Source organism: Micromonospora sp. NBRC 101691, assembly GCF_030269285.1.
GTDB classification, from domain to species: Bacteria; Actinomycetota; Actinomycetes; order Mycobacteriales; family Micromonosporaceae; genus Micromonospora; species Micromonospora echinospora.
This window is the reverse complement of the sequence record NZ_BSTB01000010.1, coordinates 1-230686: the sequence shown is the minus strand read 5'-3', so window position 1 is coordinate 230686 and position 230686 is coordinate 1. Positions and strand designations below refer to the sequence as shown.

The following is a 230686-nucleotide window of genomic DNA, read 5'->3' as shown; positions in this document are numbered from 1 at the left end:
GCGCCACCACGCTCACCTGGGAACCGAGGTACGACACCCCCTGCCCGGCCCAGAGCCGGCGGAAGTCCGGGTCACGCCAGGCGGTCAGGAGTGCGTCACGCTGAGGCCGTAGATCAGCGTCTGGCCGTAGTTGTCACTGCTGCACGGCGACGAGTTGCCGCAGTTGGCCTGGGTGTACGCGCCGGCCTTGAAGTACGCGCCGGAGAAGCTCTTGTTGAGCGTGGTCTGGAGGGCGCCGTTGTAGTACGCCCTGACCTGTCCGCCGCTGACCACGAACTTCACCTGGATGCGGGTGCCGAGCTGGTAGCCGCTGGTGACCAGCTTGTGGTGGGTGGTGTCGCCGTTGGTGACGTAGAGGTTCGTCCCCTCCAGCCGGAACACCGTCACGTCGTCGTCGCCGTCGTGGATCTGCGCGCCGACGACGTGCGGCTTGGTGGACGGCAGGCGGGTGAAGGCGAGGTCCACGGTCAGGGTGTGCGTGCCGGAGGTGGAGGACCAGGCCGCGTTGGACGTCCCGTTGCCGGTCATCTCGCGCAGCTCCGAGCGGGGGTAGCTCGATCCGCTGGTGGTCACCCCGTTGACCGGGGCGCGGAACTGCACCGCCCGGCACGAGTCGGCGGTGACGAACCAGGGGTTGACCTGGTAACCGTCCAGCGCCGGCTGCTTGATCTCGGTCGGGCTGCCCGACGACCCGGTCGGCAGGGTGATCTTCCAGTTGGTCAGGTCGAGCACGTCGGCGGGGACGGCGCAGGTTCCGCTGCCGCCGTCCGCCCCGTACACCCGGGCCTCGGTGATGCTGTTCCAGTCGTTGTACGTGTTGCCGTAACCGACCACCCGGAGGTAGCGGGCGGTACGGTCCGCGAAGCCGTACGTCTCCAGTTGCCGGGTGCTGCCGCTGCTGGTCCGCTGGCTCACGACCGTGTTCCAGGTGGAGGCGTCGGCGGAGACCTGCACGGCGAACGTCTGCACGCGGGTGTCGCCCTGGTGCCAGGCGACGGCGATCGAGCCGATCGTGGTGCTCGCCCCCAGGTCGAAGCGGATCCACGAGCCGTCGCCCTCGGCCGACCAGCGGGTGTCCAGGTCACCGTCGAGGACGTTGGCCGGCACGTTGCCGTCGTGCGAGCTGGCGACCACGGTGGAGACCGGCAGGGTCGTGGCGGCCCGGGCGGGCGCGGCGGTCAGGCCGGAGCCGAGCAGGGCCAGCGGCAGGATGACGGCCATCGATCGTCGCAACGGACACCTCACAGGGGTTCGGGGCAAGCTCCATCGCTTTGCCAGCCGCGAGCGACCATAGGAGGCGCTTCGTCACCCGTCAATGTGTGGTGAGCCCATGTCACTGCCCGGAGAAGGGGAAGTCGTGGAACCGCAGGTTTTGGGCGGGAGGAAAGGGGGAGATGCGGTCGGATTCCCATCTGTGGAGGGAGCGACATGGCCACCAGAACCGGTGCCCGCGCGCGGACCAGTCACCCGGTGCGCCGGGCTGCCCAAGTGGTCGGGGCGGTCTTCCTGCTGGTCGGGGTGCTCGGCTTCGTGCCCGGCATCACCACCGACTACGGCACGATGACCTTCGCCGGCTACGACTCCGAGGCGAAACTGCTCGGCCTGTTCCAGGTGTCGGTCCTGCACAACCTGGTGCACCTCGCGTTCGGCGTCGCCGGGCTCGCCCTGTCCCGTACCGTTTCGGGCGCACGGACGTACCTGGTCGGTGGTGGCGCGCTCTACCTGGTGCTCTGGCTCTACGGCCTGGTGATCGACTACGAGTCCAGCGCGAACTTCGTGCCGCTGAACACGGCCGACAACTGGCTGCACCTGTTCCTGGGCGTGGGCATGATCGCCCTCGGCGTCATGCTGACCCGGGGCAACAACCGGGTCCGGCGCTAACCCTCCGTCGGGCGGGGACCGGCGAGCCGGGCGGCCCGCATCAGCAGGTACCGCTGCTCCGGCTGGCTGCTGGTGCGCTCGGCCGCCGCCCGGTAGTGCCCGACCGCCGCCTCCCGGTCACCGGCCATCTCGTGCAGGTGGGCGCGGGCCGCGTACAGGCGGTGGTGACCGGCGAGGCGGGGGTCGGCGGCCAGCTCCGTGAGGGCGTCCAGGCCGGCGACCGGCCCGTGCACCATGGCGTACGCCACCGTGCGGTTCAGCGACACCACCGGGTTGTCGGCGTGGCGTCCGAGGACCTCGTACAGGGCGAGGATCTGCGGCCAGTCGGTCTCGGCGGCGGTGGGCGCCTCGTCGTGCAGGGCCGCGATGGCGGCCTGGAGCTGGTACGGGCCGACCGGTCCCCGGGGCAGCGCGTGGGTGACCAGGGCGACGCCCTCGGCGATCGCGGCCCGGTCCCAGCGGGTGCGGTCCTGGTCGGTCAGCGAGACCAGCTCTCCGTGCGGTCCGGTGCGGGCCGCGCTGCGGGCGTCGGTGAGCAGCATCAGGGCGAGCAGCCCGGTGACCTCGCTGTCGTCGGGCAGCAGGTCGTGCAGGATCCGGGTCAGCCGGATGGCCTCGTCGGACAGGTCGACCCGGAGCAGGTCGGGGCCACCGCTGCTGGTGTGCCCCTCGGTGAAGATCAGGTAGAGGACGTGCCGTACGGCGTCGAGCCGAGGCCCGCGTTCCGACTCCTCGGGCATCCGGAACGACAGCCCCGAGCTGCGGATGCGCTGCTTGGCCCGGCTGATCCGCTGGGCCATGGTGGCCTCGGGCACGAGGAAGGCGCGGGCGATCTCGGCGGTGCTCAGGCCGCCGACCGCCCGCAGGGTCAGCGCGATCGCCGAGGCGGGCGAGAGCGCGGGATGGCAGCAGAGGAAGAGCAGGACCAGCGTGTCGTCCCGGTCCGCCGTCAGGGGCTCGTCCGCCGCCGGCGCGTACCGCCGGTCCGCCGGCTCGTGGCGGGCGGAGAGGTCCTCCCGTCGCCGCCGGGCCTGCTCGCCCCGGACCTGTTCGACCATCCGGCGGTACGCGACCTGGACCAGCCAGCCGCGCGGGTTCTCCGGCACCCCGCCCGCCGGCCACTGTGTCGCCGCGGCCAGCAGTGCCTCCTGCACCGCGTCCTCGGCGGTGGCGAAGTCGCCGAACCGGCGGGCGAGCACGCCGAGGACCTGCGGCGCCAGCTCGCGCAGCAGGTCCTCGGAGGCGTGGGCGCCCGTCACATGTCCTGTGGCGGCGCGGACATCACCGGGTGCACCTCGATCGGCATGTGCAGCGGGCGTCCGCCGGGACCGGGCGCGGTCGAGGCGAGCGCGGCGATCTCGACGGCCCGCTCCGGGGACTCCACGTCCACGATCCAGTAGCCGGCGAGGAACTCCTTGGTCTCGGCGAAGGGGCCCTCGGTGACCACCGGCCGTCCGTCCGCACCGGCCCGGACGATCTTCGCCTGCTCCGGTCCACCCAGGCCCTGCACCTCGACCAGCTCACCGGCGGCGGCCAGCTTCGCGTTCAGGTCGCGCATGAACCCGATGTGGGCCTGCACCTCCTCCGGCTGCCAGGTGTAGATCATGGGGAACTCGTCGAAATCCGCGCTGAACTGCATCAACAGCATGTACTTCATGGTCTGCTCCTCAGGGCCACCGCACCATTCTCGGTGCTCTCACCCCGAGGTCGAAGCCACCACCCGCGTTCTCGACATCCTCGCCGGAACTTTTCTGGGAAATTTCTCAGTCGCCCGGGGCGTACCGGGCGAGGGGGTTGGCGAGGGTGCCGACCAGTTGCAGGGCGGCGGACGGGTCGGCGAGGTCGACCATCTGCTCGTTGTTGCGCAACTGGAGCCGGTTGAGGCAGGACAGGGCGAACTCGTCGGCGAAGAGGTCGTACCGGACGAACCGCTCGGCCAGGTGCGGCACCCGGTCGCGGTAGTCGGCGGCGCACTCGGCCACCGTCCGCCAGAAGGTCTCCTCGTCGAGGACGCCCTCGGTGGCCAGCACCGCGTTCAGGTGCCGGAAGAAGCAGTCGAAGACGTCAGTGAAGATCGACAGCAGCCGCATGTCCTCCGGGACGTCGGCCTGGACCCGGCGGACCTGCTCGGGCAGCTCCACCGCCGGGTCCATCACGCAGATCTCCTCGGCGATGTCCTTGAAGATGGCCCGCTCGACCGTCCCGCCGTCGAGCACCAGGATGACGTTCTCGCCGTGCGGCATGAACGCCAGGTCGTAGGCGTAGAAGGCGTGCAGCAGCGGCACCAGGTAGGCGTCCAGGTAGCGGCGCAGCCACACCTCGGGGGCCAGCCCGGACTCCTCGATGAGCGCGGCGGCCAGCGAGCGTCCGTTGCGGTCGACGTGCACCAGCGACGCCATGGTGGCCAGGCGGCGGCCCGCCGCCAGCCCCGGCACCGGACTCTCCCGCCACAGCGCGGCGAGCATCTTCCGGTACGGCGAGTACCGGTCGGTGGCCGCCTCGAACTGCCGGTGCCGGTAACCGACGGCGGCCCGCTCCCGTAGCAGGGTCAGGCCGGTCTCCTTGATCACCTCGTCGGCGTCGAACAGGTCGGCGAGCCAGTCGTTGATCGCCGGGGTGGCCTCCATGTACGCGGCGGAGAGGCCACGCAGGAAGCCCATGTTCAGCACCGACAGCGCGGTCTTGACGTAGTGCCGCTCCGGGGCGCTCACGTTGAAGAAGGTACGGATGGACTGCTGGGCGAGGTGCTCGTCCGGTCCCTCGCCGAGGCAGACCAACCGCCGCTGGGCCACCTCACCCGCGAAGGTGACCGCCAGCCGGTTCCACCACTGCCAGGGGTGCACCGGGATGAGCAGGTAGTCGGCCGGGTCGAGGCCGAGGCCGGTGAGCGTGGCGGCGAACCGGGCCAGGGTCTCCCCGCCCAGCTCGTACGTCACCAGGGCGTCGTAGTCCAGGTCGGCGGCGCAGGTGAAGGTGGCGTGCTCGCGGTGCGCGGCGAGCCAGAGCAGACGGACCGGGTGGGCCGCCTCCGGGGCGTAGCGGTGGTACTCGTGGACGCCGAAGCCGAGCCGTCCGTTGTTCGCCACGAAGCAGGGGTGGCCCTCGGTCATACCGGTCTCGATGGCCTGGAAGTCGGCGCGGGCCAGCTCGGCCGCGCCCACCGCCGGCCGGCTCAGCTTGTACGCCGTCCCGGCCAGCGTGGAGGTGATCTCCTCCAGGTAGACCGGCAGCACCCGGTCGGAGAGGCCGAGCGCGCCGCGCAGCTCGGTGACCAGGTCCAGGGCGTCCAGCGGGAGTTCCGCGCCGGCGCGGTGGCGGGTGATGCTCTCCGGGTCGATGTGCCAGTGCTCCAGGGAGAGCAGCCGGGCGGTGAACCGGTACTCGACGTTGCCGTCGTCACTGCGGACCAGGTAGGTGCGACCGTCCGGACCGTCCGGGTCGTCGGCGACCGGCTCGGGGGCGAGCAGTCGTTCGTGGGTGAACTCGGCGAGCGCCTTGCGCACGAGCAGCCGGTTGGCCCGGGCCCAGTGCTCCGGGGTCAGGTGGGTGACGGCCAGCTCCGGGCTCGGGTCGACGGACAGCTCCGGGACGGCGACGGACTCGACGGGGTTCACGCGCGGGACTCCTCCGGTGACGGCCGGACCGTGGTGTCCAGGCCGGTGGCTTTCTCGAACATGGCCCGGGTGCAGACGCTGAGCAGCGCCTCCTTCTCGGGCTTGGTGACCGGGCCGACCACCTCGAAGCCGACCGCCGCGTTGAGGGCGTGCACCGCCGTGTTGCGGACGTCCGGCTCGACCACCACCCGGCGGGTCGCCGGATCGGCGAAGAGCCAGGCCATCACGGTGGTGATCACGGCGAGGGTGAAACCGTGCACGGGGGTCCCGGCGGGGGCGCAGAGGAAGTGCATGCCGACGTCCCCCTCGGCGGCGTCGTACAGGCCGACGAGTTCGATCCGCGCCGGGTCGTACCGTTCGGCGAGGAACGCCGGCCGGTCCTGCCACAGGCCGACGAAGGCTTCGTGGTGCGGGTGCTCGTGGATGCGGCGGTACTCGGCGGCGACCCGGGCGACGTCGGCGTCGAGCATCAGCCAGTACGCGGCCTTCGGGTGGGTAACCCAGCCGTGCAGCAGCGCGGCGTCCGCGTCCGGATCGAGGGTACGCAGGGCGAATCCGCCGAGCCGCGGGTCGACCCGGCGGTAGACGACGGCGGTCACGAGCCCGCACCCGCCGGTACGCCGAACTCCTGGAAGGCGATCCGCTTCTCGATCGGGTAGTGCTCCCGCCCGGTCAGCTCCCGGATGATCCACGAGTTGCGGTACGGCCCCATGCCCAGGTCGGGCGAGGTGATGCTGTGCGTGTGGGTGCCCGCGTTCTGGAGGAAGATCTCCCGTCCGGCGTGGTCGACGGTGTAGTTGCGGGCCACGTCGAAGCGACCGTGGTCGTCCCAGCGGATCCGGTCCCGCACCGGTTCGAGGAAGTCCGGCACCCGGTAGTGGTAGCCGGTGGCCAGCACCAGCCCCTCGGTGTCCAGGGTGAAGTCCTGCTCCTGCTCGACGTGGCGCAGCCCGAGCCGGTAGCTGCCGGTGTTCTCGTCGTACGCCGCGTCGGTCAGCTCGGTGTTGGTGAGCAGCCGGGTGCGGACCGGGCCGTCGAGGCTGCGGGCGTAGAGCAGGTCGAAGATGTCGTTGATCAGGTCGGAGTTGATCCCCTTGAACAGGTTCTTCTGCTCGGACTCCAGCCGGTAGCGGGTCGGCTCGGGCAGCGCGTGGAAGTAGTCCACGTAGTCCGGGGAGGTCATCTCCAGCGTCAGCTTGGTGTACTCCAGCGGGAAGAAGCGCGGCGAGCGGGTCACCCAGTTGAGCTGGTAGTCGTAGGTGCCGAGGTCGCCGAGGAGGTCGTGGTAGATCTCCGCCGCGCTCTGCCCGCTGCCGACCACGGTGATGCTCCGCTTGGCCCGCAGGGCGTCCCGGTGCTCCAGGTATTGCGCGTTGTGGATTATGTCGCCGCCGAGTCCGGCGCAGGCCGGCGGCAGGTACGGCGGGGTGCCGGTGCCCAGCACCAGGTGCCGGGCGCGGTATTCGACCGTTTCGCCGCTCGCGGCGACCGTGGCCCGGACGGTGTACCCGCCGTCGGCGTACTCGACCGAGGTGACCTGCTGGCCGAACCGGAGCGAGCCCAGCTTGCCGGCCGCCCAGCGGCAGTAGTCGTTGTACTCCCGGCGGAGCGGGAAGAAGCTCTCCCGGATGTAGAACGGGTAGAGCCGCCCCGACTCCTTCAGGTAGTTGAGGAACGAGTACGGCGACGTCGGGTCGGCCAGGGTGACCAGGTCGGCGATGAACGGCGTCTGGAGCCGGGTGGACTCCAGCAGCATCCCCGGGTGCCAGTCGAAGTCCGGGCGGGCCTCCAGGAAGACGCCGTCCAGGTCGGCGATCGGCTCGGTCAGACAGGCCAGACCCAGGTTGTACGGGCCCAGCCCGATCGCGATGAAGTCGTGGGTGGACAAGCGGTTCTCCAGGGGCGAGGGGCGGGGGTGGTCAGCCGACGTGGCCGGGCCGACGGGGCGGGGGTGGTCAGCCGACGTGGCAGGGTTCGGCGGCGACGCCGGGGGCCGGGACCGACACCTCGGCGGCCGTCCGCGCCCGGACGTACCGGCTCGCGTGTGCGGCGACCAGGTCCAGGACGTGTGCGATGTCGTCGATCGTGGTCTCCGGGTTGAGCAGGGTGAACTTCAGGAAGTGCCGACCGTCCACCTTGGTCCCGGCGACCACGGCGGCCCCGGAGGCGGCCAGGGCCTCCCGGGCGTGCAGGTTGGCGGCGTCGGCGAGGTGGCGGTCCGCCGGCAGGTACCGGAACACCACCGTGCTGAGCTGCGACCGGGTGACCACCTCGAAGCGCGGGTCGGTGCCGAGCAGCGTGTAGGCGTCGGCGGCCCGGTCCACCACCTCGTCGAAGAGCGCGCCGAGGGCGTCCGCCCCCATGATGCGCAGGGTCAGCCAGAGCTTCAGCGCGTCGAAGCGGCGGGTGGTCTGGAGGCTCTTGTCGACCTGGTTGGGGATGCGCTGCTCGACCATCCGGGCCGGGTTGAGGTAGTCGGCGTGGTAGGTGGCGTGCCGCAGCACCCGGCGGTCGCGTACCAGCACCGCGCTGGAGCTGACCGGCTGGAAGAAGGACTTGTGGTAGTCCACGGTGACCGAGTCGGCCTGCTCGATGCCGTCCAGCAGGTGCCGGCGGGTGGTCGAGACCAGCAGGCCGCAGCCGTACGCGGCGTCCACGTGCAGCCACACCCCGGCGGCCCGGCACTGTTCGGCGATGGCCGGCAGCGGGTCGATGGTGCCGAAGTCGGTGGTGCCGGCGGTGGCGACCACGGCCATCACGACCTGGCCGGCTCGGTGGCAGCGGTCGATCTCGCGGGCCAGCGCCTCGGGGCGCATCCGGCGGTCGGCGTCGGTCTCGACGGTGACCACCGCGTCGCGGGCCAGGCCGAGCAGCTTGGCCGACTTCTGCACGCTGAAGTGCCCGGCGGCGGAGGCGAGCACCCGCAGCCGGGGCAGCAGGTCGGCCCGGGGCAGCGGCTGGGCGGCGCAGACCTCCTCCCGGGCCATCAGCATGGCCTGGAGGTTGGACTGGGTGCCGCCGCTGGTGAAGACCCCGTCGGCGGTCGGGCCGAGGCCGATCCGGTCGGTCGTCCAGTCGATCAGGCGGCGCTCGATCAGCGTCCCGCCGGCGCTCTGGTCCCAGGTGTCCATCGAGGAGTTGACCGCGCTGAGCACGGCCTCGCCGAGCAGCGCCGGGATCACCACCGGGCAGTTCAGGTGGGCCAGGTAGCGGGGGTGGTGGAAGTACACCGCGTCGCGGAGGTAGACCGAGTCCAGTTCGTCGAGGGCGGCGGCCGGGTCGTGCAGCGGTCGGTCCAGGTCGATCCGGTCGATCTCGGGGGCGAGCCGGTCCGGGGTGATCCCGGAGAACGGACGGTCGGCGCCGGCGATTCGGCCCGCCACCCGGTCGATCCCGGCGCTCACCGTCCGCCGGTAGTCGTCGACCGTGTCCTGGTTGAGCAGGTACGCGCGGGCGGCCGTCGGCCGGCGTCGCGCCGGGACCGGCGCGGCTTCGTGCCCCTGGAGGTTCATGGCGGTTTCCTCAACGGTCGCGTGGAGACGGTCAGGGTCGGCCGGAAGCCGGAAACGGACAGACCGGCGCGAGCCGTGGTTAGGTTACCCTAACCTAACTTCTTGTCAAGGAGTTGTGATCGAATCGCGTACCGTCACCGAGGCGGGATTGTGCGTGAGCCCCCCAGTTACGTAGGTTAGGCAAACCTTATCGATGGAAGGGGTCGGGTGGAACATCAGGTCTTCCGTGATCCGTGGGGAATTCCCCACCTGCGGGCCGACGATCCGCGGGCCCTCGCCTTCGCCCAGGGGCGCAACGCGGCGATCGACCGCGCCTGGCAGGTCGAGGTGGAACGGCACCGGTCACAGGGGACCAGCGCCTCCTTCCTCGGCGCGGACGCGCTCGACTGGGACCTCTTCGCCCGGCAGGCCCGGCTCGCCGACACCGCCCGCCGCTGCCACGCCAACCTCGACCCGGCCACCGCCGCCTGGGTGCAGGCGTACGTCGACGGCGTGAACGCCGGCCTCGCCGCCGGAGCCCGCCGGGCGCCGCAGTTCGCCGCCACCGGGCTGACCCCCGGCCACTGGCAGCCCTGGACCCCGCTCGCCGTCTGGCTAGCCCACCACATCCTGTTCGCCGGATTCCCGGCCAAGCTCTGGCGGACCGAGGTCGCCCGCCACCTCGGCGCGGACGCGGTCCCCCTCTTCGCCACCGACCGCCCCGACACCGCCGGCAGCAACGGTTGGCTGCTCACCGGCGCGCGCACCGCCAGCGGGGCGGCGATCGTCGCCGGGGACCCGCACCGGTTCATCGAGGACCCCGGCATCTACCAGCAGATCCGGCTGGCCTGCCCGGCGTACGACGTGGTCGGACTGGCCGTGCCGGGCGTGCCCGGCATCGCCCACTTCGGACACGCCGGCACGGTGGCCTGGGCGATCACCAACGCGATGGCCGACTACCAGGACCTCTACGCCGAGCGGCTGCGCCGCCGGGGCGACACCGTCGAGGCACTCGGCCCGGACGGCTGGCACCCCGCCGAGCGGCACGTCGAGACGGTCGAGGTGGCCGACGGCGACCCGGTCGAGGTCGAGATCGTGGAGACCGCACGTGGGCCGGTGATCGTCGGCGGCCCCGACGACGAGCCGGCGATCAGCCTCCGCTACCCGCCCCGGGTCTCCGGCGACCTCGGCTTCGCCGCGCTGCCCGCCCTGCTCGCCGCCACCCGGGTCGCCGACGTGGACGCCGCCGTCGACCACTGGGTGGAGCCGGTCAACGTGGTGCTCGCCGCCGACACCGAGGGCGGCCTGCTGCACCGCGCCGCCGGGGCGGTGCCGGTGCGAAACCGGGCCAACGGGCTGCGGGTCGTCCCGGCCTGGGAACCCGGCCACGAGTGGCGCGGCTGGCACGACCTGCCCCGTGCCGAGGTGCGCGACCTTGCCGTGATGGCCAATGAACGGGGCGTCGCCACGCCGCTCGGCGTCGAGTTCGCCCCACCTCACCGGGCCGACCGGATCCGGGAACTCCTCACCGCGCGCCGGGACTGGACCGCCGACGACCAGAAGACCGTCCACACCGACACCCGGCTGGCCTCCGCCGAGCCGCTGCTGGCCCTCCTCGCCGGCCTGGACGGGCTCCCCCCGGCCGCCGCCGCCCTGCGGGACCGGCTGCTGCGCTGGGACCGCGAGATGAGCGCCGACAGCGTCGACGCCGCCGCCTTCGCCGCCGTCCGGGCCGGGGTGGTACGCCGGCTCGCGGCGCACCCGACGCTGACCCCGCTGGCCGACCCGACCCGGTACCCGGCGCTGTTCCACCCCTGGCTCGCCCTGGTGCCGAAGGTCGGGTTCGCCCTGGAGACCCTGCTCACCACGGATCTCCTTCCGGCATCCGACCGGGTCGCCGCCGCCCGTGCCGCGCTCGACGAGACGGCCGACGCCGCCCCGACCCGCTGGGGGGAGGTGCACCGGCTCGCCCCCTGGGCGGCCCGGCCCGACCCGGACGAGCAGTGGCCGGGCCTCTCCGGCGACCACGACTGCGTGCTCGCCACCTCCAGCGTTCCCGGGGTCACCCACCTCTGCCTCCGGGCGTCGGCCGCCCGGTACGTCTGGGACCTGGGCCGACGGGACGACAGCCGGTGGATCGTGCCGTTCGGGGCGTCCGGGGTGCCCGGCGACCCGCACCGCCGCGACCAGCTGCCGTACTGGCTGCGCGGTGATCTCGCACCCGTGGTCACCGACTGGCACCGGCTCACCGAGGAGCGCGATGACGACACCCACTGACCCGGTCTGGCGGCGGCACGTCGACGGCTTCGGGGAGGTGACCATCCGGCCCGTCGCCCCGGCCACCGACGCCGACCTGATCCACGACTGGGTCACCCGGGAACGGTCCCGCTTCTGGGGCATGCGGGACGCCAGCCGGGAGCGGGTCGAGGAGATCTACGCCTACCTGGACTCGCTGACCACCCACCACGCGTACCTGATCCACCGGGACGGCCGCCCGGTGGGGCTCTTCCAGACGTACGAGCCGGCGGCCGACCCGGTGGGCGAGTGCTACGACGTGCGGCCGGGCGACTTCGGCATCCACCTGATGGTCGGGCCACCGGACGGCGGCACCGAGCCGGGCTTCACCGGCACCGTGCTCGGCGCGTTCCTCGACTTCGTCCTGACCGACGGGTCCCGACGGCGGATCGTCGTCGAGCCGGACGCCCGCAACGACCGGGCCATCGCCCGGCTGGTCCGGGCGGGGTTCGTGCCCGGCCCGGAGGTGGACCTGCCGCACAAACGCGCCCGGCTCCTCTTCCTCGACCGCCCCGGCTCCGTCCCCGGCTGATCGACTCGTCCTGCGGTATGTCGGGGTGTCCGTGGCCCGGATGGGGCCGACATGCCGCAGAACGAGTCGATCAAGCGGCCGGCGGGGCGGTGAGGTGGTGGGGTGGTCAGTCGGCGGTGCGGCCCAGTCGCCAGTAGCCCATGAAGGCCACCGCGCTCCGGTCGAGCCCCCGTTCGGTGACCAGGTGCCGGCGTAGTCCCCGGATCACCGCCGCCTCGCCGGCCAGCCAGGCGTAGAGCGGGGCGGCGGGAGGCACATCCGGCACCTCCCAGAGGATGTCCCGGTCGACGTCCACCTCGGCCAGCAACCCGGCCGGCGCGCCGGCCAGCGCGAGAGCGGGCCGGGCGGCCGGCAGCAGCTCCCCGGCGAGCGCCGCCACGGTCGGGGCGAGCCGGCTGCCGTGGGCCGCGCCGATCCGGGGCAGCCAGGTCACCGTCACGCCCGAGGGAGCGGCCACCGGCAGGACGTCGCCGGTGTCGGGCACCTCGATCAGGGCGTGGCCCCGGGCGTCGGCCGGCAGCCGTTCCAGGATGGCGCAGATCGCCGGGGCGGCCGTCTCGTCCCCGGCGAGCAGCAGCGTCCCGACCGCCGGGGGCCGGAACTCGACCCCGCCGTGCACCCCGTCGAACCCGGCGTCCGGGCCCACCAGGGCGAGCCGGTCGCCGAGCCGGGCCCGCCGCGCCCACCGGGTGGCCGGGCCGCCGTCGCCGTGCAGCACCAGGTCGACGTCCACCTCCTGGACGTCCTGGCGCACCGCCCGGACCGTGTACGTCCGGACGTGGCAGCGCGACTCCTCCGGCAGCGTCCGCCACTGCTGGTACCAGTCGGCGCCGTGCGGCAGCTCGGCCACCGTCTCGCCGGTACGCGGCAGCGCCACCTTGATCCGCTGGTCGTAACCGTTGTCGGCGAACCGGTCCAGGTCCGGGCCGGTGAAGGTGACCCGCAGGAACGACGGGCTGAGCCGGCGCAGCGCACGGACCTCGACGGCGAAGACGCGCCAGGGGGCGACGGAGAGGGTGCTCGGCATGACGGCCTTCCTTATCGGTGCGCGGTGGTCCGGCACGGGTGCCGGACCACCGGTCGGGAACTCATCGCGGCCCGGTCGCCGCGCCGCGCGAGCGCCACAGCAACCAGACGAAGTAGGGGGTGCCGACCAGCGCGGTGACCAGGCCGGCGGGGACCTGGGCGGGAGCGATGACCGTGCGGCCGAGGGTGTCGGCGAGGCTGACCAGGGCCGCGCCGAGCAGCACGGCGACCGGCAGCACCCGCGAGTGCCGGCCACCGACCAGGGCCCGGGCGGCGTGCGGGGCGACCAGCCCGACGAAGCCGATCACGCCGACCGCGCTGACCGCCGTCGAGGTGAGCAGCGCCGCCGCGCCGAGGGCGAGCAGCCGGGTGCGTTCCAGCCGGACGCCGAGCACCCGGGGGGTGTCGTCGTCCAGCGACAGCAGGTCGAGTTCCCGCCGGGCCGCGACGATGGCCGGAATGCTGAGCAGCAACGCGATCGCCACCGGGAGGACCTGCGGGGCCGTCCGGCCGTAGGTGGAGCCGGAGAGCCAGGTCAGCGCCTTGCCGGTGTTCCACGGATCGGAGGTGACGATGATGAAGGTGATGATGGCGGTGCCGCCCTGCCAGACCGCGAAACCGATCAGCACCAGGCGGTCGGAGCTGAGGCCGCCCTGCCGGGCCAGTCCGTAGACCAGGGCGAACGCCAGGACCGCGCCGAGCCCGGCGGCTCCGGAGATGGCCGCGACCCCGGCCAGCGGGACGAAGGTCAGCAGCGCCACCGCACCGATGCCGGCGCCGCCGGTGATGCCGAGGATGCCCGGTTCGGCGAGCGGGTTGCGGCAGACCGCCTGCACGGTGGTGCCGGCGACGGCGAGCGCCGCGCCGGCCAGCAGCGCCGCCGCGACCCGGGGCCAGCGCTGGTCCAGCACGAAGGTGTACGCCGGACCGGTCCGTCCCTGCACCCAGTTGACCACGTCGCCGAGGAGCACCCAGGTGTCCCCGAAGAGCATGCCGAGCGCGACCGCGACGACCGTCACCACGGCGGCGGCGGTGACCACGCCGAGGTGGAAGGCGCGGGAGCGGACCGCGGCGTGCCCGCCCGGTGGGCGACGGGTGGGACCGGCGTCCCGGTAGCGGCGGGCCAGCCACACCATCAGGATCGCGCCGAAGAGGGTGGTGACCACGCCGGTCGGCACGTCCACCCCGGCCTGCCCGCCGAGGACGGCCCGCAGCAGCACGTCGGAACCGAGCACGATGACCACGCCGGCCAGGCCGGACAGGGGCAGCAGGACCCGGTGCCGGTGCACGCCGGGGACGATCCGGCCGAGCAGCCGGACGATCACCGGGGCGCAGAGCCCGACGAAGCCGATCGGCCCGGCGAGGGTCACCGCGGCGGCGGAGAGCAGGACGGCGAGCACGATCACCAGGAGGCGGGTGCGTCGGACGTCCAGCCCGAGCACGGTGGCGGTGTCGTCGCCGAGGGCCAGCACGTCCATCCGGTGGCCGAGTGCGACCAGCAGCGCGGCGGCGACCGCGATCACCGGGGCGAGCTGGGTGAACGCCGCCAGGTCGGCCTGCACCAGCGAGCCGTTGCCCCAGGCGAACAGACCGATGGTGGCCTGCTCGAAGAGGAGCATCAGCAGCATGGTGACGGAACTCAGGGCGAGCGCGGTGGCCGAACCGGCGAGGATCAGCCGGGTGGTGGCGGCCTGACCGCCGGTGGCCAGCGTCAGCACCAGACCGGCGGCGAGCAGGCCACCGACGAAGGCGATCACGCCGGAGGAGAACACCGGTAGCGAGATGCCGAACGCCGCCACGGTCACGATCGCCAGGTGCGCCCCGGCGTTGACCGCGAGGGTGTCCGGGGACGCCAGCGGGTTGCGGGCCAGGGACTGGAGGGCGGCTCCGGCGAAGCCGAGCGCGACGCCGACGGCGAGTCCGGCGAGCAGCCGGGGGATCCGGGAGGCGACCAGCACCCGGGCCGCCTCGTCGTCGGCGCCGACGAGCAGGCGCAGCAGGTCGAGCGCGCCGACGGTGGAGGTGCCCTGGGTCAGGTGCACCGCCGTGATCACCAGGACGAGACCGACGGCGAGGACGAAGGCGGTGACGACGCGGGAGGGGGCGAGCGGTCCGCCCGGGACGGCCGTGGTGGCCGCTCCCGGACGGACCGGCGTGCTGAGCTGGCTCAAGCCGTGTAGACCTTCACGAACTCGTCGACGTACTGCTTGCCGGAGAGCGGCCCGCCGAAGGTCCAGATGCCGTCCGGCATCCGGTGCAGCTTGTTCTGCTGCACGAAGGGCAGCGACTTCCAGATCGCGTTGTTGGCGAGACCGTCCTTGAAGACGTCGTCGCCGTCCGAGGCGTTGTAGAAGAAGGTCAGGTCCTGGCCCTTGAGGACGGTCAGGCCCTCGACGTCGGTCTGGCCCAGCCCCCACACCTCGTCGACCTTGCCGGTCCAGGCGTTCTTCAGGCCGAGCTGGATGCCGATCTGGGAGACGAAGGCACCCTGACCGAACATCCGGACGGTGACGTTGCTGCCGTCCTTCCAGCCGTCGGCGACGGCGAACTGCCGTCCGGCCGCCCCGGCGTCGGCGATCTTCTTCTTGGCGTCGGCGATCGCGGCGTCGAAGTCGGCGAGCAGCTTCTCGCCCTCGGCGGTCTTGCCGGTCGCCTGGGCGATCATGGTCACGTCCGACCGCATCCGGCCGATGTTGTCCTTGGCGTCGCTGGCCTTGGTGACCAGCACCGGGACGTACTTCTCCAGCTGCGAGACGACCGCGCCGCCCCGGTCGTCCGCCATGACCACCAGGTCGGGCTGGAGCGCGACGATCGAGTCGACGCTGGGCTCGCCCCGGGTCCCGACGTCCTTGACGGTGTCGTCGAGCTTCACGGAGGTGACCCAGGTCGCGTACCCCTTGGGGTCGGCCACGCCGGCCGGCATGACACCGAGGCTGGCCAGGATCTCGGCCTCGGCCCACTCCAGCGCGACGACCTTGGTGGCCGGTGCCTTGAGGGTGACGGCCTTGCCCCGGCTGTCGGTGACGGTCACCGGGCCACTGGACGCGGCGTCGGAGGTGGAGGGGCTCGCGGCCGGGTCTTCGGTGGTGCCGCAGGCGCCCAGGGCCAGCGCGGCGACGGCGGCGACCAGGAGGGTCGCACGGGTACGCATCATGACGTCTTCTCTGCTCGTGGTTCGGTTGGCGGGTCAGGCGAGGGACCGGGTCGAGTGCCGGCCGACGGGTCGGGTGCTGAGGAGCCCGTTGAGCGGGTCGACGGTCACCTCGATGCGGATGCCGTACGTCTCGGTGAGGGCCTCCTCGGTCAGGACGTCGACGGGAGAGCCGGTGGCCCGGACGCGTCCGGCGTGCAGGAGCACCACCTCGTCGGCGACGGCGGCGGCCTGGTTGAGGTCGTGCAGGACGACGCCGACGGCGACCCGGTCGTCGTCGGCGAGGTCGCGCATCAGGTCGAGGATCTCGACCTGGTAGCGCAGGTCGAGGAAGGTGGTCGGCTCGTCGAGCAGTAGGACGCCGGTGTCCTGGGCCAGACAGGTGGCCAGCCAGACCCGCTGCAACTCCCCGCCGGAGAGTTCGTCGACCGGCCGGTCCGCCATCGCGGTGACGCCGGTGGTCGCCATGGCCCGGTCGACCATGGCCGGACCGTCGGCATCGCCGGCCCGCCAGCGTCCCCGGTACGGGTGCCGGCCGTAACCGACCACGTCCCGGACGGTGACACCGCTGGGGGTGGGTCGGCTCTGGGCCAGCAGGGTGACCCGGCGGGCGAACTCCCGGGCGGTGAGTGCCCGGGCCGAGGTGCCGTCGGCGAGCTGCACCTCGCCGTGCTCCAGCGGGTGGAGCCGGGCCAGTCCGCGCAGCAGCGTCGACTTGCCGCTGCCGTTCGGCCCCACCAGGGCCGTCACCGCGCCGGGACGCAACGTGATGGCGGCGTCGTGCACCACGGTCGCCCCGTGGTAGCCCAGACGCAGATCCACGCCGCGCAGGCCCTCGACGTGACTGTCCCGACCACTCATGGCGGTTAGGTTAACCTAACCTTAGTTAGATCTGTCAAGGTTGGGTGATGGTCCGGTCTCCGCTGGTGGGCCGGGATCGCGGCCGGCCCGTTGGTGCGCCCATTCTTCCCGGTGCGTGACGGAGTGCCGGAGAAATGCGCCGGACCGGCCGGACCAATGCGCGGACGGGGGTCCGGTCGGGTCGCGGTCCGACGGCGACGATCCCGGCGGCGTCCGGCCGGTGAACCGCAGGTCAGGTCCATGCGGGAAGTGCGCGTACGCGTGCTGCGCCGTCGTCCCGTTGAACCGCCGGCGTGTCGGCCGGATCCTGCCTGAGCTGCGGAAAAGGCGAATGGTCGTGGCCTCGCCGAGTGGTCGGGCAGGGCGGGGAGAAATGCCCGTCAAGGGCCGCCGTCGAGTTCCCGTTCCGATACAATCCATCGAGCGCTGCCGAATTGTCGCGGGCCATTGTCCGAACCGGCCGCGCAGTGCGTGAACCGCCGCCTCCAGGAAGGGAACAGCACCCACGTATGTGGACGGTCGGATTTCGTGACAGTGGGACGGACGGAAATCGTCGATCCCGCGGTCCGGCTCACCGGTCGCCCGGTTCTGCCGGTGGCCGGCGGAGTCCGGTGACCCGCCCCGCCGGGACCGTGCGGTCACGGCCGACCGGCTGACGGCTGAGGGGAGAACACTCATGATCAACCCAGGTGGCGGGACCTCGACGGTGGCCGTCGGCCCGACGGCGGTGACCGCCGACCCCGGGACCGGGGCGCTCCGGCAGGAGGTCGACGCGGTACTCGCCGAGTTCCTCGGTGGACAACTCGACACCACCGGCGACGAGGACTGGCGACACGGGGTCGAACTGCTCCGGTCCTTCGTCCTGGGCGCGGCCGGCAAGCGGACCCGACCGACCTTCTGTCACCTGGGCTGGCGGGCCTGCGGCGGGGGCGGGCCCGGGGTGGTCCGGGTCGCCGCCGCCCTGGAGCTGTTCCACGCCTTCGCGCTGATCCACGACGACGTCATGGACGACAGTGACACCCGACGCGGCCGGCCGACCCTGCACGTCGACCTCGCCGACCGGCACCGGCGACGCGGCTGGCGCGGGGACGCCGAGCGGTTCGGCCGGAACATGGCGATCCTCTGGGGAGACCTCTGCCTGGTCTGGTCCGAGCAGCTGTTCTGCAGTGGTGGCAGCGCCGACCGGGTGGCCCGGGTACGAACGCTGTTCCAGCGGATGCGCGTCGAGGCGATGATGGGGCAGTACCTCGACGTCCGGGGCGAGGCCGCCGGTGCCGGACTGGACGACTGCCTGCGGATCCTGCGCTACAAGTGCGCCCGCTACACGGTGGAGCGTCCGCTCCAGATCGGGGCCGCGTGGGCCGGCGCGAACCGCGCCGAGCTGGCCACCTTCTCCCGGATCGGCATCCCGCTCGGCGAGGCGTTCCAGCTCCGCGACGACGTGCTCGGCGTCTTCGGCGACGACACGTTCACCGGCAAGTCCACCCTGACCGACCTGCGCGACGGCAAGGCGACCGTGCTGATGGCGCTCACCCGGCAGGCCGCCAAAGACGCGCAGGCCGCCCAGCTCGACCGGTGGCACGGTGATCCCCACCTCGACCGGGCCGGCGCGGACGTCCTCCGGGAGATCATCGTCGACACCGGCGGCCTGCGCCGGGTGGAGGAGATGATCGCCGCCCGGACCGAGGAGGCCGTGGCCGCGCTCCACGAGGCGTCGATCGTGGACGACGCGCGGACCGAGCTGGTCGGGCTGGCGCGTCGGCTCTCGGTCCGGAGTCGCTGACGACCCACCGGGGACCGCTCACCCGACCGGGGCCCGCGAGCTGGGCAAGCCGTCCGGCAACGTGCCCGTCACCCCGCCGGCCCGCCGGCCGGTCAGCGGCGGCGCAGCGCGAAGACCCCCCAGCCCAGGTACTCCCGGACGTACCGCACGTGACGGACCGGGTCCTCGGTCAGCTCGACGCGGAACTGCGGGGCGAGGTCGTCGTCCGGGTTGTCGTCCAGCCATCGGCTCAGGTTGAGCCAGTGCGCCGCCGCGTACCGGTCCCAACTGTCCTGGTCGGCGAGGACCATCTCGACCAGGTCGAAGCCGCACCGCCCGAACAGCTCGACCAGACCCGGCAGGTCGTGGAAGTCCTCCGGGGAGGTGGCGTAGCAGCCCTGGACGGTTGCTTCGTCCGGGGGCGTCCGCCGCCAGTAGGGCTCGCCGACCAGCAGCATCCCGCCGGGGCGCAGGGCACGTTCCAGGATCTCCAGCGTGCCGGGGACACCCCCGCCGATCCAGGTGGCACCGACGCAGGCGGCCACGTCGACAGGTTCCGCGGGTACGTACGCGGCGGCGTCGCCGTGCACGAAGCGGACCCGGTCGGCCACCCCCAGTTCGGCGGCCCGCTCCCGGGCGGCGGCGGTGAAGGCGGTGCTGATGTCGACGCCGGTGCCGGAGATCCCGTGCTCCCGGGCCCAGGTGCAGAGCAGCTCACCCTTGCCGCAGCACAGGTCCACCAGGGACATCCCGGGACGCAGGCGGATCGCCTGTCCGAGGGTGGCCAGTTTTCCGGCGTCGAACGGGTTGAGGATGCGCAGGTCGCCCTCACGGACGACGTGACTGCGGTCGAGATCCAACGAGCGTCTCCTCAGCTCCGGCGCGGTGGCGGGCGGTCTCCCGTGCGCAGGGTAGGCACGGGTGCGGCGCCTGCCAATCCGAATTCCCGCCCCGGTGACCTGCGCCGGAGCGAGCACCGTTCATGATTGACCCGGACGGGGAGGAGGTGGGAACACGTTGGGCATCGCGTACCACCGGAAGGTGGAGATCGCCGCGCCGGCCGGGGAGGTCGCCCGGGTGCTGCGGGACGTGGCGGGCTGGCCGCGCTGGAACGCGTCCGTCGCCCGGCTCGACCGGCCGGCGTCCGGGGCGCTCACGGTCGGCGAGACCGTCCGGCTCAAGCAGCACCGTCTGCCGGAGAACACCTGGACGGTCACCCGGGTCGACGGGGCCGGCTTCGCCTGGACGGCCACCAGCCCCGGGGTCCGCACCACCGGCGACCACCAGGTGCGTCCGATGAGTCCGGGACGGTCCGAGGCCACCCTCACGCTGCGGTTGGACGGACCGTTCGCCCGGCTCACCGCCCTTCTCGGCGGTCGGCTGATCCGCCGTTACGTCGACATGGAAGCCGACGGGTTGCGCCGGGAGGCCGAGCGGGACAGCGCCCGGTGAACGCCACGGTGGCTGCGGCCCGGTGAGCGGCGTCACCACCCGGGCCGACGGTCGGTCCCGCCTGGCCGACCGCTGCGGTCGGATCGCCCGGTCCCGCCCGTTCGAGATCGCCATCGTCGTCGTGATCATCGCCAACGGGGTGGTGCTCGGCGTCGAGACGTACCCGCACCTGGGGGTGGCCGGGCCGATCCTGCACGGCCTGGAGTGGTGCTTCCGGATCGCCTTCGTCGCCGAGATCGTCATCCGGCTGCTCGCCTACGGCCGCCGCCCGCAGGACTTCTTCCGGCACGGCTGGAACGTCTTCGACTTCGTGGTGATCTCGGCGATCTTCCTGCCCGGCCTGCACGGCGACTCCGCGCTGCTGCGGGTGGTGCGGGTCGCCCGGATGGTCCGGCTGGTGCGCTTCTCCCCGGGTCTGCGCACGATCGTCGCCGCGCTGTGGCGCAGCCTGCCGGGGGTCGGCGGCTTCCTCGCGCTGGCCGTGGTGACCCTCTACGTCTACGGCATGGCCGGCTGGCTGATCTTCGCCGACGCCTACCCCGAGCAGTACGGGGACATCGGTCGTTCGCTGCTGACCCTGTTCGTGCTGCTCTCCCTGGAGACGCTGCCGGACCTGATCGAGCAGGGCATGGCCCTCTCCCCGTGGACCCTGCTCTACTACGTCAGCTACGTGCTGATCACGGTTAACCTGCTGCTCAACATCCTGATCGCGGTCATCGTGAACTCGATGGAGGAGGCCCGCCGGCTGGAGATGACCGAGCGGCTCGCCCCGGACTACGACGAGGACGGCGACGGCGTGCCGGACGAGGTGGACCGGATCGCCATCAGCCAACGGCTGGACGACCTCCGCGCGGTCGTGGCCGAACTCGAACGGGAACTGCGGATCGACCGTGACGACCCGCACACCCGGGTGCCGCACCGGCACCCGGACCGCCCGGAAGGGCACTGACGGCCCGGCGGGTCCGGCGGGTCCGCTGGTCAGGGCAGGTCGCCCGGCGTAGTTGATCGATGACTTGGCCCACGACCCGTGTTGATTTCCCGTCTTCCTGGATAGTGTTGTGGGAAAGCCGGGTGGATCTTGGGGAGGTTGTGTGCTGGTACTGGTGGCGGTCCATGCCCTCGCTGCTGTGATCGCCCCGGCGCTGGTACGCACCTGGGGGCGGCGGGCACTCTACCTCGTGGCGGCCGTGCCGGCCGCGACCCTGGCCTGGGCACTCGCCCACACCGGTCAGGTCCGCTCCGGCACCCCCGTGGTGGAGACCTTCCCCTGGGTGCCGGGGCTGGGACTCGAGATCGCCCTCCGGATGGGCACGCTGGGCTGGTTGCTGGTCGTCCTCGTCGGCGGGGTCGGCGCGGTGGTGCTGGCGTACAGCGCGCACTACTTCAGCTCCGACGACCCCGGACTGGGCCGGTTCGCGGCGGTCTTCGTCGCCTTCGCCGGGGCGATGCTCGGGCTGGTGGTCTCCGACGACCTGCTGCTGCTCTACGTCTTCTGGGAGTTGACCACCGTCTTCTCCTACCTGCTCATCGGGTACGACCCGGCGAAGCGGGCCAGCCGTCGGGCGGCCATGCAGGCCCTGCTGGTCACCACGCTGGGCGGTCTGGCCATGCTCGCCGGGTTCATCATGCTCGGCCAGCACGCCGGCACCTACCGCTGGTCGGAGATCGCCGGGAACCTCCCCGACGGCGGCTACCTGGCCGTGGCGCTGCTGCTGGTGCTGCTCGGCGCGATGAGCAAGTCGGCGATCTTCCCGTTCAACTTCTGGCTGCCCAACGCGATGGCGGCCCCCACCCCGGTCAGCGCCTACCTGCACGCCGCGGCCATGGTCAAGGCCGGCGTGTTCCTGGTCGCCCTGATGGGCCCGGCGGTCGCCGACATCGCCCCGTGGCGGCCGGTGCTGCTCGTCACCGGTCTGGTCACCCTCTTCCTCGGCGCCTGGGCCGCGCTGCGCCAGGTCGACCTCAAACTGCTCCTGGCGTACGGCACGGTCAGCCAGCTCGGCCTGCTGATGGTGGTGCTCGGGGCGGGCACCCGGGACACCGCGCTGGCCGGCGTGGCGATGGTGCTGGCCCACGCGCTGTTCAAGGCCACCCTGTTCCTCTCGGTCGGCATCATCGACCACGCCACCGGCACCCGTGACCTGCGCGAACTCAGCGGGCTCGGTCGGCGCTCCCCGGCGCTGGCGGTGGTCGCCACGCTCGCCGCCGCGTCCATGGCCGGCCTGCCGCCACTGGCCGGGTTCGTCGCCAAGGAAGCCGCCTACGAGGCGTTCCTGCACGGAGGCGTCGCCGACCGGGTGGTGCTGGCCGGGGTCGTGCTCGGCTCGGCGCTGACCGTGGCGTACACGCTGCGTTTCCTCTGGGGCGCCTTCGCCGGCAAGCCCGGAGTAGCGGCGACCGAGACGACACACCCGGTGGGCTGGCCGTTCCTGGCGGGACCGGCCCTGCTCGCCGCCGCCGGGCTGGTCGTCGGCGTGTCCGCGCCGGTCGTCGACCGGCTGCTCGCCCCGTACGCCGACCTCTACCCGACCACCGGAACTCCGTACCATCTGGCGCTCTGGCACGGGCCGACGCTCGCGCTCGGGCTCTCGGTGGCGGCCGTCGCGGCCGGTGCCGGACTGTTCCTGCTGGTCCACCGCGGGCGGCTGCGCACCGGCGCGCGGCTGCCGTTCGACGGCGCCGCCGCCTACCAGAAGGTGGTCAACGGGGTGGACCGGCTGGCGGTCGAGCTGACCGGCGCCACCCAGCGTGGTTCGCTCCCGTTCTACCTCGGCGTCATCCTGCTCGTGCTGGTCGTCCTGCCCGGCGCCGCGCTGCTGGCCGGCAGCCCGTGGTCCGGTTCGTTCCGGGCCTGGGACACCCCGCTCCAGGCGGTGGCCGCCGCCGTGGTGATCGTCGCCGCGATCGCCGCCGCCCGGGCGCTGCGCCGGCTGACCGCGATGATCCTGGTCGGGGTCGCCGGCTACGGCACCGCGGTGCTCTTCGTGCTGCACGGCGCGCCCGACCTGGCGTTGACCCAGTTCCTCGTGGAGACCGTCACGATCGTGATGTTCGTGCTGGTCCTGCGTCGGCTGCCGGAGAAGTTCTCGGAACGGCCGATCCGGTCCAGCCGGCGCGGCCGGATCGGGCTCGGCATCGCCGTCGGCGCGGTCACCGCCGGCATGGCGTACGTCGCCGCGTCCGGCCGGCAGGCCGTCCCGATCTCGGTCGACTTCCCGGACGAGGCGGTCTCCTACGGCGGCGGCAAGAACGTGGTCAACGTGACCCTGGTCGACATCCGGGCCTGGGACACCATGGGCGAGATCGCCGTCCTGGTGGTGGCCGCCACCGGCGTGGCCAGCCTGATCTTCAGGCGCTCCCGCGACCTGGACAAGCGCAGCGGCATTCCGGGGGCGACGACCAACACGGCGTCCCGACCGCGCTGGCTGACCACCGGCGCGACCACCCGTCGCCAGTCGGTGATCCTCCAGGTGGTCACCCGGCTGCTCTTCCACGCCATCGCGGTCTTCTCCATCTACCTGCTCTTCTCCGGTCACAACGCCCCCGGCGGCGGGTTCGCCGCCGGCCTGGTCGCCGGTCTCGCCCTGACCGTGCGGTACCTGGCCGGCGGACGCACCGAGCTGAACAGCGCCGCACCGGTCGACGCGGGCAAGCTGCTCGGCGCGGGGCTGTTCGTGGCGGTCGGCACCGGCGTGGCCGCGATCCCGTTCGGCGGGGAGTTCCTCCAGAGCGCCCTGCTCGACTTCTACCTGCCGGTCGTGGGCCACCTGCACTTCGTCACGTCGGTCTTCTTCGACGTCGGCGTGTACCTGATCGTGGTCGGGCTGGTGCTGGACATCCTGCGCAGCCTCGGCGCGGAGATGGACCGGCAGCACGAGACCGAACGGAGCGACGTACCGGCCGAGGTGCGCGACAAGGAGCTGGTGTGACCCCGAACCTCACCTACGTCCTCGTGGTCGGCGTGCTCTTCGCCGCCGGGGTGACCCTGCTGCTGGAGCGCAGCCTCACCCGGGTGCTGATGGGCGTCATCCTGCTCGGCAACGGCGCCAACCTGCTCCTGCTCACCGGGGGCCGGGCCGGCGGGCCACCGATCGTCGGCACCACTCCCGAGGAGGAGATGAGTGATCCGCTGCCCCAGGCGATGGTGCTCACCGCCATCGTCATCACCCTCGGCATGACCGCGTTCCTGCTCGCGCTCTCCTACCGGAGCTGGCACCTCAACGGCCACGACGAGGTGCAGGACGACGTGGAGGACCGCCGGATCATGGACCTGGCCGAGCGGGACGAGGGGCCGGGCACCGCCGACGAGCAGACCGCCGGTGAACCGGCCGAGGACGACGATCCGGTGCCCACCCCCACCGGCGCGGACGCGGGGAGGGCCGGATGAACCACCTCGTCCCGATGCCGGTGGTGATGCCGCTGCTCGGCGCGGCGCTCACCCTCATGCTGGCCGGCCGGCCCCGCGCCCAGCGCTGGGTCAGCCTCACCGTGCTCACCGCCACCGTGGTGGTCTCCGCGCTGCTGCTGGTCGTCTCCACCGTCGACGGCCCGCTCGTCGTCGAGGTGGGCGGCTGGGTGGCGCCGCTCGGCATCGTGCTGGTCGCCGACCAGCTCGCCGCGCTGATGCTCGTCGTCTCCGCCTCGGTCACCCTCTGCGTGCTGGTGTACTCCATCGGGCAGGGTATGGCCGACGGCGACGAGGAGACGCCGCTGTCGGTCTACCACCCCACGTACCTGGTGCTCACCGCCGGCGTGTGCAACGCGTTCCTCTCCGGCGACCTGTTCAACCTCTACGTCGGGTTCGAGATCCTGCTGGTCGCCAGCTACGTGCTGCTGACCCTGGGCAGCACCGAGACCCGGATCCGGGCCGGCACCACGTACGTCGTGGTCAGTCTCCTGTCGTCGATGATCTTCCTGGTGGCGATCGGGCTGGTCTACTCGGCGACCGGCACGCTCAACCTCGCCCAACTGGTGGAACGGCTCGACGCCCTCCCCGACGACCTGCGTCTGGTCCTCCAGGGCATGCTGCTGCTCGCCTTCGGCATCAAGGCCGCCGTCTTCCCGCTGTCGGCGTGGCTGCCGGACAGCTACCCGACCGCGCCCGCCCCGGTCACCGCGGTCTTCGCCGGCCTGCTCACCAAGGTCGGCGTGTACGCCACCATCCGTACCGAGACGCTGCTCTTTCCCGGTGGCCGGACCGCCGACCTGCTGCTCTGGGTGGCCGGGCTGACCATGCTGGTCGGCATCCTCGGCGCGGTCGCCCAGTCCGACATCAAACGACTGCTCTCCTTCACGTTGATCAGCCACATCGGCTACATGCTGTTCGGGGTGGGGTTGACCACCTCGCTCGGCCTGGCCGCCGCGATCTTCTACGTGGTGCACCACATCACCATCCAGACGACCCTGTTCCTCGCCGCCGGCCTGGTCGAGCGGCGGGGCGGCAGCACGGCCCTGGACCGCCTCGGCGGCCTGGCCCGGCTCTCCCCGCTGCTCGCGGTGCTCTTCTTCGTACCCGCGCTCAATCTCGCCGGCATCCCACCCTTCTCCGGGTTCCTCGGCAAGCTCGGCCTCGTGCAGGCCGGGGTCGACGACGGCGGGCCGCTGGCCTGGGGCCTGGTCGCCGCCGGCCTGGTCACCAGCCTGCTCACCCTCTACGCGATCGCCCGGGTGTGGAACCTGGCCTTCTGGCGGGCACCGCATGCGGACATGCCGACGGCGACCGGCCGCGACGACGCGGACCAGCCGTACGAGGATCCGGCCGCCGGGCAGTCGGGCGTCATGCTGCCCAAGCTGATGATCGGGTCGACCGCCGCCCTGGTGGTGTTCGGGCTGGCCCTGACCGTGGTCGCCGGGCCGCTCTTCGACATCAGCACCGACGCCGCCGACGACCTGCTGCAACGTACGCCGTACGTGGAGGCCGTCTACCCGGAGGGGACGCCGTGAGTGCCGATCCGATGACGCCGGGCCAGCCGATCGAGCCGACGAACCCGCCACTGACCCGCCGCGACCGGCGGCGCAACCTGGTGATCGCGGTGACCGGGCTGGTCGCCGTCTGGGTGCTGCTCTGGGGCACCTTCACCTGGGCCAACCTGATCAGCGGGCTGCTCGTCGCCGCCGTGCTGCTGGCCGTCTTCCCGTTGCCACCGGTGACCTTCGCCGGGCGGCTGCACCCGCTGGGGCTGCTCCGCTTCGGGATCCGCTTCCTCTACGACCTGGTGGTGGCCAGCGCCCAGATCGCCTGGCTGGCCGTCCGGTTCGGGCACGAACCGCGCAGCGCGATCATCGCCGTGCCGCTGCGGGTCAACACCGACCTGAACCTCACCCTCACCGCCGAGGCCCTGTCGCTGGTGCCGGGCAGCCTCATCCTGGAGGTCGACCGGGCCACCGGCACCCTCTACATCCACGTGCTCGGCGTCCGCACCATCGAGGAGGTCGAGCAGTTCCGGCGTGAGGTCCTGGAGCTGGAGGAGCGGATCATCGCCGCCGTCGGCTCCGAGGACGAACAGCGCCTCATGATCGAAGCCACCCACACCGGCACGTCGCCGCCGGCCGACCTGTAAGGGGCACCGAGATGACCGCCGTAGCCGTGACCGTCACCGCTCTGCTCGCCCTGGCCGGCGCGCTTACCCTGACCCGGATCATCCGGGGACCGTCCATCCTCGACCGGGCCGTCGCCACCGACGTGCTGCTGGCCGTCGTCGTCGCCGCCATCGCCACCGAGGCGGCGTACAGTCGGGACGCCACCGCTCTGCCCGTGCTGGTGGTGCTCGCCATCCTCGGTTTCGTCAGCTCGGTCAGCGTCGCCCGCTTCGCCGCGCGGAAGAGCCCGAAGTGAGCCTCGACGCCGTCCTCGACGCCATCGCCGCGGTCTGCCTGATCGCCGGGGCGTTGCTCAGTCTCGCCGCCGGGGTGGCCCTGGTCCGTTTCCCCGACCTGCTCTCCCGGATGCACGCCGCCGCCAAGCCCCAGGTTCTCGGCCTGCTACTGGTCCTGCTCGGCTGCGCGCTGCGGCTGCGTACCGGGGTGGACATCACCACCCTCGTCCTGGTCGGGGTGTTCCAACTGGCCAGCGCGCCGGTGGCCGCGCACATGGTCGGGCGGGCCGCGTACCCGCACGACCAGATCCGGACCGACCTGCTGATCACCGACGAACTCGCGGCGCACCTGGACCGGATCAGCGAACGTTCCTGACCCACGCGACCGGGGTGGCCGTGCCGCCCCTGGCCGTGCCGGTCAGGGGGTGTCGACGACCTGCCGTCCGAGCGGCCAGAGCGCGGCCGGGACGAGCTTGAAGTTCGCCAGGCCGAACGGGATGCCGACGATGGTGACGCACTGGGCCACGCCGGCGACGACGTGCGCCAGGGCGAGCCACCAGCCGGCGACCAGCAGCCAGACGACGTTGGCGAAACCGGAGGGCAGGCCGGCGTCCGGCTTGTCGACCAGGGTGCGCCCGAACGGCCAGAGCGAGTACGCGGCCAACCGCAGCGAGGCGACCCCGAACGGGATCGTCACGACGAGTGCGAAGCAGACGAGCGCCGCGATTCCGTAGCCGATTCCCAGCACGATTCCGCTGCCGAAGACGAGCCAGAGCAGGTTCAACAGAAATCAAATCACCGTTCCATCATGACCGGCCGCCGCCACCCTCCCCGCCGATGTGGCCGGCAGCGGGGTCAGTCGGACGGGAAAGGCGTTTCCCCGCATCTCGTACCGCCGATTCTGTCAGCGATTTCCCAGGTTGCGTTGCTAACGTGCCGGCACGACGAGGTCCACACAGGACCACGCGGTGATCCATTGTGTCGCGATCACCGCGTGGTCATTTCTGTGTCGTTCGTCGCGGTCCAGAATCGTTTCCGGCCACCGGCCGGGATCTCGAAGGAGAATGCATGCCCGTCACCGCCGACCTCACCGCACTGGTCGACAAGGCGTACCAGGACAAGACCCTCACCGAGCTGGTCGACGCCCCGGTGTCCGCCCTCGCCGGGGTCAGCTCCGGCGACGCCAAGCTGCTGAAGGAGGCCTTCGGCATCGTCACCGTCGGCGACCTCGGGCGGAACCCGTACTTCCGTACCGCCAGCGCCCTGGTCGCGCTGCACACCGAGAAGTAGTACCGAAGCGTCCGGTGGCCGTGGAGTCGGGTCCTCCCGGCCACCGGGCTCCGCCCCGACGGGGTGTCCCCGGTCAGCGCACCGGGTCGTGGGTGCCGCGCGGCACCGAAGGGCGGCAGCGCCGGACACGTCCGGCGGCCATCCGTCCGCCCACTGCCAGTCCGTGCCGCTCCACCGCGGTCAGGCCGTACGCCCCGCAGGTCGGGCTGAACCGGCACCGGCCGGGCCAGTACGGCGACAGCCAGCGCCGGTAACCGCGGATCGCCGCCACCCCCGCCCGGTCCAGCCCCGGTGCCCCGGTCCGGCTCGCCACGGCCGAGCCGAGCAGCAGCATCGTGGAGAAGAGCCCGAGGTCGCAACAGTCGCAGCAGCCGTCCGGGTTCCGGGACCGGTTCATCTTCTGCTGCTGTCTGTAGTTTTCCCGGGCCTGCTCCCGGATGCGCCTGAACATGGAGTCATCCTCGCAGGTCGGTGCCGCCCGGCCATCCGGCGAGAACGGGTGGGGTTGACCACTTCCCCAAGCCGGTGTCGATGGCGTTAAGTGGTGGGGTCGGCACCGTCGGCGACGGGCTGGTCGCGGTGGTGGCCGTCCGGCGTGCCGGTGGCCGCGCCCGCCGGGAACGGTCGTGCCGATGGCCGCACGCCCGCCGGGAACGGTTGCGCGTGGTCGACGCCCGTCCCGTCACCCTGCGAGGAGCGCCCGTGACCGGAACCGCCGTCGGACCCGCCCGCCCCACCGAAGGGGACGACCCCGGACGACTCGGCCGGGCGTCCGCGGAGACGGTCCTGCCCGAGCTGCGGACGATGTGGTGGGAGACCGGCGTGCGGGCGCGGGCCGAGGCGGGCCTCTTCGCCGTGTTCGCCGAACTGCCCCGGCTGGTCGCCGAGGCGGTCCGGGTCGCCTGGCGGGCCGACCGGTTCCGCACCTCCGTGGTGGCTGTCGCGACGGTCGGCGGTGGGGTGATGTCGGCGTTCGGGCTGCTCGCCACCCAGCGGGTGCTGGTGGAACTGTTCGCCGGTGGCCCGACCGCCGACCGGGTGGTGGGCGCGCTGCCCGCCCTGCTGGCCCTGGCGGGAGTCACGGCGATCCGGGCCGGCACCGGCATCGCCACCGGGTACGCCCAGAACGGCCTCACCCCGAGGGTGAGCCGGGACGTGGAGCGCCGGCTGTTCGAGGTGACCACAGCGGTCCGGCTGGATGCGTTCGACGCCGACGCGTTCGCCGACGAGATGGAACGCGCGTCCCGGGGCAGCGACTCGGTGATCTCCCTGGTGCAGGCGTCGATGAACCTGCTCGCCGGGCTCGCCGGGCTGCTCGCGGTGGCCGTCGCCGTGGTCGTGATCCACCCGTTGCTGCTGGTGGCGCTGCTGGTCGCGACGGTGCCCAAGGCCTTCGCGGCGCTGCGCGCCGGGCACCTGCGCTACCAGACCTACACCGCCGGGTCGGTCCGGCGTCGCCGGCAGTGGCTGCTGCACCGGCTGATGGCCGAACGGGTCTCCGCCCCGGAGCTGCGCTCGTACGGGCTGCGCCGCTTCCTGCTCGACCAGTACGACCGGGTGATGGGCGTGGAGACCGACATCCAGCTCGCCCTGGCCCGGCGGGTCACCACGACCACCACCGTCGGCGCGGTGGTCGGCGGCGTCGCCACCGGCGTCGTCTACGCCCTGCTCGGGTTCCTGCTGGTCGAGGGGCAGATCCCGCTCGCGGCGGCGGCCACCTGTGTGGTGGCGGTGCAGTCCGCGCAGCGGTCCCTCAGCACGGTCACCTTCCAGGTCGACCAGGTCTACACCGACGGGCAGCACGTCAGCGACTACACCGGTTTCCTGACCCGGGCCGCCGCCTACCTGCCCGACCGGACCGGCGACGGGGCGGCCCCGCCGCCACTGCGCGAGATCGCGGTGCGGAACGTCAGCCTGTGCTACCCCGACCGGGAGACCCCCGCAGTCGCCGACGTCACGCTCACCGTCCGGGCGGGGGAGACAGTGGCGTTCGTGGGGGAGAACGGCTCCGGCAAGTCCACCCTGGCCGCGATGATCGCGATGCTGCGTACCCCCAGCGCGGGTGTGATCGAGTGGAACGGACGGCCGCTCGCGGAGTGGGACGCCGGCCGGCTCGGGGCCCGGATCGCGGTGGTCACGCAGGAGTACCACAAGTGGCCGTTCACGGCCGCGACGAACATCGCCATCGGCGACGTGGACACCGAGGCCCGGCAGGACCGGATCGAGGCCGCCGCCGCCCGCGCGGTCGCCGACGAGATGATCCGCGACCTGCCGTACGGCTACGAGACGCTGCTCGACCGGACCTTCGCCCAGGGGCAGGACCTCTCCGGCGGGCAGTGGCAGCGGATCACCGCCGCCCGGGGCTTCCTCCGCGACGCCGAGTTGCTGATCATGGACGAGCCCTCCTCCGCGCTCGACCCCCGGGCCGAGGACGCCCTCTTCCAGGCGATCCGGGACCGGCAGGGCCGGGCCACCACCATCCTGATCACCCACCGGCTGGCCAACGTCCGGCACGCCGACCGGATCTTCGTCCTGCACCAGGGCCGGCTCGTCGAGGCCGGCAGCCACGACGAGCTGACCGTGGCCGGTGGCCGGTACGCCGAACTCTTCGCCCTCCAGGCCGCCGGCTACGACCCGGAGGCCGGGACGGGGCACGCGGTCCCACCACCGCGCGGGGCGACCGCGTCCTGACGACCGCACCGGGCCACCACGTCCCGACCGCCGCCCGGCGCGGGCTCGTGGGCCGACCGGCCGGACCGTGGACGCCCGAACACCCATACCGATCCACTGTGTACGGTGACTGTCCATCGCCGCCCGACCGGTGACACCCCCGCGCGGCGGCCTCCGGCCCGCCTCCGTGGCCCGGCCGGCGGAGGACACGAACCCCCATCGAAGGATCGAGAAAACATGTACGACGCGATAGTCGTCGGTGCGCGCTGTGCCGGCGCCTCCACCGCCCTGTTGCTCGCCCGGCGCGGGCACCGGGTGCTCGTGGTGGACCGGTCGTCGTTCCCCAGCGACGTCATCTCGACGCACTTCCTCTGGCCGCACGGGATGTCCTACCTGAACCGGTGGGGCGTGCTGGACCAGGTCACCGCGGTCACCCCCACGTTCACCGAGGTCGACGTGGTCAACGACGGCATCCGGCTGACCGGGTCGGTGCCGCCGGAGCTGCTGCGGGAGTACTTCCGGGACCTGCACGGCGACGACTCCGGCGTGGTGCAGAGCTACGCCTCCGTGCGCCGCCGGGTGCTCGACCAGATCCTCGTCGAGGCCGCCGCCAAGGCCGGCGCCGAGGTGCGCACCGGCTTCTCGGTACGGGAGCTGATCGTCGAGGACGGCCGGGTGGTCGGCATCCGGGGCCGTTCCGTCGACGGGGAGACGGTCGAGGAACGCGCGAAGATCGTGGTCGGCGCCGACGGCCGGAACTCGTTCGTCGCCCGTACCCTCGGCCTGCCCAAGTTCGACGAGCGGCCCCGCTGCACCTTCGCCTACTGGAGCTACTTCTCCGGCTTCGACCCCGGTCACGCGCAGCTGCACCGGCGCGGCCGGCTCGCCGCCGCCGCCGTGCCCACCAACTTCGAGCAGAACATGGTGCTGGTCTGGGGGCCGAGCGACTGGTCCCGGGAGTTCCGGGCCGACGTGCCGGGCAACTTCCAGCGGGCGCTGGACTTCGTCAGCCCCGAACTCGGGGAGCTGGTCCGCAGCCAGGGCGTCCAGGAGGAGCGCTTCTACGGCACCCTGGACCAGTCCGGGTTCCTCCGCCCCCTGCACGGGCCCGGTTGGGTGCTGGTCGGCGATGCCGAGTCGGCCAAGGACCAGTGCACGGCGATCGGCATCACGCACGCCTTCCGGGACGCGGAACTGGTCACCGCCGCGCTCGACCGGTGGCTGACCGGCGAGACGTCGGTCGAGGAGGCGATGGCCGCGTTCGAGGGCCGTCGGCGCAGCCAGAACGCCGCCGCGTACCACGACTATGTCTGCACGCTCGCCGAGATGCGTCCGTACCGGCACGACGAGCTGCAACTCTTCGTCGCCCTGCGCGGCAACCAGCAGGAGACCGACCGGTTCATCGCCACCCACGCCGACGTCGCCCCGGTGTCGGAGTTCTTCCAGGCGTCCAACCTGTTCCTGCTCAACGACGCCGCGAAGGAGTCCTCCGCCGACCACGCGGTCTTCGAGAACTTCGCCGAGACGTCCCGCATGTACCAGCAGAACCTCTTCGCCTGAACACGCCCCCGGGAGACGACACCATGACCACCGAGCTGCACCAGCGTGACGACGGCGAGCTGATCGAGATCATCCTCGACGCGGCCCGTCGCGGCGACGTCGAGACCATGGCGAAGACCGCCGTCGAGGTCTCCGAGATGACCCGCAACTGGGCCACCCACGTCCCCTGGGACGACTTCGCCGACCTCGACGCGTCCGGGGCCGACGGCGAACTCGCCCGGATCGTCGAGGACCTCACCGAGATGTGGGAGCCGGCCCACCTGCGCAATCCCGTCGACCCCGACGAGGAGTACGCGCTGGACAAGAACGCCTACGACTTCTACCGGCCCGCCGGCCGGAACCTGCTGGCCCGCACGGAGGACTTCTACGGCTGGGTGGAGGCCCGCCGCCGGACCGAGACCTGGCAGTACTCCCGGGTGCTGGAGGCCGCCCCGGACAGCATCGCCCAGATCACCAACGACCTCGGCAAGCAGACCCGGGGCATCAACTTCAACTCGCAGGACTACCTGTCGTTCAACACCCACCCCGGCATCCGTGAGGCGGCGGCCCGGGCGATGCGCGACTACGGCCCGCACAGCGCCGGCTCGCCGATGGTGCTCGGCAACACCCACATCTCCAACGAGCTGGAGGCGGCCCTCGGCGACCTGGTGCAGCTCGACCACGTCACGCTCTTCCCCACCGGGTGGGCGGCCGGCTTCGGCGCGGTGGTGGGGCTGGTCCGCCAGTCCGACCACATCCTGATCGACCGGCTGGCGCACTCCTGCCTGCAACAGGGCGCGCGGGCCGCGACCCGCAACGTGGTGCGCTACGAGCACCTCAACGTCGAGGCGGTCCGTCAGCACCTGGTCGAGATCCGGGCCACCGACACCCGGAACGGCATCCTCGTGGTGACCGACGGCCTCTTCTCGGTGGACGCGGACTGGCCCGACCTGGTCACCCTCCAGCAGGTCTGCCGGGAGTACGACGCCACCCTGCTGGTCGACGTCGCCCACGACCTCGGCTCGATGGGGCCGGGCGGCACGGGCGTGCTGGGCCTTCAGAACCTGCTCGGCGAGATCGACATCGTGATGGGCGCGTTCTCGAAGACGTTCTGCTCCAACGGCGGCTTCGTGGCCTCCAACTCCCCGGCGCTCAAGCAGTACATCAAGATGTTCGGTGGCTCGCACTTCTTCTCGAACGCGCTCTCGCCGGTGCAGACCGCGGTGGTGCTGGAGGCCACCCGGATCATCCGGTCGGCCGAGGGGGACGCGCTGCGCGCGCAGCTCTTCGCCGCGATCGACGCCCTGCGCGACGGCCTCACCACGCGCGGCCTGACCTGCATGGGTGAGCCGTCCCCGATCGTGCCGCTGCTGATCGGCAACGAGAAGCTCGCCCGGATCGCGAACCGGCTCCTCTTCGACCGGGGGGTGCTCGCGTTCATGGTGGAGTTCCCGGTGACCCCGACCGGGTCGTCCCGGTTCCGGCTCCAGGTGCAGGCCGGGCACCGGCCCGAGGAGGCCCGCGAGGCGGCCCGGATCATCGAGGGCGCCATCGCCGACGCCCGGGGGTACCTGTCCAGCGCGTTCGGCAGCGCCCCCCGCTAGCCGACCGACGACGGGCCGCGTCGCGGCCGGGTGGGGCGGATCCGTACCGGTGCGGGTACGGACCCGCCCGCGTCCCGGGCGGGACGGGACGCGGGCGGGGACCGCCGGGCCGGGTGCGGTTCGCGTGGCCGGGCCAGCGTCGCCGGGGCCCCGACCGGCGTGGGCCGGCACTAGCATGGTGGACCCTGCCCGTACGTCGAATCAGGCCCTCATGACCGACACGGTTTTCGAGAACGCCCGGATCCACACGCTGGACCCCGCCCGTCCGCGCGCCGAGGCGATGCTGGTACGCGGCGAGCGCATCGTCGCCGTGGGGGACCGGGACGAGTGCCGGGACCGGGCCGGGGCCGGGACACGCCGCGTCGACCTGGCCGGGATGACCGTACTGCCCGGCCTCATCGACAGCCACATCCACTCGGCGCTCTACGTGCGCGGGCTGGAACAGGTCGACCTGCGCGGCACCACCAGCCTCGACGAGGCGTTGACCCGGATCACGCGGCACGCCGCCACCCTGCCACCCGGCGCCTGGCTGTTCGGCGGTCGCTGGGACAGCCACAGGTGGGCCCGGCCGGTGCAGCCGACCCGGGCCGACCTGGACCGGGTCTGCCCCGACCGGCCCGCCGTGCTGCCCAGCATCGACGGGCACACCACCTGGGTCAACAGCGCCGCCCTGCGGCGGCTCGGCATCGACGCCCACACCCCCGACCCGGTCGGCGGGCAGATCGTCCGGGACGGGCACGGCGAGCCGACCGGCATCCTGCGGGAGGCGGCCGGCGACGCGGCGTACGACATGATGCGCTCCGCGCTCTCCGGGGACCTGGTCGAGCAGTTGCGCACCCACCTGCCCCGGCTGCTCGCCGTCGGCCTCACCAGCATCCACGACCTCGACGGGCAGGACTGCCGGGCCGCGTACGAGACCCTGTACGCCCGGGGCGAGCTGCCGTTGCGGGTGCACAAGTCGATCCCGTCGACCGCGTTGGACGAGGCGATCGACCGGGGCTGGGCGACCGGCGACGGGGACCGCTGGCTGCGTACCGGACCGGTCAAGATCTTCACCGACGGGGCGCTCGGCTCACACACCTGCCTGATGACCGAGCCGTACGAGGGCGAGCCGGACAACCACGGCATCGCGGTGACCCCGGCGGAGGAGTTCGAGCGGCTCGTGGCGAAGGCGTCCGGGGCCGGCATCGCCGTGGCGGCACACGCCATCGGCGACGCGGCGAACCGGATGGTGCTGCGCGCGTACGCCCGCTGGCAGGAGACGGCGTGCACCGACCCGGCCTCCGCCGGGGCGGTGCCCCGACTGCGGCACCGGATCGAACACACCCAGCACCTGCGTCCGGCGGACGTGCCGCTGCTCGCCCGGCTGGGCGTGACCGCCTCGATGCAGCCGACCCACTGCACCAGCGACATCCCGCTGACCAGCAGCATGCTCGCCGGCCGGGAGTTGGCGTCGTACGCCTGGCGCAGCCTGCTGGACACCGGGGCCACGGTGGCGTTCGGGTCGGACGCCCCGGTCGAGGATCCCGACCCGTTCCACGGCATCCACGCCGCGGTGACCCGGCAGCAGCCGGACGGCACCCCGCCCGGCGGGGTGGACCCGCACGAGCGGCTCGACCTCGACGCGGCGCTGCACGGCTTCACCGCCGCCGGCGCGTACGCCTCCTACGAGGAGCACCTGAAGGGGCGGCTGCGGCCGGGGATGCTCGCCGACTTCATCGTGCTGCCGCGCGACCCGTACCAGGTCGCGCCGGCGGACCTGCGCGACCTGGCCGTGGCGCTCACCGTCGTCGGCGGCGTCGTCCGCTGGCAACGCTGACCCCGCCCGACCGGTGGCCGGTGGCCCGGGCGGGGCGGGTCAGGCGCGGCCGAGGACGGAGACCGAGGCGGCGCCGCCGTTACTGTCGCCCATCAGGGCGTTGACGGTGACGTCGTGGAAGAGCGTCCAGTTCGCCACGATGGCGACCTCCCAGGGCACCGGCCCGGCGGCGCACGGCACGGTGACCGACGCCGAGCCCATCGCCCAGGGCAGGACCTGCACCCCGATGGCGGTGACCTCGGCCGTGCCCGTCGGGGCGCTGCACGTGACGGTGCCGTTGACGTGCAGGAGCAGGCTGCTGGACGCGCCGACCGCGTCGACGGTGATCGCCGCCGAGCCGAGGGCGCCGGGTGTCGCGGCCTGCGCCGGTGTCGCGCCGGCGAGGCCGATCGAGGCGAGCAGGGCGAGGGACGACGCGGTGCCGGTGAGCCGTGGGGTCATGGCCGCCTTCTCCCGGAGGGGGTCGGAACCCGTGGTGGGCCGACCGTCAGTCTATCTATGTCCATCTATTGAGTCGATGTGCCGCCACACCGGACCGGTCGAGCGACGGGCGGGCGGGTGAAAGGGGGAGGCGGCGTGTCGGGGTGCGCCGGTACGGTGGGCGCCGACTCAGGACGGGGAGCACACCAGGCGTGGACCACACCTTCCAGGTCGACCTACGAGGCGTGGTCGACCTGCTCAGTCATCATCTCTACGGCAGCCCGCGGGTGTACGTCCGCGAGCTGATGCAGAACGCGGTGGACGCGATCACCGCGCGGCGGGCGACCGAGCCGGACGCGCCCGCGTTGATCCGGATCGAGCCGCCCGAGCTGACCGGCGACGGGACGTTGCGGGTGCACGACACCGGCATCGGGCTCACCGAGGCGCAGGTGCACGAACTGCTGGCCACCATCGGCCGCAGCTCCAAGCGGGACGAGCTGGGCTTCTCCCGGCACGAGTTCCTCGGCCAGTTCGGCATCGGGCTGCTCTCCTGCTTCCTGGTGGCCGACGAGATCCGGGTCGTCACCCGGCACGGCGACCAGCCGACGGTGTGCTGGACCGGCCACTCCGACGGCCGCTACGCCGTCGAGCCCGCACCGGGAGCCGGGCGGAGCGAGCCGGGCACCACGGTCACGCTGGTCCCGCGACGGGACGCCGAGCAGTGGTTCGCCACCCCGACCGTCACCGACCTGGCCCGGCTCTTCGGCTCGCTGCTGCCGGTCACCGTCCGGGTCGGCGACGTGGTGACCACCGCCGGTCCGCCGCCCTGGCCGACCACGCCCGGCGCGCCGGTGGACCGCGCCGCGCTGGTCCGGTACGCGCGCGAGACCCTCGGCGTCGACCCGTTCGACGTGCTGCCGCTGTCCGTGCCGGAAGCGGGACTGACCGGTGTCGCGTTCGTCCTGCCCGACCCGGTGAACCCGGCGGCCCGGACCGGCCACCGGGTCTACCTCAAGCGGATGCTGCTCACCGAGCACGCCGACGGCCTGCTGCCGGACTGGGCGTTCTTCGCCCACTGCGTGGTCGACGCCAGCGAACTGCGACCGACCGCCAGCCGGGAGGCGCTCTACGAGGACACCCTGCTGACCGCCACCCGCGAGGCGCTCGGCGACCAGGTGCGCGGCTGGCTCGTCCGGCTGGCGAAGCACGCCCCGCGCCGGCTGGCCGAGTTCCTCCAGGTGCACCACCTCGGGGTGAAGGCGCTGGCGCTGCACGACGACGAGATGCTCCGCCTGGTCGACCAGTGGTGGCCGATGGACACCAACGTGGGCACGCTGACCCTGGCCGAGTTCCGCCAGCGGCACGGCCTGATCCGGTACGCCGCCAGCCTGGACGAGTTCCGCCAGCTTGCCGCGGTGGCCGCCGCGCAGGACCTGGCCGTGGTCAACGGCGGCTACACCTACGACACCGAGCTGATCGAGCGGCTGCCCACCGTGGACCGGTCGGTGCTCATCGAGCGGCTGGAGCCGAGCGACCTGACCACCCGCTTCGACAGCCTCGACCCGCAGGTCGAGCTGGCCCTGCGGCCGTTCCTGGTCGCCGCCCAGCGTGCGCTGGAGCGGACCGGCTGCGAGGTGGTGTTCCGGGCGTACGACCCGGTGTCGCTGCCGGCGCTCTACCTGGTCAGCCGGTCGGCGGCGTTCCACGACCAGCTCACGGCCAGCCGGGACCGGGCCGACGAGCTGTGGGGCGGGGTGCTCGACGCGCTCGCCGCGTCCGCCCCGCCGGACCGCCCGCAACTGGTGCTCAACCACCGCAACCCGCTGGTCCGCCGGGTCAGCACGCTGACCGACCCGGAGCTGGTCGGGCTCGCCGTCGAGGCGCTGTACGGTCAGGCGCTGCTGCTCGGCCACCATCCGATCCGCGCGGCCGACGCCGCGCTGTTGAACAGTTCCTTCCTCGGCCTGCTCGGCCGGGCCGTACCCGGACGGGAGTGATCGGTGTCCACCAGCGACGAGGACCTGTGGCGGGTGCTCCGCGAGGTCAGCAACATGCCGTACGGAGCGGGGCAGATCGCCGCCCTGGAACAGTTGCTCCGGCGGGTCGACGCCGCCGACGACCGGGAGTTGGCCTTCGTCACCCGGATGCAGGGCACCACCGTCTACATCTACGGTGGCGAGCCGGCCAAGTCCTTCGTGACCTTCTCCTGGTGCCTGGCCGAGTTCGACCGGGACCCGCAGCCCTACCACGCGCGGGCCGCCCGGCAGCTGCTCTGGCACTTCAAGTACATGGTCAACGGCCTGCTGAAGTTCCCCGAGGTGCCGCTGGACCGCACCCGCGCGGTGCTCGACGACATGGAGCGGCGCTACCGCGCGGGCGGGCACAGCCTCCAGACCGTCCACAAGCACCGGTTCATGGTGGCCGACCACGTCGGCGACGCCGAGGCGGCGGCGCACTGGCACCGGCTCTGGCAGACCACGCCGCGTGACGACCTCTCCGACTGCGCCGGGTGCGACCCGACCACCCAGGTCCGGTACTTCGCCGACACCGGCCGGCACGCCGAGGCGGTCGCCCTGGCCGAGCCGGTGCTCGCCGGGCGGCTCAACTGCCCCGAGCAGCCGCAGTCGATCATGACCACGCTCCTCGTGCCGTACCTGCGCACCGGCCGGCACGACGAGGCGCGGAACGCGCACCGGGAGGCGTACCGCCGGATGCGCGGGAACCTCGCCGACCTGTGGGAGATCGGCGACCACGTCGAGTTCCGCACGGTCACCGGCAACGGGGCCGGCGCGCTGGAGCTGGTCGAGCGGCACCTGGACTGGCTGGACCGCGCGCCGTCGCCGGCCGCCGCCATGCACTTCGCGGCCGCCGCGAGCGCCGCCCTGCGGCAGGTGGACGGCGCCCTGACGGTCTACCGGCGGGCCGCCGCCGACCGGCCGGCCGCCGACGTCCCGGCCGCCCGTCTCGCCGACGAGCTGGCGGAGGCCGCCACCGCGCTGGCCGCCCGGTTCGACGCCCGCAACGGCACCACCCACCAGTCCGAGCTGGTCGCCCACCGCCTCGCAACCCGGCCGACCGGCGAGCACCTGCCGCTCTCGGCGAGCCTGCGTCGCCGCCCGGTCCGCCCGACCACCGGCACCACCGCCCCGGGCGGAGGCGGCCCGGCCGTCGATGCGGGGAGCGGTGCCGTGCCGCCGGTCGAGATCCCCGCCGACGCCGGTCCCGACCAGCTTCTCGACCTCGCCGAGGAGCGTTGGCGACGGCACGACCAGAACGGCCTCCGGACCGTTCTGGCCGCGTACGACGACCGGTTCGCCGGAGGCGGAACGCCCCCGGCCACGGCGGCACGACGGCTGGAGCTGCGCGCGGCCGAACTGGGCGACGACGCGGAACTCCCGGTCGCGATCGAGGCCAACCGGGCGGCGCTGGCCGCGTACCGGGAGCTCGGCGACGAGGTCCGGGCCCAGGTGGTGACCGGCCGGCTCGGGGTGCTGCTCGCGGTGACCGGCGAGGACGCCGGGGAGGGGCTGACGCTGGCCAGCACCGCCGCCGAGGCGCTGGACCGGCTCGGCGACGACCGGCTCCGCGCCGCCGCGCACGACCGGGTCGCGCTGGCGTCGATGTGCGCGCAGCGCTGGACGGAGGCGCTCGCCGCGCTGGACCGGGTGCCGGCGGACGGGGGTGGCGACCCGTACCTCGCGGCCCGGGTGGCGCTGCACCGTGTCCAGGTGCTCGACGCGCTGGAGCAGGTCCCGGAGTGCCGGGAGGCGGCGGAGGTGGCCCGGCGGCACGGCCGCGAGCTGGGCCTCGGGGAGCTGCTGGCGGCGGCCTGTCTGGCGTCCGCCCGGACGGCGGACGACCCGGCGGACGCGGTGACCGCCTGCGACGAGGCGCTGGCGGTGGCCCCGCCCGGGATGCTGGTGCCGGCGCGGGTGACCCGGGCCCGGGCCCTGATGGCCGCCGGACGGGCCGGCGAGGCGGTCGACGACTTCGCCGAGGCGGTGACGCTCTGCGTGGAGCGGGGGGCCGAGGGGGACGCCTTCCTGCGCTGGGAGCTGGCGAACGCGTACCGGGTCGCCGGCCGGCTCGGCGAGGCCGCGGAGGTCGCCGAGGAGGCGGTGCTCGGGCTCGACCGGCTCGGCGCGCAGGCCGAGGCGGACCGCTGCCGGCACCTGCTCGCCGAGGTCTACCGGGGACTCGGCGAGATCGATCCGGCGTTGGCGCTGCTGGCCCAGCTCGCCGAGAACCTGGACGGGCCGGACAACCTCCCGCACCGCGCCCAGGTGCTGGAGGAGGCCGGCAGCGTGCTCTACGACGCCGACCGGGACGCCCAGGCCGCACAGCGGTTCGCCGAGGCGGCGCAGGCGTACCGTCTCGCCGGGCACCGGGTCGACGAACTCCGGGCCCGCCGCCGTGAGGCGTACGCCCGGCTCTGGGCCGGCGACGGCCCGGCAGCGGTGCGCGCCGTCGAGACGGTGGACGCGCTCGCGGCGATCCTCGCCGCCGACCCGGACCAGGAGCCGGTGGTGACGTACGAACTGGCGTTGGCGGCCGAGGCCGGGGCGCGGGTGCTGGCCGACGCCGACCGGCCGGACGAGGCGCTGGAACGGCTGACCGGCGTGCCCGACCGGCTCCGGTCGATCGAGGCCTTCGGCGAGGCGGCCCAGGTCGACGTGCTCACCGGCGACCTGCTGCTCCGCCTCGACCGGCCGGCCGAGGCGGAGCACCTGCTGCGCCGGGTGCTCGGCGGGCTGCCCACCGGTTCACGGCCGGCGCAGCAGGCGGCCTGGCTGCTGGCCCGGGCACTGGACGGGCTGGGCCGGTCGGACGAGGCGAGCGCGGTACGCGAGGAACACGACCTCGACGGGTGACCGTACGCGTCCGGCTGCCGGCGGGGCTTCGCGTCCGCGGCCGGACGGCGGTGGACGGTGCCGGCATCCGGGTGGCGGCCGCCCGGGTGGAGGTCGCCCTCCGCCCGGTGCGGCGCTCGCCTCGCCCAGGACCGCTGGATCAGGCGCAGATCGCGTACGCCCGGGGCGCCCAGTTGCCGGCGAAGCCGTCCTCGTCCTCGGCGGCGGTCACCCGGACCTGGGTGTCCGAGAGCAGGTCGACGCCGGTCATCCGGACCTGGCCGGCCCCGCTGTCGACCTCACCGCCGACGCCGTGCACCCGCTGGCCGGTCGGGCAGGTCGCCACGGCGGACTTCACCGGGGTCGAGTCGAGCACCCCGAAACCGGAGACCCGGTTCAGGCCGGCCGGTGGCGTCACGCAGATGACCTCGCCCCGGAGCTGCCACGTGCCGGAGTGCCCGGTGCCGTCCTCGATCGCCGTGAAGCTGACGTTGCTCAGGTCGGCGGCCGGACGCAGGTCGTCCACCACCACCTGGCCGAGGCCGCCGTTGACCTCCACCCCGGCGCCGAGCACCTGCTTGCCGCTCGGGCAGCCCACGGTGATCGTCTTGCTGCTGTTCGAGTTCCAGACGGTGGCCGCGTCGGCGTGCTCCCAGCCGACCGGTGGCTGTGCGCACAGCGCGGTGGCGGTGATCGACCAGTTGCCGGTGAAGCCGGGGGCGTCGTCCTCCCGACCGGTCACCGAGTAGACGTCGGTCGTACCGAAGACCGGCACCATGGTGTCCATCACGACCTGGCCGTCGCCGCCGTTGAGCCGACCACCGCCGCCGATGAGGAGGGTGTTGGCGGGGCAGGCCGCCTGCCAGGTCTTCCAGTCGCTGTTGCTCGGGCCGGTGCTGGTCACCCGGGTCAGGCCGGGCAGCGCGGCGGCGGCCGGCGCGACCAGCGTGAGCTGCGTCGTCAGCGCCGTGGCGGACACCAGGGCGAGCGACAGGGTGGTCCGTCCGGCGGCGCGGACCCGGTGGGATCGGGCATGCATGGGAATCTCCTCGTTCGTCGGTGGGGGTTCGGTGCGGTGGCAGCCGTCGCGCCGGTGACGACACTGGGGTGTCGTCGGGCGGGGCGACTCGCTCCGGCCTCTCGGCCGCGCCCGACGTTACGGAAGGTCGTCCACAGTCGACGCACGATTTTCCGGTGTGCCGGCTGGTCCGCCAGCCCCGACGGCGAGTCGACCGGGGCGGTTTCGTCCTGCTTGTCGCGTCGTCACGGCACGGTTCGACGCCGTGCTCCGCAACACCTCTGACGGCGGTGACGGGTATCGGACAGCGGCCGGACCCGGAGAGGGAATGACCTCGGTCGGGTTTGGCACCGATGGATAACGAGCATACGGAATGTCCGACGATGCGCCGTCGGACCAGACGGCCCGCCGATCGAGGAGGCACCGGAGATGCAACGTCCGATCCCCCGTTCCACCCGTACCGGCACGGTTGCGGTGCTCTGCGCCGGACTGCTGCTCACCCAGGGCTGCGCCGCCGACCCGGACGGGCAGCCCGCTGCGGCGCCGTCGGCCGGCCCCACGACCGGTCCCCCGAGCGGCGAACCATCGGCCCCGCCCTCCGCCACCACGTCGTCGGCGCCCACCGGTTCACCGTCGTCGGGCGGTGGCGGCGGTGGCGACGACGCGATCCTCCAGGGAGAACGTCAGGTCGTCATCGCGCCGGTCGACTCGTTCGAGTCGATCCTGGCCGTCGACCCCAAGGGGCGACTCAACCTGACCGACGGCGAGGCGGAGTACACCCTCTTCGTCCTCGACCCGGTGGCCGGCCGGCACCAGATCAAGACGGCGAAGGCCGGCAGCGGCGGTGAGCCCTTCTGCATGGGCCTGCGGGACAACGGCACCAAGCCGAAGACCATCGTGTCGGCCGGCTGCGACACGTCGGCGGCCGGGCAGCTCTTCACGCTGGAGCGGATGAAGGACACGGACGAGAAGGGCCGCCCGACGTACGCGATCCGGGGTGACGGGGACGTCTACGTGCGGACCACCGCCACCGACGGCCTGGTGGCCGAGCTGCCGGGGGACGAGGGGCCGGGCACGACCTTCGTCTTCGTCGACAACGGCAAGGCCAACCTGCCGGCCCTCGACTGATGACCTGTTCGCCGGTGGGCCGGACCGGGGTGTCCGGCCCACCGGCATGACCGCCCCGATCCCGGCGGCAGCCCGCGTACCGGGCGGCGGTCGCCGGTCCGCGCTCCCGGGCGGTGGAGGTCGGTCTGCGCTCCGGACGGTCGGGGCCGGTCCGTGCTCCGGGCGGCGGTGGCCGGCCCGGGGGACGTTCGCGACGGGCGGCACCGGGTAACGGCACGGTATGGCGCGGTACACGAAACCGGAACTCCGGGAGCAGATCAAGGCGGAGATCAGGGCCTCCGACCGGGGCGGCCGGCCGGGACAGTGGTCGGCCCGCAAGTCCCAGCTGCTCACCAAGGAGTACGAGAAACGCGGCGGGGGCTACGAGGGGCCGAAGGACCAGCGGCAGCGGTCCCTGCAACGGTGGGGTGCCGAGAAGTGGCAGACGAAGGAGGGCTCCACCCGCGCGCGCCGCAACGGTGAGACGAGCCGGTACCTGCCCAAACAGGCCTGGGCGCGACTCTCCGAGGAACAACAGCGCGCGACCGACGCCCGGAAGCGGAAGGCGTCCAGGACCGGGCGGCAGTACGTGGGCAACACGGGACCGGCCAGTCGGGCGCGCCGGGAGGCCACCGCGCCCGAGCAGTTGACGGACCTGCCGGTCGCCGAGGCGACCAAACTCGTGCGAGGCCTCGACACCCGCCGGCTCAGGGCGGCGCTGCGGCGCGAACGCGGCGGCAAGGCCCGCAAGACGTTGATCCAGCGAATGGAGGCGGAGCTGAACCGCCGTTGACGGGACGGGGTTCGGTCCGGCGTGTCGACCGGCCGGCGGGATCAGTCCACGCAACCTGCTTCACAGGATATCCTGTCTGACATTATATTGGCCGCATGAGTCCTCGGGCGATGACGGAACCCGCCTTCTTCATCCTCACCGTGCTGCTCGCCGGGCCCCGCCACGGCTACGGCATCGTCACCGACGTGACCGACGCGTCCGAGGGGCGGGTACGGCTGAAGATCGGATCCCTGTACGGGGCCCTGGACCGGCTCGTCGGCGAGGGCCTGGTGGAGCCGGACCGGGAGGAGGTGTGGCAGGGCCGGTTACGCCGGTACTACCGGCTGACCGGGCCGGGACGCCACGCCCTCGCCGCGGAGGCCGAGCGCCTGGCGGCGAACGCCCGCATCGCCTCCACCCGGCTACGGGAGCAGCGGAACCCGATCGCGGACGTGACGCCGTGACGAGTCGGCTGGAGGAGCGTTACCGCGCGGTGCTGCGGCTGCTGCCCGCCGGATACCGGCAGCGGTGGGAGGACGACATGGTCGCCGCCTACCTCGACAGCGTGGACACCGGCGACCCCGAGACGACCGCCGACGTCCTCGACTGCGGTCGGCCGAGCCTGTCGGAGGTCGCCAGCATCGTCTCCCTCGCGGTCCGGTTGCGCCTCGGCGGGGCGGACGCGCCACCCCGGGCGTACGCCTGGGGCCAGGCGGTGCGGCTGGCGACCCTGACCGCCGTGCTGGCCCACGCCGTCATGGCCACCGGCGGCATCGTCGGCACCCTGTGGCTCTCCGGAAACATCGCCTGGCTGCCGGCCGTCCCGCCCGACCTGGCGTTCACCCCGCCGTCGAGCACCTGGCACGCGGCGTGGGGCCTCGCTGGCTACGCCTGGTTGCCGGCGTACGTCGCACTCGTCCTGGGACACCGGCGGGTGGCCCAGGCGGTCGCGCTGGTCGCCGTCGTCCCGCCCACGGTCACCGTCGCCGTGGCCCAGGCCACCGGCTCGGCGCCGCTGACCGTGTCGCCCTGGGCGAACCGGCTCGTCGACGTCGTCCTGCTCCTGGCCATGGCGGCGTTCGCCCACGGCAGCGCCCCGGTGCCGCGCCGCCCCTGGCTGCTCGCGCTGCCGGTCGGCATCCTCCTCGTCCCCGTACCGCTGGTCGCCCTCCAGGCGGCCCGACCGGAACTGCGCCTGCTCGACTGGCCGGGCCTCTGCTGCCTCCTGGTCGCCGTCGCGATGCTGGTCCACCCGGCCGTGCGCCCCGGCCGGTCGGCACGGCTCCCGTGGTCACTGGCGTTCACCCTGCTCGCCGCGACCACGCTCGCCCTGCGCCTGGTGACCCTGCCCGACCACGGCGGCCAGGCAGAGCGCACCGCGCTGTTTGTTCTCGCCGGGGCGCAGGTCGCCGTCGTCCTGGCGGTGGGAGTGCCGGTCGCCCGGCGGGCGGCCCGAGCGCTGCGCGGACTTCCCGCGACCCCCGCTGACACCCTGGGGCCCACCACACCGATCGGATGACGACCGGACCTCGGCACACCCCCGACTCCACGTCGGAGGGGCCGCCGAGGTCCGGTTGCCGGCGTCCGATCAGGGACGGGGCCAGACGTTGCAGATCCGGAACTCGAAGTGGTGGGTGAACCCGTGCTGCTTGAAGTAGTCGTACTCCGTGCTGCCGGGCTGCGCCCAGACCCAGACCGCGTCCGCGCCGTGGAAGAGCGCGTGCAGCGGGACGGTGCCGGGCGGGGCGTCCGCGAAGCAGGCGAAGGCCTGCCCCTCCATCACCCAGCTCTGTTGCGCCTGCGGGTTGTCCGAGTAGTAGTAGCCACCCGCTTCTCCGCAGCCGCTGACACAGCGCGACTGGTAGATGGTCTTCAACCCGGGCACCGTCGCCCCCGGCGGGTAGACCTGGCCGATGGTGGACTGCTGGCTCCAGCCGCCGGGGCCGCCGCCGCCCGGGGAGAGGAAGTTGGCCCGCTTCGGCGCCGGCGCCTTGAACCGGTGCAGCGGCACCGCCCCGGTCGACTCGTAGGTGATGGTCACCGCCGAGTTCGCCGGCAGCGCGGCCCCGGCTGCCGGGTCCTGGGCCTGCACCTGGTTGACCGTGAGGGTGACCGCGTTGTCGTTGCGGTTGCAGGCCAACTGCACCGACTGGAGCGTGGCGCAGGCCTGGTCGGGACTCATCCCGACCAGGTTCGGCACGGCCGGGTGAGCGTAGTGGTCCAGCACCACGTTCGAGCCCGGGTCCGCGCCCGCGCCGGGGGCGGGGTTCTGCGCGACCACCATGTACGCGGGAGTGCCGGGGCCGAGGTCGCGGGGCACACAGTTCAGTCCCACCGGGCACGCCGTGTCGTGTCGCTGCCCGACGAAGTTGCCGACCGCGATCTGCGCCGGATAGGTGATCTCCACCGGGGCGTTGGTGTCCGCCGCGCTCTCCGGCGCCGGGCTCTGCCCGGTCACCACCCGCACCTTGCTGCCGTCGACGGCGAGCCCGGCGACCCGCTCCACACACGTCAACCGGGCGGCGATCAGAGCCTGGCACGCCTCGCCGGCGGGAAGTCCGGCCACCCGGGGCACCCGGGTCGGGCCGCGGTAGACCACGGTCACCGGGCGGCCCTCGCTGAGCCGTGAACCGGCCGGCGGGTTCGTGCTGAGCACCTTGTCGGTCTCGCCCTCGCCGTCCGGCTGGGCCACCGGCACGCAGCGCAGCTTCGGTTCCAGCCGGGCGCAGGCCGCCGCCCGGTCCAACCCCACGAGATCGGGGACGGTCAGCAACTCCGGCGCGCGGGGCGGCGGGACGGGCCGGGGCGTCCTGGGCGGCGGCGGAGGGGTGGCCGACCGGCTCGGCTTCGGCTTCTTCGGATCGTCCCCCCGACCGGTGATGTCGATCTCGTTGGAGCGGCCGTTGGTGTCGAAGGAGACCACGATGCCGGTGCCGTGCGGGTCGTTGATCCACACCCGGTTGTCCCGGACGCTCACCTCGAAGGTGGCCGAGGTGCCCGGCACGGTGGTGTAGGTGGCCACCCGCATCTCGGCCACCGGGACCACCAGCACGTGCCGGGTGGTGAAGTCCGGTACGTACACCCGTCCGTTGAGGACGACCGGAGGGCCGAACTGGTGACCGGCCCGGTCCGGCAGCGTCATGCGCTTCACCTCGCCGCTGCCGAAGTCGGCGATCACCAGTTCACCGCTGTTCGGCACCACCACAGCCAGGTGGCTCGGAGCGCCGGGGGCGGAGGAGACGCCGTACCGGGCGTCGAGGTCGAGTTGGCGACGCAGCCCGTCCGGCCCGTAGAGGCTCGCCTGTCCGGTCTCCGGCCGGTAGAGCACCGGCGCGCCGCTGACCAGGGTCAGGCCGACCTGCTCACCGCTGCCGGTGACCCGCTGCTTACCGGTGACCGTACCGCCGCTGATCTGCACCAGCTCGCCGCTCTCCGGCGCGTACGCCCAGGCGGTGCCGTTGCCGTCGACGACCGCCTTGGTGACGCGCGGGGCCGGCACCGGCGCACCCGGGCCGTCCTTGCGTTCGAGCTTGTTGAGGGTGCCCTGCTCGGCGTCGACCAGGTAGGTCGACCCACCGCCGGTGACCACGGCGAGCTTGCCCTTGGAGTCCGGCCGCCGCTGCACCGGCTCCGGCTCCAGCGACTCGGTGGGCAGGCGGGTGACCACACCGGTCTCGTTGTTGACCACGTAGACCAGCTCCGGTCCGACCTGGACCACCTCCAGGGTCTGCTTCCCGGTGGCGAGCTGCTTGGCGGTCCGCGCGTCGACGTCCCGGTTGTCCGCGTTGACGTGCACCACCCGGGACGACTTCTGCAGGTACGCCCCGCCGTCGTCGAAGGCCGCCCGGGAGGACCGGTAACCGGTGCCGAAGGCGAACGCGGTCGCCGCGACGGCCACGGCGGTCACCAGCAGGATCCGGTTGAGCCGGGTCCCGGTGAGGGCCTTCCGGCTGGGCCGTACGGCGGCCAGTCGGCGCAGCACGCGCGGACCACGTCGCTGCGGAGTGGATGCTCCAGCGGAGCCGGACATGGGAATCCTCCAGGGAACGCGGTGGGCCGCGGTGCGCGGGGCGGCATCGGCGCGATGAGGCGGCAGTGTCCGAGAATAGGCGAGGACCGCTGGGGCCGGCGGGTCCGACGGATGGGGAAGGATCCCCAGCAGTCGCGGGAAGGAGCGCGGGACCGGTGACAGGGATGCGGATCGAGGCGGCCGATCACACAGTGGAACCCGACCCGGACCAGCGGGTGACCTTCGGCCGGATCCGGGAGTGCACCATCTGCCTGGACCCGACCGACACCGGCATCTCCCGGATCGCCGGCACGGTGGCCCGGGAGGGCGACACCTGGTGGCTGACGAACAGCTCCACCACCCGTCCCCTCTCCGTCGTGGACGACCTGGGCTTCCGGTCGGTGCTGGCACCCGGCCGGCGGATCGCCGTGGAGAGTCCGACCAAGGTGCTGGTGGACGGCACGCACGGCCAGCACGGGCTGACCCTGCTGCCACCGGCGGTCCCGACGCCGGCCGGCGAGGTACCGCCCGAGGACGTGGCGGAGGCCACCGCGGTCGGCGCCGAGGTGATGATCAGCGTGGCGGACCGGCTGGCCATGGTGGCGCTCTTCGCCGGGTATCTGGAGGAGTTGCCCCGCTACGACCCCTACCCGAAGAGCTACGCGGCGGCGGCGGCCCGGCTCGGCTGGCCCCGCAGCACGCTGGTCAAGCGCATCGAGTACCTGCGGACCCGGCTGCACGCCGCCGGGGTGCCGAACATGACCGGCTTCAGCGCGCTCACCAACCTCGCCGAGTATGCGATCAGCCGTGGCCTGGTGACCCGGGAGGATCTCGCCCTGCTCCGTCGCTGACCGGCGCCCGCTCCGCTGCCCGGTCGGGGCGCCCGGTCCGGCCGGGAGTTGGGGAGCCTTTCCGATTTCGCCGGCCGGTGCCGCTGCCTAGCGTGGTCGACGACGCCGACCAGCGAAGGAGATCCGATGTCGGTCATCGGTGGCGAGATCAGCCAACTGCACTCCCTGAACACCAACTTCAACCGGCAGAGCTCGGCGGTGGACAGCCTGCTGCGCGAGCTGCGTACCGAACTGGCCAACACCTACTGGCGCGGCGGTGCGGCCGAGCGGTTCCGGACCTCCTGGAGCAGCGAGTACGAGCCGGCGCTGACCCGTCTCTCCGCCGCCCTCCAGGACGCGGCCCTGGAGGTGCGGCGTCGCGCGGACGCACTGGAGCAGGCCGGCGGCTGACCGGTCGGGGGTCGGTGCGGATCGGGGTTCGGGAGGCCGGGATGGAACGGGAAATTCGGATCGCGGTGGGGGGACGGGAGGTCCCGGTGGTGGTGCGGGCCGGTGCCCGGGCCACCGTGGCGGACCTCGTCGCAGCGATCGACCGGGTGCTGCCGGACGCCGGTCCGGGGCCGGTCGCCCCGGTCCGGCTCTGGCTCCGGGGGCGACCGTTGTCCCGTACCGCCCGGCTGGCCGAGCTGCCGCTGCCCGCCGGCAGCCGGATCGAGGTGGCCACCCGCCCGGGGGACGCCGGCCCCGAAACGGTCGGCGCGGTCGAGGTGGCCGTCGTCGGTGGGGCCGGTGGGGTGGCGGCCACCTCGTTCCGGTCCGGCTCGGACCTCACCGTCGGACGGTCGCCCGAGGCCGACCTCGTCCTGGCCGATCCCGAGGTCAGCCGGGTCCACGCCCGTCTGACCACCGGAGCGGACGGTGCCGCGGAACTGACCGACGCCGGTTCGCGCAACGGTACGGCCTGGCGGGGCGTCCGGCTGGACGCGCCGACCCCGGTCGCGCCGGGGGACGTCTTCGGCGTCGGCGAGACGGTGCTGACGCTGCGGCCGGTGGACCCGGCCGACGCCCCGGTCGAGCCGGTCGACGCGACCGGCACCATCCAGTACAACCGGCCGCCGCGGATCGCCGTCCGCGTCGACACGCCCCGGCTCACCGTGCCCCGCCGCCCCGAACCGCCGCGCACCGTACGGTTCCCGCTGCTGGCGATCCTGCTGCCGGTGCTGCTGGCCGGGGTGGCGTACGCGATCTTCCCGAACGCCGGTTACCTGCTGCTCTTCATGGCGCTCTCGCCCCTGCTGCTGCTGGCCAACGTCTTCTCCGACCGGCGCGGCGGTCGGAAGGAGTACCGCCAGGCGCTGGCCGACTACGAGCGGCAACGCACCGAGCTGACGGAGCGCCTGGACCGCCTCGCCGAGGAACAGGGACGGACCCGGCGGGAGGAGCTGCCCGACCCGGGACGCCTGCTGCGGACCGCCACCGGACCCACCCGACGGCTCTTCGAACGCCGTCCGACGGACGTCGACTTCCTGCGGCTGCGGGTCGGGCTCGCGTCGACGCTCGTGGAGGCGACCCTGACCGGTCCGGGCGCCGAACTCGATCCGACCGCCGAGCCCCTGGCGCTGCCGGCGGTGGCGCAGAGCCCGGTCGCGGTCGACCTGACCGTCGCCGGGGTGCTCGGACTGGCCGGTCCCCGGCCCGGGCTGCTGGCCACCACCCGCGCGGTCCTGGCCCAGCTGGCCACCCTGCACGCCCCGCACGACGTCGGGATCGTCCTGCTCACCGGTGGCGACGAGGCCGACGACTGGGCCTGGCTGAGCTGGCTGCCACACACCCTGCCGCACACCGCCGACCTGGAGTGCGACCGGATGGTCGCCACCGACGCCGAGCAGGCCCGGGCCCGGCTGGCCGGGCTGCGCCGCATCGTCGACCAGCGCCGGGCCGAACGGGCCGCCACGCTGCGGGCCGGTGCGCCGGCCGGGCGGCGGCTGGTCCTGGTGGCCGACGGGGCCCGCCGGCTGCGCGGCCTGCCCGGCCTGGCCGAGCTGCTCGCCGACGGCCCCGAGGTGGGGGTCTACGCGATCTGCCTGGACGCGCTGGAGACCGAGCTGCCCGGCGAGTGCCGGGCCACCGTGGTGGTGAACAGCGGCTCGGGCACCCGGGCGGTGGTACGTCGACCGGAGCACCCCGATGTGGACGGGGTGCTGCTGGACCGCCTCGACGCGGGCGGCGCGGCCCGGGTGGGGTACGCGTTGGCCCCGCTGCGGGTGCTCGGGGAGCGCTGGGGTGAGGGCGGCGGCGTACCGGAGACGGTGCGGCTGCTGGAGTTGGCCGGCCTGGGCCGGACCCCGGGGCCGGCGCAGATCCGGCAGCGCTGGGCCGCCGAGCCGGCCGGACGCTCCACCCGGCTGCTGCTCGGCGTCGGACCGGACGGACCGATCACCGTCGACCTGCGCCGGGACGGCCCGCACGCGCTGATCGCCGGCACCAGCGGCGCGGGCAAGTCGGAGCTGTTGCAGACCCTGGTCACCGGCCTGGCGCTCGGCAACACCCCGGACGCGCTCTCCCTGGTGCTGGTCGACTACAAGGGCGGCAGCGCGTTCGCCGAGTGCGCCCAGCTACCGCACTGCGTCGGGATGGTCACCGACCTGGACGGGCACCTGGTCAACCGGGCCCTGGCGGCGCTGCGGGCCGAGCTGCGCCGCCGGGAGGCCCTGCTCGCCGAGGCGGCGGCGAAGGACATCGAGGACTACTGGGCGATCACCGGCGGGCGGCTGCCCCGGCTGGTCATCGTGATCGACGAGTTCGCCTCGCTGGTGGAGGAGGTGCCCGAGTTCGTCAGCGGGGTGGTCGGCATCGGCATGCGGGGGCGCAGCCTCGGCGTGCACGTGGTGATGGCCACCCAACGACCGGCCGGCTCGGTCAACGCCGAACTGCGCGCCAACCTCAACCTGCGGATCTGCCTGCGGGTCACCAGCACGGCCGACAGCGCCGACGTGGTGGACGTACCGGACGCCGCCCGGCTCTCCCGGCACCAGCCCGGTCGGGCGTACCTGCGGGCCGGGCACAGCGACCTGACCCTGGTGCAGACCGCCCGGATCGGCTGGCCCCGGGCGGCGGCCACGGCGGAGCCGACGAGCGTGACCCTGCGCCCCCGCCGGGTCCGGGACCTGGGGCGTGGCCCCGTCCCGGCCGCCGAACCGCCGGCCGTCCCACCCGGCCCGGCCCCGGCCGACGGCGCGACGCCGGCGGCGGGGTCACCGGTGCCCGGCGCGACCGTCCCGGACCAGGTGGAGACCGACCTGACCGTCCTGGTCGCGGCGATCCGGGAGGCGGCCGAGGCGGCCGGCATCCGGACGCCGGACAGCCCCTGGCTGCCACCCCTGCCCGAGCTGGTGGTCGACGCCGAGCTGCCCGGTGGCACCGGCGGCGGAGCGTTGGCCGCGCCGATCGGACTCGCCGACCACCCCGAGCAGCAGGCGCAGCGCCCGTACCTGCTCGACCTGGAGCGCACCGGGCCGGTGCTGGTCGCCGGGATGGCCCGCAGCGGCCGGTCCACCCTGCTGCGTTCCCTCGTGGTCGGGCTGACCCGGCGGACCGGCCCGGCCGACCTGCACCTCTACCTGCTCGACCAGGGCAACCGGGCGTTGGCGCCGCTGTCCGGGCTGCCGCACTGCGGCGCGTACGTCGACGGTGACGACAGCGACCGCACCACCCGGGTGCTCACCCTGCTGGACGCCGAGATCGGCCGTCGGCAGCGGCTGTTGGCCAGCGGCGGGTACGCGGCCCTGGCCGAGCAGCGGGCCGCCGTCGCCGACACCGAGGCCCTGCCGTACCTGGTGCTGGTCCTCGACCGGTACGAGACGTTCGTGGCCCGGTACGGCGAGACCGACGGCGGACGGCTGGTGGACCTGCTCGACTCCCTGCTGCGCCGGGGACCGGCGGTGGGCGTGGTGACCGTGCTCGCCACCGACCGCTCCGGGTTCACCCACCGCCTCGCCGGAGCGGTGGCCACCCGGCTGATCCTGGCCCACGCCGACCCGGACGACCTGTCCGCGTACGGCATCAACCCGCGCGAGGCCCCCCGGACGATGCCACCGGGACGGGCGATCGGCCTGCCCGGGAACACGATGTTCCAGGTGGCGCTCCTCGACCCCGACCCGGACGGCACGGTGCAGGCGGCCGCGGTGCAGCGGCACGTCGCCGCCACCCGCTCCCGCTGGGACGGGCTGCCGGCGGAGCTGCTGCCGCAGCGGGTCGACCCGCTGCCGGTGGCCATCACCGCCGCCGAGGCCGACGCGCTGCGCCGGGGCCCGCTGCCGACCCGACCCACCGTGGGCACGGTCGGCGTGGGCGGGGACCACCTCGGACCGGTCGACGTGGACCTCGCCGCACTCGGGCACACCTTCCTGGTCGCCGGGGCCCCCGGCACCGGACGCAGTGGCGCGCTCCTGGCGCTGGCCGACTCGCTGCTGCGCCGGCCGGAGGCGCTGCCGGTGGTGGCGCTCTGTCCCCGTCCGTCGCCGGTACAGGAGCTGGCCGGCCGACCCGGGGTAGCGGCCGTCCTGACCGGACCGCGGGCCGACGCCGAGCTGGCCGCCGTGCTGGCCGACCTGGCCGGTCCGGTCACCGTGCTGGTCGACGACGCCGAACTGCTCGCCGACGGGTCGGCCGCGCACCTGCTGGAGGACCTGGCCCGGCAGGCCCGGGACACCGGCAACCTGCTGCTAGCCGCCGGCACCACCGACGACCTGGTGCAACTGCGCTACCGGGGCTGGCTGGCCCGGATGTGCCGGGCCCAGGCCGGCCTGCTGCTCAACCCGGTGTCCCACGTCGACGGCGACCTGTTCGAGGTCAAGCTGCCCCGCTCGACCTGCGGCGCCTGGCCGCCCGGTCGGGGGCTGCTGATGCTGCGCCGACGGGCCAGTCAACTCCAGATCCCCCTGCCCGAGCTGGCGGTACGTGGATGAGTGGCCCGACCCCGGGAGCGGACGGCTATGGTACGACCACGGTGGCGCTCGCGACGGATGGTCCGACGCCCCCGCACCGGTCCGACCACACCCCTGTAACCGTGGAGATCATGACCACCCCGGACGTAGACCCGGCGGGGCAACCCACGCTGCCGCCGACCATGCCTCCCGCCGCGCCGACCCCGCCGGCCGAGCAGGCTGTCGCGCTCGGCAGCCGCTACGTGATGGAGCGCCCGATCGGGGAGGGCGCCCACGGTCGGGTGTGGCGCGGCCGACGCCTGGCTGACGACGCCCCGGTGGCGATCAAGACCCTGCGTGAGGAGTACGCGGCGGACCCGGCGGCGGTGGCCCGCTTCCTGCGCGAACGCAACGCGCTCCGGGCGCTGCGGCACCCGCACCTGGTGCCGGTCCACGACCTCGTGGTCGAGGGGGACACCCTGGCGATCGTGATGGACCTGGTCACCGGGGAGAACCTGCGGGTCGCCGCCAGCCGGGGCGCCTTCGACCGGGACCGGGCGGTCACCGTGCTCGCCCAGGTCGCGGGCGCGTTGGCCGAGGTGCACGCGGCCGGGATCGTGCACCGGGACGTCAAGCCGGAGAACGTCCTGGTCACCTGGCGCGGTGGCGAACCCTGGTCCCGGCTCACCGACTTCGGCGTGGCGCAGGTCGCCGACGGGCAGACGCTGACCCAGCACGGCTACACGGTCGGCACGCCCGCCTACCTCGCTCCCGAGCTGGCCCTGGGCCGTACCGCCACGGCGGCGGTCGACGTCTACGCCCTCGGGGTGCTCGGCTACGAACTGCTGGCCGGCCGTCGGCCGTTCGACGCCGAGCATCCCTTGGGGCTGCTGCGGGCCCACATCGAGGACGAGCCGGTCCGCCCGGACGGGCTGGCCGAGCCGCTGTGGCAGCTGGTGCGGGAATGCCTGGCCAAGCGCCCGGAGGAGCGGCCGGACCCGGTCCGGCTCGCCGAACGGCTGTCCGACCTGGGTGGACCGGCCGGCACGCTACCGGTCGACGCCCCACCGCCGTTGCCGCCTGCGCGGCAGGCCGCCGAGGCGGATCAACCGGCGTGGCGCTTCGAGCCGACCCCGGTCGGTGGGGTGGAGAGACCGGATCCGGCGGACCTGCGCCTCGACTCCACCGCCGGGGCCGCCCCGGCCGGCCGGACCGGCACGGACGCACCGGCGGCCGTGACGCCGTCGACCGGGGCTGCGCCCGCCGGACCGGCGTCGACCGGAACCGCCCGCACCGGACCGGCGTCGGGAGCCGCCCGTACCGGGCCGGCGTCGACCGGGGCGGCCCGGTCGGGCGGCGCGGTGGAGGCGCTGCCCACCACCGGCGCGACCGTGCCGGTCCCCGAGCCGGCGAAACCCGAGCCGGCGAAACGCCGCCGCTGGCTGGTCCCGGCCGCCGGGCTGGCCGTACTGACCCTGGTCAGCGCGGGCGTGGGCGTGTGGTGGGGACGACCGGACGACACCGCCCGACCGGACACCACGGCCGCCACCCCCACCGCCCCGACCGGTCCCACCGCCCAGCTGTATCCGCTGCCGGTCACCGCGAGCAGCCCGCGCGCCGGCACGGTGCGCCTGGACTTCGGGGACCAGTCCAAGCTGCCGGGCTTCGACTCGTACGTGATCTGGCGGGACGACACGAAGATCGGTCAGGTCGGTGCGGCCGAGAAGGTGCCGCCGTACCTGATCCCCGGCGTCGACCGCCGGACCCGGCACTGCTACCGGGTCTGGGCCCTGGTGGTCACCGACCGGCCCCCACCGGCCCCGGCCGAACCGGTCTGCCTGACCGCCGACGGCAGGCAGTCGGCCAAGGATCCGAGCTGACCCACCGGCCGCACCGGCGGACCCGCCCCTCATCCGGCGACCCGCGTCACCCGCCGTACCCGGTCGTCCCACCGACTCCCAGAGCGAGGATCGCGTGAACACCAGCAACACCGAGGCCGGCCACGACCCCGCCGCCTACTTCGCGGGCCGGTACGAGGCGGTCCGGGCCAACGTCACCCGGGCGCTGTCCGGGAAGCCGGAGGCGGTACGTCTCGCCCTGACCTGCTTCTTCGCCGGCGGTCACCTGCTGGTCGAGGACGTGCCGGGGGTGGGCAAGACCACCCTGGCCAAGGCCATCGCCGCCTCGGTGGACGCCAGTTGGCACCGCATCCAGTTCACCCCGGACCTGCTGCCCTCGGACATCACCGGCACCACCGTGTACGACCAGCGCACCGGCACCTTCGAGTTCCGGCCCGGCCCGGCCTTCGCCCACCTGGTGCTCGCCGACGAGATCAACCGGGCGTCGCCGAAGACCCAGTCGGCGTTGCTGGAGGTGATGGCGGAGCGGCAGGTCACCGTGGACGGTCGCAGCTATCCGGTGCCGGCACCGTTCCTGGTCGTCGCCACCCAGAACCCGGTCGACCTGGCCGGCACCTACCGGTTGCCGGAGGCGCAGCTCGACCGCTTCCTGCTGCGCATCTCCGTCGGCTACCCGGACGTGGCGGCCGAACGGGACATCCTGGTCGGCCGGTCCCGGGACGGCGGGACCCCGGAACTCTCCCCGGTGGCCAGCGTCGAGCAGGTGCGCTGGATGATCGAGTACGTCAGCCGGGTGCACGTGGCGGACGCGGTGGCCGAGTACGTCGCCCGCATCGCCGAGGCGACCCGCCGGGACCCGCGCCTGCGGCTCGGCGCCAGCCCCCGGGGCAGTCTGGCCCTGGTCCGGGCCGCCCAGTCGTGGGCGGCCGGGCAGGGGCGCGGCTATGTCGTACCCGACGACGTGAAGGCGGTCGCCGAGCCGGCCCTCGGGCACCGGCTGCTGCTCGCCTCCGCCACCGAGATCGAGGGCGGTTCCGCCGACGACGTGCTGCGCGACGTGCTGGGCACGGTGCCCGTCCCGCTGGCGGCCCGGGTCTGATGCGTCGCCTGTGCCGAAGCACCGGGCTGACCGGCACCGGCCTGGCGGTGGCCCTGGGCTCGATCGTGCTGCTCGCCGCCGGTGCGTTCGGCGGCTACCCCACGCTGGGCGGGCTCGGTGCCACCGGGGTCGCGGTGGTGCTCGTCGCCGCGATCCTGGTCCGGATGCCGGCCCGGGTCCGGGTGACCCGTACCGTCGCCCCGCACCGGGTGACCGTCGGTGACCAGGTAACCGGCTGGCTGGAGGTGGTCAACGCCGGACGCCTGCGGACCGGACGGTTCGAGGCGGTCGACGGGCTGACCGCGCTGGGCGGCCGTCCCGCGTCCGGCCCGGCCACCAGCGCCGTCGACGCGACCCCCGCCGGGCGGACCGCCTCCGCGCGGCGGCGACGCGACCGGGACGACCACGGCGGCGGGCTGCGGATCGTGGTGCCCCCGCTGTCGCCGGGTGGGACGACCCGCCTCAGCTACCCGGTGCCGACCGCCGACCGGGGCGTGCTGCGACTCGGGCCGGTACGGCTGCACCGCCGTGACCCGCTGCGGCTGGCTCTGCGTACGCAGACCCTGGCCGCACCGGACCAGGTCTGGGTACGGCCCCGGGCGCATCCGGTCCGTCCGCTGCCGATCGGCCCGGTCCTCGACTTCGAGGGGCGGCTCACCGACCGGGTGCTCCGGGGCTCGATGGCCTTCGCCGCGTTGCGCGAGTACCGGCCGGGCGACGATCCCCGGCAGATCCACTGGCGTTCCACCGCGCGGGCGGGTGAGCTGATCGTCCAGGACCGGGTGGACACCACCGAACCGAGCGCCGCGGTGCTGCTGGACACCCGGGCCACCGTGCTCGACCGGGAACTGTTCGAGGAGGCGGTGGAGTTGACCGCCTCGGTGGTGGTCTCCACCAGCCGCTCCGGTCAGGCGGTCGACCTCGCGGTGCTCGGCGAGGACGTCGCGGAGCTGGCCCGGCTCGGTGCCCGTGGTCCGCTGGACCGGCTGGCCGCGGCCAGCCGTACCGACGACGGTGATCCGACCGAGCTGTTGGCGATGGTCGCCCGCGCCCCGGCCGGCGGCGGGCTGGTGGTGGTCAGCGGCGCGGATCCGGCGCTGGCGCCCGCGCTGACCGGGCAGACCCGCCGGTTCGGCGGGATCGTGCTGGTGCAACTCGTCGGGGACGGGTCGGCGCAGCCCGCCGCCGGTGCCCCGGACGGTCCGGTTCCACCCCGGCCGGCCGTCGGAGTCCCGCAGCCGGCCGGTACGTCGGTCAGCGTCCAGGGCGGTCTGGTGGTGATCCGCGCCGACCGGGCCCGGACCGCGGCGACCGCGTACAGCAGCCTCGCGGGAGGCCGACGGTGAGCCGATGGCTCCTGACCAGGGCGGCGCTCGCCGGCCTGCTCGGGCTGGCGCCGGTGGTCGCGTTCGCGGGACTCTTCGGCCGCACCGCTGACGAGGCCCTGGCCGACCCCGGATACCTGCTGCCGACCGCCGGCGCAGCCCTGTTGCCGGCGCTGGCCGGAATGCTGTTCGCCGCGACGACCCGGGTTCCGCCGGTCACCCGGCTCACCGTGGAGCTGACGGTGCTCGTCGCCTACGTCGGGCTGGTCAGTCCGGCCCGGGTCACCGACGGGCCGTACCGGCTGCTCACCTCCGTGCCCCCGGTCGACCCGGGCGGACCGGAACTGGCCCTGGTCGCGGTCCTCGCCGGCTTGGCCGGTATCGGCGCGGTGGAACCGTCGCTGCGTCGTGCCGCCGTGCCCTGGGCGTTCCCGGCACCGCTGCTGGCGATGACCGCCGGCCTGCTGCTGACCACGCCGACCGGGGTTCCGGGCTGGCTGGCACCGGCGGTGGCCGCGATCGCCCTGGCGATGTTCGCCACCGCCGCCGCCGGACACCGGAACCCGGACGCCGACCCCGACCGGAAGGCCCAGTCCGCCGGGCTCGACGGGCGCGGCCAGGCCGCCGGTCCCGGCCGTGGAGCCGCGCGGGCCGGGGCCGGCGGCCTGGCCGGCCGGCTGGTCGGCCTGCCCGGGCTCGTCCTGGTGCTGGCCGCCGGGGCGGCGGCCAGCCTGCTCGGGCCGGCCCTGGTCACCGTGGCCGGTGAGCGGACCCCGGCCGATCCCCGGGACCTGGTCGCGCAGCCCGTGCGCCCGCGCACCGGCAGCAGCCCGCTGGCCCAGTTCCCGGCGCTGCGCACCGGAAAACTCGGCCTGCGACTGACCGTCACCGGCGACGGGACGCCCGACCGGTTGCGGTACGCCACCCTGGACCGCTTCGACGGCACCTACTGGACCAGCGCGGCCACCTACTGGCGGGCCGGACGTCAGCTGCCCGCCCCGACCGGTCCGGCGGAGCTGGTCACCCAGCAGATCCGGATCGACCAGCGCGGCCCGCTCGAATGGCTGGTCAGCGCCGGGCGGCCGGTAGAGGTGTCGCTCGGCGGACTCGGGGTGGACCGGACCACCGGGGACGTGATCTTCCCGGAGAACCGGCCGGCCCCGGACGGGTACACCGTGCGGAGCGCCGTACCCCGCTTCACCGTGGCGGACCTGCCGGCCGACCCGCCGGCCGTGCTCCCGCCGGGATCTGTGCCGGCCGGGTCGGTGCCGGCCGGACTGCTCGCCGAGGCCACCTCGATCACCGGGGCCGGCTCGGGTTACCCCGCCCTGCGCCGGCTCGCCGACCACTTCGCCCGCAACGGCGACTACCGGCTGGACACCTCGCCCCGCCCGCCGGCCGGGCACGGGCTCTACCAGATCGACCGGTTGCTGGAGACCCGCAACGGCACCGCCGAGCAGTACGCGTCGGCGTTCGCCGTGCTGGCCCGGGCGCTCGGCTACGACGCCCGGGTGGTGGTGGGGTTCCGCACCCGGACCGGCCCCGGCGACAGTCGCGTGGTCACCGGCCGGGATGTGGACGCCTGGGCGGAGGTGCGCTTCACCAACGCCGGTTGGGTGCCGTTCCACCCGACCCCCGGCCAGTCCGGGGACCGCCGTCCGGACCAGCCCGATCCGCCACCGAGCAGCGCACCCGAGCCGGCCCGTACGCCGAGCGCGCCGAACCCCGCCAGCTCCACCGGCTCGTCCGCCCCACCGGGTGCCGCCGCAGACGCCGGACGGCCGGCGTCCGGTCCACCCTGGCCGGCCGTGGCGCTGCTCGCCGTACTGGGACTGTTCGTGCTGGTGGGTGTGCCGCCGACGGCCAAGCGGGCGGTGCGGGCCAGGCGACGCCGTCTCGACGATCCCGGCCGCCGGCTGCTCGCCGCCTGGCGGGACACGCTGGAACGCTGTGCCGAGACGGGAGTCACCGTCTCCCCGGCCGGTACGACCGGCGAGGCGCTGGCGACGCTGACCGGCCGGGTCCCGGCGGCCGACGGACCGGCGCGGGCACTGGTGGCGCTGGTCGACGCGGCGGCCTACGGCCCGGCGCGGGTGACGATCGCCGAGGCCGACCGGGCCTGGGCCCTGGCCGACACGGTACGGCGACACCTCGCCACAGCGTCGTCCCGGCGGCAGCGGATCGCCGCCGCGCTGCGGGTTCCGCCGAGGACCCCGGTGGCCGGCACCGGGCGGTGACGCTGGGGAACACTTCCCATTTCCCGTCGCCCGGCGCGGACCTAGCGTGTCGTTCATGAGCTTGGGATCGATTGGGGCCAACCCCGCCGGGCTGCGTGCGGTGAGCACCGCGGTCAGCACGGCGGCGGCCGGACTGCCCCGGACCTGCCCCGTCACGGCGTCGGTGGGTGATCCGGCGGCGGACGCTGCGCTGGCCGACTTCACCCGCCGATGGAGCGCCCAGTTCGAACGGTTGCAGGACGCCGCGAGCGTCATCGCCCGCCAGGCGAACATGACCGCCGTGGCGTTCGCCCTGGCCGGGGAGTGACCATGACGACCGACACCGCCGACCCGGACGCCCTGCGCCGGGCGGCCCGGGACAACGGGGCCCGCGCCGGTGCCCTCGACCACTCGGTGCGTACCGTGCGGCGGGCCAGCGCCAGCTTCGCCGGCACGGGTACCGCCGGTGCCGCCCAGGTGCTGGTCGGCCCGGCCGGTGCCCGGTTCCACGGTGCCCTCGGCGCGTTGGACGCCGCGCTCGCCGCGGCACGGGCCGCGCACGAGCGGGTGGCCCAGGCGCTCGGCACGGTCGCCGGACCGATCGAGGACGAGCAGCGGGCCCGGAAGGTGCTGGACCGTGCCGAGACCCGGTTGGACGAGGCCCGTCGGCAACTGGGCGCCGAGCAGATCGGGTTCGGCGCGGCGGCCAAGCGTGCCTCGGCCGACCGTGCCGCCGGGCTGGAGGTTCCCGCCCCGGACATGTCCGGGGTGCTCCGGGCCCAGCGTGAGGTGGAGGAGGCTGAGCGGGCGCACCGCCGGGCCGCCGAACGGCACGAGGACGCGTTGCGGGACCGCAGGCGCGCCGTGCGGACGTTCGTCGCGGTGTGCCAGTCGGCCGCCGCGCTCGCGCCGGCCGTCCCGGGCGCGCCGGGCGCTCCCGGAGCGGTGAAGAACCACACGGTGTTCGGCCCCCGGCTCCTCGACGACCTGAAGACCCGCAGCCTGCCCAACAAGCGCCGGGGCACGGGTGGCCGCAACCTGACCGACGCGGAGCGGCGGCGGCTGGCCCGCAACGGCCTGAGCCCCCGGGAACCGCTCTTCTCCCTGCTGTACGGCTCCCGTACCTGGCAGGGCGCGTGGAAGAACTACGAGAAGGCCCTGTTGAAGGGACGCAACGGGAGCGTGGACGCGCAACTGCGCCTGCTGCACCGACTCGCCATGGCCGAGGGCGGCCTGGGCCGGGTCGGCAAGGACCGGTACGGCACCACCCTCAACGCGCGGGCCGAGGTGACCGCGTTCGACGCCCGGCTCAAGGCCAAGCTGCGGGCCGGCGGCTTCGGCGCGGAGGGCGAGTTGCGCGGCCGGGGCGGCGCGGACGCCAGCGGCGGGCTGGACCTGAACGCGGGACGCAGCGGTGGCCGGCTCCGGGCGGAGGCAGAGGCCTTCGCCGGACTCCGGGGCAGCGCCCGGGGCGAGGTGGACGTGCTCGGGGTGCGTCCCCGGGGTGTCGCGGAGGGGCAGATCGGCGTCGGCGCTTCGGCCGGCGTGGACGCGGGGATCGACGGCGGCAAGGTGAAGGTGCAGGCCAGCGTCGGTCTGGCGCTCGGCCTTGGCGGCAAGATCACGGTCGGCGGCGAGGTGGACGTACCGAAGATCGCCGGCCACATCGGAGACGGCGCCAAGGCGGTCGCCGACGTGGCCGGCAAGCTCAACCCGTTCTGAGAGAAGGAAGACTGATGACCGCCGTGGAGTGGCCGAACGCGATCTCCCCCGGGCTGTGGCCGTTCCGGCTGGACGCGCCGGAGCAGTGGAGCGCCGTCGAACCGACCGAGGGGCTGATCGCCTTCCTCGGCCCGCCGGCCGACGACTTCCGGGCCAACCTGGTGGTCTTCGGGCGGCGACTGCCCGAGGATCTCACCCTCGGCGAGGTGGCCGAGTTGGCACTGAGCGACGATGCGCCGCGACGGGTCGTCGACCCCGGCATCGACCAGCCGGCCGCCCCCGGTGGACTGCCGGTCGCGGTCCGCTCCAGCGAGACCGTGGTCGAGGGGCGCGAGGTGCGCCAGATCGCTGTGGTGACCGAGGCGCCGGACCGTTCGCCGTCCGGGCTGCGCAGTGTCTACACCATGCTCGGTACGTACCTGGCCGGACGCGCCGACCCGGACGAGTCGACCCTGACCTCGGTGATGGCCTCCTTCGAGTTGATCCACTAGCGCGGTGTCCTCTGACGTTCACCAGGTATCCGGTGGCGTGTTGTGGAACCTCGCGCGAGCCTCCCAACCAGTTGGTGGAGGGGCCAGGTGGAGGACGTGCCGCGCTCGACGGTGATACCGGCGAGCATGGCCTTGTCGGCCAGGATGCGCAGGAGCCGGCCCATCTGCCGCTGCCATAGCCGCAGGTCGTGCCGCCGACCGGCAGGCAGGTCGAGGTGGCCGAGGGTTCGTGGCTGCCTGAGGTGTAATCGGCTCGGCGTGTCGTGTATCTGAGCTGCCACAGCCACGAGCAACAACAGATGTCCGCTCACCCGCCGCCACCCCGACGCCGGGCCCCTCCCTTCGTAGTCGAGCGTGCCTACCGCATGGTCGCGCTGATGACAGCCGTCGCGACGACTCCGAACAGCAACGGGATCAAGCATCCGACGACTGCCGTTCCACGCACCGTCGTCCTCTCGAACAGCTTTGCTCTACGCGATCGACGCGCTTCATCCTCGACTGGCATCCCTGGCACGGCAGAACCGACCTGTCGGTCCAGTTGCTCGTCCACCAGCGCGGCGAGGTCCTCGATCCACTCCCAGAATGCGGGAGCCGTGTTCGGCAGCGCCCGACGGGCGATGAAGAAGACCCGGCCGTCGACGATCTCGACGTCGCAGTTCCCGACGAGTTCGACGAGCGTCTCCTGCACCGCGGGGGTGAGCAGCCTCCGGACGGCGTCGTCATCCTGCGGTGCGCAGTGAACCTGGAAATGCGCGTCGAACGAGCCGCCTATCACCAACGGCCGCTGCGACGGCGGCACCCTCCATGCGCAGGACGGGATATCTCGCGCGGCGGTCACCAGCGTCATCGGCGGCAACGCTGTCCGCACGGTGAACATGGCGTAGCAGGCCGTGTGCGGCATGCGCGTCCGTGCCGTCCATGTGTCGTAGGCGTAGTTCGCGACCTCGAACGGACGATCCGCAGTCGCGGTCACCAGATCACTCGCGACACGCGACGATCCGACGCGGAACAACGCCGCCGGTCGAACCGGATCCTTCTCGATGGCTGTGTAGGACATCCCATTCGCCTCGGTGAAGCGCCTCAGCCGGTACCAGCCGACCTCCGAGGCCCGACGCCCCCGGACGGCGCCCCGGATCTGCATCACGGCGAGCGGAGCCACCATGAGACCTGCGATCACCACCGTCGTGGCATCGGCACCGGGCGCCCCGAACATGAGCTGCACCATCAGCACGTACAGGGCGGCCAACACCCCCGCACCGACCACAAGTACGGCAGCCCGGAACATGATCCGACTTCCGGCCGCAGCCTCGCCGAAACGTCCACCTTCGTGACGTATCAGTTCGCGACCTTCCGCACGGGCGAGCGCAGGATCGACGGGGGCGCGGAGCGCGACGTCATCGAAGCGTGACGCCATCAGAGCACCTCCGCCACGGGTCCACGGCAAGATCCGTCGAGCTGCCTCAGCGGTCCGGCTGTCCTGACCCTCCTTCGACCAACGGCATCTGCACGGCGACCTGCCGCCCCGCCTGCTTGAAATCGCCGGTCCACGCGTCCGGCTTCGACTTCGCCAAAGTGGGGCACGAGTTGAGCGTCCCGGTCGGTGCCAACCGTTTGGTGAGCCATGTGAGTCCTATTCCACCTGGGGCATCAGCACTTCGAGCATGCCTGTGCGGCGCTAGTGCCGTGACCCACGAAGGGTCATCCGGGACACCGGGCATCTACCGGGGTGCCCCGAGCAGTCCGGACGGAACGCCCGGTGCCGCGACCGTCCGTCCGGTCGCGGCACCGCGTCGACGGGACTCAGGCCGGCTGCGCCCCGGGCCGCCCGTCCTCCAGGACGTAGGACGCGCCCCGGCGTACCGGCGATCCGGCGTCGAGGACGTCGTCGACGAACCAGAGGTCGGCGGTCCACTGTTCCGGCGTCACCGTGCAGGACAGGTAGCCGCGCTGACGCCCGTTGTAGTACCGGACCTGCGGGTTCTCCGGCAGCGCCGCCTCGAAGAGATCGTTGTTGCCCTTCTCGCTGGTGATCGAGCTGCCGAGGAACTCGGTGGCGACCACCGGCGACGTCGGATCCGCGTCCAGGGTGATGTCGTTGACCATGGCGGCGTGCACGTCGCCGCTGAGCACCACCGGGTTGCGCGGCCGGCGCTGGTGGAGGAAGCCGGTGATCCGGGACCGGGCGGCCGGGTAACCGTCCCACTTGTCGGTGTTGTAGAACTCGGCGTCCCCGGGTTCCATGTCGATCGCGGCGAAGTAGACCTGCTGGCCGATGACGTTCCAGCGGGCCGACGAGGCGGCCAGGCCCGCCAGGAGCCAGCGCTCCTGGTCCGGGCCGGTCATGGTGCGCGCGACGTCGTACGCCGAGGGCTTGAGGCGTTGGAAGGTCGGTCCGTCCTCCTGGGGGCTGCGGTACTGCCGGGTGTCCAGCAGGGTCAGCTGCGCCAGGTTGCCGTAGTCGAGCCGGCGGTACAACTGCATCGCCGGGCCCTGCGGCATGGAGGAGCGGCGCAGCGGCAGGTGCTCGTAGTACGCCTGGAACGCCGCCGCCCGGCGCGGCAGGTACACCTCCGGCGTGCTGTTGCCGTCCGCGCCGAGGTCACCGGCGGCGTTGTTGACGACCTCGTGGTCGTCGGGCACGCAGAGGAACGGCGCGGCGGCGTGTGCGGCCTGGAGGTCCGGGTCGAGCCGGTACTGCGCGTGCCGGATCCGGTACTCCTCCAGGGTGCGGATCACCTTGAACGGCGCGTGCCTGCGGTCCGGCCCGGCCTTCGGGTTGGCCGCCCCGGCCGCCTCGTAGATGTAGTCGCCGAGGTGCAGCACCAGGTCGTGGTCACCGGCGGCGAGGTGCCGGTAGGCGGCGTAGCGTCCGGCGGGAAGCGACTGGCAGGAGACCGCGGCGAGCGTCATGGACGTCACCGCGGCACCGGCGGCGGGGAAGGTGCGGGTCCGCCCGACGGGGCTGAGGTGCCGGCCGGCCCGGAACCGGTAGAAGTAGACCCGGTCCGGCAGCAGCCGGTCCACCTCGACGTGCACCGAGTGCGCCCAGCCCGGCTCCGCCCGTACGCTGCCGGCGCGCACCACGTCGGTGAACCGCTCGTCCGTGGCGACCTGCCAGTTCACCTGCACCGGCACCCCCGGCATGCCACCGTCCGGGTCCAGCGGCGAGGGTGCCAGCCGGGTCCACAGCACCACCCCGTCGGGCGACGGGTCGCCGGAGGCCACGCCCAGCGTGAACGGGTCCGCCGGCAGCGGCACGGCGAGCGCCGGCCCTGCGGTGACCTGCGGGGCGACGAGGGCGGTGGCGACGGCCGCGCCGCCCCACCTCAACACGGACCGTCGGGTGACAGACATGCGGCTCCCATCGGGTGATCTTTCGGGGACCTCGTCTGTCTAAGGGCCGCCGGTGACCATGTCCTGCCCCTGGGGATGAACGGCACGCGCTCAGCCGCTGAACAATCCCAGGTCACTTGATCGGCCGGCGGTGCCGGCCGGCTCGGAACGGAACGGTGTCCGCCCGGAACGCGTCGGACCGACCGTGGCTCCGGGAGGTCTTGTGCGGGTGCGGTCGTTCCTCCTCTGTCCGCTGTTGTCGGTGTCCCTCGTCGCGGTGGCCGGCTGCGCTGACGATGGCCCACCCCCGGTCCCGTACGCGACGACGTCTCTCCCGCCACTACGCGAGCTGCCCGCCGACGAGGCCCGACAGTACGAATTCCTGCCCTGGACGCTGGACTCGATCGACCCGAGCGGTACCGCCCTGACGGTGCGGGTACCCGGTGGGGCGTGTCGCCGGATCGAGGGCGCCACGGTGCGGACGACCTCCACGACCGTCGTCGTCACGGTGCTCGGCACGACCGGGGGAACGTGCGCGTCAGGAGGCGCGGCTGTCGCCGTGGTCAGGCTGCCGGAGCCGGTGGGCGACCGGCCGGTCGTGCCGCCCACTCCCTGACCACCGGGGCCGCACAGGCCGCCGGTCACCAGCGGGCGTCGCTGTGCCAATTGATGCCGACCCCCAGGTCAGAAGGCGTAGCGGATGGGGCAGTACGGAAGGCGGGCCGTGATCAGATCGGTCAGCGCGGCGACGTAGCGGCCCTTGTGCCCGGTGCGGTAGCGCACGTTCCAGCCGCCGGACTGCGAGCGTTTGGGCTGCTGGAGGTCCGGGCGCCAGAGCACCTCCTCGGCCTTCGGGTGCCAGCCCAGGTTGACCTCGTGCAGCCGGTCGTTGTGGGTGAGGAAGATGACCTCGGCGGCGAGCTGTGCCCTGGCCCGGGGGCCGATGCCGGCGTCGAGCTGGTCGAGCAGCTCCGCCCAGTCGTCGAGCCAGCCGTCGCGGACCACCACCGGGCTGAAGTTGACGTGCACCTCGTAGCCGGCGGCGACGAAGTCGTCGATAGCGGCGATCCGCTCGGCGACCGGTGAGGTGCGGATGTCGAGCAGCTTGGCGTCCCGGGCGGGCATCAGCGAGAACCGGATCCGGGTACGTCCGCGCGGGTCCCAGTCGAGCAGGTCCCGGTTGACGTGCTTGGTGGCGAAGCTGGCCTTCGCGGTGGGCAGGTCGCGGAAGCAGGCGACCAGGTCCCGGACGTTGTCGCTGACCCGGGCGTCCAGCGAGCAGTCCGAGTTCTCGCCGATGTCGTACACCCACGCGTGCGGGTCACACTGGTTCGGGGTGTCCTTGACGCCCTGCCGGGCCACGTGCCGGGACAGGTAACCGGTGATCCGTTCGATGTTGGCGAAGACGGTGACCGGGTTGCTGTAGCCCTTGCGCCGGGGGACGTAGCAGTAGGCGCACGCCATGGCGCAGCCGTTGGCGGTGGACGGGGCGATGAAGTCGGCGGAACGGCCGTTCGGCCGGGCGGTGAGCGACTTCTTCACCCCGAGCACGAGTGCCTCGGTCTTGATCCGTACCCAGCGGGACACGTTCGTCTCGTCGCCGTACAGCTCGGGGATGCGGGTGTGGCTGTCGACCTCGACGCGCTCGGCGTCGGGGAACCGGGCCAGCACCTGCTGGCCGCGCGGCAGCGCGGCGGCCTCCGGCTCCAGGTAGATCCGCCGGATGTCGAGCAGCCGGGAGTGCGGGACGACGTCAGTCACGAACCCGTACAACTACGGAGCATCCATCCTCATTCCGCCGATGACCGAGGTTATCGGAGCGGTCATGCCGGGTATGCGCCGCCATGCCCGTCGTGTCCCGCCCGGACCGCTGACATGCCCGAAGGACACCTGGTCCACCGGTACGCCCGCGAACAGCATGCCGCACTCGCCGGGCAGGTGCTGGCCGTCTCCAGCCCGCAGGGCCGCTTCGACCCCGGCCCGTACGACGGACGGCGGCTGCGCGCGGTGGAGGCGTACGGCAAGCGCCTCTTCTACCACCTGGACGACAGCCCGACCCTGCACGTGCACCTTGGCATGCGCGGGCTGTTCCTCCGGTACGACGACCCGACCGCCGCCCCGCGCGGCGGGGTGCGACTCCGGCTGGCCGGCGACGCCGTCGCGTACGACCTGATCGCCCCGATCCGGTGCGAACCGCTCCCGGCCGACGGCGAGCAGGCGTTGCGCGACTCGCTCGGGCCCGACCCGCTGCGCGCCGACGCCGACCCGGCGGAAGCGGTACGCCGGCTGGCCGCCGTGCGGGGCGCGGTCGGCGTCGCCGTGCTCGACCAGGCCGTCTGGGCCGGCATCGGCAACGCCTGGCGGGCCGAGCTGCTCTTCCTCGCCGGCCTCGACCCGGACACCCGGGGGGTGCAGCCGCCGACCGCCCGGCGGTTGTGGGACCTCGCGGTGCGGTACCTGGCCCTGGGCCGGGACGCCGGCCAGGTGGTCAGCGACCCGACCGCGCCGGACGAGCGGTGGGTGTACAAGCGTCCGGCGTGCCGACGTTGCGGCGCACCCGTGCGGGTGTGGGAGCTGGGTGGCCGCTCCGCGTACGCCTGCCCGGTCGACCAGCCGCGCGCCTGAACCCGGGTCAGCAGGGTGCCCCCGCCGTGGACCGCATGGCTCGCGTCGGCGGCGCGGAGCCGACGGGCGCCCGCGGGGCCTCCGGGCGGGCCGGTAGCCGACCGGCCAGCGTCTCGGCCGTCGCGGTGCGCCGTACGAAGTCGATTCCCGCGTACTCCCGGTACTCCGCCATCGAGCGGACCGGGCCGGCGCCGAAGCCACCCACCATGGTGTACCGCAGCAGGGTCGACACCCGGCGGCGACCGGCCCGGTCCAGGTCGTACCAGTAGTCGGCGCCCGGTGCCCGGTGGTCCATCCAGTGCCGCAGCTGGTTCTCGCGGATGTAGTAGTGCCAGGCCAGCACCTCGACCGGATGGAAGAGGTCGTAGCCCCAGGTGAACGCGCGGGTGGCCAGGTTGATCTCCTCACCCTGGTAGTAGATGCGCTCGTCGTAGGGCACCTCGCGGACGAAGGAGCCCGGGGCGAAGAGGAACCCGGCGGCCACGAAACGCGCCGGGACCGGCGCGGTGGCCTCCTGCCAGTCCGGGATACGGAAGTGCTTGAACCGGGGCAGGCCGTCGTGGGTCCATCCGCTGAGGAAGATCAGGGTCGGCTCGCCGCCGCCGGTGAACTCGACCGCCGGATCGTAGGTCGGGGGATAGCAGCTCAGGATCGGTTTGGCCGCCCCGGTCTGCTCGGCCATCGCGATCAGCCGGGTGTCCCAGCCGGGGGCGAACCGGGTATGGCTGTCCACCTGGAGGTACCAGTCGGAGTCGACGTAGCTGCGCTGGATCTGCGCGCGGGCCCAGCACACGCCCCGGCTGCGCCGGGCGTCGAACTCCAGCACGGTGACCCGGGGATCGGCACGCAACGCCGACACGTCCTCGCCGCCGAGATGCTGCCAGTTGACCACGATGCGCAGCTCGTCCGGGTGGTCGGCCTTCGCCAGGCAGTCCAGCACGGTCGGCACCAGCTCCGGGTCGCGGTACGCCGCCACCGACACGAAGATGCTCATCAGGTCGGTCCTTTCCTCGATCGTGGGGGTGGTGCCTGCCCCGGTCACCCGAGCGGGGTGACCGGGGCAGGCACCGGGACTCAGCTGACGGGCAACGGAGCCGTCGGCGACTCCGGCAGGACACGGGCCGTCACCGGGTCGTGGTAGCGGGAACCGTCGTACTGCAACCCGGTCTCCGCGTCCAGGTACCGGCCGCCGGAGCGCAGCGGGATACCGCCCGCTTCGCCCGGTCCGTTGCCGTCGGTGCCGACGACCCGCGTCGGGGTGCCCGCCTCGTCGGTCACCACGGCGTGCACCGTTCCGTCGGTGATCTGGGCGACCGGGTGCGCCACGGCGGGGTGGTATTCCCAGGCCGTCGTGGTGACCTTGGTGCCGCGACCCCGGTGGTGCTGCTCGACCAGCAGGTCACCGGACCACACGAAGGTGGTCTCCTCCAGCACCTGGCCCTTCGCGTTGCGGCGCTGCTTGGCGATCCGCCGTCCGAACGCGTCGTACCGGTAGTGCCAGCGGTCGCCACCGGGCGTGGTGACCGTGGTGAGCCGGTCCTGGTGGTCCCAGGTCAGGTGCCAGTCACCGGAGGCGTCCGACCGGGTGACCGGCCGGCCCAGGGCGTCCAGCGTGTACCGGACGTCGCCCGACCCACCCGTGCGGTCGTCCAGTGCCGTCGCCGGGTCGGTGTCCTGCTCGATCGTCAGGCCCGCGTCCCAGCTGCGGCTCACCTCACGTCCGCCGTCGTAGGCGAACCGGAGGCGCTGCCCGCCGGCCACCAGGACGGTCGGCCGCCCGGACTCGTCGTACGACCACTGGGTCACCGCGCCGGACGGGCGGGTCAGCGCGGTGACCGCGCCGAACTGCTCGTCGTACGAGCTGGACACCGTGCGCCCGTTCACCGTCTCGGCGACCACCCGCCCGTTCACGTCCCGCTCCAGCCGGATCTCCGAGTCGCCGTCGGTGGCCGACACGATCCGGTCGGCGGCGTCGTAGGTCAGCCGGGTCACGGCCGTCCCGGTGCGGCGCTCGACCATCCGGCCGAGCAGGTCGTAGGCGAAGTGGGTGACCTCGCCCGCCGCGTCGATGTGCTCGACGAGCTGGCCTGCGGCGTCGTATGCGTACCGCTGGGTGCGCCCGTCGAAGTCGGTCTCCTCGACCAACCGGCCGTTCAGGTCGTACGTGTACCGCCAGGTACGGCCCTCCGGGTCGGTGATGCCGGTCAGCCGCAGCTCGGTGTCGTACGCGTACTCCGTGCGGTTGTCCTCGTCGTCGATCCGGGCCGTGACCAGGTCGAACGCGCCGTATTCGAGGTATGTGCGGCGGCCGGCGGCGTCGACCGCCTCGACCAGGTTGCCCTCACCGTCGTAACCGAACTCCTCGACGCTGCCGTCCGGGTTCTCCCGCCAGGCCAGCTCGCCCTCCAGCGTCCAGCCGACCTCGGTGATGCCCTGATCGGTCTCGATCATGACGACCCGGCCGAGGTGGTCGTACTCGTAGTGGGTGTCGCCGTCGCCGGTGGTGATCGACGTGACCTGCTGGACCGCGTTGCGCACCACGACCGCCGGACCGACCTGGATGGCCGTTCCCCGGCCGTGGTCGGCCGGCCGGTCGAACCGCACGACCTCACCGCTGGCGTCGATCTCGGCCAGCATCCGGCCGTCGGTGTCGAACTCCCGACTGCCGGTCGAGCCGTCGAAGTCCGTCCACGAGGTGACCCGGCCCAGCTCGTCGTAGGTGGTCGTGGAGCGGCTGCCGTCCGGCCGGGTGACCACGGTCGGCCGCCCGTCGGCGTCGTACTCGTAGCTGGTGGTCCGGCCGAGCGGGTCGGTCCGGGACAGCAGCCGGTACGCGTCGTCCCACTCGTGCCGGGTCGTCGCGCCGAGGCCGTCGGTCTCCGCCACCACCTGGAGGCGGTCGTTCAGTTCGTACCTGCGCACCGCGCCGAGTGAGTCGGTGACGACCGTCAGGCCGTCCGAGTACTCGAACCGGTAGCGCAGGTAGCCGTCCTTGCCGTCGGTGGCGACGCAGCGTCCGGCCTCGTCGTAGGTGTAGGTGTACCACTCGCCGTTCCGGTCGTCCCAGCGCACGATCCGCCCGTCGGCGTAGGTGAAGTACTCCGGGTCGCCCGAGGAGTTGACGATCTCGACCAACTGGCGGTCCTGGTCGTAGCCGAACCGGGACGCCTCCACCAGCACCCCGTTGTGGTCCGGCAGCCGCATCCCGGTCACCAGGCCCTCGGCCGAGGTGAACGTGATCGTGGCGCCCGCCGAGGAGCGCAGTTGGGTGACAGTGCCGTCGTCGTCACGGGCGATCGACCACCGGAGGCCGCCGTCGGTCACGTCGCTGAGCAGCGACTCACCGCGCCTCGCCGGGGCGAACACCCAGGCCCGGCCGGACGCCGGGTCGGTGAGCAACCAGCCACCGCCGACCATCCGGCGCAGCGGCAGCGCCCGCCCGAGCGTCGGCAGCGCCGTCTCGCCCTCGGCGACCAGCGGGTAGGTCAGGATGGAACCGTCCTCGGCCAGGTACCGCACCTGCTCGCCGTCGACGACGATCCGCTGGTCCAGCGACGAGGCCCAGGCCGGGCCGAACGACCGGCCCCAGCGGTAGTCGGAGCGGTAGGTGCGCACCAGCGGGAGACCCGGCAGCGTGGCGTCGGTTTCGGTGAGGATCATGCGACCGGTGGTCACGTCGATCGGGTCGGACTCGCAGTACGTCTCGTCGGTGCTCTTCACCGACGCCGCCGGTGACAGGTCGCTGAACGGCACGCCGGTGTAGGGCGACTGGTCCTGGTAGAGGGGGTTCGAGTAGTTGACCTGGTCGTCGGTGATCCGGTCGGCGTAGCTGATCCGGTCCGCGAAGAAACTCGGCTCCGCGTACGTCGACTCCTCGGTGCCGTACGCCGGGTCGTTCTGGTGGTCCCAGGTGGTGTCCGTGGGGACCGGGGCGGGGGCGTTGCGGCGGGAACTGTGCGAACTGCTGGACTTGCTGGACTTGGAGGAACTGCTGCGGGAACTCTTGCCCGAGTGCTTGCTGGATCTTCTGCGGGACGATCCGGTGGACCGGTGGCTGCGCTCGGTCGGCCCCACGTCGTTGGAGTCACGGCGCTCGCCGATGGACGGGGGGTTCCAGTTCGGATCGTTCCAGTCCGTGACGGCAGCGGCATCCTCCGGTACGGCGTCCAGGGTCGGTGAGTAGTCGGATCCGCGCGGGCTCGGATTCGGGTTCTCCGGCAGGGGGCCGTACTCGGTGTCGGCCGGGTCGTAGGCGGTGTTGTGCCGGGCCGGGGGCACGGGGATGCTGTCGGTCGAGCCGGACCGGCTGCCGGTCGGGTCCACGCTCATGGTCGAGAACTCGTCCATGAGCTCGGCGACCGGGGACTCGCTCCCCGACAGATCCGGGTTGTCCTGCGAATACTGGAGCACGGCCAGCATCTGGTCCACCCGGGCCAGCGGGTTGTCGGCCGTCGCGTAGTCCCGCGCCAGCGACCATCTGCGGGTGATGGCTGCCGGACTCTCCACGACTTCGGGCTGGGACGCGTCCGACACGATGAAGATGTAGTTGCTGTCTCTTCGTTCGACCGCCGGATAATCGTCCAGCGAGTTCTGCAGTCCGAGCCGGTTGTAGTTCTCCCGGCGGTAGACGAGCTGTTCGTAGAGTTTCTGCTGGTGATCCTTGAACGATTTCGAGAGATTCTTGGCCTCGAGGATCGGAACCCGTCCGTCCAGGGATCCCTGGGAGCGGACGACGTATTCGCCCACCCTGTGGATCTTGTTCTTTCCGGGGACGAAATCCCAGATGACGACCCGCAGGGCTTCGATGTTGGGGCTGCTGAAGAGCGTCTTCGCCTCGGTGTCGTACAGGACGCTCGGTTTGATGACCCCGCGGAACACATGCGCGTCGACGATTCCGGTGGTGCGGTCCACGAGGTGGTGGGAGAACAGCACCCACATCCGGTTGTAGCCGGGCGGGTAGTGGTAGAAGTCCTTGGTGCCGAGCATCTTGTTGTCGAAGATCACCCCGCCGGGGGACGCTTCGAGCATCCGCTTGTGGTCTTCCTTCGTGATCCGCTCGGCGACCGCCGGACCGATCTTGCCCCAGAGGGCGAGATTCGGCCGGTAGTCCTCCACCGCTTCCTGAAGGGATTGGTCGAAGTTAGGGTCGTTCTGGTTCTGAACCCACCAGTCGGCCGGGACGGAGAAGGCGTGGTTCTCCGCCAGGGTCTGCGCGAAAGGAGCGACCCGGTCGGCGCCGAACTTCTTGATGACCTTGGCGTCGATCTCGTCGTCGGTGAGGCCCTTGGCCTTCAGTTTGAGCTCGAAGTTCATCTGCTCCTTGAAGCCGTAGTAGGCGCTCATCACCCGCGGGTTGTTCCACAGATTGTGGTACTGGGAGAAGCGGTACTCGATGCTCGCCCAGTCCATCTGGGCGTGCACGAAGTCGACCGTCGGGGCATCTCCGAGCAGCGGTTCGAGGTTCTCCTGGAGGTCGTCGTAGGACGAGCTGTCCGACGAGAGCTGGCTGAGCGAGTGCTGCCGGGAGTGGTCGTCCTCGGTGACCACGGGGTCGAACGCGGCGTCCAGCTCGGACTGCGGCCCGCCGACCAGGTCGTCCGGCGTGGGCGGGGCGGGCTGCGGTGGCAGGTTGCTCGGCTCGCCGTGCGAGCGGTGCGAGCGATGCGAACGATGCGAATGGTGTGAGCCGTGTGAACGGTGCGAACGGCCCGACCGGTGTGAGTCGTGCGAACTCTCGGACGACCGGCTGCTGCTCCTGCTGCTGCCTCCCTTGCAGTGGGCCAGGCCGAGCGGGTCGGAGGTGGTCAGCGGATCGTCTACGTACGCGGTCGGGTTGGGTCCGCCGGCCAGACCGAGGGGGTCGGGGCTGAGGTAGCGGACGGTCGCCGGGTCGTAGTAGCGGAACCGGTTGTAGTGCAGGCCGGTCTCGGTGTCGTGGTACTGGCCCGGGAAGCGCAGCGGGGTGCCGACCGGGTCGCTGGTGCGGCCCCACAGGTCGCCCCGCGACCACCAGCGCAGGTGGCCGCCGGGCTCGACCAGGTGGGTGGGGGTGCCGATGGCGTCGGTGACGACGGTGTGCAGCCGGTCGTCGCCGTTGGTCTGGGTGACCGGCGCGGACCCGTCGGGCCAGTAGTCCCAGGAGACGGTGCCGGTGGCGTCGGTCTGCTCGACCACGAGGTCGCCGGCCCAGGCGAAGTGGACCTCTTCCAGGACCGTGTCGTCGCCGGCCAGGCGTTGCTTGGCGACGCGGCGGCCGAAGCCGTCGTAGCGGTAGCGCCACCGGTCGCCGTCCGGCGTGGTGGCCTGCACCAGCCGGTCCTCGGCGTTCCAGGTGAACCGCCAGGTGCCCGCCGGGTCGACCCGGGTGGTCAGGCGGCCCCGGTCGTCGTACTCGAACCGCGCGTCGTCCGAGCGCAGGAGCATGCTGCCGGCGAACTCCCAGCGCCCGCCGCCGTTGCCGACGACGTTGCCGGCCGCGTCGTAGTCGTACCGTTCCCGCTCCGTGCCGTCGACGGCCACGGTACGGATCCGGCCGGTCTCGTCGGCCTGGAACGAACGGTCGCCGTCGAGCGTGTCGGCGATCGCGACTACCCGGTCGGTGGCGTCGTAGTCGAAGCCCCGCACGGCGGCGTCGGCGATGTGCTGTGCCGCGAGCCGGCCCGCCGCGTCGAACGTCTGGCGCAGCGCCAGCACGTCGTCGACGGTCCGGCTGATCTCCCGCCCGGCCGCGTCGTGGCCGAACCGGAGCACGTGCCCGCCGGTGACGAGCATGACCGGCTGGCCCTGCGCGTCGAGGGTCCACCGGCTGGACCGGCCCGACGGCGTGGTCCGGGCGATCACCCCGTCACCCTCGTAGGAGGTGCGGACGGTGCGACCGTTGATGGTCTCCGCGACCACCCGACCCTGGGTGTCCCGCTCGAACCGCACCACCGCGTCCGGGCTCTCCACGACGGCGAGGTTGCCGTCGGCGTCGTACTCCAGCCGCGTGACCACGTCGCCGACCCGGCGCTCGACCACCCGACCGAGCAGGTCGTGGGCGTAGTGGGTGGTCTCGCCCGCCGCGTTCGTCCGGGCGACCAACTGCCCCGCCGCGTCGTAGGCGTAGCGCTGGGTCCGCCCGTCGAAGTCGGTCTCGGTGGCGAGTCGACCGGCCGCGTCGTAGGTGTACCGCCAGACCCGGCCCTGCGGGTTGGTGACCGCGACCAGCCGGAGTTCCGTGTCGTAGGCGAACTCGGTTCGGTTGCCCGCCTCGTCGATCCGTGCGGTGGGCAGATCGAACGAACCATATTCGATCTGCACGGAACGCCCTTGGGCGTCGATTGTCTCCACCAGATTCCCTTCGCCGTCGTAATGCCATTCCTGAGTGGAGCCGTCTGGGCCGATGCGCCAGGCCAGGTCGCCCTCGGCGGTCCAGCCGAACTCCGTGACGGCGCCGTCCGGCCGCCGCGCCGTCCTCGGCCGGCCCAGGCCATCAAGATCAAAAGTCATCCCGGGTACGCCGCCCGCCCGCCCGCCGTCGTCGGCGGTCCTGCGGTGGCTGCCGTCCGGCAGGATCGTCGCGGCCGGGCGGCCCGCCTCGTCGTACGTGAACCGGGTGACCCGCCCGAGCGGGTCGGTCCGCGACAGCGGCCGGTGTGCCGTGTCCCACTCGTCACGGGTGGTGGCACCGAGCGGATCGGTGACCGCGGTGACCTGGAGCTGGTCGTTCAGCTCGTAGCGGTGGACGCCACCGAGGGAGTCGGTCACGACCGTGACGCCGTCGTCGTAGGTGAACGCGTAGCGAAGGTGGCCGCCGTTGCCGTCGGCGAGCACGCAGCGGCCCGCCCGGTCGTAGGTGTACTCGTACCACTCGCCGTTGCGGTCCTCCCAGCGCGTGATCCGGCCGTCCCCGTCGTAGTCGAGCCGGACCGGGTCGCCGGACGAGTTCCGCACCGCGACCAGGCGGTGCCGGTCGTCGTAGTCGAACGCCGGCAACTCGACCTCGTCGTCTGCGTCCACCGGCACGAACCGCGCGCCGGTCACCAGGCCGGCGTGGGTGCGCAGCTCCACCCGGTCGCCGGACGACGATTCCAGCAACGTCGGGGTGCCCTCGTCGTCCCGGGCGACGTACCACCGGGTGCGGCCCGTCGCGACGTCGGAGAGCAACGCCTCGCTGCCGTCCCCGCCGGGGGCGAACAGCAGCAGCGTGTCCCGATCGGTGAGCGACCAGCCACCGCCGACCAGCCGGCGCAGCGCAACGGGACGGCCGAGCAGCGGCAGCGCCTCCTCGCCCTCGGCGGGCAACCGATAGGTCAGGATCGAGCCGTCGGCGGCCAGGAACCAGGCCCGGTCCCCGTCGGTGACGACGCGCTGGTCCAGCGTGGACGCCCAGCTCGGGCCGTAGGACCGGCCCCAGCGGTAGTCCGAGCGGTGGGTCCGCTCCAGGGTCAGGCCGGGCAGGCGGGCGTCGGTCTCGGTGTAGATCATCCGGCCGGTCGTCACGTCGATCGGGTCACCGACGCAGACCGTCTGGGCGGTCGACTTCGCGAACACGGCGGGCGGCACGTCCCGCAGCCACGGCCCCTTGCCGGGCGGTGGCACCGGAGCGACGACCGCGCGGAGACGGGCCTTCTCACCGCCGGACGGCGGCACAGGGGCGACGACCGCCCGGAGGGGAGCCTTCTCAGCGCCGAGCGGCGGCGGCACCACCGTGCGTCCGGCGCGGTCGGCGTCGCGTGCGACCTTGGCATCGGGGCTCGACGGGATCTTGACGTCGGGCCCCTCGACCGTGGTCGCCGGTCGGGGCATGGTCGACTGCTCCACCTTCCCCGACACCGGTGGGGGCGGCGTCCGCGCGGGGTCGGGAGACGTGGCGTGGGTCTTCGGGTCGGAGCGCTGGCCCGGTGGCACCTCCTTACCGGAGGCGAGCCGGCCCGGCTCGGCCGGCGTGGACGGGGGCGAGTTCTGCGCGGCCTCGTAGGGCGGGGGAGGTGGCTCCAGATCTGCGTACGACGGCAGTGTCTCCGCCTCCGGCTCCACCGGTCCGACGGCGTCCTGGTACGACGGCAGCGTTTCGGCTTCCGCCTCCGTCTCCACCTCCGTCTCCGGCTCCACCGGTCCGATGGCGTCCTGGTACGACGGCGGCGGTTCCGCCGGTACCGGTCCGACCACGTCCAGGTACGAAGGCGGTGCTTCTGCCGGCACCGGTACCGGGCGACCGATCGTGTCCGACGTCGAGACGGTCTCCGTCTCCGTCGGGCCCGGGGGCGAGGAGGCGGTGCCGGTCTGCGGGAGGCCGGTGGGGGTGGTGCCGGTCTGCGGGGAGTTGCCGGGGGTCGTGCTCGGTGGGACTGCGGCCGGTGGAGGCGTGCTCGGAGCCGTAGAGGGCAGGGTTGTTCCCGGTGGCCCCGTGGCGGGCGGCGGGGCTGGCGGGGGCGGGGCCTGGGTGGTCGGCTGGCCCACGGGTGTCGCGCCGACCTCCGACCCCGGGGGGACCGGCGTGACGCCGGTCGGGTCGGGTGTCCAGGTGGACCCGGGGACGACGGGTGGCGCGACGGGCGGCGGGGGTGGTGCGACGGGTGGCGCGAGGGGTGGCTCGGGTGGCGCGAGAGGTGGCGCGAGAGGCGGTGCGAGGGGCGGTGCGAGCGGCGCGACGACCGGTGGGTCGAGCGGTCCCGGTGTGCTGGGACCGTTCGTGATCGGGTCCGTCGGGACGCCCTGCACGGTGCCCGGGACAACGCCCACCGGACCGGGCTGGGCGGCCACCGGCGGTGGGGTGCCGATCGGGTCGGTCGGCTGGCCGTGGGGACCGGGTACGGGTTCCGGGCGGTGGACGGGCGGTGGGCCAACGGTGGGCTGCTGGGCAGCGCCGTCCGGCGTATTGGCGGTGGGCGGGGCGTCGAAGCCGGGCAGTCCCGGGCCCGGGGTGACGGGCGGGCCGGGGACCGGGCCGCCTGCGGCGGGCGGGCCGGGCACCAGGTCGGTCGCGGCGGGCGGTGGCACGGTGGACTCGTTCCCGGACGGATTGCCGGGTTGCCCCGTCGACGGGGGGCCGCTGTCCGGGATGGTGGTGGCCGGCGCGGGCCGGAGACCCGGCGGCGGCTGCGGGCCGGGTGGGGGAACCGGTAGCGCGCCGAGCCCGCCCGACGGCGCACCATCGATGTCGGAGGTCGACGTGTCGCCGGACTCCAGCGGGTCGGCGTCAAGGTCCGTGCCGTCGGGCCGGGGCCGGTTACCAACCTCCTCGCCGGTGTCGTGGGCATCCGCTCCGCCGGCGCCGGGGCCGCCACCTGTCGCCGCCAGGTCCTTCGAAGGGCCCCCCTTCACACCGGATGGATCGGGCGCGGCCGGGCCACCGCCGAGGGCCTTGCCGAGGTCGTGGGCGTACTTGCTGGCGTAGGTGCCGACGGCGGACGACACGGCGGTGGCCAGCGCGTTGAAGCTCCCGAGCCCGCCGACCATGGCCAGGTAGGCCAACTCGCCGAGCGTCTCACCGATCGCGCCCAGCCCGGCCTGTCCGTGCGTGGTGCCGGAGAGCTTGGGGAAGTAGCGGCCACCGACGATCATGACGCCGCCGGCGACGGTGCCGATGGCGACGCCGGCGCCGATCGCCTCGCCGAGGTCCGACCAGCTGAATCCGTCGTCCTTGTTGTCCTTGGCGATCACGATGGTCTGGGCGATGACGCTCTCGGCGCCCTCCTCCAGGCCCTCCTCCGCGCCCTGGATCGCGAGCTGGGCGATCAGTTGGTGCAGCCGGTTCTCCAGCCGGTCGAGCAGCGCCTCGGTGATCTCCTGACCGAGCTTGAGGTACGCGGGAACGAGCGAGACGCCGAAACCGGACGCCATCGCCGTCGCGATGTCCAGCACGATCATGAATGCCGCGACGACGATCTGGGTCTGGCCGTAGTCGATCAGCTGGTTGGCCCGGTTGGCGACATCGCCGGCGATCAGGGCGCTCCGGACGCCTCCGGGGATCGGCCGGGTGATGATCTGCTGGAACCGGGCGAACGCGTCGGCGGCGGGCCCGTCGAGGTTGCCCTGGAGCCCGAAGCCGAGCGCCTGGGTGGCGGCCATCCCGCTGGCCAGGTTCGCGCTGAACCGCTCGAGCTCGATGCTGAGCGCCTTGAGCTCCGACGGATCGCCCTTGGGAAACTCCTCACCGACGGTGTAGAGGATCGCGTCGTACGCCCACTGCCAGTTGGGGTCGTTGGGGATGTGGAAGTCGCCCATGGGACGGCGTCAGGCGGGATCCACGAACAACGGCGTCGCCGAGCCGTCCGGACCGAAGCTGATCAGCAGTGGACGGTAACCGGGAACGGTGGGGTCGACAACGGCGTCCTCCTTCGGCTTGAGCAGGAAGAACTGGTCGCCGTCGGAGTCGACGGGGTGGCCGTCGGTGCTGATCGGCGTCCGGGTGCCCAACGGGATGATCGAGTCGTAGCCGTTGGCGTCGATCCGCGAGGTGCCGTCCGGGAACGTGGTCAGGGTGCGCAGCTCGTAACCGGGGGGAATCGGGTCACCGTCGACGAGGACGCCCGTGGTGTCGTACCGCCGGAAGGCGGAGATCGCGGGAGACGCGGGGATCGCGGGGGACGCCTCCGCGAACTCCGCCGGCCTCCTCGATGCCAGGAAGCTGGTCGGTGACTCGACCGCCTCCGGGTCGATGATCGGGCCGGCGACGCGCAGCCGTGGGGTGAGCTTGCCGAGTTCGCCGTCGACGGGTGTCCAGGGGGCGTACCCGGCATGCTCGACCCGCCCGACGGCCAGCTGGGGGGTGAGTTGGCCGGGCTCGCCGTCGACGGGTCTCCGGAGGGCGTACTGCGCACGCTCACCGGCGACCGGCTCCAGGGGGATGCGCTGGGCGTGCTCGGTGGGCACGCCGTCTCCGGCAGCGGGCCGGAACGGCAGGTTCGCGAACTCTCCGGCGATCATCTGCCCGCCGACGGCCGCGTCCTCGTCCGCCTGCCGGTAGCCCTCACCGCTGACCCGCAACCCGACCGCCGCGTACTCCAGGTAGCCCAGAACGGTGAGGATGGCGCCCTCGACGCCGTCCATCGTCTGGCTGAACTGGTTCTGGAACTGGTTGCCGATCTCGTCGTCGCCCCACGCGCGTTCGTACCGCGCCCGCAGCAGGTTCAGCCGGCGCAGACACTCGTGGTACCGGGCGGTGTGCTGGGCGTACGAGTCGCCGACCGAGATGACGCCCTCGGGGTCGACCCAGACGTGACCGCGCGGCTGGTTCACGGCTGCTCCGGATCGAGACCGAGCAGCGCACGGACACCGCTGGTCATCCGGGGGCCCTCGGGCGGCAGGTACATGTCAGGGCCGGCCTCTCCACGGACCATCTTGGCCGCGTCCATGCCGGGCGGCAGCAGCGGCGCGATCAGTGCCGCCTGCTGTTCCATGACCTGCTCCTTGGCCTCGCCGAAGGTCTGCATGATGGCGGCCTGCAACTCGGCGGGGGTCATCCGCCGGTACGCGCTGGTCGGAAAGCTGATCTCGGTGAGCACGCCGTTCTGCCCGACCGTGACCGTCACCTCGCGGCGCGGGGACGTGGCGGAGCCCTGCACCTTGCCCATCCGCTCCTGGAGGGTGGCAACGCTGCTGCGCTGACGCTGGTACTCCGCGAACAGCTCCTCGACGCGATCGTCGAAGTTCATCGGCCGGCTCCCTTCTGCGCGGGCTACCAGTACAGGTGCGCCCCTTCGCGCGGTGGAAGGGGCACGCTGCCGGTCGGGCACGAACGTGCAGGGCCTTTTCCCGACCGCACGGCCGGTCGTGTCTGCGGCGGCGGGACGCACCGGAGGGGGAAGGGGGAAGTAGGCAGAGTTCGGCCGTCGTTCGGACATCCGCCGGGCCGGGACCTTGCCGGGAACGGTCGATCGCCAGGAACCTTCGGCACGGCGGACGCCGAGCAGAGGAGTTCGACGTCGTCATTCGCTGACGTACGACGAAAGGAATGTCGTTGTGACCATGCCAACGGTCCAGACCGCCGATCCGGGCATGCAGGCGGCGGCCACCGAGTTCGCCCACCGGGCCCAGGAGTTCACCAACCAGTTGCGCGCCGTCAACTCGCAGATGGCGACCCTCCAGGCGAGCTGGCACGGTGCCGCCTCGAAGAACTTCAACCAGGCGATGGACAACTGGGAGAGGTCCTTCCAGACCATCATCGAAAAGCTGCTGCACATGATGGACGTGATGGGCGCCACGACCGCCGGCTACCGGGCCGCCGAGGACGAGGCCTCGCAGACCGCCCAGAACTTCATGACGGCGCTACCCGGAGTCTGAACCGCATTCCCTCACCTCGAAAGGATCTGACCGTGTCCGACTACCGGTTCGACTTCAACCAGGCCGACGCCACCCTCTATGACATGAATCGGATCAACGGACAAATCTCGGGTTCGCTGGACGACATGGAGCGCAACGTCGAGCGGAGCATCGAGCAGTGGAGCGGTGACGCCCGGAGCGCCTACCACGTGGCGAAGGTGGAGTGGCGCGCCGCCGCCCAGCAGATGACCGTCTACCTCGAACAGGCCCGCCAGACGCTGCTGGCGATCTCGGACAACTACGGGACCACCGAGCAGCGGCACACCAAGATCTGGAACGACGTCCGCGGCGGCTGACCGCCGGCCGGCCGCCGGGGTGGGTGCCCCCCGGCGGTCGGCTTCTCCCGGCACCAATTCCCTAGAGTCGGCCGCGCTGGAAAGGTTGTGGACGGATGGCTTCCATCGATTTCAGCTATCCCAACGACAGAGCCATCGAACACATCGGCATCCTCGACAAGTTCAACAACGGTGAGATCGAGGGGTTTCCGCAGGAGCATCCGGACGGATGGATCCAGGCGGTCATCGACAAGATCCAGGCCGACATCATGTCGAACAGCAACAACCACGGGATCAACAACATCGACTGGTCGGACTACACCGCCGAAGAAAAGGCCGCCTACGATTGGTACAAGGCCGAGGTCGTCGAAATCGAGAGCTGGAACGCGCTGGTCGCGGATTTCCGGGAGAACGACGTCCCGGACGAGGACTCCGTCGACTTCGACGAGTTCGACGAGTCCGACCACCTCGACATCGACGGGTCGATCGACCCGCCGGAGGTCAGTGTCTACACCGGTGGCAGCGACAACTCGGCCGGGGACCTGTTGGTCAGCACCGCGGCCATCCGGTACTTCGCCAACTCCATCGGCGAGCTGTTCGACGACCCGAACGGTCGGGGCGGCAGCCTCATGCTCCGGGTCGGTGACGAACTCGCCAGCCTGGAGGTCAAGCCCGGGAAGTTCGCCGTGGCCGAGATCATGCGGCGCAAGATCCACGGCACCGGTGAAGGCGTGGGCCTGGTCGGCGACACCCAGGGTCTGCTGGAGAAGATCCACCAGACGCTCTACACCCTCCGCCTCAGCCTGCTGGAGATGGCCGACTCCTACGAACTCACCGAGGACGGCAACGTCCGCAGCGGCAAGGACTTCGAGGAGAGCACCGCCGAGTTCAACGCGATGACCGAGGAGGAGCTCGGCGATGCGCTGAGCGATCCGTGGGGTCACATCAACGGCATCGACGACTTCGGCCAGATCAGCTCCTCGGGTGAGGGCGGCGACGGCGACGGTGGCGACGGCTCCGGTGACGGGGACGGGGCGGGCGACGGAGACAACTAGACGTCGGGCGCTCGGCCGGGACGTCCCGGTGCCGCACGTCGACGTCCTCGAACTCATCTAGGGGCTTGGTGTAGGGCATGGCAGAAACAGAGTCGGAGCAGGACGACTGGACCAACTCCGTGGACCCGCCGGCAACCTTTCCTCCGCCGAACACGCCGATCGACGACGTCAACGACCTGGAGACCTGGGCGCGGATGGACCCGCCCGGATGGCGTCGGATCAAGGCGGCCATCAAGGGCGGGTCGGCGATCGAGAACGCGGAGGGGCAGGCGTACGCCGAGGGCCTGGTCAGCTATCCGAGCCTGATGGATGCGGCCAACGGGTTCCAGCAGGCGTACAACCTGCTGCACTGGCTGGAGACGTTCATCAGCCTCCACTCGCACGCGATCGCCGGCGAGGAACGCCCCTGGCAGGGCAGGGCGGCCGATGCGTTCCTGGCGAAGATGGACTATCTGAGCGAGTTCCTGGGGAACCAGGCGGAACGGCTGCTCGGTGGCGACGGCATGCCCGGGACCGCGAGCGTGCCGCACCAGCTCATGATGAACGCCAGCTATCTCAAATGGGCGCAGGAGCAGCTCGACTACCTCGACATCGCCTGGGCGCAGATCGCCGCTGCCGATGGTGCCAACCACACGGACGGCGGCAACGTGGCGATCAGCTCCACCCGGTTCGCCCGACCGATGACCGACCAGATGCTCCAGGTGGCGCAGACACTGGCGAAGCAGTACGCGCGGCTGGACTACGGCTCGGTCAACGCGCCCGAGGGCAACGGCGACCTCGGCCCCGCGGATCCCCCGACCGACCCGCCGACCGATCCGCCCACCGACCCGCCGACCGAGCCGCCGACGGACCCGCCGACCGATCCGCCGTTCGAGTTCGATCCGCCGACCGATCCGCCCACCGACCCGCCGACGGACCCGCCGACCCAGCCTCCGTACGAGCCGCCGTCGTTCGATCCGCCGCCCGGCTCCGACATTCCCGACCCCTCCCTGGACGACCCGCCCGTCGCGGATCCGCCCGGCAACATGAGGGTGAATCCGGAGGGACTGGAGGGCGGCCCCTCCTTCGACCCGCCGCCCGGCTCCGGTCTACCTCCCGGGGGGAACGGTCTGCCCGGCCTCGATCCTCCGGTGCTCGGCGACCCACCGGGGAGCGGTTCCGGCCCCGGCGGTGGAGTGCCGGGCGGCCTGGTACCGCCGGTGATCCCGGCCCCGCCGGGCGGCGGCAACCCGGGCAACAACGACCGGGACCGGCCCGCCCCGCCGGTCATCGGCGACGTACCGGACGGGGTCGGTGGCCTGCCGACGCCGCCCGGTGGCGGCAACCTGCCCGGTCAGGTACCGGGTGGCGGGAACCTGCCCGGCGGTGTGCCGGGCGGTATCGATCCGCCGGACCTGCCCGGTGGCGTGCCGGGTGGTGTGGACCTGCCCGACGGCGGCGGCCTGCCCGGTGGCGTGCCGGGCGGCGGCCTGCCGGGCGGTGTGCCGGGCGGCGGCCTGCCGGGCGGCGTGCCCGGTGGCGTCGACGTGCCCGGCGGCACTCCGCTGCTGCCCGGTGCGCCGGTGCCGGGACCGATGCCGGGGATGCCCGGGTCACCCGGTGCGGGTCAGGGCGGCGGCGGATCGCCGGTGGAGCGTCCGGACTCGTCCGGCCTGGTCGAAGGCGACCAGGACGACTGGGCTCCGAGCACGCCCAGGCCCGGCGACCCGTTCGCCCCGGGCGGTGCCACCCCCGGCAGCCCGGGGACGGGTGAGCCGCCGTTGGGGCAGGTGCCGGGTGGGTCGCCGCCGGTGGGCGGGGTTCCGGGTGGTGGGGTGCCGTTGGTGCCGCCGATGCCGGGTGCTCCGGGTTCGCCGGGGGCGGGTGCCGGTAACGGTTCGACGCCGGAGCGTCCGGATTCGGCCGGTTTGGTGGAGGGTGACGGGGCGGACTGGGAGCCGTCGACGGGTGGTGTGGACGTCCCGGACGCGCCGGGGGGTGCCACCCCCGGTGGTGCCGGCCTGGGTGAGCCGCCGTTGGGGCAGGTGCCGGGTGGGTCGCCGCCGGTGGGCGGGGTTCCGGGTGGTGGGGTGCCGTTGGTGCCGCCGATGCCGGGTGCTCCGGGTTCGCCGGGGGCGGGTGCCGGTAACGGTTCGACGCCGGAGCGTCCGGATTCGGCCGGTTTGGTGGAGGGTGACGGGGCGGACTGGGAGCCGTCCACGGGTGGTGTGGACGTCCCGGACGCGCCGGGAGGTGCCGCCCCCGGTGGTGCCGGCCTCGGGGAACGGCCCGGACCCGGCGACCCACCGGTGCCGGCCCCGCCGTCGCCCGTCACCGGTCCCGTGCCGGCTGTGCCCGTCACCGGGCCCGTGCCGGTCGCCGGACTGCCGCCGATGCCGGGTGCTCCCGGTGCGCCGGGGGCGGGTCCCGGCAACGGTTCGACGCCGGACCGTCCGGATGCCGCCGGTCTGGTCGAGGGGGACAGCGCCGACTGGGCGACCGCCGACGTCGACCCGCCCGCCGATCCGGCGGCGCCCACCGGCACGACGTCCGGCGGGACGGGTCTCCACGTCACCCCGGCGGACCCGATCGTGGTCGTCGGCATCCCGCTTCCGGTGCCCGGGGACGGGAACGGGAGGCGGAAGCCGCCCGGCCGGCCGGACGCCGCCGAGCTGCTCCGCGAGGAGGAGCCCACCTGGACCGGGGCCGAGCCGCCTGTGGACGAGGACCGGGTGCCGATCGTGCGGCCCGCCGAAGCGGGTGCCGACACGTCGGGCTGGGACGACACCGGCGACGCGTGGTGGCTGTACGGCGACGTCGAGCGTACGGAGAGGACGACCGGTGGGTGACGGAATCGAGCCGACACCGTTCAAGGCGTGGCGGCGGGAACGCCCGACGACGCCGCCCGGTGGGGGACGACCGGCGATGTGCGGCGGCCCGGACTACACCGCCGCGCAACGCCTCGAACTGATGCGCGAGAAGCAACGAGCGATGGACGAGGCCCGGCGCGAGCGGGAGGAGACCGAGGCACGCGAGGCCGCCAAGCGTCGCCAGGCGAAGCAGACCGACGAGGAGGACGGGTACCCCGCCGTCGAGCGGCCCCGGTACGCGGTGAACCTGCTCCGGCAGGACGACTCGGCCTGGGGTGGCGGCGGCGCGGGGTCGGGGGTGCTCGGATGAGTGGAGACGGGACACCGGCATGAGTACGGTCACGGTCAAACGCCCGCCTCGCGCGACCGGCCCGGAGACTCCGGACGGGCAGGTCGAGCTGCAGGAACCACCACTGATGGCGGAGGAGGCGCCGCTCGACTTCCGCTCGTTCGCCATGATCGTGCCGATGGGGCTCGGCATGGGCGCGATGATGGCCATGTTCGGCCTCTACAGCCGGGCTCCGGTGATGTACGTGATGGGCGGCGCGATGGCCGCCGGGATGCTGCTCATGGGCCTCATGCAGATCGGCCGGGCGGCTGCCGAACGCAAGCGCCAGATGCGCGGCGAACGGCGCGACTTCCTGCGGTACATCGCCCAGTTGCGCCGGCAGGCGCGCCGGGCGGCCGAGCAGCAGCGCCAGTCGGTGATCTGGACCCACCCGCAGCCCGACTGGCTCTGGTCGGTGGCGATGAGCAGTCGGCTCTGGGAGCGGCGACCCAGCCACGAGGACTTCGGCCGGGTCCGGATCGGGCTCGGCCGGCAGAACGCGATGCTGCGGTTCCTGCCGCCGCAGACCAAGCCGATCGAGGATCTCGAACCGCTCGCCTCGATCTCGTTGCGCCGGTTCTCCGAGGCGTACCGGACGGTCTCCGGCGTGCCGACCTCGGTGGGCCTGCGCAGCTTCACCAGCGTCGAGTTCGAGGGGGACGCCGACGCGGCCGTCGACCTGGTCCGGGCCATGGTGGCCGCGCTGGTCACCCTGCACGCGCCGGACGAGTTGCGGGTGGCGGTGCTGGCGCCGGAGGTCCACCGGGGCCCGTGGAACTGGATCAAGTGGTTGCCGCACAACGCCCACCCGACCGCGTTCGACGCGGCCGGTCCGGTGCGGATGTTCGCCGGTGGCCACGAGGAGCTGATGGACCTGATCGGTCTGGAGGTCTCCGACCGGGGCGACCACGACCGGGAGGCCCGCCCCTCGTCCACCGAACCGTTTCTGGTGATCGTCGCGCACCTGGCCGACCTGCCGGACAGCTCCCGGCTGCTCGGCGCGGGTATCCGTAACGTGGTCCTGCTGGACCTGACCGGCCAGATGCCGGGCGGGCCCAAGGTGCTGCGGTTGACCCTGGACGGGGAGGCGGTGACGTTCCCCGCCGGGGAGACCACCGGCTCGGCGGTGCCCGACGCACTCGGTGCCGCCGAATGCGAGGCGCTGGCCCGGATCATCGCCCCCAAACGGACCAGCGGCGTCCTCGACGCGGTCGAGGAACCGTTGGAGAGCGACTTCGAGCTGACCACGCTGCTCGGCATCCGCGACGCGCACACCTTCGACGTCGCGGCGCTGTGGCGGACCCGCGCGCCGCAGCGCAACCGCCTCACCGTGCCGATCGGTGTCACCGAGGGCGGTGAGGTCATCGAGCTGGACCTGAAGGAGTCCGCGCAGGGCGGGATGGGACCGCACGGGCTGCTCATCGGCGCGACCGGATCCGGCAAGAGCGAGCTGCTGCGGACCCTGGTCTGCGCGCTGGCCGCCACCCACTCCTCGGAGATCCTCAACCTGGTGCTGGTGGACTTCAAGGGCGGGGCGACCTTCCTCGGCATGGAGAAGCTGCCGCACACCTCGGCCGTGATCACCAACCTCGCCGACGAGCTGCCGCTCGTCGACCGCATGCAGGACGCGCTCAACGGGGAGATGACCCGCCGCCAGGAGGTGCTGCGGGCCAGCGGGTACGCCTCGCTGTTCGACTACGAGAAGGCCCGCGCCGCCGGTGCCCAACTGGTGCCGTTCCCGGTCCTGCTGATCATCGTTGACGAGTTCAGCGAGCTGCTCTCCAACAAGAGCGAGTTCATGGACCTGTTCGTCTCGATCGGCCGGCTCGGCCGGTCGCTCGGCGTGCACCTGCTGCTCGCCTCGCAGCGCCTGGACGAGGGCCGGATCAACCGGGTCGAGGGCCACCTGTCGTACCGCCTCGCCCTGCGGACCTTCTCGTCGATGGAGTCCCGGTCGGTGATCGGTGTCGGCAAGGCGTACGAGCTGCCGCCCGAGCCCGGCAACGGCTACCTGAAGATCGACACCTCCAATCTGGTCCGCTTCAAGTCCGCCTACGTCTCCGGGCCGTACAAGGGCAGCGGGCTGCGCAAGGGGGACGACGACCAGGAGGAACGGATCCTCGCCGAGGTCGTCCCGTTCGCCACCGGGCAGGTCGCGGTCCGGCACGACCCGGGGCGGGTCCGGGCCGCCGAACCGGTCGAGGACACCGAGCCGGAGGAGACCGGGAACCTCACCGGGCCGAGCCTCGTCGAGGTGCTGCTCGACCGGATCGCCGGCTCCGGCCCGCCGGCCCGCCAGGTGTGGCTGCCACCGCTGTCGACCCCGCCCAGCCTGGACACGCTCCTGCCCAGCGTCGTACCGGACCCGGTGCGGGGCATGACGGTGGACGACCAGAGCGCACAGGGCCGGCTCCGGGTTCCGGTCGGCATCGTCGACCGCCCCGCCGACCAGCTACGCGAACTGCTCACCATCGACCTCGGCGGGGCGGACGGGCACGTCGGCATCGCCGGTGCGCCGCAGAGCGGCAAGTCCGCGCTGCTGCGCAGCGTGATCCTCGCGCTGGCGCTCACCAACACCCCGCGCGAGGTGCAGTTCTACGGGCTCGACTTCGGTGGCGGCGGGCTCGCCTCGATCGCCGGGCTGCCGCACATCGGCTCCATCGCCACCCGGATGGAACGCGACCGGGTGGTCCGGACCATCGAGGAGGTCTGGCAGGTCATGGAGCGTCGCGAGTACGAGTTCGCCAACCGCGGCCTCGACTCGATCGGCACCTACCTGGCGGCGCGGGCGCGGGGCGAGATCGACGACCCGTACGGGCACGTGTTCCTGGTGGTCGACGGCTGGTACACGATGAAGCAGGACTTCAGCGACCTGGAGACGCGCTTCCAGGAGCTGGCCTCACGGGGGTTGTCGTTCGGCATCCACGTGATCGTCTCCACCACCCGCTGGTCGGAGATGCGGACCTGGCTGCGGGACCTGCTCGGCACCCGGTTGGAACTGCGGCTCGCGGACTCGATGGAGTCCGACGTCGGCTCGCGCCGGGCGGCCACCGTGCCGCACCAGCCGGGGCGGGGCCTGACCAGCGGCGGCCTGCACTTCCTCGGGGCACTGCCCCGGATGGACGGCAGTTCCTCCGTCGACGACCTCGCCGAGGCCACCAAGTCGACGGTCGAGGAGATCACCACGTTCTGGACCGGTCCGCCCGCGCCGGGCGTCCGGCTGCTCCCGACCCAGCTTCCGGTGGAGAGCCTGCCGGTGCCGGAGCCGGCCTTCAAGGTGTGCCTCGGCCGGGACGAACAACGGCTCGCGCCGGTGTGGCACGACTTCATGACCACCCCGCACCTGCTGGTCCTCGGCGACAACGAGACCGGCAAGTCGAACCTGCTCCGGCTGGTGCTGCGGGCGATCCAGCAGCACTACACGCCGGCCCAGGCCAAGGTCGTCCTCGGCGACTCGCGGCGCGACCTCGACACCGCGATCACCCCCGACTACCAGGTCGGGTTCGGCTTCACCGGCGACCGGCTCCACGAACTGGCCGGTCAGACCGCCGTCTCGATGAACCGCCGGGTGCCCGGCCCGGAGATCTCCTCCGAGCGGATGCGGCGGCGGGACTGGTGGGAGGGGCCGGAGCTGTTCGTCATCGTCGACGACTACGACCTGATGACCCGCTCGACGGCTCCGGGCTCCGCGCTCGACCCGGTGCTGCCGCTGCTGGCGCAGGGCGTCTCCATCGGACTGCACGTGATCATCGCGCGCAGCACCTCGGGCGCGATGCGGGCCATGATGGACCCGGTCCTGCGCCGGATGTGGGAACTCGGCACCCCGGCCGCGCTGCTGTCGTACCCGAAGGAAGAGGGCAGGTTCCTCGGCGAGGCGGTGCCGCGCAGGCTGCCACCCGGACGTGCCCAACTGGTCACCCGACGCAGCGTCAAGCTGATCCAGACCGGACATGTCGCATGAGAGGGGAGCACGGGTGAGCGCCACGCTCAGCGCCGAACTCTGCCGGATCACCGTCGTCGGTCCGGCCCGCAGGGTCGACCTGGCGGTCCCGGCTACCACCACGGTGGCCGCCCTGCTGCCGCTGCTGGTGCAGCAGACCACGGAGAGCGACCAGCGCCCCGATTCGAGCACGGGCGAGGGAGCCTGGGTGTTGCAGCGCCTCGGCCAGGCCCCGTTCGAGCTGGCCGGGACCCCGGAGAGCCTGGACTGGCTCGAAGGTGAGGAACTCCACCTCCGCCCGGCCGAGGACCCGCTGCCCGAACTGGATTTCGACGACCTCGCCGACGGGGTCGCCATCGCCGTCAACCGACGTTCCGACCGCTGGCAGCCCGAGTACCGCCGGATCCTGTTCATCCTGCTGTCGGTCGTCGCCATGGGTGCCGTCGCCTCGGTGCTCACCTCGCACGGTCCGGCGCTGCCGCAGGTCGTGGCCGGTGCCGTACTGGGCAGCGCGCTCCTGGCCGCCGCGCTGTTCTGCGGCCGGCGGCTGGACGACGGCGCGTTCTCGCTGCTCTTCGGCGGCGGCGCGGCCGGGTTCGCGGCGGTGGCCGCGTCCAGCGCCGTCGACGGCGATCCGGAGCGAATAGCGGTGACCGGCGCGGCGATCCTCGCCGCCGCCGTCGCCGTGCTCACCGTCGCCGCCGTCCTGCTGCTCGCGCAACGGACCTTCGCGCCCCACCTGCCGGCGCCACCGCTGCTGGTGACCGGGGTGACCGGCCTGGTCACCACGGTGATCCTGCTGATGCGCGACGGCAGCGGGATGAGCATGCCACGCGCCGCCGCCGTCGCCGTCCTGCTGATCTTCGTCGTGATCGTGCTGGCCCCCCGGATGGCGGTGAAGCTGTCCCGGCTGCGCGGTCCGCAACTGCCGAAGACCAGTGAGGACATGTCGTACGACATCGCGCCCGCGCCGTCGGACCAGGTGCACCGGCGTACCGACGACGCGGACACCTACCTGACGGTCGCGATGGTCACGGCGGCGCTGGTGCTGCCGGTGCTGTTCCACTTCACCATGACGGTGCGCGGCTGGGCGGGGTGGAGCTTCGTGCTGGTGGTCGCCAGTGCAATCCTGTTGCGCTCGCGTACCTTTCTCGGTGTCTGGCAGCGCTGCGCGCTCGTTGCCGCCGGTACCGTCGGCTGCCTCATGGTCATCACGAAGCTTGCCGACATGCTGTCGCCCGCCTGGCGCTGGGTGCTGCTCAGCGCGCTGGTCGGGCTGCTGGTGCCGCTCGTGATGGCGGCGTTGCGGCCCTGGCCACGGCGCATGCTCCCGTTCTGGGAGTACACGGCGACCTTCTTCGACGTCGTCACGGGCGTGGCCGTCCTGCCGATCCTGGCGCAGGTCCTCGGCATCTACGCCTGGGCCCGTGGGCTCTTCGGGTAGCCGGCGATGCAGACCCAGCGCGACCACGTCCACGCCCACAGCTTCATGACCGGGCGACTGAGTTCGGCGCTCGTCCAGGGCGATCCGACCAGCGCGCAGATCCCCGGGCAGCGGGCGCTGACCGGCATGCTGATCGGGATCATCGTGGTGCTCCTGGTCGGCGCCGGGTTCGCCGTCTACGGGTGGCTCGTGCCCGGCGGCAGCCGGGCGTACCGCCAGGCCGGCGCGATCCTGGTCGAGAAGGAGAGCGGCGTCCGGTACGTCTACCGCGACGGCATGCTCTATCCGATGTCGAACCTGACCTCCGCGATGCTGGTCCAGGGCCCGTCCGCAGCCGTGAAGCTCATCTCGCGCAACTCGCTGAAGGACCTGCCGCGCGGCCCGGAGGTCGGCATCGCCGACGCGCCGCAGTCCGTCCCCGCCGTCGCCGCGCTGGCCCGGGGCCCGTGGTTGGTCTGCCTGCCGGGTTCCGTGGTGGACCGGCCCGGTGCGGGGCTCGGCGTGAACCTCGACCCGCGAGCCGCCGCCGCACCGTTGACCGGGAACACCTTCGCGGTGGTACGCGGCCCGGACGGCGGTACGTTCGTGCTCGCCGGGCCGGTCAAGTTCCCGGTGGCCGACGCCTCGGTGCTGGTCGCCCTCGGCGCGGCCAACGCGCGGGTGGCCGTCGCACCGGCCGCCTGGCTGGACCGGCTGCCGACCGGCGTCACGCTCGGCCCGGCCCGGATCCCGGCCGCGGGCACCCCGGGCCCACGGGTCGCCGGGCGGGTCCACCCGGTGGGCACGCTGTTCCGGCAGCAGCCCGTCGCCGGCCCGGAGCAGCTCTTCGTGCTCCGCCCGGACGGGCTGGCACCGGTCAACCGGATGGAGTTCGTGCTCGCGACGGTACGGGGTGGCGACGCGCCGGTGACCCTGGACGCGGCCGACGTCGCCGGGGCGCCGCGCTCCGGCGACCGGACGCTGACCGAGCGGCTGCCCGACCTGACCGGCCACCAGTGGCAGGATCCCGGTGGCCGGGTGCTCTGCCTGCGGCAGCGGCCGGTCGACGGGGAGCGGGTCGTCAGCGAGGTGGTGCTCACCGACCGGCGCGCGTCCGGGGTCGGCGACGACGGCGCGACGCGGGTGCTGGTCGAGCCGGGTTCCGGCATGACGGTGACCCCGGTGCCCAAGGTCGGCCCCGTCGCCGAGGTGGCGTTGATCTCGGACCAGGGCATCGCGTACCGGCTCGCCGACCCGGACACGGTCTCCGCCCTGAAACTCGCTTCGGCACCCGCCGTTCCGTTTCCGAGGGACCTGCTCGCGGTCGTGCCGCAGGGCCCGGTGCTCAGCCGTACCGCCGTCAACGGTCCCGCTAGGGGGTAGCGTCCATGGCATCCATCCGAGATCTGCTGCGCGGCGGGCGACGTCAGCCCGGCGACGTGGTGCAGCACACCGTCGGCAACGCGCTCGTCCTGCACCACCCGGACGAGATCAGCGGCGAGGCGCAGTCCCTCGCGCTCTCGGTGATGGCGGACGACGAGAACGACCTGGTCGTACTGGACCTGGGCAGCGGCATCCCGATCGGCTCCTGGGAGTCGATGGCCGGTGTCCTGCCGCGCCGCCGTCGCGGTATCCGGCTGGTCGCCTGCGGGGAGCGGAACGACACGGCGGCGATGGCGGGGCAGTGGCTGTCGGAGCGGCTGAACCGGACGGTGATCGCGCCCGACGGTGAGCTGATCCGGGGGGCGGCCGGCGCGCTCTTCGTGCACTCGAAGCCGGGCAGCGGCTGGGTGCGGTTCCGCCCCGGCAAGCCGCCCGCCTGGGACTCCAAGCGGTACCCGACGCCGGCCTGGGACACCGCCGCGACCGAACGCCGGGCCTCCAGCTCCACCGGGGAGATCGAGCCGCTGCCCGGCGGGGTGTGGATCCACGACGTACGGGCGCCGGAGGTCGTCGCCGAGCACCGTGGCCGCCTCGTCGCCGACCTGCCGTGCCAGGCGGAGACGATGACCGTCCTCCTCGGCTGCCCGGGCACCGAGCCGCTCTCGCTCGACGACGTGGTCCGGTTCTGGCGTGACCTGGACCCGGACAACCGGCTGCGGGCCCGCTTCGTGCAGTACGGCGAGATACGCATGCCCGAGGGCGAGTCGTTCGGCCAGACCCTCGCCGACCTGCTCGCCACCAAGGTCGTCTGCTACCCGGGAGTCCCGATCGGCGCGCCCGGCAAGTTCGAGATCCGGACGGTACGCGCGGACGGCGTCCTGGGCTGGCCGCCCTTCGCCCTGGAACTCGGCTACTCGCCACGGCCCCACCCCAACTCGCTGGCCCGCCGGCCGCTCCTGCTCGACCACCGTGGCCCGTTGCGGTGGACCGAGGAGATCGAGCCCCGGGTGTACTGGTACGCCCCGGACGCGGTGGTCGAGGTGATCGAGGCCGGGCTGTGGATCCGCCCGGCGGAGGAGCCGGGGAACGCGGAACGGGTCCGGGCCACGCCGCTCGACCCCGAGGGCATCACCATGATCTTCGACGACACCACGCCGAACCGGACGGCGCGGATGCGGGAACTCGCCGAGGACCTGGCCGCCCGGATCGACCGTGGCATGGGACAACCCAGCGCGCTGTTCCCGGCGTCGGTGCTGGTGCCGGGGCAGAAGCCGGGCGGCCAGGCGGAGGCGAACCTGACGCTGGCACCGGAGCTGCCGCCGATGCCGCCGACGGCCGCCTCCCCGCCTCCCCCCGGCGTGCCGGCGGAGATCCCGACCGTCGGCGTCACGACCATCCCCGAGCCGATCGACCTGTCCCCGGTCCCGCCGGTGGCGTCCGCTCCGGTCTCGCCGGTGGGGTCCGCTCCGGTGACGCCGCCCGCTCCGGTCGCGACGCCCGTTCCGCTGGCCCCGTCCGCTCCGGTGGTCCCACCCGCTCCCGCCGAGATTCCGACCGAGTCCTCGATCGACGGACCCGGGGACGTCGGGCCGGCGCACCCGGCACGGCCGACGGCGACGGCCGGATCGGCACTGCCGCCGCCTCCGCCCGACGCGCCCGCCCCGCCGCCCGAGGTGGCGTCGCCGGCTCGTCGGCCCGAGGTGGCGTCACCCGCCGCGCTCGGATCCCCGGCCACCACCGTGCCGGCTCCGGCTGCCGTCCCCACCCCCGACGTCGCGCCGGCTCCGTCGCCCGGGGACACCTCCCGGTCGGTCGGGGCGTCGACCCCGCCCGCGCCGCCCGTGCCGGTGGAGGTGCCGGTGGCAGTGGTCGTGGAGGCGCCGACCGAGGTGGCGTCCGTCGGCCGCGTCGGGCCGGTGACGCAGGGCGGGCCGTCCGGTCACCGGATCCAGCCGGTGGTGACGCCGGACGCCTCCGCCCTGCTGCCCGCCCACGGGCTGGCGGAGGAGCGGGCCTGGCTGCGCCGCTCGTTGAGCCGGGACTTCGACACCATGGCCAGCTCGGTCTCCCGGATCATGTCGGAGCACCCGGGGATGAAGGCCGGCGGTGACAGCACCGCCGACGACATCCTCGTCGACTCGGTGGCGACCCGGCTGTTCCTGACCCGCCGGGGCGTCGGCATCGACACCGGCCTCCGATCGGGCGCGGTCGGTCCGCACGTCCCGCTCGCCCGCTGCGTGGTCTCCGGTCTCTCCCGGCTGCCGTCGTTCCGGGGGAGCACCGTGGTGCGTACCTCGCCGGGCGACGACGAGTGGCACCTGTACCGGGGCCGACGCCTGGTCACCGACTGGAGCTTCGTCACCATGCTGACCGCACCCTGCGCCAACCAGGACGGCGACACCGACGTGCTGATCTGGTCGATGACGGCCCGCCGTACCGCCCTGCTGGAGCCGGAGGGGGAGGAGCGCGTCGAGGACCGGGTGGTGTTCCTGCCCGGCACCCACTTCAAGATCCTTGAGGCGGCGGAACCGGCCGGTGACCGGCGCGGCACCATCCTGCTCCGCGAGATCGGCGCCAACGAGATCGACGACGACGGCCGGGTCGACCAGAAGCGGTCGTCGCTCGACGAGCTGGCCGTCACCTCCCTGCGCCGCAGCCTCGACCGGTGGGCCGGCGCGGACCCCCGCAGGCGGATCGGCGCCGCCTCGGTCAGCCGCTTCGGGGCGCTGCCCGGTCTCGTCCGCCCTCCGACCGGAAAGAAGGGGTGATGCCGCGATGAGTCGACAGGTCCTGACGGTGGGCGGCGGACAGCCCGGCGCGTTCGCCACGATCGGCGCGGCGGTCGCCCGCGCCGAGCCGGGCGCCACCATCACCGTCCACCCCGGCCGGTACACGGAGAAGCTGGTCGTCGGCAACCGGATCACCATCGCCGCCGAGCCGGGCGCCCTCGTCGAGGTGCACGTGGAGGAGGGCAGCGTCCTGGCCGTACACGGCGAGGGCGCCCAGTTGCGGGGCATCTCGCTGTCGAGCGCCGATCCGAAGCTGGCGGCGGTCGACGCGTACGCCGGCGAGGCGGCCCTGGACGGCTGTCGTGTCGAGGGGGCGGCCTGGGTGACGTTGCTGGCCCGGCTCCAGGGCACCATCGCGCTGCGCAACTGTGAGGTGCGCTCCTCCTCGGGCGCCGCGATCGTGGTGACCGCGCCGGGCGCGAGCACGGTGGAGGACACCGTGATCCGCGACGTCGCCACCTCCGGGATCGTGGTCAGCGAGAAGGGGTCGCTGACGCTGCGTCGCTGCACCGTGGAGCGGGCCGGCGCGAACAGCATCTGTGTGAACGGTGACGGCCGGCTCGTCGTCGAACAGTGCGAGATCACCGCCGCCGGCAAGCCGGCGCTCGTGGTGGAACAGCGCGGTCACGCCCGGATCAACCGGCTGCGGGTGCGGGAGAGCGCCAACGTCGACGTGTTCATGCGCGGCGAGATCGACGCCGTCGTCACGGACTCCGAGTTCACCGGCGCGCTCTTCCAGTCCGTCCATGTCGCCGGTGGTGCCGCGCCGACCTTCCGGGGGTGCACGTTCGGCTCCGCCGGACGCAGCGCCGCGCACGTCACCGGTGCGGCGAAGCCGACGTTCACCGACTGCGTCTTCACGGACTCGCCGGTCGGCGTGACCGTCGAGGCCGAGAGCGCCCCCCGGTTCGAGGGGATGACCATCCGGGGCAGCAGCGAGCAGGCGGCGGTGGTGACCGGCGCGGCCTCGATGACCGTGCAGCGGCTGCGTCTCGACGTCACCGCCGGGGTCGGGCTGCTGGTCACCGCCGGTGCCGGTCTCGACGGCACCGACCTGGTGGTCGACGCCGCCGGCACCGTCGCGCTCGACCTGCGGGAGTCGGCGCGCAGCACCATCCGCGACGCCCGGTTCAGCGGTACGGCGGCCTCCTGCGTCGTGGTCGGCTCCGGCGCGACGTTGGCGCTGCGGTCGGCGGTGTTCGACGGAGCCGGTGTGCGGGTGGCCGAACACGCCGACCTTCGGCTCCAGGACACCGAGTTCGCCGACGTGGCGGGTGACGGCCTACAGGTCGGCGCGTCCGGCGCGGTGACCGCCAGCCGGGTGCGGGTCCGCCGGGCCCGCCAGGCGGGGATACGGCTGGAGCGCGGTGCCCGGGGCACCTTCACCGACTGCGAGGTGCTGGAGAGCGGGGCCGCCGGTTTCGACGTGGACACCGCGGAGCCGGTGTCGATCACCCGCTGCGTCGCCCGGGACAGCGGCGGCGAGGACGTCCGTCAGGCCGACGACGCCCGCCCGACCATCACCTTGCTGACCACGGGACGGGCCGCCCGGTCCGTGGAGCCCACCTCCCCGGCCCCCGCCGGTGCCGGGTACGCCCCCGAGGAGATCCCGGACCCGGACGGGCCGTCCGCCGGGGACGCGGCGGACGGGGAGCTGGACGGGCCGTTGCGTGAACTCAACGGCCTGATCGGTCTGCGCGGGGTGAAGCAGGAGGTCACCGCGCTGATCAACCTGATCAAGATGTCGCAGGTCCGGCAGCAGATGGGCCTGCCGATGCCGCCGATGAGCCGGCACCTGGTCTTCGCCGGCCCGCCCGGCACGGGTAAGACCACTGTCGCGCGGCTCTACGGCGCGGTCCTGGCCGAGCTGGGCATCCTGGCCAAGGGCCACATGATCGAGGCGGCCCGGGCGGACCTGGTCGGCCAGTACATCGGCTCGACCGCGATCAAGACCACCGAGCTGGTCAACAAGGCGATCGGCGGGGTGCTCTTCATCGACGAGGCGTACACGCTGTCGGCCGGTTCCGGCGGGTCGGGCCCGGACTTCGGTCAGGAGGCCATTGACGCGCTGATGAAGATCATGGAGGACCAGCGCGACGAGCTGGTGGTGATCGTGGCGGGGTACTCGGAGCTGATGGAGAAGTTCCTCGCCTCCAACCCCGGTCTGGCCTCCCGGTTCACCCGGACCATCGAGTTCCCGAACTACTCGGTGGACGAACTGGTCACCATCACCTCGAACCTGTGCCGCAAGCACTACTTCGAGCTGACCGACGACGCCGTCGCCGGGCTGACCGCCTACTTCGAGCGGATCCCGAGGACCTCGACGTTCGGTAACGGCCGGGTGGCCCGCAAGCTGTTCGAAGCGATGATCAACAACCAGGCGTCCCGACTGGCGGTCACCCCGCCGACCAAGGACACCCAGATCAACCGGCTCACCGCCGAGGACCTCGCCCCCGAGCTGGCGCTGCTGGACGACCTGCCGGTCGAGCAGAAGAACCAGCCCGACCGGAGCCAGAACCCGACCGGCGCGATCAACGCCGCCCAGAGCTGGCAGCGGATCGGCCGGCTGGTCGGCGCGGCCGAGACCCGCGAGGCGGTCGGCGCGACCCTGCTACAGCTCTGCGGGCTGCGCAACCGCCGCCGCTCCTACGGCAGACACGGCAACGTCCTGCTCTCCGGCGTGCCCGGCAGCGGTCGCAGCGAACTCGTCCGGCACTACGCCGCCGCCCTGTCCGAACTGGACCTGGTTCCGGTCGGCCAGGTGGTGCGGGTCTCGACCGCCGAGCACCTCGCCCCCCAGTGGCCGGGGCAGGTCCACAGCCTGGTCCGGGCCGCGCTCCAGGACGCGACCGGAGGCACCTTGGTGGTCGACTACGTCGACGACGGCACCGGTGGCGCGCCGGAGATCGTCGAGGCGTTGGTCGAGCAGATGCGCGCCCAGCCGGGCGACCCGGTCGTCGTGCTGGTCGCCGAGCCGGCCGTGACGGCCCGACTCGCGGCTGCGGTGCCCGGCCTCACCGACCTGTTCGGGCAGGTGTGGAGCATCCCCGAACTCACCGTCGCCGAACTGGCCGAGGTGGTGGCGCGACACCTGACGAGGCGCGGTCACGAGATCCCCGACGACGTCCGGGCCGCGCTCACCGGGCTGGCCGCGCGGGCGCCCGAGCGGACCGTACGCGCCGCCCACCTGCTCTCCCGGAGCCTGAGCCGGGCCACCGGGTCCCGCACCCTCGCGCTGGCCGACCTGAACGGACTGGTCAGCCGGAACGATCCGGCCGTCCTGGCGGCCCGCCCCCACGGCGGCCTCGCCGCGGTCGGCTGAGAGGAGACGTCATGTCGCAGCAGCAGCCCACCCACGACGAGATGATCGAGGCTGGACGCGCGTTCGAACAGCGGCTGCGCAGCGCGCAGGCCAGTCTCGAACACGCTCTGGTGACCGGCCGTTCCGCCGACGGCACCGTGGTCGTGCTGGCCAGCGGGCTCGGGCAGCTCAAGGCCGTACAGGTCGATCCCGCCGTGTTCGACACCCGCGACGTGACGGCCCTACAGGACGCGATCACCCAGTCGATCCGGGCCGCCGCCGCCAACGCGGCCACGCTGGCTCAGGAGAAGATGGGCGTGGTCGAGATCAATCTCTACTGACCGGCGCGGTGGCGGCCGTGGTGAGGGGACGAATCTGATGTGGACGCTGCGCTCCCTCCGCGGCCCGGCGTCAGCGGGGATCTTCCGGCACCGGGTCGGTAACGCGCTCGTCCTGCACGTCGACGAACGGATCAGCGTGGAGGCCCGGTCGCTGGCCCTGGCGGTCGCCGAGGACCCCTACCACGACATCGTCGTCCTCGATCTCCACCACGACCTGCCGGTCGGCACCTGGCGGTCGGTCGCCGCCGAGTTGAAGCGGAGCCGGCGCGGCATCCGGCTCGTCGTCTGCGGGGCATCCGCCGACACCGGCGCCCTCGCCGCGCAGTGGCTCTGCGACCGGCTACGCCGCCCGGTCGTCACCCCGCACGGGCGGACCGTCCGTGCGGTGGCCGGAACCCTCTTCGCGCACAACGTCGAGGGCAGTGGCTGGGTACGCTACCGGCCGGGGAGGACGCCGGTCTGGGAGTCCCAGCGCTACCCCGCCCCGGCCTGGGACGCCGCTGCCGCGCGGTTCCGGCCGACAAGTGCGGTGGGGGCGGTCGAGCCCATCCCCGGCGGAGTCTGGATCCGCGACACCCGCGATCCGGCGGTGGTCAGCGGCCGTTGGCAGTGGCTGACAGCCGCGCTGCCCTGCCAGCCCGAGGCGATGACGGTCGTCCTCGGCTGCCCCGGCACGCCACCCCTGGCCCTCGACGACGTCGCCCGCTTCTGGCGCGAACTCGACCCGGAGGGCCGGCGACACGCCCGGTTCGTGCAGTACGGGCCGGTCCAGTTGCCGGCGGGTGAGGTGCTGGGTCAGCGGCTGGCGGACGTGCTGGAGTCACCCGTGGTCTGCTTCGGCGGCATCCCCGTCGGGCGGCCCGACCGCGCGCACATGCACACCGTCACACCGGACGGCCGCCTCGGCTGGCAGGTCCTCGTCCGGGAACTCTGTTTCACGCCGCGTACCACGCCCGGTGCCGCGGCGAAGCTGCCACGGATCCTCAGCCACCACGCCCCGGCGCTGCTCGGGGACCCGGTCGGTCCGTTGGCCCACCGCTACGCCGCCGACGCGGTCGTCGAGATCGTCCAGTCCGGGCTGTGGATCCGCGCCGACGACGTACCGCGCAACGCCGGCCGGATCCGGGCCCATCCGGCCGACCCGACCCGGCACGCCCTCATCGTCGACGACACGGTCCCGTCCCGGGTGCCGCGTTTCCGTGAACTCGCCGAGGACCTGGCCGCCCGGCTGGATCCGGCCACCCGTGCGCGCAGCACCCTGCACCTCGCGTCGGCGGTGGCGGCCGGCCGGCGGGTACGGCCCCCCGGCAGCGCCGACGCCGACCTCGGTGACGGACTGACCTACCGGTTCACCGCCGCGGACCTGGCCCTGGAGGAGCCGGTCGAGGTGGCGCCACCACCCGCCGAGGCACTCGCGGTGACGGCCGTTCCCGGACCCCGGTCCCCGTCCTGGGTGCCGGCGGCGACGTCGGGTCCTCGGGCGGTGCCCGGCGGGCCGACCCTGGCCGCCGCCGATTTCCTGACCGCGCCCGTCGCGGACCCGGTAGCCGCCGCCCCGGTCAGGGTGTCGCCTCCGGGCACCGCCGCCCCTCCCGGGATCGCCACGTCAGCCGGCGCCGGGGGCACCGGGACGCTCGGCGGCCGGCCCACGGGGACGGCCGAGGGCCGGCTCGCCCCGGTCGCCCCACCGTCGCCACCCGTCGCCCCGCCGTCGCGCCCGGTCGCCGCCCCGCCGTACCCGTTCGTCGCGCCGCCTGCGCCGACCCCGGCCCGGACGGGGCCCGGCCGCCCGACGGATCCCTCCGTGGTCGCTCCGCTCTGGGACCAGTCCGACCCGGTCGGCGCTCCCGACGACACCCCCGCCGTGCCGGCACCACCGGTGTTCGCCGCACCGGCGACGAGCCGGGACGCGGGTACGCGTCCGGCCCCGCCGACCGCGAAACGGGCCGACCCGACCGTCGTGCGCCGGGACCCGGTGGCCGTCACCGGAACCGACCCGACCGTCGTGCGCCGGGACGCCATGCCCACCACGCGACCCGCCCCGACCCCCGCCGTGTCGCCGGTCGAACGTCCGACCCAACCGCCGGACGACGGTCCGGCCACGCCGCAGAACCGTGGTCCGGCCGTGCCGTCCGCCGTGGCCCCGGGGGAGAGCGCGTGTCCACCCGACGCCGCCCGGCGGCCCCTGCGGTTCCAGACCACACCACCGCCGGACGCACAGGGGCTACCCACCCCGGCCGGGCTCGACGCCGAACGGACCTGGCTGCGGCAGCGGTTCAGCCAGGAGTTCGACGTCGCCGCCAGTTCGATCTCCCGGCTGCTCGCCGAGCACCCCCGCCTGCACACGGGCGACAACGCGCTGGTCGACACGGTCGCCGTGCGCCTCTACCTGTCGTCCCCGGGCGAGGCCGTGGACCGGGCGCTGCGCTCCGGAGCGGCCGGCGACGCGGTGTATTTCGCCCGGTGCGTGGCGGCCGGGGTCGCCCGGCTGCCGTCACACCGTGGTGCCGCCTGTTTCTCCGCCACGCTCTCCGGCGAGGACCTGCGGGAGATCGCCGCGCGGGAGACGCTGACGGACTGGGGGTTCACCCACGCGCTGACCGAGCCGCCCGCGAGCCTCCCCGGCAACGTCGACGTCCTGCTCTGGTCGATGACCGCCCGCCGGACCCGGCTGCTGGAGCCGGAGGACGACCATCGCGCCGCCGGTCGGGTGCTGTTCCTGCCCGGCACCCGTTTCAAGGTGTTGGAGACGGCGCAACCGGGCCGGGACCAACCCGGCCGCCTGCTGCTGCGGGAACTCGCCCCCGAAGAGCCGGTCCGCGAGCGTGGCCCCTTCGACGACCTCGCGCTGACGTCGCTGCTCCGTTACCACGAGCGGTGGACGGCGACCGGTCGACGGGCCCGGGTCGGCGGCGCGACGGCGCCCCGCTTCGCCTGCCTGCCGGGCATCGCCTGACCGACAGCGATCAGGACGGTGTCACGTGGCCGCCCGTCGCGTCGGTGGGAGCGCTACCCTGCCGTGGTCCGCTTCGTTGTCGATGGTTCGATGTCTTGGTATACCTGACGATGCCGGCGTAGGCGCTCGGCGCGGATGCGTCGGTTCCGTCCAAGAAGGAGACATGATCGACACCGCGTACCGCGTGCGCCCGTTGCGCTCGACCGACCCGGAACGGATAGGTGACTACCTGCTCGTCGGCCGGCTCGGCCGGGGCGGCATGGGAGTGGTCTACCTGGCGGAGAGCGACGACGGCAGCTACGTCGCGATCAAGCTCATCCATCCGGACCTCGCGACCGACCCCGAGTTCGCCCGCCGGTTCCGTGGCGAGGTCGAGCGGGCCCGGCAGGTGCCGTCGTTCTGCACCGCCGAGTTCCTCGACGCCGACCTCGACCACGAGCCGCCGTACCTCGTGGTGGAGTACATCGACGGCCCGAGCCTCGACGAGGTGATCGCCGAACGTGGCCCGCTGCGGGGCGGTTCGCTGGAGTCGCTCGCCGTCGGGGTCGCCACCGCGCTGACCGGGATCCACGGCGCGGGCATCATCCACCGCGACCTCAAGCCGGACAACGTCCTGCTGGCACCCGGCAGCCCCAAGGTGATCGACTTCGGCATCGCGCGGTCCTTCGAGGCCACCAGCCAGCACACCCGCACCGACGTCATGGTCGGCACGGTGGCCTACATGGCCCCGGAACGGTTCTCCGGCGAGTCGGAGAAGCCGGTGACCGCCGCGGCCGACGTCTTCGCCTGGGGCTGCGTGATCGCCTTCGCCGGCACCGGCAGGACACCGTTCCACGGCGACTCGCCGTCCGCGACCGCGGCACGCATCCTCACCCAGCCGCCGCAGCTCGACGGCCTGCCGGAGTCCCTCCGGGAACCGGTGCGCGCGGCGTTGGCGAAGGACCCCGCCGACCGGCCGACCGCCCCGGAGCTGCTCGCGACACTGCTGGGCAGCCGGTCTGCGACACCGGCGCCGGCCACGGCCGCGACCGCGACCCCGCCGACCGTCGGCCAGCGACCGACGGCGGTCCCCGACCGGCCGGTCCGGTCGGCCCGCCGCCGGCGGGCGGCGCTGGGCGGACTGGCCGCGCTGCTGGTGCTCACCGGGGTGACGGTCGCCGGCCTGGTCGCCAACGCCGGCGACCGACCGGAGGCGGGTCCGGCCACGTCACCGTCCGCCGGGTCGCCGTCGCCGTCGCCGTCGAGCGCGGTGTCCGCGCAGACGCCCGCCGCGGAGCGGACACCCCCACCCTCGGCCGCGCCCGTCCCGACCCGGTCGCGCAGCGCGCCGGCCACCGGGACCGAACCCGCCGGTCCCACGACCAGCCCCACGCTGCGGGCCCTGGTGAACATCTCCGGCCGCAACCTGGCCCTCGGTCGGCCCGCGACCGCCTCCAGCATGGAGGATGCCCGGTGGGCCGCCACGAACGCTGTCGACGGTAACCGCGTGAGCCGGTGGGGCAGCCAGTTCAGCGACCCGCAGTGGCTGACCGTGGACCTGGGCGCGCAGTGGCGGATCAAGGAGGTCGTGCTGCGCTGGGAACTCGCCCACGCCACCGAGTACCGGGTGGACGTCTCCCCGGACGGCCGGCGGTGGACGACGCTGTACCGCACCTCGTCGGGCCGGGGCGGGGTCGAGCGGATCACTGCCGACAGCGCGACCGGCCGCTACGTCCGGATGTACGGCACCCGGCGGGTCAGCGGCTACGGCTTCTCGCTGTACGAGATCGAGGTGCGCTGAGCGCCCCTGCCCTCCGGTCGCCGGCCCGGGGAGAGGTCCACGCCGTACCCGCCCAGCCGGCGGCGGGCCCGGCGCAGATCCCACCGGGCACCGAGCACGGCGTACAGGTCGGCCGCCTCGCCGCCGGTCCGGGCCGCCTCGTGCGGGCGTCGACCGGCCGCGAGCAGCACGGCGGCGTCCTCCAGCGCGGCGGCCAGCTCCACCACCCGGCCGACCGCGCGGTAGTGCGCCGCCGCGGCCAGCGCCGGCTCCGGGTCGCCGGTGAGCAACGCCCGGCACCGTGCCGCCGCCGGATGCGCCCGCCCCCGCCGGACCTCCCTGGCCGCCTCGTCGGCGCAGACGGCCGTCGCCTGTTCGGCCACGTCACGTCGATCCAGCTCCAGCGCGAGCCGGACGGTGTCGGGCAGCCACTGGTGCCGCATCATCAACGGCGCGTACGCCGGCACCAGCAGCGGGTCGAGGAGGTGCAGGGCCTGCTCCGGGCGGCCCTGCTGCTCGGCCACCGACGCGCGGGCGATCATCAGGAAGTCACCGCTCTCGCGCTCGGCCTCGGTGGCCGGCAGCAACTCGGTCGAGTCCAGGTGCCCGCCGGCCGCCACGACGTCGCCCCGGCGGGCGGCGACGAGCGCGGCCGCCCCGTGCAGCAGCATGGCGACCGCACCCGGCTCCCGGGTGCCCAGCAGAGTGGACCCGAGCGGGTCGTCGGTGACCGCGCTGACCACGGACAACACGTCGTCCCAGCGGCCCGACCAGTAGTGCTGTACCGCCGAGGCGACGTGCAGTCCGGACGGTAACCGGTGCCGCAACGCGAAGAGCGCGGCCTCGCGCAGCGTCCGCTCGGCCTCCTCCAGCCGGTCCAGGTTCTGGAGCGTGAACGTCCGGTTGTCGAGCAGGTCGAGGTACAGGCCGGTGAAGGACGGGTGGTCGCGCATGATGTCCAGCGCGCGGTCGACGTACTCCAGCGCCCGCTCGTGGTCGCGCCGGATGGTGTTGGTCAACCAGGTCGTCTGGAGGGCGAACACCGCGTCGTACGGCTGGTCCGCGGTGAGCGCGGCGGTGTGCAGCGCCGTCGCCGTCCGGTCCGCCCGGTCGAGGTCGTCGAGCGGACCCCGGCGGAAGTTGGCCAGCAGCATCCGGTGCCGGGTGTGCCAGAGCGCGGGTGCGGCGGTGTCGGCGAGCGCCTCCTCGACGATGCCGAGCGCTGCCGCGACGTCACCGCCACGGTGGGTCATCGCGGCGAGCAGGTGACGCATCTCGGCGCGGTCGGCCGGGTCGGAGGCGAGCCGGACCGCCTCCCGTGCCTCGTCCAGTGCCGGACGCCCGTGCCGGAAGTCGAGCCGGACCAGCGCGATCAGCAGGCGCTCCCGTTGCCCCGGACCGGGCCGGTCGGTGCCGAGCACCCGGCGGAGCAGACCACCGGCCAGCCACGGCGTCCGGCGGACCAGCTCGACGTGGTGGGTGACCAGCCAGGACACCACCCAGTCGTCCACCGTCGAGGTGGCCGAGGCGAGCTGCTCGGCCACCCGGTCCACCGGACTGCCGCCGTTCGCCAGCACCTCGGCGGTGTGCAGGTGCAGCGCCGACCGGGCCGGGGCGGGGATGCTCTCGTACAGCATCTGCCGCAGGAACCGGTGCCGGAAGGCCAGGTCGGTGCCGGCGTCCACGACGACCCGCGCGGCGAGCGCCTCCTCCAGGCTGGACACCAGGTCGACGGCGGAGCGGCCGGCCACCGCGCCGACGTCGTCGACGGAGAACCGGGCCCCGAGCAGCGCAGCCGTCCGGAGCACCTCCTGGGTGCCGGCCGTGAGGCTGTCCATGGTGGCGCGGATCATCGCGAGCAACGGGCGTGGTGCGTCGATCGGGGTGGCGTCGGGGATGTCGGCCACACCGTCGACCACCCGCACCGCGCCCCGCCGCAGCAGGGCCGTGGTCAGCTCGTGGGCGTAGCGGGGGTTACCCGCCGAGATGGCGACCACCTCGGCCAGGTTCGGCCCGGGGGACACCCCCACGAGACCGGTCACCACCTGCTCGACCACGTTCGCGGGCAGGGCCTCCAGGTGGAGCAGGTGACCCTGCCGGGCCTGGACGGCGCGGCGCAGTCGCGCCAGTTCCGGGGTGCCCGGCTCCAGCCGGGCGGCGGCCACCACCAGCAGAGGCAACCGGCGGGTGAGGGCGACCAGCCGTTCCCAGAAGGGGGCACCGGACCCGTCGGCGCCGTGCAGGCCGTCGAGGACCAGCAGAAGGGGAGCGGTGGCGCAGGCGGCGCGTACCTCGGCCAGCACCCGCTCGGTCACCGCCGGCGTGGCGGTCCCGACCAGCCCGGCGATCCCGTCGGGCCCGGTGGCGGACAGGTGACCTGCGGCGGGATCGGCCGCCAGCCCCAGCGCACGCGTCACCGTCGAGAGCGGGACGTGCTGGTCCGGCTCCTGGGCGAGCCCCCAGGCGACCCGGCATCCCCGCTCGGCCGCGTCGTCGAACGCGGCGTGGAGTAGCGTGGTCTTGCCGATGCCGGGTTCGCCCTCGACCCAGACGACGGTGCCCTGACCGGCGGCGACCGCCGCGACCAGGTCCCGTAGCTGCCGCAGTTCGGGGTCCCGGCCGGGGAGGGCCGCCGGACGTGGCCCGTCCCGCGCCGTCCGCTGCGCGGACCCTGCCGGCGCTCCCGGCCCGCTGGACGTCGACCCCGTCCGGCGTGGCGTGCGCTCGCGCGACGGGGACGGCTCCCCGGAGACGATCTCGTGCAGCCGGACGAGGGCGGTACCCGGTTCCACTCCGAGCTCGGCGCGGAGCGTTCCCCGAACCGCCCGGTACACCTCCAGCGCCTCGGCCCGCCGGCCGCTCCGGTGCAGGACGTGCATCAGCAGCTCGTGCAGGGGCTCGTGCAGGGGGTGGTCGCGGACCAGCACGGCGAGATCGGCCACCACGCCGTCGTCGCCCATCTCGACGAGGATCCGGGCCCGCTGCTCGGCCGCGTCGAGTCGTCGCCCGGCGAGCCGGACCCGCTCGGCGTCGAGACGATCGCCGGTGAGCCCGGCGTACGCCTCGCCGTGCCACAGCCGCAGTGCCTCGTCGAGGCGGGCGACGGCCCCCGCCCGGTCGCCGGCCGTACGCCGCCGCTCCGCCTCGGCGCCGAGCGCCTCGAACCGTTCGCTGTCCAGGTCCTCGGGTCGCAGGCGCAGGGCGTAGCCGCCCGGACCGGAGGTCAGCAAACCGGGCCCGAGGCTACGACGTAACCCGGAGACGTACGTGTAGACACTGCCCACCGCGGTGGTCGGCGGCGATGGTCCCCACACCCCCGCGACCAGTTCGTCCCGCCCGACGTCGCGCCCGACAGCGGTGGCGAGCAGCGCGAAGATCACTCGTTGCCGGGCCGGACCCAACGACAGTTCCCGGTCACCGCGCCAGGCCCGGACCGGCCCGAGGACGGACACCCGCAGCCGATCTTCCGGTGTGGTCACCATCGAGGCTCCATCCCGGAGGGCGGGAGGGAACCGCCGTGACGGACGGTAGCGGTCACGGGAGGTCGGGCCTTACCTCGCCGACGAGCCCGGACCGGGACAGGTGCGGTTGGGTCGGATTGCCCGGCAGACTCGGCCGGATCCGCCCGAGCAGCGCCCGCAGCCGGTCGATCCACTGCGGGCCGATCCGGCGCTCCCGCAACGCCGTGTGGGCGATCTCCGCCGCTGTCTCGAAGTCGCCCCGCCGCTCGTGGCTGTGCGCGGCTATCCAGCGCATCTCACCCGCCAGTTCCGGATCGGCGGTACGCGCGGCGACCCAGCCGGCCTCGGCTGCGGCGTTCCGGTCCGCGCCCAGCAGCAGCCGGGCCAGCCACGCGGTGAGCGTGAGCCGCCGGGCGGGGTCGAGGGCGTGCTGGGCATGGGCGTGCGCGAGTGCGGCGACGGCGATCTGCGGTGCCGCTTCGGCGACCCGATCGACGTGTTCGGCCAGCCAGCCGCCCAAACAGTCGTCGACCGGCACCTCCCCGGCGAGCGTCAGCGCCACCACCCGCTCGGGTGCCGTACCCGCCGCGGCGAGCCGCTCCGCGTACCGGCGGCAGAGGGCGACCCGGAGCGCGGCGGGGGTGCTCCCGCAGAGGGTGCGGACCACGACCCGGTGCCGGAACCGCAGCCGCTCCCCGGGCGCGAGGATCCCGGCGGCCCGCACCGGGGCCAGCATCCGGGCAAGATCATCGAGGTGGTGGTCGGTGGCGGCGGCCACCTCGGCCATCGTGCAGCCGGCCGGCTGCGTGCCCGGCGCCCGCACCTCGTATGCGCTCAGGAACGCGACCGCCCGCAGCACCTGGCGGGTGTCCTCCGGGTACGGGGCGAGGTGCGCCCCGACCGCCGCGACCAGACCGGCCGCCGGGAACGGGTCGCCTGCGGTCAGAGCGAGCTGCCGCAGGTATTCCGGGTGCCCGTCGGCGTCGTCGAGGATGCGGGCCAGTTCCCGGGGCTCGGGCGGTTGCGGGGCGACCGCCCGGACCACCGCGCCCGCCGAGTCGGCGTCCAGCGGACCGAGCGTGACGATCTCGGCGGCGGACCGCCCGGCCACCGGTCCCGAGCCGGACCGGACGGCGGCGACCAGCAGGAGCGGCAGCTCGCCCGCCTGCCCGCCCAGCGTGGCCCAGACCCGTAGCGTGGTCGGGTCGGCCCAGTGCAGGTCGTCGACGACGAGGACGAGCGGGCCCTCGGCTGCGGCCCGCCGGACCAGCTCCACCGCCTGTTCTGCCGCGTCGACGTCCGTCCGGTCCGTGCCGTCCCGGTCGGCGAGGTGGACATCGGGCCGGTCCGGCGCGGCGGATGCGGCGACCAGCGCCTCCACCGTGGGATGGTCCGGCCCGGCGAGGGCGGATTCGAGGCAGTCGCGCAGGGTGCCGAGTGGTACGTCCCGGGCGACCTCGTCCCCGACCGCCCAGCCGATGCGGCAACCGTCCGGGGCGGTGCGCAACACGGCCGTGAGCAGGGCGGTCTTGCCGATGCCGGCGGGGCCTTCGAGCAGGATGCTGCCGCCCCGCCCGGCGGCGACCCCGGTCACGGCCCGGCGTAGCCGGTGCAGTACCGCGTCGCGGCCGAGCAGCGGCGCCACGCCGGTGCGGGTGCGGAATCCGGACCCGGCGGTCGGGACGCCTCCGGTGGTCGTCGCCGACCCGCCGGCCGGCTCGGACGGTGTGCTCCCGGGGCGCGTGCCGCCACCCGTGACCAGGGACGGGCTCGCGGGTCGGCCCACCTCCGGCGGAACGGCCGGCCCCTCCCGGTGCGGACGGTCCGCCGTCAGCTCGCGCAGGAGCTGGACGGCCTCCTCGTGGCGTCCGGTCCCGGTCAGCAGCTCGGCGTACCGCTCGGCGGTGGCGAGCCGCAGCTCGGCCAGGCGCAGCCGCTGTCCCTCGGCGAACGGCCCGGGCACCCCGGCCAGCGCCTCGCCGTCCCACAGCCGCAGGGCCGCCGCCACGGTGGCCAGCTCGGCGTCGACGTGCCCGGCGACCCGGTGGCACCGGGCCGTCTCGCGCAACGACTCGAACCTGAGGACGTCGACCGAGTCCGGCGGGAGGTGCAGTTGGTACGTACCACCGCCCGAGCTGAACAGCCGTCCCGCCGTCCACCGGCTCCGGGCCGGCTCCAGCATCTGACGCAGGGTGGAGACGTAGGTGTAGATGTTGCCGGTCGCGCTGGGCGGCGCGTCCTCACCCCAGACGGCGCTGACCAGTTGGTCGCGGGAGACCCGCTGCCCGGTGTGCAGGGCGAGCACGCAGAGCACGGCGGTACGGCGGGCCGAGCCGAGCACCAGCTCGGTGCCGTCCCGCCAGGCTCGCACCGGACCCAACAAACGGAGGTCGATCCCCACCTGCTCCGCTGACATGGCTGCCCTTGGCTCGCTGCTCTGAGTGCCTGACCCCGGCGAAGTGGTCGGGGGACGTCTGGCATCCCGCTACCGGCGGAATCTCGTCGAATGCCCCACCCGCCCGCTTACTCCCCACCTGTCGATTGTCCACCATCCGGGAGGGCTCCGGCCAGTGAGGATGATCGCCCGGTCGGGGCGTCGCCCGCCCCGTCCACGGTGGAAGCCGGATCCCGGCGGGCGAAAGACCGGGCAGATCGGACCGGAGTCCGGGCACATCCGGACGCGGTGCCTTCCGCCTGCACCACCGGCCTGATGCACTCGACCGGTGTCGGCTGCTCCGGATCCACCGGCGAACCCGTTCGCCGGTGAGCTTCTGCTCACCCTCGCCCGTGAGGGGCGGTTCGTGCTGGACGCGGCCCAGGCCGACCAGGCCATAGCCGAGCTGGAACGCACCCTCTCCGCCGTCCGGGCCCGGCTCCGCATCCTGCGCATCTGGCGGCACGTGCCGACCCAGCGGGTGGACGAGATCCCCGACGATCTCGCCCTGGACGTCGTCGACGCCATCTTCGCCGACCAGCTCGCGCCCGGTCGGCTGGAGCTGGCCGCGACGGAGCTCCCCAAGTACATCGAGGCGCTGCGCCGGGCCCGGTTGGTGCCGCCCGGGGCGGGGCGGCCCGCCAACCGCTGAGCACCGTGGCCGGCAATCTTCACGCGCCGAGAACCAGCGTGAAGGCGGTGTGGAGATTTTCTGAAGGAGCGTTCCGCAGACTCTCACCGCAGTCATGAGACACGGAGGTTCCGGTGGAGAAGGTTCGGCTCGTCCTGCAGGCGGCAGACCCGTTCAGCTACGCGGGGCTCGACAGCTTCCTGCGGTCCTGTCCGGCGGTCGAGCTGCTGCCGGACGCCGATCGCGCGGGTGCGCAGGTGTTGGTGTTCGGCTGTGAGCAGCTGACCGTGGACGTGGTGGCGACGCTGCGACGCTCGGCTGCCCAGACCGGCCTGCCGGTGGTCCTCGTCCTGCGGGAGATCACCGAGAGCGAGTTGCTCACGGCGGTGGACTGCCGGGTGGTGGCCGTCCTGCCGCGGGCGGCGGTCACCGCCGAACGGCTGGCGCACAGCGTCCTGGCCGCGGCCAACGGTGGCGGCGTCATGCCGCCGAACCTGGTCGGCGAGTTGCTCAAGCACATCGAGCGGCTTCAGCGTGAGGTGCTCGCCCCGAACGGCCTGAACGCCTCCGGTCTCACCCCGCGCGAGGTCGACGTGCTGCGACTGATGGCGGACGGGTTCGACACCGGCGAGATCGCCGGCAAGCTCTGCTACTCCGAGCGGACCGTCAAGAACGTCATCTACGGGGTCACGCACCGGCTCAAGCTGCGCAACCGTTCCCACGCGGTCGCGTACGCGCTGCGCGCCGGCATGATCTGACCCGCGCCGAGACCTACCGCAGGATCCACAACCATCGGTTGTCGGGGTTGGCGTGTCGGTTGTTTGCGGCCTGGTCATGGCGTTTGGTGAGATCGTTACGTTCCAGTGCGGCGATGCGTTTGGACACCGCCTGCTGGCTCATCCGCAGCCGGGCGGCCGCCTCGCCGAAGTAGCGGTCGTCGACCACCGCGAGGAACGCCCGCACGGCACCCAGGTCGATGTCCGTGACAACTTCCGGTTGTGGATCTTCGTCGTACCGCTGCTCACCCACGCTGGCCCTGCGGTGGGGCGGTGCTCTCGCGGACGGAGAGGGTGGTGGCCAGCTCCAGGCCGATCCGTGGCGTCCGCTCCCCGCGTCCGAGCGCGAGGGCCAGTTCGGTGGCGGTGGCGGCCATCTCGGTGAGCGGTTGACGGATCGTGGTCAGCGGCGGATCGACCAGGGCGGCCACCGGCAGGTCGTCGAAGCCGACCACGCTCAGGTCCCGGGGGACGGACAGCCCGAGGGAACGGGCGGCCTGGTAGACCCCGAGCGCCTGGAGGTCGTTGCTGGTGAAGATCGCGGTGGGCCGCCCCGGGCGGTCGAGCAGGCCCAGCGCGGCGGTGTGCCCGGCCTCCCGGGTGAGGTCGGCGCGGACCACGAGATCGGACTCCACCGGCAGGCCGACGGCCTCCAGGGCGGACCGGTAGCCGTCCAGCCGGGCCCGGCAGCAGAGCACCTGGTCCGGGCCGGCGATCATGGCGATCCGGCGGTGCCCCAGCTCGACCAGGTGGCGGGTGGCCGTCCGGCCGCCGGTCCAGTTCGTCGCTCCGACGAACGGCACGTCGTCGGGGAGTTCGACGGTCGGGTCGAACACCACGAACGGGATGCCCCGGGCCCGGAGCTGGTCGTGCTGGTCCTCGGCGAGCTGCGCCACGGTCACGATGCAGGCCGGTCGTCGGGTGAGCGTGTCGTCGATCCAGTAGCGGACGGCGTTGCGTTGCGGGCCGAACTCGGTCAGCACGACCCCGAGCCGGTGCTCCCGGGCCACCCGCTCCACGCCACGGATGATTTCGACACCCCACATGTCCCCGAGTTCGTCGAAGACGAGTTCCAACATGCGGCTGCGCTGTGTCGGGGCCGGCTTGCGGTAGCCGTACTGCCGGATCAGCGCCTCGACCCGGGCCCGGGTGTCGGCGGCCACGCCGGAGCGGCCGTTGATCACCTTGGAGACCGTCGGGATCGACACCCCGGCGGACTCGGCGATGTAGGAGATCGTCACGGGTCGGGCCGCATCGCCCGGCGGCCCGTCGGCCCGGTCACGGGGCAAGGGTGGCCGTCCCTTCGGCGTCGGCGTAGTCGAACCAGTCGAACCGGACGCTGCCGGCCGCCGCGTAGAGGCCGATCACACGGCCGGTGAAGCCACCGGCGACCTCCGTCGACAGGTACCGGCCGTCCAACTCGGCCAGCCCGTCGAGGGTGCCGTCGGCCCGCTCGACGCCGAACCGGAGCGTGTCGGGCTCCTTGCCGGGATGCCAGTCGCCGGGGGACGGGGCGAGCACGTCGACCCGGAGCCGGACCGGGCCGGCCGGGACCGGTCGGGTGGCCACGGTCGAGAGCACCGATCCGATCCGCGCGACCACCCGGACCTCGCCGTCGCCGACCTCGATCTCGTGGTGGTGCCGCTCGTCGAGGCGTACGGCGAGCCCGCCGCGTCCGCCGGCCGGGTCGACCAGCGTGCGCGCCCGGCAGGAGAGGTGCTGCTGCCGGCGGCCGACGAAGGTGACGTCGCGCTCGTCCAGCGACGCGCCGCGCGCCCGCAGCGTGAGCCAGCCCGGGCGCTCGGTCAGCGACCAGACCTCGGCCGGCCGGGAGCGGACCGAGATCCAGCGCGGGTGCAGGGCCTCGGCGTCGAAGTCGTCCCGTGCGAGGGGTGCCGGCACCGGGCGCGCGGGCCACGGCGGCGCGGCCGTCACCGGGGTCACCCCGCCGACCACCGGCCAGCCGTCGACCCAGGTCACCGGGGCCAGGAACGTCTCCCGTCCGAGCACGTGCCAGCCGGGGGTGCCGCCCTGCGGCCGTACGCCGAGCAGCACCATCCACCACGAGCCGTCGGCGGCCTCGACGAGGTCGGCGTGGCCGGTGTTCTGGATCGGACGGTTGGTGCCCCGGTGGGTCAGGATCGGGTTGCCCGGACACGGCTCGTACGGCCCGTCGGGCGATGGCGCGCGGGCGATCGAGACGGCGTGCCCGCGCTCGGTGCCGCCCTCGGCGATCAGCAGGTACCAGTGCTCGCCGACCCGGTACAGGTGCGGCGCCTCCGGCGCCTGCGCGCCCGGCGGGCCGGACCACAGGCGGCGCGGCGGGCCGAGCGTCCGCCCGGTGTACGGGTCGATGCGCACCTGCCCGATGCCGGCGTAGGTGCACCAGCAGTTGCCCTCGTCGTCCCAGGCCAGGTCGGGGTCGATGCCGGGGACGTCCGGCAGGCGGACCGGATCCGACCAGGGACCGGCCGGGTCCTCGGCGCTGACCAGCAGGTTGCCGCTGCCGTCCGCGACGTTGGTGACGATCAGCCAGAAGCGCCCGTCGTGGTGCCGCAACGTCGGCGCGTAGACGCCTCCGGAGGACGCCGTCGTCGGGGGCAGGACCAGCTGGCCCGGTCGGTCCAGCACGTTGCCGATCTGCTCCCAGTGCACCAGGTCCCGGCTGTGGAAGAGGGGCACGCCGGGGAAGTACTCGAAGCTTGAACAGGCCAGGTAGTAGTCGTCGCCGACCCGGCACACGCTCGGGTCCGGGTGGAAGCCGGGAACCACCGGATTGGTGAACGTGCCGTCGGTCCAGCCGTCCGCGCCGGTCGTTGCCGTACGGGCCTGGGCCAGAGTCATCCGCTGCCTCCCTGAGGGCCTGGACCGAGAAAGTTTCTGCACGCCTTCCGGGAACTTTCGGGCTGGAGCGTAGTGACGATCAGCGATCGAGTCAACGGGTGTCCAATCGTCCCCTGGTCCGTGTTCTGCACCGCAGACCTCAGGTCGGCCCACCCCTCGTTGACCGTCGATCGAATTGACATCGATCGAGGAAAAGTTCTAGCTTCTGGATGGATACTTTCGCGGCCGGAGCCGCGATTGTTTCCGCGCTGTGGGAGCCATGCAGCGTTCGTGGAGGCACCGGGCAGCATCCGCGACAGCGCCCCGATCACCCCTGCGCGACGACCCATGGTGGGCACATGGGTCGCCGCGTCTCCACCGCTCAGCAGATCGCTTCCCCGCGCGACGGCAAGGAGTGCCCACGTGACTCTGCACAGCTCTCGAAGAACCCGATGGCGGCTCGGCGTGGTCGCCGGCACCGTGGCCGCGCTGCTGACCACGGCGACGATGGTGGCGGCCAGCGCCCAGGCGGCGACCGGCTGCCGGGTGGCCTACACCGCGAACCAGTGGCCGGGCGGCTTCACCGCCAACGTGGCGGTGACCAATCTCGGCACCCCCGTCGACGGCTGGCGGCTCGCCTGGCGGTTCCCGTCCGGCCAGCAGGTGACCCAGGCCTGGAACGCGACGGTGACCTCCTCGAACGGCGAGGTCACCGCGACGAACCTGAGCTACAACGCGGCCATCGCGACGAACGCGACGGTCTCGTTCGGCTTCAACGGGTCCTGGTCGGGCAGCAACCCGGCACCGACCTCGTTCCGGCTCAACGGCGTGGAGTGCACCGGCGACGTCGGCGGATCCCCGACGCCCACCGCGTCACCCTCGACGCCGCCGTCCACGCCACCGCCGTCCACGCCACCGCCGGGTGGCGCGATGGCGACGGTGGCGGCGATGCAGCCCGGCTGGAACCTGGGCAACACCTTCGACGCCATCCCCGACGAGACCTCCTGGGGCAACCCGCGCACCACCCAGACCCTGCTGCGCCACGTGAAATCGCAGGGCTACCGCAGCATCCGGATCCCGGTGACGTGGAGCAACCACCACGGCCCCGCGCCGGACTACACCATCGACACCGCCTGGCGGAACCGTATCCGCGAGGTCGTCGACTGGTCGTTGGCCGAGGGCTTCTACGTGATGATCAACCTGCACCACGACTCGTGGCAGTGGATCAACACCTATCCCACCGACCGGGCGAACGTGCTCGCCCGGTACCGGGCGCTGTGGAACCAGCTCGCCGGGGAGTACCGCGACCACTCGTCGCGGCTGGTGTTCGAGAGCATCAACGAGCCGCAGTTCACCGGCACGTCCGGAGACGAGCAGGACTACCAGGTGCTGCACGAGCTGAACACCGAGTTCGTCCACCTCGTACGCCGGTCGGGTGGGACCAACGCGACCCGGCTGCTGGTGCTGCCCACCCTCCTCACCAACGCCGACCAGGGCCGGCTGGACGCCCTGACCGACACCATCGACGATCTCGACGACCCCAACCTCGCCGCGACCGTGCACTTCTACGGGTGGTGGCCGTTCAGCGTCAACATCGCCGGCGGCACCCGGTACGACGCCACCGTCGAGAAGGACCTGATCGACACCTTCGACCGGGTGCACGACACGTTCGTGGCCAACGGGATCCCGGTGATCGTCGGCGAGTGGGCCCTGCTCAACTGGGACCACAACCGGCCGGGGGTCATCGAGCGCGGCGAGTTCCTCAAGTTCCTCGAAGCGGTGGGCCACCACGCGAGGATCAGGAACCTCACCACCATGGTGTGGGACGCCGGTCAGTTCCTGAACCGTACGGAACTGCGCTGGCGGGACCCGGGCGTGTTCGCCATGATGAAGGCGAGCTGGACGACGCGTTCCGGGACCGCGTCGTCGGACCAGGTCTACGTGCCGCGCCAGGGCACCGTCACCAGCAAGTCACTGACGCTCAACCTCAACGGCACGTCGTTCCGGGGACTGCGGCAGGGCAGCGCCAACCTGGTCGAGGGCACCGACTACACGGTGTCCGGGACCACCCTGACGCTCAGCGCGGCGACCGTGACCCGGCTCGTCGGCAACCGCGCCCACGGCGTCAACGCCAGCCTCGAAGCCGACTTCTCCCAGGGCGTGCCCTGGCCGATCGACATCATCACCTACGACCCACCGACCCAGTCCGCCGTCACCGGCACGACGACGTCGTTCGCCATCCCCACCCGGTTCCACGGCGACCAGCTCGCCACCATGGAGGCCCGGTACGCCGACGGCACCAACGCCGGTCCCGCCGACTGGACGCCGTTCAAGGAGTTCTGGCAGCACTTCCAACCCGACTACACCGCCAGCACGATCATCCTCAAGCCCGAGTTCTTCAACGAGGTCCGGGACGGCCGGGTCACCCTCACCTTCCACTTCTGGAGCGGGACCCGCGTCACGTACCACATCACCAGGTCCGGCACCTCGGTGACCGGCAGCACCACCTGACGGTCGTCGGAGAAGAGGGGCGGTCCGTCCGGCGGTGCCGGGCGGACCGCTTCCGTTCCGTGGCGGTGCCGGGCGGACCGCTGCCGTTCCGTGGCGTGCCGGGTGACGGCGGATGGTCAGGCCGGAACGTGCCCGTTGAGGTAGGCGTTGATCTGGTCGATCTCCAACTGGTTGAAGACCTCCGGCTGGGCGGCGGCCTGGTTCGAGTTGATGATCCGCTTGAACAGGTTGTAGTGCGCCATCGACCGCAGCCCGATGACACGGTTGGGGGTGACCAGGTAGCCGGTGCCGCCGGTGCTCCAGATGAGGTACATCAGTCCGTCCTTGGTGAGAATTCCGGGTGGCTGTCCGGGCGCCCCGGCCAGCGGCGCGCCCGCGAGGATCGACTCGGGGTTGACTCTCGCCCCGTTCGGTTGGATGACCTCGAGGTGCAGGTGCGGACCGGTCGAGCGGCCGGTCGAACCGACGTTGCCGACGTGCTGCCCGGCGGCGACCTGGGCGCCCGTCCCCACCACGGGAGCCTCCCGCAGGTGCGCGTAGATGCTCCGCCAGCCGTCGGCGTGGGTGACGATCGCGTGGTGGCCGAAGCCGCTCGCGTTGTAGCTGACGCCCGTCACCGTGCCGGCGGCGATCGACCGGGCCGGGTAGCCGAGGATCCCGGCGTAGCTGTAGTCCGTGCCGTTGTGCTGCCGGGTCTCGCCGGTGATCGGGTCCCGTCGGGGCCCGAACGGCGACGTGACCGGGACGTGCTTGTCGAAGGGGCGGTTCCACCGGGGCGTGGCGCCGTACGCCGCCTCCGCGAGCCATGCCTCCGGGATGACGCCGGCGGCGAGCGCGGCGGTGATCACCCCGAGCAGGTGGCGACGATCGATCCGGTACGGCGACTGCCCGTCTTCCACCGCTGCTCCATCGGTTCGCCGCATGCGCTTCCTTGATCACGTGGGGTCACGATCGCTCCGCGTGTCACGCGTGACCGGCAGCAACGACGAGTCTCGATCGCAGGGGATTCGGATCTTAAGTGGATCGATGCCTCTCCTGTCAAGACCGTGACGTGGCCGGTCCCCGCCGTCGATGGTCACCGGGCAGCCCGACGGCTGGGGGCTTCGTCCGCGGCGTGCGCGAGCGCCTGATCAGGAACTCCCGCCGGGGGTGGAGCCGGCGGCGGTCCTGGCGAGGCGGCGGGCCAGCAGGTCGAAGGCGTCGACGAGCTCGGCCGGGCCGACCACCTCGATCTCGGTGTCGAACCGGGCGAAGGCGGCGGCGAGACCGGGCCAGGACCAGGAACCGAGAGTGAGTCGGCAGAGCGGTCCGGGCCGAGCTCCTCGACGATCCCGTCCCGCGAGTAGCGCGCCACGGTGGCGGCCGGCAGGTCGAGGAGCACGGTGCCCTGGCACGGCCAGCCGACGGTGCCGTCGTCAGCCCCGCGGAACCGGCCGGTGACGAAGGTGGCCACGTCGCCGCCGGGCAGTTCCCGGGGCGTGAAGCGGGGTCCGTTGGGGATGCGCAGGGCGATCCGGTCGGCGGGAAGGTGCGCCAGTCCGACCGGTCGAGATCCCACGCGACGAGGTACCAGCGTCCGTCCCAGGTGACGACGTGGTGCGGCTCGACGCGGCGCGGGGGCTCGTCTCCGCTCCCGGGGCCGTAGTCGAAGCGGAGGATCTCGTGGGCCCGCACGGCGGAGCTGATCGCCACGAGCGCGTCGCCGTAGATCGGGACGGCCGGGCGGGCGGGGCGTTCGACGGCGGTGACCCGGAGGGCGTCGATGCGGTGCCGGAGCCGGGACGGCATGACCTGCCGGACGGTGGTCAACGCCCGTGCCGCCGCTTCGCCGGTGCCGTTCCCCAGGCCGGTGGCGGCGGTCTGCAACGCGACGGTGAGGGCGACAGCCTGCTCGTCGTCGAACAGCAGGGGCGGTAGTTCGGTGCCGGCACCGAGCCGGTAGCCACCGTCGGGACCCTTGGCGGCGGCCGCCCACCTCAACTTCCGGGGCGACGCCCGGGAGGCGCTGGAGTTCTACCACTCGGTGTTCGGCGGTGAGATCACGGTCAGCACGTACGGCGACTTCGGGATGCCGAAGGAACTGCCCGACGCCGACAAGGTCGTCTGGGGTCAGGTGGCGGCCGCCGACGGGTTCCGCGTCATGGCCTACGACGTGCCCGGCCCGGCCGGAGCGGCCATCGCGTCGGCGTCCGCCACGCGGCGCGAGAACGGCATGACGCTGACCCGTGAGCCGTTCTTCCTGTCCGTCCGCGGCGAGACCGTGGAAGAGGTCGGCGCGCTGTGGCAGAAGCTGGCCGCCGGGGCCACCGTCGTCGAGGCGTACGGCCCGGCGCAGTGGGCGCCGGCCTTCGGGATGCTGACCGACCGCTTCGGCGTCACCTGGATCCTCGACGTCGCCGCCCGGTACGCCGACGGCTGATCCCGTCCGCGCTCCCGGCACCCGACCGCTCGCCTGCCTGCGCCGGACCCCGTTCGCCGGTCCTCGGCGCGTCGCCGCGAACGGTCCTTGATGGATCTTCAGACCGCACCGGTGGTGCCCGTAGCATCGTGCGCACCGGTGGGAGGTGGCGGGACGTGGTGGACGTACGGGTCGGGGTGCTCGGCCCCATGGCGGCGACGGTCGACGGGCAACCGGTCGACCTGGGCGGCACCCGCCAGCGTGCGGTCCTGGCGGTGCTGCTGCTCGCCCGGCAACGGCTGGTGCCGGTCGACCGGATCATCGACCTGGTCTGGGCGGACACGAAGGCACCCGCACTGACCACCCTGTACGGCTACGTCAAGCAGCTGCGCCGGGCCCTCGACCCGGGGCGGACCGCCGGCCCGCACGGAGAGCTGCTGGCCCGGCAGGGTCCGGGATACGTGCTGCGGCTCGCGCCGGACAACGTGGACGCGGAGCTGTTTGCCGGCCGGGTGACCCTGGGCGTCCGGGCGTTGCGGCAGGACGATCCGGCCGACGCGCTGCACCTGCTCGACGAGGCGTTGGCCCAGTGGCGTGGCGAGCCGTACGCCGAGTTCGCCGGGTACGCCTTCGTGCAGCCCGAGGTGACCCGGCTGACCGGCCTGCGGCTGGACGCCGTCGAGGAGCGGTACGCCGCCCTGCTGGCGCTCGGCGAACACGCGGCCGTGGTCGGTGACCTGGCCGGGCACGCCGCCGAACACCCGTTCCGGGAACGCGGCCACGAGTTGTACGCCCTCGCCCTCTACCGGGCCGGCCGGCAGCGGGAGGCCTTGGACGCCCTGCGTGCCGCCCGTGCGGTGTTCGCCGACGAACTGGGCCTCGACCCGGGGCCGGCGTTGCGGCACCTGGAGAGCGCGGTGCTGCGGCAGGACCCGGAGCTGGCCGGTCCGACCGGGGCGGCGGCGGTGACCGGCCCCGCCCCGGCGGTGCCGGAGCGCACCCGGAACCTTCCGTTCGAGGTCAACCGGTTGCTGGACCGGCCCGGCGAGCGGGCTGCGGTGGACCGGATGCTCGGACAGCACCGGCTCGTCACGTTGACCGGCCCGGGTGGCGTCGGCAAGACCACGCTGGCGCTCCAGGTGGCCCGGAGCCGACCCGACTCCGACGGCCCGTGGCTGGTGGAGCTGGCCGGCCTGGGTGCGCCGGAGCTGCTGGTGGAGACCGTCGGGGCGGCGTTGGGCCTACCGGCGGTCGCGACGCTGGAGCAGCTCGCGGCCGTGCTCGGCGTGCGGGAGCTGCTGCTGGTCCTGGACAACTGCGAACACCTGGTGGCCCCGGTCGGGACGGCGGTGGCCACGCTGCTGGCCCGGTGTGGCGGGTTGCGGGTCCTGGCGACCAGCCGCGAGCCGCTGCGGGTGGCGGGAGAGGCCGTGTTCGAGGTGCCGGTGCTCTCCGGCGAGCAGGCGGCGGAGCTGTTCGACCAGCGGGCGGCGGCGGTCACGCCGGACTGGGCACCCGGACCGGGCGACCGGGAGAAGATCCACACCATCTGCGCCGAACTGGACCGGCTGCCGCTGGCCATCGAACTGGCGGCGGCACACTGCCAGGTGCTGTCGGTGGAGCAGATCGCCGGCGGGCTCGACGACCGGTTCGCGCTGCTGGCCGACGGCCCGACCGGCGTACCGGACCGGCACCGCAGCCTGGTGGACGCGGTGGACTGGAGCTACCACCTGCTCGACACGGCGCAGCAACGCGTCTTCCGCTGGTTGAGCGTCTTCGGCGGCGGGTTCGACCTGGCGGCGGCCGGGGCCGTCGTCGGCGGGCCGGCGCTGGCCCCGGTCGCCGCGCTGGTCCGCAAGTCCCTGGTGCTGGTCGAGCCGGGCACCGATCCGCGCCGGTTCCGACTGCTGGAGACCCTCCGGCAGTACGGCCGGTCCCGGCTGGACCCGGCGGAGCTGGCCGCCGCGCAGACCGCCCACCGGGACTGGGTGCTGCGGTACGCGGAGGACGCCGAGCGGCAGGTCCGGGGCCCGGAATCGGGGGCGGTGCTGGCCGGCCTGGCACAGCGGCAGGCCGAGATCCGGCTGGCGTTCACCTCGTCGCTGGCGGCCGGTGACGGCCGGTACGCGCTGCGGCTGGGCGGGGCGCTGGCCATGTACTGGTACCGGACCGGGCAGATCGTCGAGGGGACCGGCTGGTTGCAGGCCGCGTTCGCGGCTGCCCCGGACGCCGAGCCGGGGGTACGCGCCCGCGCGCTGCTCGGGGTGGGCGGGCTGGCGTACCTGGCCGGTGACCCGGCGACGGCCGGCCGGTCCATGCGCGACGCGGTCGACGCCGCCCGCGAGGCGGGGGACAACGTGACCGGGGCGCTGGCCCTGGCGTACCGGGCGCTCTTCGGAGCGGCGGCCGGCGCGACTGCCCTCCCGGACGCCATCGCCGATGCCGGCCTGGCGGTGGAGCTGGCCCGGCAGGTGGGCGCACCGGCGATCGAGGCGGAAGCGCTGTCCGCGTTGGGGATGCTGCGCCGGATCGCCGGCCAGGTCGACCGGGCCCGGGTCGACCTGGCGGAGTCCGTGCAGGTCGCCCGGCGCTGCGGGCACGGGTTCGTCGAGGCGTCGTCGTCCTGGCTGGCGATGAAGGTGGCTCTCGACCTGACCGATCCGGCCGGCGCGCTGGCCACCGGGCTGTCCGTACTCGACCTGCTGGAACGCGACAGCGACGTCACCTCGTGGCTGGTCATCGTGCACACCGCCGCCGCGGCGCTGGCCGGTCTGGGCCGACCGGAGGACGGTGCCGCCCTGCTCGCGGCGGTGGAGCGGCACGGGTCCCGGTACGGCTTCGTGCCGGACCTGATGGACCCGATGGACGCGCCCCGGCAGGTGGCGACCGTCCGGGAGGCGCTCACCGGGGAGCAGTGGGCCACCGCCCGGCAGCGGGGCTGGCAGCTCTCCCGGGACGAGGTCAACGCGCTGCTGCGCGCACACGCTCCCTGGCCGGGCGGTCCGGTCGGCCGGACGGTCGACTGAGGACCGGGTTCCCGGAGATCGGGAACCCGGCCCGGCGGCTAGCACGGGCCTGGCTTCCCGGGTAGCGTTGCACCGTCCGGTCGGCCCGATCCCGCCCACCGGACGGCTCGCCGCTTCCATCTGACGGACCATCCGGGCCGGCGGTGACCCGCCGCCGTAGCACCGGTCGATGGGATCCCAGTGGGACCGTGCCGACTCCGGATCCCACCCGACTCCCACTGGCGTGCCCGACACTCGTTTCCGCCCACATCACTACGGGGGGAAGACCTGTGTCACGAACAGCCGTGCCCGAGATCCGATATAGGAACCGCCGCCGTCGAGCCTTCCTCGGCCGGATGGTCGCCGTGGCGACCGCCGTGGTCGTCTCGCTGACCCTGGCCCAGCCGGTCCGCGCGGCCGGCGGGGTCGAGGTCAACAACCAGGAGTTGCAGAACCGCCTCTTCACCGCGTACGCCCGCCTGCACAACCCCGGCCCCAACGGGCTGCGGGACATGATGCTCAGCGCCGACCTCGTCGGGTACCGGGAGAAGAACCCGTACGCGACGGCCGACCAGCTGCACCAGCGGATGGCGTCCATGCGGTCCTGGTACGACCAGAACCTGACCGCCCAGGACCTGGAGCGGCCGGCGTTCGAGTACGCCATGAAGATCATCAACCTGACCACGCTGCATCCGGCCGCCGCGCAGGCCGCGCCGATCATCCGGGACCTGCTGGAATCGACGATCGGCAAGGACATCAAGACCTGGGGGATGACGGCCGACTACGTGGCGGGGAGCAAGTTCCAGCACACCGCCTTCAGTCAGCTCTACGCCATCCAGAACCTGATCTGGAGCCGGGTCAACCAGCGGGGCAGCATTGACAGCGCGTTCCGGGCGGCCTGGGACGGCGCGATCGGCGCCGGCATGAACATCAGCGCCAACGCGACCACCGACCAGTTGCTGGCCGACCCGGTCATCGCCACGAACGTCAACGTCCAGGCGTTGATGGACCAGCTGACCAACAGCACCGGGTACCTCCAGGAGGGGCAGGAACAGCTCGCCGCCAAGCTCGAACTGATCAGCGCCCAGAACGACGCCACGCTGGCGCTGATGAAGGAGCTGGACGCGAAGTACCCGGTCGCGCCGGGCGCACCGCGCCCCAGCCTGGCCGAACAGCAGACCCAGAAGGACCTCGCGGCCGAGCGGCAGAAGGTCATCGACGGTGCGGCTACCGCCATCGAGATCCTCTCCACCCTGCTCGGCTTCGCCGACCCCCGGGCCGGCAAGATCGCCGCCGGGGTCGGCAAGGCGGCGGTGCAGGTCGCCACCGCGATCAACAACTTCATCCCGGCCGTGGCCGGGCTGGGTCTCGGGGAGGCCATCTTCTCGATGAGCACCCTCACCCTGACCGGGAACGTGCTGGGCGCCATCACCAGCGTGCTGCCGCTCTTCTCCGGCGTGCCGAGCCCGGAGCAGGTGATGCTTGGCGAACTGGCCAAGATCCGGCAGGACATCGCCACGCTGAACACCAACATGAACAGCCGGTTCGACCGGCTGGAGCAGGGTCTGACCAACCTGTACGGCGACATGATCAACCGGTTCGACGACATGATGCGGTTGCAGAACGCCACGACCGCCCAGCTGGCGAACCTGGAGACGCAGCTGCTGCGGCTCATGCCCCGGCTGGACATGTGGGGCGCCGAGATCATCAAGGGTCAGCAGGAGGACATCCTCTACGACACCAATCTGATGATGAACAAGTACATCGACTACGACGAGCGGTACGGTCAGCCGATCCCCAGCTACAACGGTGGCGGGGACCGCTACACGGAGCCGGAGGGCATCCTCCGTACCGCCGCGACGACGCTCTCCACCCGGGCCCCGCTGACCGGCCCGAGCACCGGCTGGAGCACGACCGACCCGGTCCAGGCGCTGAACACCTGGGAGGCCAACGGCACGCTCGGCTACCTGGAGTGGTACGCCAACAACGAGTACGGGCTGCCCAGGAGCAGCACGCTGACCAAGCCCAACCCGGCCACCTGGTCCTTCGCCGCCCGTGGGTACGGCGTGCTGGCCCTCCAGAACCCGGACTACGCCAAGCAGGTCTCGGCGACCGAGACCGCCCGGATCATCTCCACCGGGCAGGACATCCTGGCCGTGAACCGGTCGTTGAGCCAGCCCAAGACGACGCCGGGCACCGACGGCAAGCGGACCAACGTGCTCTTCACCGGGCTGACCGCCGACTACCTGGACGCGGTCGGTGACCTGCGGCTCAAACTCGCCGCCGTGCGCAAGAAGTACAGCGACGACAAGGAGTACAACCTCTTCGGCTCGATCGACCAGGCGATGCCGGACGCCGGTAAGCTGACCGACCCGACCGGCGTGCAGCCGTGCAACGGCGCGCCGGGGTACCTGAGCCGGCCGAACAACATGGCGCTCTCCTCGGCGCCGAGCGTGTTCGCCTTCGCCCAGTACGCCCACCCGGACAAGCCGAAGATGTCGCTCTGCTACGACGCCGGCATGGTCAACATCAAGCGCAGCTCCACCACGAAGTTCAACGTCACCAAGGCGGACCTGCGGGTGCAGATGCGGCTGCGCGTGCAGTGGGGTAGCGAGGTGCGGGACTACCAGGTCCGGACGCTCACCACCCCGCTGGGCGAGACCTGCCGGGAGTTCAAGGAGACGGGTGAGCAGGTCTTCTGCTACGTGGTGCAGGACTACCTCGACAACTGGGACGCCACCTACAAGCCGATGTTCGAGTCGGGTGCCAGCTACTCCGGCAACGAGCAGGTCAGGACGGACGTCCGGACCCGGATGACCAACTTCCTGGCCGGTCGGCAGGCGGCCTACTACGGCCAGGTGTACGACGACCTGAACAACGAGGCGTCGGACATCCACGGCAGCAACGCCGAGGTGACCCGGGTGGTGAAGCTGCTCAAGGCGTACACGCAGCTCGGCTTCGGCCGGACGCTCATGCAGGACGACCTGCTCAACGCGGCGCTGTTCGGCTCCGGCCGGATCGTCGGCGACGACAGCGACGCCAACATGGTCAAGGACACCTTCGCCGCCGCCCTCGCGGCGTACGCGAACTGCAACGCACCCTCCCGGGGGGCGTCGTGCACGGCCGGTAACGGCGCCTTCGACCCGCTCGCCGGGCAGCGGCACCTGACCGACTGTGTGGCCGGCGGCTCGGAGGAGACGTGGGACCCGGTGGGCAACTGCGTCGTGGCGAAGGCGAAGAGCCGGCACGGCCTGCTGACCGAACGGTACGAGGCGGCGTCGGTGCGGATCGCCAACGGTGACTACACCGAGGGGATGCCCGAGGTCGAGGCGGTCATCACCAGCCTGACCATGATCGACGCATCGGTCCGCGGCTGACCGACGGTCAGCCCGCCTCCCGACCGGGTGGGCTGACCGGTCGCCGACCGTGACGTGAGTCGTACCCGGCCGGGGCGCCCTGGTGGCGTCCCGGCCGGACCGTTTCCGGCGGGTGCGGGACTTTCCAGACCTACGGCATCCGGCCGCTTGTAAAAGTGATATCACATTGCTAACTTGATGCTCTCACTTCTCTGAGGGGGTCTCACGTGACACAACACCTCGACCTGCCCGCCCCGCAGGTACGCGAGCGCATCGCCCGGGACGCCTCGGGCTGGCCGGTCCTCGGCCTGTCCGTCCTGGTGCTCCTCCTGGGCGTCGCCGCCTTCGTCGTCGGCGTGCAGCAGGAAGGCGCCACGGTCGTGACGAGCCTCGTCGGCGCCGGCCTCCTGTTGGGACTGGCCGCCCTGGTCGCCCTGGCCGGACTCACCGCCGTCGCGCCCGGCGAAGCCCGCGTCCTCCAGCTCCTCGGCCGCTACGCCGGAACCGTCCGCACCGACGGACTCCGCTGGGTCAACCCGCTCACCGCCAGGCGCAGGGTCTCCACCCGGATCCGCAACCACGAGAGCGACGTGCTCAAGGTCAACGACGCTGACGGCAACCCCATCGAGATCGCCGCCGTCGTGGTCTGGCAGGTCGAGGACACCGCTCGCGCCGTCTTCGAGGTCGACGACTTCATCGAGTTCGTCGCCATCCAGACCGAGACCGCCGTCCGGCACATCGCCAACAGCTACTCCTACGACTCCCACGACGCGGCGCAGATGTCCCTGCGCGACAACGCCGACGAGATCACCGCCCGGCTGTCGGAGGAGATCGGCGTACGTGTCGCCGCTGCGGGCGTGAAGATCATCGAGTCCCGTCTGACCCGCCTCGCGTACTCACCCGAGATCGCCCACGCCATGCTCCGCAGACAGCAGGCGAACGCCATCGTCGCGGCGCGTGCCCGCATCGTCGAAGGGGCGGTGGGTATGGTGGAGATGGCGCTGCTCCGCCTCGCCGAGAACCATGTCGTCGACCTCGACGAGGAACGTAAGGCCGCGATGGTAAGCAATTTGCTGGTGGTCCTCTGTGGCGACCGGGACGCCCAGCCCGTGGTCAACGCGGGCACACTCTACTCCTAGGCGCATGGCCACCGAACGGAAGAAACTCCTCCTCCGGCTGGACCCCGCCGTCCACGACGCGCTCGCGCGCTGGGCCGGAGACGAACTCCGCAGCACGAACGCCCAGATCGAGTACCTCCTACGCAAGGCCCTCGCCGACGCCGGCCGCCTTCCCAGGGAAGTGGGCCAGATGCGCCGGCCCGGCCGGCCTCCCGCCACACCGGATGCGGATGAGGAATGACGGGGGAGTACCCCACATTCCTCATCCGGTATCCGACAGACGGCGCAGGCCCTGCTCACTCTGGTGGCTGTGGCCATGTGACGCGAGTGGGACGCGGCCCGGGTCCGGTGAAGCGGGCGCTACCGAACGAGCCGCTGATGGCGCAGGAGGTGGAACCAGTCGGTGCGAGGTAGAGCAGCGTGTAGTCCACCTGCGTCGCCAGGTCGGAGTAGGTCGAGATGACCAGGCTGCTGCCTTCGGGAAACAACTTCGGTCGCATCAGGTACCCGTCGAGGGAGGCTGGCGTGCCGTGCGGGGTCAGCTTGTTCAGGGCATCGCTCGTCCGGTCCCGTTCCGCAGGACCAGCACAGTAACGAGTGGGCGAGCCGGACCCGACCTCCGTGGGCACGCCGGCCTGGCGGAGCTTGGCCGCAAGGGCGCCCGCATCCTCCAGTTGTTCCCACCGCACCGTCAGTTCCACGGACCCGTCGGGCTTCGCGGTGACCGCATATGCGGCAGTGGGCCCATCCGGTCCGCCGCTCCACACCGTCGACATCGCAACGCTGACCGCCACGGCCGTGGCACCGCCGAACGCGATCCGCCGGCACCACACCTGCCGCCTGGTGACGTGCCGCCGTTCCGGGACCGGCTCGGACCGTTCGGCGCTAACGGCCCGCGGTGACGCGAGGATGCCGGCCAGCATCACCTGGGCCGGGGACGACTCCGGATCCACGCGCCAGCCGGCGGCGGGATCTGCGGCGCGCAACAGTCGGTCGCTCGTCATCACGATCCTCCTTCGTGAGCCAATGGGCGAAGCGCGGCATCCGCAGCCTCTCTGCCTGGTACGGGGTCCAACGCGGCGGCCAGCCGCCTCCGGGCGCGATACAGACGAACCTTGTACGCAGCGCGACTGCACCCCATCACCGTGGCAGCCGCGCTGGCATCGAGGCCTTCCCAAGCGGCCAACCGCAGTGCCTCCTGGTCGCCCTCGGAAAGCTCGGCCAGCGCGCGACGCACTCTTACCTGGTCGACCACCACATCAGCGTGGTCGGCCGCCACCATCTCGACGACCTCGCCCATCCGGGCAGCCAGCCTCGCCTGCCGGCCCCGACCCCGAATCTCGTTGGCGAGCAGGTGACGCGTCGTCGCGTACAGCCAGGGCAGCGGATCGTTGGCCGGCACATCGGCCATCCGCCGCCAAGCCACCAGAAACGCTTCACTGACAACGTCGGGCGCTCGGTCCCGTCCCACCCGGCGTGCTGCGTATCGCATGACGGCGCCGTAATGTCGTTGGAACAACTCCACGAATCTCGCCCGGTCGTCTTCCATGCCAACTCTGTTTCCACCTCAGCCACCGGGGTTACAGCCTGGCCGGAACCGCCAACCTCGTTCGATCGTGGGCGGACGTCAGTACGACAACCGCCCGACGATCGCAATTTCCGGCCTCTGACGAGAGCACCAAACGGGCTCGTCACGGACGATCTCGAGGGTGGGAGCGGGGCGTGAGTCGACGTCCGACGTGGGTAGGACATACAGCGGCAGGCCGTTCTCGACACCGACCAGACCGTCGGGGCCGGAGGAAGCGAGGACCTTCCAGCCGGCGGCGGCGCGGAAGCTTCCTTCTGTCTCCGTTGTCGGTGGTAACGGGCAGCGATCTGCGACGTCGGAGACCAGGAGCGGCAGCAGCTGCTGCTCGTGACCCTGGTGCTTGTAGCGTTCCGTCTGTGCATCAGCAGAGGGTTGTGAACGTCGACCGGGTCGTTCCATACCAGAAGGTGGTGGTGGATAAGGTCCTCTGCTACATCGTGCGCGAGGGGCGGTTGCTGGTCTTCCGGCACACCGACCACAGCTACGAAGAGGTGGGCATCCAGGTGCCGGGAGGCAGCGTACGCGTCGGTGAGCCGCTGGAGGACGCGGCGCTACGCGAGGCCCGCGAGGAGACCGGCCTGACGGGCTACACCATCGTCCGGAAGCTGGGCGAGGTCGAGTACGACATCAGCCCGCTGCGGTTCGAGATCCAGCATCGTCACGTCTTTCAGCTGGCACTCACCGGGCCGGTGCCCGACCGGTGGGCGAGTCGGGAGGAACACGACGGCGAGCGGGAGCCCACCCGGTTCGAGTGCTTCTGGATACCGCTTCCATACGCACACGTCCTACAGTCCGGCCAGGGCGCTCTCCTCGGGCGCCTGTTCGATTGATCGGCCGGTATCGGGACGGCCCCGATGAGTCCCTCGAAGAGGGGCGGGGGCGGGTAGGGGATCGTGTCGCGGAGCATGGCGAAGAGACCGGCAGGAGCCTGTCGGCCGCACATGGGCCCGCCGAGCCTGCTGACCCTTCCGAAGCGCCGAGCCTCCAGGCGCGGCCCACCAGGACCGGTCCGGATGATGTGCGCGACGTGTGCTCGACAGCCGGTACCAACCCGGGTCAACCGGTGGGCGCGCCGACCGACGCCGGGGCACTGCGGCCGGTCGGTGGTCGCAAACGGGGGTTGATGTGCTCGGCGTGTGCTCTGGGCTGGGCGAACAGGGGCGCGGGTGACGCGGGTCAACGCGGGTCGACGGGGGCCACGCCTGCCACCCCGGGTGAACCCCCAGGTCGCTAGACTGGGCACTCGCGCCCTCGTAGCTCAGGGGATAGAGCAACGGTTTCCTAAGACGCTGCTCAATGTTCAGCCGTAGGTAGTTAACCTGCGGCTTTCTATTTTCCTCTCTTGGATGCTGGTCGCAGCGGTGGGTTTCTGTGCTCGCTGGGCCCCAGGCCGTCTGCTCGTCGGGGAAGAGTGCTCCGGCGGTGATCGGATTGATCGGGAAATGTGCCGCGTCCTTGAGGAGCGCCAGTCTGCTCCACGCCCGATCCAGATCCAGCCGGCAGCCCGGCTCGTCGAAATCCGCAAGACGCGGATACGCTTCGTCCGGTGCCGCCCGGACTTCTTCCAACTGCTCCGGACTCAGCCGTACGAAGTCACCCAATGCGCTCACCACTAATCCCCTATTGCGCCAGCCAGCAGCGATGGGCCAGATAATCGAGCTTATGTCCACCGGCGAGAGCCAACAGCTCAGGGGTCGCTCCGCCCGGGGTGGTTTAGGAGATACCCTCTGGAAGTCTGTCGCTGGACGTTATAGCCGGCATCTACCAGGCGCAGCTCTCCTTCAGGTCGGCTACCTGGACTCCGCGACGTCCGTCGTCCAGCTGATCCTCGGCCTTTTTGGGCCGTCAGGCTCCCTGGATCAAGCGCCTCGGCTTGTTCGCGGCGATCCTGTGCTCCGATCCGCTCCGTGGTGCAGCGTTGCGGACGACCTCTATGAAGAGGTCCGTATATTAGAAAATGGACGGAAAAGTCTCGCTGCAGCCTGAATTGTGATTTTCGGCTTCCCTGAATCGGCTTGTCGAAGAGTGTCAACACTTCAATGCGTTACTCATCCCGGTAAAAGGTTGAGATTTGCCGGCTTCATCCTTGCAGTTTGTAACTGACCTTGTTCGGAGGGTTGCCTGCTCACTACAGTCCCCCACCGAACTGAAGATCACGGGGGAGGGTTTGTGGCACGTCTGAAGACTGCCACCGTTCGTTCATGCCTAGCGGCGGCTTCTGCTGCGCTGACGACGGTTGCATTTCTGGGCATATCGGGCCAGTTCGTGGCCGATCAAGCTGCTGGCCCGGACGTTGGGCAGAACCTCCGGCTGGCCAACGGCAACGCTGCGGGCAGTGCCGAGAACACGTCGGACGAGGCGACGAGCCTGCGGGCGGCTCAGGAAACCGGTGAGCCGGTACAGGTCACAAGCCTTACGTCTGAAACGACCGAGGTCTTCGCGCTCCCGGGCGGACAGTTCCGAGCGGAGATCGCCATGGGCATGCAGCGGTTCCGGCGGGGTGCCGAGTGGGTGAAGGTCGACCTGACATTGCGGGCGGCGCCAGATGGATCGATCGCCCCGGTCGCTCACCCGAACGACCTACGAATCTCTGGTCAGCGCGGCGCTGGCGAGCACGAACTGGCCGCAGTCGGCGTGGACGGCGATCGGGTGGCGATGGGTTGGTCCGGCCACCTGCCCACGCCGCTGCTGGATGGCAACCGTGCCATCTACGTCGACGCCCGGCCGGGTGTGGACCTTGTCGTCGAGGCGACGCGGACGGGGTTCGAGCAGTTCCTGGTCGTGAAGACCAGGGAAGCCGGGACGCAGGTGGAAGAGGTGACCTTCCCGTTCAGCGGTCCCGGCGTTGGGGGATTCAGGCGGGGCGGGGATGGCTCCGTCACTTTGACTGACGAGGTCGGCAAGCAGACCGCTCACATCCCTGCGCCGTTGATGTGGGACGCGAAGAAGAAGCCCATCACCGGAGCCCCAGCTGATCAGAAGCCGGTACACACCGACGTGGCGGAGCGCGGTGATGACGCCGTAGATCTGATCATGGTCCCTGACCGAGACTGGCTGAACGACCCGGCGACCGCGTACCCGGTGACCATCGACCCGACCGTCAGCCCGCTGACCACGACGTTCGACACGTATGTCCGGGAGACGGTGACCACCGACCAGAACGGGGAGCCAGATCTTCAGATCGGTTTGCTGAACACCTCGCCGCCCACGCTCACCCGTTCGTTCCTCACCTGGGACACCACGGTGCTGGCAGGCAAGCAGATCAACTCCGCGACGGTGTCCTTCTGGAACTTCTGGTCACACACCTGCGCTGCGACCTCGTGGGAGATCTGGACCACCGCCCCTTCCACCTACACCACGACGTTCACCAACCAGCCCGCCTGGGACGCCGTCGGCCCCGACGCGACGTCCACAGCAACGCTCGGCGGGGCGACCTGCGGCGACGGCTGGGCCACCATCGACGGCAAGACCTTCTTCCAACGCGCTGCCACTGCCAACAAGACCCGCGCCGGCATGGGCGTGCGCGCCACCGACGAGACCGCCATCGCCGGATTCAAGCAGTTCCGCTCCCGGGAGGGCGCAAACTCCGCCGAGGACCCCAAGGCGACGGTGACCTACAACTCCTGGCCGACCGTCACCTCCCGGTCCACCGTCCCCGCCACCAGTTGCATCACCGGCGCCAGCCGCCCGCTGCTCAACACCCTGACCCCACAACTCAAGGCAACCGTCTCCGACGCCGACGGCACCGCCATGACCGTCACCTTCGAATGGTGGGCCCTCGACGGATCCGCCGCCATCGGCTCGACGGCGTTCACCGGCGTCGCCACTGGCGGCACTGCCACGGCCACCGTCCCGGCCGGCGCGTTCACCGAGGGCGGTAGCTACAAGTGGCGGGTCAAGGCCTCCGACGGGGTCGCCGGCAGCGATCTCTGGACGTCATTCTGCGAGATGACCGTCTACGTCATCGCGCCTCCGGTCCCGGGCTGCACAGGCGGCGTCCAGAACGACTTCAACGGAGACGGCGTCGCTGACGTCGCAATCGCCGACCCCGAGGCCGACGTCAACGGCCAGGACGCCGCCGGAGCGGTGCACATCTTCGATGGCGTGACCAGCACGACCACCACAATCACCCAAGACGACGCGCAGGTCCCCGGGACGTCCGAGGCGGGTGACCGGTTCGGCCACACGGTGAACGTCACCGACGCCAACCGCGACGGCTGCGCCGATCTAGCAATCGGCTCCCCATACGAGGACAACGGGTCGATCGTCGACGCTGGCGAGGTGCAGATCCTGTTCGGCTCGCCGGCCGGACTCGGCAAGAGCTCGACCGCCCCGGCGCTCCTCTACAACCAGGGTGTCGATGGAGTGCCGGGCACCCAGGTGAGAGACGACCTGTTCGGATTCTCCCTCGCCAGCGGTCGGACCGCTGCCGGCGAGCCGTTCCTTGTTATCGGTGCGCCAGGTGAAAACGTCAGCGGCAAGTTCAACGCCGGCACCGTGACGTACCTACGCGGCAGCACAAAGATCGCCTTCGACCAGACCTCGATCGGAAACCTGTCAGGGGGAGTTGAACAAGACGACCGCGGCGGATGGGCACTTGCCGCTACCCCGTACCACTTCGCGGTCGCCTACCCCGGCGAGAACGGCAGCACCAGCACGGCCGGGGCGTTCTCCGGGCGGGTCTGCGTCTTCAACCACACCATCACCTCCGGCCTGCCGGGCACCGTAGGCTGCGTCGACCAGGACAGCAGCGGCGTCAGTGACGCCATGGAAACCGGCGACACCTTCGGTAAGTCGATAGCCATGGCACCGTACTGGCCGACCGGTGACTCGATCCTGGCTGTCGGCGTGCCCGGAGAGGACGCCGACGGTGGGGCCGACGTCGGCATGGTCCATCAGTTCCGGGTGTCCGGCACCATCATCTCCCAGCTGTCGGCGATCGACCAGAACACCGCCTCGATTGCCGATGCCAGCGAGCCGGGCGATCTCTTCGGCGAGAACGTCCTCCTGGTCAACACCAGCCCCTCGGTGGTGCCGACGGCGCAGACACTGCAGATCGCGGTCGGCGCGCCGGGCGAGGACAGCGGCACCACGATCGACTCTGGCAACCTGCACGTCTTCGCCGCCGGTACCGCCACCCCGACCTCCGACACTCTTGTGGAGCGAGCAGCCGGCAAACTGCCCGGCGCGCCCGCGAACCGGGAACTGCTCGGCTTCGGCGGCGGTACCTCCTCGACCCACCTGTACGTGTCCTCCCCGTACGTCAACCACGCGGTCTGGGCCCTTCCCTGGTCGGCCCTGGCGACCGGCGCGGCCACGCCGTCCAAGACTTGGCAGCCGGGCGTGAACGGCGTTCCGGCCGACGCGGTCGCGTTCGGTGAGCAGGCCGGTTGATGGCAGTGGTCAAACTTCAGCGCGGAACTCGGAAAGGCGATCAGGTGAAAACGGGGCACGGGCGGGCTACAGCACGCCACTGGTGGACAGGGCTGAGTGCGGCCACAATCTCGGTGGCACTGGTGGCCGCAGCGACATGGTCCGGCACTGACACGGCCGACGTCGAGGTGCAGGCGCTGGGGCCATCGGGCGTGCAGACGCCGACCGTTCCGTGGACCGAGTCCCAGGCACGCGTCGAGGCCGGGAAGTCGGGCAAGCCGGTGGAGGTGCAATCGGCGGCGAGTGAACGCCAGATCACATACGCCAACCCGGACGGCTCGTTCACACACGAATCTCACGCGCAACCCCTCCGCGCCCGTAAGGGTGGCAAGTGGGTGCCCGTCGACACCACCCTGATCCGGCACAGCGACGGCAGCGTCGGGCCGAAGGCGGCGGTGACGGCGATGCGCTTCTCCGGCGGAGGCAAGGACCAGCCCCTCGCCACGATCAGCCGCGCCGGTCGGGTGATGAAGCTGTCCTGGCCAGGCGAGCTGCCGCAGCCCACGCTGTCGGGTGACTCCGCGACCTACCGCGAGGTGCTGCCCGAGGTCGACCTGGTGGTGCACGCCTCCGCGACCAGCTTCAGCCACGTACTGGTAGTCAGGACGCCCAGGGCAGCGGTCCTGCCTCAGGTGCGGACCGTCTCCTACGGGCTGTCGGGGACAAATCTGCGTTTCAGCGCCGCCCAGGACGGACGGGTCGCCGCCGTTGACGTCGGATCGGGCCAGATGGTGTTCGAATCCCCAACGCCGAAGATGTGGGACGCTGGCGATGCGGCCGAGGCAGCCGCTGCGGGGGAGGGCTACGACCCCTCCCGGTCAGCACCGGAGTCGGCCCGCCGGGCGGAACTCGGCGTGCGGATCGACGGGTCCGTCCTGCGGCTCACCGCAGATCCGGCACTGCTGTCCGACCCGCAGGCCCGGTTCCCGCTCTACATCGACCCCTACGTCAATCCCACGTCGAACACCTCCTGGGCGATGGTCGACTCCGGCTACCCGAATGAGGAGTACTGGAAGTTCGCCGACGACCAGCGAATCGGCCTCTGCCCCACCTACGACAGCAACTGTTTCGACTCCAGGGTGAAGAGGCTGTTCTTCACCCTGCCGACCCCGTACCAGGACGACCGGATCGTGGTGTCCAGCGCCACCTTCAAGATCACCATGGTGCACGTATTCGACAGCACGCCCCGCAACGTGTCGCTGTACCGCACGGGCACCATCTCCTCGGCGACCAACTGGAAAAACCAACCCGGTGGAACCTCCTGGACGGGCGCGACCCATCAGGACACGGGCAGCCCCACCGTCACCCGGTCTTCGTGTACGCCCACCAACCAGAACGTGAGCTTCACCGCCACCCAGGCGGCGAAGGCCGCAGCCTCCGGCAACTGGTCCACGGCCACCTTCGGACTCAAGGCGAACAGTGAGTCGGACTACCACTACGTCAAGCGCTTCTGCGGCAACGCCGTCCTGTCGGTGACCTACAACCGCCCCCCCTCCGCGCCGACGAACCTGTCGACCAACCCGGGCGGCACCTGCAAGACAGGTACCCCGACCACCTCCTGGTACGTCTCCAGCGTGCCGAAGCTGTCGGCCTATCTCTCCGACCCCGACACCGGGGACGCGGAGCCGCTCCAGGCCAGGTTCACCGTGACGTGGACGCCGACCGGCGGCACCCTGCAGACGAAAACCTGGACATCGCTGCAGAAGGCCAACAAGTCAACCTTCGACTACAACCTCGCGGACCCGACCACCGGAGTACCGAACCTGCCGGAGCAGGTCGTCGTCTCCTGGTACGTCGAGGCCTATGACGGCACGGCGTGGAGCACCAAGAGCACGACCTGCGGATTCAGGCTGGACAAGACCAAGCCGAGCGGTCCCGACATCGACTCGACCGAGTTCCTCCCATCCGACGCGGCGGACACCGGCCCGAACTGCGTGGAGAGCGGCGACTGGATCGACGGCCTCGGCCGATACGGATCGTTCGTCTTCGACTCCGCGGCCACTGACGTGGTGTCGTACAAGTACGGCTTCGACACCGACCCGGTGCCGACCAACGTCCTGACTCCCACCACGCCGGGCGGTCCGGTCAACCTGACCTGGATGCCGTTGACCGAGGCGCCGCACTTCGTGACGGCCATCGCCGTCGACGGCGCCGGCAAGGAGAGCGACACCTCTATCTGCCACTTCAACATCGCCGCCGGACCTGCTGCTGGGCAGTGGAACCTTGCCGACACGGTTGGTGCCACCCAGGCCGCCGACGAGCGCGACGCCAACCCAGCCGCAGTCGGCCCAGGTGTGACGTTCGGGCAGCCGGGCCCCGGCGGCGGCGCCCACCCGTCGGCGCAACTCGACGGAACCGACGGAGGCTGGATGGCGACGTCGACCACCGGTTTGGTGGACACGTCGAAGGAGTTCGCCGTCTCCGCATGGGTGAAGGTGGACGACCTCACCCGTCCGCAGGCCGCGGTCTCCCAGGACGGCACCGGCCAGCCAGGCTTCTACCTCGGCTACACCCCGAACGGAAGCCGGTGGAGCTTCGGTATCCCCACCACTGACGTCCGCGGGTTCGGTGCCTTCGAGGTCACCAGCACGCTACAGGTGACCGCCTCCACGGGGTGGACCCACCTGGCCGCGCTCTTCGATCCGGTCAAGAACACCATTTCGCTATACGTCAACGGGACCCTCTCGGCGACCGGGGCCGCGCCCGCTGAGTGGGCGTCACACGGCAACCTGCAGATGGGACGGCGGACCGACCGGTCCGGCTACACCTGGGCCTGGCAGGGCGCGCTGGCGGACGTCGCGGTCTACGGCCGGATCCTGTCCACCGTTGAGATCAAGGCGCTGGCCGCGCCACGCCTACAGCGCCAGGTGTACTGGTCGCTCGACGGCGGCGACGTCCCAGACGACAACCTGAACGTCATCATCAGCCCCGAGACAGTCAACGAGGGTGGAATCCCGGACCCGAACCGCAGCCTCACCCTGTACAACGGCGCATCGCTGATGGTGCCCGACCCGGAGGACATCTTCGCCGAGCCGGCGCTGGTGGGTGCGGGACACATGGTGCTCGACGGCGTAGCCGCGTACGCCGCGTCGCCTGCGGCACTGGTGGGCCAGACCCGCAGCTTCTCGGTGGCCGTCCGCGCCAAGCTGGCCGCTGCCTGCGCCAACGACCAGGTCGTGCTCTCCCAGCCGGGAGCGAACGTGAGCCGCTTCCAGGTGCGGTGCGGGACCGTCAACGGCCAGATGCGCTGGCAGCTGAGCCTGAACGACAGCGACGCCGTCAACGGCCCCACCACCGTGCTGTCCGATGACACCCACCTTCCCGACCCGGACGACACCGACGGGCAGCACCTGGTGGTCACGTACAACGCCTTCACCAAGGAGGTGTTCCTCTACGTCGACGGTGAACTGGCACTCAGCGCCCAGGGCACCAGCGACAGCACCTGGAACGGCCCGGACAACGGCGTTCAGGTCGGACGGGCACTCCTCGACGGCACCCAGCAGGCGCCGGTCTATGGCGGCTACTTCTCTGGCCTCGTGGACGAGATTCGCGTCTATAGCGGTGTTCTTGATCAGGCCACCGTTGTCCGGCTGGCCAGCACGACCGTCCAGTCCGACATCTGACTCACCGCCCCGCCGGTCGGCGCTCCACCACAGGACGCCGACCGGCCCGGCTCACCTTCCGCCCCTCCTTCTCCCGTGGTGGTTACGGATCATGCTCGCTCGACTGACCCCTGCGTGGCGCCTCCGCGCGCTCCGGCTCTCCGCCAGCCTGCTCGCCGTCGTTCTCGGCGCGAGCCTCGTCCAGATCCAGGCACCGGCGCCGGCTGCCGCCAGCGCCGCCCCGCCGGCTCTCCCGCCACAAGCCGAGCCGGCGAAGGGCAGCCCGCTGCGGGCGCAGAAGCCCAAGCCGGATCCGACCGCGGACAAGGTGATGATCCGGCCCGACCCGGTCACCTGGCCCGTCGGTGGCACCGCCGATGTTGGCACCACCACCGCTACCGTCGGCGGGCTGCCCGTCACGGTCACCCGGTCCCGCGCCAACCGGTCCGCCACCGCCCCGGGGAAGGCCCGAATTCAGGTGTACGACCGCACGGCATCCACCCGCGCCGGCCTTGACGGTCCGGTGCTGCGGGTAGGCACCGCCGCGCCGCTGGCCGCCATGGGCCTGAAGGTCGGCTACAGCGCGTTCGCGCACGCCGTGGGCGGTGACTGGGGAGCCCGACTGAGACTGGTCCGCCTGCCCGAATGCGCTCTGACCACGCCTGACCGTGCCGAGTGCCGACGTGGCACACCTGTGTCGTCGATCAACGACCCGACCACGCAGACCGTCACGGCGGACCTGACCACCACGGCCGGCACCACCCTGCTGGCCCTGACCGCCGGCGACTCCTCCGTGCAGGGCGACTACAGAGCCACCAAGCTGTCACCCTCGTCCTCCTGGCAGACGGTGCTGAGCACGGGTGGCTTCGGCTGGAGTTACCCCATCCGCATGCCGCCGACCGCCAACGGCTTCAGCCCCACCGTCGGGATCAGCTACTCGTCCCAGGCGATGGATGGCCGCACGGTGGCCACCAACAACCAGGGCTCCTGGGTCGGCGAGGGCTTCTCGTACGAGCCGGGCTTCATCGAGCGTCGCTACAAGCCCTGCTCCGACGACGGGCACGACACCTCGGGCGACCAGTGCTGGGCCCGGCAGAACGGAACAATCGTGCTCTCCGGCCGCTCCGGCGAGCTGGTAAGAGTCAACGACGACACGTGGAAGCTGTCCAATGACGACGGATCAACCGTCGAGCGGCTCACCGGGGCGACCAACGGCGACAATGACGGCGAGTACTGGAAGCTCACCACCACCGACGGCACGCAGTACTTCTTCGGCCTGAACCGATTGCCCGGCTGGGCCGACGACAAGCAAGAGACGAAGTCAGCCTGGTCGCTGCCGGTCTATGGCGACGACTCCGGTGAGCCCTGCCACAAGCCCAGTGGCTTCACCGACTCCTACTGCGACCAGGCGTGGCGGTGGAACCTCGACTACGTCATCGACCCGCGCGGGAACGTCGTCTCCTACTTCTATGCCCGGGAGATCAACCACTACGCCCGCGGCGGCCGTACGGACGTCGACGGCACCGAATACGACCGCGGCGGCTACCTGACCCGCATCGACTACGGTCAGCGCGACCAGCAGGCCTACACCACCAACACCCCGGCGCGGGTGGTCTTTAGCACCAAGGAACGGTGCATCCCCGGCGGCTCGGTGGACTGCGATCCGCAGGACCTGAACCAGGACACGGCCGCCTCCTGGCCGGACGTGCCCCAGGACCGCATCTGCGCCGCGGGCACTCACTGCAAGGACACCCAACGGTTCCCGACTTTCTTTACCCGTAAGCGGCTCACCCGGATTCAGACGCAGATCCGTCAGGGCGCCGGATGGACGCCGGTCGAGTCGTGGAATCTCGAGCACGCTTTCAAGGCCAACGACGACAACTCCAGGACGCTCTGGCCGACCAAGCTCACCCGCACCGGCCACTGGGGCGGCACCGACATCACCGCGCCGGCCACCGAGTTCGACGGCATTCAGCTCGCCAACCGCATCGTCCGGGACAACGACAACCTGGGCCCGCTGATCCGCTACCGCCTCGCCACGATCAAGACCGACACGGGCGCGCAGATCACAATCAACTACAAGGCGCCAGACTGCACCAAGGCCAACGTCCCCGATCCTGGCGAGTCGACGCGGCGCTGCTTCCCGGTGATCTGGAACCCCCTCGGCGGCGATGACGAGGACAAGGTGACCGACTGGTTCCACAAGTACGTCGTGGAAAGCGTTGTCACCGACGACCTTGTCGGTGGCAACGACGACATGGCCGTCTCCTACCAGTACGTGGGCGATGCGACCTGGCGCAAGGCGGAGCCGAACGGCATCACGAAGGTCGAGGACCTGACCTGGTCTGACTGGCGGGGTTACCAGCAGGTGATCGTCCGCTCGGGCGACGGCCAGTCCATGCCCGTACGGACCGACCACTACTTCATGCAGGGCATGAGCGGCGGGAAGTTGCCCGATGGCACCACGCCCACCGTCTCCGTCACCGACTCCACCGGCAAGTCCTTCACCGACCACGACGAGCTGTCCGGCCACGAGTACGAGTCGACCCGCTACAACGGCACCGCGATCGTCTCCAAGGAGATCAACGAACCCTGGCGGCTGGTCACCCGTACCCAGTCAGAAAGCTGGGGCGACCTGACCGCCGCAATGGTGGGCACCGGTGTAGCGCGCAAGCTGACCGCACTGCCCGACGACCCCGAGGGCAACCAGCGATGGCTGGAAACCCGGCTGGACAGCAAGCGCGACGGGCGCGGTCGGATCGTCGAGATCGACGACCTAGGCGAGGTCGGCACCGGCAAGGGTGGCGACGACCGGTGCACCCGCACCTACTACGTCGACAACACCGACAAGCACATGTACTCCTACGTGTCCCGGGTGCAGACCGTGTCGGCCAGCTGCGCGGACACCACACCGGATCTCGCCACTCAACTGATCTCCGACACCCGCACCAGCTACGACAGCCAGGGCTGGAACGTCGCACCCACCAAGGGCACGCCCACCCGCACCGAGGACCTCGACCATTACGACGGCACCAACATCGTCTATCTCACCACGTCCAAGACCACCGCCCTCGACGGCTACAGCCGGCCAACGACGGCAGAGGACGCCCAGGGTAACGTCACCGCCACGCAGTACACCGACACCAATGGCATCACCACACAGATCAAGACCACCAACCCGCTGCTGCACGTCTCGACGGTCACCCTGGACCCGGCCTACTCGGTGCCGACCCGGACCCTCGACGCCAACGACAAGTACACGGACCTGACGTACGACGCCTTCGGCCGGCGCACTGCGGTTTGGCTGGCCGACCGGGACAGATCCCAGGGCGCCAACCCCAGCCTGAAGTTCCGCTACCAGGTGCGCAACGACAAGACGACCGTTGTCACCACAGAACGGCTGAACAACGACGGCAGCTACCGGGCCAGCCACGAGCTGTACGACGGCCTGCTGCGGCTGCGCCAGACCCAGACTCCGGGCACGGCCGGCGGTTGGCTGCTGACCGACACGTTCTACAACGGCACCGGACAGGCGTACAAGAACAACGACGCCTACCTCGCGGCGGGCACTCCCGGTGACGTCCCGATCGTCACCGCTGAAGGCGCTGTTAACGGTCAGACGACCACCGTCTATGACGGCGCGGACCGGCCGATCAAGGGCATCTTCTCGGTCGCTGGTGACGTCCGATGGGAGACCACCACCAGCTACCAGGGCGACCGCACCAGCATCGACCCACCCGACGGCGGTGTGCCGACCACCGTGGTGGTCAACGGCCGGGGCCGCACCAGCGAGCTTCACCAGTACCACGGCAGCAGCCCTACTGGTCCAGCCGATGTCACCCGCTACACCTACACGTCTGCGGGATCGCTCGAGACGGTTACCGACCCCGCTGGCAATGTCTGGCGCTACCACTACAACCAACGCAACCTCAGGGAGAGCGTCGAGGATCCGGACACCGGCGACAGCACCTACGAGTACGACGCGCTGGGCCGGATGACCGCCACGACCGACAGTCGGGGCGATCGGCTCTCGTACGTGTACGACGCCCTCGGCCGTAAGACCGAGGTCTGGAGCGGGGTCGCCGGAACCGGCACGAAACTCGCCGCCTGGTTCTACGACAACACCGGCAACAAGGGACAGCTCTACTACAGCCAACGCATCGCCGGAAACCAGAACTACTTCACCATCGTCATGAGCCGGGACCAGCTCTACCGCCCCACCAAGACCCGCTACAGCTTCCCGTCCGGCGGCGTAGGTGCCCAACTCGGCAAGACGTACGACTTCACGACCGCATACAACACTGACGGCACCGTGCAGTCGGTCGGCATGCCGGCCGTAGGTACCACGATGGCCGCCGAGGCAATCGCCACCACGTACGACAGCCTGCGTCGGCCGACCACCCTGGGCGGCGCGACCAGCTACGTCACCGCCACCTCCTACAGCAACACCAACCAGTTGCTCCAGGCCGAGCTCTACACCGGGGGCACCGGCAAAAAAGCGTGGCTGACCTACGGCTACGAGCGCGGCACCGAGCGCCTGGCCACCACCAAGGTAAACCGCCAAAACGTCCCCGTCGTGGACATGGACGCGACGTACCAGTACGACGCAGCCGGCAACGTCCAGTCCATAGCCGACGCGCCCGAAGGCGGCGCCCGGGACACCCAGTGCTTCACCTACGACCACCTCCAACGGCTCACCGAGGCCTGGTCAACGAACACCACCACCGCAGCCTGCGAAGATGGAGTTGCGCAGACCGGAGTCAGCGGTCCCGCGCCCTATCACCACTCCTGGACCTTCGACGCGGCCGGTAACCGCGATATCGAGACCATTCACTCCACTACCGGCGGCGCTGACACCACGCGGGACTACACCTTCCCCCAACAGGGCACGGGTCAGAACCAGCCGCACACCGTTACCCAGGTTGCCGAGAACGGACCAGCCGGCACCCGCACCTACCGGTATGCCTACGACACGGCAGGCAACACCCGGTGCCGACCCAACACCGCAGCGGCGAACGTCTGTCAGGCCGGCAACGAGTCGGGACACCAGGCGCTGACCTGGGACGCCGAGGGCCATCTGGCCAGCAGCACCCCGGCTGGTGGACAGGCCACGACGTACATTTACGACGCTGACGGCAACCGCATCGCCCGCAAGGATCCCGGCGGCACCACTCTCTTCCTTCCCGGTATGGAGGTGGGCCAGGTCGGGACCGCCTTGACCGCGATCCGTTACTACACCTTCGCCGGTAGGACGGTCGCTGTCCGCACCAGTAACGGCGTCTTCTTCCAGGCCGCCGACCACCACAACACCGCCACCTCGACCATCAACGCCACAACCGGCGCGATCGCATGGCGGCGGACCACCCCGTACGGCTCGTCACGGGATACCGTCGCGCCCGCTTTCTGGCCCGACACCCGAGGCTTCCTGGGGGGCACCCAGGACAACACGGGACTGACACACCTCGGCGCCCGCGAGTATGACCCAGCCCTCGGCATGTTCATCTCCGCCGACCCTCTCATCGACCCCAACGACCCGAGCGAACTCGGCGGATACACTTACGCACGGAACAATCCCGTCACTTTCTCCGATCCCAGCGGGCTCCAAGCCTTCCCGGGGTTCGAGGGGGGTGGAGGTTCTTCCGGTTCTTCCGGTTCCTCCGGTTTCCTCATGACACCGCTTACTCAGCAAAGCGGCACCAGCGCCATCTACGTCGACCAGAACGGAATTCCGCACCGCCAAAGGCCGAAGGGTGGAATTACTCCCAAAGACCAGGCTGCTCTGGACTTCCTAAATGCACAGTTGAGAGCTTCTGGTGAATACTATGACCCAAAGACAAAAACTGGATCTCGCTACATTCTTCAAGACGAAGATAATATCGAGAGCCGAAAATTGAAGGGGGTTGTGCCGCTTCCCGCGGGTGAGGTTACGGTTGCGGGCACGACGTCAGACGCGATCAAAGTGTCCTGGATTGATGGCAAGATTGTCAGCGTCGATTCCTATGATTTTACCGAGGGTAAGCCGGGTGAAGAGGTGAGGCATGCGGGAACGGCCGTTAGTAAAATGTCGACCGATAAGGGTGCGAAGAATCAGACCCAGTTCGTCGTCTTCGTGGCAAAGGACGACAAGCAGGCGGCCGCGATGCGTGACGCCTTGGCCGGCAACCCGAATGTTCGGGTGATCAACCCCAAGAGTGGGCTCGACACTGGTGAGATGTACAGCAAGACCCATAACTTGGCGCGAGATGCGGCACGGGCCCGCACCGTCGCTCCCCGCAGCCCAACTGCCGCGCCCAAGACTGGTAAGGGTGGTGTTGGGCCCGGTGTTGCCCGAGGAGGCGCGGCGCTCGGGGTCGTCGGTGACCTGCACTTTATCTACGAGGGTTCTCAGATATTCGGGAGCGATGAACAGAGAGCCGAAATATGGTGTGAAATGTACGGCATGTATTGTCCTATGCCCCCATCGTTGATGGGCTAAGAACTCGTTGGCATCTCGCCCTCGCGGGTAGGTCAGGCCACGCCCGACCTGCCCGCGAGTAGCTGTAGGCAAAGCTATGGCGGTCGTCGTTGGTGATTGTCTCGGCGTGTACCTGACTGGCATTATTAATCGCCGCGGTGAGGCTGGAGTGGACGTCGGCACAGTGAGGGCGCGTTCTAGTTCGCGCGGCTTCGTGTGGTTTACTCTTTAGCAACACCGACAAGGAGGTCGGGACGTTGGGACCTGGTGCTGTCGATGGTTGAACTGGCCACCGGTTCTGGTCGGTTGCTTATGCGGAGAGAAGGGTTCTGCCGCCTGAGTGGCCGCCGAAGCCGGAGTGCTAACGGTAAGGCTGGCAGTGCTGCTCGTCATGGAGGGTTGTTTAGGATGAGTGTCCTAGGTGAGTCCGTGCGTCTAAGCGCAGAGCATCTGGAAGAATTGCGCCGTTTGTCGTCGATCGATGCATTCTGGCGGTTGACCAAATTTGAGCCGACCTGTCGCATCGATCTAGATCGGTTTTGGAAGCGACTTGCGCCGCTCATGGACGCGGTGGCCTTCCCGATCAATCCCATCACCGGTGGATCACCCTTTCCTGACGAGCTCAGAGCATGGACGGAAGGGTGTGGTTCATGGTGGCTCAGCGTTCAGGAGGTTGCCGTGGTGGCGAGGTGCCTTGGTCGGACCTCATACGAGGTGCTGACCCCCCATATCCGCGCCGTGTTGGAGGCGGAGGACGTTGTTTATGCCGATCTCGACGTTGACTCGCCCAACTACGGAAAGCTGCTGCCGCCTGAAGAGGCAAGTCGTATGAGAGTTACCGATGAAACAGTTGCGGCGGTAGAGGAACTTCTGGTCGAGCCGTACCGGGAATTGGTGGAGTTTTTCGAAGCTGCCGCCAGTCACGGCCAATGCACCATTTTCTGGGCTGCCTGACTGAACATGCCCTGCCGGGTTGATAGTCGTGGGCATGAAGGAGTCTTCGGGTTGGCGGTACGGAATTCTCGCCGATCTGTGGGCCGTGTTTGAGGCTGCCTGCTGGCAGGCGTCGTGGCGCACGCGGGCGGGAAAGTTTCGGAGGGATTCGGGTAAGCCTGGTTGGCTAGTGCCTCGTCATGCAGCCTTGAACGGGTAATCCGGGTGGCGGATCTTGGAGTTGGTCGCGAACCCGGTTTTCGGTCGGGTGTGTTGGTTGCGCCATCGGATGTAGGCGCCGATGGCGGCGTCCTGCTCGGGGTGGGTGCGGTGGTCGGTGCCGTTGAGGGCGAAGTAGCGGACGGCGGCGAACTCGGCCTCGATCCAGTTCAGCCAGGACGCGTAGGTCGGCAGGAACACCAGGTCGACCCGGTTGGTGGCGCACCAGGCTCGGACTTCGGGGTGCTTGTGTGGGGAGAAGTTGTCGCAGATCAGGTACAGCTCCTCGGTCGGCCAGCGGCGGCGCAGGGTCTTGAGGAAGCCGAGGAACTCGCGCCAGCGTTTGCGGTCACGGATGCGGTAGCGCCGCCCACACGGCAGAAACCACCCCTTGACAGTTATAGAAGCATCTCAATGAACTACGGTGTACCGCCGACGGCATGACACCCCACCGAGACGTAAAGAGAAGCATGTGACGGACGATCCGGCGACGCGCGCGATACGTGCGTTCTGGCAGGACCGCCAAGCCGCCGCTACCGAGCGCCGACTGATGCTGGGCGATGACGCGATCACGGAACTGCTGACGGACATGCTGGTGAGGCACGGCGTCGACCGGAACGCGATTCGGCCGCGTCAGGCGCCGAAGCTTCCCGGCGCATACGGATGGGGAAACCGGCGCTGGGACCTGCTAGTCGTCGACGACGAGCTGCCGATCGCGGCGATCGACGTCAAGGCCATGATCGGACCCTCCCTCGGGAACAACATGCGCAATCGGCAGGAAGAAATTGTCGCTGCGGCGACCGACTTCGCGCGGACATATCGCCTGCCGCAGCTGCAGGAAGTGAAGCCATTCGTCGGCCTGGTCATGATCGTGGAGGACAACGAGTCCTCGGCCCGCCCACGCCACTCTCCGGACCCGGCCGCCGGGACCAGTGTTACGTCTTATCAGGACCGAATTCACACGTTCCTCAGCAGGATCGTCAAGGACAGCTTGTACGACGCGGTCTGGTTCGTCATTACGGCCCCGCCGCCTAATTTCACCATCGCCGAGCCGGACGACGCTTTAAGTTTCGCGCACTTCTCTCGCGCGGCCGATGAGCGTATGCAGCAGATCAGCGCGGCCGACGACGACGCGACAGCCTTCGGAAGGACGCTGGCTGACCGTGCCGATATTGAGGACATTCTGTCGGGCATCACCTCTACGCCTCGGGGTCTTTCCGCAGCAGAGGCTTCGGTCATCCAGCGACGCCGTGACGTAGTCGCCAAGCTTCAACGCCTGGCGCTCGAACCGGCAACCACCGAGTCGGCAATGCAAGCTGCCATCAGCAGAAACTACTGGCTGTTCGGCGGACAGTACATCGCGATGGCGCAACGCAGCATCGTGCCGCTCGATCAGTACGACATCCCCCTAGTCAGCGCCGACGGTAGCCTGCACATAGTCGAACTCAAAGGCCCTGCCGGCCGGCTGGTTCGTGAGCATCGCGGCAGCCTCATCGTGGCTGACGAGGTACACGAGGCGGTCAGCCAATGCCTCAACTACCTGCGCTCGCTGGACGAAACCGGCGCGACAATACAGACACTTCGGCAGAACGAAGGGCGCCCTGCCTACGACTTCCGGCGCAGCCGTGCGACCGTGATCATCGGCCACCCGGACCGTGCCGCGACCGATACAGTCAGCCGTATCCGGATCGAACAGGCCATCCGCTCCTACAACGCCCATCTCTCGCGCATCCAGGTTCTCACCTACGCTGACCTGCTTGACGGTGCCGAGCGTGCGCTGCGTTTCGAAGAGGACAGCCTCGAGTAGCGGTCCGTTCGCGCTCCGACCTCGCTGCCCTCCGGTTCCGCTTCGGGCGCCAGTCGCTATGGTTTGCGCGCCCGAACGGTGTCGCGTACCGCCCTGAGCGGGGCCGCAAATCCAGACGGCGGAAGGCCGCTGACTTTACGGAGACCTTCGGCCCCGTGACACGAATCCTCGCGCTGCCCGGACGTGTTTGTCCTGGTCACCCGAAGACTCGCGGCCCACGAACGTACTTCAGTTGCGGAACTCCGGGGATGCACAGGCGGGTCATGCCCTCACTCGTGCGTCGCCCGCCTGCGGCTATCACCTCGCTCCTTGTTTCATCATCGCGGTGACCAGGTCGTCGGCGGATGCCGCGAGCAGGGCGATCGCTTCCTGCGCGTAGCGCCAGGCGGTGGCGACACCGATCGCAAATCCGCGAGCCAGCCGGGTGTATGTATCGCCGTCACGCAGATGGGCAAGGGCGAGTAGTGCCTGGCGTGCCGCATCGAGGTGCCGCCATCGTGATCGTTGCTGGTTACGGTGCTGGCGGATGCGGTCGGCGAGGTGGTTGAGGGTCCGGCTGGACAACGAAATCCTGGACGGGTAAGACAGCACAGGCGAGGCTCCCGGTCGGGGCATCGGGTTTTGGTCGATTTGCTGTCTTACCTGGAGCCTCGCCCTCATCGATCCCCGGGCTAGGCACACCGCCTGTGACCTGCAAGGTCAGGATGAAAAAGGCTGTGAAGGTTGCTCTTGGCTGGCCTGGGGCTGGCTGGCAGGGTCGGCGTCATGGTCGCGGGCCTGGGTGTGGCTCATGAAAATGGTGGCCCCCGCGGGGTGCTCTCAGTGAGATCTGCCCACCCGGTTCGAGATCGGGGCGCCGGCCCTGCCCCTCTCGGTGGCTTGATCAGAAGCTTGCCCGACCCGTGGCCGCGGGCCGTGGCCCATCACAGTCCTGCCGCGAGAGCACATCCCGGGCCGGCGCCGCCACGACGTCTCCCCGGAAAGGCAGGACGCCGCCATGGCCATCGTCGCAGACCACTACGACTTCGTCATCGGCGTGGACACCCACGCCGCCTCACACACCCTCGCGCTGATCACCGCCGGCACCGGCGCGGTCCAGCAGCAGGCCCAGTTTCCGACCAGCCCGGCCGGGCTGCGCCGCGCCACCGCCTGGATCCAGCGTCACACCCAGGACACCACAACGCTGATCGTCATCGACGGCGCCGGATCCTACGGCGCCACCTTCACCGAACAGCTCACCGCAGCCGGTTTGACCGTTGCCGAAGCACCCGACGTCCCGGCCATCAGCAGGCGCCGCCATGGCAAGAGCGACGCCCTGGACGCCATCGCGATGGCCCAAGCAACCCGCGGCCTGAACATCAACGAGCTGCGCTGGCCCCGCGCGACCGGTGCCCGCACCGCCCTGCGGGTCCTGACCGTCGCCCGCGAACAGATGAGCGGCGAACGCACCCGAGCCGTCAACGCGTTGACCGCCCTCCTGCGCACCGTCAACCTCGGCATCGACGCCCGCCGCGCCTTGACCACCACGACCATCACCACCATCGCGGCCTGGCGCACCCGAGACGAGAATCCCAACCCTGGCCGTCTGTCGAGCCGAGGCCATCCGCCTGGCCCGACGCATCCGGGACCTCGACGCCGAACTCGCCGCCAACCACACCACCCTGCACGAAGCCGTCACCATGCAGGCGCCGCAACTGCTCGACCTGCCCGGCGTCGGCGCCGTCGTCGCCGCGACCGTCCTGCTGGCCTGGTCACACCCCGGACGCATCCGCTCCGAGGCCGCGTTCGCCGCCCTGGCCGGCGCACCACCACTACCGGCCTCATCAGGCAACACCACCCGACACCGGCTCAACCGCGGCGGCGACCGACGCCTCAACCGAGCCCTCTACACCGTCGCACTGGTCCGCATGGGCCACGACCCCCGCACCCGCGCCTACGTCACCCGCCGCACCGCCGAAGGCCGCACCAAACGCGAGGTCATGCGCAACCTCAAGCGCTACATCAGCAGGCAGCTCTTCCGGACCCTGACCGCCGCCCACACGGCAGGAACCACCCCTTGACAGTTATAGAAGCATCTCATTGCCCACGAGCGCCCAGACCGCCTCGTCTTAGCAGTCGAGATCTTGCCACGGTTCCACCGGTGCAGCAGACCCTCGGTGCGGGCGGCTCGGTAGGACACCGCTCTCCGCCTGCCGGGCGGTCGAGCAGTCGCGCCGATTCCGGCCGCCCGAGCGTCCCGAGCCAATCAAGCGGACCCCGGTTGATGTGCGCGACGTGTGCTCGCCGGCCGGTGCCAACCGGGGTCAACCGGTGCCGACGCGGGGCACCGTGGGCGGCCGATGGTCGCAAACGGGGGTTGATGTGCTCGGCGTGTGCTCTGGGCTGCGGGAACACGGTTACCGGTGGGGCGGAGGAGCGCGGGTCGACGGAGGCCACGCCCTGCCACCCCAGGTGAACGCCCAGGTCGCTAGACTGGGCACTCGCGCCCTCGTAGCTCAGGGGATAGAGCATCGGTTTCCTAAACCGTGTGTCGCAGGTTCGAATCCTGCCGGGGGCACCTCTAAGATCAGCCCAAACGGCCCGTGGCCTGCGGATACTTTCCGCCATCGATGGCGTGGCCTGTGCAGTGGTGTGCCACCCGGAGTCGCTGTTTGTCGCCGTCCGCGGACTATTCACGGATCGATCTTGAAGGTGTTTCCCCAGGTCGAGCCCCTGGTTGACCCCCGTGCGGCCGGTTCGACTCCGGCGGTGGCCCCTGTTGCGGGGCCCCTCTGTCGTGATGATCAAGTATCCGTCCTCTTAGGATTCTTCTGCCAAGGCAGATTCGCCTGGAGGAGTGAATGTCTGATATTCCCTATTCTCACACTACGGGTAGAAATGCGGTTAATCTGGTTCGTTCGTTGCTTGAAAGGCACGGGCATCTGGTTGAGGAGAAGTCGACCAATGATTTTGGTGAAGATTTGTATGTGGAGTTGGTGAAAAATCGGAAGCGAACGGGCATTACGGTTCGAGTGCAGGTAAAAGGTGGTAGGTCTTACCGGTCGGGAGTCGGCTATCGTCTGAACATTGCTAAATGGGCTGACGACTGGCGACAAGGAAACGTACCCGTCCTTATTGTAGTGCATGACCCTGATTCTGGTCGCTTGTTGTGGGAGAATGCCACCAAGTGCCTGCGGGTGGCTGATTGGCGGGGGCGGACACTTAAATCGATTTGGCTTGAAAAGAAAGTGTTGGATGACAACACGATTGACGGCTTTACGTCGACGGTCTGCGGTTATGTCGGCCGGTATCATGGGCACCAAGCGATCCGCGCACGGCTCAGTGACATGGTGGGTGCTGACTTTGAGGAGCGTGACCGTGTCGAGTACTTCCGAAATGAGCACGACGAGGACCTGATCTTCTGGCAGCGGCCGGGGGAGGATTTTGCGACGCTGTGGCACAGTGACCTTGGCTGGGATCCGCCGATGAGGATTACGCCTGACATGCTCAGCTTTGGGTTACTGGAGGGGTCATCGGAGGACGTTGCAAAGGTTCTGATGTCCAAGATTCCGGCAGATATTCTTTCTGCGCTTCCTCCGGATGATGCGACGCGGACTGTTTCTCAGTTTGCTCATTTTTTTCAGGTGCCAACCTTGGCGGGGTATTTTTTGAACTCTCACGAGGCGAGCTGGATTTCTGCTTGCTTTGGGGCCACTGAGTGGATGCGTTCTGGTGGAACTTCTGAAGTTCCATGGAGAATGGAAGATTAGCTCAAACTGCTGTTCCTCTTCACTGATCAGAGCTGTTCAGTGCGGCCTCGATGCGCTGGTTGACGGTCCCTTCTTGACCGTCGATGCACTTCGCGTACACCTTGAGCAGCACGTCAACGGAGTGCCCGGCGCGGGCGGCGACGTCGGTCGCCGGGACACCGGAGTTCAGCCAGAGTGACACCGCCGCGTGCCGCAGGTCGTACGGCCGGCCGGCGAGCGGAGACGCCACCTGAGCCGGAGTGAGCGCCAGCTCCCGCGCGGCCTTCCACACCCGCGAGTAGGTCGAGGCGGCCACCACGTTGCCCTTCGCGCTGCGGAACAGCCGTCCGTCGTCGGCGACGCCGAACCGGTCGACGTGCCGCCGTAGGAGGCTCACCAGTTCCGGCGGGATCGGTACGACCCGCGAGTCTGCCGCCGCCCGATGCTTCAACCCGCGCCGGTCGTGCACCTCGCCGCTGTCGGTCCACCGCTTGCCCGCCTGGGGCCGGTTGTCGACCAGCACCAGCCGGCCCCAGCCGGCCGCCGGCAGGTGGCAGTCCTGCTTGCGCAGGGCCAGCGCCTCGCTCGGACGCAGCGCGGCGAAGTACAGGCAGCCGAAGAACGCGACCAGGCGCTCACCGCGACCGACCCGGCCCCGCTCGCCGACGTAGGACACAGCCGTCAGCAGATCTCGCGCCTGCCGACCGTTGACCACCACCCGCCGGTCGATCGACTCGGCGACCTTCGTCCGCTGTGCCCGTACCCGGATTTTGTCGACCGGGTTGAAGTCCAGCGCTTCCAGCTCGACGGCGTACTGAAGCACGTTGTAGAAGACCGACCGCTTCCGACGCACCGTCGTCGGTGCCGCCGGCCGCCCGTCGAGGCGCAGCGCCAGGGCATCCAGGGCCGCCCGTACGGTCGCCGGCTCACCCACCTCGGTCATCGGAAGCGAAGCCCGCCGCAACCACCGCAACGTCGGACCAAGCTCCGCCGGTACCTCCGTTTCTCGGAGAGCCGGCGGCAGAAGGTGATCCCGCAGCACCCGCCGCAGCTCGTCCGCCGACGGTCGCCCAGCCTGGTCGCGTACCAGTACCGGCGTCACCGTCACCAAGGCGTCGACCATGCTTCCCCGGGACTTCGCCGCCGCGCCGGGCCACTTCATGTCGAGGTACGCCTGAACGAACTCCAGCCACGACACGGCGGCCTTGCTTTCCACCATCGAGTCGGGCAGGCCGGTGGCGGCGTCGAACGCCTCTCCCCGATTGATCGCCTGCATCAGGTCCGACCGGTAGTTGTCCGCCAGCGCACGGGTAGCGAAGTTGCGCGACTTCTCCCGCCCGCCGACGATCCACCGAACGGTATACGTCTTCTTCTTGCCGGCCCCCTTGTTGACGCGGATGTCCCAAACCCGTACCGACCGCGACTTCACGCGGCCTCCCGGTGCTGCTCCAGCCACGCCCGTAGGTCGCGCCGTTCGACGCGCAGCTCACCATTGGGGAGCTTGATGCACTCCGGAGCGATGCCCAGCTCACGCCAGCGGTAGAAGGTCCGCCGCGAAACGCCGTTGAGTACGGCGAGGACTTCCGGAACGGTCAGCAGCTCACTTTCCATGAGGGGCTCGGTCCTCCGAATGGTTCAGGCAAGCAGGGGAGAGGAGAACGCCGGTTGCTGGAACCGCGGCGGCTGTTCGTGACCGTGCGGTGTCGAGGTCTGCGCGCCAGCGGATGCGTGCGGAGATAGCGCGGAGGAGGCGGTGTTCCAAGGGCGGCACGTCAGGGTCTTCGGGGCGGGCGAGTTCGAACCGGTACCGCTTCGGCCCGTCCGCCTCATCGGCGGCCTGGTCATGCTCCTCGGTGTCGGCCATGCCGCCGGCGAGGATGGCTCGCACCCAGGCCCGGTTGTCGGCGCGGTGGTCGGCGAGGGTCTTGCCGGACCACTGGCGGGAGACGAGCACACGCCGACCGGTGAAACCGAGGGTGGTGCGTTGGTGGACCTTCCCGGTACAGCGGCCAGGGGTCAAGCCTGGCTTGACGCCGTCGGGTTGTACGCCGTAGAGCAGCCAGTTCGCGCAGGTCGGTGAGCAGGGCAGTACGGCCAGTTCGGCGTGGAGCCGGTCGAAGTGGGCTTTCTGTGCGTCGGAGCGTGGCCGTGCCTGGTCGGTCAGGTCTTTGGTGACGTACTTGGTCACGTAGCGGATGGACCGTTCAGCGTCCTTGGTGCCCTGGTCGATGCCGCGGGCGTCGATGCGACCGAGTCGGGCGACGTAGGCGGGCCGGCTGTCGGGTTCCTCCAAGGCGTCGAGGGCTTCACCCCAGGTGGGCAGCGGCTCGCGCGTCTTGGGGTCGACGTACGCCTGTCGGTCGACGTCCCACACCGGGGGCTTGTCGACCGGGTAGACGAGTTCGTCGAAGGGTGGCCACCAGACCTGGTGATAGGTGGCGGCGGCGATCTGCTTGAGCAGTCGTCGGGGCAAGGTGCCCCGGATGGCGAAGTGCGCATGTGGGGCGAGTCGGCGTTGCAGCTCGACCGCGCCCGCGTACTGGACGTTCCAGCCCGCAGCACGGCGCAGGTTCTGCCACCACCGGTCGAGGACACGCGCGAAGTGGATCGCGTCGAGGGCCGCCCGTCGGTAGTCGTAGCTGGCGGGGTCGGCAGGGGTGCCGAGCAGGTCATCGTGTGGCCCGTGGCGCTGCCCGCACTCGCACGGCGCGACGTAGGCGCCCCGCCGGATGTGGGAGTGCACCGGCCCGTGCGAGCCGAGCGTCAGCGTGACCAGCATCGACGGACGGTGGGTCTTGCCCGACCGCCCGGAGTAGGCCCGGCCCACGGTGCGCGGGTCGACCGGCAGGCGGGGTAGATCGGGTGAGTCCTGCCGCCGTCGGGTCGATCGCTTCCGGCGTGGCCGCTCGTCGCGTTCCTTCGGGGTGAGGTGGCCTCGGAGGCTGGTTTCGGCGAGGGCTTCGTCCAGTTCGGCTATGGCGGCGTCGACGTCGACGATCTGCGCGGCCCGCTGGTCGGGGTGCATCGGCTGGTAGTTCAACGCCTCGCGTTCGAACTCCAGATGCGCCCGGACCCGGACCAGGGCGAGCGCGTCTTCCCCCGGCCGGTCCGGTTGTACGGCGGGTTCGTCGGCGAGGTGCCAGCCTTCCCGGACCTGCTGGATACGCAGCCGCCGCCCCCGTTCGGCGCAGGGCTTGCACTTGGCGGCGAGGGTTGCCCCGCAGGGCACCTCCACGACCTCGGTCAGGCCTGTGACGGTGTCGGTGCGCCTCAGGGCGAGCGGGCGGACGCAGACGCCGTGTTGCTCGGCGAGTTGCTTGAGCGCGTCTTTGGCGAGGGGTTGGCGCATCCGGGCCGCCCGTGACCCCGGCCGAGGCTCCTGGACGGTCGGGGCGGACGGGATCAGTTCGAGTTGACTCATCGGCCGCCCTCCGAGGCGAACGACGATCCGTTACGCGGGACGAACGCCGCCGCCGAGACCGGCACCAGACCCGCACGTCGGACCGGCATTACCGGTTCGACGGTCACGGCCTGGTCGTCGCGCTCCCGCTGGTCGGCGTCCGCCATCGGGCCCGTGTCGGCGTGCGCCTGGTCGTCAACGACCTCGGGCAGTACAGCGATCGAGCCGCCGTCATCGACCGGCTTGTCCCCGGCCGGTACGGCGACGGTGGTCGGGGTGCTGGAGAAGACGAGTTTGGTCAGGCCGAGGAACGCCAGCGCGGGCACGGCCGAGAGCAGCCACCCGGACAGGCCCGGTTTCGCCACCGCCAACTGGGCCGCCAGGGACAGCGCGACAGCCGCGACAAGGAGAAACATCGGGTAGCCGATCGGTCCGCCGGTCCGGCGGCGACGCCGAATCGTCAGCAGCGCCGCCAGCGGGAGCAGTTCGGAGATAGCGGCGTTGGCCCACCCGAACCAGTCCCCGGTACCGGCCGGGGAGTTCTCCATCGTCCAGTGATGGACGTGGGTGAACGACGCCGCCCCGGCCAGCCCGCCGACGACGAGGACGATGAGCACCAGGACCACGCCTTCCACCCGGTCCGCGTGCGTCTTCACTTGGTCACCTCCTGGTCGTCGTCGTTGCGGTCGTGTCGTTGGTAGTCCCGGCCGAGTTGCCGGATGTCGTCATCGGTGAGGTAGGAGAACCGCACCCGAGCGGGTTCGCGGACGCCGTCGAGGGCGACGTAGCCGACGCCGGGTAGGGATTCGGGGATGCGGTCGCAGAGCGCGCCTCGGTCGCGTGCGCCGTCGCCGAGGACCATGTCCGCCTGTTCGGCTTCCGTCAGCCGCAGGCCGATGCGGGTGGGGAACAGGTCCCGGAACGGCAGCACGTCCTTACGTGGGTCCTGCAACGCGGCGATCACGTGCATGCCTACGGCGCGACCTTGGGACAGGAGCAGGCCGAGGGCTTCCTTGATCCGGTCGCGGACCTTCCGATCCGTGATGTATGCCGTCAGCGCGGCCAGCTCGTCGACGACCAGGACGAGGAGCGGTTCATCCACCGACGGCACATGCTGGCGGGTGACCCCGCGCAGCCGGGCCGCCCGCAGTCGCATGCGCTTGACGGCCTCTTCCAGGACGCCGGCCATGCCGTCCGGGTCGTCGTAGATGAACCGGGCGAACAGCGGGGCACCGGCGGCGAGTTCCATGCCACCCTTGGGGTCGAACGCCCACACCTCCACCAACCCCGACCGGATACCACCGGCCAGAGAGCGGATCAGCGACCACAGGACGGAGCCCTTGCCCGCGTTCGTCGCCCCGGCGACGAGCACATGAGTACCGGCCAGCCGCAGCAGGTACGGCAGCCCGTCCTCCCGTATCCCGAGCGGCAGACCGTTGAGGTCTGGCACGTTGGGTACGGGCAGCGGGTTGACGGTCGCGGCCAGGGGGTCGCGGCGTAGGAACCGGATCACCACCCGATCCGGGCGGCTGGTCGACCGGGCGTGACCCTCGCGGAGACGAAAGGCATAGGCGAGACGTTCGGCCGTCTGCGCCCAGTCGTCGGGGATCTGGCCGGGCAGCATCCGCACCGTCAGCTCATCGCCGTACCGATCGCAGCGCACCCGCAGCAGCCGGGGCACGTACCGATCACCGCCGAACACCGTCGCAAGACCGCACGTCGCCATCACCGACGACCACCGGCCCCGGTACACCACCAGCGCCCGCACCCGGGCGACCATCGGATACCAGCCGAACCGCAACCACGACACCGGATGCCACCGCCACCAGGCCATGCAGACGGCTACAACGGCCAGTGCGAGGGAGGCGAGGACCAGGCCGCCATACTCCAACCGAAGCCAGAGAGCGAGGCCGGTCGGGACGGTCAGCCACCAGTACCGCACCGCCAGGACCGTCACCCGGACCAGGCCGCGTAGGAGCCACCAGAACACCAGCAGCCAGCCCGGTATCCGCCACGCCGGCAGGCGCAGGTTCATCGGCGCTACGGGGATCTTGTCCCCTGGGATCACGTTAATCAGAGGCACAGGTCACCGCCCCGCACCGACCGCGCGCCAAACCGGATGAGGCATCCCCGGCAGGCCATGCGCTGTAGGTCGAACCGGCGAGGCTTCACCCAGCGACGGCAACGCGGACAGCGGATCGCGCACACCCTCGCCGCAGCCGGCGGCAACCGCAACGCCGACCGGAGAGCCGCCTCCATCTCCCGGAAGGCGTACCGCAGGGCGACGAGGGGACGACGGGACAGCACGAACGCCGCCCCGGCGAGGAGTAGGAGTAGGAGGGGGATCAGGGCAGGCTGAACTACGGTGGGCATCACGCCCTCCTTCACACGTGAGGGATGGGAGAGCGCGGGACGGGCCGGGACTCTTGGCGGGGAAACGACCCGCCCCGCGCGTTACTAAGAGCAGGCAGTCAGGCCGCAGCCGACGCGGCAGCCACCGCCGCCGGACCCATCGCCGTCGCCCGCAGCGAGTACGCCATCCGCGACCGGCACTCACCCGACGAACGCCCCGGCTTGCACCGCTGCGAATCCACATAGGGGGTCAGAGTCAGGCCCTCGAACTGCACCGCAGGCGGATACCCCGGCACCGTCGACGCCGGAGGCACCGGCTGATGCGCCGCCACCACCTTCACCTTCACCTCGGTCGACCGACCGAACTTCCCGGCCTCCGGGTCCAGGTCCATCACCCGCACCACCCACACCCGCTCACCGGTCTCCTTGTCCCGCGCCTGGTTGTCCGCCTCACCACGCCGCTCAAAGTCGACCTGCGGAGACACACCCAGGCACAGCGCCCCGGCCGGGAAGACGTACTCGAACGGAACCGGCACCTTCAACGTCATCGGAACCACGATCAGCCTCCAGATCGACCCGCTAACTCAACAACTCGACTTGTTAAGGTGAGTCAAAGGTAGGAGCGTCGAACTCGACTTGTCAAGTGAGGTATTTGCCTGGATCAGTCGAGGGGGTACACGTCTTCGAGGTCGTGCCGCGATGGCGGAAGGAGCAGGTCCACGCCGAGAAGCGGCTTCCCGGTCCGATCGCAGACGGACAGCAGGACGGTAAGGACAGGTTCGGCCTCGTCCACCTGCAACAGTCCAGCTTCCTCCGGTGTGGGCAGTCGCGCCGATATCCGCTCGGTCACGTGGTCGAAGCGCAGCCGCTTGCGGGATGCCACGTGCCGAAGCAGCCCGTCAGGCAGCGCTTCCTGCCCGCCCACGCCGGTGCCCTTTGCCAGATCAGCGGGGAGGAACGCCGTGCCCAGCTCGACCGGGCCGACCCCCTCAACGGTGATCAGGCGACGTCGCGCGACCACCGGCGCGCCTGGTTGCAGCCCGAGGGCCGCCGCCGCTCGTGGCGTGGCAGTCGTTGGCCCGGCACCGAGCAGGGTCGACTCGGCCCGTTCGTCGTCCTCCAGCACCCCGTAGCGGCGTTCCCGTTGACGTTGGCCGCCACCAGGCCGACCGAGCACGAACCGGCCCTTGCCCTGCCTGCTCTCAATCCAGCCGTCCTGCCGGAGCAGGTCCAACGCCCGGACCACGACCGGCCGGGAAGCACCGAACTCCCGGATCAACTCAGTTTCGCTGGGCAGCATCGTTCCCGATGGGTACGTGCCGTCATCGATGCGCTGCTGCACCGCATTGACGATCATGACGTACTTTGGCGGCGCAACTTCGATCGGCACCGTCTCACCCCAGACGACAACTCGGCTTGTCAACAGGCTATCTGCGCTGCTCAGGATCTGTCCATCAGCCCTGGTCAGCCAGGTGGCGGCGCGGCTTCGACCCGTGAAGACTCTGCCACTCACGTAAGGCGTTCTTGAGTCGCGCGTTCTCTTCTCGGAGTCCCGCTTCGGCCGCATTCCTGGCGGTCAGCTCATCGGCGATCCGACGGAGGAACGCGTAGACGTGATCTTCTGCCAGGCCGCGCCGGCCGAGCCCTGTGCGGCGAAAGCGGGTCCTCTTGACCTGATCAGGGCAGAGCCGCACCAGCCGGGAAGATGCCCGAAAAACTCCTACTGCTCGATCCGCCATGGGAGCCCTCCTGTCAAAGTTCAGGAACCTGTCGTTGCCTTCCGAGCCGGCCTGTTCCGCTTTGCCGGTGATTCGGGAACGCGCTGCCGGCGCGCCACCGTCTGGAGCGGTGAGTTGACTCGGGTGAGTCCCTTGAACTGGACGTACAGCTCCCGACGGTCGGTCGCGTTGCCGACGTCGTCGAGCACGTAGCCGGTCATCCAGCCCCACCGGTCGTACGGCGGACGCTCCTCCACCTTGATCACGCGGACGACCAGGGCCCGGGTACCTGCGAACTGCACCGAGGCCCGCGCATCCAACAAGACGAGTTCGCCCGGTTTCGGGTCCATCGAGGGTCACCTTCGCCGGATGATGTGGATGGGCACCGAGGCGAGCGGGCTTCACGAGCACGGCCGACACCGCGCTTCCTTGCCGGCACCCGCCCCGGTGCCCTGCTTCGAGGGACGTACGCCCACCGCCGTCCGCCAGCGGCTATCCCGCCGGAGCCGTCACCGCCGTCGGCTGTTGGGCACCCCGGCCCGTACCTGCGCAGTCAGGGCACTGCCGCCGCTGCAACCGGTCCGGATCGCACGGTGCCCGCAGTGCCCGGCGCGGACTCGCGATCTTCCATCCCCGGCCCTCACACGCCCGACAGGCCGGGGGAGCCGGCGGCGACGACCGGCACGGCCCCGGCTGCGAACGCGAGCCGTCCACACACCGGACCAGCCGCACGCCACCCGGATCGATGCCGGGGTTGACTCGCGCCTGACCAGGCCGACGACGGATCAGCCCATGTGCGTCAGCGGCAAGTACATGGACAATTGCGGTGGGTAGGGCGTCCATGATGGAGATGTTCCGTCGGACGATGGAGACCGATCGAGGACCCGGACAGGCACCTCTGGGGGACATCGAGTGGACACCATGGGGACCTGCATTGTCCCGAGGGACCTCACCAGGCGAGCGTGGAGACAGCCCATCAGGAAGGCATGACGATGGCACGAGAACGCCGCGAACCTCGCACCGTGCTGGAGTACCTCATCCAGCAGAGTGACCGCACCTACGAGGAACTGGCCGACGAGTTCTCCCGGATGGATCCGCGGGCTGCCATCAGCGCGCGGCACCTCGGGCGGCTGGCACGCGGCGAACGTGATCTGGCCTCATCCACGCCCGCCACCCGGCGCGCGATGCAGGCCATGTTCGGCAAGTCCGTCGACGAACTACAGCGCCCCTGGACTTCCACCTCTCTCATCCCCGCGCCGGACCGTCACCTCATGGTCGAGCCCATCGGCGCCGGCACCGAAAGGAACCTCCTCGCCATGGCCGCACAACGCGCCCGCCAGTACGCCATGCTCGCCGCCGAAGCCACCTCTCCGGCCGCCATCAATCAACTCGCTGAGGAGGTGCAGCGCCTCGCGCTGGCCTACCCGCAGCGGCCGGTGAGCCACATCCTCTCCGACCTGGTCGAGACCCAGGACACCCTGTTCACGCTCCTCGAACGCCGGCAGCCGCCGGCCCAGTCGCGAAACCTTCACTTCCTCGCCGGCATCGCCAGCGGCCTGCTCGCAAAGGTCTCGCACGACATGGCCGACCCGCATTCCGCGATGCTCCAGGCCCGTACCGCCGTACTCTGCGCCGACCAGGCCGGGCACCCCGGATTGCAGGCGTGGCTGCGCGGGCTGCAATCGCTGGTTGCCTACTGGGCCGGCAGGTACGCCGAAGCCGTCCGCTACGCCGAAGCCGGCCGAGAGTTCGCCACCCGAGCCGGCGGCACCACCGCCGTCTGGCTTCCGGTCAGTGCCGCTCGCGCCTACGCCGCCCTGGGCAACGCCGAGCAGGCCAAGGCCGCCATCACCGAGGCCGAGGAAGCCTGGTCGCGCGTGATGCCCGACGAGATGGACGAGATGGGCGGCATCTGCACCTTCAACCAGCCCCGAACCCTTTACTACGCCAGCGATGCTCTCGCCTGGCTCCCCGGCGAGGCCCGCAACACCGAGCAGTACGCCCTGCGCGCCGTCCACGCGTACGCCGACCCGAACGACCCGGCATGGGCCTTCGGCGACCAGGCCGGCTCCCACACCAACCTGGCGATAGCCCGAGTCGCGAACCGGGAACTCGACGCCGCCACCGACGCACTGGCCCCCGTCCTGGAGTTGCCCGCCGAGCAGCGCATCAACGGCATCATGCACTCCGTCCGGCGGGTGCACCAGGCGATCATCCGCAACGGCCTCTCCAGCGACGCCCGCGAACTCATCGACGGCATCGAGCACTTCACCCACGCCCCCGCGAACGCCCTGCCCCGATAGGGCACGATCAGGGGCATGTACCCGATCACCATCCCCGGCCGCGTCATCACCCTGCGCGAGATGCGCTCCGATGACGCGGCCGACGCTTTGGCGATCGTCGGAGACGACCGCGTGACCCAGTGGCTCTCCTTCGACAGCCGCGACCAGGCCGCCACCGTCGCCATGATCGAAGGCACCATCACCCGTGCCCAACTCGACCCCCGGACCGAGTACTACCTAGCCGTCGCTGACAGCACCGATCGCATGATCGGCTTCGCCCGGCTTGGCCTCACCGGCCACCAGGCCGCCAAGCTCGGGTACGCCATCAGCGCCGACCATTGGGGTCACGGCTACGCCACCGACGCGGCCCGCACCATCGTCAGCTACGGCTTCCAGGAGCTGAAGCTCCACCGCATCACCGCCGCCATCGGCCCCGACAACGCCGCCTCCATCGCCGTCGCCGATCGACTCGGTATGCAGCACGAAGGCCGCCTCCGCGATCACGTGTTCACCAACGGTGCCTGGCGCGACTCCCTGCTCTGCTCCATCCTCGCGCCGGAGTGGAGCGCCGACGAAGGCTGAGGCCGCCTGTAGCCGTCGCCAGGACAGCGGACCGGAGAGAGCTGATCATGCCCGCCGGTAGCATCGCCGCCATGCGCGACGCCGACACGCCGCCGCAAGAACCCGCCGACCACCACCCGCACTTGGACCCCCGCACCGTCCGCCAACGCGTGACGGCCATCCGCACCGCCGTCGACGAGGTGTACGCCCGCGTACGCGAGTGGCGCGGCCAGCCAGGTTGGCGGAACACGCCCGTCAACGTCCACCGCTACGAGACCACCTTGAACGTGGCCTACACCGTCGAGGCGATGCCCGAGCCGGACAGTGCGGTGGCCGTGGCCCAGCTCGTGGAGGCCGTTCGGCCCCTGCTCACCGAGTGGCGACCCAGCCGGCCCGGCCCCGAGCAACAGATCTTCGCCGCGGTGGAGCGCCTCCGCTGGGCGATAGCCGGGTAGGCGTCGAACGCCCCGATCCGTCGCCTGGTCGGTCTCAAACCACACCATTGCCGAAACGATCTCAGTAGAGATCAAGGCGCTCCGCGCGGCGCGGGGCGGGGCGCGGCAAACGGCTCCTGCGGAGCCGCCGACCCGGCCGCCGTAGGCAGCCGGGGCGGAAAGTCAGTCGGCCCGCACACCACGCCCCGCCCCACGCGTCACCCCTGGGTTCGGGACCCGGTGACGAGTTCCGGAGATGACCGGGACCATGCGACAGCTCGACCTTTCTCGCCTTTCGGGCCTGGTGACGTCTCACCGCGGACCGGTCGACGTGCGTCGGGTCGAGTTGCCGAACGGACTCCATCAGGCCGCTCACGGGTCCGAGATGGGGAAGAGGAGAAGGGGGCGGAGGGTTGGTGTGGGGTGGGATTAGAGCTGCCTCCGGCGGGGGCGCAACGACTCCGGGATGGAGTTGCCGAACGGTTGCGGTCGTGGGTGGTTGGGGTGGGATGCCATCCCGCCAGCCACCGACCCAGGCAAGCCGAGCAGACCAGGGCCAGGGTGACAAGGTCGTACGTCCGGTAGGGCGCTCCACCTTGTCACCCTGGCCCTGGCGCGCTCCACCAAGGTGTGGGTCGGCGGCAGACGGGATGGCATGTTCGCGAAGCTCGGCTTCGGTAGGCCGAGGGCCTAATCAGCTCCTGACGGCCTCGAAGTACTTCTCACGAAACTCCGCACTTTTGAAGATAGAGTCGCGCGTCATCCAATCATGATTACTCTGGAAAGAGTCCGCCGCCTCGGCGAGTATATCGAGCGCCTTCAAAAGCGACGCCTTCTTCAGCGGACGCTTTAGCCTCCGATAGTTCGACTCGAAGCGGAAATTGGTCGTGTCCCGCAACCTGAGTTGGCGTATCGCATACCCAGCAGCCAAGTAGAACCTGGCATTCGTCTTCTCGTCAAGAATTTCCTTGGCCTCGTCCGTGGACAGAAACTCGTCGACTTCTTTAACAAGCTCAATAGCCGTCAAGTATGCATCCACGTCGAGCGAGTCCGGGAAGATGCTGTCGTAACCATCCTTGCGAGACAGTAAAGTTGAAGGACGGGCGCGGGCCGTATCGGGTTGGCCAAGCAGGAGAGTGATCATGGCTTGCGCGAGCAGGTTCATTGTTATTCGGCGCTTCGCCGGCTTGTCCTGGTTCTTGTAGCGGTTCTTCCTGCGTTCGTAGTACCAGTTGTGCGCGAGTAGGAATCTCTCAATATCCCGTTGCCGCTGCTGCGTGGCGTACAGTGCGGGCCCAGGAACCTGTGTCTGCCGATTTGTGCCAGCGATCACCCGGTCCCGCGTCTCCTCATCTGTCGACTGGATGACCCGGACCACAATGCCATTGTCGAGGCGCTCTGGCGCGAGCCAGTCCTCTTCTGCGGCGCGGTGAAGAACATGTGATGTCTGCAGGCCATTCACAATCAGGGGCCGCTTGATAGTCATGACGTCCTGAGGGCTTTCGACGATGTCACCGAGAATCGTGACGCCGTTGTTCAGCCACCAGAACTCGAGCGCATCGTGGTTCTCGAGGGTATCCCCGATGGCCTCATTGACGCTATTATCGCCTTCGTAGTCCCGGACGTTCGACTCGAAGAACTCCTCCCGCAGAACGCCTTGCTCATCACGGATAAACGACAAGTAGTCGCTGATGCGCGCGACGCCAATGTAGGAGTCAGCTTCGCGCAGCAGTTTACGGAACACGAGTTGGTGCGGTCTGCCATAGTCGGTTCCGGCTAACGTGTACAGACCCTTGATGCCAATATGCTCGACTGTAACTACTGCATCGCTAGTGAGTCGAGCTTTTATAAGGTCGCGAACCTGATCCGCACGCGAGTGAACCGAGGGCGTTATGTTCTCCTCGGGTGCCCGGGTAACGTAGGCGGTCCGAAAGGTAATCTTAGGGAACTTGAGCGCCAAGGAGTTAACGGCTTTCCGGAGGATCCCCGTCTGTTCAACTACCTCGGGCCGGTACAACTTTTCGAGTTCTGCATCTTCAGCAGAGGCGTTGAGGAGTTGGGGCAGCGATGCAAGAAGGTGCTCCCATACGGCCTCCTCCCAGCGTTCCCGGTTCTTGGCTTGAATAAGGAAGACTTCGAGTTGAGGGTGGCTGCTGAGGTGGCGCAGGACTTCCGCCTCAGGGGTCAGTCGGGGATCATCTGAGCTCAATGGAGATCCGTTGAGAAAGACAAAAAAGCTGTCGATCCCCCCGTCCTTTCCTCCATCTACTATGCCGGCAGAGATCTCATCCTCGTTAAGCTCTTTCGGCTTAATGAATTGCGTGACCGCGTACCGTTCGAAAATATCGTCGGGATCATCACCCGGGTATCTCTCGCTATATGCTCGGAAATCCGTTGTCACGACGACTTGATCAAAACTTGGCGATCCCATGCGTCATCTCCCACTTCTCGCCCTGGCGCGGCGTCGAGTCGCCTGCCTACGGCTCCGCCGCTCTCGCGGTTAGGCGGAACTACCCGGGATGTCATCTTTCCAGGACAGGGCGGCTGTGGGGAGCCCCGGGACGGGCGATCTGTTGAGTCGCCACTGGCTGCCTGGGGCCGGACGGATCGAGCCCTACCTGCAGAGCGTCAGGGAGCATGTACGTCAGCGAAGGTGATGGACATCAACCGCTTCAGTATCGGTCTTGCGCCACCGCGGCCTGCTCCGGGCCGCGGTGGTGGCGGCTCGAACAACATCTTCTGTACAGAACGCCCGACGACTGATATGCCATGTAGGTGCCCCATGTTGACCTGTCAGCCCTCCCCGACGAGCATGCCCGTCGCCTTCGCTGGTTCGAGCAGCGGGCGGGATCTGTTACGAGATACCCGAAGCCACTAGATGATGGCTCATTTCTGGTTACCCGGCCCAAGGGCATCTACAAGCCTAAAGATCTACCTTACGCCCTCTCTGTGCGCATCAACCTTGACAGCCCCTATGATGATGGCGAGGTTTTCGAGCGGGAGGACGGTGGTTGGTACTTCTCGTACCACCAGGAGAACCCGAACCCCTCCCTACGTGACATGCAATTCACCAACAAGGCTTTGATGGCATGCATTGCGGACAGGGTGCCAGTCGGAGTCCTAAGGGAACGCGAAGTCCGAAAGGGCAATTCCCCAGAATACGATGTGCTGGGACTGGCCGTCCCGGTCTCATGGCAGGCAGGCTTCTTCTTTTTCGAGGGCGTACGTACGGATGGTGCTTGGCATCGCGGCGACACCATGTCAGAGGTCTTGTTGTCCACCGCCCAGGCGCAAGATGATTCGACCGAGAGGGATGAATCGCCGCCCAGCGACGACTACGACGCGCGGCTTCGCATCGCCCGCCAGATTGTAGCGCGCAGAGGTCAGCGAGCATTCCGGGCTGCTCTGATGCAGGCGTACGGAGGTCGGTGTGCAATCAGCGGAACGAACGCCGAGGCTGCCCTCGAAGCAGCTCATCTCCTTCCTTACCGTGGTAAAGAATCCAACGTTCTTCAAAACGGCCTGCTGCTAAGGGCTGATATCCATACGCTGTTCGACTTGCGCCTACTTGCCATCGAACCTGCAAGTCGATGCGTGCGGGTGTCGCAGCAGCTCGCCAAGACGAGTTACCGGGAACTCGAGGGGGTTCGACTCGCGGAGCCCGCGGCGCAGAATCAGCGGCCCGCGATAGCCGTTCTGGAAACGATCTGGCGCCCCTTCCTCGAGGCAGAGCGCCAAACGTGAGCGCTGCGACATGAGCTTTTGATCGAGACGAAGCGCGCTTGGCACGTGCAGGCACCGTGGGGGCCTCGTTCAGGAGGCGTGCGGCCTATGGACGCGACTCCTTCGGAGCCAAGTAATGAGGCCGGCGTGCCGGAGGATCGCCCGGCCGTCTTTTCCGGGCAGCTACTGCCGGAGCACTACCCCATACCCTGACGGTCGCTCACTAGCCAGAACGCAATGCAGCTGCATCATTCGTCGGGCGCATCGTCGGCGCCTGACTCCTGCAGGACACTTCCGACTAGCGCGTGCACGTCGATCGCGTCAGCAGCCGGCCTGGCTCGACCTTCCGCGTAGGCGAACCGTGCAGCCGCCAAGTCAGCGAGGCGGACGGCCTGAATCACGATGACCCGCCGCAGGCCAGGCGAAACCTCGCCGCGCTCGTGAGCAACAGCCGCCACCCTGGCCAAGGTCTCGGCTCTCCGGGCGATGCGTACGTCTGGATGCTCGCGGTCTTCCCGCAGGTCCTCGGGGATCAAGTTGAAGCGATACGAGGGCGGTAGCTCCACGAGCTTGGAGACCGGCGGAATCTTCTCATTCAAGATTGCCCGATACTTCGACTGCTCGATCGCCCACCGATACGCAGAGTATTCGATGGCGTTGACCTTCGCCGCCTTGTCAGGGTCTTTGCGTAGGTGCTCAGCCGGCCAAAACTCCAACTCGGCTACCTCGAAGGGGTCGAGAATGCGGTACGCCAGCGTGTCGCTTCGTTGGCCGGTCATGTGCCTGCCGACGCGAGACCCAAAGCTCTCCGTCGTCTGCCCGACGTAGATGGGCTCGGCATCGTAGTCGTAGAAAGCGTATGCACCGATGCAGCTGCCTAGCCGCTTGCCGCTTGCCGGGTCTGGAGAATCCATCGCGTCTTTGAGCAGCCGTCGAAAGCCCTGGACGAACTTGGTCGGCATCGAGGCCTTGGACGGCGGCTTGTGATCTGGCTCGTTGTACGACGCGACGCCCCGACTAGTCACCTGGCTCCTCGACCTTCTCACCCGATCATGGACTGGGTCAGAAGTCTAAGGGTCGGCATGATGCGCGGTTGAGGACAGGGCGGCGGAGCCCGCCGGCCTGCCCGAATGGGGCTAGGTGGAGCCGTTACCTCCCGGCGAGCGGCACCGCCCGACCTGGGGCGCAAGCGCGGCGGTCCTGACGGTCACCGAGACTGAGTCAGCGCGGCGTGGATGGCTTCCGCTGCTTGTTCCACTGCCTCGTGCTCCCAGACCCGAAAGACCGTCCAGCCCGCAGTCCGTAGGGCACCATCAACCTCTAGGTCCCGATTTCGGTTCCGATCAATTTTCTGATGCCAATACCCGCTCGGATCAGACGGCATACGACAGTGAAGCGGGCAGCCGTGCCAAAAACATCCGTCCACAAAAATCGCCACTCTGCGACGTGTGAAGACGACGTCGGGCCGCACCGCGCGTCCTGGAAGTGAGATTCGATAGCCGACTCTGTAACGCAGCCCTCGGCGGAAGAGTTCTCGCCGGAGAGCCAACTCTGGCTTTGTGTCCGAGCTCCTGTTGGACTTCATGGCGCGCGAGGCCGACGACGGCGGTGGGGTAGGAGGTAGCCTCATCGCTGTCTTTCGCGCCGATTCGTTTTACTCGGCACCAGCCGGCCTAAGGACCGGCAGGAGATATTTATTGCCGATCCACTCGATGACGTCGACCACAACGGCGTCACCGAACCCGAAAAGTTGTTGGTTTGGCGTGCCAGCAAGAAGCTTGTACTCGTGGGCACCCATTAGATTCGCGTACTCGCGTGGGGTCATCCACCGAATTGCCTTGCTGCCTCTGCCTAACCGAACCAGCGCCTGCTTGCTTGATCCGCCCCCAGTGGTCCGGAGGCATCCAGCGATGCCATCCTTGCGAAGCTCCCACACTGAGACGCCCTGCCTAGTGCGCCGGTAGGCAGTCCGGTAGCTGATGGTGTCTCCTGCGAGAAGAGCCTCGAAGCGAGCCTTCTGCACGTCGCTGAGGGACCTGACGAAAGCGTCCACCCGGTCCTCGTCCCACCACAAGTCGCCGGCGACGTCCGTCTCGACGAAGCCGTCCAAGTCCCGCGGGCCCTCCGGCAGGGCAGGCAGGTCGATGTAGTGCATACCTAGCGTCTGCCGGTGCTTCTCGTGGATGGCTCGTACCCAAGCAGGACGCACGTCACTGAGCGGCGGGACGTCATGCAGGGCTTGGCTCGGCAGCTTGTCCTGTTGAATGCCGACGATGAACATCCGCGGTCGGGACTGCGGCACAAAGTGCCGCGCGTCGATTGCAAGTACGTCCAAGGAGTAGCTGAGTTTGGACAGGCTGGCGAGGGCATCCTCCAGGTCCTTGCCCCCGTGGCTGGTGGCGAACCCGTGAACATTCTCAAGGAGGATCACTGAGGGCCGGGGCGACATGCCCTCCACGATCTTGGCGAACTCCCAGAACATCCCTGACTGCTCGCCGACCAGACCCCGCCTGTTCCCAGCAAGTGAAAGGTCGATGCACGGGAAGCTGCTCGTCGCCAACTCGATCCCCGTCGGCAGATCAGAAGCCTCGATCCGGCGGATGTCACGAACAACGAAGTGATCTTCGGCGTCTGGGAAGTTGGCGGCGTAGGCGTCGTACTTCGCCTGCTTGATGTCGTTTGCCCAGACCACCTGTATCTGGGCACCCTTGACGCGTTCTAGGGCGGTGCGGACGAGACCAATCCCGGCAAAGAACTCCGCCGCCCGGACGGGCGCGCTATCCATGCTTCCTCCCTCGCCCACCATCGCTGCAGCCTATACATGCCCTGGCGACGAGCCCCAGGTATGACACTCATCTGTGATCATTCGATCATTAGTTCGAGCGCGGCGTGACACCGACGCTCGGGTGGGCTAGCTGTGGTCCACGGCAAGTCTGCTTCCACGAACTGGTCTAGGAGCTGACCGACCGGTACAGCAGCGAAGTACAGCAACCGAGCGACCCGCATGACCGGTCACGCCACGACCCGGAGCCGGGTGAGGCCCGGCGCGGCCGGGAGAGATCGCATCGCCCGGAGCTACGGATCAGATGGTGGCTGTACGGCCATCTGTACAGCCAAGACGGCCGACAGACCCGGCCCGAGGCCGACGGAAGGCGACACGGCGAGCAGGCCAGCGGCACTGACCGACGTCCGCCGACAAGAGTCTTGATCTTTGCAAGGCAGGGGTCGGCTCCACGGCTGTCTTCCGCGCTTGCGGCCCCGCCCTGCGGGCGGCCTCCGGCCGTCCTCGGGCGAGCCGCAGCGCACACGTCGATTCCACGGACCATGTACGGACTGATCTTGACCAAGTGGCCCGGAGGTGAAACCGCCGATGCAGACCAGCGGACCTCAAGCGCTCGGCCGACCGCCGGTTTCCTAAACCGTGTGTCGCAGGTTCGAATCCTGCCGGGGGCACAAACTTGACGCCTTGAGCAGCAAAAACACGGCAAGCCTATCGATGGTCATCAGCGCGATTACAAATCGTCCCCCGAAAACCCCTCGATAGCGCGTGTGGGCGATCAGGTTGCAGCAGGTGTCGTTGCGGGGCATGGCTGGCTGCGTCATCACGGCACGGCGCAGGTGACCTCCGCCGGGCTGTTCGACCGGTCGACTGAACCTTCCAGCGGTCGCGTCCGAGCGTGGGCAGACCACCGCGAACGATCTGCGGACGGGGCAGCGGACGCGTAGTGGTTTGTGGTGCTGGGGGCGGCAGTCGACGGTCGAGTTCGCGGAGTTCCCTCAGTGTGGGTCATCGAGGGCGGTGACGCGTGACGTCGTGATGGTTGACCGGCTGTTGCGAGACGCACTCGGGGTCGCAGCGGCGGACCGGACGACGCCATCGAGGGGTGGCGCAGGCAACGGTGGGAGGGACCTGTGGCCACCCCCCACCGTTCCTACTGGCTGTTCAGCTCGGGCTCACGTACCCCTGGACCACCGTCATCCGGTAGCCGGCGGTCTGGAACTCCGCGTCCCTGGCCACCAGTTCCGCATAGGCGGGGGCGGTGAGGACCGGCCGCCCGTCGTTGCCGGGTTCCCAGATCACGTCGTAGCGCAGGTGGCCCTGGTGGGTCCGGTAGACGTTCAGGTACTTCGTCCGGTAACCGTTGGTCCAGTGGTTGGCGTTCGCCTGGATCATCTCGTCCCAGGTCGCACCGAAGAGCGTCGCCGGGCATCGGTACCCGGCATCCAGATACCGATGTAGCGGATCTCGCTACCGAGCAGGTCCTCGCGTACCCCGGCCGTCTGGATCAGGCGGTAGCCCAGGGCCCGCATCCGGATGTCCTCGGCCAGTAACGCGTCCAGCGTCCAGCCCGCCACGACCCGGCGTCCGTCGGTGCCGGGTTTCCAGATCCCGTCGTAGTGGAACGCGCCGTTGTGCAGGTAGCGGTTGACCCGCCAGAGTCGTAGCCCCTGTTCCCAGTAGATCGCGTTCTGGTTCCAGAACTGCTGCTCCGACCAGCCGATCACGAGCGGGCTGCTGCCGCTGCCCGGCCGCCAGATCGCGTCGTACCGCGACTCGCCGTTGTCCAGTCTCGTCTGGCTGATCGAGTCGATCCGGTAGCCCTGGTTGAACAGTTCGCTGTTACGTGCGATCAGGTCGTGGGACGTGTACGTGTGCACCCTCGGCCGGGCGTCGTCACCCGGCTCCCAAATGGCGTTGTAACGCACCACCCCGGCGGCGATCGAGGCCCGATCCTCGGCCACCGCCGGTGTGGCACCGCCCGCCAGCGTCACGAGTACGCCGAGCATGCTGGCCAGAGCGATGGAACTTCTCCTGGTAGAGATCTTGGACATCGCTGGGTTCCCCCTCGTTGAACCTCACGGCGGGCACCGTCCGGACCCGCTGTATCGATGTCTAGTCGCCGACTTGTTGTCCGGCTTCGGGCCGGTGAACCGGACAATCAACTCCGGACGAGTGGACTGGACGGTTGTTGGGGGGGGGCGGGTGCCACGGCCGGAGGGGGAACTGGGACCGGGCGACCCGGAGGTCATGGAATTCGCCGCCGGACTGCGCCTGCTGCGGGAGAAGGCCGGCCGGCCCGGCTACCGGGAACTGGCCCGGCGGGCGCACTTTTCCGCCACCACCCTGTCGGAGGCCGCAGGTGGCCGCCGGCTGCCGACCCTCGCGGTCACCCTGGCGTACGTGGCGGCGTGCGGCGGGAGCGGACCGGAGTGGGAGGAGCGGTGGCGTCGGGCCGCCCGGGAGACATCGCCGGTCAACGGGCCGGGTGCCACCGAGGACGCGGTGGAGGCGCCGTACCAGGGGCTGGCGGCGTACGGGCCGGAGCGGGCCGGGTGGTTCTTCGGCCGCGAGGACCTCGTTGACGACCTGCTGCGGCGGTTGGCGCGACGGCGACTGCTCGCGGTCTTCGGCGCCTCCGGCAGTGGCAAGTCCTCGCTGCTGCGCGCCGGCCTGGTGCCGGCGGTGCTCGCCGGCCACCTCCCGGCCCCGGGCCGGGGAGGCGGAACTGACCGGGAGGCGCACGGGCAGGCCGAGGCGAGCGGGGGCGTCCCGGCCGACCGGCGGGGGACGGGCCCGGGGACGCCTACGGTTCTGGTGATGACGCCCGGTCCGGACCCGATCGGCGAAGTGGCGGTGCGGCTCGCCCGGTTGAGCGGCGTACCGGCGGGAGCCCTGCGGGCGGACCTGGTCGCGGACCCGGCGCACCTGGATCTGGCGGTCCGGCAGGCGCTCGGCGGTGCCGCCGCCGGGCCGGAACTGCTGCTGGTCGTGGACCAGTTCGAGGAGATCTTCACGCTCTGCCGGGACGACGCCGGCCGAGCGAGCTTCGTGGCCGCGCTGCTGGCCGCCGTACGGGAACCGGGTAGCCGGCTGCGGGTGGTGCTCGGGGTGCGGGCGGACTTCTACGGCCGGTGCGCCGAGTCGCCGGAACTTCCGGCGGCTCTGTCCGGGGCGCAGGTGCTGGTCGGTCCGATGACACCGCCGCAGGTCCGGGACGCGGTGGTCCGGCCGGCGGAACGGGCCGGGGCGATGGTCGAGGGAGCGCTGGTCTCGACCATCGTCGCGCAGGTGGCCGGCCGTGCCGGGGCTCTGCCGATGGCCTCGCACGCGCTGCTCGAGGCGTGGTGGCGCCGCCGTGGCAGCGCCGTCACCCTGGCCGGGTACGAGGCGGCCGGGGGCATGGACGGCGCGGTGGCGCAGACCGCCGAGCGGATCTGGCAGGAGTTCGACGACGGTCAACGGCGGGCGGCCCGGCACGTGCTGCTGCGGATGGTCGAGGTCGGGACCGGGGACGAGCCGGTGACCAGCCGTCGATTGGAGCACGGCGAGATCGACGACACCGGACCGGTCACCGCCTCCGTGGTGGAGCGGCTCGCCGGCGCCCGCCTGGTCACCGTGGACGACCACTCGGTACGGCTGGCCCATGAGGCGCTGCTCGGTGCCTGGCCCCGCCTGCGGGACTGGCTGGACGAGGACCGCGAGGGCGTACGCGTCCATCGTCAGCTCACCCAGGCGGCAATGGTGTGGCAGTCGCTGGACCGGGACCCGGGCGCGCTACTACGCGGGCTCGCACTGTCCCGGACCCGGGCCTGGGCGCGTAACCGTTCCAGTGGCCTGAGCGGGACAGAACAGGAGTTCCTCGCCGCCAGCCAGCGAGCCGACGAGCGGCGGCTGGCCGGGCGGCGCCAGCGCGGACGGGTCATGCTCGGGGCGCTCGCCGGGGTGGCCGTGGTGGTCACGGTGCTCGCCTCACTGGCGATCGTCCAGGCGGGACGGGCCGCCGACGAGCGCGACCACGCCCTGCACGGGCAGCTCATCGCCAGCGCCCGTGCGCAGATGGCGCGGGACCCGCAGCTCGCCTTTCTGCTCGCCGGGGAGGCGTACCGGCTCCGGCCGGACACGCTGGCCGAGTCGGTGCTGCGGCAGGCGACCCTGAACTGGCGGGGGCTCACCAGCCGGCAGGTGTTCGGTCCCCGTAACAAGGCGGCGGCGGTGACCCGCGACGGCCGGCACGCGGTCGCCGGGACCGCCGAAGGCACGGTACGCCTGTGGCACGCCACGGAACCGGCCGGCGAGGCGTTGATGCTGCCCGAACCTGGCCGGGACCTGTACGCGGTGGCGATCAGCGACGACGGGCGGCTGGTGGCCAGCGCCCACAACGAGCCGGTGGTCCGGGTCTGGGACAGTACCGTGCCGACCCGTGGCCCGATTCTTCTGCCGGGGCACACCGGTCCGGTGCGCGACATCCGGTTCAGCCCGGACGGCACGACGCTGGCCAGCGGCGACGCGGACGGGACCGTACGACTCTGGGACCTGACCGGTCCGCCGGTGGCGCGGGTGCTGCCCGGCGGCGGGCGGGGCGCCGTCTACGCGCTGGGCTGGTCGGCGGACGGACGGCGGTTGGCCGCCGGGACCGAGGAGGCGCCGGCCCGGATCTGGGACGTGCGTAGCCCCGGCCGGGCTCCGGTCGAGCTGGGCGACTCGGTCGACACCGACGAGCTGTTGTTCAGCCCGGACGGCAGCCGGGTCGCCACCGGCGACGACGGCACGTTGCGGATCTGGTCGTCCGGCGGCGGCCCGCCGACCGTCCTCGGACGGCTCCGGGGGGTGGTGCCGGCGGCGTTCAGTCCCGACGGCCAACGGCTGATCACCACCAACGGGTACGGCGTCCTCGGTTTCTGGGACACCGTCGTACCCGGCGACCCGCTGACGCTGCGCGGGCACGCCGGAGCGGTGCGGGCCGCCACCGTCGGTCCTGACGGGCACCTGGTCAGCGTCGGTGAGGACGGTACGTTCCGGACGTGGGACATCGGCGGTCCCTGGCATCCGGATGTCGCTCATCCCCACGACGGCCTGGCACATGTCGCCCGGTTCAGCCCGGACGGCCGCCACATCGCCAGCGGTGGTATCGCCGACGGCACGGTCCGGGTCACGGCCGCCACGCCGAGCCCCGCCCCGACGGGGGACGACGGTCGCCCGGCGACGGACGGTCCCGCCGCAACGGCGGTCACCGACGGGCCGGGCGAGCCGGTGGTGCTGGCGGGGCACACCGGCATGGTGCTCGACCTGGCTTTCGCCCCTGACGGGGTGCGGTTGGCCAGCCTCGACGCGGGCGGCACCGTCCGCATCTGGGCATGGCGGACCGGTACGCTCACCGCCACCTTCGACGCTGCCCGCGCCAGCAGGGTCAGCTTCGCGCCGGACAACGAGCGGTTGCTCACCAGCGGCCCCGGTGGCGTACGGGTCTGGGACGGGATCGAACGGGGTGTCCCGGTCGGCGTACCGGTACCCGCGGCCGGGGCGGTCGCGGCGTTCGGCCCGGACGGTCGGCGGATGGTGACCGGGGCGGACGACGGCACCGTCTCGATCCGCGAGGTGTCGGGGGAGGCCGCGGTTGACCTCGGTCGGCACGACGCGGCGGTGACCTCGGTGGCGTTCGCCCCGGGCGGCGACAGCGTGGCCAGCCTCAGCCTGGACAGCACCATTCGGATCTGGCCCGCGACCGGAGGGTCGGCGACCCTGCTCGCCGCCGCCGGGCAGGGCGCGGCGACCACCCGGCTGATCTACACGCCGGACGGGCGGCACCTGGCGCTGCTCGGCGGTCAGGAGTTGTCCGGGATCCAGTTGTGGGCAACCGGTGCCGCTACCGAGCCGGTCACCCTGCGGCCCCTGGGGACCGGACCGCTCGGCTTCGCGTTCAGCCCCGACGGTGAGCGGGTGGTGACTGTCCATTCCGACGGCTCGGTCCGGACCTGGGACTGTGACGTGTGCGGTCCCGTGGAGCGGGTGCTCGCCGCCGCCGACAGCCGGGAGGCGCGGCCGTTGCGCGCGGACGAGCGCCGGGCGTTTCTCCTCGACCGCTGAGGGTTGTCCGATGCCAGCGCAGCCCTACGGACGAGACGTACCCTCAGGCTTCTCGGAGGAGCTGACGTGGCTGTCGATGAACAGGAGTAGATCCATTTGATGTCACCTCGGTCGAGCTGGCAGAGGACCTTGGCCAGCAGGTCGCGGGCTGGGAGTGGCATCGGTGGATGACGGCAGCGGCTGCCCGCGCCGACTGGGCCGTACCGGGGTGACCGGGTCAGGCGAACAGGTCAGGTCCCCGATGCTGAAGCTTTCTTTCGTTGGGAGGCGGCGCACCGAAGGGTATTGACCTGAGCCGATCGCCGGAGAAGGGTAGGCCTCGGAGTCATCGATACGATCGGGAGGCCCGATGCCCAGCGTGACGTCCCCGACGAGCAGACGCATCCTGCTCGCCGCCGTCGTGGCCGCTGCCACGGCGATCGTCCCCCTCACCACCACCCCGGCCGTCGCGGACACGTCCGGAACCCGGCAGCAGCAGTACGCCGCCGCGGCGGCGGAGTACGGCGTGCCGGAGAGCGTGCTGCTCGGCGTCTCCTACCTGCAGTCCCGGTGGGACACCAACGCCGGCACACCCAGCACCAGTGGCGGCTACGGCCCCATGCACCTCACCGACGCCGCGTACGTGGTGTCCCTGCCGGGGGGCAACCACCACGACGACGACGAGGATCCGCGCGGCGACGACTCGCGTCCGGCCCGCAAGGTCGACTCGGGCGGGGACGCACCGCCGGCCGGATCGTTGCAGACCCTCGACGCCGCCGCCGCGCTCACCGGTAGCAGTGAGCAGGCGCTGCGGGGCGAGCCGACGGCCAACATCCGGGGCGGGGCGGCGCTGCTCGCGTCCTACCAGCGGGAACTGGCCGGGCCGACCGGGAGCGCGAGCGACCCGGCGGCCTGGTACGGCGCGGTGGCCCGCTACGCCGGCGCGGACAGCGCGGACGCGGCGGGCGCCTTCGCCAACGAGGTGTACCGGACGATCCGCGAGGGCGCGAGCCGGACCACCGACGACGGTCAGCGGATCACCCTGGTTCCGCACGCGGACCTGGTCCCGGTGACGTCCTGGCTGGACAGGCTCGGGCTACGCAAGCTGGCCCGCCCGGACGGCCTGGAGTGCCCGGACGACATCTCCTGCGAGTGGATCCCGGCCCCGTACCAGGAGCTGGGTGGCGGCGACTACGGCAACCACGACCGCTCGGACCGGCCCGGCCGGCAGAAGATCGAGTACATCGTCATCCACGACACCGAGGGCAGCTACGCGGGCACGGTGCGGATGGTGCAGGACCCGACCTACGTGAGCTGGAACTACACGCTGCGCTCGGTCGACGGGCACATCGCCCAGCACGTGAAGTCCAAGGACGTCGCCTGGCACGCCGGCAACTGGTACGTCAACGCCAAGGCCGTCGGTCTGGAACACGAGGGCTTCGCGGCCCAGGGCACCTGGTACACCGAGGCGATGTACCGGACCTCGGCGAAGCTGGTGCGGCATCTGGCCACCCGGCTCGGCATCCCGATGGACCGGAACCACATCATCGGCCACGACAACGTGCCCGGCACGGTCGCGGCGAACGTGCGCGGTATGCACTGGGACCCGGGGCCGTACTGGGACTGGGACCACTACTTCGAGCTGATGAAGGCACCGGAGATCAACACCGGGACGCACCGGACCGGTCTGGTCCGCATCGAGCCGGACTTCGCCACCAACCGGCCGGCCTTCACCGGCTGTGTCACCGCCGGGGTGCCGTGTCCGTCCCGCGGATCCTCCGCGGTGATCCTGCGCAGCGCGCCCAGCCAGGACGCGCCGCTGGTGAACGACATCGCCCTGCGCCCGGACGGCACGCCGAACACGATGCACATCTCCGACTACGGCGCGCGGGCGTCGACCGGTCAGACGTACGCGGTCGCGGACCGGCAGGGCGACTGGACGGCGATCTGGTACCTCGGCCAGAAGGCGTGGTTCCACAACCCGGCCGACGCGCCGACCGGGAAGTGGACCGTCGGCCTGGTCGCCACGCCCAAGCCGGGGAAGGCGACGATCCCGGTCTACGGGCGGGCGTACCCGGAGGAGGCGGCCTACCCGGCCGGCGTGCCGTACCAGACGATCTCGCCGCTCCAGTACACCCTCTCCGCCGGCCAGCGGTACGCCGTCGGCAACGTGCTGTCCAGCGAGTACTACCGGTCGTCCACCTTCGACGGCTCAACGCCGGGCGACTGGACGGTGATCCGGGGCGAGAAGCGGTACGTGCAGATCCAGTTCGGTCACCGGATCATGTTCGTGGACCGGGCCGACGTGGACCTGCTGCCCTCGGCCGTGGGAGCGCCCCGGTAGGCGGCCGGTCGATCGGAGGGTTCCCGGTCGGTGCCCGGGAGCCCTCCCTGCCGGGGCGGGCGGTGCCGTTCGGAGGCATCGGGACATCGGGACGGCCCCGCGTCCCGGGGACGCGGGGCCTGCTGGTCAGCGGGCCAGGACGCTCACCAACGTTCCGATGCTGGCGACGATCGCGGCGATGATGGGGCCGAGCGCCTTGATGTACGCCAGGATGAGCCGGTGCCGTCCGTCGTGGTCGGTCGCGGCCTCGTCCTCGGAATCCGGCGTCTCGATGTCTGGCCCTTGAGGGGCTACAGTCAACACGACTCCTTCCGTTGCGTGCGGTCGAGTCGAATGCGGCGTCCGGTGCCAGCCGGGCGCCGCCTCTTTTGGGCGGCGCTGCGCCGTTCGACCGTTAGAGCATCCTCCTGCCGTGCAACTAGCACAAGGGTCGAATTTTCACTGTCGGGTAGGCGACAGTCCGATGAAACGGACTAAGAAAATATCCGCGGAAGTCCTTGCGCCGCACCGAATCTCGTGAAGCTCCACAACCGAAGGTGAACGCTACCTAGCTTCTCTGTGACTGTCGTCGTCCCCGGCGATCTGGTAGCGGCTTTCGCGCGTGTCGGGGTGATGCTCACCCAGCAGGTCACGCCGCTGCTCGTACACGTCGGCGTAGGTGGCCATGGCTCGTTCCTGTTCGCCCAGGTCGCGAAGGACGCCGGCCAGCTCGTGCCAGGTGGTCAGGGTGTGCCGGTGCTGCCTCCCGAGGATCTGCTGGCGTAGCCGGAGCACGGTTTGGTACTCGACGCGGGCCTGATCGTGCTCACCCTTCGCGTGGAGAGTTCGGGCGAGATGGTGACGTGTCATGAGCGTCTGTGGATGCTCGGGACCGCACACTCGGCACTGGATGTCGTACACCGTGCTCAGCTCGGCCCTCGCCGCTTCGAGCTCGCCCTGGTCCCGCCGGACAGCGGCCAGGTTCTGCCGGGTAACGAGCGTGTCTGGGTGCTCGGCTCCGAGAACCCGCCGCTGAGTGTCGTAGAGCGACTGAAAAGCGGCTCGGGCTTGAGGCAGGTCCCTCTGCGTGTGTAGGACGCCAGCCAGATTGTGGCGGGTGACAAGGGTCGCCGGATGTTCTGCCCCGAACACCCGCTGTTGGATGTCGTGGACCGCCTGAAACTCATTACGGGCGCGATCGTGCTCACCCTGTGCGTGTAGGACGCTGGCGAGGTTGTGCCGTGTGATGAGGGTGTCAGGATGTTCCTCACCCAGAAGCCGCCGCTGGGCAGCATGAACTGCCTCAAACTCATCACGCGCCTCCGGCCGGCCTTGATGCCGCAAGGCACGGGCAAGCTGGTGTCGGGTGATAAGAGTGTCCACGTGCTCGGGCCCGAGCACCTGACGGCGCAGTTCGTAGACCGTGTGGAACTCCCGACGAGCCTGGTGGTAGTCGCCTTGGGCCTGGCGTACGCGGGCGATCTGGTGGCGGGTCGCCAGCGTGTCGGGGTGCTCATCCCCCAGGGTCACTCGCTGTGTGTCGCGTGCGCGCTCAAGTTCCGCCATCGCCTGCTGGTACGCGCCGTGTGCATACAGTGCCCGCGCGCCCAGAACAGCGGTCCGGGCCGTCGCGGCCACCAGTGGGGCAGCGGAAGGCGTTGGTGCACCCACCTGCTGCAGGGCCTCGCTCACATGCGGCGCGAGCAACTGCCACAGGCCCCACCGCCCAGGTTCCTCGGGAGATCCCACGACCGCACCCGTGGCCACCCGATTGAGGGTTTCGGCTGCCAGCGCTCGTAGCTCCCTGACGTCGGCGTCGTTCGCCGTCTCGAGGACGGCTCGGCGTACCAGAGGATGAAGGCTCAGCGTAGGTTGCACGACGTTGCCCACCGCGATGTCGATCAGCGCCAAGTCTGCCAGCGCCTGCAGCAGTTCGGAGACCTGTCCGGGGTGGGTGTCCGCAAGGTGCCTTGACTGACCGAGGACATGCACGTCGAGCATCAGTCGGAACGGCACCGGAGCCTCAGCGAAGGTGGCCAGCAATCGCAGGAGGGCGACCGCGCGCTCCTGGGCGCGGGCATTGAGCAGGGCGATCGAGACGGTCAGGACCCGTTCGGTGACCTCCGTCGTCATCTCCCGGTCATCACTGGGGCCCACCCCTCCGTTTTCCAGTAGTGCGAGGTAGCTGCGGTAGGTCTTCGGTTGACGGGGGTCGGGCAGCAGTGCCGTGGTGGTTGCGGCCAGGTATGCGCCCGCCAAGTGCACGGCCAGCGGCAGCCTGCCCAACCAGTTCGCCAGTGTTCGGGCGTCAGCCAACGCGCCGGGCCGGACACCGGCTGCGTCCCGAAGTGCCAGAGCCGCTGATTGTTCGTCCAGCACAGAGATGCGGTACGGACGGCACCAGGACGGCCAGCGTCCGCTCCTGCTGGTGACGACCACCATGCCCTGAACTGAGGTAGGGCGGACCAGGCCCGTACCGTCGGCGAGCCTCCGGCCCGGCCCAGCCAGTATGTCCGGATCGTCGGCGTTGTCGATGACGAGCAGCCAGCCAGGGCTCAGGTTCGCCAACCGACGCCAGAGCACGTCGCCCAAGTCCTCGGAAACTAGTTCCCGTTCCTCCGCACCTGCTTGGCGGGCGACTGTGGTCAGACCAGCCCGGAGAACCATTCGGCTACCCGCCGACACCCACCAGACCGGTCCCTCGATGCTTCGGGCACACAGCTCTAGGGCGAGGGCCGTCTTGCCGCAGCCACCCAGGCCGTGTAGTACCCGGATGTGGGCACCGCCCGTGCTCGGCGGCGCACGCAGGGCTTCGACCAGATTGGCGACGACCTTCTCCCGCCCGCGCAACCGGCGGACCCTGAGCCCCAGCGGCGGTGCGACCGACAGCGTTGGTAAAAGGGCCTGGCCGACTCCAGGGTGCTTCGATCTGGTGGGACCAGCGATGATCTCCTGCTCGTTGGTGGCGATCTTGGTGGTCGTGGGTTGCTCGTCTCCGGGCCCGGCCGGACCGGTGCCGGACCCGGTCAACGAGGGTTTGCCGCAGACACCGACCTCTGGGGCGTGCCGGCCGCCGTGGGAGCGCCCTGTCGTGGGCTCTGTCGCCCGCTCCCTGTGGTCGGTGGAAGAGAACCTGTGTCCTCCGACTCAAAAGTCACTGGTATTTCGGGCGCGGGTGCAGGCAGCAAGGATTCGGTCCTGACGGGCCGACGCCACGCCGTCACCGTCAGGACCAGACCGGCCAACGTGGTGAAGAAGCCCAGCACGGTCACCCACCAGGAGGCCCGTTCCACCCCTTCCCCGCGGAGGAAGAAGAGGAACAGGGCAAGCCCCACTGCGGCAAGTGGTGCCCCAAGCCAGAGACCAATTCTGCTTAGCCGGCTCATGCACTCATCTTCGTCGAACTCGGCAAGGAACGTCATCAGTCGTCGCACACCTGGAGGCGGGCCACCTTGGCTGCCAACGACGACCGGTGCCCAGTCCTCCGGCCCTCAACTCGCCGGATCCGACACCGGTCCAACCGGTCCCGCCCGGCCGCCCCGTGCCGGCCGGGCGGGACCCGGTCAGCTCGTGGGGAGCTGCCCGGCGTGCTCCAGCACCCGGTCGATCAGCCCGTACTCCCGGGCCTGCTCGGCGGTGAACCAGCGGTCCCGGTCCGAGTCGCGGGTGATGTCGGCGAGGGTGTGGCCGCTGTGCTGGGCGATCAACTCCTGCATGGTGCGCTTGACGTGCAGCATGTTCTCGGCCTGGATGGTGATGTCGGCGGCCGTGCCGCCGAAGCCGCCGTGCGGCTGGTGCATCATGATCCGCGAGTGGGGCAGCGCGTACCGTTTGCCGGCCGCCCCGGTGCAGAGCAGGAACTGCCCCATCGAGCCGGCGAAGCCGAGCGCCAGGGTGGCCACGTCGTTCCTGACGTAACGCATGGTGTCGTAGATGGCCAGGCCGGCGCTGACCGAGCCACCCGGTGAGTTGATGTAGAGGTAGATGTCCCGCTCGGCGTCCTCGGCGGCGAGCAGCAGGATCTGTGCGCAGACCTGGTTGGCGGACGCCTCGGTCACCTCGGTGCCGAGGAAGACGATCCGCTCCCGCAGCAGCCGCTCGAAGACCTGGTCACCGAAGGACGGCTGGTTGACCTCCAACATGCGGACCGTGTACCCGATCGTCACCGTCGACCTCCCCGCGTACCTGCCGGCGGGCGGCGCGCACCACCCGGTGGACCGGCCCGTCAAGCGTGCGGGCGGGACGATCCACCGGACGAGGGTTTCTGCCGGCGGCGAATCTGCCGAGGGCAGAAGCCGGTCAGCAGTGGGGCGAGGGGCCGACGGCGAGCAGCACGCGGTGCTGGCCGACGCCGCTCCGGACGGCCCGGACGGCCCGCGCGGGGGCGCCGGCCCCACGTCCGGTGGTCACGGCGGGACGGCGGCCGACCGCCGCCCGGGCGTTCGGGACCCGGTTCGTCGGGCAGGTGGATCCGCCCGCCGGTCGGGCGGCCGGGGCAGGGCGGGGGCCGGCCGGGGCAGGGCGTGGGCCGGTCGGCAGCCGTCGGCCCGTCGGAACCCGGCCCGTCGGAACCCGGGGCGGCGCGACCGGGGTCCGGGGCTCCACCCGACGCAGATCGTCGCGCGCCTCCTCAAGCAGGTCGGAGAGGCGGATGCCGAGCGCCCGGCAGATCGCCGCGAGCACCTCCGACGAGGCCTCCTTGCGGCCCCGTTCGACCTCGGAGAGGTAGGGCACCGAGACACCGGCCACCTCGGCGACCTCGCGCAGGGTCCGGCCCTGCCGGACGCGGAGCCGGCGCAGGACCCCGCCGATCACCCGTCGTAGCAACGACATCGTGGCCTCCTCGTCGGTGGGCGGTATCCGACTCCGCTCATTGTGCCGGTTTCCGCCGGTTGCGGTGAGCCGGCCGGCCCGACCGGCCCCGGGCGGCACCGTGTCGGGCGGTGTCGGGTGGGTACGTCGTCACCTGCCCGGCCGACCTCCTGCGTACCGGCTATGTTGTGCACGTGCAGGCGGTAGCGGAGGCGGGGCGGGCCCGACGGTGATCCATTTTCCCGCGCAGCGGCGGGGGCCGCTCAGTGCGCTCAGTCTGCGGCTGGCCGCCGCCGTCGCCCTGGTATGCGCCGTGGTCGGCGTGGTCTACCTCGACCGCGAGGGCTACCGCGACGTCAACGAGGACGGCCTGACCCTCCTCGACTGCTTCTACTACGCGGTGGTCTCGCTCTCCACCACCGGCTACGGCGACATCACGCCGGCCTCGGACTCGGCCCGGCTGATCAACGTCCTCTTCGTCACGCCGGCCCGGGTGCTCTTCCTGATCATCCTGGTCGGCACCACCCTGGAAGTCCTGACCGAGCAGTACCGGACCGGCCGTCGGCTGAGCCGCTGGGGGAGAACCGTGAAGGACCACGTCATCATCTGCGGGTACGGCACCAAGGGCCGCAGCGCGATCTCCGCTCTGCTGGAGAACGGGCTGGACAAGTCCAGGATCGTCGTCGTGGAGCGCAGTGGCGCGGCGATCCGGCAGGCCACCTCGGCCGGGCTGGTCGCCATCGAGGGCTCCGCCACCCGGTCGACCGTCCTGAACGAGGCGCATGTCCGCAGCGCCAAGGCGGTGATCATCGCGACCGACAGCGACGACGCGTCCGTGCTGGTGGCGCTGACCGTCCGGCAGCTCACCGCCGGGCAGGTGCGGATCATCGCGGCGGTGCGGGAGGCGGAGAACGCGCCGTTGCTCAAGCAGAGCGGTGCCCACCACGTGATCGTCTCCTCGGCCACCGCCGGCCGGCTGCTGGGTCTGTCCACCTCGGCCCCGCCGCTGATCGACGTGGTGGAGGACCTGCTCACCCCCGGCCAGGGGATGGCCCTGGCGATGCGCTCCGCCGAGCGTTCCGAGGTGGGACGTTCCCCCCGGGAGTTGGAATCGCTGGTTATCGCCCTGGTACGCCGGGGCAAGGTGGTCACCCTGGCCGACAAGGCCGGCGCGGTCATCGAGACCGGCGACATGCTGGTGCACGTACGCGACGACCGTCCTCAGGCGACTGCCGCCCCCTGACCGCGCCCGGAGGGTGTGCCCGGTCAGACCCTTGGGTTGATTGCAGAATCACCTTTACGGATATTCTCCTCTGCTGGAATGCTTGCTACCGTTCGACCGCTTGGAATCGCCAAACGGGTGCGACAATCGACCACAGTCGGCGCACCGTCACTGGCTCAGGCGACGGGGGCAACATCTTTCGCGCGGGGCCGTTCGGGCCCGGGCTTCGATTGTCGTCTTCCCGTCCGGTCGGGCGTCCCAGCTGAGCTGTTCCAAGTGCCTCGTTAATCGAACGACGGGAAACCATCAGTGGCTGAAGTGGCAACATCCGCAGGAGTCAGGCGGCGTTTGTCGGCTGGCGTCGTCGCGGGCCTGGCCCTCGCCGGCGTCGTGGCTGTCGCGCCCGCGACCGCCGCGCAGGCCGCCCCCGCCGGGGACGGCGTGTACGACGCGGCGGGCGAGTCCGGGAAGCGAAGCCTGGACAAGCTGCCGAACCTGCGAAAGGGCGAGCTGAAGCTCCCCGAGCCGGGCGCCAAGGGGCGGGCTTTCCAGTCCGGCAGCGCGGCGTCGCCCCGCATCGTGAAGGGGGAACTCGCCAGCGCCTCGGAGTTCCCGTACATCGTCGGGATCGTCACCACCCTCCAGGTCGACGGCGAGTCCTACTGGTACTACTGCACCGGCACGATCATCGCCGCCAACAAGGTGCTGACGGCCGCGCACTGCGTCACCGACGGGCCGGGCACCACCCGGGTCATCGCCGGTAACGACCAGCTCCTCGACTCCAACGGCAACATCATCACCGGCAGCGGGTACGTCGCCGAGGTGGCCTCCACCTGGTCGCACCCGAACTGGAACCTCGCGCAGCAGTACGAGGACGAGAACGCGCCGATCCGCAACGACGTCTCGGTGATCACTCTCAAGCAGAACCTGCCCGCCGTGTACGCCCCGATCGCCATGGGTAACCAGGGCGACCAGACACCGTACGTGGCCGGCACCACCGGCGTGATCGCCGGGTACGGCAAGACGTCGTCCGACGACGCGAACCCGGACAGCCGGCTGCGCAAGGCCACCGTCCCGATGCGTTCCGAAGCCGACTGCAACGTCCCGGGTCTCTACTACCCGGCCGAGATGATCTGCGCCGGCACGGGCAGCACCGCGACGGGCCTGGGCAGCGACACCTGCAACGGCGACTCGGGCGGTCCGCTCGTCGTCGCCGGCAGGCAGGTGGGCGTGACCAGCTGGGGCTTCCGGCCCTGTGGCGCGTACCCGGGCTACTACGTTCGGCTGAACAACTACGTCAACCAGGTGAAGGCGGACTTCACCCGGCCGCCGTTGATCAACGCCGACTGGACCGGTGACGGTCACACCGACCTGATGTCCCGGGACGCCGACGGCGACCTCTGGCTGCACTACGGCAGCGGCTTCGGCAACGACGGGTACGGCGGCTTCTACATGTCCCGCGTGATCAGCTCTGGCTGGAACGGCTTCAGCCGCATCTTCCGCGTCTACAACTGGAACGGCGACAACAAGCCGTCCATCATGGCGATGCGGCCGAACGGCGAGCTGTACCGGTACGACACCGACGGCGCGGGCAACTTCGCCGGCGCGCCCAAGCTGATCGGCACCGGCTGGCAGAACTTCACCTCCCTGATGGTGACCAACAACTGGGTCGGCAACAACCGGCCGAGCCTGCTGGTCCGCCGGTCCAACGGCGAGCTGGTCCGCTACACCAGCAACGGCGCGGGCGGCTGGGAGAACCCGAAGGGTGTCCTGATCGGCACCGGCTGGAACACCTTCAACCTGTTCCTGACGCCGGGTGCCTGGAAGGGCGACGGGCGTGAGGTGATCATCGGTCGCACCTCGGCGGGTGAGCTCAAGCTGTACCAGTCCGACGGCGCGGGCGGGTGGACCAACCCGAAGGGCGACCTGATCGGCAGCGGCTGGGGTGGCTTCACGAACATCATCACCCCGGGTGACTGGGACGGCGACAACATGGTGGACATGTTGGGTGTCAACAGCCTCCACCAGATGCGGATCTACACGACCAACGGCTACGGCCAGTGGCTCGACGCCAGGGGCAAGACCATCTCCGAAGGCTGGGACTACTTCAACCTGGTCTTCTGACCGGGCAGCTGGAACGGCCGGGGCCCGCAACCGATTGGTTGCGGGCCCCGGTCCTTGTTCTGCCGCCGGCGGCGGGTCGGGTCAGAGGATCGTCCAGGTGTCCCCGCTGGCGAGGAGACCCGCGAGCTGCTGCTCCGGCGTCTCGGTGACCTTCGCCTTCGCCTCGGCGAGCTGCCCCTGCACCACGCTGTCGTAGGACGGCCGGTCCACCGAGCGGAACACGCCGATCGGGGTGTTCCGCAGGTCCGCACCGGGCAGCCGGGACAGCGCGAAGGCGTACGCCGGGTCGGTGACCGTCGCGTCGTGCACGACGATCTGCTCGGCCGGGGTGGACGCGGTCTCCCGCACCTCCAGGCCGAAGCCGCCCGGCGGGTGCACCACGCAGAACCGGCCGTCCGCGCCGAACGTGATCGGCTGCCCGTGCTCCAGCCGGATCAGGTAGTCGTCGCGGGTTTCCGGCTCCTTGAGCTGGTCGAACGCGCCGTCGTTGAAGATGTTGCAGTTCTGGTAGATCTCCACGAACGCCGAGCCCTGGTGCTCGGCGGCGGCCCGGAGCACCGACTGGAGGTGCTTGCGGTCGGAGTCGATGGTGCGGCCGACGAAGCTCGCCTCCGCGCCGAGGGCCAGCGAGATCGGGTTGAACGGGGCGTCCGCCGAGCCGGCCGGGGTCGACTTGGTGATCTTGCCGACCTCTGAGGTGGGGGAGTACTGCCCCTTGGTCAGCCCGTAGATCTTGTTGTTGAAGAGCAGGATCTTGAGGTTGACGTTGCGGCGCAGCGCGTGGATGAGGTGGTTGCCGCCGATGGAGAGCGCGTCGCCGTCGCCGGTGACCACCCAGACCGACAGGTCGGGCCGGCTGACCGACAGCCCGGTGGCGATCGCCGGGGCCCGGCCGTGGATCGAGTGCATCCCGTAGGTGTTCATGTAGTACGGGAAGCGCGAGGAACAACCGATGCCGGAGATGAAGACCGTGTTCTCGCGCGGGATCTTCAATTCCGGCATGAACTGCTGCACCGCGGCGAGGATCGCGTAGTCACCGCAGCCGGGGCACCAGCGCACCTCCTGGTCGGACTTGAAGTCCTTGGCGGTGAGCTTGAGAGCGACGGGCTCAGACATTCTTCAGGACCTCTTCCAGCATCGTCTCCAGCTCCGCGGCGGTGAACGGCAGACCCCGGACCTGGTTGTACGCGATCGCGTCGACCAGGTAGCGGCCCCGGATCACCTGGGCGAGCTGGCCCAGGTTCATCTCGGGGATGACCACGCGGTCGTAGGAGCGCAGCACCGTGCCGAGGTTCGCCGGCATCGGGGCGAGGTGCCGCAGGTGCGCCTGGGCGACGGAGAGCCCGCGCTGCCGCAGTCCCCGGCAGGCCGCGCCGATCGGCCCGTACGTCGAGCCCCAGCCGAGCACCAGTACCCGGGCGTCGCCGTCCGGGTCCTCCACCTCGACGTCCGGCACCGGGATGGTCTCGATCCGGGCGGCCCGGGTGCGGACCATGAAGTCGTGGTTGGTCGGGTCGTAGGAGATGTCGCCGGTCTTGTCGGCCTTCTCCAGGCCACCGATCCGGTGCTCCAGCCCCGGGGTGCCCGGGATGGCCCACGGCCGGGCCAGGGTCTCCGGGTCGCGCAGGTACGGCAGGAAGCTCTTGCCGTCCTCGCCGTTGGGCTCGGTGGCGAACTCGACCCGCAGGTCGGGCAGGGAGTCGACCTCCGGCAGCAGCCACGGCTCGGAGCCGTTGGCGACGTAGTTGTCGGAGAGCAGCAGCACCGGGGTGCGGTAGGTCAGCGCGATCCGGGCCGCCTCGATCGCCGCGTGGAAGCAGTCCGAGGGCGACTTCGGGGCGATCACCGCGACCGGGGCCTCGCCGTGCCGGCCGTACAGGGCCATGTTGAGGTCGGCCTGCTCGGTCTTGGTGGGCATGCCGGTGGACGGACCGGCCCGCTGCACGTCGACGATGACCAGGGGCAGCTCCAGCGCCACCGCGAGGGAGATCGTCTCGCTCTTGAGCGCGACGCCCGGACCGCTGGTGGTGGTGATGCCGAGCGCGCCGCCGTACGACGCGCCGAGCGCCGCGCCCACCGCCGCGATCTCGTCCTCGGCCTGCATGGTGGTCACGTCGAAGCGCTTGTGCTTGCTCAGCTCGTGCAGGATGTCCGAGGCCGGGGTGATCGGGTACGCGCCGAGGAAGACCGGCAGCCCGGAGCGGACCCCGGCGGCGACCAGCCCCAGCGAGAGGGCGGCGTTGCCGGTGATGTTGCGGTAGGTGCCGGGGTGCATCTTCGCCGGCTTGACTTCGTACCGCACCGAGAAGGAGTCGGTGGTCTCGCCGAAGTTCCAGCCGGCCTTGAAGGCGGCGATGTTCGCGGCGACCAGCTCGGGACGCTTGGCGAACTTGCGCTCCAGGAACCGCAGCGTGGAGTCGTACGGCCGGGAGTACATCCAGGAGAGCAGGCCGAGGGCGAACATGTTCTTGGCCCGCTCGGCGTCCTTCTTCGAGACCGCCTGGTCGGCGAGCGCGCCGACCGTCATGGAGGTCAGCGCGACCGGGTGCACCACCCAGCCGGCCAGGGTGTCGTCCTCCAGCGGGTTCGCCTGGTAGCCGACCTTGGCCAGGTTGCGCTTGGTGAACTCGTCGGTGTTGACGATGATGTCCGCGCCCCGGGGCAGGTCGTGCAGGTTGGCCTTGAGGGCGGCGGGGTTCATCGCGACCAGCACGTTCGGCGCGTCACCCGGGGTGAGGATGTCGTAGTCGGCGAAGTGCACCTGGAAGCTGGACACCCCGGGCAGGGTGCCGGCGGGTGCCCGGATCTCGGCGGGGAAGTTCGGCAACGTGGAGATGTCGTTGCCGAGCTGCGCCGTCTCCGAGGTGAACCGGTCGCCGGTGAGTTGCATACCGTCACCGGAGTCACCGGCGAACCGGATGACCACCCGGTCGAGTTGGCGGATCTGCTTGGTCACGCCTGCACCTCGTTTCGCGCGGTCCGGTCGCCCGGGCGGCCGAACCTGATGCTGGCCTCGCCTTGCCCGGCCACCTGACCTCCTTGGACGCACTGCTGGGGCGGGCCCTCCCGGTAACCGATGCGACCCGCTCCGCTCAACACCTAGGAGCCTACGTCGGGCAGGGGGTCCCACCGGGCCCGAGGTCCGCCGAATGGGACCGTCTTACCCCGCAAATTGTACGGTTTTGCGGGGTTTTGGGGCTAGGGCCGTAATCGAAATCACCGGTCGGGCATCCGTCACTCGATCGACGGAGATCACTTGGAGCTGTCGCCGGTTCCGGTCGCCCCACCCGGCGGTCCGGTCGACCGTCGGCGCAGTGACATGGTCGCCAGCGTCAGCGCGAGGGCCACCAGGAGACCGGAGACGACGATGAGGATGATCGCGGTCTGCTGCGCCGAACTCAATCCGTCGTCCGGGCCCGAACCTCTGGTCGAACCGGTGAGGACGCCCTGCGAGCCGGTCGGCTGTGGCACCCCGGCCGCCGGGGCCAGCGCGGCGGCGGCGGCGATCCGGAAGCTCATCTGCACCCGGAGGCTCCGGCCGTGGCGCGGATCGAGCTGGCCGACCGCGCCACCGGAGAGCGGTGCCCGACGCTGCGCCTCCGGCGTCGCGACCACGGGCAGCCGCAGGACGGCCGTCCGGCCGGCCGCCACCGTTCCGGTATCGCACCGGGTGCGCCCGGTGGCCGGTTGGGACGTGCAACCCTCCGGTGGCCCGGTCACGGTCACGCCGTCGGGCAGGACCACCTCGACCTGGCCGGACGCGTCCACCGCGCCGGTGTTGCCGAGCCGGACCTCCAGCGTGCTCGGCCCGCCGCCGATGTCGAAGGCCACCTCTTCGGTCTCCAGCGCGATGCCGGGCACCGGCGGGCCGGGCGGGAAGAGGACCACGAAGCCCTCGTCGTCGCGGACCGGAAGCGCCTCGCCCGGCGCGGTCGCGGTGACCGAGACGGTGCCGCCGAGCGGCATCTGCCGCCAGGCGTCCCCGCTGACCCGCACCCGGATCGCGCTGCTGAACCGCGCACCCGGCGCGGTCGTCCACGCGCCGCACCGGTAGCTGCGGTCACCGGCCGGCGCGCAACCCGGCGTGCCGGCGTCGGTGACGCCCGCCGGCAGGGTGTACGTCAGGCCGAGCTGGCCGGCCACCCCGCCGGTGTTGGTCACGGTGACCCGGAGGGTGGCCGTGGTGCTCGTCGCGTTCCAGTACCCGGCGGTCAGGTGGACGTCCCCCGTGGTGACCCGGACGCCGAGCCGGGCGGGGGCCGGCTGGTCCGGGGCGGACGTCGTCGGCGCGGAGCGGGTCGGCAGGGGCGGGGGCGTCGAGGTCCGGGGGGCGGTGGGCAGCGGCCCGGCCGTGGTCACCGTGGGTAGTGGGTCGGGTGCGGCGGTCGTCGGTGGCGGTGGCGTCTCGCCCGGCGGTTCCTCGGTCGGCGGCGCGGTGGTGGGTGCCGGCTCGGTCGGGGTGGGCGGATCCGTCGGCGGCTCCGGGTCGCCGTTCTCGCCCGGATCGGTGACCGGCGCGTACGCCTGCCCGGCGGGGACCGGTGCGGCGGTGGCCAGGCGCGGGGACACGGCCGCCGCGGCGGCTCCGCCGACGGTCAGCGAGACCGACAACGCGGCCACCACCCATCGATGGCGGAGGCGCTCACCGGGGCGTGCGTCGGGGCGCGTCATCTCTCCTCCGGTCACAATGGGTGAGGGTTCATTATTCGGTAACAGTTGTCGCATGACACTGTTCCGCTGGGAAACAGTTGCGTAACGGGTTCGGTCGGCGGGTGGCCGGTAGGCTGTCGGATCGTGGGTGGATACCTGGGCTCGTACGCGACGCTCGGGCTGTTGCTGGCCGCGAGCGTCCTCTTCTTCGTAGTGGCGTTCTCCGCCAATCGGGTGTTACGTCCCGCCCGTCCGGCTGATCCACCGGGCAAGCGCGCCAGCTACGAGTGCGGCCTCGACCCGGTGGGCGGCGACTGGGCGCAGATGCAGATCCGCTACTACGTCTACGCGTACCTGTACGTGCTCTTCGCCGTCGAGGCGGTCTTCCTCTTCCCCTGGGCGGTGGTCTTCGACCGGCCGGGATTCGGCCTGGTCACCGTCGCCGAGATGGGCGTCTTCGTGGCCGTGCTGGCGCTCGGCATCCTCTACGCCTGGCGGCGGAACATCCTGCGCTGGACCTGACCGGCGACGGGCCGAGCGGCCCGGCTCAGGCCAGGCCGCGTCGGGTCAGGGTGGGTGGGCGGTCCCCCCGGATCGAGGCCACCATGTCCAGCACCCGCCGGGTCTGTCGCACCTGGTGCGCCCGGAACACCCGCGCCCCCAGCCAGGCCGACACGGCGGTGGCGGCGAGCGTCCCCTCCAGCCGCTCGGCCACCGGCAGGTCGAGGGTCTCGCCGACGAAGTCCTTGTTCGACAGGGCGACCAGCAGCGGCCACCCGGTCCCGGCCAGTTCGTCGAGCCGTCGGGTGATCTCCAGCGAGTGCCGGGTGTTCTTGCCGAAGTCGTGCGCCGGGTCGATGAGGATGCCGTCGGCCCGCACCCCGAGCGCCACCGCCCGGTCGGCCAGCCCGGTCACCGTGGTCAGCACGTCGGCCACCACGTCGTCGAAGGCGGCCCGGTGCGGCCGGGTGCGCGGCGTCAGCCCGCCGGCGTGCGAGCAGACCAGTCCCGCGCCGGTCTCGGCGGCGACCCGGGCCAACGCCGGATCCGCCCCGGACCAGGTGTCGTTGAGCAGGTCCGCCCCGGCGGCGACCGCCTCCACCGCCACCTCGGCCCGCCAGGTGTCGATCGAGATGACCACGTCCGGGAAGGCGCTGCGGACGGCGGCGATGGTGTCGACCGTACGGCGGATCTCCTCGGCGACGTCCACCTCGTCGCCGGGGCCGGCCTTCACCCCGCCGATGTCGATGATCTCGGCGCCCTCTGCCACCGCCCGTTCCACGGCCCGCAACGCACTGTCGGCGGCGTAGGTCGCGCCCCGGTCGAAGAACGAGTCCGGGGTGCGGTTGACGATCGCCATCACCACCAGCTCACCCGGGGCGAACGTACGCGCACCGAGCCGCAGCGTCCTGGCCATGTCGCCTCCCGAACCCCGCCCGTAACCGACCGTGCCGACGCTAGCCGGTCCGTCGCGTGCCGGCGTGCCGAGGTCCCCGTCCGGGTTGATCGACGGCACGATGTGGTCCGGGGGTCGCCCGACGGCGATCGTCATGCCACGATCTGTGCATGGGTCAGCTTCTGCTCCTGCTGGTCGTGGCGTTGACCGTCGCGGCGGTGGTGTTCGGTGTGACGGTTCTGGTCACCGGTCGTGATCCGGGCCTGGTCCCGGTCGAGCCGGACGGTCGGGCGGTGCCACTGCCCGGCGGTCGTCCGCTCGCCGAGTCGGACATCGGCGGGATTCGTTTCGACACCGCGCTGCGGGGGTACCGGATGGACCAGGTCGACCAGGCGTTGCGCCGGGCGGCCTACGACATCGGGTACAAGTCCGAGTTGATCGGAGTGCTGGAAGCGGAGGTCGCCGCCTTGCGGGAGGGACGCACGGCCGAGGCCGACGAACTGCGGGACACTCGACTGGCCTCCCTGGCCGGCGCCCCGGTCGCCGCCGACGACACCCCGTCCGCCGGTGCCGTGCCGGTCGACGCGGACTCCCCGGCTGACGCCGCCACCCCCGACGTCGCCGGGGACACGGAGGGGGCCGGCGACCCGGACGACGCCGGCACGGACCGTCGCCCGGCCGGCCAGCCCGACGTGGTCGTACGGTCGGAGACGGCGTGAGCGCACCGGGAGGCTCGGAGGAGTTGCGGGAGGCCGCCCAGCCGGGCGCCGGCGAGGTCACCGCGACGGTGATCGTCGACGCGCCCGCCGAGCGGGTCTTCGCCGCGCTCACCGCGTGGGAACGCCAGTCGGAGTGGATCCCGTTCACCACGGTTCGCGTCGTCGAGGGAGACGGTGGCGAGGGGAGCCTGATCGAGGCGGTCACCGCGGTCGGGCCGGCGGTGATCCGCGACGAGATGCGGGTGGTCCGGGTCGACGCGCCGTACGAGGTGGGTGTGGTGCACTGCGGGCGGCTGCTGCGCGGCCCGGGTGTGCTGCGCTGCACCCCGATGCAGGGCGGCCGGACCCAGGTGGTGTGGCACGAGTGGTTCCACCTGCCCGGTGGCGCGGCCGGGCGGGTCGCCTGGCCGGTGCTCTGGCCCGGCTCGAAGGTCAGCCTGACCGGGGCGCTGCGGAAGTTCGGCCGGCTCGTCGAGCAGGGTCGCCTACCCTGACCGGCGGCCCGACGTCGGCGGCGGTCAGGAGCCGTCGGTGGGGCCGGGCTGCCAGCCGGGCGAGCGCAGCAGGTGGCCGGCGCGGTGCCGCCAGGACGCCGCCGCCCGGACGTCCCGGGCGATCGCGACGTACTCGTGGAACGCCACCCGCAGCGGGTTGTGGGTGGCGATGTTGGTGGTCAGGCCGTAGACACAGCGTTCCCGTTCCGGGGCGAACGTGCCGAACAGCCGGTCCCAGACGATCAGGATGCCGCCGAAGTTGCGGTCCAGGTAACCGCCCTGCGAGGCGTGGTGCACCCGGTGGTGCGACGGGGTGTTCAGGACCGCCTCGAACCAGCGGGGCATCCGGTCGATGCGTTCGGTGTGGATCCAGAACTGGTAGAGCAGGTTGACCGAGCCGCAGAAGGCGACCACCGCCGGATGCACCCCGGCCAGCACCAGCGGCACGTAGAAGAGCCAACCGGCCACGCTGGTCCAGGGCTGACGCAGCGCGGTGGAGAGGTTGAACCGCTCCGAGGAGTGGTGCACCACGTGCGTCGCCCAGAGGACCCGGACGACGTGGTGACCCCGGTGCGACCAGTAGTAGCAGAAGTCCTGCGCCAGCAGGATCAGCGGCCAGGTCCACCAGACCTCGCCGATCCTCAGCGGGGTGAGCGCGTAGAGCAGCGCGTACGCGGCGGTGATCGGGATCTTCCAGAGCAGGTCCGCCCCGACGCTGCCCAGGCCCATGGTGAGGCTGGTGACGGTGTCCGCCGCCGAGTAGCCCCGTTCGTCGTCGTCGCGGTGCAGCAGGTAGGAGACCCGTTCCAGCACGATCAGCAGCAGGAAGGCCGGGATCGACCACGCGATGACGTCCGGGAACTCCTTCATCGGGCCGGGCCTCCCACCGTCGTCGGTCGATCCGGGCAGCGGTTCTACCGGTCGGTAACAAGCACGATAGGCAGCCCGGCGGGCCGAGGCAACGGTCCGGAGCAGGGTGACCTACGGTGGATGCCGTGAACGACCTGGTGACCGGCGTCGACGGGCTGGCTCGCTGCGGATGGGGTGCCGGCACCCCGGACTACGCGGCCTACCACGACGGGGAGTGGGGCCGACCGCTGCGCGGTGACGACGCGCTCTACGAGCGGATCACGCTGGAGGCGTTCCAGTCCGGCCTTTCCTGGCTGACCATCCTGCGTAAGCGCGCGGCGTTCCGGCGGGCCTTCGACGACTTCCGGATCACCACCGTCGCCGGCTACGGCGAGGCCGACGTGACCCGGCTCCTCGGCGACGCGGGCATCGTCCGCAACCGGGCCAAGATCGAGGCGGCGATCGCCAACGCGCGGGCCGCGCTCGACCTGCCCGAGGGGCTCTCCGCGCTGCTCTGGTCCTTCGCCCCACCCACCCGGGCGACCCGGCCCGGCCGGCTGGCCGACGTGCCGGCGGTGACGCCGGAGTCGACCGCGCTGGCCAGGGCGCTCAAGAAGCGCGGCTTCCGCTTCGTCGGGCCGACCACCGTGTACGCGCTGATGCAGGCCACCGGCATGGTCGACGACCACCTCGCCGGATGTCACGTCGTCCTCGCCCCGGCGGCGTGATGGGATGACGGACATGACCGACACCGACCGCGCCTGGGCGGTGCTGCTTCCCGCCGACCGGTACGACGCCGAGCGGCTCGTCCACCACGACACGCTGGAGCTGACCGGACTGGAGACCGCGCACCGGCCGGTTCCCGGCGACCCGGTCGCGGTGGTCGTCGACGGGGAACCGCCGGCGCTGGTCGCCCTCGGCCGGGTCGAGGCCGGCGTGGAGAGCGAACAGGACCCGGACGACCCCGGTGCCGACGACGTGGAGACGCCGCTGGCGGTGTCGTACGCCCGGCGGGTCTTCGACGAGCCGGTGCCGGTCGACGGGCTGGTGCTCGACGGCCCGGTCACCCCGCTCGCCGTCGACCGTTGGCGTGGCCTGGCCGACCGGCTCGGGCCACCGCCGCCCCGGCGGACCTGGCTGGTCAGCCTGGACCTGCCGATCGAGGCGGCGAGCCAAGCCGAGGCGGTACGGATCTTCTGGTCGTACGTGCACGAGTTGGGCCCCCGGGAGCTGCCCGCGTACGTCTCGCCGAGCGGGGACGAACTGGCCATGCAGGCGTTCGTGCTGGGTGCCGAGGCCAACCAGGACCCGGAGGAGGACGACTAGCGGCCTGCGGCGCGGGTAACGGGCCGGTGCGGAGCCGGCGCGTCGCCGGCTTCCCGGTACGCGCGCGCTCCGAACGCGTGGCGCGGGAGGAGGGGGCGCCGATGCGGTTCCAGGACAAGGTCGTCTTCGTCACCGGCGGTGCGTCCGGGCTGGGGGCCGCCACCGCCCGACGGTTCGCCGCCGAAGGGGCCCGCGTGGTGATCGCCGACATCGACACCGAAGGCGCCACGCGGGTCGCCGCCGAGCTGCCGGACGCCCTGGCGGTGACCGTCGACACCGGAGACGCCAGCTCCGTCGAGCAGGGCGTCGCCGAGGCGGTCCAGCGGTACGGCCGGATCGACGTGATCTTCAACAACGCCGGTATCGACGGCAAGCAGCAGCCGCTGCACGAGATGGACCTGGACAACTGGGAGCGGGTCCGGCGGATCAACGGTGACGGCGTCTTCCACGTGCTCAAGTACGGCATCGAGGCGATGCTGCGCGGTGGTGGCGGGGCGATCGTGAACACCTCGTCGACCACCGCGTTGGCGGCCCAGGAGAACATCTCGCCGTACACCTTCACCAAGGCCGGGATCGTCGGGCTGACCCGGTCGGCGGCCGTCGAGTACGCGGCGCGCGGCATCCGGATCAACGCGGTCGCCCCGACCGTGGTGATGACCCCGCTGGTCGAGCGCTTCATCGAGAACGCCCCGGACCCGGCGCAGATGCGCCGGGAGATGGAGTCGTTCAACCCGAAGCCCGGCATCCCCACCCCGGAGGACATCGCCGGGGTGGTCGCGTTCCTCGCCTCCGACGACGCCGCCTGGATCACCGGTCACACCGTCCCGATCGACGGCGGTTACGTTGCCCGCTGATCCCGCTGATCCCGCTGATCCGGCTGATCCCGCCGGCCGGTCCGGAGCCGGCGGGACCGGGACTGACGGAACCAGCGCGGCCGGGACCGGCGGGCGGTGTCGGGCCGGCTCAGCGCCCCTCGTAGACCGGCTGCTCCTTGCGTACGAAGGCGAGGGTGGCGGCGCGGTGGTCGGCGGTGCCCCCGCAGATCGTCTGCGCCTGTGCCTCGGCGGCCAGCGCGTCGGCGAGCGTGCCCGCGTCGGCGATGGAGAGCTGGCGCTTGATCGCCCCGTACGCGACGGTCGGGCCGGCGGCCAGCCGGGCGGCGAGTTCCTGGGCGGTCGGCAGCACCTGCTCGTCGTCCGCCACGAGCTGGTTGAGCAGCCCCAGCTGGCGGGCCTCCTCGGCGCCCACCGGCTCGGCCAGCATCAGCAGCTCGACCGCCTTGGCGTGACCGACCAGGCGGGGCAGCGTCCAGGACGCGCCGGTGTCGGCGGCCAGCCCCACCTTGGCGAAGGCCATCAGGAACTTGGTCTTCGGCCCACCGATCCGGATGTCGGCGAGGAAGGCCAGCGACGCCCCGGCCCCGGCGGCCGTGCCGCGCACCGCCGCGACCACCGGCTTGGGCAGGTTGGCCAGGCGGGCGGCGATCGGGTTGTAGTGCGCGCCGACCGTGGCCAGCGGGTCGCCCTTGGTCGACTCCAGGGTCGCCACGTGTTCCCGCAGGTCCTGGCCGGCGCTGAACTGCCCGCCCGCCCCGGCGAGCACCACCGCCCGGCAGGTCCGGTCGGTCTCCAGCTCGGCGAGGGTGTCCCGCAGGGCCTCCTTGAGAGCCACGTCGAGCGCGTTCATGGCGGTCGGGCGGTTCAGCGTCAGGGTGACGACGGCGTCGGTGCGGTCGACCAGGAGCGGCTCGGTCACGTGTCTAACGACCCTTCTGTCGTACGGCGCGGTTGCCCAGGTCGAGGCACTGCTCCACGTACCGGTCGGCGGCCGGGCGGAGCCGGGCCGCGTGTCGGTCGAAGAAACTGGCGGCGCTGGTGCCGGGCCAGCGCTCGGGCAGCAGGGCCGGGGGCAACTGCGGATCCTTGAACAGGAAGGTACGCCACGCGTGCACCAGTCGGAATCGTGCCGCGTACGCCTCCTCGTCACCACTGCGGGCGGTGACCGTGGCCAGCAGGGGTCGCTGTTCGGCGACGAAATCCTCGTACGCCCGGCCGATCTCTACCAGGTCCCAGGCGCGACGGACCATGGCCACCGCGCCCGGCGTGCCGGCGGTGTGGGCGGCGGTGAACCGCTCGTACCGGACGCCGGCCTCGGCCAGCACGGCGTCGGCGTCCTCGGCCGCCCGGGTGGCGATCCAGGTCTGTTCGTCGAGGGTGCCGTAGCCGAGGAAGCGCAGGGTCGTGGCGAGTCGCTGCCGCTCCCGGCGGCCACTCGGCGCGTCGAGCACGATCAGATCGAACCGGCCGTCCCAGCCGGTCCGGGCGGTGCGGTAGATCCGGGACGCGGCCTCGTCGAGTCGGCGGGCCGCCTTCGGGGTGATCGCGTAGCCCGGTCCGGAGGCGAGTCGGAGCGGGTCCAACCAGCCCTGTCGCACCATCCGGGAGACCGCGGTACGCACGGCTGGGGGCGCGATACCGAGTGGCGCGAGCAGTTTGACCAGGGCGGCGACCGGTGCCCGGCCGCCCCGGGGACGGAGGTGGTCGCCGTACAGGTCGAAGAGTGCCGACCGTGCCTGCATGACCGCACATTGTGACAGGCCTACTCGGGATATGCTAGACGCTGTTACATCAATGCTGCTTCGGTTTGGGTCCGGCGGTGTTCATCAGGGAAAATCGTTGGTCAGCACCGCGCGTCGGCGCGTGGTGGGTTTAACGCGTAGTGGCTGTGGGGCAACCCACCGACCCTGGTGTAGGTCTGAGGGGAGACAACATGGCGGCGATGAAGCCGCGGACGGGCGACGGTCCGCTGGAGGTCACCAAGGAGGGCCGGGGCATCGTCATGCGGGTTCCGCTGGAGGGTGGTGGCCGGCTCGTCGTCGAGATGACTCCCGACGAGGCCAACGCGCTCGGTGACGCGTTGAAGGCAGCCGCCGGCTGATGGAGGAGTGGCCCGGGCGGCGTCCGCCGCCCGGGTGGTCCGGAAGAACCTGAGCCACCGGTACACCGGTGGCTCAGGCTCTTCGTGTCCTGAGAATCCCTGGAGGTACGGCAAAGCGTGCTGGACATCCGCCTGGTGACCGGTCCCGACCGGTTCGACACCCTCGTCCTACCTGTCCGAACCGTCGAGGGGACGGACGCCCCGGCGGCGCTGGTCCCGACGGCGGCAACACTCCCCGACGACCTGGTCGCGGAGGCCACCGCGCTGGTCCCGGCGGCGGCATTCACCGGGGCCGCCGGTGAGACCCGGATCCACCTGCGCCCTCTGGCCACCCCCGTACGGCTGCTGCTGCTCGGCGTGGGCGACGGCGACGAAACCGGTTGGCGGGCCGCCGGGGCGGCACTGGTGCGGGCCCTCGCGGAGCAGAGCACCGCCACCGTGGCCCTGCCGGCCGCCGCGCCGGCCGAGGCGGTACGCGGCCTGGCCGAGGGGGCGCTGCTGGCGTCCTACCGGTTCCGGCTGACCGACGCCGGCCCGACCCCGGCGTTGACCGGACTGGAGATCGCGGTCGCTGAGCCGGAGCGGTACGCTGCCGCGCTCGACGCGGCCCGGACCACCGCCCGGATGACCTGTTTCGCCCGGGACCTGACCAACATGCCGTCGTCGGCGAAGAACCCGGAGTGGTTCGCCGACCAGGTCGCCGGGCTCGCCGCCGACGTGCCCGAGGTCGACCTGCGGGTCTGGCAGCCCGACGAACTCGCCGAGGCGGGTTTCGGCGGCATCCTCGCCGTGGGCGGCGGCTCGGCCAAGGGGCCCCGGCTCGTCGAGCTGGGCTGGCACCCGGCCGGCGCGACGACGCACGTGGTGCTGGTCGGCAAGGGGATCACCTTCGACACCGGCGGCATCTCGATCAAGCCGTTGTCCGGCATGAAGCTGATGCGCAAGGACATGGCGGGGGCCGCCGCCGTGGTGGCCGCGACCCTCGGGGCCGCCGCGCTGCGCCTCCCCGTCCGGGTCACCGCCCTCGCGCCGCTGGCCGAGAACATGGTCTCCGGATCGGCCTTCCGGCCGGGTGACGTGATCCAGCACTACGGTGGGCTGACCAGCGAGTCCACCAACTCCGACGCCGAGGGGCGGTTGGTGCTCGCCGACGCGCTCGCGTACGCGGTGGACCGGCTCGCCCCCGACGTGCTGGTCGACCTGGCCACGCTCACCGGGGCCAACTCGATCGCCCTGGGTTCGCGGACCGCCGCGCTCTACACCGAGAACGACGGGCTGGCCGAGGCGTTGGTCGCCACCGCCGCCGAGGCGGGCGAGCGGTCCTGGCGGATGCCGCTGGTGGGCGACTACGTCGAGTATCTCGGCAGCGACCTGGCCGACTTCTACAGCGCCCCGAACCGGGGCGCGGGCTCCGTGGTCGCCGCGCTGTACCTGCGGGAGTTCACCGGGGACCTGCGGGATCGCTGGGCGCACTTCGACATGTCCGCGCCCGCCTGGTCGTCCGACTCCAACGCGGAACTCGCCAAGGGCGCCACCGGCTGGGGCGTCCGGGGCCTGCTCCGCTGGCTGGCGACGCTGGCCTGAGTCGTCGGGGCTCTGCCTGTCCGGGTTGGTTGGTTGCAGGGGGCCCTTCCTACCGTTTTTTGACGAGGAGGGGACCCCTGCAACCACGCGGAGCCAGCAACCACGCGGAGGCGGCAACCACCGGGAGCCGGCAACCGTCCGGAGCCGGTGGCGGAGGAGAAGGGCGGTGGCGGGGTGGTCAGCAGCGGATGGCGGCGAGCAGGCCGTGACCGACCGGGAGCAGGGCGGGCACCCACTCGTCCGACTCCCGGAGGGCCTTCATGGCCTCGCGCAGGGTCACCGTCTCCAGGTCGCGGGCAGCCGGGTCGCCGATCCGCCCGCCGGCCAGCGCGCCGTTGACGGCGAGCACTCCGCCCGGGCGGAGCAGCCGCAGCGCGGCGTCCACGCAGGCGCTCACCCCGGTCACCTCGGCGTCGACGAACACCAGGTCGTACGCGCCGTCGGCGAGGCGGGGCAGCACGTCCAGGGCGCGGCCGGTGATGATCCGGGTACGCCCCGAAGGGAAGCCCGCCTCGGCGAAGATCCGGCGGGCGATGCGCTGGTGCTCGATCTCCACGTCGATGGTGGTGAGCACGCCGTCGGCCCGCATGCCGCGCAGCAGCCAGATGCCGCTGACTCCGGTGCCGGTGCCGATCTCCACCACCGCCCGGGCACTGCCGGCGGCGGCGAGCAGCCGCAGGGCGGCGCCGGCCCCGGTGGTCACCGCGTCGACGCCCACCTCCTCGGCGAGACTGCGGGCGGTACGCAGGACGAGGTCCTCGGCGACGTACGACTCGGCGAAGTGCAGGGCCTGCGCCGTCGAACTGCCGGAACTGGCGGCCGTGGCGATGGGGCACCTCCGGGGGCGGCGGGAGTGAATCGGGGCGGATTCGCGGTATGAGCCTAGAGGCGACGGTCGAGGGGTGCAGCCACGCGGTCGGGTCGGTGTGGTGTTCGCCGGTACGACCGCCGACCCGGCTTCGGGCATCCGTGCAATCCTGGATGGTGATCCCGTCCGTCGCGGCCGGGCCGGTGCCGCCGGCCCGCCCACGGCGGACGGGGCTCGGGACGGACTGGGAGGCACCGACGTGACCGACGGCTGGGACTGGCGCCGGCCCGCCGCGAACGACTCCGCGCCGACGCGGCCACCGGTGGCCGGGGGAGCGCCGACGGGCGGTGCGTACGGGGGACCGACGAACAGCGCGGGCGGGTCGTACCCCACCACGGGCGCCACCTCGCCGTGGTGGTCCGACGCGCTCGCCGACCCGTGGCGGGACCCGGCCGCGCCCACCGCCGTGGTGCTGCCGGCGGTGCCGGTACCGGGGACGGAACCGGAGCCGGTGGCCGACCCGGACGCGCCCCGTCGACCGGTGCTGCGTCAGGTGCTGCTGATCGCCGTGGTCGCCGCGTTGCTCGCCGGCACGCTCGGCGGGGCACTGGGCTACACGTTCGCGGTGCGCGGTGGCGCGGGCGGGACGGTGCTCGGGGCCCAGCCGCAGGATCCGCCGGTGGCCGCCCAGCGCAAGCCCGACTCCCTGGCCGGGGTCGCCGCGCGGGTGCTGCCCAGCGTGGTCACCGTCCGGGTCGGCGGTGCCGCCGGCACCAGCGAGGGCTCGGGCTTCATCGCCAGCGCCGACGGCTATGTGATCACCAACGACCACGTGGTCGCCGGCGGCAACGGCCGGACGACCGTGATCTTCAACGACGGTTCCTCGGCCCCGGCCAGCCTCGTCGGTCAGGATCCGGAGTCCGACATCGCCGTCATCAAGGTTGCCCGGACCGGGCTGCGGCCGGTGGAGTTCGGCGACTCGGACGCCCTCGCGGTCGGCGACCCGGTGCTCGCCATCGGCTCGCCGCTCTCCCTGGCGAACACGGTCACCGCCGGCATCGTCAGCGCCCTGGACCGGACCATGCGGGCCGGTGAGCCCGGTGGACCGGTGCGCTACTACGCGGCGATCCAGACCGACGCCGCGGTCAACCACGGCAACTCCGGCGGCCCGCTGGTGGACGGCGCGGGGCGGGTCATCGGGGTGAACTCGACGATCAAGTCGCTGGTCTCCGACGGGCAGGAGGCCGGCAACATCGGTCTCGCCTTCGCCATCCCGATCAACCAGGCCAAGCGCATCACCCAGGACATCATCGGCACCGGCAAGGCCCGCCGCACGGTGATCGGCGCCGAGGTGCCCGGACCGGGCGCGGCCCCCGGCGCCGGGGGCGTACGGCTGGTCACGGTCGAGCCCTCCGGGCCGGCGGCCGGGGCCGGGCTGAAGGCCGGGGACGTGATCGTCCGGCTCGCCGGGCGTCCGCTGTCCGAACCCACCGACCTGATCGCCCTGGTCCGCAAGTTCGCCCCCGGTTCGGTGGTGACGGTCGAGTACCGGCGTGGATCGTCCCTGGACAGCGCCTCGGTGACACTCGCCGCAGACGCCAAGTAGGCGACGGCCACCCCCTCCCGCAAGCCCTCCGGCGTGCGTACGCTTGCCCGCAGAGGCCGAGGAGGAGGTTGCGCGTGTTCGACAACCTGGGCGCGTTCGAGGTCGGTGCGCTGCTGCTGCTCGCGTTGCTGATCTTCGGCGACCGGCTGCCGGCGGTGATCAGCGACGGCCTGCGGATGGTGCGCAACCTGCGCAACATGGCCCGGAACGCCACCACCGACCTGAGCCGGGAGCTGGGCACCGACATCCAGCTGGAGGACCTGCATCCCAAGGCGTTCATCCGCAAGCACCTGCTCAGCGAGGAGGACGAGCAGGCGATCCGGAAGCCGTTGCAGGGCATCTACGACGACCTGCGCACCGACGTCACCGGCGTGCACAAGGAGCTGAAGGACGTGGCCGCCGCGGCGGACCTGCGCTCCGGGCCCGCCCCGGCCACCACGCCGCCCCGGCCCCGCAGCTTCGACACCGACGCCACCTGACCCCCGGACCGCGTGCGGCGGGGGTCAGGTGCGGTCGGTCAGCGGCCGGCGGGCTTGAGCCCGAGGGGCTTGCCGAGCAGCGACTCACGGCGTACGGCCAGCCGGTCGGCGACCGCGTCCAACGCCTTCGCGGCCGGGGCCGCCGGCTCGGCCAGCACGATCGGGGTGCCGGCGTCACCGGCCTCGCGGACCCGGGTGTCGAGGGGGATCTGCCCGAGCAGCGGCACCTGCGCGCCGATGGTCCGGGTCAGCGACTCGGCGACGGTGGCCCCGCCGCCAGCGCCGAAGACCTCCATCCGGGAGCCGTCCGGCAGCTCCAGCCAGGACATGTTCTCGATCACACCGACCACCCGCTGGTGGGTCTGCAGGGCGATCGCGCCGGCACGCTCGGCCACCTCGGCGGCGGCGGCCTGCGGGGTGGTGACCACCAGGATCTCCGCGTTCGGCAGCAGCTGGGCCAGGGAGATCGCCACGTCGCCGGTGCCCGGGGGCAGGTCGAGCAGGAGGACGTCCAGGTCGCCCCAGTAGACGTCGGCCAGGAACTGCTGCAACGCCCGGTGCAGCATCGGGCCGCGCCACACCACGGCGGCGTTGCCGGCGGTGAACATGCCGATCGAGATGACCTTCACGCCGTGCGACTGGGGCGGCATGATCATGTCTTCGACCCGGGTCGGGCGGGCGTCCGCGCCGAGCATCCGGGGCACCGAGTGGCCGTAGATGTCCGCGTCGACCACGCCGACGGAGAGCCCCCGGGCGGCGAGCGCCGCGGCGAGGTTGACCGTCACGCTGGACTTGCCGACGCCGCCCTTGCCGCTGGCCACCGCGTACACCCGGGTCCGGGAGCCGGGCTGGGCGAACGGGATGACCGGTTCCTCGGTCGCGCCGCCGCCGCGCAGCTTCGCCTGGAGTGACTGCCGCTGTTCGGGGCTCATCACGCCGAACTCGATCTCCACCCCGGTGACCCCGGGCACCGCGCCGACGGCGGCGGTGATGTCGGCGCGCAGCTTCTCCTTCAGCGGGCAGCCGGCGACGGTGAGCAGCAGCTCGACCCGGACGACGCCGTCGTCGCCGACGACCGCGGAGCGGACCATGCCGAGGTCGGTGATCGGCCGGCGGATCTCGGGGTCGTCGACGGTGGCCAGCGCGGCCTGGACGGCGTCGGAGACGGTGCTGACGGGTGCTGACATGCCGGCAATGCTACGTCGGCGACCCTTCGTGACCACGGGCAGCGGGGGCGGTGTGAGCGAGTCGGCGGCCCGCCGTGCGCCCCGGTCCGGTCGGCCTGGGCGGTTCCGGCGGCACCGCGTACGTCGGCCTGGGCGGTTCCGGCGGCACCGCGTACGCCGGTCAGTCCGCGTCCGGTTCGTCCCGGGGCTCGTCGAGGGGTTCGGGGCGCTGGCCGGACTTCTCCTGCTGCCGGCGTTCGAGCCGGTGGCGGCGCTGCTGGGCCTCGTCCAGCTCCTCGGCCAGCCGGGCCAGCTCGGAGCGGAGGAAGTCCCGGGTGGCGACCTCGCCCATGGCGATCCGCAGGGCGGCGATCTCCCGGGCGAGGTACTCGGTGTCCGCCTTCTGCGCGGTGGCGCGACGGCGGTCCTCCTCCAGCGAGACCCGGTCCCGGTCGGCCTGCCGGTTCTGCGCGAGCAGGATCAGCGGGGCCGCGTAGGACGCCTGGAGGCTCAGCACCAGGGTCAGGAAGGTGAAGGTGTACGGGTCGAAGCGCAGGTGCGCCGGGGCCAGGGTGTTCCAGCCGAACCAGGCCGCGATCACCACCGTCATGTAGACGATGAAGTTCGCCGTGCCCATGCCCCGGGCGATCCCCTCGGACCAGCGTCCGAACGCCTCCGGGTCGAACCGGGGCAGCTTGATCTTGCGGGGCTCCGCCGGCTGGTCCAGCCGTTCGGCGCGGCGCTGCTCAGCCATGCCCACCGTCCGTCAGCCGGTCCCCGGACGCCGTGCCGGACAGCGGCCCACCGGGCAGGTCCACGTCCGGGGAGTCGGACAGGTCCGTCGCCGCGTCCCGGTCCCGCCAGTCCCGGGGCAGGGAGTGGTCCAGCACGTCGTCCACGGTGACCGCGCCGACCAGCCGGTTGTTGCGGTCCACCACGGGCATGGCGACCAGGTCGTAGGTGGCCATCCGGCGGGTGATCTCCGGCAGGGGGGTGGTCTCCCGAAGCGGGTCGATGTCGTTGAGCACCACGCCGCCGAGCAGGTCGGCCGGGGGCTCCCGGAGCAGGCGCTGGAAGTGCACCATCCCCAGGTAGCGTCCGGTCGGGGTGGTCATCGGGGCCCGGGCGACGAAGACCTGCGCCGCCACGGCGGGCGAGAGCTGCGGCTCCCGGATCCGGGCCAGCGCCTCCGCGACGGTCGCGTCCGGCGGGAGGATGACCGGCTCGGAGGTCATCACGCTGCCCGCCGTGCCGGCGGTGTACTTCAGCAGCTGGCGTACCGGGTCGGCCTCGTCCGGTTCCATCAGGTCGAGCAGCACGTCCTGTTCCGGCGGGGGCAGCTCGTTGAGCAGGTCCGCGGCGTCGTCCGGGTCCATCTCCTCCAGCACGTCGGCGGCGCGCTCCCGGCCCAGGGCGGAGAGGATCTCGACCTGGACGTGCTCGGGTAGTTCGCTGAGCACGTCCGCCAGCCGTTCGTCGTCCAGAGCCGCCGCCACCTCGTTGCGGCGCAGGTCGGGCAGGTCCTGGAGGGCGTTGGCGAGATCGGCCGGGCGCATGTCCTCCAGGACGGCGAGGAGGTTGGCCGTGCCCCGGGTGTCGGCGAAGCCGGTGAGGCCCCGGACCTTGTCCCAGTCGACCTGGTGCAGGTGGCCCCGGCGGGTGAGCCGCCCGCTCTGCTCCCGGACCGCCACCCGGCTGAGTGACCACTCACCGCCCCGGTGACACTCCATCGCCACGTCGACCACGGTGCCGGCCTGGCCGTTCGGGTCGAGGTGCACCCGGCGGTCGAGCAGTTCCTGAAGGACCAGCAGCTCGTTGGGGCGCTTCTCGAAGCGGCGCAGGTTCAGTGTGCCGGTGCCGAGGACGACCGCCTCCGCGTCGAGCGAGGTGACCCGGTTGATGGAGAGGAAGATGCGCCGACGCATCGGCATCTCGGCGACCAGCCCCACCACCTCGGGCGGGCGGTTGGTCGGCCGGAGCCGGGCCACCGCGTCGCGGACCCGCCCCACCTGGTCGCCGTTCGGGTCGAAGACGGCCACCCCGGCGAGTCGGGCGATGTAGACCCGGGTCGGCGTGCTCACGCCGACCAGCCTATGCGCCTAGTGTCTATCAACATGTCGACCTTGGCCTACGAGATCGTGGACGTCTTCACCGACCGCCCGTTCGCCGGCAACCCGCTGGCCGTGGTGTTCGGCGCGGAGGGGCTCGCCACCGAGCAGATGCAGACGCTCGCGCGGGAGTTCAACCTTTCCGAGACGGTGTTCGTGCTGCCCGCCACCCAGGTCGGCGCGACGTACCGGGCCCGGATCTTCACCCCGGCGGCGGAACTGCCCTTCGCCGGGCACCCGAGCGTGGGGGCGGCGGTGACCGCGTGCCGACGGGGCTGGTTCGACACGGGTCAGGTCACCCAGGAGTGCGGGGCGGGGGTGCTGCCGGTCGAGGTTTCCGGGACGGGCGCCACGCTGACCGGCGGGATGCCGACACTGGGACCGGAGTTGGACGTGGAACCGCTGCTGGAGGTGACCGGCCTGCGGGCCACCGACCATGCCGGACCGGCGCCCCGGGTGGCCGGCTGCGGGCTGGAGTTCCCCTACCTGCCGGTCCGTCCGGACGCGTTGGCCCGCGCCCGGGTCGACGCGCGGGCGGCGGAGCGGTACGGAGTGGAGCATGTCAGCGTCTTCTCCTGGGACGCCGGTACGCAAACCGCCCGGTCCCGGGTCTTCGTGCCCGGCATGGGGGTTCCCGAGGACCCGGCCACCGGATCGGCCGCCCTCGGCCTGGGCGTGTGGCTGGTCGCCAGCGGGCTGCTCCCCGGGGACCGGCGGTCGTCGTACACCGTCGAGCAGGGCTACGAGCTGAACCGTCCGTCCGTGCTGACCTGCACGGTCACCGCGGCCGGCGGCGTCGCGCTGGGTGCCACGGTCAGCGGCCAGGTGATGCCGGTCGCCCGAGGCGAGATCAACGTCCCGCCCTTCCTCGGCTGACCCACCCGGTGACGCGGATCTCCTGAAAACCCCCGTCGACCCGATCGGACGGCGGTCCGGCGGGCGTCCGTGGGCGGCGTAGGGCAGGATCTGCGGATGTGAGCGACGAGGTGGAGGGACGGGCGGCCACGCCCCTGGTCGACGAGGCGCTGAAGAAGGCCGCCGTGGCCTGGGTCCGGGTGCCGGACGGTCCGGCGCTCGCGCTCTGGTGCGTACCCCTGGACGGCGCCCTGTTCGTGGTGAGCGGCCCGGGGGAGCAGACGGCGCCCGGCCTGGCCGGGGCCACGGAGGCCGAGGTGACCCTCCGGGGCGATCACGGCGGACGGATCGTGACGTTCCCGGCGCGGGTCTCGCGGGTGGAACCGGAGAGCGAACCGTGGGCCTCGGTGGCCCCGGCGGTGGCCAGCAAGCGGCTCAACGCCTCGGGCTCCGCCACCGACCTGGTGCGTCGGTGGGCCACGGACGGCTGCGCGTTGAACCGGCTGGAGCCGGCGGGCACGCCGCTCGCCGGGTCCGCGTTGCCGGACGACTCACTTGCCGAGCCGCCCCGGGACACCCCCGCCGTCCGGCAGACCCGTAAGCCTTTCCGCCTGCACCGGGTACGCCGCCGCTGACGCCGGTGCGGCCGACCGGGCCGGTGCCACCGGTCCCGCCGGCCGGGACGGTCCGGTGACCGAATGCCGGCTGCGCCGGTGGGCGCGTCCCGCCCGACCGGCCCTGTGTGAGGATCGTCTTCCGTGCAGTCGTCACCGCGACACCCGCCCCTCGACCCGCTGACCACCGGGGCGATCGTGCTGGCCGTCGCGGCGGTCTCCTCGTCGGCGCCGCTCATCGCGTTCGCGACCGCGCCCGCGCTGGCCATCGCCTTCTGGCGGAACCTCATCGCCACCGGTGTCATCGCGCCGTGGTCGCTGGTCCGCCGCCGCGCCGAGTTCCGGATCCTGGCGTCGGACGCCGGGCGGCGCGAGGGCTGGTACTGCGTGCTCTCCGGGGTGGCGCTGGCCGCGCACTTCGCCACGTGGATGCCGAGCGCGCAGCTCACCTCGGTCGCCGCCGCGACCGCGCTGGGGGCCACCCAGCCGGTGTGGCAGGGGCTCATCGCCCGCTGGCAGGGCCGCCGGCTGCCGCGCACGGTGTGGCTCGGCATTGGCATCGCGGTGTCGGGTGCGGTGCTGGCCAGCGGTGCCGACATCGCCGTCTCCGGCCGGGCCTTCGCCGGTGACCTGCTGGCCATCGCGGGTGCGATCTTCATCGCCGGCTACACCGCTCTGGGGGAGCGGGCCCGCGCCACGCTGAGCACCACCACGTACACCACGATCTGCTACAGCGTCTGCGCGGCCGTCCTGCTGGTGGTCTGCCTGGTCGGTGGGGTGCCGCTCGGCGGGTACGACAGCGACACCTGGCTGGTGATCCTCGCGCTGGTCGCCGGGGCGCAACTGCTCGGGCACTCGATGTTCAACTACGCGTTGCGCCGGGTCTCGGCGACCACCGTCAGCGTCCTGATCCTGCTGGAGGTGCCGGGGGCGGCGTTGCTCGGCTGGCTCTGGCTGGGGCAGCTCCCGCAGCCGCTCGCCCTGTCCGGTCTGGGTGTGCTGCTGGCCGGTACGGCCGTGGTGGTGCTGGGTGGGGCGCGGGCCCGGCGGCCCCAGCCGGTGCCGTTACCCGGGGAGGTGGGGCCGCCGCCGCGCGGTCGGGCCGGGCCGCCGGCCTGACGGCGTCGCCCGCCCCCGGGTCCTCGACGGCGACGTGCACGGCCAGGCCGGGCGCGACGCCGGTGGGATCCGGTGCGGTCGGAGCCGGGGGTGCGGGGGGTAGTTCACCGGGGTCGGCCGGGTCCGCCCACCTGGGTGACCCGGACCGACCCCGAGGGCGACGAGTGCGCTCCGGCCCCAGGCGCCGGCCGGTCGCGGTCAGGAACTGACCTCGTCGGCCAGTCCGGCCCGTTCGGCGGGGGTGGTCGACGTCTCGTTCCGGGTGGCGAGGTACTGCCGGACCGACCAGACCACGGCTGCCGCCCAGACCACCGTCACGACGGCGTAGCAGACGTACCGGACGGTGTCCGGGGCGTCGACCCACTCGCTCCGCAGCAGGGTACGGCCGTTGGTGAGGATGATCATGCCGCCGACGGCCGAGCCGAGCACCCGGGGCGGGACCTTCCGGACCAGCCACGCCGCGATCGGCGCGGCGGCCATGCCGCCGAGCAGCAGGGCGAGCACCCAGCCGTAGTCGATGTTCTGCGAGCCGAGCCCGACCAGGAAGCCGAGGCTGGCGGCGACCGCCACCAGGAACTCGCTGGTGTCGATCGAGCCGATCACCCGGCGCGGCTCCATCCGACCGCTGGCGAGGATGGCGGGGGTGCCGACCGGGCCCCAGCCGCCACCACCGGTGGCGTCGACGAATCCGGCGACCAGGCCCAGGGGGCCGAGGAACCGCTTGCGCAGCGGCAGCCCGACCCGGCCGGTGGGCAGGCCGGCGACGGTGAAGCGGATCAGCAGGTAGAGGCCGAGGGCGAGCAGGATCAGCGACATGATCGGCGCGGCCGCCGCGGTGGAGATGCTGGAGAGGAAGGTCGCGCCCAGGAAGGCCCCGAGGGCTCCCGGTACGCCGACCCGGCGCACCACCCGCCAGTCCACGTTGCCGAATCGCCAGTGGGCGGCGCCGGAGACGAGTGTCGTGCCGATTTCGGCCAGGTGAACCGTGGCGGACGCGCTGGCGGCACTGGTGTTGATGGCGAGCAGCAATGTGGTGGATGTCACTCCATAGGCCATCCCGAGACTGCCGTCAACAAGTTGGGCACCGAAGCCCACCAGGGCGAGCAGGATGAGTTTACGCACTTTTAACCGCCGATCATAAAGAGGTAATGAGAGTTAGCCGCCTGGACACGAGCGCGCTCCGGCAATCCCGTCGGGGCCGGAGGGTTGGCATTTGCGCTGGTGGCGGGGGTGTTGCCACGGTGGTGCGGCGAGTTTCGGGGGGCGGAGCGAACCGCTGATCGCCACACGTGGCGGTAAAACGATCGTTAAGGGTCGAATCGGTCGGCCGATGATCTGTGACACGAGCCACTTGCCATCAGGTGGGAGGTGGGCGGGGCGCCCTGTCCCGGTGTCCCGGGATGCTCCTGGGGTTCGTCGGCCGGTCGAATCGGCAGGTGGTGGGCCGTCTTGGTCCGGCTGGTCAGGGCGTCGGGTCGTCCGGGTGCCTCACCTCGCTCTCGCGTAAGTCAGAGCAATTCGATAGGGAATGGCGGCTACGAGATGGAAACGGATCGTCCACGGCTGCCGGTCGCTCTGACAAGAGCCCGTCCGAATATTGAGACAGGTTGATGCATCAACTGTTTCCCGTCAATGCGGTGCCTCGCGGGCTAGTTGTTTCGTGAGTAATTAACAACCTTCTTGTGGCCCGTTCCGGGTGTGCCTCTAGCGATCCTCGACCGACTCTCGTCGGTTCTTCCTGGCAGCGGTTGAGGTAAATCCCGCCTGCTCGGTAGGAATTCTGAGATCCTCTCACGTTCGGGCTGGCGTTAATCATTCGGCAACAACCTGCCACTAGCTTGTTACGGAGCGCAACATCGATTCATGCGAATTCGGATCTGGCCACTCGCGGTTTGGCCGATCCAGCCCGTCGCAACGCGAGACCCTCGCGAACGAAGTGGGAGCCCGATGAGTACTGCAACGTACACGCGCGACCTCGTCATGGTCGTCAACCCCGGCGGCGCTGTGGAGCCCGCCCCGCGACTGGCCGCCGCCGCTCGCGTCGGTGGTGGGTTGGGAGTGTTGGACCTGGCGGGCGGCGACGACTGGGTGCTGCGCGCGCTCGTCCAGGCCGTCGCCTGGTCGTCGGGGCCGATCGGGATACGGGTACCCGCCGGGTGCCAGGCCACGGTGGACGAGGTGGAACGCGTCGCGCCGGGAGGGGTCGACCTGGTCGTCCTGACCTCGGACTCCTCCTGGACGGTGGCCGAGGTGGCCCCGCGCTACCGGGTGCTGGTCGAGGTGACCAGCCGGGACGAGGCGCACGCCGCAGCCGACGCCGGCGCGCACGGCCTGATCGCCCGGGGCATGGAGGCCGGTGGGCGGGGCAGCGACCTCAGCTCGTTCGTCCTGCTCCAGCAACTCGTCGCCGACGAGACCCTGGACCTGCCGGTCTGGGTCGCCGGTGGCGTCGGCCCCCGCACCGCGGCCGCCTGCCTGGTCGGTGGGGCGGTCGGCGTCGTCCTGGACAGCCAGCTCGCGCTGATGCCCGAGTCCGAGCTGCCGACCGACGTGCAGAGCGCCATCCGGCGGATGGACGGCTCGGAGACGGTGCTGGTCGACGGCGTCCGGGGCATCCGGCGCGGCGGCCCGCACGACGAGAACTCCGAGCTGGTGCCGATCGGCCAGGACGGCTGGCTCGCCAGCGTCTTCGCCGAGCGCTGGCCGGACACCGCCGCCGCCGTCCGGGGCATCCGGGCCGTCATGCTCGACGCCGCCACCGACGACGCCGCCGGTGAGGTGCTGGCGCCGGGATCACCGCTGGCCGTGGACCTCGGCATCCGGGTGCCCGTCGCCCAGGGGCCGATGACCCGGGTCAGCGACGAGCCCGGCTTCGCCGCCGCCGTCGCCGAGGACGGCGGTATGCCCTTCGTCGCGCTCGCCCTCAACGGCGCGAAACAGACCCGCCGCATCCTCACCGAGACCGCCGCCCGCCTCGGCGACCGGCCCTGGGGCGTCGGCGTGCTCGGCTTCGCCCCCGAGGAGATCCGCGAGGCGCAACTGGAGGTCATCCGGGAGCTGCGCCCGGCCTGCGCGATCATCGCCGGTGGCCGGCCCCCGCAGGCAAAGGCGTTGGAGCAGCAGGGGATCACCACGTTCCTGCACGTCCCGTCGCCGGGACTGCTGCGGCAGTTCCTGCGCTCCGGGGCCCGCCGGTTCATCTTCGAGGGCGCCGAGTGCGGCGGCCACACCGGACCCCGGGCCAGCTTCCCGCTCTGGGAGGCCCAGCTCATGGTGCTTGAGGAGTACCTCGACGCCGATCCGGAGGCGGCCACCGCGCTCCAGGTCTTCTTCGCCGGTGGCATCCACGACGCCCGCTCGGCGGCGATGGTCGCCGCCATGGCGTCGCCGCTGGCCCGCCGGGGTGCCCGGATCGGTGTGCTGATGGGCACCGCGTACCTCTTCACCGCCGAGGCGGTGGAACACAACGCCGTCCAGCCGCTCTTCCAGCGCGAGGCGATCGCCGCCGAGCGGACCGCGCTGCTGGAGACCGCTCCCGGGCACGTCACCCGGTGCCTGCCCACCCCGTTCGTCGACGACTTCTACCGCCGCCGCGACGAGCTGCGCGAGTCCGGGATGGAGAGCCGCGACGCGTGGCAGGAGCTCGAGAAGCTCAACATCGGCCGGGCCCGGATCGCCAGCAAGGGCATCGTCCGCGAGGGCGACACGCTGCGCTCGGTCGGCGAGGACGAGCAGGCCGCCGAGGGCATGTTCATGGCCGGGCAGATCGTCGTGCTGCGCGACGACGCGACCACCATCGCCGGGCTGCACGACTCGGTCAGCGCCGGAGCCCGCGCGTACCACGGGGACAGCCTGGACGCGATCCGGGAGCGGCTGACGCCGCCCGCCGAGGTCGAGGACGCCCCCGCGCCGCTGGACATCGCCATCGTCGGGATGGCCTGCATCCTGCCCGGCTCGCCGGACCTGGAGAGCTTCTGGCGTACGGTGCTCAGCGGCGCGGACGCCGTCGGCGAGGTGCCCCCGCAGCGCTGGGACACCGACCTCTACTACGCCCCGGAGGTCGGCCCCGGGCAGACCGGCCGGATCAGCGTCTCCAAGTGGGGCGGCTTCATCGAGCCGGTGCCCTTCGACGCGATCGGCTACGGCATCCCCCCGGCCGCCCTGGCCAGCATCGACCCGACCCAGCTGCTCGCCCTGGAGATCTCCCACCGGGCACTGGTCGACGCCGGGTACGCCTACGACGCCCCGGGAGTCGACCACTCCCGCACCGGCGTGGTGTTCGGCGCGGAGGCCGGCAGCGACATGGGCCACGCGCAGACCCTGCGCACCATGCTCCCGGCGTACCTCGGCGACGTGCCCGCCGAGATGGAGGAACTGCTCCCCACGGTCACCGAGGACAGCTTCCCCGGTGTGCTGGCGAACGTGATCGCCGGCCGGGTGGCGAACCGGCTCGACCTGGGCGGGCCCAACTACACCATCGACGCGGCCTGCGCCTCGTCGCTGGCCGCCATGGACGCCGCCTGCAAGGAACTGGCCAGCGGCGACAGCGACATGATGATCTGCGGCGGCGCGGACCTGCACAACGGCATCAACGACTACCTGATGTTCACCTCCGCGCACGCGCTCTCGCCGACCGGCCGGTCCCGGCCGTTCGACTCGACCGGTGACGGGATCGCCCTCGGCGAGGGCGTCACCTGCATCGTGCTGAAGCGGCTCGCCGACGCCGAGCGGGACGGCGACCGGATCTACGCGGTGGTCAAGGGCCTCGGCGGCTCCAGCGACGGACGTGCCCTCGGCCTCACCGCCCCCCGGACGGACGGGCAGCGCCGGGCCCTGGACCGGGCGTACCGCCGCAGCGGCATCTCGCCGCGCGAGGTCGGCCTGGTCGAGGCGCACGGCACCGGCACGGTGGTCGGCGACCGGACCGAACTGGAGACGCTCACCCGGATGTTCGCCGAGGCCGGCGCGGAGCCCGGAAGCTGCGCGCTCGGCTCGGTGAAGTCGCAGATCGGGCACACCAAGTGCGCCGCCGGCCTGGCCGGCGTGATCAAGGTGGCGCTCTCCCTCTACAACGGCATCCGCCCGCCGACTATCCACCTGGAACGGCCCAACCCGGCCTGGCACCCGGAGCAGAGCCCGTTCGCCTTCTACACCGAGGCCCGCCCCTGGGCGGTCCCGGCCCGGGACCGGATCGCCGGGGTGAGCGCCTTCGGGTTCGGCGGCACCAACTTCCACACCGTGCTCGCCGCCTACGGCGACGCCCCGGAGCCCCGGCACGCCCGGCGCACCTGGCCGGCAGAGCTGTTCTGCTTCCCCGGCGTCGACCGGGCCGCCGCCCACCAGGCGATCGTGCAGCTCGCCGACCGGCTGGCCGCCGACGGGGACCGGGACCGGCCCGGCCGCCTCGCCGAGCTGGCCGCCCAGGTGGCCGGGGAGGCCGCCGGACGGCGGGGACCGACCCGGGTGGCGATCGTCGCCCGGGACGTGACCGAACTGGACACCCTGCTGCGGCGGGCCCTCGCCGGTGAGCACGACCCCGCCAAGGGCCTGGTGCAGCCGGCCGGCGACGCCGACCCGGGCCAGGTGGCGTTCCTCTTCCCCGGCCAGGGCAGCCAGCGCCCCGGCGCGCTCGCCGACCTCTTCGTCACCTTCCCCGAGCTGCGGCACTACCTGGAACTGGACCGCGACGCGGCGGAGCTGCTCTTCCCGCCGACCGCCTTCGACCCGGCCAGCCGCAAGCGGCAGGAGGAACGGGTCCGGGACACCCGGGTCGCGCAGCCGGTGCTGGGCATCGGCGGGCTCGCCGTGGACCACCTGCTGCGCCGCCTCGGCGTCCGGCCGGACATGACCGGTGGACACAGCTACGGCGAACTCGTCGGACTCTGCGTCGCCGGTGCGTTCGACGCCCGTACGCTGCTCGAACTCAGCCGGGAGCGGGCCGCGGCGATCCTCGGCGCGACCGGCGAGGACCCGGGCACCATGGCCGCGGTCAGCGCCACGCCCGAGCAGGTCGCCCAGGTGCTGGCCAGCGCCGGACTGACCAGCGAGGTGGTGCTCGCCAACCGGAACGCGCCGAAGCAGACCGTCATCTCCGGCCCGACCGCCAAGGTCGAGGCGGCGGTGGTGGCGCTCAAGGAGGCCCGGGTCTCGGCGAAGCTGATCCCGGTGGCCTGCGCCTTCCACAGCCCGCTGGTGGCCGGCGCGGTGGAGCGCTTCGCCGAGGTGCTCGCCGACCGGCGGATCAGCGAACCGCGCATCCCGGTCTGGTCCAACCTGACCGCCGCCCCCTACGTCGACAACCTCGACCAGGTCCGCCAGCAGCTCGCCGAGCAGATCGGGGAACCGGTCCGCTTCGTCGAGCAGATCGAGGCCATGTACGCCGCCGGTGCCCGCACCTTCGTCGAGGTCGGCCCCGGCCAGGTGCTCAGCAAGCTGGTGAGGGCGGTGCTCGGCGACCGGCCGTACCGGGCCGTCGCCACCGAGCGCGGACCGGCCGAGGGACTGCGCGGATTCCTCATCTCGGTCGGCGAGATCGCCTGCGCCGGCGTGCCGGTCCGTACCGACTGGCTGTTCCACGGACGGGTCAGCGGTCGGCCCCGCGATGCCGCGCCGAACCGCCGTCCGGTCTGGACGGTCGACGGGCAACTCGTCCGCGACCAGAACGGCGACTGCCTCCCCGGTGGCATGACCCCTCCCCGAATCGTCAAGGAGTTGCCGATGAGCCCCTCGAACGGTGCCCACTCCCACGCCCCCGCCGCTCCCGCGCCCGTCCCCGTCCAGCACGTCGTGCAGGACATCCGGGGCGAGCTGCTCGGCGAGTTCCTGCGGACCACCCGGGACATGATCGCCTCGCAGCGGGACATCATGCTCGCCTTCCTCGGCGACGGCGGCAGCGGCGGACGCCTGGTCTGGCAGCCGGCCGAACCACACCGGACCGACGGGTACCCGAACGGCTCGGCAGTGGCCCCGGCCGCGCCCGCGCAGTACGTCCCGGCGCAGTTCGTCCCGGTGGCCGAGCCGGTGCCGGTCCCGGCGATGGCGGTCGCCACCAACGGCGGGTCCGCGACGACCGCGACGGCCACCACGTACGCCCCCGCGCCCGTCGCCCCGCCCGCGCCGGCCGCCCCGGCCGGTCCCTCGCTGACGGACTTCCAGAACGCGATCCTCGCGGTGATCAGTGAGCGGACGGGTTATCCGGTGGATCTGATCGAGTTGGATCTGGATCTGGAGGCGGATCTGTCGATCGACTCGATCAAGCGGGCTGAGGTGGCCGGTGAGGTCGCGTCGCGGCTGGATCTCGCGGTGGAGGGTGACGAGTCGGAGCTGGAGGACCTGGTCAAGGCGCGCACGGTGCGGGCCATGGTGACCTGGCTCGACCAGCGGATGGGCAGCACCGCCGCGCCGGCCGCCGTCGCCGTGGCGCCCGTGGCCGCGCCGGCTGCTCCGGTGGGTGGTGCGTCGTTGGCGGACTTCCAGGCCGCGATCCTGGCGGTGATCAGTGAGCGGACGGGTTATCCGGTGGATCTGATCGAGTTGGATCTGGATCTGGAGGCGGATCTGTCGATCGACTCGATCAAGCGGGCTGAGGTGGCCGGTGAGGTCGCGTCGCGGCTGGATCTCGCGGTGGAGGGTGACGAGTCGGAGCTGGAGGACCTGGTCAAGGCGCGCACCGTCCGTGCCATGGTGACCTGGCTCGAAGCGAAGATGTCCGCCACCGTCACGGTCTCCGCTCCGGTCGCCACCGCGCCCGCCGTCGCGGCTCCGGCCGCGCCGGCTGCTCCGGTGGGTGGTGCGTCGTTGGCGGACTTCCAGGCCGCGATCCTGGCGGTGATCAGTGAGCGGACGGGTTATCCGGTGGATCTGATCGAGTTGGATCTGGATCTGGAGGCGGATCTGTCGATCGACTCGATCAAGCGGGCTGAGGTGGCCGGTGAGGTCGCGTCGCGGCTGGATCTCGCGGTGGAGGGTGACGAGTCGGAGCTGGAGGACCTGGTCAAGGCGCGCACCGTCCGTGCCATGGTGACCTGGCTCGACCAGAAGATGAACGCCACGACCGCCCCGGTCGAGACCGCGCCGGCCCTCGCCCCGGCCGCGACCGAGGAACTGGCGAACCCCGGCATCCCGCCGAAGCGCCTGGTGCCCCGGGAGTCGGTCCGGCCGGCGTCCCTCGGCGACCCCGCCGAACTCCTCGCCGGCAAGAAGTTCCTGATCACCGGTGGCGGCGCGGTCGGTGCGTACCTGGCCGAGCTGCTCGGTGAGCACGGCGCGGGCGGCCAGCTCGGCGTCCTCGACAGCGAGCAGGCCGACCAGGGCTTCGACGGGTTCCTGCTGCTCGACGGACTCACCCGCACCGAAGGACCCCTGCTGCCGTCGGTGTTCCCGCTGGTCAAGCGGGTGCTGGCGACCGGACCGCGCTGGCTGATCGGCGCCGGCGCCCCGGCGGCCGGCGGCACCGCCGACGGCATGCCCGGCCTGTTCCGCACCATCGCCCGGGAGTACCCGGAGCTGACCGCCCGCTTCGTCGAGCTGGACGCCGAGGCGGAGCCGGAGACCCTGGCCCGGCAGCTCCTCGACGAACTGCTGGCCGTCGGCGAGGAGAAGCCCCCGGTCGTCGCCCGGCGTGGCGACGAACGGTACGTCGCCGACCTGGTCCAGGTGGACCTGGGCGCGCTCGCCTCGCGGGGCGCCGGCCCGGCCGGTGAAGGAGCATCGGAGGTCGCCGCGCTCGGCCTCAGCCACGAGTCGGTGGTCGTCCTGATCGGCGGGGCCCGGGGCATCACCCCCTGGTTCGCCCGTACCCTCGCCTCGGCCGGCCGGTGCCGGATCGAGCTGGTGGGTCGTACCCCGAGGCCGGCGGGTCCGGAGGACGCGGCGCTGGCCGCCGCCCGGGACAAGACCGAGCTGCGTGCCGCGCTGGTGAAGCAGGGGCTGCGCGCCCCGGCCGAGATCGAGCGCCGGGCGCAGGCCATCATGGCCGGCCGGGAGGTCGAGGCGACCATCGCCGAGCTGACCGAACTCGGCGGCGAGGTGCGCTACCACACCCTCGACGTGCGGGACGCGGACGCGACCAAGGCCCTGCTCGCCGAGATCCACCAGCACCACGGCCGGCTCGACGGCCTGGTCTACGCGGCCGGCATCATCGAGGACAAGCTGATCGCCGAGAAGGACCCGGCGTCCTTCACCCGGGTCTTCGACGTCAAGGTCAACGGGGCCCGCGCGGTGCTCGCCGGTCTGGACGAGCTGCCCGACCAGCCGAAGTTCGTGGTCTTCTTCGGCAGCATCGCCGCCGCCTACGGCAACCGGGGCCAGTCCGACTACGCCGCCGCCAACGACGCCCTGGACACCATCGGCACCCGCTGGTCGACCAGCACCGGGATCCGCTGCCTGACCGTCCACTGGGGCCCCTGGGCCCCGGGCGCCGGCCACGGCGGCATGGTCACCGCCGAGCTGAGCCGGGAGTACGCCCGCCGCGGCATCGGCCTGATCGACCCGGAGGAGGGCGCGCTCAGCCTGCTCCGTGAGCTGGCCTGGGCCGAGCCGAGCGACACCTCCGTCGTCTACACCGCGTCGGGCTGGTGAGCGCCGTGACCAAGCCCGACCAGCAGATCGCGATCGTCGGTATGGCCGCGCTCATGCCGGGGGCCGGCGACCTGGACAGCTACTGGCGCAACCTGGTCGCCGGGGTGGACGCGATCACCGACGTCCCGGAGCACCGCTGGGACGAGGAGTTCTACGACCCGGAGCAGGCCCACCGGGCGGACCGGATGTACTGCCGGCGGGGTGGCTTCGTCGACGAGTACGCCACCTTCGAGCCGCTGAAGTTCGGCGTGATGCCCGCGTCGGTGCACGAGATCGAGCCCGACCAGCTCATCACGCTGGAGGTGGCCGCGAAGGCCATCGACGACGCGGGCGGCCCGGACCGGCTCCCGTCGGGGGAGCGGGTCGGGGTGATCCTGGGCCGGGGCGGCATCCTCAGCCCCGCCCAGGCCCGGTACGCCCAGCGGGTCCGGATGTCCAGCCAGGTCATCAGCATCCTCCGGGAGCTGATCCCGGACGTCGATCCGGCCCGGCTGGAGATGCTCCGCAAGAAGTTCGACGAGCGGCTCGGCCCGTACCAGCCGGAGGGGACCATCGGCCTGGTGCCGAACCTGGCCGCCTCCCGGGTGGCGAACCGGCTCAACCTGCGCGGCCCGGCGTACACCATCGACGCGGCGTGCGCCTCGTCGCTGATCGCGGTCGACCAGGGCATCACCGAGTTGCAGAACGGCCGGTTGGACGCGGTGCTGGCCGGCGGCGTGCACCACGTGCACGACATCAGCTTCTGGTCGGTGTTCAACCAGCTGCGGGCGCTGTCCCGGCAGGGCGAGATCCGGCCGTTCGACGCGAACGCCGACGGGCTGCTGATCGGCGAGGGCACCGGCATCGTGGTGCTCAAGCGGTACGCCGACGCGCTGCGCGACGGCGACCGGGTCTACGCGGTGATCCGGGGCAGCGGGGTCTCCAGCGACGGCAAGTCGGCGAGCATGTTCAACCCGGCGGTCTCCGGTCAGGTACTGGCGATCGAGCGGGCCTGGGCGGCGGCCGGACTCGACCCGACCGCGCCGGACGCGGTGGGCCTGCTGGAGGCGCACGGCACCGGTACCCCCACCGGCGACGCGGCCGAGCTGACCACCATCGGGCAGACCTTCGGGGCGTACCGGGGCGGGCCCAAGCCGGTGATCGGCTCGGTGAAGTCGATGATCGGCCACACCATGCCGGCGGCCGGCGCCGCCGGCCTGATCAAGGCGACGCTCGCCGTCTACCGGGGCGTGCTCCTGCCCACCCTGCACTGCGACAACCCGCGTGCCGAGATGGCCCAGACCCGGTTCGCGCCGATCACCGCCGCCCAGCCGTGGGAGGGCGACGGTCCGCGCCGGGCCGGGGTGAACGCCTTCGGCTTCGGCGGGATCAACGCCCACGTGATCGTCGAGCAGGTGTCCGACTCGGCCGGGGTCGCCCTGCCGACGTCCGGGCTGACCGCGACGGCCGACGGGAAGGTCGTGGTGGACGAGCCGGACCAGGTTCTCTGGCTCGCCGCGCCGACCTCGGCGGCCCTCGCCGACCTGCTCGCCTCCGACGACGCGACGGTACGCCGGCTCGGCGCGGAGCGGGCCCAGGCCGCGCCCGGCCCGGTCGACGGCTCCGAACGTGTCCGGCTCGGCATCGTCAACCCCAGCGACAAGCTGCTCACCGTGGCCCGCAAGACGGTGGCCCGGGGCCAGGCGTGGCGGGGCGGCCGGGACATCTGGTTCACCCCGGACCCGCTGCTGGCCGGGGGCGGCAAGCTCATCTCGGTCTTCCCCGGTCTGGAGGCGGAGTTCTCGCCCCGGACCAGCGACCTGGCCGCCCACTTCGGGATGCCGGACCGCCCCTGGTCGATGGAGGACCTCGGGCAGCACGGCGCCGGCCTGATCGAGGTCGGCAAGATGCTGCACGAGGCGCTGGGCCGGATGAACGTGACGCCGGACGCGGTCGCCGGGCACAGCATCGGCGAGTGGACCGCCGCGGCGGTCAGCGGCCAGGCCGACGGGGCCAGCATGGACGAGTTCCTCGCCATGTTCAGCGCCGAGTCGGTGGAGATCTCCGGGTACGTCTTCGCCGCCGCCGCCACGGCGGCGGACCAGGTCACACCGCTGCTACCGGACTTCCCCGGGGTGGTGCTCTCGCACGACAACGCGCCCCAGCAGTGCGTGGTCAACGGGCCGGAGACCGAGGTCGACCGGCTGGTGGAGGTGCTGCGCGGGCGGAACGTCTTCTGCCAGAAGCTGCCCTTCAAGTCGGCGTTCCACACCCCGATCTTCGGCGACGGGCTCCGCTCGATCGGCGACGCGCTGGGCCGGCTGCGGGTGCAGCCGAGCCAGCTGCCGATCTGGTCGGGCACCCTGGCCGCGCCGTGCCCCGACGATCTCGACGAGGTCCGGCACCTGTTCATCCGGCACATGATGGAGCCGGTCTGGTTCCGGCAGACCGTCGCCAACATGTACGACGCCGGCTTCCGGGTCTTCCTCCAGGTCGGCGCCGGTCAGCTCGCCTCGCTCATCGACGACAACCTGCGCGGCAAGGACCACCTGGCGATCCCGGTGAACGTCTCGCACCGGGGCGGGCTCAACCAGCTCCGCCGGGTGGCGACCGCGCTCTGGGTGGAGGGTGGCTCGCCGGACCTGCGCGTCCTGTCCACCCCGGGCGGTCGCGTTCCGGCGGCGAAGAGCACCGTGGGCACCGGCAAGCGTGGCCCGACCATCAAGCTCGACCTGGGGGGACCGCTGGTCCGGCTCGGCGAGGACGCGGCCGGCATGCTCGGCCTCCCCACCCCGGGCAACGGATCCCCGGCCGTGGCGACGCCGACCGCGCCCGCCCAGCCCGCCGCACCGGCAGCCAGCGGTGAGACCGCCGGGGCCCTGGCGGCGCTCAGTCAGCTCGCCGGCCACTCCCGGGCCGCCGCCGAACTCGCCGCCCTGCTCCGGGACACCGCCCAGGGCACGGCGAGCGTGCTGGCCCGGGCCGGCGGTACGGCCCCGCCCGTCGGGCCGCGTCCCGCCGCACCGGCGACCCCGCCGGTCGCCGCTCCCCGGTCGCCCGTCGTGCCGCCGGCCGCCGCCCGCGCCGGTGCCGCGCCGGCCGTCGCGCCCCGACCGGCCACCGCGCCACCGGCGCCGTCCCGGGCCGGCGTCCCGGCGGCGGCCCGTCCCGTCGCGCCGGCCGTCGCGCCGCAGCGTCCGGCCGCCCCGCCGGCCGCCCGTCCCGCCCCGGCTGCCAGCCGGGAGGTCGGTCGGACCACCCTGCGGGTCTCCATCGAGACCATGCCGTACCTGCGGGACCACTGCTTCTTCGTGCAGCCGGACGACTGGCCGAACATCGAGGACCGCTGGCCGGTGGTGCCGGCGACCGCCCTGGTCCAGCACATGATGGACGCCGCCGAGCAGTTGCTGCCCGGCCAGCGGGTGATCGAGGTGCACGACGCCAAGTTCAACCGTTGGCTGATCGCCGAACCGGCCCAGGACGTCGAGATCACCGTGCGGGAGGCCGGGGCGAACCGGTACACCTGCTCGATCGGCTCGTACGCCCGGGCCACCGTCGAGATGGGCACCGCGTACCCGGAACCGACCGAGCAGCCCTGGACGCACGACCCCGCGACCGAGCGTCCGACCACGCTCCCCGCGGACGAGATGTACGCCGAGCGGCTGATGTTCCACGGTCCCCGGTTCCAGGGGGTCACGAAGATCCACGCCATCGGCGACATGCACGTGCGGGGTGTGGTGACCGCCCCGGTGCCGCCCGGCGCGCTGCTGGACAACGCGCTCCAGGTCATCGGCAACTGGCTGATCACCACGCAGCCGATCCGGACCGTGGCGCTGCCGGTCGGCCTCCGGAACGTCCAGTTCTTCGGGCCGCCCCCGCCAGCGGGCCGGGCGTTCGAGTGCGTCGCCCGGGTCCGCTCCATCGACGACGGGCAGCTCGTCGCGGACACCCAGCTCAGCTACCAGGGGCGGGTCTGGGCGCAGATCAACGGCGCGGTGGACCGGCGTTTCGACAGCCACCCGCAGGCCCGGGTCGCCGAACGCTTCCCGGAGCGGTACCCGATGTCGCAGTTCCAGCCGGAGGGCTGGACGATGGCCTTCGACTGCTGGACCGACCTGGTCACCCGGGGCATGGCCGCGCGCGGCATCCTCGGCGGCGCCGCCAACGCCGAGTACGAACGGCACCCGGCGAAGACCCGCAAGCAGTGGATGCTCGGCCGGATCGCGGCCAAGGACGCCGTCCGGGGCCGCCTCTGGGAGGACGGCCACACCGACATCTACCCGATCGAGCTGACCGTCGGCAACGACCCGTCGGGCCGTCCGTTCGTCCAGGCCCGGGAAGGCCGGGGCTGGCGCGACTGCGACGTGTCGCTGGCGCACTGCCAGGAGATCGGCGTGGCCATCGCGAAGCCGCGTACCCCCGGGGAACCGGTCGGCGGGCCGGGCGTCGGCATCGACGTCGCCGAGATCGGCGACCTGCCGGCGGAGTGCGCGCTCGACCCGGCGGAGACCGCGTTGCTGGCGTCGCTGGCCGGCGCGGACGCCGCCCGGCGGCAGCTCTGGGCGACCCGCTTCCGGGCGGCCCGGGAGACGGTCGGCAAGGCGGAGGGCGTCGGCCCGGCCGGCGGCCCGCACCCGATCGCCGTCCGGGCGGCCACCGACGAGGCGCTGACCGTCGAGGTGGCCGGTCGTACCTACCGGGTCGGCCACCGGGAGGTCGCCAACCCCGACGACCTGCCGCCCCGCCGCTACGTCGTGGCCTGGACCTGGGGTCCGGAGCCCGCCACCGCCCCCGGCGGAACCCGTTCCTGACCCCCGCACCGACCAGTCGAAACGCAAAGGAGCAACCCCATGTCCGCGACGCAGGCCAAGGTCCTCGCCGACATCACCCAGATGATCCAGGCCGTGCTCGGTGACTTCGTGGCCGACCAGGAGATCACCATGGACACCACCTTCCGGGACGAGCTCGGCATGGAGAGCATCGACGTGGTGTCGCTCGCCGGCCGGCTCCAGACCCGGTACGGGGACACCGTCAACTTCGCGCACTTCGTCGCCAAGCTGGACCTGGAGAACGTCGCCGACCTGACCGTCGGGCACCTGGTCACGCACATCGCCGACGCGCTCGACGCGAAGGCCGGCGGCACGGTCGAGGTGGCCGCCCGGTGACCATGGTCCGGGCGAACGGGATCACGCTGCACGCGCAGCGCCTGGACCCGCCCCACCCGCCACCGGCGGACCGGTCCGCGCCGATGCCGACCGCCGTGCTGATCCACGGCATGGCCTCGGACACGATGGCGAGCTGGTACTTCACCCTCGCCGAGCCGCTGGCCACCGCCGGGTTCCCGGTGGTCCTGTACGACCTGCGCGGGCACGGCCGCAGCGACCGGCCCGCCACCGGGTACGCCCTCGCCGACTTCGTCGACGACCTGGCGGGACTGCTCACCGAGCTGGACGTGACCGGTCCGCTGCTGCTCTGCGGCAACTCCTTCGGCGGCACGATCGCCTTCGGGTACGCGGCGCGGCACCCGGACCGGGTCGCCGGCATCGTGGCGGTCGAGTCCGCTCCGCCCATCCCGGAGTGGATGGCCCGGGTGAAGGTCCGCCTCGCCCGGGTCGCCGACCGCCTGCCCCGGGAGGGCACGGTGGCCGAGATCGGGGTCCGGCGGGGGCGGCTCGCCGCCCGCCGGGCCGACGAGACCCGGCAGATGCTGACCACCACCACGCTCGCCGAGGAGCTGCCGGCCAGCCAGCTACCACCGGGCGACCGGCTCGCCGCCGTCGACTGCCCGGTGCTCTGCCTATACGGCGGTCGGTCGGCGGTGCACGAACTGGCCCCGAACGTCCGGCGGGTGCTGCCGCAGACCCGCTCGGTCGTTCTACCTGACGAGAAGCACACCGTCCTGATCGACCAGCCCGAGCAGGTACGCCGGCACGTCTTCGACTGGTTGGCCGCCGAGTGCGCGCTGCCGGTCGGGGCGGGGACGCCCGCCGAGCGCGGGGTCACCGTCGCCGGTGGGCTCGCCGTCGACCACACCACCACCTCATGACCACGCAACGCGCAGGAGGACTCCCGATGGACACCCCGATCACCGGTCGGTCGATCATCATCAGCAGTGGACGGTGTGGGTCGACGCTCCTCTCCGACCTGATCGCGGAGGAGCCGGACACGCTTTCCGCCCAGGAGTTCTTCATGTCGGTGGCGCCCTGGGCGCGCAGCGCCGAGGTGATCACCGGGGCCGAGTACTGGGACGTGCTGTCCAGCCCCAAGGCGGAGCTGTCCACGCTGTTCCGGATCGGGCTGCCCCCGAAGGAGCTGCACTACCCGTCCACCGGCCGGTGGGGCGACCGGATGACGGAGCTGCCCCGGATCCTGGCGATCACCCTGTCGAAGGTCTCCGACGACCCGGACGCCCTCTTCGACGAGCTGGCCCGGCGGGTGCCCGACTTCCCCGAGCAGAGCGTGGCCCGGCACCACCAGGACTTCCTGGACCTGCTGGCCGTGCTGACCGGAAAGAAGCGCTGGGTGGAACGCTCCGGCGGCTCCAGCCACGTGGCGCCGTACCTGCTCCGGGGCTTCCCCGAGGCGAAGATCGTCTACCTGACGCGGGACTGGGAACCGACCGCGAAGTCGATGAGCCGGCACTCGTCGTTCCAGCTCATCCAGCTCCGGGTGGAGTTCCTCGGCCGCTGCGGGCTGGACCCGTTCCGGGTGCAGCCCGGCCAGGAGGTGCCGGCGGACATGGAGCAGTTCCTGCCGCACCGGCTGACCGCCGACGCGCTCCGCGAGCGCGGCCAGGACCTGCGCCGCTACCTCGGCCTCTGCGCGTTCATGGCGGCCCAGGCCGAGCAGGCGCTGGCCGACGAGAAGCCGGCCCACCTGCTGACGATGCGCTACGAGGAACTGGTCGCCGACCCGGTCGCCGAACTGGCCCGGCTCGGCCGCTTCCTCGACTTCGACAACCCGGAGACGTGGGCGGAGCAGGTTGCCGACCGGGTCGTCGACCCGTCCCGGGCCCGTCAGCCGGTCGGCTGACCGGACGTCGTCGAACCCCAGCCCCGGTTCTGCCGTCCCGGCCGGAACCGTCTTTCGATAACCGGCACGAAAGCGAGACAGTGTGAAACCCATCCGGAACCACTCGCGGCGGCTCTGGGCGGCCGTCGCCGTACTGGGCCTCGGGGCCGCTCTGACCGCCCCGGCGACCGCGCTCGGGGCACCGACCGCCGAGGACGACCGGCACCACCAGCCGAAGCCGAATCCGCAGGTGATCGCGAAGGCCGAGCCGGACGAGTGCTTCGCGGGCGTCGGCCTTCCGTACCCGGCGGGCCCGCCGTGCGCCTCGGGGCAGGCCAAGGTGAACCAGGGGTACCTGTGGGGGATGACCCGGGCCGACGAGGACCTCTGGTTCGGCACCGGCGCGAACGTCAACTGCCTGACCAGCGGCCGGCAGTTGGGCACCAACGAGCCCAAGCTCAACGACGACTGGGTCTGCGAGTACCAGGAGAGCCAGATCGTCAAGACCAACCCGCAGCTTCCGGGATACCTGGGTGACCACCGGACGCCGCGGCTCTACACCTACGACACGCGCGCCAAGCGGCTCACCGAGAAGACCGACCTGGTGAAGGCGGTCCAGGCCGACCACGACCGGCTGCGGACCACGACCGGCATCCGGGCGGCCGGCAACTTCGGCGGGGTGGCCCTGCTCGGTGGCCCGGCCATCGGCAAGACCATCAACCTGTTCGCCTTCGACACCGACACCGGCGCCTTCCTGGGCTCGCGGAACTTCCCCGAGTTCGGCAACATCCGGCACTTCACGGTCGCCGAGGGCGCCCTGTACGCGGGCGTCGGTGTCGGTGCCAACGGTTCGCTGCGCGGTCACGTGCTGCGCTGGGTCGGCAGCAAGACCGACCCGTTCAACTTCCAGATCGTCGGCAACCTGCCGGCACAGGCCGCCGACATCACCGTCCACGACGGGCGGATCGCGGTCAGCACCTGGCCCGGCGCGGAGGGCGAACTGGCCACCGCCGACGAGCCCGCCCCGCCGAGCAAGCTCGCCGCGGTCTGGACGAGCCCGGTGCTCGCCAAGGGCGCGCCCGGCCTCACCCCGGACGACGCGGACGGCTGGCAGCAGGTCTGGGACGTCTCCACGTACGAGCCGGACCCGGTGGTGGCCAACAGCTACGGCCTGGGCGGGCTGGTCTCCTACCGCGGGTACCTCTACTGGGGCACCATGCACGTGCCGCTGAAGGCGACCCGCCAGCACCTGGCCGCGTACCCGCCGGTCGACGAGGCGGCGACCGAGCTGACCATCCAGAACACCCAGCGGTCGATCAGCATCTACCGGGGCAAGCGGCTGGGGGAGAAGCACCAGAAGGTCGAGCTGCTCTACGGCGCGGCCGAGTTGCCCGCGTACGACCCGGCGGCGAACGGCGGCGCGGGCGCCTGGGCGAAGGTCTCCACCGGGCAGACCCCGCTGTACGGCTCGTCCGGCTTCGGCAACCCGTACCTGAACTACACCTGGAAGATGGCGGTGGCCGGCGGCCGGCTCTACGTCGGCACGATGGACTGGAGCTACCTGGCCAAGGAACTCAGCCAGGAGGCCGCCGCGATCTCCGGCCTGTCGGTCGAGAAGGCCGCCGAGGCGCTCAGCGCTCCCTCGCTGGCGGCGGCGGCGGCCGACGACGACCCGACCCTGCCGGAGCCGGTCTACGGCGGTGACCTGCTGGTCTTCGAGTCCGCCAGGGAGCCGGCGAAGGTGGTCAGCGACTCCGGTGTCGGCAACTACCTCAACTACGGCATCCGCAACATGGTCACCGACGGCACCACGCTCTACCTGGGCATGGCGAACCCGATGAACCTGCGGGCCGACCCGACCGACGACGTGCCCGAGGGCGGCTGGGAACTCATCCGGTACGACACCCGGGGCCGCTGACGCCTCGTCACGCCTCACCGGGTCCCGGCGGTGCTGCGCTCGCAGACCCCACCGCCGGGGCCCGACCCCGCCCGGCTTCCTTTGCACGGTGCGTGGCAAGTCCTGACACTCCTCGAACATTTGCCGGTGAAAGTGGGCATATGATGCCTTTGACGTCCCGTCGCCGGGAGGCCACGACCTCCCGTCCTGCGGGTGCCCCGGGTGGTGCCCGCCGGCTCCGTACCCCGTCCCTGCTCGCCGGTTTCCTCGCCGTCCTGGTCGGACTGACCGGGGTCGCCGGGTGCACCGCCGACCGGCGTGACGACCGGCGCGACGGCGACCGGGCCCCGGCACCGAACACCTCCACCGCGCCCGGGTCCGGCTCCGACGTGCCGGCCGGGTCGAGCGAGCACACCCTCACCGTCGACGGGCGGGACCGCACCTACCGGCTGTACCGGCCGGCCTCGCTGGACCTGGCCGAACCGGTCCCACTGGTGGTCATGCTGCACGGCGCGGCCGGCACCGGCGAACAGGCCGAGGAGGCGTACGGCTGGACCGAGGAGGCCGACCGGGGCGGCTTCGTGGTGGCCTTCCCGGACGGGGTGAAGCGGGCCTGGGCGGCCAGCGAACACTGCTGTGGCCAACCGGTCCGGCAGGGGGTCGACGACGTCGCCTTCGTCGAGGCGCTGGTCGGTGCTCTCCGTGACCGGATGCCGGTGGACCCGGCCCGCACCTTCGTCACCGGGATCTCCAACGGCGGGCTGCTGGCGTACCGGCTGGCCTGCGACACCGATCTCTTCGCCGCGATCGGCGTGGTGGCGACCACGCTGGCCGGCGAGTGCGCGTCACCGGCCCCGGTCAGCGTGCTGCACATCCACGGTCTGCGCGACGAGACCATGCCGTACCGGGGTGGGCCGGGCAAGCGCGACAACGACGGCACCGGCCGCAACCCGGTGAAGATCGACGGGCCGCCGCTGACCGAGCTGATGGCGAAGTGGCGCGCGGTGGACGACTGCGCCGCGCCGACCGAGCGTGCCGACGGGCCGGTGACCCGGTCGACGTCGTCCTGCGCGCAGGGCCGCGCCGTCGACCTGATCACCATCGCCGATGCCGGTCACCAGTGGCCGGGGGGGAAGCCGAACCCCCGCGCCGAGCAGCTCCTCGGCCTCGAACCCCCCTCGACCGCGTTGGACGCGACCGCGGAGATCTGGAAGTTCTTCGACGCGCACCCCCGACCGGCCGGCTCCTGACGCCGACCGGCACCCCGCACCCCCAGAACAGGAGAAGGCATGCCCAGCAGAGACGGTCCGGCGGTCGAGGTCGTCGATCTCGTCAAGTGCTACCCCCGGGCCACGACCAACGCCGTCGACGGACTGTCGTTCACCGTCGCGCCGGGCGAGACCTTCGGGCTGTTCGGGCCGAACGGGGCCGGAAAGTCGACCACCATCGGCATCCTCACCACGCGGCTGCGGGCCACCGGCGGCCGGGCCCTGGTCGGCGGCGTAGACGTCAGCCGGGACCCGGTCGGCGCCCGCGCCCACCTGGCGGTGGTGCCCCAGCACAACAACCTGGACCGCGCGCTGACCCCCCGGCAGAACCTGCTGTACCACGCCGCCTACCACGGGGTGCCCCGGTCCGAGGCCGAGGAACGGGCGAAGGACCTGCTGGAACGCTTCGGCCTCACCGAGCGCGCGGACCGCCGGATCGAGGCGTACTCGGGCGGCATGGCGCAGCGGCTGATGATCGCGCGGGCCTGGATGCACGAGCCCGAGGTGCTCTTCCTCGACGAGCCGACCAACGCGCTGGACCCGCAGACCCGGCTGCTGATCTGGAGCCGGATCCGGGAGATGCGCGAGCGGGGTGTCTCCATCGTGCTCACCACCCACGCCATGAACGACGCGGCCAACCTGGTCGACCGGGTGGGCATCGTGGACCACGGCAAGCTGCTCACCGTGGACACCCCGCAGAACCTGGTGCGGGGCCTCGCCGGACAGGCCATCCTGGACCTCACGGTCACCCCGGCCGCCCGCGACGACGCCGACGAGGTGGTCGCCGCGCTGCGCGAGTTGGACGGCGTACGCAAGGCGGAACGGCGGCCGTTGCCCGTCGGCGCGGGTGCGGCCGGTGCGGGTCGGGGCGCCGGCCTGGGCGCTGCCGGCCGGGCTGCGCTCGCCAAGCTGGGACCGGGCGCGCTGGCGAAGCTCGCCGCCCGCGCCCGGGCCAACGGGAACGCGCCGACCGCCACCCTGTCCGCCGCGGGCGCCCAGGGCCGGATCCGGGTGCGCCTGCACCTCGCCACCGACCCCGCCAACCTGCTCGGCCCGACGTTGTCCCTGCTCACCGGCCGGTCGGCGGCGCTCAACGACATCCACATCGGCGAGCCGAGCCTGGAGGACGTCTTCATCGAACTCACCGGAAGGGACCTACGGTGACCGCCCTCGACACCCCCACCCCGGTACGCCGCGAGGTGCGGAACCGTCCACCCGCCGGCCGGGTCTTCCTCGCCCTGCTCCGCCGCGACTTGCTGGTCACCGGCAAGGAGCTGTGGGTGATCCTGATCCAGGTCGGCATGACCCCGCTGTTCATGCTCTTCGTGTTCAGCCACATCCTCGGCGGGCAGGGCATCGTCGAGCGGTCCTTCGCCAACCTCTTCCTGCCCGGCGTGATCGCGCTGGCCGCCCTCACCACCGCGTTGCAGAGCACCGCCCTGCCGCTGGTGAAGGAGTTCGGCTTCACCATGGAGATCGAGGACCGGCTGCTCGCCCCGCTTCCGACCAGCCTGGTCGCGGTGGGCAAGCTGGTGGTCGCCACCATCCGGGGCCTGCTCGCGGCGGTCCTGATGTACCCGCTCGGGGCCCTGGTGGTCGGCTCCGCGCCGTGGCGGCTGGAGGGCCTGCCGACCGCCCTGCTGGTGGCCCTGCTCGGCGCGTGGGTCGGCGGCGGCATCGGGATGACCCTCTCCACCATCCTGCCGATCCAGCGGATCAACGTCACGTTCTCGGTCATCGTCACGCCGATCATCTGGACCGGCTGCATCCACTACCCGTGGCCCCGGTTGGAGTCGATGCGCTGGTTCCAGGTGGTCACCGCATTCAACCCGATGACCTACGTCTCGGAGGGGGTGCGGGGTGCGATGCTGCCCGACGTACCGCACATGCCAGCCTGGGTCTGCGTGCTGGCGCTGACCGGCATGGCGGTCGCCCTGACCTGGCTCAGCGTCCGGTCCTTCACCCGGCGGGCCGTCCAGTGACCGTGTCCACCGGCCCCGATCCCGCAGGAGGAGCGCACATGTCGATCAACCCACCGGAGTCCGACGGCGGGCTCGCCCAGTGGCTCGCGGCCCGCGCGGGCGAACTGCTGCTCGCGGTACGCGCCGAGCACGGTCACGCCGATCCGGCCGCGCTGAAGGCGGCCGGCGACCGGGCCTCCCACGAGTTCCTCCTCGCCGAGCTGGAACGCTGGCGGCCGACCGACACGGTGCTCTCCGAGGAGGACGACGACTCGCGCCGCTCGGTCACCGAGGGGGGCGGGCCGACCCGGCGCACCGCCGACCGGGTGTGGATCGTCGACCCGTTGGACGGGACCCGGGAGTTCTCCGAGGAGGGGCGTTCGGACTGGGCGGTGCACGTGGCGCTCTGGCACCGGCACGCCTCCACCCCGCACCGGCTGATCGCCGGGGCGGTGGGGCTGCCCGCCCAGGGACGTGTGCTGACCACGGAGTTCCCGTTGCGGCCGCGTGCCGACCAGGCCGGCGACGGCCCGATCCGGCTGGCGGCGAGCCGGAGCCGCCCACCTGCCTTCCTGACCGACCTGGCCGAGGAGATCGGTGCGGAGTTGGTGCCGATGGGGTCGGCGGGGGCGAAGATCGCGGCGGTGGTGACCGGTGAGGTGGACGCGTACATCCACGCCGGGGGGCAGTACGAGTGGGACTCGGCCGCCCCGGTGGCGGTGGCCACCGCAGCCGGCTTCCACGCCTGCCGGATCGACGGGACTGCGTTGCGCTACAACGAGGTGGACCCCCGCCTGCCCGACCTGCTGGTCTGCCGTCCGGATCTGGCCGCGCCGCTGCTGGAGGCCCTGAGCCGGCAGCTGTCGACGGCCGCCGCCGGGACGGCCGCACCGCAGACGTCCCTGCTCGGAAAGGAATCCCGATGAACGGCGGATCGGCGCAGTACCAGACGACCCACCTGGATGCGTTGGAGGCGGAGAGCATCTTCGTGATGCGTGAGGTGGTGGCGGAGATGGAGCGGCCGGTGCTGCTCTTCTCCGGGGGTAAGGACTCGATCGTGATGTTGCGGTTGGCGGAGAAGGCGTTTGCTCCGGCGAGCATTCCGTTTCCGGTGATGCACGTCGACACCGGGCACAACTTCCCGGAGGTGCTGGAGTACCGCGACCAGCGGGTCGACGAACTCGGGCTGCACCTCATCGTGGCCAGCGTGCCGGAAGCCCTGGTCCGGGGCCTGGTCACCGAGCCCGCGGACGGCACCCGGAACCGGATCCAGACGCCGGTGCTGCTGGACGCGGTGGAGAAGCATCGGTTTGATGCGTTGTTTGGTGGGGCGCGTCGGGATGAGGAGAAGGCTCGGGCGAAGGAGCGGGTGTTCTCGTTCCGGGATGAGTTCGGGCAGTGGGATCCGAAGAATCAGCGTCCGGAGTTGTGGTCGTTGTACAACGGTCGGCATCATCCGGGTGAGTCGATTCGGGTGTTTCCGTTGTCGAACTGGACCGAGTTGGATGTGTGGCACTACATCGCTCGGGAGCGGATCGCGCTGCCGTCGATCTACTTCGCCCACGAGCGCGAGGTGATCGAGCGGGACGGCATGCTCTACGCGGTCAACGAGTTCATCCAGCCCCGGGGGTCGGAGACCCCGTTCGCGGCACGCGTCCGCTACCGGACGGTGGGTGACGCTTCCTGTACGGCTGCGGTGCGGTCGGATGCGGACACGGTGGAGAAGGTGATCGAGGAGGTCGGGGCGACTCGGATCACGGAGCGGGGTGCGACCCGGGGGGATGACCGGGTGAGTGAGGCCGCGATGGAGGACCGCAAGCGGGAGGGCTACTTCTGATGACCACCGACACCATGCCGCTGCTCGACAGCGATTCCGCGTTCCGGTCGATGGACCTGTTGCGGTTCGCCACGGCGGGCAGTGTGGACGACGGCAAGTCCACGTTGATCGGGCGTCTTCTGTATGACACGAAGTCGTTGTTCACGGATCAGTTGGAGGCGGTCGAGGCTGTTTCGGCTGCTCGTGGTGACGAGTACACGAACCTGGCGTTGTTGACCGACGGGTTGCGGGCGGAGCGGGAGCAGGGCATCACGATCGATGTCGCCTACCGGTACTTCGCGACCCCTCGGCGGAAGTTCATCA

162 protein-coding genes, 1 tRNA gene and 3 pseudogenes (1 of these 166 cut by a window edge) are annotated in these 230686 nt (G+C 71.6%); 99 read left to right on the top strand and 67 right to left on the bottom strand.

Annotated features, from left to right (window positions below; all coding sequences use genetic code 11):
* Together QSK20_RS17760 and QSK20_RS17755 are read right to left on the bottom strand one after the other, a co-directional pair.
* On the bottom strand, positions 1-88 hold the beginning of the coding sequence (locus tag QSK20_RS17760) for an MFS transporter (RefSeq protein ID WP_285789705.1). It extends 1154 nt beyond the left edge of the window; 88 of the gene's 1242 nt are visible here — the first part of the coding sequence; its start codon is at positions 86-88; its stop codon lies beyond the left edge, outside the window.
* The gene (locus QSK20_RS17755) at positions 85-1233 is read right to left on the bottom strand and encodes a polysaccharide lyase family 7 protein (RefSeq protein ID WP_285789691.1); all 1149 of its coding nucleotides are present in this window, start codon (positions 1231-1233) and stop codon (positions 85-87) included. Before QSK20_RS17755 ends, QSK20_RS17760 begins: the two co-directional genes overlap by 4 nt.
* A gap of 195 nt (positions 1234-1428) precedes the next feature.
* Between QSK20_RS17755 and QSK20_RS17750 the strand changes: the two genes are divergently transcribed.
* Complete coding sequence (locus QSK20_RS17750) at positions 1429-1881, top strand: DUF4383 domain-containing protein (RefSeq protein ID WP_285789690.1); 453 nt, start codon at positions 1429-1431, stop codon at positions 1879-1881.
* On the opposite strand, the gene QSK20_RS17745 is transcribed toward QSK20_RS17750, so the two are convergent.
* The 6 genes from QSK20_RS17745 to QSK20_RS17720 form a co-directional block, all read right to left on the bottom strand.
* Entirely contained in the window at positions 1878-3140 is a 1263-nt protein-coding gene (locus tag QSK20_RS17745) for an RNA polymerase sigma factor (protein ID WP_285789689.1), read from the bottom strand. The genes QSK20_RS17750 and QSK20_RS17745 overlap by 4 nt on opposite strands.
* Positions 3137-3538, bottom strand: a complete 402-nt coding sequence (locus QSK20_RS17740; RefSeq protein WP_285789688.1) for a YciI family protein — start codon at positions 3536-3538, stop codon at positions 3137-3139. Before QSK20_RS17740 ends, QSK20_RS17745 begins: the two co-directional genes overlap by 4 nt.
* Before the next feature lie 106 nt (positions 3539-3644).
* Positions 3645-5462, bottom strand: a complete 1818-nt coding sequence (locus tag QSK20_RS17735; protein ID WP_285789704.1) for an IucA/IucC family protein — start codon at positions 5460-5462, stop codon at positions 3645-3647.
* A gap of 29 nt (positions 5463-5491) precedes the next feature.
* On the bottom strand, positions 5492-6094 hold the full coding sequence (locus QSK20_RS17730) for a GNAT family N-acetyltransferase (protein ID WP_285789687.1): 603 nt from the start codon (positions 6092-6094) through the stop codon (positions 5492-5494).
* Complete coding sequence (locus QSK20_RS17725; protein WP_285789686.1) at positions 6091-7383, bottom strand: lysine N(6)-hydroxylase/L-ornithine N(5)-oxygenase family protein; 1293 nt, start codon at positions 7381-7383, stop codon at positions 6091-6093. Before QSK20_RS17725 ends, QSK20_RS17730 begins: the two co-directional genes overlap by 4 nt.
* Before the next feature lie 67 nt (positions 7384-7450).
* Entirely contained in the window at positions 7451-9007 is a 1557-nt protein-coding gene (locus QSK20_RS17720; protein ID WP_285789685.1) for a pyridoxal phosphate-dependent decarboxylase family protein, read from the bottom strand.
* Between the two features lie 207 nt (positions 9008-9214).
* Here QSK20_RS17720 and QSK20_RS17715 point away from each other — a divergent pair, with 207 nt between their 5' ends.
* Together QSK20_RS17715 and QSK20_RS17710 are read left to right on the top strand one after the other, a co-directional pair.
* On the top strand, positions 9215-11263 hold the full coding sequence (locus QSK20_RS17715; protein ID WP_285789684.1) for a penicillin acylase family protein: 2049 nt from the start codon (positions 9215-9217) through the stop codon (positions 11261-11263).
* Positions 11247-11813 (top strand): GNAT family N-acetyltransferase, encoded by a 567-nt coding sequence (locus tag QSK20_RS17710; RefSeq protein ID WP_285789683.1) that lies wholly within the window; start codon positions 11247-11249, stop codon positions 11811-11813. The genes QSK20_RS17715 and QSK20_RS17710 overlap by 17 nt, the downstream gene beginning before the upstream one ends.
* A 106-nt stretch (positions 11814-11919) precedes the next feature.
* On the opposite strand, the gene QSK20_RS17705 is transcribed toward QSK20_RS17710, so the two are convergent.
* The 4 genes from QSK20_RS17705 to QSK20_RS17690 all read right to left on the bottom strand — a co-directional run bounded on the left by QSK20_RS17705 (position 11920) and on the right by QSK20_RS17690 (position 16851).
* On the bottom strand, positions 11920-12840 hold the full coding sequence (locus QSK20_RS17705) for a siderophore-interacting protein (protein ID WP_285789682.1): 921 nt from the start codon (positions 12838-12840) through the stop codon (positions 11920-11922).
* A 61-nt stretch (positions 12841-12901) separates the two neighbouring features.
* Complete coding sequence (locus QSK20_RS17700) at positions 12902-15010, bottom strand: iron ABC transporter permease (protein ID WP_285789681.1); 2109 nt, start codon at positions 15008-15010, stop codon at positions 12902-12904.
* Positions 15007-15993, bottom strand: a complete 987-nt coding sequence (locus tag QSK20_RS17695) for an ABC transporter substrate-binding protein (RefSeq protein WP_285789680.1) — start codon at positions 15991-15993, stop codon at positions 15007-15009. The genes QSK20_RS17700 and QSK20_RS17695 overlap by 4 nt, the downstream gene beginning before the upstream one ends.
* Before the next feature lie 33 nt (positions 15994-16026).
* Positions 16027-16851: an ABC transporter ATP-binding protein gene (locus QSK20_RS17690; RefSeq protein ID WP_285789679.1), complete on the bottom strand. Its 825-nt coding sequence runs from the start codon at positions 16849-16851 to the stop codon at positions 16027-16029.
* Between the two features lie 676 nt (positions 16852-17527).
* On the opposite strand from QSK20_RS17690, the gene QSK20_RS17685 reads away from it, so the two are divergent.
* Positions 17528-18634: a polyprenyl synthetase family protein gene (locus tag QSK20_RS17685; protein ID WP_285789678.1), complete on the top strand. Its 1107-nt coding sequence runs from the start codon at positions 17528-17530 to the stop codon at positions 18632-18634.
* A 92-nt stretch (positions 18635-18726) separates the two neighbouring features.
* On the opposite strand, the gene QSK20_RS17680 is transcribed toward QSK20_RS17685, so the two are convergent.
* Positions 18727-19473, bottom strand: coding sequence for an SAM-dependent methyltransferase (locus QSK20_RS17680; RefSeq protein ID WP_285789677.1), 747 nt, complete (start codon positions 19471-19473; stop codon positions 18727-18729).
* A gap of 157 nt (positions 19474-19630) precedes the next feature.
* Here QSK20_RS17680 and QSK20_RS17675 point away from each other — a divergent pair, with 157 nt between their 5' ends.
* From QSK20_RS17675 to mnhG, 8 genes are all read left to right on the top strand, one after another.
* Positions 19631-20065: an SRPBCC family protein gene (locus QSK20_RS17675; RefSeq protein WP_285789676.1), complete on the top strand. Its 435-nt coding sequence runs from the start codon at positions 19631-19633 to the stop codon at positions 20063-20065.
* A gap of 22 nt (positions 20066-20087) precedes the next feature.
* A complete protein-coding gene (locus QSK20_RS17670; protein ID WP_088980926.1) occupies positions 20088-21014 on the top strand; it encodes an ion transporter in 927 nt (308 codons plus the stop codon).
* A 142-nt stretch (positions 21015-21156) separates the two neighbouring features.
* Entirely contained in the window at positions 21157-23994 is a 2838-nt protein-coding gene (locus QSK20_RS17665; RefSeq protein WP_285789675.1) for a Na+/H+ antiporter subunit A, read from the top strand.
* A complete protein-coding gene (locus tag QSK20_RS17660) occupies positions 23991-24452 on the top strand; it encodes a Na(+)/H(+) antiporter subunit C (RefSeq protein ID WP_285789674.1) in 462 nt (153 codons plus the stop codon). The genes QSK20_RS17665 and QSK20_RS17660 overlap by 4 nt, the downstream gene beginning before the upstream one ends.
* Entirely contained in the window at positions 24449-26008 is a 1560-nt protein-coding gene (locus QSK20_RS17655; protein ID WP_285789673.1) for a Na+/H+ antiporter subunit D, read from the top strand. Before QSK20_RS17660 ends, QSK20_RS17655 begins: the two co-directional genes overlap by 4 nt.
* An 11-nt stretch (positions 26009-26019) precedes the next feature.
* Positions 26020-26625 carry a Na+/H+ antiporter subunit E gene (locus tag QSK20_RS17650; protein WP_502888925.1) on the top strand — a complete coding sequence of 202 codons (606 nt, stop codon included), beginning with the start codon at positions 26020-26022 and terminating at the stop codon, positions 26623-26625.
* A gap of 11 nt (positions 26626-26636) precedes the next feature.
* Positions 26637-26900, top strand: coding sequence for an MrpF/PhaF family protein (locus QSK20_RS17645; RefSeq protein ID WP_285789671.1), 264 nt, complete (start codon positions 26637-26639; stop codon positions 26898-26900).
* The gene (gene mnhG, locus QSK20_RS17640; RefSeq protein ID WP_088980920.1) at positions 26897-27256 is read left to right on the top strand and encodes a monovalent cation/H(+) antiporter subunit G; all 360 of its coding nucleotides are present in this window, start codon (positions 26897-26899) and stop codon (positions 27254-27256) included. The genes QSK20_RS17645 and mnhG overlap by 4 nt, the downstream gene beginning before the upstream one ends.
* Positions 27257-27298: 42 nt before the next feature.
* On the opposite strand, the gene QSK20_RS17635 is transcribed toward mnhG, so the two are convergent.
* Positions 27299-27667: a YccF domain-containing protein gene (locus tag QSK20_RS17635; protein WP_285789703.1), complete on the bottom strand. Its 369-nt coding sequence runs from the start codon at positions 27665-27667 to the stop codon at positions 27299-27301.
* Between the two features lie 281 nt (positions 27668-27948).
* Between QSK20_RS17635 and QSK20_RS17630 the strand changes: the two genes are divergently transcribed.
* Positions 27949-28170 (top strand): hypothetical protein, encoded by a 222-nt coding sequence (locus QSK20_RS17630; protein ID WP_285789670.1) that lies wholly within the window; start codon positions 27949-27951, stop codon positions 28168-28170.
* A gap of 73 nt (positions 28171-28243) precedes the next feature.
* On the opposite strand, the gene yidD is transcribed toward QSK20_RS17630, so the two are convergent.
* Positions 28244-28621, bottom strand: coding sequence for a membrane protein insertion efficiency factor YidD (yidD, locus tag QSK20_RS17625; RefSeq protein WP_285789669.1), 378 nt, complete (start codon positions 28619-28621; stop codon positions 28244-28246).
* A gap of 255 nt (positions 28622-28876) precedes the next feature.
* Here yidD and QSK20_RS17620 point away from each other — a divergent pair.
* The 4 genes and pseudogenes from QSK20_RS17620 to QSK20_RS17605 form a co-directional block, all read left to right on the top strand.
* Positions 28877-30861, top strand: a pseudogene (locus QSK20_RS17620) (ATP-binding cassette domain-containing protein); the annotation flags it as partial.
* Positions 30862-31077: 216 nt separating this feature from the next.
* Positions 31078-32400, top strand: a complete 1323-nt coding sequence (locus QSK20_RS17615; protein ID WP_285789668.1) for an NAD(P)/FAD-dependent oxidoreductase — start codon at positions 31078-31080, stop codon at positions 32398-32400.
* Between the two features lie 23 nt (positions 32401-32423).
* On the top strand, positions 32424-33983 hold the full coding sequence (locus QSK20_RS17610) for an aminotransferase class I/II-fold pyridoxal phosphate-dependent enzyme (RefSeq protein ID WP_285789667.1): 1560 nt from the start codon (positions 32424-32426) through the stop codon (positions 33981-33983).
* A 211-nt stretch (positions 33984-34194) separates the two neighbouring features.
* Positions 34195-35802 carry an amidohydrolase gene (locus QSK20_RS17605; RefSeq protein WP_285789666.1) on the top strand — a complete coding sequence of 536 codons (1608 nt, stop codon included), beginning with the start codon at positions 34195-34197 and terminating at the stop codon, positions 35800-35802.
* A gap of 39 nt (positions 35803-35841) precedes the next feature.
* On the opposite strand, the gene QSK20_RS17600 is transcribed toward QSK20_RS17605, so the two are convergent.
* Positions 35842-36243: a hypothetical protein gene (locus QSK20_RS17600; RefSeq protein ID WP_285789665.1), complete on the bottom strand. Its 402-nt coding sequence runs from the start codon at positions 36241-36243 to the stop codon at positions 35842-35844.
* Positions 36244-36434: 191 nt separating this feature from the next.
* On the opposite strand from QSK20_RS17600, the gene QSK20_RS17595 reads away from it, so the two are divergent.
* A complete protein-coding gene (locus tag QSK20_RS17595; protein ID WP_285789664.1) occupies positions 36435-38219 on the top strand; it encodes an HSP90 family protein in 1785 nt (594 codons plus the stop codon).
* Positions 38220-38222: 3 nt separating this feature from the next.
* A complete protein-coding gene (locus QSK20_RS17590) occupies positions 38223-41093 on the top strand; it encodes a hypothetical protein (RefSeq protein WP_285789663.1) in 2871 nt (956 codons plus the stop codon).
* Between the two features lie 139 nt (positions 41094-41232).
* Here QSK20_RS17590 and QSK20_RS17585 read toward each other — a convergent pair whose 3' ends face one another.
* Positions 41233-42111, bottom strand: a complete 879-nt coding sequence (locus QSK20_RS17585) for a hypothetical protein (RefSeq protein WP_285789662.1) — start codon at positions 42109-42111, stop codon at positions 41233-41235.
* Between the two features lie 408 nt (positions 42112-42519).
* Between QSK20_RS17585 and QSK20_RS17580 the strand changes: the two genes are divergently transcribed.
* The 4 genes from QSK20_RS17580 to QSK20_RS17565 all read left to right on the top strand — a co-directional run bounded on the left by QSK20_RS17580 (position 42520) and on the right by QSK20_RS17565 (position 45488).
* Positions 42520-43218 (top strand): hypothetical protein, encoded by a 699-nt coding sequence (locus QSK20_RS17580; RefSeq protein ID WP_285789661.1) that lies wholly within the window; start codon positions 42520-42522, stop codon positions 43216-43218.
* Positions 43219-43438: 220 nt separating this feature from the next.
* Positions 43439-43990: a DUF5872 domain-containing protein gene (locus tag QSK20_RS17575; RefSeq protein ID WP_285789660.1), complete on the top strand. Its 552-nt coding sequence runs from the start codon at positions 43439-43441 to the stop codon at positions 43988-43990.
* Positions 43991-44100: 110 nt separating this feature from the next.
* Entirely contained in the window at positions 44101-44433 is a 333-nt protein-coding gene (locus QSK20_RS17570; protein WP_285789701.1) for a PadR family transcriptional regulator, read from the top strand.
* The gene (locus QSK20_RS17565; protein ID WP_285789659.1) at positions 44430-45488 is read left to right on the top strand and encodes a hypothetical protein; all 1059 of its coding nucleotides are present in this window, start codon (positions 44430-44432) and stop codon (positions 45486-45488) included. Before QSK20_RS17570 ends, QSK20_RS17565 begins: the two co-directional genes overlap by 4 nt.
* A 69-nt stretch (positions 45489-45557) precedes the next feature.
* On the opposite strand, the gene QSK20_RS17560 is transcribed toward QSK20_RS17565, so the two are convergent.
* A complete protein-coding gene (locus QSK20_RS17560; RefSeq protein ID WP_285789658.1) occupies positions 45558-47999 on the bottom strand; it encodes a PASTA domain-containing protein in 2442 nt (813 codons plus the stop codon).
* A 155-nt stretch (positions 48000-48154) separates the two neighbouring features.
* On the opposite strand from QSK20_RS17560, the gene QSK20_RS17555 reads away from it, so the two are divergent.
* The 10 genes from QSK20_RS17555 (at position 48155) to QSK20_RS17510 (ending at position 62406) form a co-directional block, all read left to right on the top strand.
* A complete protein-coding gene (locus QSK20_RS17555; protein WP_285789657.1) occupies positions 48155-48829 on the top strand; it encodes an FHA domain-containing protein in 675 nt (224 codons plus the stop codon).
* 126 nt (positions 48830-48955) lie between these two features.
* Positions 48956-49219: a WXG100 family type VII secretion target gene (locus tag QSK20_RS17550; protein WP_088980904.1), complete on the top strand. Its 264-nt coding sequence runs from the start codon at positions 48956-48958 to the stop codon at positions 49217-49219.
* 41 nt (positions 49220-49260) lie between these two features.
* Positions 49261-53736, top strand: coding sequence for a type VII secretion EssC family protein (locus QSK20_RS17545; RefSeq protein ID WP_285789656.1), 4476 nt, complete (start codon positions 49261-49263; stop codon positions 53734-53736).
* A 110-nt stretch (positions 53737-53846) separates the two neighbouring features.
* Positions 53847-55574 (top strand): serine/threonine-protein kinase, encoded by a 1728-nt coding sequence (locus QSK20_RS17540; RefSeq protein WP_285789655.1) that lies wholly within the window; start codon positions 53847-53849, stop codon positions 55572-55574.
* A gap of 94 nt (positions 55575-55668) precedes the next feature.
* Positions 55669-56652: an AAA family ATPase gene (locus tag QSK20_RS17535; protein WP_285789654.1), complete on the top strand. Its 984-nt coding sequence runs from the start codon at positions 55669-55671 to the stop codon at positions 56650-56652.
* A complete protein-coding gene (locus QSK20_RS17530) occupies positions 56652-57998 on the top strand; it encodes a DUF58 domain-containing protein (RefSeq protein WP_285789653.1) in 1347 nt (448 codons plus the stop codon). The genes QSK20_RS17535 and QSK20_RS17530 overlap by 1 nt, the downstream gene beginning before the upstream one ends.
* On the top strand, positions 57995-60214 hold the full coding sequence (locus tag QSK20_RS17525) for a transglutaminase TgpA family protein (protein ID WP_285789652.1): 2220 nt from the start codon (positions 57995-57997) through the stop codon (positions 60212-60214). Before QSK20_RS17530 ends, QSK20_RS17525 begins: the two co-directional genes overlap by 4 nt.
* Before the next feature lie 55 nt (positions 60215-60269).
* Entirely contained in the window at positions 60270-60521 is a 252-nt protein-coding gene (locus tag QSK20_RS17520; protein WP_285789651.1) for a hypothetical protein, read from the top strand.
* Between the two features lie 2 nt (positions 60522-60523).
* Positions 60524-61915 carry a hypothetical protein gene (locus QSK20_RS17515; RefSeq protein WP_285789650.1) on the top strand — a complete coding sequence of 464 codons (1392 nt, stop codon included), beginning with the start codon at positions 60524-60526 and terminating at the stop codon, positions 61913-61915.
* Between the two features lie 14 nt (positions 61916-61929).
* Complete coding sequence (locus QSK20_RS17510) at positions 61930-62406, top strand: hypothetical protein (protein ID WP_285789649.1); 477 nt, start codon at positions 61930-61932, stop codon at positions 62404-62406.
* 358 nt (positions 62407-62764) lie between these two features.
* Here the strand turns inward: QSK20_RS17510 and QSK20_RS17505 are convergent, their stop codons facing one another.
* Positions 62765-63820 carry a hypothetical protein gene (locus QSK20_RS17505; protein ID WP_285789648.1) on the bottom strand — a complete coding sequence of 352 codons (1056 nt, stop codon included), beginning with the start codon at positions 63818-63820 and terminating at the stop codon, positions 62765-62767.
* A 386-nt stretch (positions 63821-64206) separates the two neighbouring features.
* Positions 64207-65760, bottom strand: coding sequence for an alkaline phosphatase D family protein (locus tag QSK20_RS17500; RefSeq protein WP_285789647.1), 1554 nt, complete (start codon positions 65758-65760; stop codon positions 64207-64209).
* Positions 65761-65968: 208 nt separating this feature from the next.
* Here QSK20_RS17500 and QSK20_RS17495 point away from each other — a divergent pair, with 208 nt between their 5' ends.
* Positions 65969-66355 (top strand): hypothetical protein, encoded by a 387-nt coding sequence (locus QSK20_RS17495; protein ID WP_285789646.1) that lies wholly within the window; start codon positions 65969-65971, stop codon positions 66353-66355.
* A gap of 68 nt (positions 66356-66423) precedes the next feature.
* Here QSK20_RS17495 and QSK20_RS17490 read toward each other — a convergent pair whose 3' ends face one another.
* Positions 66424-67500 (bottom strand): spore photoproduct lyase family protein, encoded by a 1077-nt coding sequence (locus tag QSK20_RS17490; protein ID WP_285789645.1) that lies wholly within the window; start codon positions 67498-67500, stop codon positions 66424-66426.
* Between the two features lie 114 nt (positions 67501-67614).
* On the opposite strand from QSK20_RS17490, the gene QSK20_RS17485 reads away from it, so the two are divergent.
* Complete coding sequence (locus QSK20_RS17485; protein ID WP_285789644.1) at positions 67615-68364, top strand: Fpg/Nei family DNA glycosylase; 750 nt, start codon at positions 67615-67617, stop codon at positions 68362-68364.
* 7 nt (positions 68365-68371) lie between these two features.
* Here QSK20_RS17485 and QSK20_RS17480 read toward each other — a convergent pair whose 3' ends face one another.
* From QSK20_RS17480 to QSK20_RS17465, 4 genes are all read right to left on the bottom strand, one after another.
* Positions 68372-69358 (bottom strand): GlcNAc-transferase family protein, encoded by a 987-nt coding sequence (locus QSK20_RS17480; protein WP_285789643.1) that lies wholly within the window; start codon positions 69356-69358, stop codon positions 68372-68374.
* Between the two features lie 80 nt (positions 69359-69438).
* Positions 69439-79572 carry a DUF6531 domain-containing protein gene (locus QSK20_RS17475; protein WP_285789642.1) on the bottom strand — a complete coding sequence of 3378 codons (10134 nt, stop codon included), beginning with the start codon at positions 79570-79572 and terminating at the stop codon, positions 69439-69441.
* Between the two features lie 9 nt (positions 79573-79581).
* Positions 79582-80586 (bottom strand): hypothetical protein, encoded by a 1005-nt coding sequence (locus tag QSK20_RS17470; protein ID WP_285789641.1) that lies wholly within the window; start codon positions 80584-80586, stop codon positions 79582-79584.
* Entirely contained in the window at positions 80583-81002 is a 420-nt protein-coding gene (locus QSK20_RS17465) for a YbaB/EbfC family nucleoid-associated protein (protein WP_285789640.1), read from the bottom strand. The genes QSK20_RS17470 and QSK20_RS17465 overlap by 4 nt, the downstream gene beginning before the upstream one ends.
* Positions 81003-81315: 313 nt before the next feature.
* Between QSK20_RS17465 and QSK20_RS17460 the strand changes: the two genes are divergently transcribed.
* From QSK20_RS17460 to QSK20_RS17400, 13 genes are all read left to right on the top strand, one after another.
* The gene (locus QSK20_RS17460) at positions 81316-81630 is read left to right on the top strand and encodes a WXG100 family type VII secretion target (protein ID WP_285789700.1); all 315 of its coding nucleotides are present in this window, start codon (positions 81316-81318) and stop codon (positions 81628-81630) included.
* 32 nt (positions 81631-81662) lie between these two features.
* Positions 81663-81965, top strand: coding sequence for a WXG100 family type VII secretion target (locus QSK20_RS17455; protein WP_145834323.1), 303 nt, complete (start codon positions 81663-81665; stop codon positions 81963-81965).
* 95 nt (positions 81966-82060) lie between these two features.
* Positions 82061-82999, top strand: coding sequence for a hypothetical protein (locus tag QSK20_RS17450; protein WP_285789639.1), 939 nt, complete (start codon positions 82061-82063; stop codon positions 82997-82999).
* Positions 83000-83076: 77 nt separating this feature from the next.
* On the top strand, positions 83077-85827 hold the full coding sequence (locus QSK20_RS17445; RefSeq protein WP_285789638.1) for a hypothetical protein: 2751 nt from the start codon (positions 83077-83079) through the stop codon (positions 85825-85827).
* On the top strand, positions 85820-86158 hold the full coding sequence (locus QSK20_RS17440) for a hypothetical protein (RefSeq protein WP_285789637.1): 339 nt from the start codon (positions 85820-85822) through the stop codon (positions 86156-86158). The genes QSK20_RS17445 and QSK20_RS17440 overlap by 8 nt, the downstream gene beginning before the upstream one ends.
* Positions 86159-86177: 19 nt before the next feature.
* Positions 86178-90137 carry a type VII secretion protein EccCa gene (eccCa, locus tag QSK20_RS17435; protein WP_285789636.1) on the top strand — a complete coding sequence of 1320 codons (3960 nt, stop codon included), beginning with the start codon at positions 86178-86180 and terminating at the stop codon, positions 90135-90137.
* 13 nt (positions 90138-90150) lie between these two features.
* Positions 90151-91560 carry a type VII secretion integral membrane protein EccD gene (gene eccD, locus QSK20_RS17430; RefSeq protein WP_285789635.1) on the top strand — a complete coding sequence of 470 codons (1410 nt, stop codon included), beginning with the start codon at positions 90151-90153 and terminating at the stop codon, positions 91558-91560.
* 6 nt (positions 91561-91566) lie between these two features.
* Entirely contained in the window at positions 91567-92922 is a 1356-nt protein-coding gene (gene eccB, locus QSK20_RS17425; RefSeq protein WP_285789634.1) for a type VII secretion protein EccB, read from the top strand.
* A 5-nt stretch (positions 92923-92927) separates the two neighbouring features.
* Positions 92928-95690 (top strand): hypothetical protein, encoded by a 2763-nt coding sequence (locus tag QSK20_RS17420; RefSeq protein ID WP_285789633.1) that lies wholly within the window; start codon positions 92928-92930, stop codon positions 95688-95690.
* Positions 95691-95697: 7 nt separating this feature from the next.
* A complete protein-coding gene (locus QSK20_RS17415; RefSeq protein ID WP_285789632.1) occupies positions 95698-99033 on the top strand; it encodes a right-handed parallel beta-helix repeat-containing protein in 3336 nt (1111 codons plus the stop codon).
* Positions 99034-99044: 11 nt separating this feature from the next.
* On the top strand, positions 99045-99353 hold the full coding sequence (locus tag QSK20_RS17410; protein ID WP_285789631.1) for a YbaB/EbfC family nucleoid-associated protein: 309 nt from the start codon (positions 99045-99047) through the stop codon (positions 99351-99353).
* 37 nt (positions 99354-99390) lie between these two features.
* Positions 99391-102309: a hypothetical protein gene (locus QSK20_RS17405; RefSeq protein ID WP_285789630.1), complete on the top strand. Its 2919-nt coding sequence runs from the start codon at positions 99391-99393 to the stop codon at positions 102307-102309.
* Positions 102310-102472: 163 nt separating this feature from the next.
* The gene (locus QSK20_RS17400) at positions 102473-104089 is read left to right on the top strand and encodes a protein kinase domain-containing protein (RefSeq protein WP_285789629.1); all 1617 of its coding nucleotides are present in this window, start codon (positions 102473-102475) and stop codon (positions 104087-104089) included.
* On the opposite strand, the gene QSK20_RS17395 is transcribed toward QSK20_RS17400, so the two are convergent.
* Together QSK20_RS17395 and QSK20_RS17390 are read right to left on the bottom strand one after the other, a co-directional pair.
* Positions 104053-107550: an ATP-binding protein gene (locus QSK20_RS17395; protein WP_285789628.1), complete on the bottom strand. Its 3498-nt coding sequence runs from the start codon at positions 107548-107550 to the stop codon at positions 104053-104055. The genes QSK20_RS17400 and QSK20_RS17395 overlap by 37 nt on opposite strands.
* 52 nt (positions 107551-107602) lie before the next feature.
* On the bottom strand, positions 107603-109945 hold the full coding sequence (locus QSK20_RS17390; protein ID WP_285789627.1) for an ATP-binding protein: 2343 nt from the start codon (positions 109943-109945) through the stop codon (positions 107603-107605).
* 307 nt (positions 109946-110252) lie between these two features.
* Here QSK20_RS17390 and QSK20_RS17385 point away from each other — a divergent pair, with 307 nt between their 5' ends.
* A complete protein-coding gene (locus QSK20_RS17385) occupies positions 110253-110615 on the top strand; it encodes a hypothetical protein (RefSeq protein ID WP_285789626.1) in 363 nt (120 codons plus the stop codon).
* A 113-nt stretch (positions 110616-110728) separates the two neighbouring features.
* Positions 110729-111352 (top strand): helix-turn-helix transcriptional regulator, encoded by a 624-nt coding sequence (locus tag QSK20_RS17380; protein WP_285789625.1) that lies wholly within the window; start codon positions 110729-110731, stop codon positions 111350-111352.
* A 13-nt stretch (positions 111353-111365) separates the two neighbouring features.
* On the opposite strand, the gene QSK20_RS17375 is transcribed toward QSK20_RS17380, so the two are convergent.
* From QSK20_RS17375 to QSK20_RS17365, 3 genes are read right to left on the bottom strand one after another with little or no spacing between them, the layout of a single operon-like run.
* Positions 111366-111623 (bottom strand): helix-turn-helix domain-containing protein, encoded by a 258-nt coding sequence (locus QSK20_RS17375; protein ID WP_285789624.1) that lies wholly within the window; start codon positions 111621-111623, stop codon positions 111366-111368.
* Positions 111616-112611 carry a LacI family DNA-binding transcriptional regulator gene (locus QSK20_RS17370; RefSeq protein ID WP_285789623.1) on the bottom strand — a complete coding sequence of 332 codons (996 nt, stop codon included), beginning with the start codon at positions 112609-112611 and terminating at the stop codon, positions 111616-111618. Before QSK20_RS17370 ends, QSK20_RS17375 begins: the two co-directional genes overlap by 8 nt.
* A gap of 37 nt (positions 112612-112648) precedes the next feature.
* A complete protein-coding gene (locus tag QSK20_RS17365) occupies positions 112649-114214 on the bottom strand; it encodes a glycoside hydrolase family 43 protein (protein ID WP_285789622.1) in 1566 nt (521 codons plus the stop codon).
* Between the two features lie 402 nt (positions 114215-114616).
* Here QSK20_RS17365 and QSK20_RS17360 point away from each other — a divergent pair, with 402 nt between their 5' ends.
* Positions 114617-116704 carry a cellulase family glycosylhydrolase gene (locus tag QSK20_RS17360; RefSeq protein ID WP_285789621.1) on the top strand — a complete coding sequence of 696 codons (2088 nt, stop codon included), beginning with the start codon at positions 114617-114619 and terminating at the stop codon, positions 116702-116704.
* A gap of 116 nt (positions 116705-116820) precedes the next feature.
* Here QSK20_RS17360 and QSK20_RS17355 read toward each other — a convergent pair whose 3' ends face one another.
* Complete coding sequence (locus QSK20_RS17355) at positions 116821-117603, bottom strand: M23 family metallopeptidase (RefSeq protein WP_157748922.1); 783 nt, start codon at positions 117601-117603, stop codon at positions 116821-116823.
* Between the two features lie 139 nt (positions 117604-117742).
* Positions 117743-118378, bottom strand: coding sequence for a WYL domain-containing protein (locus QSK20_RS17350; protein WP_285789699.1), 636 nt, complete (start codon positions 118376-118378; stop codon positions 117743-117745).
* Here QSK20_RS17350 and QSK20_RS17345 point away from each other — a divergent pair.
* The 6 genes from QSK20_RS17345 (at position 118298) to QSK20_RS17320 (ending at position 126822) form a co-directional block, all read left to right on the top strand.
* The gene (locus tag QSK20_RS17345; protein ID WP_285789707.1) at positions 118298-118621 is read left to right on the top strand and encodes a hypothetical protein; all 324 of its coding nucleotides are present in this window, start codon (positions 118298-118300) and stop codon (positions 118619-118621) included. The genes QSK20_RS17350 and QSK20_RS17345 overlap by 81 nt on opposite strands.
* Before the next feature lie 40 nt (positions 118622-118661).
* Entirely contained in the window at positions 118662-119123 is a 462-nt protein-coding gene (locus QSK20_RS17340; RefSeq protein WP_285789620.1) for a VOC family protein, read from the top strand.
* A gap of 155 nt (positions 119124-119278) precedes the next feature.
* Positions 119279-122128, top strand: a complete 2850-nt coding sequence (locus QSK20_RS17335; protein WP_285789619.1) for an AfsR/SARP family transcriptional regulator — start codon at positions 119279-119281, stop codon at positions 122126-122128.
* Positions 122129-122463: 335 nt separating this feature from the next.
* The gene (locus QSK20_RS17330; protein WP_285789618.1) at positions 122464-125484 is read left to right on the top strand and encodes a hypothetical protein; all 3021 of its coding nucleotides are present in this window, start codon (positions 122464-122466) and stop codon (positions 125482-125484) included.
* Between the two features lie 206 nt (positions 125485-125690).
* Positions 125691-126602 carry an SPFH domain-containing protein gene (locus tag QSK20_RS17325; protein ID WP_285789617.1) on the top strand — a complete coding sequence of 304 codons (912 nt, stop codon included), beginning with the start codon at positions 125691-125693 and terminating at the stop codon, positions 126600-126602.
* A 4-nt stretch (positions 126603-126606) separates the two neighbouring features.
* The gene (locus tag QSK20_RS17320) at positions 126607-126822 is read left to right on the top strand and encodes a type II toxin-antitoxin system antitoxin (RefSeq protein WP_285789616.1); all 216 of its coding nucleotides are present in this window, start codon (positions 126607-126609) and stop codon (positions 126820-126822) included.
* A gap of 55 nt (positions 126823-126877) precedes the next feature.
* Here QSK20_RS17320 and QSK20_RS17315 read toward each other — a convergent pair whose 3' ends face one another.
* Together QSK20_RS17315 and QSK20_RS17310 are read right to left on the bottom strand one after the other, a co-directional pair.
* A complete protein-coding gene (locus tag QSK20_RS17315) occupies positions 126878-127585 on the bottom strand; it encodes a hypothetical protein (protein ID WP_285789615.1) in 708 nt (235 codons plus the stop codon).
* Complete coding sequence (locus QSK20_RS17310; RefSeq protein ID WP_285789614.1) at positions 127585-128130, bottom strand: RNA polymerase sigma factor; 546 nt, start codon at positions 128128-128130, stop codon at positions 127585-127587. The genes QSK20_RS17315 and QSK20_RS17310 overlap by 1 nt, the downstream gene beginning before the upstream one ends.
* A gap of 395 nt (positions 128131-128525) precedes the next feature.
* Between QSK20_RS17310 and QSK20_RS17305 the strand changes: the two genes are divergently transcribed.
* The 5 genes from QSK20_RS17305 to QSK20_RS17285 all read left to right on the top strand — a co-directional run bounded on the left by QSK20_RS17305 (position 128526) and on the right by QSK20_RS17285 (position 144612).
* Positions 128526-128999, top strand: a complete 474-nt coding sequence (locus QSK20_RS17305; RefSeq protein WP_285789613.1) for an NUDIX hydrolase — start codon at positions 128526-128528, stop codon at positions 128997-128999.
* 1339 nt (positions 129000-130338) lie between these two features.
* A complete protein-coding gene (locus QSK20_RS17300) occupies positions 130339-133563 on the top strand; it encodes a hypothetical protein (RefSeq protein ID WP_285789612.1) in 3225 nt (1074 codons plus the stop codon).
* Positions 133563-137225 (top strand): LamG domain-containing protein, encoded by a 3663-nt coding sequence (locus QSK20_RS17295; RefSeq protein ID WP_285789611.1) that lies wholly within the window; start codon positions 133563-133565, stop codon positions 137223-137225. Before QSK20_RS17300 ends, QSK20_RS17295 begins: the two co-directional genes overlap by 1 nt.
* A gap of 91 nt (positions 137226-137316) precedes the next feature.
* On the top strand, positions 137317-143679 hold the full coding sequence (locus tag QSK20_RS17290) for an RHS repeat domain-containing protein (RefSeq protein ID WP_285789610.1): 6363 nt from the start codon (positions 137317-137319) through the stop codon (positions 143677-143679).
* A gap of 255 nt (positions 143680-143934) precedes the next feature.
* Positions 143935-144612 (top strand): DUF1877 family protein, encoded by a 678-nt coding sequence (locus tag QSK20_RS17285; protein ID WP_352232297.1) that lies wholly within the window; start codon positions 143935-143937, stop codon positions 144610-144612.
* Positions 144613-144789: 177 nt separating this feature from the next.
* Here the strand turns inward: QSK20_RS17285 and QSK20_RS17280 are convergent, their stop codons facing one another.
* Entirely contained in the window at positions 144790-145086 is a 297-nt protein-coding gene (locus tag QSK20_RS17280) for a transposase (RefSeq protein WP_502888924.1), read from the bottom strand.
* Positions 145087-145282: 196 nt separating this feature from the next.
* Between QSK20_RS17280 and QSK20_RS17275 the strand changes: the two genes are divergently transcribed.
* Complete coding sequence (locus QSK20_RS17275; RefSeq protein ID WP_285789608.1) at positions 145283-146617, top strand: Shedu anti-phage system protein SduA domain-containing protein; 1335 nt, start codon at positions 145283-145285, stop codon at positions 146615-146617.
* Positions 146618-146935: 318 nt separating this feature from the next.
* Here the strand turns inward: QSK20_RS17275 and QSK20_RS17270 are convergent.
* Positions 146936-147208, bottom strand: a pseudogene (locus QSK20_RS17270) (transposase family protein); the annotation flags it as partial.
* Positions 147209-147614: 406 nt separating this feature from the next.
* On the opposite strand from QSK20_RS17270, the pseudogene QSK20_RS17265 reads away from it, so the two are divergent.
* The 3 genes and pseudogenes from QSK20_RS17265 to QSK20_RS17255 all read left to right on the top strand — a co-directional run bounded on the left by QSK20_RS17265 (position 147615) and on the right by QSK20_RS17255 (position 150366).
* Positions 147615-148677 (top strand): annotated as a pseudogene (locus QSK20_RS17265) (IS110 family RNA-guided transposase).
* A 424-nt stretch (positions 148678-149101) separates the two neighbouring features.
* Positions 149102-149174 (top strand) — tRNA-Arg (locus QSK20_RS17260).
* A gap of 283 nt (positions 149175-149457) precedes the next feature.
* Entirely contained in the window at positions 149458-150366 is a 909-nt protein-coding gene (locus tag QSK20_RS17255; protein ID WP_285789607.1) for a DUF4365 domain-containing protein, read from the top strand.
* A 19-nt stretch (positions 150367-150385) separates the two neighbouring features.
* Here QSK20_RS17255 and QSK20_RS17250 read toward each other — a convergent pair whose 3' ends face one another.
* The 9 genes from QSK20_RS17250 to QSK20_RS17210 form a co-directional block, all read right to left on the bottom strand.
* Positions 150386-151774, bottom strand: a complete 1389-nt coding sequence (locus QSK20_RS17250) for a tyrosine-type recombinase/integrase (RefSeq protein ID WP_285789606.1) — start codon at positions 151772-151774, stop codon at positions 150386-150388.
* Positions 151771-151956: a helix-turn-helix transcriptional regulator gene (locus QSK20_RS17245; RefSeq protein WP_285789605.1), complete on the bottom strand. Its 186-nt coding sequence runs from the start codon at positions 151954-151956 to the stop codon at positions 151771-151773. The genes QSK20_RS17250 and QSK20_RS17245 overlap by 4 nt, the downstream gene beginning before the upstream one ends.
* Positions 151946-153766, bottom strand: coding sequence for a replication initiator (locus QSK20_RS17240; protein WP_285789604.1), 1821 nt, complete (start codon positions 153764-153766; stop codon positions 151946-151948). Before QSK20_RS17240 ends, QSK20_RS17245 begins: the two co-directional genes overlap by 11 nt.
* Positions 153763-154401: a DUF2637 domain-containing protein gene (locus tag QSK20_RS17235; protein WP_285789603.1), complete on the bottom strand. Its 639-nt coding sequence runs from the start codon at positions 154399-154401 to the stop codon at positions 153763-153765. The genes QSK20_RS17240 and QSK20_RS17235 overlap by 4 nt, the downstream gene beginning before the upstream one ends.
* Positions 154398-155780 carry an FtsK/SpoIIIE domain-containing protein gene (locus tag QSK20_RS17230; RefSeq protein WP_285789602.1) on the bottom strand — a complete coding sequence of 461 codons (1383 nt, stop codon included), beginning with the start codon at positions 155778-155780 and terminating at the stop codon, positions 154398-154400. The genes QSK20_RS17235 and QSK20_RS17230 overlap by 4 nt, the downstream gene beginning before the upstream one ends.
* A 436-nt stretch (positions 155781-156216) precedes the next feature.
* On the bottom strand, positions 156217-156645 hold the full coding sequence (locus QSK20_RS17225) for a hypothetical protein (RefSeq protein ID WP_285789601.1): 429 nt from the start codon (positions 156643-156645) through the stop codon (positions 156217-156219).
* A 113-nt stretch (positions 156646-156758) separates the two neighbouring features.
* Positions 156759-157487: a GntR family transcriptional regulator gene (locus QSK20_RS17220; protein WP_285789600.1), complete on the bottom strand. Its 729-nt coding sequence runs from the start codon at positions 157485-157487 to the stop codon at positions 156759-156761.
* A gap of 64 nt (positions 157488-157551) precedes the next feature.
* On the bottom strand, positions 157552-157836 hold the full coding sequence (locus QSK20_RS17215; protein WP_285789599.1) for a DivIVA domain-containing protein: 285 nt from the start codon (positions 157834-157836) through the stop codon (positions 157552-157554).
* Positions 157837-157856: 20 nt separating this feature from the next.
* Positions 157857-158165: a hypothetical protein gene (locus QSK20_RS17210; protein WP_285789598.1), complete on the bottom strand. Its 309-nt coding sequence runs from the start codon at positions 158163-158165 to the stop codon at positions 157857-157859.
* Between the two features lie 672 nt (positions 158166-158837).
* Here QSK20_RS17210 and QSK20_RS17205 point away from each other — a divergent pair.
* Genes QSK20_RS17205 through QSK20_RS17195 form a run of 3 tightly spaced genes read left to right on the top strand, consistent with a single transcriptional unit; the run spans position 158838 to position 161113 of the window.
* Positions 158838-160118 carry an NsdA family TPR-like regulatory protein gene (locus tag QSK20_RS17205; RefSeq protein ID WP_285789597.1) on the top strand — a complete coding sequence of 427 codons (1281 nt, stop codon included), beginning with the start codon at positions 158838-158840 and terminating at the stop codon, positions 160116-160118.
* Positions 160119-160133: 15 nt separating this feature from the next.
* Entirely contained in the window at positions 160134-160679 is a 546-nt protein-coding gene (locus QSK20_RS17200) for a GNAT family N-acetyltransferase (RefSeq protein WP_285789596.1), read from the top strand.
* A 47-nt stretch (positions 160680-160726) separates the two neighbouring features.
* Positions 160727-161113: a hypothetical protein gene (locus QSK20_RS17195; RefSeq protein ID WP_285789595.1), complete on the top strand. Its 387-nt coding sequence runs from the start codon at positions 160727-160729 to the stop codon at positions 161111-161113.
* A 673-nt stretch (positions 161114-161786) separates the two neighbouring features.
* Here the strand turns inward: QSK20_RS17195 and QSK20_RS17190 are convergent.
* Positions 161787-163493 carry an AIPR family protein gene (locus tag QSK20_RS17190; protein ID WP_285789594.1) on the bottom strand — a complete coding sequence of 569 codons (1707 nt, stop codon included), beginning with the start codon at positions 163491-163493 and terminating at the stop codon, positions 161787-161789.
* Positions 163494-164041: 548 nt separating this feature from the next.
* On the opposite strand from QSK20_RS17190, the gene QSK20_RS17185 reads away from it, so the two are divergent.
* Complete coding sequence (locus QSK20_RS17185) at positions 164042-164836, top strand: HNH endonuclease (protein WP_285789593.1); 795 nt, start codon at positions 164042-164044, stop codon at positions 164834-164836.
* 227 nt (positions 164837-165063) lie between these two features.
* Here the strand turns inward: QSK20_RS17185 and QSK20_RS17180 are convergent, their stop codons facing one another.
* From QSK20_RS17180 to QSK20_RS17160, 5 genes are all read right to left on the bottom strand, one after another.
* Positions 165064-165840: a GIY-YIG nuclease family protein gene (locus QSK20_RS17180; protein WP_285789592.1), complete on the bottom strand. Its 777-nt coding sequence runs from the start codon at positions 165838-165840 to the stop codon at positions 165064-165066.
* Positions 165841-166022: 182 nt separating this feature from the next.
* A complete protein-coding gene (locus tag QSK20_RS17175; RefSeq protein ID WP_285789591.1) occupies positions 166023-166445 on the bottom strand; it encodes a very short patch repair endonuclease in 423 nt (140 codons plus the stop codon).
* Between the two features lie 24 nt (positions 166446-166469).
* Positions 166470-167621, bottom strand: coding sequence for a DNA cytosine methyltransferase (locus tag QSK20_RS17170; RefSeq protein WP_285789590.1), 1152 nt, complete (start codon positions 167619-167621; stop codon positions 166470-166472).
* A 1137-nt stretch (positions 167622-168758) separates the two neighbouring features.
* Positions 168759-168989: a hypothetical protein gene (locus QSK20_RS17165; RefSeq protein WP_285789589.1), complete on the bottom strand. Its 231-nt coding sequence runs from the start codon at positions 168987-168989 to the stop codon at positions 168759-168761.
* The gene (locus QSK20_RS17160; RefSeq protein ID WP_285789588.1) at positions 168986-169648 is read right to left on the bottom strand and encodes a hypothetical protein; all 663 of its coding nucleotides are present in this window, start codon (positions 169646-169648) and stop codon (positions 168986-168988) included. Before QSK20_RS17160 ends, QSK20_RS17165 begins: the two co-directional genes overlap by 4 nt.
* A 151-nt stretch (positions 169649-169799) precedes the next feature.
* Here QSK20_RS17160 and QSK20_RS17155 point away from each other — a divergent pair, with 151 nt between their 5' ends.
* Together QSK20_RS17155 and QSK20_RS17150 are read left to right on the top strand one after the other, a co-directional pair.
* Entirely contained in the window at positions 169800-173681 is a 3882-nt protein-coding gene (locus QSK20_RS17155) for an nSTAND1 domain-containing NTPase (protein ID WP_285789587.1), read from the top strand.
* A gap of 349 nt (positions 173682-174030) precedes the next feature.
* The gene (locus QSK20_RS17150; protein WP_285789586.1) at positions 174031-176004 is read left to right on the top strand and encodes an N-acetylmuramoyl-L-alanine amidase; all 1974 of its coding nucleotides are present in this window, start codon (positions 174031-174033) and stop codon (positions 176002-176004) included.
* A 126-nt stretch (positions 176005-176130) separates the two neighbouring features.
* On the opposite strand, the gene QSK20_RS17145 is transcribed toward QSK20_RS17150, so the two are convergent.
* The 4 genes from QSK20_RS17145 to QSK20_RS17130 all read right to left on the bottom strand — a co-directional run bounded on the left by QSK20_RS17145 (position 176131) and on the right by QSK20_RS17130 (position 180816).
* The gene (locus tag QSK20_RS17145) at positions 176131-176304 is read right to left on the bottom strand and encodes a hypothetical protein (protein WP_285789706.1); all 174 of its coding nucleotides are present in this window, start codon (positions 176302-176304) and stop codon (positions 176131-176133) included.
* Positions 176305-176547: 243 nt separating this feature from the next.
* On the bottom strand, positions 176548-178833 hold the full coding sequence (fxsT, locus tag QSK20_RS17140; RefSeq protein ID WP_285789697.1) for an FxSxx-COOH system tetratricopeptide repeat protein: 2286 nt from the start codon (positions 178831-178833) through the stop codon (positions 176548-176550).
* A gap of 713 nt (positions 178834-179546) precedes the next feature.
* A complete protein-coding gene (locus QSK20_RS17135; protein WP_285789696.1) occupies positions 179547-180125 on the bottom strand; it encodes an ATP-dependent Clp protease proteolytic subunit in 579 nt (192 codons plus the stop codon).
* A 157-nt stretch (positions 180126-180282) separates the two neighbouring features.
* A complete protein-coding gene (locus QSK20_RS17130; RefSeq protein WP_285789585.1) occupies positions 180283-180816 on the bottom strand; it encodes a helix-turn-helix domain-containing protein in 534 nt (177 codons plus the stop codon).
* A gap of 208 nt (positions 180817-181024) precedes the next feature.
* Here QSK20_RS17130 and QSK20_RS17125 point away from each other — a divergent pair, with 208 nt between their 5' ends.
* On the top strand, positions 181025-182038 hold the full coding sequence (locus QSK20_RS17125; protein ID WP_285789584.1) for a potassium channel family protein: 1014 nt from the start codon (positions 181025-181027) through the stop codon (positions 182036-182038).
* Between the two features lie 327 nt (positions 182039-182365).
* Complete coding sequence (locus tag QSK20_RS17120) at positions 182366-184141, top strand: trypsin-like serine protease (RefSeq protein WP_285789583.1); 1776 nt, start codon at positions 182366-182368, stop codon at positions 184139-184141.
* Positions 184142-184222: 81 nt separating this feature from the next.
* Here the strand turns inward: QSK20_RS17120 and QSK20_RS17115 are convergent, their stop codons facing one another.
* The 3 genes from QSK20_RS17115 to QSK20_RS17105 all read right to left on the bottom strand — a co-directional run bounded on the left by QSK20_RS17115 (position 184223) and on the right by QSK20_RS17105 (position 188812).
* On the bottom strand, positions 184223-185257 hold the full coding sequence (locus QSK20_RS17115) for a 2-oxoacid:ferredoxin oxidoreductase subunit beta (RefSeq protein WP_285789582.1): 1035 nt from the start codon (positions 185255-185257) through the stop codon (positions 184223-184225).
* Positions 185250-187097, bottom strand: a complete 1848-nt coding sequence (locus QSK20_RS17110; RefSeq protein WP_285789581.1) for a 2-oxoacid:acceptor oxidoreductase subunit alpha — start codon at positions 187095-187097, stop codon at positions 185250-185252. The genes QSK20_RS17115 and QSK20_RS17110 overlap by 8 nt, the downstream gene beginning before the upstream one ends.
* A gap of 296 nt (positions 187098-187393) precedes the next feature.
* Positions 187394-188812, bottom strand: coding sequence for a hypothetical protein (locus tag QSK20_RS17105; RefSeq protein ID WP_285789580.1), 1419 nt, complete (start codon positions 188810-188812; stop codon positions 187394-187396).
* Positions 188813-188935: 123 nt separating this feature from the next.
* On the opposite strand from QSK20_RS17105, the gene QSK20_RS17100 reads away from it, so the two are divergent.
* Positions 188936-189313 (top strand): NADH-quinone oxidoreductase subunit A, encoded by a 378-nt coding sequence (locus QSK20_RS17100; protein WP_285789579.1) that lies wholly within the window; start codon positions 188936-188938, stop codon positions 189311-189313.
* A gap of 25 nt (positions 189314-189338) precedes the next feature.
* On the opposite strand, the gene folP is transcribed toward QSK20_RS17100, so the two are convergent.
* Positions 189339-190208: a dihydropteroate synthase gene (folP, locus tag QSK20_RS17095; protein WP_285789695.1), complete on the bottom strand. Its 870-nt coding sequence runs from the start codon at positions 190206-190208 to the stop codon at positions 189339-189341.
* A 149-nt stretch (positions 190209-190357) separates the two neighbouring features.
* Between folP and QSK20_RS32140 the strand changes: the two genes are divergently transcribed.
* Positions 190358-190906 (top strand): DivIVA domain-containing protein, encoded by a 549-nt coding sequence (locus QSK20_RS32140; protein WP_352232296.1) that lies wholly within the window; start codon positions 190358-190360, stop codon positions 190904-190906.
* On the top strand, positions 190903-191400 hold the full coding sequence (locus tag QSK20_RS17085; RefSeq protein WP_285789578.1) for an SRPBCC family protein: 498 nt from the start codon (positions 190903-190905) through the stop codon (positions 191398-191400). Before QSK20_RS32140 ends, QSK20_RS17085 begins: the two co-directional genes overlap by 4 nt.
* Positions 191401-191424: 24 nt before the next feature.
* Here QSK20_RS17085 and QSK20_RS17080 read toward each other — a convergent pair whose 3' ends face one another.
* Entirely contained in the window at positions 191425-192270 is an 846-nt protein-coding gene (locus tag QSK20_RS17080) for a sterol desaturase family protein (RefSeq protein WP_285789577.1), read from the bottom strand.
* A 125-nt stretch (positions 192271-192395) separates the two neighbouring features.
* On the opposite strand from QSK20_RS17080, the gene QSK20_RS17075 reads away from it, so the two are divergent.
* The 3 genes from QSK20_RS17075 to QSK20_RS17065 all read left to right on the top strand — a co-directional run bounded on the left by QSK20_RS17075 (position 192396) and on the right by QSK20_RS17065 (position 194429).
* Positions 192396-192977, top strand: a complete 582-nt coding sequence (locus QSK20_RS17075; protein WP_285789576.1) for a DNA-3-methyladenine glycosylase I — start codon at positions 192396-192398, stop codon at positions 192975-192977.
* A gap of 4 nt (positions 192978-192981) precedes the next feature.
* Positions 192982-193575, top strand: coding sequence for a hypothetical protein (locus QSK20_RS17070; RefSeq protein WP_285789575.1), 594 nt, complete (start codon positions 192982-192984; stop codon positions 193573-193575).
* Between the two features lie 101 nt (positions 193576-193676).
* Positions 193677-194429, top strand: a complete 753-nt coding sequence (locus tag QSK20_RS17065; RefSeq protein ID WP_285789574.1) for an SDR family NAD(P)-dependent oxidoreductase — start codon at positions 193677-193679, stop codon at positions 194427-194429.
* A gap of 109 nt (positions 194430-194538) precedes the next feature.
* Here QSK20_RS17065 and QSK20_RS17060 read toward each other — a convergent pair whose 3' ends face one another.
* Positions 194539-195330, bottom strand: coding sequence for an enoyl-CoA hydratase-related protein (locus QSK20_RS17060; RefSeq protein WP_285789573.1), 792 nt, complete (start codon positions 195328-195330; stop codon positions 194539-194541).
* A 4-nt stretch (positions 195331-195334) separates the two neighbouring features.
* Entirely contained in the window at positions 195335-196153 is an 819-nt protein-coding gene (locus QSK20_RS17055) for a PaaX family transcriptional regulator (protein ID WP_285789572.1), read from the bottom strand.
* 191 nt (positions 196154-196344) lie between these two features.
* Here QSK20_RS17055 and QSK20_RS17050 point away from each other — a divergent pair, with 191 nt between their 5' ends.
* Positions 196345-196512: a DUF3117 domain-containing protein gene (locus QSK20_RS17050; protein ID WP_007455245.1), complete on the top strand. Its 168-nt coding sequence runs from the start codon at positions 196345-196347 to the stop codon at positions 196510-196512.
* A 117-nt stretch (positions 196513-196629) separates the two neighbouring features.
* Positions 196630-198096, top strand: coding sequence for a leucyl aminopeptidase family protein (locus QSK20_RS17045; RefSeq protein ID WP_285789571.1), 1467 nt, complete (start codon positions 196630-196632; stop codon positions 198094-198096).
* A 178-nt stretch (positions 198097-198274) separates the two neighbouring features.
* On the opposite strand, the gene QSK20_RS17040 is transcribed toward QSK20_RS17045, so the two are convergent.
* Positions 198275-198883, bottom strand: coding sequence for an O-methyltransferase (locus QSK20_RS17040; RefSeq protein ID WP_285789694.1), 609 nt, complete (start codon positions 198881-198883; stop codon positions 198275-198277).
* A gap of 280 nt (positions 198884-199163) precedes the next feature.
* On the opposite strand from QSK20_RS17040, the gene QSK20_RS17035 reads away from it, so the two are divergent.
* Positions 199164-200510 carry a S1C family serine protease gene (locus QSK20_RS17035; RefSeq protein WP_502888921.1) on the top strand — a complete coding sequence of 449 codons (1347 nt, stop codon included), beginning with the start codon at positions 199164-199166 and terminating at the stop codon, positions 200508-200510.
* Positions 200511-200584: 74 nt separating this feature from the next.
* Positions 200585-200989 carry a twin-arginine translocase TatA/TatE family subunit gene (locus QSK20_RS17030; RefSeq protein WP_285789570.1) on the top strand — a complete coding sequence of 135 codons (405 nt, stop codon included), beginning with the start codon at positions 200585-200587 and terminating at the stop codon, positions 200987-200989.
* 38 nt (positions 200990-201027) lie between these two features.
* Here the strand turns inward: QSK20_RS17030 and QSK20_RS17025 are convergent, their stop codons facing one another.
* The 3 genes from QSK20_RS17025 to QSK20_RS17015 all read right to left on the bottom strand — a co-directional run bounded on the left by QSK20_RS17025 (position 201028) and on the right by QSK20_RS17015 (position 204236).
* Positions 201028-202176 (bottom strand): P-loop NTPase, encoded by a 1149-nt coding sequence (locus QSK20_RS17025; RefSeq protein WP_285789569.1) that lies wholly within the window; start codon positions 202174-202176, stop codon positions 201028-201030.
* Positions 202177-202336: 160 nt separating this feature from the next.
* Positions 202337-202909 (bottom strand): DUF1003 domain-containing protein, encoded by a 573-nt coding sequence (locus QSK20_RS17020; protein WP_285789568.1) that lies wholly within the window; start codon positions 202907-202909, stop codon positions 202337-202339.
* Complete coding sequence (locus QSK20_RS17015; protein ID WP_285789567.1) at positions 202902-204236, bottom strand: magnesium transporter MgtE N-terminal domain-containing protein; 1335 nt, start codon at positions 204234-204236, stop codon at positions 202902-202904. The genes QSK20_RS17020 and QSK20_RS17015 overlap by 8 nt, the downstream gene beginning before the upstream one ends.
* A 33-nt stretch (positions 204237-204269) precedes the next feature.
* Here QSK20_RS17015 and QSK20_RS17010 point away from each other — a divergent pair, with 33 nt between their 5' ends.
* The 3 genes from QSK20_RS17010 (at position 204270) to QSK20_RS17000 (ending at position 206851) form a co-directional block, all read left to right on the top strand.
* The gene (locus QSK20_RS17010) at positions 204270-205139 is read left to right on the top strand and encodes a PhzF family phenazine biosynthesis protein (RefSeq protein WP_285789566.1); all 870 of its coding nucleotides are present in this window, start codon (positions 204270-204272) and stop codon (positions 205137-205139) included.
* A 98-nt stretch (positions 205140-205237) separates the two neighbouring features.
* On the top strand, positions 205238-205753 hold the full coding sequence (locus tag QSK20_RS17005) for a hypothetical protein (protein WP_285789565.1): 516 nt from the start codon (positions 205238-205240) through the stop codon (positions 205751-205753).
* Positions 205754-205876: 123 nt separating this feature from the next.
* Positions 205877-206851: a DMT family transporter gene (locus tag QSK20_RS17000; protein WP_285789564.1), complete on the top strand. Its 975-nt coding sequence runs from the start codon at positions 205877-205879 to the stop codon at positions 206849-206851.
* Positions 206852-207049: 198 nt separating this feature from the next.
* Here QSK20_RS17000 and QSK20_RS16995 read toward each other — a convergent pair whose 3' ends face one another.
* Positions 207050-207973 (bottom strand): sulfite exporter TauE/SafE family protein, encoded by a 924-nt coding sequence (locus QSK20_RS16995; RefSeq protein WP_285789563.1) that lies wholly within the window; start codon positions 207971-207973, stop codon positions 207050-207052.
* Positions 207974-208798: 825 nt separating this feature from the next.
* Here QSK20_RS16995 and QSK20_RS16990 point away from each other — a divergent pair.
* The 12 genes from QSK20_RS16990 to QSK20_RS16935 form a co-directional block, all read left to right on the top strand.
* Positions 208799-216430: a type I polyketide synthase gene (locus QSK20_RS16990; protein ID WP_285789562.1), complete on the top strand. Its 7632-nt coding sequence runs from the start codon at positions 208799-208801 to the stop codon at positions 216428-216430.
* 5 nt (positions 216431-216435) lie between these two features.
* Positions 216436-221220, top strand: a complete 4785-nt coding sequence (locus tag QSK20_RS16985) for a type I polyketide synthase (RefSeq protein ID WP_285789561.1) — start codon at positions 216436-216438, stop codon at positions 221218-221220.
* A 39-nt stretch (positions 221221-221259) separates the two neighbouring features.
* A complete protein-coding gene (locus QSK20_RS16980; protein WP_091456623.1) occupies positions 221260-221574 on the top strand; it encodes an acyl carrier protein in 315 nt (104 codons plus the stop codon).
* A 2-nt stretch (positions 221575-221576) separates the two neighbouring features.
* A complete protein-coding gene (locus tag QSK20_RS16975; protein WP_285789692.1) occupies positions 221577-222455 on the top strand; it encodes an alpha/beta fold hydrolase in 879 nt (292 codons plus the stop codon).
* A 26-nt stretch (positions 222456-222481) separates the two neighbouring features.
* Positions 222482-223441: a sulfotransferase gene (locus tag QSK20_RS16970; RefSeq protein ID WP_285789560.1), complete on the top strand. Its 960-nt coding sequence runs from the start codon at positions 222482-222484 to the stop codon at positions 223439-223441.
* Between the two features lie 82 nt (positions 223442-223523).
* Positions 223524-225338, top strand: a complete 1815-nt coding sequence (locus QSK20_RS16965) for a hypothetical protein (protein WP_285789559.1) — start codon at positions 223524-223526, stop codon at positions 225336-225338.
* Between the two features lie 140 nt (positions 225339-225478).
* The gene (locus QSK20_RS16960; protein ID WP_285789558.1) at positions 225479-226567 is read left to right on the top strand and encodes a CE1 family esterase; all 1089 of its coding nucleotides are present in this window, start codon (positions 225479-225481) and stop codon (positions 226565-226567) included.
* 39 nt (positions 226568-226606) lie between these two features.
* A complete protein-coding gene (locus tag QSK20_RS16955) occupies positions 226607-227749 on the top strand; it encodes an ABC transporter ATP-binding protein (RefSeq protein ID WP_285789557.1) in 1143 nt (380 codons plus the stop codon).
* On the top strand, positions 227746-228567 hold the full coding sequence (locus QSK20_RS16950; protein ID WP_285789556.1) for an ABC transporter permease: 822 nt from the start codon (positions 227746-227748) through the stop codon (positions 228565-228567). Before QSK20_RS16955 ends, QSK20_RS16950 begins: the two co-directional genes overlap by 4 nt.
* Before the next feature lie 38 nt (positions 228568-228605).
* Positions 228606-229472 (top strand): 3'(2'),5'-bisphosphate nucleotidase CysQ, encoded by an 867-nt coding sequence (locus QSK20_RS16945; RefSeq protein ID WP_285789555.1) that lies wholly within the window; start codon positions 228606-228608, stop codon positions 229470-229472.
* Positions 229469-230383, top strand: a complete 915-nt coding sequence (gene cysD, locus QSK20_RS16940) for a sulfate adenylyltransferase subunit CysD (protein ID WP_285789554.1) — start codon at positions 229469-229471, stop codon at positions 230381-230383. The genes QSK20_RS16945 and cysD overlap by 4 nt, the downstream gene beginning before the upstream one ends.
* Positions 230383-230686, top strand: a 304-nt coding sequence (locus QSK20_RS16935; protein ID WP_285789553.1) for a GTP-binding protein, incomplete at its 3' end; no start/stop codon positions are given. The genes cysD and QSK20_RS16935, both read left to right, overlap by 1 nt.

Bases quoted from the DNA above. Each gene is read 5' to 3' on its own strand.
- QSK20_RS17750 (WP_285789690.1), top strand. From the start codon at position 1,429: ATGGCCACCAGAACCGGTGCCCGCGCGCGGACCAGTCACCCGGTGCGC.
- QSK20_RS17740 (WP_285789688.1), bottom strand. From the start codon at position 3,538: ATGAAGTACATGCTGTTGATGCAGTTCAGCGCGGATTTCGACGAGTTC.
- QSK20_RS17720 (WP_285789685.1), bottom strand. From the start codon at position 9,007: ATGAACCTCCAGGGGCACGAAGCCGCGCCGGTCCCGGCGCGACGCCGG.
- QSK20_RS17710 (WP_285789683.1), top strand. From the start codon at position 11,247: ATGACGACACCCACTGACCCGGTCTGGCGGCGGCACGTCGACGGCTTC.
- QSK20_RS17705 (WP_285789682.1), bottom strand. From the start codon at position 12,840: ATGCCGAGCACCCTCTCCGTCGCCCCCTGGCGCGTCTTCGCCGTCGAG.
- QSK20_RS17695 (WP_285789680.1), bottom strand. From the start codon at position 15,993: ATGATGCGTACCCGTGCGACCCTCCTGGTCGCCGCCGTCGCCGCGCTG.
- QSK20_RS17690 (WP_285789679.1), bottom strand. From the start codon at position 16,851: ATGAGTGGTCGGGACAGTCACGTCGAGGGCCTGCGCGGCGTGGATCTG.
- QSK20_RS17685 (WP_285789678.1), top strand. From the start codon at position 17,528: ATGATCAACCCAGGTGGCGGGACCTCGACGGTGGCCGTCGGCCCGACG.
- QSK20_RS17655 (WP_285789673.1), top strand. From the start codon at position 24,449: ATGAACCACCTCGTCCCGATGCCGGTGGTGATGCCGCTGCTCGGCGCG.
- QSK20_RS17650 (WP_502888925.1), top strand. From the start codon at position 26,020: ATGACGCCGGGCCAGCCGATCGAGCCGACGAACCCGCCACTGACCCGC.
- QSK20_RS17645 (WP_285789671.1), top strand. From the start codon at position 26,637: ATGACCGCCGTAGCCGTGACCGTCACCGCTCTGCTCGCCCTGGCCGGC.
- QSK20_RS17630 (WP_285789670.1), top strand. From the start codon at position 27,949: ATGCCCGTCACCGCCGACCTCACCGCACTGGTCGACAAGGCGTACCAG.
- yidD (WP_285789669.1), bottom strand. From the start codon at position 28,621: ATGTTCAGGCGCATCCGGGAGCAGGCCCGGGAAAACTACAGACAGCAG.
- QSK20_RS17615 (WP_285789668.1), top strand. From the start codon at position 31,078: ATGTACGACGCGATAGTCGTCGGTGCGCGCTGTGCCGGCGCCTCCACC.
- QSK20_RS17610 (WP_285789667.1), top strand. From the start codon at position 32,424: ATGACCACCGAGCTGCACCAGCGTGACGACGGCGAGCTGATCGAGATC.
- QSK20_RS17605 (WP_285789666.1), top strand. From the start codon at position 34,195: ATGACCGACACGGTTTTCGAGAACGCCCGGATCCACACGCTGGACCCC.
- QSK20_RS17600 (WP_285789665.1), bottom strand. From the start codon at position 36,243: ATGACCCCACGGCTCACCGGCACCGCGTCGTCCCTCGCCCTGCTCGCC.
- QSK20_RS17585 (WP_285789662.1), bottom strand. From the start codon at position 42,111: ATGCATGCCCGATCCCACCGGGTCCGCGCCGCCGGACGGACCACCCTG.
- QSK20_RS17580 (WP_285789661.1), top strand. From the start codon at position 42,520: ATGCAACGTCCGATCCCCCGTTCCACCCGTACCGGCACGGTTGCGGTG.
- QSK20_RS17575 (WP_285789660.1), top strand. From the start codon at position 43,439: ATGGCGCGGTACACGAAACCGGAACTCCGGGAGCAGATCAAGGCGGAG.
- QSK20_RS17570 (WP_285789701.1), top strand. From the start codon at position 44,101: ATGACGGAACCCGCCTTCTTCATCCTCACCGTGCTGCTCGCCGGGCCC.
- QSK20_RS17560 (WP_285789658.1), bottom strand. From the start codon at position 47,999: ATGTCCGGCTCCGCTGGAGCATCCACTCCGCAGCGACGTGGTCCGCGC.
- QSK20_RS17550 (WP_088980904.1), top strand. From the start codon at position 48,956: ATGTCGGTCATCGGTGGCGAGATCAGCCAACTGCACTCCCTGAACACC.
- QSK20_RS17545 (WP_285789656.1), top strand. From the start codon at position 49,261: ATGGAACGGGAAATTCGGATCGCGGTGGGGGGACGGGAGGTCCCGGTG.
- QSK20_RS17540 (WP_285789655.1), top strand. From the start codon at position 53,847: ATGACCACCCCGGACGTAGACCCGGCGGGGCAACCCACGCTGCCGCCG.
- QSK20_RS17530 (WP_285789653.1), top strand. From the start codon at position 56,652: ATGCGTCGCCTGTGCCGAAGCACCGGGCTGACCGGCACCGGCCTGGCG.
- QSK20_RS17520 (WP_285789651.1), top strand. From the start codon at position 60,270: ATGAGCTTGGGATCGATTGGGGCCAACCCCGCCGGGCTGCGTGCGGTG.
- QSK20_RS17515 (WP_285789650.1), top strand. From the start codon at position 60,524: ATGACGACCGACACCGCCGACCCGGACGCCCTGCGCCGGGCGGCCCGG.
- QSK20_RS17510 (WP_285789649.1), top strand. From the start codon at position 61,930: ATGACCGCCGTGGAGTGGCCGAACGCGATCTCCCCCGGGCTGTGGCCG.
- QSK20_RS17505 (WP_285789648.1), bottom strand. From the start codon at position 63,820: ATGGCGTCACGCTTCGATGACGTCGCGCTCCGCGCCCCCGTCGATCCT.
- QSK20_RS17500 (WP_285789647.1), bottom strand. From the start codon at position 65,760: ATGTCTGTCACCCGACGGTCCGTGTTGAGGTGGGGCGGCGCGGCCGTC.
- QSK20_RS17485 (WP_285789644.1), top strand. From the start codon at position 67,615: ATGCCCGAAGGACACCTGGTCCACCGGTACGCCCGCGAACAGCATGCC.
- QSK20_RS17480 (WP_285789643.1), bottom strand. From the start codon at position 69,358: ATGAGCATCTTCGTGTCGGTGGCGGCGTACCGCGACCCGGAGCTGGTG.
- QSK20_RS17475 (WP_285789642.1), bottom strand. From the start codon at position 79,572: ATGGGCGACTTCCACATCCCCAACGACCCCAACTGGCAGTGGGCGTAC.
- QSK20_RS17465 (WP_285789640.1), bottom strand. From the start codon at position 81,002: ATGAACTTCGACGATCGCGTCGAGGAGCTGTTCGCGGAGTACCAGCGT.
- QSK20_RS17460 (WP_285789700.1), top strand. From the start codon at position 81,316: ATGCCAACGGTCCAGACCGCCGATCCGGGCATGCAGGCGGCGGCCACC.
- QSK20_RS17450 (WP_285789639.1), top strand. From the start codon at position 82,061: ATGGCTTCCATCGATTTCAGCTATCCCAACGACAGAGCCATCGAACAC.
- QSK20_RS17445 (WP_285789638.1), top strand. From the start codon at position 83,077: ATGGCAGAAACAGAGTCGGAGCAGGACGACTGGACCAACTCCGTGGAC.
- eccCa (WP_285789636.1), top strand. From the start codon at position 86,178: ATGAGTACGGTCACGGTCAAACGCCCGCCTCGCGCGACCGGCCCGGAG.
- eccB (WP_285789634.1), top strand. From the start codon at position 91,567: ATGCAGACCCAGCGCGACCACGTCCACGCCCACAGCTTCATGACCGGG.
- QSK20_RS17420 (WP_285789633.1), top strand. From the start codon at position 92,928: ATGGCATCCATCCGAGATCTGCTGCGCGGCGGGCGACGTCAGCCCGGC.
- QSK20_RS17415 (WP_285789632.1), top strand. From the start codon at position 95,698: ATGAGTCGACAGGTCCTGACGGTGGGCGGCGGACAGCCCGGCGCGTTC.
- QSK20_RS17410 (WP_285789631.1), top strand. From the start codon at position 99,045: ATGTCGCAGCAGCAGCCCACCCACGACGAGATGATCGAGGCTGGACGC.
- QSK20_RS17405 (WP_285789630.1), top strand. From the start codon at position 99,391: ATGTGGACGCTGCGCTCCCTCCGCGGCCCGGCGTCAGCGGGGATCTTC.
- QSK20_RS17400 (WP_285789629.1), top strand. From the start codon at position 102,473: ATGATCGACACCGCGTACCGCGTGCGCCCGTTGCGCTCGACCGACCCG.
- QSK20_RS17395 (WP_285789628.1), bottom strand. From the start codon at position 107,550: ATGGTGACCACACCGGAAGATCGGCTGCGGGTGTCCGTCCTCGGGCCG.
- QSK20_RS17390 (WP_285789627.1), bottom strand. From the start codon at position 109,945: ATGTCAGCGGAGCAGGTGGGGATCGACCTCCGTTTGTTGGGTCCGGTG.
- QSK20_RS17365 (WP_285789622.1), bottom strand. From the start codon at position 114,214: ATGACTCTGGCCCAGGCCCGTACGGCAACGACCGGCGCGGACGGCTGG.
- QSK20_RS17330 (WP_285789618.1), top strand. From the start codon at position 122,464: ATGGTCGCCGTGGCGACCGCCGTGGTCGTCTCGCTGACCCTGGCCCAG.
- QSK20_RS17320 (WP_285789616.1), top strand. From the start codon at position 126,607: ATGGCCACCGAACGGAAGAAACTCCTCCTCCGGCTGGACCCCGCCGTC.
- QSK20_RS17315 (WP_285789615.1), bottom strand. From the start codon at position 127,585: ATGACGAGCGACCGACTGTTGCGCGCCGCAGATCCCGCCGCCGGCTGG.
- QSK20_RS17310 (WP_285789614.1), bottom strand. From the start codon at position 128,130: ATGGAAGACGACCGGGCGAGATTCGTGGAGTTGTTCCAACGACATTAC.
- QSK20_RS17295 (WP_285789611.1), top strand. From the start codon at position 133,563: ATGGCAGTGGTCAAACTTCAGCGCGGAACTCGGAAAGGCGATCAGGTG.
- QSK20_RS17290 (WP_285789610.1), top strand. From the start codon at position 137,317: ATGCTCGCTCGACTGACCCCTGCGTGGCGCCTCCGCGCGCTCCGGCTC.
- QSK20_RS17285 (WP_352232297.1), top strand. From the start codon at position 143,935: ATGGTTGAACTGGCCACCGGTTCTGGTCGGTTGCTTATGCGGAGAGAA.
- QSK20_RS17255 (WP_285789607.1), top strand. From the start codon at position 149,458: ATGTCTGATATTCCCTATTCTCACACTACGGGTAGAAATGCGGTTAAT.
- QSK20_RS17245 (WP_285789605.1), bottom strand. From the start codon at position 151,956: ATGGAAAGTGAGCTGCTGACCGTTCCGGAAGTCCTCGCCGTACTCAAC.
- QSK20_RS17240 (WP_285789604.1), bottom strand. From the start codon at position 153,766: ATGAGTCAACTCGAACTGATCCCGTCCGCCCCGACCGTCCAGGAGCCT.
- QSK20_RS17230 (WP_285789602.1), bottom strand. From the start codon at position 155,780: ATGAACCTGCGCCTGCCGGCGTGGCGGATACCGGGCTGGCTGCTGGTG.
- QSK20_RS17225 (WP_285789601.1), bottom strand. From the start codon at position 156,645: ATGACGTTGAAGGTGCCGGTTCCGTTCGAGTACGTCTTCCCGGCCGGG.
- QSK20_RS17215 (WP_285789599.1), bottom strand. From the start codon at position 157,836: ATGGCGGATCGAGCAGTAGGAGTTTTTCGGGCATCTTCCCGGCTGGTG.
- QSK20_RS17210 (WP_285789598.1), bottom strand. From the start codon at position 158,165: ATGGACCCGAAACCGGGCGAACTCGTCTTGTTGGATGCGCGGGCCTCG.
- QSK20_RS17200 (WP_285789596.1), top strand. From the start codon at position 160,134: ATGTACCCGATCACCATCCCCGGCCGCGTCATCACCCTGCGCGAGATG.
- QSK20_RS17195 (WP_285789595.1), top strand. From the start codon at position 160,727: ATGCCCGCCGGTAGCATCGCCGCCATGCGCGACGCCGACACGCCGCCG.
- QSK20_RS17175 (WP_285789591.1), bottom strand. From the start codon at position 166,445: ATGAGGCTACCTCCTACCCCACCGCCGTCGTCGGCCTCGCGCGCCATG.
- QSK20_RS17170 (WP_285789590.1), bottom strand. From the start codon at position 167,621: ATGGTGGGCGAGGGAGGAAGCATGGATAGCGCGCCCGTCCGGGCGGCG.
- QSK20_RS17165 (WP_285789589.1), bottom strand. From the start codon at position 168,989: ATGATCCAGGCGAACGCCAACCACTGGACCAACGGTTACCGGACGAAG.
- QSK20_RS17160 (WP_285789588.1), bottom strand. From the start codon at position 169,648: ATGTCCAAGATCTCTACCAGGAGAAGTTCCATCGCTCTGGCCAGCATG.
- QSK20_RS17150 (WP_285789586.1), top strand. From the start codon at position 174,031: ATGCCCAGCGTGACGTCCCCGACGAGCAGACGCATCCTGCTCGCCGCC.
- QSK20_RS17135 (WP_285789696.1), bottom strand. From the start codon at position 180,125: ATGTTGGAGGTCAACCAGCCGTCCTTCGGTGACCAGGTCTTCGAGCGG.
- QSK20_RS17130 (WP_285789585.1), bottom strand. From the start codon at position 180,816: ATGTCGTTGCTACGACGGGTGATCGGCGGGGTCCTGCGCCGGCTCCGC.
- QSK20_RS17115 (WP_285789582.1), bottom strand. From the start codon at position 185,257: ATGTCTGAGCCCGTCGCTCTCAAGCTCACCGCCAAGGACTTCAAGTCC.
- QSK20_RS17105 (WP_285789580.1), bottom strand. From the start codon at position 188,812: ATGACGCGCCCCGACGCACGCCCCGGTGAGCGCCTCCGCCATCGATGG.
- folP (WP_285789695.1), bottom strand. From the start codon at position 190,208: ATGGCCAGGACGCTGCGGCTCGGTGCGCGTACGTTCGCCCCGGGTGAG.
- QSK20_RS32140 (WP_352232296.1), top strand. From the start codon at position 190,358: ATGGGTCAGCTTCTGCTCCTGCTGGTCGTGGCGTTGACCGTCGCGGCG.
- QSK20_RS17080 (WP_285789577.1), bottom strand. From the start codon at position 192,270: ATGAAGGAGTTCCCGGACGTCATCGCGTGGTCGATCCCGGCCTTCCTG.
- QSK20_RS17070 (WP_285789575.1), top strand. From the start codon at position 192,982: ATGACGGACATGACCGACACCGACCGCGCCTGGGCGGTGCTGCTTCCC.
- QSK20_RS17065 (WP_285789574.1), top strand. From the start codon at position 193,677: ATGCGGTTCCAGGACAAGGTCGTCTTCGTCACCGGCGGTGCGTCCGGG.
- QSK20_RS17055 (WP_285789572.1), bottom strand. From the start codon at position 196,153: ATGCAGGCACGGTCGGCACTCTTCGACCTGTACGGCGACCACCTCCGT.
- QSK20_RS17050 (WP_007455245.1), top strand. From the start codon at position 196,345: ATGGCGGCGATGAAGCCGCGGACGGGCGACGGTCCGCTGGAGGTCACC.
- QSK20_RS17025 (WP_285789569.1), bottom strand. From the start codon at position 202,176: ATGTCAGCACCCGTCAGCACCGTCTCCGACGCCGTCCAGGCCGCGCTG.
- QSK20_RS17020 (WP_285789568.1), bottom strand. From the start codon at position 202,909: ATGGCTGAGCAGCGCCGCGCCGAACGGCTGGACCAGCCGGCGGAGCCC.
- QSK20_RS17010 (WP_285789566.1), top strand. From the start codon at position 204,270: ATGTCGACCTTGGCCTACGAGATCGTGGACGTCTTCACCGACCGCCCG.
- QSK20_RS16990 (WP_285789562.1), top strand. From the start codon at position 208,799: ATGAGTACTGCAACGTACACGCGCGACCTCGTCATGGTCGTCAACCCC.
- QSK20_RS16980 (WP_091456623.1), top strand. From the start codon at position 221,260: ATGTCCGCGACGCAGGCCAAGGTCCTCGCCGACATCACCCAGATGATC.
- QSK20_RS16975 (WP_285789692.1), top strand. From the start codon at position 221,577: ATGGTCCGGGCGAACGGGATCACGCTGCACGCGCAGCGCCTGGACCCG.
- QSK20_RS16970 (WP_285789560.1), top strand. From the start codon at position 222,482: ATGGACACCCCGATCACCGGTCGGTCGATCATCATCAGCAGTGGACGG.
- QSK20_RS16960 (WP_285789558.1), top strand. From the start codon at position 225,479: ATGATGCCTTTGACGTCCCGTCGCCGGGAGGCCACGACCTCCCGTCCT.
- QSK20_RS16955 (WP_285789557.1), top strand. From the start codon at position 226,607: ATGCCCAGCAGAGACGGTCCGGCGGTCGAGGTCGTCGATCTCGTCAAG.
- QSK20_RS16945 (WP_285789555.1), top strand. From the start codon at position 228,606: ATGTCGATCAACCCACCGGAGTCCGACGGCGGGCTCGCCCAGTGGCTC.
- cysD (WP_285789554.1), top strand. From the start codon at position 229,469: ATGAACGGCGGATCGGCGCAGTACCAGACGACCCACCTGGATGCGTTG.